Below are 182520 nucleotides of genomic sequence, written 5' to 3' on the forward strand. Positions count from 1 at the left end.
CCCCCGCCCTCGCCACGATGAGCTCCCCGTCCTCCCTTGTTCGCGTTCAGGACACCAGCGACCAGGGCACCTCCGTCGGCGACGCGGCGCAGGACGCGGCGACCTCCACCGGCAATGCCGTCGAAAATGCCGGCAACGCCGTGAACGATGCCGTGGACCCCAACGGGGACGGTGTGGTCGACAGCAACAACAACGGCCGCGCGGACACCCGCGAATTCCCCTGGGGCCTGCTGGGCCTGCTCGGCCTGCTGGGCCTCGCGGGTCGCCGCCGCCACGAAACCGTCGTGACCACCACGCGCAACGACGTCCGCTGAGCAGACGACCCCTCAAGGAACCGGACGCGCCCTGCGTCCGGTTCTTTTCGTGTGGCGGGCGAGGACAGCGGGAAACATGGCGGGACGGTCAAGTTCTCCTTTACAGCCGGTCAAGCTTCCTGGCGTGCTGCTCATCGGCCCTGCAGGGGGGCGGCTCACACTATGGGCCGAACCTCCCTCGCCGGGCCACTGCGGTTCCGCGCGCGCTGGGTCCTCCACACGCCTTCTTTCCAAGGAGTTCATCATGCGCCACCGTCTGACGCTCGCCCTCACCCTCGCCCTGACCGCCCCGGCGCTCGCCACCGTGCGCGGCCCCTCCACGCTGCATTTCACGCAGTCCACCGACACCGGCACCACGACCGGAACGGACACGGGCACCACCGGTACCGATACGAGCACGGGGACCGGCACCACGGACACGACCACCGGCACGGACAGCGCGGGCACCACGACGGAAACGGCGCCCGGCACGGGAGACGATGCCAGCAGCGCGACCGGCACCGACACGGGCACGGGCACCACCGGCACCGATACCGGAACCACGGACACGAGCACCGGCACGGACGACACGACCGGCACCGATACGGCCACGGACACCAGCAACAGCAGCGCCGGGAACGGCGGCGCCATCCCCACCACCCCGACGACCACCGGCACGAACGGGACGGTGGCGACCGTGAACAGCGGCAACGCCTCCACCAACCCCTCCGACGACAATAACGGCCGGGGCTTCCCCTGGGGCCTGCTGGGCCTGCTCGGCCTGCTGGGCCTTGCGGGACGGCGCCGTCACGACACGGTCGTGACCCCCACACGCAACGACGTGCGCTGAGGCACCGAAACAAGAACACCGCCCGTACGGGCGGTGTTCTTGGCTGACGCGCGCTAGGGGGGGAGGGAACCGCGCGCCAGCGGGGGGTGGGCGCTCACCACGCCTCACACCAGCAGCATACGCGTTTTCGTCTGACAATGCTCTTACAGAACTTCAGACAACCCGGAGCAAAAGCAACAGGAAAACCTCATGTGCACCCTGGGGGATGCGCTCATCCCTGCTCGTTGAGGCCCACCCCGAACCCCTGATCCAGCAGCTCCGGCGCGTACGTGCGGAACGCCAGCATCGTCTGCGTGCGCATGATGCCCGGCAAGCGCCGCAGCTGCCCCGTCACGACGTCATCGAGATCCTCGTAACTCGGCAGGCGCAACAGCGCCACGATGTCCCACTCGCCCGTGACGCTGTACACCTCCTTCACGTGCGTGACGTTCGCCAGTTCCGCCGCCGTCTCAGGAATGCGTAAACGCTCCGCCTGCACCAGCACTATCGCCGTGACCATACCGGTATTGTCGCACGCGCCCTACCAGCGCGGCGCGCGGCGACTCAGCGCTCTGGACGCGCGCGCCAGAGCCGCGTCGATCACGCGGTCGCGCTTGCGACGCCGCGCGAACGGATTACGCCGCGCCCGCGAGCGTTTCAGGCCTTCCACCAGCAGGAGCGCCACCGGCACCCACCATCCTTTGGTCTTCACGCCCTCATCTAAGCGCACCACCCGGCTGGCCGCATGAAGCGCCCCTGAGAAAATTTGGGCTCGGTCCACGCTGCCCGCCGCTGTGTGCCATGCCCGGCGCCACAGGAGTACGCTAACCGCGTGACCACAACTCAAACGGACCTTGCCACGCAACTCCGCACCTGGCGCCGCCACCTTCACCAGCACCCGGAACTCAGCTTCCAGGAGCACGAAACCAGCGCGTACATCGAAGCGCAGCTGCGCGCCATGCCGAACCTCATCATCACCCGCCCCACCCCCACCAGCGTCCTCGCCGTCCTGAACGGCGGGCAGAGCGGCCGCACCGTCCTCCTGCGCGCCGACACCGACGCTCTCCCCATCCACGAGGACGAGGGTGCCGACGCCGCCTACCGCAGCACCCGCGACGGCATCATGCACGCCTGCGGTCACGACGGCCACACCGCCATCCTGCTCGGCGTCGCGCAGGAACTCAGCGCCGACCCGCAGCGCGTGCACGGCGAGGTCCGCTTCCTGTTCCAGCACGCCGAGGAGCTACCCCCGGGCGGCGCGCAGGAACTCGTCAAGGCGGGCGTCATGCGCGGCGTCGACGTCGTCACGGGCTTGCACCTCAACAGTCAGCTGCCCGCGAACGTTGTCGCCATCAAGCCCGGCGCGTTCATGGCCGCGCCCGACACCTTCCACATCACCATTCAGGGCCGCGGCGGGCACGGCGCCCACCCGGAGCAGACCGTCGACCCCATCGCCATCGGCGCGCAGGTCGTCACGAACCTCCAGCACATCGCCAGCCGCCACGTCGGCGCGCTCGACAACATCATCGTCAGCGTCACGCAGTTTCACGCGGGCACCGCCGACAACGTCATTCCCGACGCGGCCGTGCTGGCCGGCACGGTCCGCACCTTCGACCCGGCCCTGCGCGAACGCGCGCCGCAACTGATCGACCAGATCACCGGCGGCATCTGCGCCGCTCACGGCGCCACGCACACCCTCGATTACGGCTTCGGGTACGCGCCCCTCATCAACGACGCGCAGGTGGCCGCGGTCCTGCGCGACGTCGCCGTGCAGACGGTCGGCGAGGAATGGGTGTACGACGCGCTGCCCACCATGGGCGGCGAGGACTTCAGCGCGTACCTGCAAGAAGCGCCCGGCGCGTACCTGAATGTCGGCGCGGGCAACGCGGAGCGCGGCATCACCGCGCCGCACCACCACCCCCGCTTCGACATCGACGAGAGCAGCCTCATGACGGGCGTACGCGTCCTGAAAGCCGCCGCCCTCCGACTGGCGCAGCGCGACTGACCACCGGAGGTGGACCGCCCGGCTCCCAGGCCGGGCAGCCTGTTATGGAGCCCGGACCGGCCGTTACGTCGCCAGGGGCAGGGGAGAGACGGGAGTGTAGATGCCGCCCGGCCCTGGCTTCATGAACAGGTGCAGCGCCGTGACCGTGAACGCGAACGGCTGGACCGCCAGGTCCGCGAATGCCGCCTGCGCCTGCGCGAAGGTGCCGTTGAGGTCCAGGTGCCTTCTCGCCTGCGCGAGCGTGAGGTGCGGCGTCATGTGCGGCCCCTCATACCCGAAGCGCCGCGCGGGCCGCAGGGCGTGCAGCAGCGCCACGTGCACCTCCACCAGCCCCGGGCTGTCGACGCGCAGGTACACCGCGCGGCGCGGAAAGATGCCCGCGCCGCCCACCCGCACCTCGAACGCGGGCGCCTGCGCCACGGTCGCGCGGGCCGACTCCAGCCACGCGAGATCCGCGCTCAGGCCGCTGCGGGCCTTCACGGTCACGTGCGCGGCACTCTCGCGCGACGCACCCGACGCCGCCCGGAACGCGTCCACTCGCGCGGAGAGCCCCTGCGGCGCGAGAACGCCCAGCAGGAACGACGCCGTGGACCGCTGCTCTTGCGCGCTTGGCATGGCTGCATCCTGACGCGCCTTACCGCGCGGCGCCGTCGCGCCCGTTACCATAAGCGCACCTCGGCCCCGCCGAACGCTCCCACCATGACCCACACCACCCAGCATCTGTTCGCCCCGCTCGTCAAGGGCGCCGCGCAGGCCATCACCGACTACCGCATGATCGAGGACGGCGACACCGTCATGGTGTGCCTGTCCGGCGGCAAGGACAGCTACACCCTCCTCGACATCCTCCTGCACCTCCAGAAACGCGCGCCCATCGACTTCCGCCTGATCGCCGTGAACCTCGACCAGGGGCAGCCGGGCTTCCCGAAGCACGTGCTCCCGCAGTACCTCACGGCCCTCGGCGTGGAACACCAGATTCTGGAGCAGGACACCTACAGCGTCGTGAAGGACAAAACGCCGGAAGGCAAGACGACGTGCAGCCTGTGCAGCCGCCTGCGGCGCGGCATCCTGTACACGCACGCCAAACGGATCGGCGCCACCAAGATCGCCCTCGGGCACCACCGTGACGACATCCTCGAGACGCTGTTCATGAACATGTTCTTCGGCGCGCGCCTCAAGGCCATGCCGCCGAAACTCCAGTCCGACGACGGCGGGAACGTCGTGATCCGCCCACTCGCGTACGTGGCCGAACGCGACATCCAGCGATACGCGGACGCCGCAGGCTACCCGATCATCCCATGCAACCTGTGCGGCAGCCAGGAGAACCTGCAACGCAAGATTGTTGGCGAGATGCTCGAAGGGTGGGAGCGTGCGCACCCGGGCCGCCTGCAGAACGTCCTGCGGTCCCTCACGCGCGTCACGCCCAGCCACCTGCTCGACCGCGAACTGTACGACTTCGCGAGCCTCAGCGCCACGCCCGCCGAGGGGGACCGCGGCTTCGACCACGAGGAGTACCCCGAGCGGGAATTCCTGGCGGGCCTGCAGGAAATGACGCTGCTCATTTGAAGGGAACCTGGAGGGCACCCCTGGACCCTCTAGGCTCTAACGCGCATAGGCGAGCGCAGGTGCATCCCCGTACAGTCACGGGTATGCACCTGCATTCCCTCGGTTACCGCACTGACCTGATCTTCGCGCGCTTCCAGGGTCTCGTCGAGGACCACGGCGACGTCACGCGCGTCACGAACCCTGACAACCCCACACATTACTTCGGGAACTTCCTGATCTTCGAGCGGCCGCCGCAGCCCGGCGACCTGCCCACCTGGGAAGCGCGGTTCGCGGACCTGATCGGCACGCCACCCACCGTGGAGCACGTCCTGTTCGGCTGGGACGTGCCCGCGCAGGCCGAAGCGCACCTGCAGCCGTTCCTGGATGCCGGGTACGTGTTGGAGGAAAACGTCGTCATGAGCGCCCCGGCGCTGCATGCCCCGGCCCGCCCGAACCGCACAGCCGACCTGCGCGTCATCGAGGACACCGACGAGGCGTGGGCCGCAGTGGTCGATCTGCAGGTCGCAGCGCGCGACAGCCGCTACCAGGAAGCTGAAACGGCATACCGCACCTTCAAGGAAAAGCAGTTCCTCCGCTACCGCGCCATGGCCCGCGCGGGCCTCGGCTGCTGGTACGGCGCGTTCGTGGATGGCGTTCTTGCCGCGGACATGGGCGTGTACACCGACGGGCGCGGCCTCGCACGCTTCCAGGCGGTCGGGACGCACCCGGACTACCGTCGCCAGGGCCTGTGCGGCACGCTCGCGCACTTCGCAGGCGAGCACGTGCAGCGGACGTTCGGCGCGCAGGACCTCGTGATCGTCGCCGACGACCATTACTTCGCCAAGGATATCTACGCCAGCGTCGGCTTCCGCCCGACCGAGCGGCAGCAGCTGCTCCTGCGCTTCCCGCGCACCTGAGCGGCCGGATTCGCCACGCGGGGCGGGCGTCCAGCACACTAGGGGCATGACCCGCGCTTTTGCCCTCGCCCTTGCCCTCAGCGGCGCGGCCTCTGCCAGCACGGACGGCGGCACGCACGCGCTGCTCGGGCAGCTCACGCTGCTCCTGCTCGTCGCCGCGTTCGCCGCGTACCTGTCGTTCCGCGCGGGCCTCGTGCCCATCATCGGGTTCCTGCTTGCTGGTGTCCTCGTCGGCCCGTCCGTGCTGGGCGTCATTGACGACCCGGCCCTGATCAGTACTGCCAGCGAAATCGGCGTCATGCTGCTGCTGTTCGCCATCGGCATCGAGTTCAGCCTGGAGCGCCTCGCGCGCATCGGCCGCGCCATCTTCCTCGGGGGCGGCGCGCAGGTCGCCCTCACGGTGGCCGCCACCACGCTGCTGCTCACGCTGCTGGGCGTGTCCGTCCCGAACGCCCTGTTCACCGGGTGCCTGCTGGCGCTGTCCAGCACCGCCATCGTCATGAAGCTCCTCGCGGACCGGGGCCGCACCGGCAGTGAGGCCGGGCAGCTGAGTCTCGCGGTGCTGATCTTCCAGGACCTCGCCGTGGTCGTCATGGTGCTGCTCGTGCCCATGATGGCCGGGCAGGGAGGCGGCCCGCTCGGCGTGCTGCTCGCGCTCGCCAAGGCGGGCGGCATCGTCGCGGCGGTGCTGCTGCTCGCGCGGCGTGTCCTCCCGAAACTGCTGGAGGTCGTCGCGCGCACCTGCTCGCCGGAGATTTTCCTGCTCACCATCGTCGCGGTGTGTTTCGGCACGGCGTACCTCACCAGCCTCGCGGGCGTCAGCCTCGCCCTCGGCGCGTTCCTCGCAGGCCTGATCGTCAGTGAGAGCCGCTTCGGGCGCCAGGCGCTCGGCGAGATCCTCCCGTTGCAGATTCTGTTCAGCGCCGCGTTCTTCCTGTCGGTCGGTCTGCAACTCGACGTGCGCTTCCTCCTCACGAACCTGCCGCTGGTGCTGCTCGCGGTGGTGCTCATCGCCGTGCTGAAAACCGCCGTGACCGCCGCCAGCCTGCGCCTGCTGGGCACCAGTACACTCACCGCGACCGCGACGGCCCTGCTGCTCGCGCAGATCGGCGAGTTCTCATTCGTGCTCGAAAGCACCGGGCGCGCCCTGGGCCTCACACCCGCCGGCCTGGGCGAGCGCGGCACGCAGACGTTCATCGCCGCGACCGTCCTGCTGATGGCCTTCACGCCCCTGCTGGCGCGCCTCGGCGAGCGCCTGCCCGCCCGCACCCCCAGGCCCGCCCCGGCGCCTGCCGCGCCGGACACCGGGCACGGCCCGCTCGGGCACCTGCGGGACCATGTCATCCTCGCCGGGTTCGGCGCGCACGCCCGCCGCGTCGCCCGCGCCCTGCACCGCCAGCACCAGCCGTTCGGGGTGCTGACCCTCAGCCCGGGCGGCGCCGCCGACGTCGCTGAGCACGACGTGCCCGTCGTTATCGGCGATTACGCGCGCGCCGCGCTGCTCAGCGAGGCGGGCGTCGCGCACGCCCGCGCGCTCGTCGTCGCGGACGACGCCCCCGACATGGCTGCGCGCGTCATCAGCGTCGCCCGCACCCTCAACCCGGACCTCACCATCGTCGCGCACGTGGACCGGCTCGACGACGCCGACGAACTCCGCCACGCCGGCGCCACCCACGTCCTCACCGGCCACGACGAGGTGGCGCTCGGCGTTCTGCACCACCTCACGCCCGGCGAGCCGGGGCGCGCTCACCTGCACCGCGCCCTGCACGGCCCGCTCCCCGTGGCGCTCGACGCCGACCAGCTCGGCATGTGCGAGCACACCGCGCAGACCACCTGCGTCACGCCCGAAGCGGACGTCTGCCCCGAATGCGTCGCGCTCGGCGACCGCTGGGTGCATCTGCGCGTCTGCATGACCTGCGGGCACGTCGGTTGCTGCGACAGCAGCAAGAACAAGCACGCCACCGCGCACCACCACGCCAGCGGCCACCCGATCATCCGCAGCCTGGAACGCGGTGAAACCTGGGCGTACTGCTACCCGCACGACCTCACGAAGTAACGAGAGGGGCGCCACATGTGGCGCCCCTCTTCATTTGAGCCGTTACAGGCTGATCAGGAACGGATCTTCGAGGCTCTCGCAGATGAAGCGCACGAAGCGCGCCGCGTCCGCGCCGTCGATGAGGCGGTGGTCGTACGACAGGCTGATCGGCAGCATGTTGCGCGGCTCAAACTCGCCTTTCTCCTTGTTCCACACAGGCTCGAACCCGCCGCGGCTCACGCCGAGGATCGCCACTTCCGGGCTGTTCACGATGGGCGTGAACGCGTGCCCGCCAATCCCACCGAGGTTCGAGATGGTGAACGTCGCGCCCTGCATCTCGTCCGGCTTGAGTTTCCGCTCGCGCGCCTTGTTCGCGAGGTCCGTGAGGCCCAGGACGATCTCGGTGATGCTCATGCGGTCCACGTCCTTCAGGACGGGCACGAGCAGGCCATTCGGGGTGTCCACAGCCACGCCGAGGTTCACGTAGTCCTTGTACACGACCTGCTGGTTCGGCAGGTCCAGGCTCGCGCCGAACTTCGGGAACTTCCGCAGGGCGTTCGCGACGACCTTCATCAGGATGTGCGTCATGGTGAGCTTCCCGCCGGCCTTCTCGACGCGCGCGCCGAACTGCTTGCGGACCTCTTCCATGCGGGTCACGTCGGCCTTGTCGAAGTGCGTGACCATCGGGATGGTCGTCCACGACTGCGTCATGCTGCGCACGGTGGCCTTGCGAACGCCGCTCATGTCCTCGCGGCGCACCGCGCCCCACTTCTCGAAGTTGGGGAGGGGCGGCACGGGCGAGGCCGGCGTGGGCGCCGCGACCGGCATGGCCGCCTGCGGCGCGACCGGTGCAGCGGCCTGAGCGGGCGCCGGCGTACTCGCGGGCGCGCCACTCACGGCGCGGCGCACGTCGTCCTCGCTGATGCGGCCCGCGACGCCGCTGCCCTGCACCGTCTGGATGTTCACGCCCAGTTCACGGGCGAGGCGGCGGACGCTCGGCGCGGCGTGCACGACGTTGCGGCCGTCGAACAGCTGCGGCGCGCGCGTCGTGGCCGGGGCCTGGGCGGGCGTGGGGGCGGGGCTGCTGGCCTGCTGCTTCTGCGACTCGGCCTGCGCCTGCGCGACGCGCTCGGCCGTGCCGGCGTTCGGCGCGACCGTCGTCGCCTCGTCTGTCTCGCCGCCCTGGCCGACCACGCCGAGCGCGTCGCTGCGGCCCGCGCCGAGGTTCGTGTCACTGGGGACGTTCCCGCCCGCGCCGCCGCTGAGGGTGAGGATGGTGCCGCCGATCTTGACGGTGTCGCCCTCCTTGACCTTGACTTCAGCGACCGTGCCGGCGGCGCTGCTGGGCACCTCCACGACGGCCTTGTCGGTTTCGATCTCGATGATGGGCTGACCTTCGGTGACGGTGTCGCCGGCCTTCACGAGGATCGTCACGACCGTGCCCTGCTCGATGTTGTCCCCCACGTCGGGGAGTTTCACTTCTGTCGCCATGTGCGCACCTCTAGTGTGGATCGTAGAACGACCCGAGCGGCGCCCGCGCGCGGGCGCCGCCGGGAAAGTCTTAACGCAGGACCGGCGCGGCGCGCTCGGGGTCGATGCCGTACGTGCGCAGGGCGCTCGCCACCACGTCGCCCTTCACCTTGCCGTCGCGCAGCAGCGCGTACAGGGTCGCCACGACGATGTGCTTCGCGTCCACCTCGAAGAAGTCACGCAGTTCCTCGCGCGCCTCGCTGCGGCCGAACCCGTCCGTGCCGAGCGCCCAGAGTTTCCGGTCGAGGTGCCCGTTCAGGCCGTCCGCGCCGAGCTTCACGTAGTCCGTGACGCTCACGAGCACGCCCGGAGCGTTCTCGGCGCTGAGCTGCTGCGCCACGAAGCTGACTTTCGGTTCGCGCTCCGGGTGCAGCATGTTGTCGCGCTGCACCAGCAGGGCCTCCTGGTGGAGTTCCTTGTAGCTGGTGACGCTCCACAGGTCCACGGCCACGCCGTGCTGCTCCTCCAGCAGGCGCACCGCTTCGAGCGCGGCGGGCATGCTGGGGCCGCTCGCGAGGAGCTGCGCGCGCGCCTTGCTCTTCTTGTCGCTGCGGCGCAGGCGGTACAGGCCGCGGATGATGCCGTCGATGACTTCCTCGCGGTTCTCCGGCATGGGGAGCTGCACGTAGTTCTCGTTCTCCACCGTGACGTAGTAGAAGATGTCCTGGCCTTCCTGGTACATGCGGCGCAGGCCGTCATCGACGATGACCGCCAGCTCGTACGCGAACGCCGGGTCGTACACCTTCAGGTTCGGGACGACGTACGCCTGCAGGAGGCTGTTGCCGTCCTGGTGCTGCAGGCCCTCACCGGCGAGGGTGGTGCGCCCGGCCGTCGCGCCGATCAGGAAGCCCTTGGCGCGCTGGTCCGCGGCGGCCCACACGAGGTCGCCGATGCGCTGCATGCCGAACATGGAGTAGAAGACGTAGAACGGGATGGTCGGCACGCCGTGCACGGCGTACGCCGTGCCCGCGCTGATCCAGGAGGCCATCGCGCCGTCCTCGGTGATGCCTTCCTCGAGCATCTGCCCGTCGGTGGACTCCTTGTAGGCCATCAGCGAACCGAAGTCGACCGGCTGGTACGTCTGCCCGCGCGGGCTGTAGATGCCGATGCGCGGCACGAGCGCGTCCATGCCGAACGTGCGGGCCTCGTCGGGCACGATGGGCACCACGAGGTCCTTGACGTTCTTGTCGCGCAGCAGCTTGCTGAGGATCTGCACGAACGCCATGGTGGTGCTCACCTCGCGGCCGCCGCTGCCCTTGAAGAACTCCTCGAAGAAGTCCATGCCGGGAATCTGCACGTTCGGCTGCTCCACGCGGCGCGCGGGCGTGAAGCCGCCCAGCGCCTCGCGGCGCTCCAGGGTGTACTTCACCTCGGGGCTGTCCGGGCCGGGGTGGTAGTACTCGAGGTGCTCGACCTGCTCGTCGGTGAGCGGCAGTTCCAGGAAGGTGCGGAGGTCCTTGAGGGCGTGGAAGTCGAGCTTCTTGACCTGGTGCGCGACGTTGCGGCCCTGCGCGCTCTCGCCGAGGCCGTAGCCCTTCACGGTGCGCGCGATGATGACGGTCGGCTGGCCCTGGTGCTGGGTCGCGGCGCGGTACGCGGCGAAGACCTTCTTGACGTCGTGCCCGCCACGGTTCAGCAGCTCAAGGTCCGCGTCGCTCCAGCCTTCGATGAGCGCTTTGAGTTCCGGGGTGTTGAAGAACTTCTCGCGGAGTTCCTTGCCGCCGAACGCCGCGTAGCGCTGCGATTCGCCGTCCACGAGCTGCTCGAAGCGTTTCACGATGGCGCCGTTGTAGTCCTTGGCGAGCAGTTCGTCCCACTTGCTGTCCCACACGACCTTGATGACGTTCCAGCCGGCGCCGCGGAACAGCGCCTCGAACTCCTGGATGACCTTGCTGTTCGCGCGCACGGGGCCGTCGAGGCGTTGCAGGTTCGCGTTCAGGACGAACACGAGGTTGTCGAGGTTCTCGTACGCGGCGAAGCGGAGCGCGCCGATGCTCTGCGGCTCGTCCATCTCGCCGTCCCCGAGGAACGCCCAGACCTTCGCGTTGCCTTTGGGTTTCAGGCCGCGGTTCTCAAGGTACTTCATGAAGCGCGCCTGGTAGATCGCCTGGATGGGGCCGAGGCCCATGCTGACCGTCGGGAACTCCCAGTAGTCGGGCATCAGCCACGGGTGCGGGTAGCTGCTGAGGCCCTCTTCGCCCTGCAGTTCGCGGCGGAAGTTGTTCAGGCGCGTTTCGCTGAAGCGGCCCTCCAGGAAGCTGCGCGCGTAGATGCCGGGGCTGGCGTGCCCCTGGAAGAACAGCAGGTCGCGGTCCTGGCCGGCGCCGTGCGCGCGGAAGAAGTGGTTGAAGCCCACTTCGTACAGCTCGGCGGTGCTGGCGTACGTGCTGAGGTGGCCGCCGATGCCGTCGCTGTTCTTGTTGGCCTTCACGACCATCGCGACGGCGTTCCAGCGGTTGATGTTGCGGATGCGCCGCTCCATCTCGAGGTCGCCGGGGTACTCCGGCTGCGCTTCGGGCGGGATGGTGTTGATGTACGGCGTGTTCTGCTTGAACTGGATGGGCGCGCCCAGGTAGTAGGCGTAGTGGTCCAGTTCCTCCAGCAGGTTCGCGGCGCGCTCGCGGCCCGCGTCGGCAAACACGAACGCGAGCGAGTCGAGCCACTCCTGCGTTTCGATCTTGTTGAGCTTGTCCTGGTCCTGCGGACTCAGGCTGATCCTCGGGGGTCGTTTCGTCACGGCAAGGGTCCTTTCGGGGTGGGGGCGAGGGAACGCTCGGGCGGGCGCGGCCTTCATACCGCGCGCGTCACCGAACGACCGTTTGCATCGCTTCAGTCTAAAGGTCCCCACCCACCACCACAAACAACGCAAATCCCCGCCAGTCACCAAAAAGAGTGGTCAATCCGAGTACACTCCCCGTACCCCCTATGGAACTCCGCCACCTGCGCCACTTCATCGCCCTCGCCGAAGAAGGCCACTTCGGCCGCGCAGCCGAACGCGTCTACGTCGTCCAGCAGGCCCTCAGCAGCAGCATCAAGGCCCTCGAGGACGAACTCGGCGTCCCCCTCGTGCAGCGCACCACCCGCCGCGTCCAGCTCACCCCCGCCGGACAGGAATTCCTGCAGGGCGCGCGCGCCACCCTCGCCCTCGCCGAACAGACCGTCGCGCGCGCCCGCGCCGCCGCGCGCGGCGAGGTCGGCCGCCTCGTCGTCGGCTTCGTCAGCGGCCTCGCCTTCGGCGGCCTCCCGGAAATCGTCCGCACCTTCCGCGAAACGTACCCGCACGTCGCCGTGGAACTGCGCGAACTCACCGCGCAGGAACAGGAAGCCGCGCTGCGCGCCCACACCATCGATGTCGGCCTGATGCTCCTGCCCGTCCGCGACCCCACCCTCGCCCGCGAAGCCCTGTGGCAGCAACCCCTCGTGGCCGCCCTGCCCGCCGGGCACCCGCTCGCGCGCAAACGCCGGCTCCGCATCCACGACCTCGCGCGCGAACCGTTCGTGTTCTTCCCCCGCTACCTGCGCGCCACGTACTTCGACCAGGTCATGACGTGGTGCGAACGCGGCGGCTTCACGCCCCGCATCGTGCAGGAAGCCATCGAGGTGCCCACCCTGCTCAGCCTCGTTGCCGCCGGCATCGGCGTGTTCCTGCCCATCCGCTTCTTCGAACGGGTCGCGCTGCCCGGCGTCACGTACCGCCCCGTCGAGGACGCCCCCATCGTCGAAATCGACGCCGTGTGGCGCCGCGACGACGACCAGCCGGCCCTGCGCGCTTTCCTGAACGTCGCCCACACCGTCCTGCGCGGCGCCGGCGACGACCGCCCGGATGAACCCGCCCGCAACCCCACGTGAACCGCACTTCAGCGGCCCGTCACGCGCGCGCCATGCCCGCACGCAACGCTGAGCGCATGACCACCACCCTGCAAGGCAAAACCATCGCCATCCTCGCTGCCGACGGCGTCGAGGAAGTCGAACTCGTCAGCCCCCGCGACGCCGTCCAGGGCGCCGGCGCGACCACGCACCTCATCAGCCTGGAAGCCGGTGAGATCCAGAGCATGAAGGGCGACCTCGAACCGCAAGGGAAGTACGCCGTCGACAAGACCATCGATCAGGTCAGCGTTGACGACTACGACGGCCTGCTGCTGCCCGGCGGCACCGTCAACCCCGACAAGCTGCGCCTGAGTCCGCAGGCCATGCAGTTCGTCCGCGCCATGTACGACGCCGGCAAACCCATCGGCGCCATCTGCCACGGCCCGTGGAGCCTCAGCGAAACCGGCGTCGCCCAGGGCCTGCGCCTCACCAGCTGGCCCAGCCTCAAGCACGAACTGACCCTCGCCGGCGCGCAATGGGTGGACGAGGAAGTCGTCACGGACCGCGGCGTCGTCACCAGTCGCAACCCCGACGACCTCCCCGCGTTCAACCGCAAGATCATCGAGGAATTCGCGGAAGGCGACCACAGCGCCCGCCGTCAGTAACGCCCACAGCCAGGGGGCAGGCCCGGGCCTGCCCCCTCATGCACGCCAGAAGAGCGTTACGGCTGAATGACGACCTTGCCGGTCACGCGCCGCTCCGCCATGTCCAGCAGCGCGCGGGACGTGTCCGCAAGGGCGTACCGGGCGCTGATGCGCGGGCGAATCCTGCCCTCGCCCATCCACGCGAGCATCCGCGCGAGATTCGCGGCGTTCCCCCGCGGGTCGCGGCGCGCGAATTCCCCCCAGAACACCCCCACCAGCGACGCGCCCTTCAGGAGCGGCAGGTTCAGCGGCAGGCTCGGGATGTCGCCCGCCGCGAACCCCACCACCAGGTACCGCCCGCCCCAGCCGATGCTGCGGAACGCCGCCTCCGCGAAACGCCCCCCCACCGGGTCGTAGATGACGTCCGGGCCGCGCCCGCCCGTGAGGTCCTTCAGGCGCGCCCGCAGGTCCTCTGCTTCGTAGTTGATCACCTCGTCCGCGCCGTGCTCCGTGCACACCGCGAGCTTCTCGGCAGTGCTGGCCGCCGCGATGACGCGCGCGCCCAGCGCCCGCCCGATCTCCACCGCCGCGAGCCCCACCCCCCCGGCCGCGCCGAGGACCAGTAGCGTCTCACCGTCCCGCAGGTGCGCGCGGTCCACCAGCGCGTGGTACGACGTGCCGTACGCCAGCGTGAACGCCGCCGCCACATCGAACGGCACCTCGTCCGGCAGCGGCATCACGGCGCTCGCGGGTGCCCGCAGCTGCTCCGCGAACGCCCCGTGCCCCACGAACGCCACCGCGCGGTCCCCGGGCCGCACGTGCCGCACGCCCTCACCGACGCTGAGCACTACGCCCGCCGCTTCCGCGCCCGGCGTGAACGGCAACTCCGGCCGCACCTGATACTTCCCCTGAATCATCAGCACGTCCGGGAAGTTCACGCTCGCGGCGCGCACTGCCAGCACCACCTCGCCTGCACCCGCCACCGGCTCCGGCTGCGACTCCACCACCAGCGACTCCGGCGGCCCCCACGCCCTGCACACCACAGCGTCCATGTCCGCACCCCCTCAATTGAAGTGCAGGCAGCATACTCCCGCAGCAACCCAAACGAACCTGAAGGCGCCGCACACAACCGGGCCATCCGCGCCCCGCACCATGCGGGCATGACGCAGAACACCCAGGACCAGAACGCCGAACGGCCCCTCGCGCGCGGCGAGCACATCGCGCTGCGCCTCTGGCAGAATGAGGAACCGCACAAGAAGGACACGCACACCAGCCCGTACGAAACGGTCGGGTACGTCCTGTCCGGCCGCGCGGAAGTCATCGTGAACGGCGAGAGCCGCGTCGTCGGCCCCGGCGACAGCTATCACGTGCCGAAGGGCGCGCCGCACACCTACCGCATTCTGGAGACCTTCAGCGCCGTGGAAGCCACCACGCCGCCCGCCGAGTAAGGCACGACAGGAGGGGCGCCCCATTCCGGGGCGCCCCTCGCGTTGCGGGTGGCTTAGCCGCTGAATTCGAAGTCAGCGTACTCCTCAGTGGGCGGGCAGGAGCACACGAAGTTACGGTCGCCGAACACGTTGTCCACGCGGTTCACGGCCGGCCAGTACTTCCAGGCCTTCTGGTGGCGGCTGGGGAACGCGCCCGTCTCGCGGCTGTACGCGCGGTCCCAGTCGCTGCTGATCAGGTCGTCCTGGGTGTGCGGCGCGAAATGCAGCGGGCTCTCCTCGGCCTTGATCAAGCCGTCCTGCACTTCCTGGATTTCGCGGCGGATGGCGATCATAGCGTCCACGAAGCGGTCCAGTTCGGCTTTGGGTTCGCTTTCGGTGGGTTCGATCATGAGGGTGCCGGGTACCGGGAAGCTCATGGTGGGGGCGTGGAAGCCGTAGTCCATGAGGCGCTTGGCGATGTCCTCCTCGGTGATGCCGCTCGCGGCCTTGAGCGGGCGGATATCCAGGATGCATTCGTGCGCGACGCGCCCGCCCTTCCCGGTGTACAGCACGGGGTAGTGCTCGCGCAGGCGCGTGGCAATGTAGTTCGCGTTGAGAATGGCGACCTGGGTGCTTTCGCGCAGGCCCTGCGCGCCGAGCAGGCGGATGTACAGGTAGCTGATGGGCAGGATGCTGGCGCTGCCGTACGGCGCGGCGCTCACGGCACCCGTGGTGCTCTCGCTGGTGGGGCGCACCGCGTGGTTCGGGAGGTGCGGCGCGAGGTGCGCCTTCACGCCGATGGGGCCCATGCCGGGGCCGCCGCCGCCGTGCGGGATCGCGAAGGTCTTGTGGAGGTTCAGGTGCGACACGTCACTGCCGATCACGCCGGGCTTCGTGACGCCGACCTGCGCGTTCATGTTGGCGCCGTCGAGGTACACCTGCCCGCCGTGCTGGTGGATCAGGTCGCAGACCTCCTTGACGTTCTCCTCGTACACGCCGTGCGTGCTGGGGTACGTGATCATGAGCGCCGCGAGGTTCGCGCTGTGCTGCTCGGCTTTCGCGCGCAGGTCGTCCATGTCGATGTTGCCGTCCGCGTCGGTTTTCACGACGACGACGTTCATGCCCATCATGGCGGCCGTGGCGGGGTTCGTGCCGTGCGCGCTCGCGGGAATCAGGCAGATGTTGCGGTGCCCTTCGCCGCGCGCCTCGAAGTACTTGCGGATCACGAGCAGGCCTGCGTACTCGCCCTGCGCGCCGCTGTTTGGCTGGAGGCTGACGGCGTCGTACCCGGTGATGTCCGCGAGCCACGCTTCGAGTTCCGCGAGCATCTGCGCGTACCCTTCGGTCTGGTCGGCGGGCGCGAAGGGGTGCAGCTGCCCGAATTCCGGCCAGGTGACGGGGATCATCTCGGTGGTGGCGTTCAGCTTCATGGTGCAGCTGCCGAGCGGGATCATCCCGTGCACGAGGCTGTAGTCCTTGTTTTCGAGGCTCTTGAGGTAGCGGAGCATGCCGTGTTCGCTGTGGTGCGTGTTGAACACGGGGTGCGTGAGGTACGCGCTGGTGCGCGCGAGCCCCTCGGGGACGCCGCTCGTGGCGTCCCCGTCGAGGGCGAGCACGTCGGCGGCCTGCCCGGTGAGCGCCTCAATCACGTCGCTCAGGTCCGCGATGGTGACGGTTTCGTCGAGGCTCACGCCAATTTTGCCGCCCTCATAGCGGAAGTTGATGCCTTGGGCTTCGGCGCGCGCGCGGATGGCGGCCGCGTCGCCCTCGACCGTGAGCGTGTCGAAGAAGGTCGCGTTGGGGGTAAGCCCCGCATCGGTGAGCGCCTTATGCAGGATGCCCGTGAGGCGGTGCGTGCGCTCCGCGATGGTGCGAAGGCCTTCGGGACCGTGGTACACGGCGTACGCGGCGGCCATGTTGGCGAGCAGCGCCTGCGCGGTGCAGATGTTGCTGGTGGCCTTCTCGCGGCGGATGTGCTGCTCGCGCGTCTGCATGGCCATGCGCAAGGCGGTCTTGCCGCGTACGTCCTTGCTGACGCCGATCACGCGGCCCGGCATGCTGCGTTTGTAGTCGTCACGGCACGCGAGGAACGCGGCGTGCGGGCCGCCGAAGCCCATGGGCACGCCGAAACGCTGCGCGCTCCCGATGACGATGTCGGCGCCCATCTCGCCCGGCGCCTTGAGCAGAGCGAGCGCGAGCAGGTCCGTGGCGACGATGAACGCGCCCTGCTGCGCGTGGATCTTTTCGGCGATGGGGGAGAGGTCCGTGAGATCACCGTACGTGCCGGGGTACTGCACAAGCGCGGCGAACACCCCTTCGGGTACCTCGGTGGCCTTGCCGGTTTGGATTTCGTATCCAAAATACTCGGCGCGCGTGCGGATCACGTCCAGCGTCTGCGAATGCACGTCGTCCGCCACGAAGAACACGTTGCTCCTGCTCTTCGCGGTGCGTTTCGCGAGCGTCATCGCCTCGGCCGCGGCGGTCGCCTCGTCCAGCAGGGACGCGTTGCTGACCTCCATACCGGTCAGGTCCATCACGGTCTGCTGGAAGTTCAGCAGCATCTCCAGGCGTCCCTGGCTGATCTCCGCCTGGTACGGCGTGTACGCCGTGTACCAGCCGGGGTTCTCCAGCATGTTGCGCAGGATCACGGGCGGCGTGTGCGTGCCGCTGTACCCCATGCCGATATAACTGCGGAACACCTTGTTCTTCTCCGCCACGGCGCGCAGGTCCGCGAGCGCCTGCGCTTCCGTGACCGGCCCGCCCACCTTCAGCGGCTCGTGAATCAGGATGCTTTCGGGCACCGTCGTTTGCGTCAGTTCATCCAGGCTGCTCACGCCGAGCACGCTCAGCATCGCCTGAACGTCGTTCGCGTCCGGGCCGATATGGCGCTTCGTGAAATCGTCGGTTTGCAGCAGGTCCTTCAGGGGCTTCATCAAGGGGGTCCTCGTGCGCGCGGCAGGAATGGGGGGCGGGGAAGGATTCAAGAGACAGCCGTCAGCTCCGGCGGACGCGGGACACTGACGGCTGCGGGCACCCAGGGTTACTGGGCGAGGCTGTCGTACTCGTCCGCGCCGAGCACGTCGCCCAGGCCGGTGACGTGCATCTTGAACAGCCAGCCGTTCTCGAACGCACTCTCGTTGATGAGCTCCGGGCTGCCGCCCAGCGCCTCGTTCACCTCGGTGATCTCGCCGCTCGCGGGCGCGTAGATGTCGCTCGCGGTCTTCACGCTCTCCACGACCGCGACGGCCTCGCCGGCCGTGACGGTGCGGCCCACCTCGGGCAGCTCGACGTACACGACGTCGCCCAGCTGGTCCTGCGCGAACGCGGTGATGCCGACCGTGGCGACGTCACCTTCGACTTTGATCCACTCGTGGCTCTTGAGGTACTGGCGGTCCGTGGGGTTGCTCATGGGGTGCTCCTGTAGTGTCGCGCAACGCGGCGAATCAGAGTGTGTGCGGGGCCGGACTGGCGGTGCGGAACCGGAAGCCCGGACGGTCCGGGCGCGGTTCGTCGTGCTGAGCTTAGCGTTTGTAGAACGGCAGGGGCGCGCGCGTGGCCGGGTGCGTCTTGCCGCGCACCTCCACCTCGTACGCGTCGGCCTCGGCGGCGTCGGCGCGCACGAGCGCCATCGCGATGGGGCGCTTCAGGGTGGGGCTGGTCGTGCCGCTCGTCACGCGCCCCACCACTTCGCCGTTCAGGAGGACCGGGTACCCCTCGCGCGGCGGGACCTTGTCGAGGGTCAGGCCAATCAGGCGCTCCGGCGTGGCCCGGTCGAGGATGTGCTCGCGCCCATGGAACGCCTTGTCCTTCACGGCCCAGCCGTACCCGCTCGACAGGGGGTGCGTGTCATCGCTGAACTCGTGCCCGTACAGCGGGAAGCCCGCCTCCAGCCGCAGCGTGTCACGCGCGCCCAGGCCCGCCGGGACAACCCCGAGCGTCAGCAGCTTGTCCCACACCACTTCCGCCTCGTCGGTCTTCACGAACACCTCAAAGCCGTCCTCGCCGGTATACCCGGTGCGCGCCATGAACACGTCGAGGTCGAACAGCGTCGCAGGGAAGAACGCGTTTTTCTTCTTCGCGCTGAGGTCCACGTTCACGTGCGGTTGCAGCGTCGCCTCTGCCTGCGGGCCCTGCACGGCCAGCAGGCCCCACAGGGCGCTCTCGTCCACGAAGGTCACGTCGAAGTCCCGCGCGAGCGTCTGCAGGTGCGCGAAGTCCCTCTCGATGTTCCCGGCGTTCACGACGATCAGGTACTCCTGCTCGGCGACCATGTACACGTACAGGTCGTCAATCAGGCCGCCGCGGTCGTTCGGCAGCAGGCCGTACTGCGCGCGGCCCGGCTTGAGCTTGCTCACGTCGTTCGTGGTGGCGCGCTGCAGGAAGTCCAGCGCGCCGGGACCGCGTACGCGGAACTCGCCCATGTGCGACACGTCGAACACGCCGACGCCCTCGCGGACCGCGTGGTGCTCCTTCAGCAGGCCGGTGTACTGCACGGGCATGTCCCACCCGCCGAACGGGACCATGCGCGCGCCCGCCCGGACGTGCGCCGCGTGCAACGGCGTTCTCTTGAGCTCAGCTTCACTCACGACGCCCACTCTAACACCTGTTAGGCAGCGTGCCCGCTGCACTGCGTCCAGCCAAACCCACCCGTCCAAACATGCAGTTTCCCCCTGCATGCGCCTCAGGTTTCGTCAGACTGCGCCGCTATGCTGTGAACGTATGCGTTTCCTGTACGGCGTCCTCGCGCTCATCCTGATCGGGCTTCTCGGCGTGCTCGGCGCGTTCCTGCTCTGGGGCCGCAACCTCCCCGACGTCGCCGACCTCGACGTTCTCGAATTCAGCGGACAGACGCGCGTGTTCGACCGCAACGGCCAGTTCGTCGGCACCCTCACTCCCAGCCTCAGCAGCGGCTACCGCGTGAACCGCGACCTGCGCACCCTCGACAAAATCAGCGACTACACCGAAAAAGCCGTCGTCACCAGCGAGGACCGCCGCTTCTACGAACACAGCGGCGTCGACCTCATCGGCGTCACCCGCGGCCTCGTCAAGGGCCTGCTCCGCAACGACCTCGAAGGCGGCAGCAGCATCACCCAACAGGTCGTCAAGAACACCCTCCTCGCCGAGTACAACCAGGCGCGCACCCCCGAACGCAAATTCAAGGAAGCCGTCCTCGCCTTCCAGGTCGAGCGAAACTTCAACAAGGGCGAAATCCTCAACGCGTACCTGAACGTCATCTACTGGGGTACCGCCGGGCACGGCAAAGGCGACATCGTCGGCGTCGCCAACGCCGCCCGCGCGTACTTCGGGCAGGACGCCGCCACCCTGAACCTCGCGCAGAGCGTGTACCTCGCCACGCTCATTCCCGCCCCGAACCGCCGCTACCCCCGCCTGGAGGAATACCGTCCGCTCATGCGCAACCTCCTCGACCGCATGGTCGAGGACGGCCGCGTCACCAAGGCCGAAGCGGACGCCGCGTGGCGCTACCCACTCACGCCCGCCGGCTGGCGCACCCGCTATGACGCCAGCGGCAAACTCCTCAGCGCAACCCTCGTGAACGAAGGCGCCCGCGCCGCGAACCTCCCCCGCGCGCAGACGCAGGTGGCCGAAAGCTTCCTCGGCGCCCTCGAACGCGACCTGATCCAGAAAGTCGGCCGCAAAGCCCTGTTCAGCAGCGGCGGCGTCCGCGTGGATGCCACCCTCGACCTCGCCGCGCAACGCGCCGCCGAAGCGGCCTCCCGGAACGCCCGCGTTCCGGGAGGCGCCACGCTCGGCATCGCCCTCACCGACCCCGCCAGTGGCGACATCCTCGCGCTCGTCGGCCAGAAGTACGGCGACGGCATCGACGAGGAATGGAACAACGCCACCCAGGCGCGCCGCCAGGTCGGCAGCAGCATCAAACCCCTGCTGTACACCACCGCCCTCGAAAAAGGGTGGAAGCAGTCCGACACCGCCCTCGACGCGCCCCTCACCGGCGAGTACCAGCCGAAGAACTACAGCGGCACCTCCAGCGGTCGCCAGGTCACCCTGCGCTACGCCCTCGACCACAGCCTCAACCTGCCCACCGTCCGCCTCGCGCAGGACGTCGGCCTCAACGACTTCGCCGGGAAGCTCCGCACCCTCGGCCTCAGCCCGAACGACAACGCCGGGCTGCCCCTCGCGATCGGCGCGCTCGAAGCGAGTCCCCTCCAGATGGCCGCCGCGTACGCTCCATTCGCCAACGGCGGCACGTACCATGAACCCCGCTACGTCCACAAAGTCACCAAAGGCACCCAGGTGCTGTACACCGCCCCCGACACCAGCACCCGCGCGTGGGACGAACAGACCGCCTTCCTGGGCCTCGACATGATCCGCGGCGTCGTCAACGACCTCACGCCCCGCCAGGGCGGCCTCGGCTGGCGCGCCCGCATTCCCGGCTGGGACGTCGGCGGCAAAACCGGCACCACCAACGACGTCAAGGACCTCTGGTTCGTCGGCGTCACCCCCCGCGTTTCCGCCGCCGTGTGGGTAGGCCGCAGCGACAGCAAGGCCATGCCGCAAAACGCGTACAGCGGCGACATCGCCGCGCCCATCTGGCAATCGGCCGTCAGCGGCGCCCTCGCCAACAAACCCCACGCGGCCTTCAAAGCACCGAGCGGCATCGAGTACCGCTGGGTGCGCGGCGTGAACATGGCCTTCAAGAGCGAGGGGGGCGGCGGCATCGGCGGCTGGTTCCGCCGCACGCCCGCCCCGCCCGCACCGGACCCCACGCCCGCGCAACCCGAGCCGGAACAACCCACCGACGCGCCCGCCGAGCCGGAACCCGCGCCGGACGTCACTGAGCCGCAACCCGAGGAGCAGACGCCGGCGCCTGAAGAACTCCCGCAACCCGAGGACCTGCAGCCCACCCCGCCCGACACGAGCACCTCCACGCCCACCCCCGCGACCCCCACGCCCGCGCCGGAGCAGCCGACCGCGCCCCCCGTGGACGAGGTACCCGTTCCCGAGGACGTGCAGCCCCTCCCGGACGACCCCACCGCCGAACCGACCCCCGCCCCCGAGACGCCCACGGACGACTTCGGCGACGGCACGGCGCCCGACGGCACCACCCCGGACGGCACGGTCCCGGATGGCAGCGTGCCCGACAGCGCCCTTCCGGACGGTGCGGCGCTGCCCGACGCGCCCTGACACGCGCGGGGCTTGCGCGATCGTGAGGGACTTGCTATAGTTCCTGTCGCTGAGCGGCAAAGCCCCGCAGCATGGTCGGCAGTAGCTCAGCGGTAGAGCGTTCGACTGTTAATCGAATGGTCGTAGGTTCGATCCCTACCTGCCGAGCCAAAGACGAAGCCCAAGCGCAAGCTTGGGCTTCTCGCTGTCAATGCACAGGCGCGCATGAACAGGCGGGCCTCCTGGGCCCGCCTGTTCATGCAGTGGTCGCTTACTTCGCCTGTGCGTAGCGCTGCGCGACGGCGTCCCAGTTCACGACGTTCCAGAACGCCTTGAGGTAGTCGGGGCGCTTGTTCTGGTAGTTCAGGTAGTACGCGTGCTCCCACACGTCCACGCCGAGGATCGGGGTGCCGCTCACGCCCGCGACCGCTTCGCCCATCAGGGGGCTGTCCTGGTTGGCGGTGCTGACGACGGCGAGCTGGCCGTCCTTCACGACGAGCCACGCCCAGCCGCTGCCGAAGCGGGTCTTGGCGGCGTCCTCGAACTTCTCCTTGAACGCGTCGAAGCTGCCGAACGCGGCCGTGATGGCGTCCGCGAGTTCGCCGCTGGGCTGGCCGCTGCCGTTCGGGCCCATGACGGTCCAGAACAGGCTGTGGTTCGCGTGGCCGCCGGCGTTGTTGCGCAGGACGTTTTTCTTGTCGCTGGGCACCTGGTCGAGTTTCGTGATGAGTTCCTCGACGGGGAGGTCCGCGAACTCGGTCCCTTCGAGGGCCTTGTTGGCGTTGTCGATGTACGCCTGGTGGTGCTTGGTGTGGTGGATCTCCATGGTGCGCGTGTCGACGTGGGGTTCCAGGGCGTCGTAGGCGTAGGGGAGAGCGGGGAGTTGGTAGGGCATGGGTAAAGACTCCTTTCGGGATGAGGCCCGCACCGTGCGGGCAGCGCTCTCATACTATGACCCCCGCGCGGAAACGCTGAACCGGTGGAAAGTTACGGTTCACTCAGAACCTCCTCAGAGACAGCGGGGTTCAGGGGGCGTTCGGGTCGTGCAGGACCGTATCAGGCAGGGTGCCGCCGAAGGCCACCCATGCCTGCAGCATGTCATCCGGGACGGGGGCGTGCAGGTGCAGCGGCTCGCCGGTGGTGGGGTGCGGGATGACGAGCGCCCAGGCGTGCAGGGCCTGCCGGGGCATGACGTCGCTCGCGCGGCCGTACACGGCGTCCCCGAGGATGGGGCTGCCGGCGTGCTGCAGGTGCACGCGAAGCTGGTGGGTGCGGCCCGTGCGGGGTTCGCAGCGCACGAGCGCGAGCGTCTGCCCGCGGCCGTTGGGGTGCGCGGCGAGCGGCACGAAGCGCGTCTGCGCTTCGCGGGGGTTCACGCCGCCGACGGTCATGCGCTGGCGGTCCACGGGGTGACGGCCGATGGGCGCGTCGATGTTCAGGGGTTTCTGGGCGCTCCAGCTGCCGCCGGCGAGCGCGAGGTACGTTTTGCGCGTCTCGCGGGCTTTGAAGGCGTCGGCGAGCTTCGCGTGCGCCTCGACGGTCTTGGCGACGACGATGACGCCGCTGGTGTCCTTGTCGAGGCGGTGGACGATGCCGGGGCGGTAGCCGTCCGGGCCGCGCGCGCCGTCCTGCTCGGGCAGGGGCATGCGGCCCAGCAGGGCGTTCACGAGCGTGCCGGTGGTGACGCCCGGCGCGGGGTGCGTGGTCATGCCGGGCGGCTTGTTGATGGCGATGAGGGCGTCGTCCTCGTACAAGACGTCCAGGGGGACGTTCTCGGGTTCGACGTGCGCGAGGACGGGCGGGGGGACGTCCACGATGAGGGTTTCGCCGCCGCGGAGTTTCAGGCTGCTTTTGGTGGTGACTTGGCCGTTCACGCGGACGCGGCCCGCGTCGATCCAGGCGCTGACCTGAGAGCGGCTGCTGTCCGCGAGGCCCGCGAGGACGGCGTCGAGGCGTCCGGGCGTGGCGGTCAGGGTGAGGGGGGCGTCGTGCGTCATCCCCGCAGCATAGCGCCGGGGTGGGGTGGGGCCGGTGAACGCGCGAGCGGCCCGCCGGGGCGTGGGGACGCCGGGCGGGCCGCTGCGTTGGGGGTCAGGCCTGGGCGTGCGTCTGGGGCGCGTCGAGGCTGCGGATTTCGTCGGGAGTGATCTGGTAGTGCTCGCTGCACCAGTGGCACACGACTTCCTGTCCGCCTTCCTGGATCATGTCGTGGCGTTCGTGCGCGTCGAAGTACGCGAGGCTCGACAGGGCCTTGTCGCGGGAGCAGCGGCACGCGAAGCGCGCGCCCGTGGCGTCGTCGGCGATGACGAGGTCGAGGCCTTCGGTAGCGCGGCCCATGATTTCCAGCAGGCTGCGCGTGCGGAGGTTGTCGGTGATGGTGCCCATGGCCTTGATGTTCGCTTCGAGGCGCGTGAGGGTGGCGTCGCTGACGCCCGGCATGGCCTGCACGATCAGGCCGCCGGCGTGCGCGACCTGGCCGCGTTCCTCGTACACGCCGAGCAGGACGGCACTGGGGATCTGTTCGCTGTGCGCGAGGTAGTACGCGAAGTCCTCGGCGATCTCGCCGCTCACGAGGGGAACGCTGCCGGTGTACGGTTCGGCGTTTTCGAGGAGGCGCGTGACGGCGAGGTCGCCGTCGGTGCCGACGATGCCGCGCACGTCGAGTTTGCCGTCGGTGTCGCGGGGGGGGAGGTCCGCGCCGGGGTTCTTGACGTACCCGCGGACGCTGCCGTCGGTGCTGCCTTCAGCGACGATCCAGCCGAGTTCGCCGTCGCCCTGGATGCGGACGGTGACGCGGCTGTCCTCGTGTTTGCCGAGCACCTGGGCGAGCAGGAGCGCGCCGGCGAGGGTGCGGCCGAGTGCGGCGGTGGCGGTTTTGCTGAGGTGGTGCCGGAGGCGGGCCTCCTCGACGAGGGTGGTGGCGTCCACGGCGACGACGCGCAGGGTGCGGTCCGCAGCGGTGCCTCGCAGCATGAAGGATTCCTGGCTCATCAAGAAAGTTTACATAACAGCACTCAAGGTGATTGGGGAACAGGCACGGTTCCAAAGCCAGTGTGGGACCACGCTGCGCCCTCAGGCGTCCGGCAGGTCGGCGGGCGTGTTCACGTTCCGGTACGCGTCCGGGCACTGGGCCTCAAGGCTCGCCCACGGGACCTGCTGAACGTCCAGCAGCGCCGCGCGCAGGCGACGCTCCCCGGCGTCCAGCAGCGCGCTGACCGCTCCGCGCAGGCTGGTGTGGTACAGCGCCGCGAGCGGCTGCACGTGCCCACTTGCGTCCAGGCCCGCCACGGACCGTGCGCCCGCCGTCCGCGCGTTCAGCAGCGCCGCCCAGTACGCGGGCGTCAGCCCGGGCAGGTCCACGCCCGCGTACATGACCCAGCCGTCCGGGCAGGCGCCCAGCGCCGCTTCCAGGCCCGCGAGCGGTCCCTCGCCGGGCCGGGTGTCCGGGAGCGGCGTCCATCCCGGCAGGACGTACCGGCCCGGCGGCGCCACCAGGACGCGCGCGTCCGCGGGGGGGAAGCGGCGCGCCACGCGGTCCAGCAGGCGCTCCCCGCTGATCACCGCGAGCGCCTTGTCCGACCCGAACCGCGAGGACCGCCCGCCCGCCGTGATCGCTGCGCTGAGCGCTTCCTCGTGCACGCGCCGAGCGTATCAGCTCAGCACGCGCATCAGCCACGCCCCCAGGCGCGGGCCCAGCCGCCCGTACGGCGGGTACAGCAGCCGCACCGGGCTGAGCGGTGGTTCGCGCAGCACCGCCCGCTCATGCGAGAACGCCCGGAACCCGAACTCCCCGTGGTAGCGTCCCTGCCCACTCGCGCCCACTCCGCCGAACGGCAGGTGCGGGTTGGCCAGGTGCGCGACCGTGCCGTTCACGACGGCGCCGCCGCTGGTGGTGTCCCGCAGCACCTGTTCCGCAGCGGCGTCCCCCGCGAACACGTACAGCGCGAGCGGCGCGTCCCCCGCGCGCACGAGCGCGGTCGCTTCTGCCAGCGTGCGGTACGTGAGGATCGGCAGGACCGGCCCGAACAGCTCCTCACGCATCAGTGGCATGTCCGGCGTGACGTCCACGACCAGCGTCGGCGAAATGAAACGCCGCGCCGCGTCGAACGTGCCGCCCGCCACGACGCGCGCGCCGGCGCGGACACTCCCGAGCGTGAGGGCCTCCAGGCGGTCCACGCTGCAGGCGTCCACCATGCGGCCGTAATCGGGGCCGACGCGCTGCCACACCCGACCGCCGAAGCGCCGCTCGATCAGGACCGTCAGGGCCAGCAGCAGCTCGTCTCGCACGCGCTCATGCACCAGAACGTAGTCGGGCGCCACGCAGGTCTGCCCGGCGTTCAGGAACTTGCCCCACGCGATGCGTTCGGCGGCACGTTCGATGTCCGCGCTCTCGTCCACGATGGCGGGGGATTTCCCGCCCAGTTCCAGGGTGACGGCGGCGAGGTGCCGGCTGGCGGCTTCCATCACGAGGCGGCCTACGCGGGTGCTGCCCGTGAAGAACACGTGGTCGAACGGCAGGTCCAGCAGGGCCGTGGCCACGTCCGCCTCGCCTTCCACGAGCGCCACCTCGCGCGGGTCGAAGGTGTCCTCGATCAGGGCGCGCAGGGCGCGGGCGGTGTGGGGCGCCTTCTCGCTGGGTTTGAGGATGACCGGGTTCCCCGCCGCGATGGCCGACGCGAGGGGCACCAGCGTGAGGTTCACGGGGTAGTTCCAGGGACTGAGGATCAACGTGACGCCGCGCGGGGTGGCGCGCACCTCGCTGCGCGCGAGGCCGAGCGCGGGGGGCGTGCCGACGCGGCGGGGGTGCATCCAGCGCGCGACGTGGCGCCGCGCGAACTGGATTTCGCCGCGCAGCGGGTGCAGTTCGGTGATTTCTGCTTCGGCGCGGCTTTTGCCCAGGTCGAGGTGCAGCGCCTGCGCGAGGCGCGCGCGGTGCTGGTCCACGGCGTGGCCCAGGCGGGCGAGGGTGGCGGCGCGTTCGCGGGCGGTGCGCGCGGCGATGGTCGGTGCGTAGGTGCGCTGCGCGTCGTACAGGGCCTGAAGGGGCGTGGTGCGGTCGGGTGCGGTAACGCTCGACATACGGGGACCTCCGAACTGGTCTGACCTGATGAGTGCTTCCAGTGTACTCCACCTGGCACCCACCTTCATCCCCCCTTGAAACAGCGGCAATTCCGACAGTGCCCACCACCCCCACCGTCCTCTCATAAACACAACACCCCAAGGAGGACCTTATGAAGCACCTGATCATCACCGCCGCCAGCGCCCTGCTCCTCGCCGCCTGCGCCCCCACCATGAACGGCACCGGCCGCACTCTCATCCTCAACCGCCAGGCGAGCGCCCCCCAGGCCGTCATGCCCGTCGGCAACGTCACCATCAACATGACCGACAGCACCACCACGACCACCACCACCATCAGCGGCCTGCAACCCAACACCTACTACGTCGCCCACTACCACCTCCAGGGCGACGCCAGCAGCGACCCCTGCACCAGCGCCGGCGCGCCCATCATGTCCACCAAGATCGTCGGCATGACCGACAACACCGGCCGCCTCACCGCCAGCGGCAGCGCCGCCAACACCGACGTCGCCAACGCCACGTACTTCAACGTGCACACCGCCAGCGACCCGAACGGCACCCCCGCCGACGCCGGCGTCGCCTGCGTCGCCATCAAGTAACCCACCGCGCCCCGCGCCGCCCTGTCGGGGGCGGCGCGTTACCTTGAAGGCGTGAGCATCCGTATTCTCGGCGGCACCGCCAAAGGCCGCGCCATCACCGTTCCCGACAGCGCCCGCCCCACCGGCGCCCGCCTCCGCAAAAGCCTCTTCGACCTCCTCGCCACCCGCGCGCCCACCGGCACCTTCCTCGACCTGTACGCCGGCAGCGGCGCCGTCGGCCTCGAAGCCGCCAGCCGCGGCTACACCGTCACCCTCACCGAACTCGACCTGCGCGCCGTGAAGGCCCTCGAAGCGAACGCCACGCACCTGCAGCTCCCCACCCGCCCCCGCATCCGCCGCGGCGACGGCCTCGCCCTGCTCCCCGAACTGGGCGCCTTCGACGTGGTTTTCGTCGACCCGCCCTACACCCAGGACATCCCCACCATCACTGCCGGCCTCCTCAAACGCCGCCCCCTTACCGAAGACGGCCTGCTCATCATCCAGCACCCCACCCAACTCACCCTCGCGGACCGCGACGGCTACACCCGCGACGAACGCCGTTACGGCAGCAACGTTCTCACCCTCTACACGCACGCGTAACCGCGTGCGCCCCTCGGCGCGCGGTACACTCGACCCGACATGAACGCCGTGTTCCCGGGCAGTTTCGACCCCATCACCAACGGCCACATGGACGTCCTCACCCGCGCCTCGCGGATCTTCGAGCACGTCACCGTGACCGTCATGCACAACGCCCGCAAGCAGGGCCGTCACCTCTTCACCCTCGAAGAGCGCCTCGACATCCTCCGCGAAGCCACCGCGCACCTGCCGAACGTCAGCGTCGACTCGTTTAGCGGTCTGCTCGTTGACTACATGCGCCAGTCGAACAAAGGCATCATCGTGCGCGGCCTGCGCGCCGTGAGCGACTACGAGTACGAACTGCAGATCGCGCACCTCAACCGCCAGCTCGGCGGCGTCGAAACGGTGTTCATCATGGCCGCCACCCGCTGGAGCTACGTGAGCAGCAGCATGCTCCGCGAAATCGCCAGCTACCAGGGCGACGTGACCAGCATGGCGCCCGCCGCCACTGTGAGCGCGCTGCGCCGCAAATTCGCGGCGGAAATCACGAACGCAGCAAGTGTTGACAACCCCGGAAGCCCCCGCTAGACTTAACCGCGCTGAGGGAAAGGCCCCAAAGCGACAATTGGTCCGGTAGTGTAGCGGTTAGCATATCTGCCTGTCACGCAGAAGGTCGCGGGTTCAAATCCCGTCCGGACCGCCAAGCGCCCCAACCGGGGCGAACGGCAATGTAGCTCAGTTGGTAGAGCAAACGACTGAAAATCGTTGGGTCGGCGGTTCAAGTCCGCCCGTTGCCACCATCGCCAGTGTAGCTCAGGGGTAGAGCAACTGATTCGTAATCAGTAGGTCGTCGGTTCAAATCCGACCTCTGGCTCCAGCTTAGGAAGTCCCGCCACGTGGCGGGACTTCCGCTTTGGCATTCAGGCCTCGTGGACCTTCAGGGCGTCCATCAACGCCTGCACTTCACGGATGCCCACCTCGTCCTCGGCGTCCTCGAAAGCCTCGATGGCGCGCGCGTAGTGTGCCCGCGCCTCACCCACGTTCCCCTCGTACGCCGCGACCTCCCCGAGGCCACGCTCGGCGCACGCGACCGCCACGGGGTCATCCTGCCGGTGGGCGTTGCGCAGGCTGTCCTGCAGGTGCGTGCGCGCCGCCTCCACGCGCCCCAGCGCGAGACTCGTGACGCCCAGCTCGTAGGCGTTCACGGCCAGCTTGTGCGGCCGGTCCCCGAGCGCGCGAATCAGCTGCAGTTCCTGCTCGAAGTGCGCGAGCGCGGCGGCGTGGTCACCGGCGAGGCGCTCCACCATGCCCTGCTGGTGCACGGCAATGTGCTCCCATTCGTCGCCGGCGTGCGCTGCGCGCAGGCGCGCGTACACGTCGCGCGCTTCCGGGTGGCGCCCCGTATGCGCGAGGATGTACCCGTGCGCCATCTGACCGGCGCGGGAGGCGAGGAGGTCCGGGTCGTCGTGCAGCAGGCGTTCCGCGTCCGCATGCCGACCCTCATCGATGGCCGTCCAGATCTCCGCGAGGTTCATGCCCCAGCGTACTCCTGAGCGCGGTGAAGCCGGACAAGAAAGATGAAGGCCGCACCTGTTGGTGCGGCCTTCGGTTCTGGTTGCAGGGACAGGATTTGAACCTGCGACCTCCGGGTTATGAGCCCGACGAGCTACCAGACTGCTCTACCCTGCGTCATTCGCCTTGGGCTTGCCCTCAGCGCTCAGAGAGAATACTGCGCCGCCCCGCAGGTGTCAAGGGGGCGTCAGACGGACCGTGAAGCGTCCCTGAAGCGCCCAATGTGCGTTCCGTCCTCAAGGCCGCGCCTGGACCCAGTACAGTCGAAGCATGATCAAGATGTACACGACCAGCTGGTGCCCGGACTGCCACGCCGCCAAGGCCGCCCTCAACAAAAAAGGCCTCGCGTACGAGGAAATCAACATCGAACAGGACGAACAGGCCGCCGAGTACGTCATGAGCGTCAACGGTGGGCGTCGCAGCGTCCCTACCCTCGTGAGCGGCGACGTCGCCCAGAGCCTCAGCGGCTTCCGCCCCCAGAAACTCGACGAGTTCCTCGGCAAAGCCGGCCTGGCCTGAAGGAGTGAGGGGGACGCTGAACCAGCGTCCCCCTCACTCCTTTAGGTGCGGCGTCAGGCGAACTGCACCTGCACGCCCCGCCCCTCCGCCTCCGCCACCAGCGCACAGAGGGCCGTGCGCGCCTCCTCGTCCAGCGCGCGCCGCGGGTTGTTCCACCACGCCATCGCCAGCGTGGACGCCCGCCGCACCGTCAGCACCTCCCCGGGCCGCGCCAGCCCCACCGCCACCCCGAGCGCCTGCACCGTCGGCGGCAGCGGCGTCGGCGCGTCCAGCGGCACGTGCGCCGTGACGCGCTCCCCGTCACGGCGCACCATCACTTTCGCTTCCGAACGCCACGGCTGCACGTCCAGCACCGCCTCGGCCGGCGCGCCCGGCGCGCTGAGCGGTTGCTCGCGCCGCGCCGCGTTCGCCAGATCATGCGCGGCGCGCATGTGCCGGCGCGTCCGCGACTCCCGCACCAGTTGCAGCTGCACCTCGCGCGCCTCCGCCGCCTCGCGGACCTGCGCGGCCAGCTCATCTTGCGGGAAGCTGCGCGCGCCCGAACGGACCGCGCGGATGATGTTCACGTTGTCCGTGTGCACCATCATCCGCTCCTGCGCGGGGGCGTGCAGCACCGCTTCCAGCACCGCCCGCAACTCCGTGGCGTTGTTGTCCTCGGCGTCCACGCGCCCCTGCAGGCGCCGCGGCAGCAGGTTCGGCAGGATCAGCACCACGCCCCAGCCGCCCACGCCCGCGTCGAAACTGCCATCCACAAACGCGTGATTCAAGACGAGACTCCTGCCCCGCACTCTGCCACGCGGCGCGCCGCCCCGCGTCGGCCAAACGGCGCAGCGCGCCGCGCGCCCGCCATGAGCGCGCCAGCACCTCGAGTGGAGAGGGGGTCCATGCCGCAGCATGCCACGCCCCCAGCCTGTGCACCGCAACGCATCTCGCGTTCCGGTGCGCGGCGTTACAACCCCAGCAGGCCGAGCGGCGCGGTCGCCAGCAGCTCCGCGCGGAACGGCGTGATCAGCGGCGCGCTGCGCGGATCCGACGGGACCGTGACCGCCTCCGCGCTCGGCAGCCGCAGGGACCGCAGCGCCTCCGCCAGCACCGCCAGGTCCACCTGCGGCACGCCCAGCGCCCGGTTCACCTCGTCACGCGTCGCCTCGTATCGTTGCACGCTCAGCCCCTCGCGCCGCAGCGCCGCGTCGCGCGCCGCGCGCCCGCGCGACACCAGCGACCCCGCCTCGCGCAGCGCCCCCACAACCTCCTGCACGCCCGGCGTCCGTCCCGCTGCGTACGCCTGATAGATGCCCTCCAGGCGCGTGAAGCTGTCCCCCAGCGCCGCGCGCACATCCCGGCGGACCCGCACGAACTGCTGCACCTGCGCGCGCGTGAGCGGCGTCGTCGCCGCCGGCCCCCCCGCCCGGGGCGCCAGGACCCCCCCGGCGGTGTTCTGCACGAAATCCCGCGCCGGCACGTACACCAGGAAGTACGCCCCTGCCCCCACGGCCAGCAGCGCCAGGACGGCCACCAGCAGACACCCGCTCACGAAGTTCCTCATGCCTGCATTCTGCCGCAGGGCGCGGACCGCCACGCCCTCAGGCCCGTCAGGTCAGGGGACCACGCCCACGTCGTCCCAGCGCTGCAGCAGCAGCGCCCGCCCCCGCTGCACCTGGGCCCGCACGGCGTCCGCGTGCGCCTCGTTGCTGAGCGTCCACCCGCTCCCGCACGGCACGTCCGCGCGCTGCAGCGGCCACCGCACGCCGGACAACGTCAAGCCGGAGAGGTCGTCGAGCGCGACGACGCTCAGCACCTGCCCCACACGGCTGCGCACCTGCACGGGCGCGCCCGGCAGCAGCGGCACGCCCGACTCGTCCCCGCTGTGCAGGGCGATCGGGAAGCCCGCCGCCGACGCACGCACCGCCGTCAGCGCCAGCGCCAGCGCGTGATCGAACCGCCCGCCGAACGCGCCCCACACCACCGCCGACGTCGCCCCGCGCGCCCGCGCCACCTGCACCGCCAGTTCCGCGTCCGTGAGGTCCTTCGCGCGCGGGTGCACTTCGCGGGGCACGTTCAGGTCCACGCCCGCCGACGAATCGAAATCACCCACCCACGCATCCACCTGCACGCCCAGCGCGCCCGCATGACGCGCCCCACCATCCGCCGCGACCACCAGCGCCGGCGGCCGCTCCGCGCGCACGCGCGCCACCTCCGGCGTGACCCGCACGCGACCCCCCACCAGCACCCACGCGATCACGCCCCGACCATAGCAGCAAACCCGCGCGGCCCCGCCCGTCACCTTGGGCGTCCGTTGTTAAACGCGCGGGGCGACCGCCGCGCGTTCATACAATGGCTCGTGACGCTGCACCCTCAGCTTCCGGCGGACGCGCCCATCAGCGCGTTCCTCGACCACGTGCTCGCCCACACCCCCAGCGCCTGCGCGCTGCTCGACACCCAGGAACGCATCTTGTGCGTCAACCCTGCGTTCGCAGCGCTCACCGGGCGGCCCGCCCCCGCGCACGTCGGCGAGCCCCTCCGCGACGCCCTGCCCCCGGGCGCCACGCCGTACGTCCACGCCGCGTTGCAGGCCGCCCGGGGCGAGCAGCCTCCGCCACCGCCCAGCCCGGACGGCCTGCACTACCGCGCGTTCACCGTGGCCGGCCCGGACGGTCAGCCCGCCGGGTCTGCTCTCCTCATCGACGTGGACCCCGGGCAGGACGCCGCGCGCGCGCAGCACCTCCAGCGCATCACGGGCGCGCTCGCGCGCGCCTTCACGTCCAGCGACCTCATCCGCACCGTGCTGGAGCAGGCTGTGCAGGCCACAGGCGCCTTTCGCGGCACGCTCATCAAGAGCGTCGAAGGCGACACGCTGTACCTGATCGGCTCCACCGGGTACGACGAGGGCTTCGACGACCGCTGGCGGCAGTTCAACGTCAACCCCGCGTACCCCATCACGCACGCCGTGCTCACCCGCGAGGCCGTCTTCGGGACGCGCGCCCTGCTGCAGCGCGACTTCCCGGACGTCATGCCCATGCTGGACGCCCGCACGCAGGCCCTCGTGATCCTCCCGTTGCTGGCCGGCGAGCGCCTGCTCGGCGCCCTCACCCTCTCCTTCGACCACGAGGACGCCGTCCTGCCCGCCCGGCAGGCGTTCGCGCGCACCCTCGCCGACGCGTGCGCGAGCGCCCTGGAACGCGCGCGCCTGTACGACGCGGAACGCGCCGCTGGGGCCCGCGCCGCGCTGCTCGCCGAGGTGAGCGGTGCGCTCGCCGCCTCCCTGGAGGTCCGCCCCACCATCGAGCGCATCGCCACGCTCGCCACCGCGCACCTCGCGGACTGGGCGGCGGTGTTCCTGCCCGACGAGACCGGCCGCATGCAGGCGGCCGTCGTCGCGCACGACGACCCGCGGCAGATTGAGCTGCTGCGCTGGCTCGTCGCGCGCTTCCCCTCCGACCCCGCGCAGTACGGGTCGAGCGCGTGGGTGCAGCGCACCGGCGAGCCCATTCTGCTGCCCGCCGTGCCGCCCGGCCTCGTCGACGGCATCGAGGACCCCGCCCGCCGGGACGCCGTGCGCCGCATGGGCCTGCACTCCCTGATTCTCGTGCCGCTCACCACGCAGGGCCGACACCTCGGCGTGCTCGGCCTCGCCACCACCCACCCGGAACGCACGTACGGCCCGGACGACCTGGCGCTCGCCCGGGAACTCGCGCAGCGCGCCGCCATGGCCCTCGACAACGCCTCCCTGTTCGAGGCGTCGCAGCGCCGCGAGGCCCGCTACCGCTCCCTGATCGACGCGACCCGCCAGACCGTGTGGACCACCGACGACCACGGGGACCTGCGCGGCGAACAGCCGGGCTGGACGCGCCTCACCGGACAGGCGCCGCACGAGCACGCCCACGGCGGCTGGATCGACCACGTTCACCCGGACGACCGCGCGCGCACCTTCGCGGCGTGGCAGGACGCCGTGCAGCAACGCCACGTGTACGAAGTCGACCACCGCCTGCGCGTCGCGGACGGCACGTACCGGCACTTCCACGTGCGCGCCGTGCCGGTCCACACCGCCTTCGGCGACCCGCCGGAATGGGTGGGCGTCCACACGGACGTCACCGACCGCGTGCGCGCCGAAGCGGCCCTGCGCGACCTGAACGCCGACCTGGAGGCGCGCGTGCAGGCCCGCACCCGCGACGTCCTGCGCCTCGAGGAACGCCTCGCCACCATCATCGGCCACCTGCCCATCAGCCTGTTCGCGCTTGACGACGAGGGCCGCTTCACGCTCGCCGAAGGGCACGGCGCCCTGACCGGCGCGGACGCCGTCGGGCACAGCGCCTTCGAGCGGTACGCGCCGTTCCCGGACCTGCTCGGCGACGTGCGCTGCGCGCTCGCCGGGGAGGCCGTGCACGCGCAGCGGACCCTCGGCGAGCGCGTCCTCGACACTTGGTACGTCCCGCAACACGACGAAACCGGACGCGTGAGCGGCGTGCTCGGCCTGCGCGTGGACGTGACGCAGCGCGCGCGCGTCGAAGCGGAACTCGCGCGCAGCAACGCCGAACTCAGCCGCTTCGCGTTCGTCGCCGCGCACGACCTGCAAGAACCCCTGCGGACCATCATCTCGTTCACGGAACTGCTGGAACGCAAACACGCCGCGGATCTCAGCGCGGGCGCCCGACGCTACCTGTCGTTCATCGTCGGCGGCGCGCGCCGCATGAAAACCCTCGTGGACGACCTGCTCGCGTACTCCCGCGTGAGCGCCGACCCACCCCACCTGCGGCCCGTGCCGCTCAGCGCGGCCGTCACGCACGCCCTCGACGCGCTCGACGCGGCCCTGCACGCCACCGCCGCCCGCGTGCACGTGGACGCCCTGCCGGACGTGCTCGGCGACGAAGGCCAGCTCGCGCAGGTGTTCCAGAACCTGATCGGCAACGCCGTGAAGTTCCGCCGCGACGGCACGTCCCCGGAAGTGCGCATTCACGCGGACCGGACAGGGGAGATGTGGCACGTGCGCGTCCACGATAACGGCATCGGCATGGACCCCGCGTACCTCGAGCGGATCTTCGTGATGTTCCAGCGGCTGCACGCCAAATCGCAGTACGAAGGCACCGGTCTGGGCCTCGCCATCTGCCAGAAGATCATCGAGGCGCACGGCGGACGCATCTGGGCGGACAGCGCCCCCGGGCAGGGCAGCACCTTCCACTTCACGCTGCGTGACGCCCGCGCGCCCGCCCCGGACGCTCAGCCGGGCCCGGCCTCCTCGGGCGGCGTCGTGTAGTACACCCGCAGCCACTGCGCCAGCCCGCCCAGCCCCGGAAACAGCGTCCGCTCGTTCACGTTCGCCTGATCCAGGTGGTCGCGCACCTGCCACTTCAGCCGCGCGGGCACGATGACTTTCACGGCCGCGTCCGGCTGCTGCGCCAGCAGCGCCTCCATGTCGAGCGCCGGGTCGGACGGCAAGCTGAACAGCGCGAACTGCTGCGCGATGCGCTCATCAATGGACGGTGGCTCCAGGAACAGCAGGTACGGGTCGGCGCTCAGGCGGCCCAGCACGTCCAGCGTGCGCGCGTCACTGTTCAGCGCGCGGGCCGTCGGGGCCGGCGCCTGCCGCGTCACGCTGCCCAGCAGGTCCGTGGTGAACACCGACGAGCCCTCCTGCTCCAGCGCGTCCCGCAGCGGCTCCGGCAGGGACGCGTTCGTGCGCGCCAGGTTCACCATCCACACCGCGCCGTCCCGGTCGAACGTGGACGGGTCACGCGTCATGAAGTGCAGCGCCACCAACGGCGAGTACGAGAAGTCCAGCAGCCGCGTCGGCAGGCCGTAATGCTGCCCGACCGCCAGCCAGTGCCACGACGAGTCGTCCTCGTTCACGGTGCGGCGCGCGTACTTCCGGAAGTTCCGCAGCAGGTGCAGTTCCAGCGCGTGCGCGTCCCCGCCGCCCGCCAGGCCCTGCAGGGACGTCCGCAGCCCGTGCGCCGCGCTCGACACGCCCCGGAACACGTACGGCGAACGGTGCCGCCGCAATGCCGGATTCCAGGTGTCCGCGTACAGCAGCTCCAGCAGGTGCAGCCACGACTCACACGTGTGTTCCTTGATGCCCATGCTCCTCCCGTGCGCTCCATCATGCGCGCGCGCGCATGAACGCGTCCGCGCGGTACGCTCAACGCACCTTGACGCACGACGCCCCCACCCCGGCCCCGCTGGACACGCCGGTGCTCGCCGCGCTCACCGGCCCGCACGCGCACCTTGCGGAAGTGCACGGCGGCGCGCGCCGCTACCCTCCGCGCGCGGCGCCGTTCGGCGCGGTTCTGCCCGGCGCGGAAGCGGACCTCTTGGGCCTGCTGCGCCCCGGCGAGACGGTCACGCTGGTGGGCGAGCACGCCCCGCCGCCCGGCCTGACCCGCGTGGTGGACATCACCGTCCACCAGATGCACCTGCGCGCGTCCGCCCCGGACCTGCCCGGCGACGACATCCTGCCGCTCACGCCCGCGGACCTGCCGGACATGCTCGACCTCGTGCGCCTCACGCGGCCCGGCCCGCTGCGACCCGGTGCGTTCGACCTGGGCGCGTTCTGGGGCGTGCGCGACGCCGGTCGGCTCGTGGCGCTCACGGGCACGCGCTTCCACGCGCCCGGCGCGCGCGAACTTACCGCCGTCTGCACCCACCCGGACGCGCGCGGACGCGGGCACGCCGCGCGCCTCGTCGCGCACGCGGCGCGGCACCTCCAGGCGCTCGGCGAGACGCCGTTCCTGCACGTGTACACCGAGAACCGGGACGCCGCCCGCGTGTACGCCCGCCTGGGCTTCCTCGTGGCGCGGACCCTCCCCATCCGCGCGTACGCCCACCCCTGACCACCCCGGTCACGATGCCGCCCCGCACGGTCTGGTATACAGGCAGCGTGACTGACGCCACGCACCTGACGCCCCACGACCCCACGCCGCGCGAGCTTGGTTTCCGCATGCCCGCCGAGTGGGCGCCGCATGACGCCACGTGGATGACGTGGCCTGCTGACGACGACCTGTGGTTCGGGCACCTGAACGCCGTCCGCGCGGAGTTCGCGGACCTCGTGCGCACCATCGCGCGCTTCGAGCGGGTCGAACTGCTCGTGCGCGACGACGAAACCGAACACGACGCCCGCGCCCGCCTGGACGGCGCGAACGTCACCTTCCACCGCCTCCCCTCCGACGACGTGTGGATGCGCGACAACGGCCCGATTTTCCTGAAGCGCGGCGACGACCTGACCCTCACCAACTGGGTGTTCAACGCCTGGGGCGGGAAATTCGAGTTCCTGAACGACGACCGCGTTCCCGAGTACGTCGCGGGTCGCCTGGGCCTGCGTCACTGGGACCTCCCGCAGGTGCTGGAAGGCGGCGGCATCGAGGTGAACGGCGCGGGCGTGGGCCTCACGACCCGCTCGTGCTTCCTCACGGACACCCGCAACCCGCAGCTCACCGAAGCCGACTACGCCGAGCTGCTGCGCGCGTACCTCGGCGTCGAGAAGCTGCTGTGGCTGGACGGCGGCTTGGAAAACGACCACACGGACGGGCACATCGACACCATCACGCGATTCACCGATGAGCGCACCATCGTGACGAGCGTGGAACCCAACCCGGACGACGCGAACCACGCCACCATGAACGCCAACCTCGAGGCGCTGCGCGCCATGACGGACGTGCACGGCGAACGCTTCCGCATCGTGGAACTCCCGCTGCCCGAGCGCCGCCTGGAGGGCGCCGAGGGCCGCCTGCCGCCCACGTACGCGAACTTCTACATCGGCAACGGCTTCGTGGTCGTGCCGCTGTACGACGATCCGAACGACGCCCGCGCCCTGGAGGTCCTGCGCCCACTGTTCCCGGACCGCGAGGTGATCGGCCTGCGCTCCCGCGCGATTATCGAGGGCGGCGGCAGCTTCCACTGCGTCACGCAGCAGCAGCCTGCCGGGGCGCCCTGGACGGGCGAGTGACCACGGCGGGCGCGGTGGACCTGGGCGGCGGGTACACCCTGCGGCCCGCGCCGCTGGAGGCGTACCTCGCCGTGTACGCCCGCCACGAACAGGACGTGTTCCAGACCTGGTCCTACCAGTGGGATGCGAGCGTCCCCACCCTGCCCGTCCCGACCCTCACGTGGCTCGTCGAGCACGAAGGTGACGTGGTCGGCTGGCACTACGCGCGCGCCTGGGACGGCCGCACCGTCTACATGGTCAACACCGGCCTGCTGCCCGCGCACCGCGGGCGCGGCGTGTACACCCGCATGCTCCCACCCCTGCTGGACGCGTTCCGCGCGGGCGGCTACACCCTCGTGCGCAGCCACCACCACGCCACCAACAACGCCATCCTGATCCCGAAACTCCGCGCGGGCTTCGTGATCCAGGGCCTCGAAATGGACCACCACGGCCTGATGGCCGTCCTGATGTACAGCTTCGACGACGCGTACCGCGCGGCCATGAGCGTCCGCGCCGGGCACGCCCGCCCGAGCGGCGAGGCCGCCAGACGCCTCGGCCTGCACCCCACCCCCCAGGAGGACACGCCATGACCGACCACCGTGACGCCAAGACCATCAAACTGGCCGTCGTGCAGATGCACATGAGCGACCGCCTCGACGACAACGTCGAGCGCGCCGAAGCGCACGTTCGCGCCGCCGCCGCCGCCGGCGCGAACGTCATCCTGCTGCCGGAACTGTTCGAGAACCTGTACTTCTGCCAGGTGGAACGCGAGGAGTACTTCGACCTCGCGCACGACGTCGAGAACCACCCGTTCCTGAGCCGCTTCGGCGCGCTCGCCCGCGAACTCGGCGTGGTACTGCCCGTCAGCTTCTTCGAACGCAGCGGGCACGCGTACTACAACAGCCTCGCCACGTTCGACGCGGACGGCACGCTGCTCGGCATCTACCGCAAGAGCCACATCCCCGACGGTCCCGGCTACGAGGAGAAGTACTACTTCAACCCCGGCGACACCGGCTTCAAGGTCTGGGACACCCGCTTCGGGCGGTTCGGCGTCGGCATCTGCTGGGACCAGTGGTACCCGGAAACGGCGCGCGCCATGATGCTCCAGGGCGCCGACTACCTGCTGTACCCCACCGCCATCGGCAGCGAACCCGCCGAAGTGGAAAGCCCGAACAGCCACCATATGTGGCAGCGCGCCATGGTCGGCCACGCCGTCAGCAACAGCGCGTTCGTGATCGCCGCGAACCGCATCGGCACCGAGAACGTGAACGGCCACGAGCAGACCTTCTACGGCCACAGCTTCCTCGCGGACTTCACCGGCGAAATCGTCAAGGAATTCGGCGAGTCCGAGGAAGGCTTCCTGATGCACGACGTGGACCTGCAGGAAATGCGCCGTTTCCGCGCCGGCATGGGATTCTTCCGGGACCGCCGCCCGGAACTGTACGGCCCGCTGCTCACCCTCGACGGTAAAACCCGCCGCGGCTGAACGCCCCTGCAAGAACCCCGTCAGACCCGCACCGCTAGCATGCGGGCGTGAGCCCAGGCCGAGCGCGCACATGGACCACCGGCGTTCGCAGCCGCGTGGTCCTCATCACGGCGGCGCTGCTGCTCGCCTTCCTGGTGCTGCTCGGCGCGCTGCTGTCCGCCGTCATCGCCCGCTGGTTCGACACCTACGAACGCGACCGCGCGCGCCTCAACACCGAACGCGTCCTGCTGGCTGTCCGCGCCGAGCAGAACGCCCTCGACGCGCTGAGCTTCGACTGGGGCAGCTGGGACGACGCGTACGCCTACGTCCGCGCGCCCGCCCGGCACCGGGAGTTCGAAACCGAGAACTTCAGCGCGTCCGCCCTGGCGGGCCTGCACGTGAACTTCATCGCGTACCTCGGCGCGGACGGACGCCTGCTCGTCGGCCGCTGGATCCACGGCGGCCTCACCACGCCCGCCCTGCCGGACGCCGTGCGCCGCGCGCTGCCCACCCTGCAGCGCCGCGGCGGCGCGACGCTGATCGTCACGCCGGCCGGGGCGCTGCTGCTCGCGCAGCAGCCGGTCTACACCAGCGAGGGCGGCGGCCGGGCCGCCGGCCGCGTCCTGATCGGGCGCCTCATTGACCCGCGCGCCCTGCAGCACACCACGCGCCTGAACGTCAGCCTCGTCCTGAACGCCCCAGCAGGCGCGCACCCGCCCGTAATACGCCAGCCGGACGGCAGCCTGCTCAGCCGCGCCACCCTCACGGACGTGTACGGCCAGCCGAGCGTCGAGGTGCACGTCCGCCTGTCCGGCGACGTGCACGAGCAGGGCGTCATGGCCGCCCGCTGGACCCTCGCAGGCCTGAGCGTCCTCGCGCTGATCTTCGGCGGGCTCGGCCTCGCGTACCTGGAACGCACGCTGTTCGCGCCGCTCAGCCGGTACCGCCGCTTCGTGGACGACCTGGACTTCCAGGACACCCGCGCGCGCCTGAACGTCGGCGGCCACGACGAGCTCAGCGCGCTCGGCGCGGCCCTCAACGCCCTGCTGGACCGCCTCGCCGGGGAGCGCCGCGCGGACGCCGCCCGGCAGCTCGCGCTGGAAGTCATCGCGAACGGCGCGCCGCCGCAGCGCATCGCGGACGCCGTCGCCGCCGCCGCCCGCGCCCGCTGGCCGGACGCGCAGGTCACCCTCACCGGCGAGACGCCCCCGCCCGGTCAGCGGCCGCACCCCCCCGCAGTCATCCCGGACGACGAGCGCACCCTGAGTGTCCCCGTGCCGGGCGGCCGGGGCGCCCTCACGATCCGCTGGCCCACCACGCCCACCCGCCCCGAACAGGCCCGCGACGCCGCCGCCGACCTCGCCGGCCTGTACGGCCTCGCGCTCGAACGCGTGACCCTGCAGACGCAGCTCACGCATCAGGCCACGCACGACCCCCTCACCGGCCTCCCGAACCGCCGGCACCTGCTCACGCTCATCGAGGGGGCGCTCGCACGCGCTGACCGCGAGGGCACGGGCGTCGCCGTGCTGCTCCTCGACCTGGACCGCTTCAAGCGCCTCAACGACACGCTCGGCCACGCGGCCGGCGACGCGTTCCTGCGCGTCATCGCCGAGCGCCTGCGCGGCGTCGTGCGCTCCAGCGACCACATCGCCCGTCTCGGCGGCGACGAATTCGTGATCGTCCTCGAAGGCCTCAGCGCGCCCGATCAGGCGAGCGTGTTCACCAGCCGCCTGCTCGACGTGCTGCGCGCGCCCATCACGCTCGGCGAGCAGCAGTTCGTGACGACCGCCAGCGTCGGCATCAGCCTGTTCCCGCAGGACGCCCGCACCCCCGAGGAGCTCCTGCGCACCGCCGACCTCGCCATGTACACCGCCAAGCACGACGGCAAGAACGGCCACGCCGCGTACGCCCCCAGCGCCCACGACGCCGCCCTGCACCGCCTGCGCCTCGAAAGTGCCCTGCGCGCCGCCCTGCAGGGGGACCCCGACGCCGGCACCCTCCACCTCGCGTACCAGCCGCAGGTGGACTTCCGCACGGGCCGCGCCACTGCCGCCGAGGCGCTGCTGCGCTGGACGCACCCGACCCTGGGCGCCGTGTCGCCCGCCGCGATCATTCCGGTCGCTGAGGACAGCGGCCTGATCCTGCCGCTCGGACAGTGGGTGCTCACGCACGCCACGCAGCAGGCCGCCGCGTGGCACGCCAGCGGCCTGCCCGTGCGCGTGGCCGTGAACGTCAGCGCCCGCCAGTTCGCCCAGGCGGACTTCCCGGAGGTCGTGCAGACCGCTCTGCACGGCGCGGGCCTGCCCGCCAGCGCCCTGGAACTCGAAGTGACCGAGTCGCTGCTGATGCGCGACATGGCGGCCACGAGCGCGCACCTGCGGGACCTCGCAGCGCTCGGCGTGCGCGTCGCCGTGGACGACTTCGGCACGGGGTACAGCAGCCTCAGCTACCTGCACCAGCTGCCCATTCACGCGCTGAAAGTCGACCAGTCGTTCGTGCGGGACCTCGCCCGCACCCCGCAGGCGCGCGGCATCGTGGACACCGTCATCACCCTCGCGCGGCGCCTGGGCCTGGAATCCGTCGCGGAAGGCGTCGAAACGCCTGAACAGGCCGCCCTCCTGCGGGACCTCGGCGCGACGTTCGCGCAGGGGTACCTGTTCGCGCGCCCCACACCGCACCCCGAAACGGCGTTCCGCACGGCGTTCGAACTGCACACCGCCGAGCCCACCGCCGGCCCCTGACGCTCAGGGCAGACGCGCCAGCCAGACGTACCGCTCTTCCATGAACGGCAGGCCGTCCGCCGTGACCCGCGCCGCCCACTCGGCTTCGGTGAGCGTGCCGCCGTTGAACTCCGTGTGCAGGCGCGCGTCCTGGAACGTCGGCAGATGCCCGCGGACCCGCACGCTCCACCCCGTCGCCACCTCCAGGCCCGCCAGCGCCAGCCGCCCGGCGATGCGGGCCGCCACCGCCTCACCGCCCGCATGAACGCCCAACACGCGCGCGCCCGGCGCCGCCAGCGTCCGCAGGTGCGGAATGACGCTTGTCGGTCCGCGCCGCGACACGATCAGGTCAAAAGGCCCGCGCAGCCCTGCCGGGATCGGCGCCGACGACGAATCCCACTCCACAAACGTCGCGCCCGGCACGTCACGCTGCGCCCGCACCAGCGACGCGGGCGTGAAATCGTACCCGGTCCAGTGCGCCACGCGCGGCGCGAACCGCGCGGCGTCCACGCCGTGCCCGCACCCCGCCTCCAGCACGCGGGTGTCCGGCGTGAGCAGGGGCTCCAGCAGCGCGTCGAACAGCGCCTCGCCGCTCGGCCCGGCGAGCGTCTGCCGCCACGGGTGCACGTACCCGCCCGTCCGCGCGGCCAGCGCCGCGTACCATTCACGCGAGTGAGGGGTGAGCGCGCTCATCCGCGCAGCGTACACCGCGCGAGCGCCCGCATCCGCCACCCCCGCCCACGACACGTCAGGCGAGACGCCCGAGCCGCTCGCAGATCACGGCGTACACGGCGTCTTCGCTTGCGCGGAGCGCCACGCGCGCGTTCGGCTCGCCCGGCCGCTCCACCAGCTGCCCGATGGCGTCCACGTCCTCGTCCACGACGTCCACGCGCCGCGCCTCCACGCCGAACGCGTCCGGCTGGAGCAGCGACACGACCGTGCACGGGTCGTGCAGCGCGGCGCGCTCCCCCACGTCCCGGGCTTCCAGCCGCGTCAGGTAATCGTCGAGGAACGCCGCGGACGTGCGCGCCGCGACCGTCCCGACCGCGCGCACCTGCGCTTCCCGCGCCCGCGTCACGCGCACCTGATGCGTCACGTTCAGCGGGAACAGCGTCGGGTTCAGGCCCGCATTCAGCACCGCCCGGGCCGCGTGCGGGTCCGCGAGGAAGTTGAACTCCGCGTATGCCGAGGCGTTCCCGCGCTCCAGGCCGCCGCCCATGATGACCGTCCCCGCCAGCAGGTCCGGCAGGTCCGGCGCGAGCTGCAGCGCGAGGGCCACGTTCGTGAGCGGCCCGGTCGCCACAAGCGTCACCTCGCCCGGTGCGGCGCGCGCTGCGTCCACGATGGCCTGCGCCGCCACGCCCGACGCGACTGGACGGACCGGCTCGGGCAGGCGCACGTTCCCCACGCCGCTCTCCCCGTGAATGTGCGGCGCGTACAGGGGCTCACGCTGCAGCGGACGCGTCGCGCCCGCGTACACGGGCGTCGACGCGCCCGCCAGTTCCACGAGCGCGCGCGCGTTGTGCAGCGTGCGCTCCAGCGGGGCGTTCCCGTGCGTGACCGTCACGGCCAGCACGTGCAGGTCCGGGCTGCCCAGCGCCGTCAGCAGGGCAATGGCGTCGTCATGACCGGGGTCGCAGTCGAGCAGGATGGATCGCGGCATGCCGGAGTTTACGCCCCCGCCGCACCGCGCGCGCTGTCAGAATGCCCGCATGGACGCGACCGTCACCCCCCCGACGTACCAGCCCCCGCCGCCCGACCTCGTCAGCACGCGCGCCGCCGTGCACGCCAACGGGCGTCAGCTCACGCGGTGGCTGAACATCAGCCGGATCGCCGGGGTGCTGGCCTGCGGCGTGTTCGGCGTCCTCATTCCCGTCGGCGTGGCCTGGGCGCTGCGCCTGCAGGGGACACTGGTCGGGCCCGAACTGCTGCTGCTCGTCGGCACCGCCGCGCTGATGTTCCTGCAGGCCGCGCTGCTGTGGTGGGTGATCGGCTGGACCCGCGAGTACCTCACGCGCCTGCGCGAGTGGGCGCTCGGGCAGCCCGTGGACGGTGCGCGGCTCGACACGCTGCGCCGCACCCTCGCCGCGTGGCTCGCGTTCGGCCAGTGGGGGTACATGGCGCTGCTCGTGCTCATCACCGTGGCCGCCCCGTTCCTGATGCGCCTCGACCCGGACTTCGACTTCACCGCCGGGGAGTCCGCCGCGTTCACGCTGTTCTGGCTGTTCACGGCGCTCGCGTCGTACGCGCCGGCTGCCATCATCAACTGGCTGGTGCTTGGCAGCGTCCGCCGCTGGATGGACACTGTCACCAACCGCGCTCTGCACCGGGGCGCGGCGCTCGCCACGCCCGCCGCGAACGCCGTGAGCACCTGGTTCATCGTGCTGCTGGTCCTGGTGGGGCTCAGCGCGCTGTCGATCCTGCCCATGCTCGCCTTCGTACCGTTCGTGCCGCTCGCCATGAACGAAACCCTCGAGGGCGCCGGCACCCTGGCCGTGACGCTCATCCTGGGCGCGACCGTGCTGCTCAGCCTCGCCTGGATGGTGCTGCTGTTCCTGCTGCTGCTGTGGTCGCGTGGCTTCGCGCTCGCCGTGGCGACCGTCGCAGACCATTACGCGCCCACACCGGTCAATTTCGGCGCCGTCGCCCCCAAAATACTTGAATGAGAGTTCGATGAATGATGATTCCATGGCCCCCACCTCCCGCACCCTGATCGGCGCCCTGACCACCGGGCAGGTCCTGCTGGGCTGCGTCAACGTCCTCGGCGTCTTCGGCCTGCTCGCTGCAGGCACCACCACCCTCGCCGGTGCCCCCGGACCGGACGTTCTGCTGCTGGTCCTCAGCGGGCTGTACGCCGCCGCAACCGTCCTGGCGTTGATCCTCAGCGGCTGGGCCAAAGGCTGGATCGCCCGCCTCACCGAAACCGCGCTCGGCCTGCCCACCGACCCGCAACTCAGCCCCCTGCGGCTCACGCTGGACCGCTGGCTTCCCTTCCTGCAGCGGCTCGGCGTGGCCCTCGCGGCGCTGCTGGTCATGGGCTCCGCCCTCGGCGGCGGCTGGCTCGCCACCAGCCTGCACGCTCTGGACAGTCAGCAGGCGGCCGGCGCCGGCGTCATGACCCTCATCATGACCAGCACCGCCCTGGTGGCCGGCGGCATTGGCGCCGTCCTGAACTGATTCCTGCTCGGCAGCCTGAAACGCTACCTCAACGTCGCCACCGATCGCGTCTTCGGCAGTCAGGTCCTGCTCATGCCCCTCAGCCAGTGGTTCATGGCCCTGCTAATCCTGCTGGGTCTGCGCCTTATGCGTGCCGGGTTCGCCGTACTGGGCAACCTGATGCAGGGCTCAGCCGCGCCAGGCACCCTCGGCGCGGGCGTTGGCCTGCTGGCCGTCGTGACGAACTTCCTGATCATCCTGTGGGCCCGCCAGCTCCTGCTCAGCCCCGCCCAGGCGCTCGACGCGCACCCCCCCAGCGCTCCACCGGCAACTCTGCCCTCACCGCCACCCCGAACGTGCTTGGATAGGAACGCATGAACACGGAAACCATTGCCCGCACCACGCGGCAACTCATCGGCGGCCTCACCGCCTACCAGATTCTCCAGGGCTTCTTCGGCGGCCTGGCAGTGCTCGCCCTGCTGTTCGTCGGGGTCATGGGCGTCGGCGTCGGCGGCCTCGGCCTCGACGCCTCCGAGCGCGCCGTCCTCGGCGCGCTCACCGTGCCCTTCCTGCTGCTCGCCGTCGCCTACGCCGCGCTGTTCATCCTGTCCCTGCTCGTCATCGGCTGGGCGAAAGGCTGGCACGCACGCATCCGCGACGCCGCCCTCGGCGCGCCCGCCGACCCGCACTTGCAGGTCCTCCGCGGCACGCTGGGCCGCTGGATCACCTTCTACCAGTGGCTCAGCGTCGTCACGCTCGCCCTCGTCCTCCTGGCCGTGCTCGGCGGCGGTACCCTCATCAGCGCCATCGCCGGCGCCAGCGACCTCACCAACGGCGTCAGCAGCGGCCTGGTGACTTTCTTCGTGCTCATCGCCATCCTGCTGTTCGCGGTGCCCAGCGTCATCCTGAACTGGCTGATCCTCGCCAGCATCCGCCGCTACCTGAATGCCGCCACGGACCGCGCCCTCGGTGCGCCCGTCGCCGTCATGCCCGCCGCCACCACCGTCGGCAACTGGTTCGTGTTCCTGCTGGTCCTCGTCGGCCTGGGCCTCGTCTCACAACTGTTCGGCAGCCTCGCCGGCATCGCCGGGAGCTTCCTGCCGTCCACGTCCGACAGCGAAAGCGTCCCCCTGCTGGTCACGCTCCCAAGCGCTGTGTTCAGCGTCCTGATGTACGTCCTGCAGTTCCTGCTGGTCCTGTGGTCACGGACGCTCGCGCTCAACGTCGCGGCCGCCTTCGACGCCCGCCCTCAAGCGGAAGTGCCCATGGACGCACCGACGGGCCTGCGCCTCGACAAATAACCGACCAACGACGCCTCCGGCAAAGTTGCCGGAGGCGTCGTTGTAGACACCCCCACACGGGGGCGCCTCCGCACCACTTCAGATCTATGAGTGAGAGCGGCGCCGAACTGCCTGGTGCGGCGCATGGCGACGTCCATGGCGTGCCGCAGCACCTGCCTGGAGATAGGCGCACCTGTGTGCTGAGCCGCTCGAACTCTAGCCCGCAGTGCTGTGTGACGGTACGGAGGAGTTTCTCGTTCGCGCTGCAAGTGCCTACTGGCCGTGGCGAATCAGGCACTGTGCGCGGGGGCGATGACGAATGGATCGCGGGCCGTTCACCGGGGAGCGAGGGGGGCGTGCCCGCGGCGATGGCATTCGTATCCGGCGGACGAACAACATCCGTAGCAGGCTGTAGGCCTTGACCAAGCACGTTGAGGATGTCGAGAAGGGACCAAAACAGTGGGGGCGCATGCGCCCCCACTAACGTCGTTGACGGGGCCGGTTGGACGACTTACACGAAGCTTGCGGGAACGTCACGCTGTCATTGTTGACCCCCAGAACGGCCGAGTCCTGAGCTGGTGTCCTCCGGGCAGAGGAGCCTTTGTTTGGGAAACCAGTGCCTGAGGCAGCCACCCGCCTATGAGCGCACGCTCTAGTAGCCGTTGAGGTGTTCCTCGTAGGCGATGCTGGCGGCGCGCTCGGCGTCCTTGAGGTGCGGTTGCAGTTCTTGCACCATGCGCGCAGCGACGTCCTCCGGGAGGAGGTACTGGGCGGCTGTCGGGTGCGCGGCGACGACGCGCACCCGGTCGGTGGTGGGGGGGTGCGAGTCGTCCAGACGTAGGCGGTGTTCCTCGATGCGGATGCGGATGCCTTCCAGCGTGGCGGGGCTGGCGTGCTCCAGCTGGTGCTTGAATTCCTCGAAGGCGTTCTCGCGCTCTGGTGCGCGTTTCTGCTTGTGGAGGGCGTAGTCGAACAGTTCGGAGACGTGCAGGCGGTTCAACAGGCTGAGCATCTCGGGGGTACCGCTGGCGCGGGCGGCCAGCAGGTCCGCCCGGAACTCCGCGCGCTGACGGTCTTCGCCCAGCAGGCTGTACAGGGCCCACAGGACCCCCATTGGGGCGAGGGACAGGGCGCGCATCAGGAGGGCGGCCAGCAGTTCCAGGGGGCCAGGATGGGCAGTGGTGGGGGGGTGCAGGACGGCGTACGTCACGGTGAGGGCATGGAGGGCGCGTGCGAGTAGCTGGCTGCGCGCGGGGTCGCCGTTGACTTCGTGCGCGAGTTCATGGGCGATCAGTGCCACGCGCTCCTGGGGGGACAGGGCGTACAGCAGGGGGATGCCCAGGCCCAGTACGCGGCGTGACGGGAAGCCCGCGCGCGTCACGAACGCGTTGTAGTCGGCGGTGAGCAGTACGGTCTGTGGAAGGGGCGCGCCGAGGAGCTTGGCGACGTCGCGGATGACGCGGAGGGTTTCCGGGTGGGTGGCGTCGGTGATGACCTGCCCGGCGGGGTGGTTGAAGCGTGGGCGGGTCATCCAGGCGCTGCCCAGCAGGACCGTGGCGGCAATGGCCGCCCAGAGGCGGGCCATGCCGTTCCAGTCGAAGGCGCCGAGGACGCCGGCGGCGAGGAGCAGTCCGACGAGGACCGAGGTGAGGTACAGCGTGAGCACGGCGTACACGATGAGGTCGGCGAGCCAGAGGCGTGGGGAGCGGTGTTCGAATTCACCCCGCACGAATTCGTCGCGGACGCGTGCGGCTTCGCGGTCCGCGAGGTGTTGCAGGGTGCGTTCGAGGGGAGACGGGGCAGCGTGGCTCACGGCTGCAGCGTAGAGCAAATGTGAAGAGCATGAGGGCGACTTTCCGGTTTTCCCGAGACGGACGTTCCCGCCCGGGCGCGCTCGCTACACTGCCCGCATGACGCTGTTCGAGCCGCCCGCCCCCCTGGCAGAGCGCCTGCGGCCCCGCACCATCGAGGAAGTCGTCGGGCAACGGCACCTGCTCGGGCCGGGGCGGCCGCTCACGCGCACGCTCGCGTCCGGTCGGCTGGGCAGCCTGATCCTGTGGGGCCCGCCGGGCGTGGGCAAGACCACGCTTGCGCGCCTGCTCGCCCGGGCGGTCGACGCGCACTTCATTGCGCTGAGTGCCGTGTCGGCCGGCGTGAAGGACATCCGCGAGGCGGTGGGGGAGGCGGAGCGCGAGCGTGGCCGGGGCCGACGCACCCTGCTGTTCCTGGATGAGATTCACCGGTTCAACAAGGCGCAGCAGGACGCGCTACTGCCGCACGTGGAGTCCGGCCTGCTCACGTTGATCGGCGCGACGACCGAGAACCCCAGTTTCGAGGTGAACCCGGCCTTGCGGTCCCGCGCGCGGACGCTGGTGCTCGAAGCGCTCACGCCCGAGGACATCCGCGGCCTGCTAGAGCGCGCCCTCGCGGACGAGCGCGGCCTGCCCGGCGTCACGGCGCAGCCCGAAGCGCTCGACCTGCTGGCGCGCCTCGCGGACGGTGACGCGCGGCGCGCACTGAGCACGCTGGAGGTGGCCAGCACCCTTGCGGACCCCGTCACGCCCGAGGCGATCACCGAGGCGTTCGGGCGGCACCTGCCCGCCATGGACAAGAACGGCGAGGACTTCTACAACCTGATCAGCGCGCTGCACAAGAGTGTGCGCGGCAGTCACGTGGACGCGTCGCTGTACTGGCTGGCGCGCATGGTCGAGGGCGGCGCGGACACCGGGTACGTGGCGCGGCGCGTGGTGCGTATGGCGTCCGAGGACATCGGCCTAGCGGACCCGCAGGCCCTGCGGCTCGCCATTGCCGCGCGCGACGCCGTAGAGTTCCTCGGCAGCCCGGAGGGGGACCTGGCGCTCGCGCAGGCGGTCGTGTACCTGGCGCTCGCGCCGAAAAGCAACAGCGTGTATACCGCGTGGGGGAACGTGCTCCGCGCCGTGCGTGAAGGGGAGACGCTGCCGGTACCCGTGCACCTCCGGAACGCTCCCACGGCGCTGATGCGTCAGCAAGGGTACGGGAAGGGATACGCGTACTACTTCGACGACCCGGAGGGGAGCTTCGAGCAGGCGTACCTGCCGGACGGCGTGCACCTGCACCTGTACGCCCCGACCGGCGAGGGCTGGGAGGCGCGCGTGCGCGAACGGTGGCGCAAACTCCAGGCGGCGCACGGCGAGGCGCTGCCCGACGAGCCCGCCGCGCCAAGCGACGCGGACACGCCAAGCTGACGCGCCCTTCACTCAACTGGGTGCGTTTTGACAGTCCGCGTATCATGCGGGGTATGACGGAACGGAAGTATTTCGGCACGGACGGCGTGCGTGCCGTCGCCGGCGAGTTCCCGCTGACGGGCGCCTGGGTGTTCAAGCTCGGCGCGGCCGCCGGCGAGGTCCTCAAACGGGACAACGCCCGCGCGAAAGTCGTGATCGGCAAGGATACGCGCCAGAGCGGCGACATGCTTGAAGCGGCCCTCGCAGCGGGCCTCACCTCGCGCGGCGTGGACGTGATTCACGTGGGCGTGCTGCCCACGCCCGGCGTGAGCTACCTGACGCGCCACCTGGGTGCGGACGCGGGGGTCGTGATCAGCGCCAGCCACAACCCGTACCAGGACAACGGCATCAAGTTCTTCGGGCGGAGTGGCGGGAAGCTCAGCGACGCGCTCGAAGCGGAAATCGAGCGGGCCATCGACGCGGTGGAGTCGCTTCCGCCCGTGACCGGCGTGGACCTGGGCGGCGTCACGGATTACACCGAGGCGGAACGCCTGTACGTGCAGTACCTCGTGACGCACGCGCCGGACCTCGCGGGGGTACGCATCGCCATGGACTGCGCGAACGGCGCGGCGTACCGCGTCGGCCCGAAAGTCTTCCAGGCGGCCGGCGCGGACCTGTTCGCGGTGTTCACGAACCCTGACGGCCGCAACATCAACCGCGACTGCGGCAGCACGCACCTGGAGCGCCTGCAGGGCATCGTGCGGAGCGGCGATTTCGACCTGGGTGTCGCGTTCGACGGTGACGCGGACCGCTGCCTGTTCGTGGACCGGCGCGGCAACGTCGTGCACGGTGACCACCTGCTGCTCCTGAACGCGCGCGCGCGCGGCGAGCGGGGCGTCGCCACGACCATCATGAGCAACATGGCCCTGGAAGTGAAACTCCAGCAGGCCGGCATCACGCTCGAACGCACGAACGTCGGCGACCGCTACGTCCACGAGCGCCTGCACGAGCGCGGCCTGCACCTCGGCGGTGAGCAGAGTGGCCACATGCTGTTCCTCGACGTGTCGCCCACCGGCGACGGCGTCCTCACGGCCCTGCTGTCCCTGGCGTCCATGCGCACGCTCGGCACCACCCTGGATGAGCTGTACGACGACCTCGAGATGTTCCCGCAGACGCTCGTGAACGTCCGCGTGCAGGACAAGCGTGCGGCCGTGCAGGCCCCGGACGTGCAGGCCGCCGTGCGTGCCGCCGAGGAACGCCTCGCCGGGCGGGGCCGCGTGAACCTGCGCCCCAGCGGCACCGAGAACCTCGTGCGCGTCATGGTGGAAGGCCCGGACGCGCAGGAGATCCACGAGGTCGCGCAGGGCATCGCGGCGTTGCTGCAGACGAACCTCGCGCGCGCCTGACCCGCACGTCACGCTTCACTCCCGGCCCGGCTCCGCGCGGGGCCGGGCACGCACCGCAGGAAGGCGGCCACCCATGAAACCCAAACAGATCGAAGCGCAGATGACGCGCGTCCTGTCCGACGCCATCGCGGAACTCCGCGACCCGCGCGTGCCCCTGATCGTCACCGTCGAGCGCGTGTCGGTCACGTCGGATTACAGTATCGCCCGTGCGTACGTCAGCACCATCGGTGATATCGGCGCGCTGCTGGACGCCCTCGTGAACGCGCGCGGCCACCTGCAGCGTGAGGTGGCGCGCGCGATGAACCTGCGCCGAACGCCCATGCTGGAGTTCTTCGACGCGAACGAACGCCGTCTATGACCGAGCACACCACCACCCTGCACGTTCGGTACGCCGAGACGGACGCGATGGGCGTGGCGCACCACGCGAACTACCCGGTGTGGTTCGAGGTGGGCCGCACGGACCTGATGCGCGCGCTGGGGTTGCCGTACACCGAGGTGGAGGCGCGCGGGTTCTACCTGATGCTCTCCGACCTGGGCGTGCAGTACCGCCGCGCGGCCCGGTACGATGACGCCCTGACGCTGCGCACGCGGGTGGAGGAGGTGCGCAGCCGCCGCCTGATCTTCGCGTATGACCTGACGCGCACCGAGGCGGACGGCAGCGTCACCCTGATCGCCGCGGGCCGCACGGTGCATACGCCGACCGACAAGCAGTACCGCGTCGCCAGCATTCCCGAGGACGTTCTCGCGCTGCTGCGCGGCTGAAGCGCATGCCCGGAAGGGGTGAGCGCGGCCCCGAGACTCTCGGGGCCGCGCTCACCTCTTGGGTCAGTTGAGGTGCTCTTCGTTCCAGGCGGTGTCGAGCAGGCTGCGCACGTGGAAGGCGTCGTTTTCGTTGAGGTCGTGGACTTCCTGGTTGAGGAGTTTCAGGGCGCGGCGGTACGCCTGGCGGTCCAGGTCGGGCAGGCCGCGCTCGACGTTCCAGCGGCGCAGTTCGCACGCGAGCGTGGCGAGTTCGAACGGGTCGCCGCTCACGAGGATCTCGGTGACTTTGCGGTGGCGCGCGGCCCACTGGCGGGGCAGGTTCAGCTGGCCTTCCTGCAGGCGTTCCAGCAGGGCGGGCATGTCCTCGCCGGTGAGGGCGGGGCGCATGCCGGCGGTCATGGGGGCGTCGACGGGGACGAAGGCGCGTGAGGTGGTGTTCGGGAACTCCACCTGGTAGTACGCGTGTGGTGTGCCTGCTACGGGTCTGGTGCAAGTGCCGCTCACGACGCCAATGCCGTACGGCGGAAGAACAACGCGGTCACCCTTGCTGAATTTCTTCATGCTTTCCCCCTCATGTGCGTTCGGCCCGCGTTCGGGCCTGTTCGGTCTGGCCGGCAGTACGGTGCGCACAGCAAACCGGCCCAGCAGGAGGCTGGGCCGGTCAGGAGTCACCGTTGATTCGTGGTGTTCGCCACGCGGGCGAGGGCCACGGACGTGGCGCGTCGGGGTGAATTCCCTGGTGTGACGTTCACTCCGCGCATACATGGAGTGTACGCCGTTCTCATGAGAGAAATTTCTTAAGATTGGTCGGTGCTCTCATCCCCGGTGGGCACTGCGTCCCGGAGGCGGCCCTGGCGGCGCAGCGCGTCGGCGAGCAGGAATTCGATCTGGGCGTTCACGCTGCGGAACTCCTCGTTTGCCCAGCGTTCCAGGGCGGCGTACACGTCCGGGTGCAGGCGCAGGGGGTAGCTTTTGCGTTTCACGCGGCGGTCCTGCCTGCGCCGCTCAGTATAGGCTGCCGGCGTTCACGACGGGTTGCGTGCCGCGTTCGCTGGTGAGGACGACGAGGAGGTTGCTGACCATCTGCGCCTTGCGTTCCTCGTCGAGTTCGACGATGTCCTGTTCGCTGAGCATGCGCAGCGCCTGGTCGACCATGCCGACGGCGCCCTCGACGATGGTTTGGCGGGCGGCGACGATGGCGGATGCCTGCTGGCGCTGCAGCATCGCACCGGCGATCTCGGGGGCGTACGCGAGGTGCGAGAGGCGCGCTTCGAGCACCTCGACGCCGGCGTGGCGGAGGCGCGTGGCGAGTTCCTTAGCGAGCGATTCGGCGACCTCGTCGGGGTTGCCGCGCAGGCTCAGGCCGGTGGTGTCGTAGTGGTCGTAGGGGTACTGCGCGGCGAGGTGCCGCAGGGCCGTTTCGGCCTGGATGCCGACGAACTGCGTGTAGTCCTCGACGTCGAAGCTGGCGCGGGCGGTGTCCACGACGCGCCAGACGATCACGGCGGCAATTTCGATGGGGTTGCCGTTCTGGTCGTTGACCTTGAGGCGTTCGCTGTTGAAGTTGCGGATGCGCAGGCTGAGGCGGCGGCGGCTGGTGAACGGGTTCGTCCAGAACCAGCCGTTCTTGCGTTCGCTGCCGACGTAGCGTCCGAACAGCGTAATGACGGTCGCCTGGTTCGGCTGGATGATGAAGAAGCCGCACAGGATCAGGAAGGCGAGCACGAGCGGCACAAGGAACAGCGCGGTTTCGCGGGTGATGAGCCAGCCGCCCACGGCGAGCAGGGCGAGCATGACGAGGAACATAAGGGGGCCGGGCAGGGACAGCGATTGACGTTCCTTGGATTGCATAGGGGGTACCTCCGGCGACCTGAACGGACGTGACATCGTGGTGATATCACGTGTGTCGCAATACACGTTACGTGGCGGCGGCGCAGGAAGTTCCCATGAGAAACCTCCTGCGCCGCCTGGCCCTGCGGTTACTGCGCCGGCACCAGCAACCCCAACAGCGCGTCCAGCGTGAGCGCCAACAGCGCCGCCGCCACCGCCCCCACCAGCACCAGGGCCGTGTTCTGCTCCGACAGCCCATTGATGATCGGCGACCCCAGCCCACCCGCCCCGAGCGCCGCCCCCACCGTCGCCGTACCCACGTTGTACACGACACTCGTCCGCACGCCGGCCAGCCACACCGGCAACGCCAGCGGCACCTCCACGCGGGTCAGCCGCTGCCAGCCGCTCATGCCCATGCCGCGCGCGGCGTCCAGCGCGCCCGTGTCCACGCCCCGCAGCCCCGCCACGCCGTTCGACACCACCGGCACCAGCCCGTACAGCGTCAGCCCCAGCAGCGTCGGCGCCACCCCGAACCCCAGCGTCGGCACCGCCAACGCCAGGATCGCCAGGGTCGGCACCGTCTGCCCCAGGCCCACCAGTGTCTCCGTGAGCCCCAGGAACGCGCCGTTGCGTTCCCGCGTCACGAACACCGTGAGCGGCACCGCCAGCAGCAGCACCACCACCTCCGCCAGCAGCACCAGCCCCAGGTGATCGAGCGTCAGCGCCCACAACGGCTTCGCCAGCGTCGGCGGCGTGCCGCCCGCAAGGGGCGCCAGCAGACGCGGCAGCAGCCCCGGCACCAGGCTCACGGCCAGCAGCGCGCCCCACAGCGCCACCGGCCACGCGCGGGACCTCACGCGCCGCGCTCCACGCCCGTCGACGCGCGCGGGTCACGCATCAGGTCCCGGAACTGCACGACGCCCGCCCCGCCCTCTACCGCCACCGCGTCCGTGCCGTGCCGCAGCATCAGCGCGAGCGCGGCCCGCGCGTCCGCGCCCGCCGGCAGCACCGGCAGGCCCGCCGCGTCCCCAGGCCGCGCGACATTCGCCGCGAGGACGCCGCCCAGCTGCTCCAGCGCCGCGTCCTCCCCCATGAACTGCGCCACGAACGCCGACGCCGGGCGCCGCACGAGGTCGTCCGGCGTGCCGAACTGCTCCAGTCGCCCCGCGTTCATCAACGCGATCATGTCCGCCATCACCAGCGCCTCGTTGATGTCGTGCGTGACCATCACGACCGTCTTGTGCAGCCGCCGCTGAATCTCCACGACCTTCGCCTGCAACGCCGCGCGCGCAATCGGGTCGAGTGCACCGAACGGTTCGTCCATCAGCAGCACCGGCGGGTCCGCCGCGAGCGCCCGCGCCACCCCGACGCGCTGCGCCTGTCCGCCCGACAGTTCCGCCGGGCGCTTGTCGCGGTACACGCCCGGTTCCAGGCCCACGAGGTCCAGCAGTTCGTCCACGCGGGCGCGCACGCGCGCGCGCGGCCAGCCGAGCAGTTCCGGCACCGTCGCGATGTTCCGCGCGACCGACAGGTGCGGGAACAGCCCGATGCGCTGGATCACGTACCCGATGCCGCGCCGCAGCACCTCCGGACGCACCGCGCGCACGTCCTGACCGTCCACCCGCACGGAACCGCCGGTCGGCTCGATCAGGCGGTTGATCATGCGCAGCGTCGTCGTCTTGCCGCACCCGGACGGACCCAGCAGGGCCGTGATCTGCCCGGCCGGGAAGGTCACCGTCAGGTCCGCCACGGCGAGCTGCGCCCCGTACCGCTTTTCCAGGCCTTGCAGTTCGATCATGTCTCGCTCCTCATGCGCCCGGCGAGCAGGCGCTCCACGCCGCGCAGCGCCGCGTCCGCGAGCACTGCCAGCAACGCCGCGGGCACGGCGCCCAGCAGGATCAGGTCCGCCGCGCCGCCCTGCAGGCCCCGGAAGATGTACACGCCCAGGCCGCCCGCGCCGATCAGCGCCGCGACGCTCGCCACGCCCACCAGCAGCACCGTCGCCTGCCGCACGCCGGCCAGCCACACCGGCAGCGCGAGCGGCAGCTGCACCCGCCAGAACACCTGCGCGGGCGTCATGCCCATGCCGCGCGCGGCGTCCAGCGCGCCCACGTCCACGCCCCGCAGCGCCACCACGCCGTTGCGCAGCACCGGCAGCAGCGCGTACAGCGTCAGCGCGACCAGCGCGGGCGCCACGCCGATGCCGCTCACGCCGGCAGCGCGCAGGGCCGGGACGTGCGCGGCGAGCCACGCGAGCGGCGCGATCAGCAGGCCCAGCAGCGCGAGGCTCGGCACGGTCTGCAGCGCGCCTGCCACGCCCAGCACCGCGCCGCCCCGCGCAGACGAGGTGCCCGCCCATACGGCCAGCGGCCCGCCCAGCAGCAGCGCCACGCCGAGCGCCGTCAGCACCAGACGCGCGTGCTGCGCGACCTCCGCCGTCCAGCGTTCGCCCTCGGTGCGGCCCTCCACCAGCACGCTCCACGCGCCGAGGTGCCCGCCGAGCAGCAGGGCCAGGACGGGCAGCGCCCACACCCAGACCAGCCAGCGGGCGCGGCCACGTGCGCCGGCGTGCGCAGCGTACAGCGCCACCGCCGCGCCCAGCAGCCACACCCACACGCCACTGCTCGCGCTCGCGCGCGCCAGCGGCCCGGCGTTCGCCACGGCCGCGCTCGTCAACGCCCCCAGGGCGGCCACCCCGCCAACCAGCGAGGTCGTCCCGGGCAACCACGCCCACGCCGGGCGCACCCCGGACGCCGCCACGAGCGCAGCGAGCGCCACTGCCGCCGCACGCAGGACAGGGGAGAGGCTCTGGAATTCCGGCGCGGCAATACGGTTCGGGCGCAATCCCACCCACGGGAGGAGCGCGCCGGCCAGCAGTACGAGCGCCGCCAGCAGCAGCAGGCGCCCGTCCGCGCGGGCGCCCTTCACGCGGCCCTCGTCGTGCGGGGCGGGGGCGGGCGGTGCGGCCCCCGCCCCCGCGTCACTTCAGCAGCCCTTTGCTCTTGAGGTACGCGCTGGCCACGTCGCGGGCACTGCGGCCCTCCACGGCGATCTGCGCATTCAGACGCTGAATGGTCGTCTGATCGAGCGTGCCGAACGCCTTGTTCAGCAGCCCCTCGATTTTCGGGTTGGCCTTCAGGACGTCCGTGCGGATGATCGGTGCCGGCTGGTACACCGGCTGCGCGTTCTTCGGGTCCTTGAGGGTGATCAGGTTCAGGGCGCTGATGGTCCCGTCGGTGCCGTAGGCCATGGCGGCGTTCACGCCGCTCTGCCCGCTCGCCGCGGCCTGCTGCGTCTGCAGCGGCGTGGCCCCGGCCAGCGTGAGCTTCTGCGCGCTGGTGAGCGTGAAACCGTACGTCCGCTCGAACAGCTTGAACGCGTCCGGGCGGTTGAAGAACTCCGGGCTGCCCGCGACCTTCAGGGTGCCGCCGCGCTTCAGGTACGCCGCGAGGTCCGCGTACGTGCTGAGTTTGTTCGCCTGCGCGAATTTGGCCGGCAGGGCGAGCGCCCAGGTGTTGTTCACGTTCGCCGGTTGCAGCCACGTGATGCCGTTTTTCGCGTCGTACTTCTTGGCGAGGGCGTAGATGCCGCGCGGGTTGCGGCTGCTCGCCAGGTTGATCTTCGCGTCGGGGAACAGGTACACGGCGTTGCCGGTGTACTCGGGGTACACGTCGATCTCGCCGGACAGGATGGCCTTGCGGGCCACGCCGGTATCGCCGAGGCCCGTCTTGTCGGTCACGTCGAGGCCGGCGTCGCGTAGGGTCAGCAGGATCATCTGGCCGAGCAGTTGCGCTTCCGGGTCGAGCTTGCTCGCGACCACGATCGGCTTGGCAAGGGCGGCGCTCGTCGTGACCGCGAGCGTGAGGAAGAGCAGTCGGTTCATGAGACCTCCAGACGCCACCCTACTGACGCCGTGCCCGCGCACGTGTGCGGGACTCCACAGTATGAGCATTCTCTTAAGCAGGGTTCAGAGAGTGCAAAAAGAAGCAGGAGCACCCCGCATGGGGTGCTCCCGTGGACGCTGGCCCTATCCCACCCCTGGAAGGGGTTGGCGTGCAGGCACGCCAGTCTGGCCGCGCCGGGCACAACCGCCATGCGGCGGCGCCCGCTTACAGGTTGGTCTTGAGGGTGCTCGCGACCTTGAAGCGGACCTTCTTGCCCGCGGGGATCGTGATGCGCTCGCTGGTGCCGGGCTTCACGCCGGTGCGGGCCGCGGTCTTGGCGACGCTGAACGTCCCTAGGCCGGGCAGGCCGACGCTCTTGCCGTCGCGCAGCGCCTCAACGACCACGTCCAGCATCGTGGCGACGGCTTCGGCCGCCTGCTTCTTGTTCAGGCTGGTCTGATCCGCCACCAGATCGATGATCTGGGTTTTGGCGATCTTGTCGCTGCCACGCGCGGCGGTCGCTTCGCTCTGCGCAGGGGCCTTGGCGGCCGCTTTCGCAGGCGCCTTGGCGGCGGACTTGGTGCTCTTGGCCATGTTTCGTCCTCCAAAGGTGGGATTTGAGCAGTTTTTTGGCTCAAACGGACTATAACACACGATTTGGCAGATGTGAACGGGTTTTTGCGCACTGAGCCGAACTCCAGGCCACTTCGACCTCAACAATTCGACCCGGAAAAAGCCGCAAAAAACTCAAAAATCAGCACCAGGACAGCAAAAAACTCTGAGCAGAACATGAGTCAACGCTCTTTTTCCCGTGTCAGCCGCAACTGCCGTGTCCGACCCGAAAGGGCGTCCACCGTCCACAGCACCCCTGCCAACCCCGGCGGTAGCCCCGCCACCAGCTTCAACGCCTCCAGCGCCATCATGCCGCCCACCACCCCCAACAGTGGCCCCACCACCCCGATCAACTCACACGACTCCGCCCCCGCGGCCGAAGGGAACACGTCCCGCAGCCCCACCTGCGGCCCGAACACGCTCGCCATGCCCTCCGTCCCGCCCGCCGCGCCCCACACCCACGCGCGCCCGGCGGCCACGCACGCATCCGCCAGCAGGTACCGCGCCTCGAAATTGTCCGTAGCGTCCACCACCACGTCCGCCTCCGCCAGCAGCGCCGTCACGTTCTGGGCTGTCACCGCGGGTCGCGCCTGCGCCCGCACGAACGGATTGACCGCCTGCGCGCGCGCCGCCGCCACCTCCGCCTTCGCACGTCCCACGTCCGCCGTCATGTACAGCGTCTGCCGGTGCAGGTTCGACACGCTCACCGTATCCCCATCCGCGATCAGGAGGGTGCCCACCCCCGCCCCTGCCAGGTACTGCACCACCGGGCACCCCAGACCGCCCGCACCGACCACCAGCACCCGCGCGGCGCGCAGGCGCCCCTGCGCGTCCGCGAACTCCGGCACCAGCAACTGCCGACTGTACCTCGACACCTCCGCGCGGCTCAGCGCCCCGCCCTCCACACCGCCACTCATGCGCGCCACTGTACGCCAGGCGACTGCTTGCAACCTCCACTTCCGTTGCAAGCAGCTCCTGCACACAATTGAACGCGTCGGCCCAACGCCACAACCCCGCACCACCTGCACGCCACGCGCCCCCGCACGTGACGCGGCCCCCATTGCCCCAGGAGGACCCCACATGAACCACATCCGACCCACCCTGCTCGCCACCCTGCTGCTCGGCCTGACCGCGTGCAGCGGCACCGCCCCGACCCCCGGCACGGGCGGGACCGCGCCCACCCCCACGCCCGGCAACGGCAGCACCATCACCCACGCGACGCTGCTCGGCTGCCCCGACTCCGGCGGCACCCAGGACACCGCCGCGCTCGGCTGCATGAATGGCAAAGTGGTCGGCACAACCTTGAGCGGGGAGGCCTGCACCCTCACCATCGGCAACGGCGCCAGCATCGCTTACACCAGCCCGGCCAGCACCTTCACGTTCACGCCCGGCAGCAACACCACCTTCACCTACGGCGCCAGCAAGACCGGCCAGCTCCTGATGTGGTCGATAAACGACACCACCGCCCAGAACATGGTGTACGCCGACTTCAGGTACAACTACGGCACCCACAAACTCGAAATCAACACCAAGAACGCGAACGTCTCCAGTAGCTGCAACACCACCCTCTGACCCCCACGCCCACGTCCCCGCCGCGCCCCCATGCGGCGGGGACGCGCCCTGCCAGGAGCGAACGCCGCCCGGCACGCCTCCCCGCTAGAATGCCCGCATGACGCTCCTCGTCGCCGCCGTCGCGTACCTGATCGGGTCGCTGAGCGCAGGCATCCTGTACTCCCGCGCGCGCGGTCACGACGTGCGCGACCGCGACCTCCCCGGCGGGAGCGGCATCTACCGCCAGTACGGCCCGGGCGCCGCCGTGCTCGTCAGCGCTCTCGACATCCTCAAGGGCGCCGTGGCCGTCCTGATCGCCCGCGCCCTCACCCCCGACGCCACCTGGGTCGCCACGCTGTTCGTCGTGCTCGGCCACTGCTACCCCGCGTACTTCCGCCTGAACGGCGGCGGCGGCATCGCCCCGCTGCTCGGCGCGCTCCTGATCGCCGCGCCCGCCACGCTCGGCCTCACGCTTCTGGTGGCGCTGCTCGTCATGGTGCCGTACAAGTGGCTGCTGCAACGCACCGTCCGCCTGAACGTCGTGCCCGTCGCCGCGGCCGTGGCTGTCCCCACCGGCCTGCTGTTCGCCGCGCGTTACGGCGGCACCGCCGACCTGCTCGCCGGCGGCGGCGCCATGCTGCTGCGCGCCGCCCACCTCCTCCTGAACCCCCGCAAGGCCTGAACCGTGCGCCACACCGCCCTGCCGCTCGCCCTCGCCGCCCTGCTGCTCATCCCGCACGCCCACGCCGAAGCGCGCGTGCAGGACCGCACCCTCACCGCTCGCGACGGCGACACCACCCTCTGGACCCGCACGTTCCCCGCCACGCTCGGCCCCATCAGCGACCCCGTCACCGACGCGGACCTCACGTGGGTGGGCATCGGCCCGGAACTCTACGCGTTCGGGCCCACCGGCGACGTCCGCACCCGCCTCGACCTGCCGGCCCCCGTCATCGCGCTCGACACCAGCAGCGGCACCCTCTCCGTCACGGTGCAGCGCGGCACCACCACCGAAACGTACACCGTCGCGGACGGCGCGGTTCGCGAACGCGTCGTCCTGCCGCCCGACCCGGACGTCACCGGCTGGCTCGCCCGCGCCGCACAGGACACCCCCCAGCCTGACCCACGCGCCCCCACCCGCCTGGCCGACCTGCAACGCCGCGCCGACGCCGACCCCACCAACCCCTTTCTGCACGTCGACGTCGCGCGCGCCGCCGACGCCGCTGGGCAGGACAGCGTCACCGCCGCCGCCGCCACCCGCGCCATCAGCGCCACCGTGCCCTTCTACGCCAGCGTGCAGCTCGCCCAGCGGCTCGACGCGCTCGGCCTGCCTTTCGCCGCCGACACCGCCCTGCGCCACGCCCGCGAGGACTACGCCGCGCGCGGCTTCGACCCGGCCGTGCCCGTCAACGCCGACGCCCTGCGCGCCTACGGCAACCCCCTCGGGTACCTCCGCACCCTGCTTGCCCAGAACCGCCTGCAACGCGCCGACGCGTGGCTCCGCTACCTGCGCGACACCACCCCCCGCTTCGAGGGGTACGTCGGCGTCTACACGCACTACGCCAACCTCCTCGATGCGCAGGACCGAGCGGGCGAAGCGAACGAGTGGCGCACCTTCACGCGCGAACTCGCGCGCGGCAGCCTCTACAACCTCGGCCCCGACGCCCCCCTCGCCGTACGCGATGCCGCCCGCACCCTCGCCGGCGCGCTGCTGATCGCCATAATCGCCGCGTACCTCACGCTCGGCGCGCGCGGCTGGCCCACCCAGACGCGCGACACCCGCACGCTCGGCGGGCGCTGGCGCAGCTGGGCGCTGCACCCCCTGTCCCGCGCGCGGCGCACCCTGATCAGCTACACCGGCTTCGGCGAGAAGCTCGTCATGAACGCCCTGCTGATCGGCCTGGTGTTCGCGCTCGGCACCTGGACGTGGGCGAGCCGCACGTACGTCCGCGCCGACGCCGCCCCGCTGAACTTCGGTACGTACGGCGGCGCGTACTTCTACGACGGCCTCGACCGCCTGAACCTCGACCCGAGCAGCCGCGAGGTGCACCTCCTGCGCGGCCTCGCCGCGCAGCTCGACGGGGAGGTCAGCACCGCCCGCGAGCAGTACAGCGCCGCGCTTCCCAACGCCTGCGCGCAGAACAACCTCGGGGTGCTCTCGCAGGGCGTCGGCGACGCGCCCGGCGCGCGCAGCGCCTACCGCGACGCTCTCACCAGCAACCCCGACCTGAGCGCCCCCGCGTACAACCTCGGCCTTAACCCCGCCGGGTACGAGGCCGCCTTCCAGCGCACGTACCGCCCCGACACGCCCCGCCTGTGCTACCCCAGCCTGCGCGACACGTACGCCGCCGTGGACGGCGCGCTCGGCGGGGAACTCACGCAGGTGTTCTCGAACCCGTGGACGTACCTCACGCGGCTCCCCACCGGCCTGCCACGCGTCCTCCAGTGGGCGTGGGCGGCGCTGCTGCTGCTCGTCACGTTCGTGTCCCTGCTGTGGCTGCTGCTGCCGCGCCTGCCGCTCGCACCCGGCGCGGACCGCCCCGCGCTGTTCCGCGTGCTCGCCGTGCTGCTGCCCGGCACGGCCTTCCTCGACGGCGCGTGGGGCATGGTGCTGCTCCTCACCTGGGCGACCACCGTCGTGGGGCTCCTCGTGCAGGGCGGCTGGGTGCACCTCCCGTACCTGCTGGACCTCACGACGCCCGCCGCGCGCGCCGCCCTGACCGCCACGCTGCTGCTCACGTACAGCCTGAACACCCTGCTGGTGGTCGGCGACGAACTGCGCCTCGCGCGGCGCCGACGCCGCGCCGTCCGCACACCCTGACCCGCGCGCCGGGCCGTCGTCCCTTCAGGGACCATGAACGTCCGGTGATCACTCCGGGCAGAAGCGCATCAGCTTCACGCCCCTATACTGGCGCGATGCGTTTTCTGCCCGCCCTCGCTCTGAGCACCCTGATGTTCGCCGCCAGCCACGCCGCTGCCGTCGGCAGCGCGCAACTCGTGGCGGTCGTCGACCAGAACGCTGCGTACGTCAACGGCGACGCCGTCCGCCTGAGCGCCCCGCCGCGCATCATCGGCGGGCGCACCATGCTGCCCCTGCGCGAAGTTGCGCAGCTCCTCGACCAGGACATCATCGGCGCGCCCCCGCAACTGCAGCTCGGGCGCCTGATCATCGACACCCGCAAACCCGCCGTCGCCCTGAACGGCGCGCCGCAACCCGCCAGCGTCGCCAACGTCGGCAACGTCCTGTACATCAGCGCGAAACTCCTCGCGGACGGCGTGCAGGGCAACGTCAGCTTCAGCGACGACGGGCGCACCCTCACGCTCACCGCGCTGCGCGGCGGCGGCAACCCGCTCGCGCCGCAGGCGCGCTTCAGCACCGACAAGACCGTGTACGCGCCCGGCGAACGCGTCGTGTACACCGAGTACGCCTTCGACCCGGACGGCGCCGACATCGTGAGCCGCAAGTGGCTCGGCCGGCAGGACGCGTTCTTCGCGCCCGGCACGTACACCGTCACCCTGCAGGTCACGAACGCCCGCGGCCTCAGCAGCGACGCCTTCAGCCGCACCATCCGCGTGGAAGGCCCACCGATGGACACGCCGCTCACGTACGCCCTGAAGTACGCGCAGCCCGGTGACACCTTCAGCGACCCGAACGTCCTGCGCTACCCGGCGCTCGCGCCGCAGAGCGTCACGGCCGGCCCGACCGCGCCGCTGCTGTTCAGCGACAGCCCCGAAGCGCCCACGCAGAGCGGCGTGCTGTACCAGGACAGCATTACGGGCCGCGCCCGCACTCTCGCCTACCACATCAACGGCCTGCGCCGTCCCGCGCGGCTGTACGTCCTGGCGCGCAACACCGAGAGCCGCCCCGTGGAACTCCGCAGCGAACGCCTCGGGGAGACCGCCCCTACCCGCATCGAAGGCCTGCTCGGTCAGGTGACGCTGCTGGAGTACTTCGCGAACAGCGGCACCACCCAGATCGTCCTGCAGCCCGGCGAAACCGCCGCCGCGTACGCCAGCCCCACCCTGAACCCCGGCAGCGGCGTGAACGTCATGCAGGACCTCAACGTGAGCGGCCGCGTGGAACTCACGTTCGTGATGCTCGAAGACGGCCTCGCGCCCACGCAGCAGGTCGTCCAGCAGCTGCCGTACCTCGCGCCGGACGGCCGCCACCAGCGCGGCACCTTCCCGGACGCCGTGCGGACCCTGCGCGTGAACCTCACGCAGTTCCCCGCGCGCCTCGTCATCGGCGACGGCAACATTGACCCGGCCACGCTCGGCACGGACGTCCTCACCGGCACGCCGCAACGCCTCGTCGGGAACTACGGCGTCCTGTACGACCTGGAGGTCACGGGCGCCGCCGGGACGGCCGTGGCGCTCAGCCCGCGCGGCGGCCTGTACCGCGGCGCCATGCAGATCACCGACGGCCCGCTGCAGCAGGTCATCAAGCTGCCCCGCGCGGGCATCATCAGCAACCCCGACCAGCCCGCGCTGCTGTGGCGCACGCAAAGTGACCGCATGGACATCGACTTCGTGCCGGCCAGCGGCAGCAACCTGCCCATCAGCCTGGTGTTCTACCGCTCCGGCGCGGCGGGCACCTTCGGCAGCACCCTCAAGAAGACCTACAACCCCTGAACTCCCGCCACAGGAAGGCCCGCGCGCTGGCGCGGGCCTTCCTGTTCAGAGCGTGTGCGCGGCGCGCACCCACCACGCCGGATGCGCCGCCCGTACCTGCGCGGCGGCCGCGTGGGCGGCCTCGGCGGTGCGCGCCAGCGCGAAGCACGTGCTGCCGGACCCGCTCATCAGCGGGCTGTGCAGGCCAGCCGTGCCCGCCAGGGTCGCCAGCGCCGCCGCGATGGGCGCGTGCCGAGCGACCACCGGACCCTGCAGGGCGTTCACGTACGGCACGGCGCGGCCCGTCGTGAGGGCGCCCGCCAGACCCTCCAGGTCCAGTGGGCCCGTGAAGGCCTCCTCGGCGTCCAGCCAGCGGTACGCGTCGCGGGCACTCACCTCCACGCCCGGGTTCACGAGGACCATGTGCGTGCACGGCATCGGCACGGGCAGCAGCCGCTCCCCGACGCCCTCCGCGAGCGCCGCGCGGCCGAGCAGGAAGAACGGCACGTCCGCGCCCAGGCGCAGCGCGAGCGCCGGGAGGTCCACGCGCGCCGGGTACAGCCGCGCGAGGGCCAGCAGCGTCGTGGCGGCGTCGCTGCTGCCGCCGCCCAGGCCGGACGCGAGCGGCAACGCCTTGTGCAGGGTGATACGCGCCCCGCCGGGCCGGCCGGCCGCGTCCAGGTACGCGCGCGCCGCGCGGTACACGAGGTTCCGTTCGTCCGTGGGCAGGTCCGCGCCGACCACGCTGAGCGTCAGGTCCGCGGCGGGTTCGATGTCCAGTTCGTCACCGACGGACAACGGCACCATCACCGAATGGAGTTCGTGGTACCCGTCGGCGCGCAGACCCAGCACGCTCAGGCCGAAGTTCACTTTCGCCGGCGCGAAGTAGCGCGCTGGAGCAGGGGAGGGAACGTCACTCATGCGCCCTCAGTGTCCCACGTGCGCGCCAGTGCCGCCGCGAGCTGCAGGTCACCGGGCGTCGTCACCTTGAACGCGCGCGCGTCGCCGGGCACCAGCGTCACGCGCGCGCCCAGCCGCGCGACCAGCCCCGCGTCGTCCGTGCCCTCGAACCCGTCCTGCTCGGCCTGCGCGTGCGCCGCCAGCAGCACCGCGCGCGCGAACCCTTGCGGCGTCTGCACCGCCCACATGTCCGCGCGCGGCACGGCCTCGCCCCAGCGCGCGCTGCCGGGCGCGTCCGCGCGTACGAGCGTGTCCGCGCACGGCAGGGCCGCCGTGGCCGCGCCGTCCGCCTGCGCGGCGGCGCGCACGTCCTGTACCACACGCGCCGGCACGAAGGGACGCGCGGCGTCGTGCACAAGGACCACGTCCGCGTCCGTTGCGCGCAGCAGCTGCTGCACGCTCGCCTGCCGCGTCGCGCCGCCCACCACCGTCCGCGCGGGCACGCCGCGCGGCAGCGCCAGCCCGCCGGGCAGGGCGACCAGCACCTCGTCCGCGTGCGGCGCGAGTGCCGCGACGCTCCACGCCAGCAGCGAGCGGCCCGCGACCTCCACGTACGCCTTCGGCCCCAGGCCCAGGCGCGTCCCGCTCCCTGCCGCCGGAATCAGCGCCGCGACCTTCACGCGTCGCCCCAGCGGCGGAAGCCCGGCGCGTCCAGCCCGAACTGGTCGAGCACGCGCGCCGTCACGAACCCCAGCAGCGCCGACACGCTGTCCGGTGCGTGGTAGAACCCCGGGCTGGCGCTCATGACGGTCGCGCCCGCGTCGTGCGCGCGCAGCATGTTCTCGATCATCGGCCGCGAGAACGGGTCCTCGCGCACCACCAGCACCAGCCGGCGCCGCTCCTTGAGGGTCACGTGCGCCGCGCGCGCCAGCAGGTTGTCTGCGAAGCCCTGCGCGACCTTCGCGAGGGTCCCCGCGCTGCACGGCACGATCAGCATGCCGTCCGTGCGGAAGCTGCCGCTCGCTACGCTCGCCGCGAGGTCCCGGTCATCATGCACGGCGCTCGCCAGCGCCGTCAGGTCCGCGAGCTGCGGACCGCCCTCTGCGCTCATCACCCGTTTCGCGCCGCTCGACACGATCAGGTGCACCTCCACGCCCAGCGTCCGCAGCGCCTGCAGCACGCCCAGCGCGTACGGGATGCCGCTCCCGCCGGAAACCCCCACGACCAGCTTCATGCCGATCACGCTAGCGCAAGCGCGGCCCACAAAAGGCCCACGCGGGCCACGTCAATGTTCCCGCCCGCACCAGGGCGGTGCGGGCGGGAGCCAGTCCGGGGGGAACACCCTCAGCGTACGGGGCACGCTCTTGCAGGAATCTGACAGGGGTGCGTTACAGCCAGCCGCGCTCCCGCGCGAGCCGCGCGGCGGCCACGCGGTTGTCCACGCCGAGCTTCCCGATGGCCTCGCTGAGGTAGTTGCGTACCGTGCCCTCCCGCAGCCCCAGCGTCCGCGCGATGCCGGCGGTGCTCGCGCCGCCCTCCGCCTGCGCGAGCACCTGCCGTTCGCGGTCCGTGAGTGGGTTCTGCTCGCTCCATGCGTCCGCGGCGAGGTGCGGGTCAATGGCGCGCCCGCCCGCGTGCACGCGCCGCAATGCGTCCGCGAGGTCGTCGGCGGGGGCGTCCTTGAGCAGGTACCCGCGCGCGCCGACCTCCAGCGCGCGCCGCAGGTACCCGGCCCGCGCGAACGTCGTGACGATCACGACCGCCGTGCCCGGATGCACGTCACGGACGCGCGCCGCGAGGTCCAGGCCGCTCAGGCGCGGCATCTCAATGTCCGTGACGAGCACGTCCGGGCGCAGCTCCACGCACAACTGAAGGGCCGCTTCCCCGTCGGGCGCCTGCCCGACGACCCGCAGGTCCGGCTCCAGGTCCAGCAGGGCCGCGAGCGCTCCGCGCACCAGCGCCTGGTCCTCCGCCAGGACAACGCGGATCATGCGCTCCCCAGGGTGGGCGTGAGGGGCACGCCGCGCGGCGCGGTCGCCAGCGGGAACACCGCCGTGAGGCGCGTGCCGGCGCCGCGCTCGCCGGGCGCGCAGCTCAGGGTGCCGCCGTGGGCGCGCACGCGTTCGCGCATGCCGGTCAGGCCCGTGCCTTCCGCGCCGCGCATACCGCGCCCGTCGTCGGTGATGCGCAGCGTGAACGCGTCGGCGTCGCCGGTGACGCTCACCTGCACGCGCGACGCGCCCGCGTGCCGCACGACGTTCGTGATGGCTTCGCGCAGCACGAGCTCCATGGCGTACTCGGTGGCGGGCGGCAGGTCCGGCGCGTCCGTATCGAGGTCCAACGTGACCCCGGCGGTGTCCAGCGCGATTTTCGCGCGGGCCAGTTCCGCGGTGAGGCCGCTGCCTCGGTACCCGCGCACGGCGGCGCGGACCTCCTGCAGCGCGTCGCGGCTGATGCGGGCGACGTCCGTGATCTCTTGCGCGGCCCGCGCCGGGTCGCGCCCCGCGAGCTTCCCGGCCAGTTCGCTTTTCAGCGCGATGACGCTCAGGGTGTGCCCGAGCAGGTCATGCAGGTCGCGGCTGATGCGTTCGCGCTCGGCCTGCTGTGCGAGGCGTTCCTTTTCGGCCTGCACGATCTGCAGGCGGCGCTGCGCGGCGTCGCGGCGGTATGCGGCGTGCGAGGCGTACGGCGAGAACACCGCGATGAAAATGTTTGGCAGGAACCACAGCAGGTCGTCGGGCGTGTGGGGGGTGCGCGCGAACGCGAACAGCATGGTGCCCACGCCAAACGCCGTGAGCGCCACGAGGACGCGGGTGTCGCGCTGATACCCGATCATGCTCAGGCCGTAGATCACGAACCCGAGCCCGCTCAGGTGAAACACCGGGTAGAACGCGATCAGCATCACCCACGTCCACGCCCAGCCGAGCCACGCCCAGCGCGGGTGCCACGCGCTCAGGCGCGGGAACACGTGGTGCGCCAGGACGTACAGCACCAGAAACACCGCCATGGCCGCCCACACGGCCACGTGCACGGCGAGCGGGTGAGGGGCGCTGATGTACGTGGCGTACGGGAAGATCAGGAAGGTCAGCCAGAGCAGCGCAATAGGTCGGACCATGGGGGCACCTCGCCCCCATGGTACGGCCCAGCGCACGGCTCGTCTGGTCACGCGCCGCGCCGCGCCTCGTCACGGCGGTACGCGAGCATCGCCAGCGCCAGGAACACCAGGCCGTACCCGCCGAGCCACGCCCAGTGCGTCCACTCCGCGCCGGTCACGTGCGCGCCGATGCTGCTCCAGCCGAGCTGGCCGTAGTGGTACGCGGGCAGGTACGGCGCGAGGGTGCGGATGAACTGCGGCGCGACGTCCAGCGGGTAGAAGATGCCGGACGCGAACATCAGCGGCAGGTTGATAAGGTTCGCGACGGGCGCGGCGCTGCCCCCACCGAACGAGAGGCCGATGGCGAGGCCCAGCAGCGCGAACGGCACCATGCCGATCAGGAGTTTCGCGTACGCCGCGATGAGCTGCGCGGCGGGAATGCTCACGCCGCCCGTGATGCGCGCGAACACGCTCAGCAGCGTGATGCTCAGCAGGCCCAGGACGATGCTCGCGCTGATCTTCGCGGCGAAGTACGCGGCGGGTGACATGGGCGTCAGGCGCAGCTGCCGCAGCCAGCCGCTGCTGCGTTCCGCGGCGACGCTCACGCCGAACGAGAACATCGCGGTGCTGATCAGGGCGTACGCCGCGTACGAGATCACCATGTACGGCCCGGCGCCCACGCCGCTCAGGCGCCCCTGCAGGTTCGGCAGGCCGAACAGCCCGAAGAACATCAGCGGCAGAATCAGGGTGGGCACCAGGTACGTGCGGTTGCGCAGCACGCGCCGCACCTCCGCGCGGGTCAGGGCAAGGTACGCACGCGCGAACGGGGTGGTGGGGGCCGTGGTCGTCTGAGGGACAGTCTGGGTGGTCATGGTCGTCTCCGGGGCAGGGTCAGTTCGAGGTGCGGGTAAGGGTCAGGAAGGCGTCTTCGAGGCTGGCGCGCGCGACTTCCAAGTCGCGGATGGTCACGCCGCGCGCGAACAGGTGCGCGAGCAGCGCCTCGGGCTCGCGGGACGTGAGGTGCGCGCGGCCCTGTTCGTCCAGGCGGGCGCTCTCCACGTGCGGGAGGCTGCGCAGGCCCGTGAGGTCGAGGTCCGTGGTGAACACCACGCGCGTCACGCCGACGCTGGCGCGCACCGCGGCGGGCGTGCCGTCCGCGACGACGCGGCCCGCGTTCATGACGACGATGCGGTCCGCGGCGCGGTCGGCCTCCTCGAGGTAGTGCGTGGTGAGCAGCACCGTGCGGCCACGGGCGCGCAGCGCGTGCACGCCGTTCCAGAACGCCTCGCGGCTCTGCACGTCCATCGCGACGGTCGGCTCGTCGAGGAACAGCACGTCCGGGTCACCGACAATCGCGAGCGCGAAACTCAGGCGGCGTGTCTGCCCGCCGGACAAGCGCCCGGCGCGCATGTTCGCCTGGGCGCGCAGGTCCGCGAGGTCCAGCGCGGCGTCCACGCCGAGCGGGCGAGGATACAGTGCCGCCGCGAGCGTCAGGAGTTCCCGGACGCTCAGACCGTCGGGCAGCGCCACATCCTGCAGCATCGCCCCGATGCGGGCGCGCACGTGCGCCGCACGCGGGTCCGCCCCGAAAATCTGCACGTGACCCGCGTCGGGCTGCACCTGCCCGAGCATCAAGCTGATCGCGGTGGTCTTGCCGGCGCCGTTCGGGCCGAGCAGCGCCACCAGTTCCCCGGTGCGCACGCTCAGCGTCAGGTCATCCAGGGCGGTGAGGGTGCCGTAGCGTTTGCGGACGCTCTGCAGCGAGATGGCCTCGTGCCCGGAACGGGCCGGATGATGGGCGGGCAGCGTCGTGGTCGTCATGCCCACAGGGTGCGCCGATGCGCGCGGGCGCGGCAGGCTTTAGCGTCACGTCATGCACATGACAGCTGTCATGCGGCGTGCAGGGCTGTTCGTATAATGTGGCGTATGCCCGCTGACCTTGGTGCCCTGCGCGCCGCGCTCGCCCAGCTGGACGTCCAGTACGCGGTGCTGGAGACCCGGACTGGCCAGGCGCGCGTGCTGCCCACCCTGAACTCGCACGCCTCCTTCGAGGCCCTGAACTCGCACCTCGGTCAGGACTGGTCCCTGACCTGGCACGTGGAGGGCACCACCCCGCCCGTCGTGCGCTGCCGCCTGGACCTCGCGGGCGTGGCCCGTGACGGTCTCGCACAGGGCCACGCCCTGCATGACGCGCGTGAATTGGCCCTCACCGACGCGCTGCACGCGTTCGGCCTCGCGCCGCACCTGCGCGCCGAACCGCAGTGGGCCGAGTACGACCCGGAAGACGGCGTGAACGCCAGCGACCTCATCCTGGACGCGCCGCCCCCGGCCGCTCCTGCGACCCTGCCGAGCGAGCCGCCCCGCGACCCGCAGATGGACCGCGCCCGCAAGCACCTCGACGACCTGATGGAGCAGCTCCGCGCCGGCGGGCTCGGCAAAGAGGCCGCGCTGGTCGTGGCGCGGCACGGCGGCGGGTACGGCAAGGACCTCGAAGAATCCCGCGCCATCTACAAAGAACTTCAGGGACTCCTGAAAGGCTGACGTATGCGGAAGTTCATCGCCATCGGGGACATCCACGCGGACTTCGGCGCCATGTGGGCCGCGCTGCGCGCCGCGAGCTGCCTGGACGCGCAGGGGCTGCCCACGCCGCCCGTCCGCGCCGGCCTGTACCAGGTGGTCCTCATCGGCGACCTGATCCACCCCAAAAACGAACTGGAGTACGCGCGGCACGCGGGCGTGCCCAGCTTCGACTTCGACAACTCCGACCACCTGTTCCTCGCGGCGCGCGCGCAGGTGCAGCAGCTCGAGAAACTCAAGGCGTACCAGGACGCCGCGCCGCACGCGGTGCACATCGTCCTCGGCAACCACGATTCGGCGGTGCTGAACGGCGACTACATCCTCGGCACGGCCGGCGGTATCAAGCACATCGAGTTCGACCCGGCGCACGGCGGGACGTTCCTGCCGGGGCACATGCGCGCGTGGTTCTGCACGTTCCTGCGCGAACTGCGCGTCGGCCACGTGCAGTTCGCGCACGTCGGGCCGCTGCCGCAGTACACGTACTACGACGACCTGTTCTACGCGGACCCCGCCACGAAACGCTGGTGGCGGGAAACGCCGGACCTCGTGGGCATGGCCGGCCTGGAATTCGGCGTGTACGGGCACACGCAGATGCAGGACGGCGTGCTGCTGCACGAGAGTGGCCAGTTCGCCATGATCGACGCGCTCCACTCCCGCGAGTACCTGGAGATCATCCTCGACCCGGTGCGGGAGCACGGGCAGGTCGTGAGCGCACGCCCCGTGCCGTTCTGAACGCGTCGCCGCGCGCCGGGTCGCTCAGGGCGTGGCGCGTGCTGCACGGCGCGCACGCCCCTTCCCGCAGCGCGGGCGTTCATGCTAGGATGCTGGAGTTTGCCCCCGTACGGGGGTGAGATGTACCCGCGGTAAGAGGCCTGGGCGCGCCCACGCGCGCCCGCCGCCGCGACGGAGGAAACCCCATGAAGCGTACCTACCAACCGAACGTCCGCAAGCGCGCCAAAACCCACGGCTTCCGCTCCCGCATGAAGACGAAGGCCGGCCGTAACGTCCTCGCGCGCCGCCGCGCCAAGGGCCGTCACCGCCTCACCGTCTCCGTCTGAGTCGCGTCGCGCACCCGCGCCCGCACGAAGGCATGCCCACACCGAGCGCCACCTCGACTCCCGCACAGCGGCGAGCGGTGGCGCTCGATGCCTTGAAAGGCGACCGTGAGTTCCGCAAGGTTCGCACGCACGGCAAGGTCGTCCGCAGCCGATCCTTCACGCTGCGCATCACCGACTACCGCCCCCGCCACGGCGAGGTGTGGCGCCCACGCGCCATCATCGGCCTGATCGCCTCCAAGAAAACCATCGGCAAGGCCGTCCACCGCAACCGCGCGCGCCGCCGCGCCCGCGAGGCCCTGCGCACCCTCGGGAACCTCCCCGCCTGCCGCGCCGTCGTGCACCTGCACCCCAGCGTCCTGCACGTCCCGTTCACCACGCTGCAGGCCGAACTGCGCGCCGCACTCGACGCCGGCACCCCCGCCCGGCGCCGCGGCGGGAACCCCGGCGGCCCTGCCCGCGTACCTGCTTCCCGTGAAGGACACGCCGAATGAGTCCCGCTGATCCCGCCCGCGCCGGCCACCTGGCGCGCGCCATGATCGGCGGCGTGCGCTTTTACCAGCGCGTGCTGTCACCCCGCAAGGGCGTCCCCACCTGCCGGTTCACGCCCACCTGCTCGGAGTATGCTGCACAGGCCCTCGCGCAGCACGGCGCGCTGCGCGGCACCCTGCTCGCAGCGCGCCGCATCGCGCGGTGCCACCCGCTGCACCCCGGCGGGTACGACCCGGTTCCTCCGCCCCCCTCAGAAAGAACGCACCCATGACCCGACCCCGCCTGACCCGCCTTCTGCTGCCCGCGCTGCTGCTGCTCGGTACCGCGCAGGCCGCCGTGAAACCCGAGTGGATCAAAGCCGACTTCAACGGCGACGGCCGCCAGGACGTCATTGCCACCACCAACCTGTTCGACATCGTCTTCAACCCCGAAGGCGAAGCCATCTTCTGGTACGTCAAACAGAACCCCGGCAGCAGCGTCCTCAAGACCCGCAACGACGGCACCCGCGACTTCAGTGGCCTGCAGAAGCAGATCAACCTCGTCGGCAGCGGCAAGGCCTTCGACGTGGCGCTGCCCGACAACACCAGCAAACCCACCGCCGAAGGCGTGCAGGTCAGCCAGGACAACGCCAAGGCCACCATGACCGCCCGCTTCCAGTACACGCAGGGCGCCGCGACCGTCACGAAAACCATCGTGCTGCACCCCCGCCAGTTCAAAGTGGACACCAGCGTGAACGTGACCGGCGCGGACCGCTACACCGTGAACTTCAGCGGCCTGGGCCGCAACAGCGATCCGGTGGTGCGCGGCGCGAACCGCGGCGGGCAGCTCACGCAGGGCGCGGCCACCATCGAGAACGCGCAGTACGCCGCGCTCCTCGATAAGCCCAGCCAGACAGCGCACGCCATCATCGTCCGCCCGCAGGAAGGCACCGCCGCCATCGCCATGCAGGGCGGCGCGCAGAGCCGCCTGCAACTGCGCCTGCAGGGCCCCGCCCGTTTCGAGGTGTACGGCGGCAAGAACGAACTGATCCACCTGTACCAGGAAGGCTACACGACCCTGCCGGACCTGTTCCGCCCGAACATCTTCGGTCAGATCTCCCTGCTGATCGTGAAGTTCATGGAGTGGCTGTACAGCGTGCTGCACAACTGGGGCCTCGTGATTCTGGTGCTCACGGTCGTGCTGCGCGCCGCGATCTGGCCGCTCATGCAGACGCAGGGCAAAACGACCGCGCGTATGCAGCTCCTGCAGCCGAAACTCAAGGAAGTGCAGGAGAAGTACAAGGACGACCCGCAGAAGATGCAGGCGGAAACCATGCGGATGTACCGCGAGTACAACGTGAACCCCGCCGGGTGCCTCAGCTCGTTCATTCCGTTCCCGATCCTGATCGCGCTGTGGAGCACCATCCGCAACTTCGAGTTCGACAGCGGCCTGGGCTGGCTGCCGGACCTCAGCATCCCTGACCCGCTGTACATCCTCGCGGCGCTGTACGTCGCCGTGAACCTGCTGCAGCTGTACGTCAGCACCCGCAAGTCCCCGGAGATGTTCCGTCAGCAGTCGTTCATCTACCTGATCTTCGCGTACTTCGCGCTGACCTTCCCGGCGGGCGTGACGCTGTACTGGATCATCAGCACCGTCATCGGCACGATCCAGCAGGTGTTCATCAACCGTCACGTGGCCGCTACCATGGACGCCGGCCTGCAACGCGTCGAGCGCGCCCCGCGCAAGACCGTCGACGTTCAGAAGAAATAACCACGGCAGCACGAGGGGAGGCCCGGGCCGGGCCTCCCCTCGTGCTGCGTTCGGGGCCGTCCAGCTTACGGGCCGCGCCGTGCGCGCGCTTCGGTACACTGAAGGTTATGGACCCGAAGAAAACCAACCTCGACGACTACCTCGCCGACCTCGGCATCAGCGAGGCCGAGGACGACGTGCCGCCCGCGCCGGTACCCACCGCGCCGGCGCCCGCCAGCCTGAACGCGCCCACCTCGTCGTTCACGCCGAGCGGCACGCCCACCGAGGTGCTGGAACGCTTCCTGACGAGCCTCACGGCCCGCCTCGACCCGGACCTGCGCGTGAGCGTCCGCGCCGGCGAGGACGACGCCCTCGAAGCGGAAATCACCGGCGAACGCGCCGCGCGCCTTGCCGGCCGGGACGGGCGGGTCATGCAGGCCATCGAGGTGCTCGCGTACACGGTCCTCGCCAAGCAGACGGGCCGCGCAGACCTGCGCGTGCGCGTGGACGTCGGCGGGTACCGCAAACGCCACGCCGAGCAGCTCTCACGGGTCGCCGAGCGGCTCGCGGTGCAGGTCGCCAAGAGCGGGGAGCCGCACGAGATGCAGCCCCTGCCCGCCGCGGACCGCCGCGTGATCCACATGACCCTCAAGGAACACCCGGACGTCATGACGGAGTCGGTGGGGGAGGGCACTGCCCGCCGCCTGGTGATCCGCCCACGCCACACCGCTTGACGCCCGCAGTCCCCACGCCCGCACAGGCCGTGCGGGCGCTCGCGGCGCGGCTGGCACGCGCCGGGGTGCCCTCCCCGGACCATGACGCGCGCGCCCTGGTGCTGCATGCCCTCGGGCTCACGACCGCGGGCCTACTGACGCGCATCACCCCGCTGAACGCGGAGGAGGCAGCTACCCTGGAGGCCCTCGCGGCCCGCCGGGAAGCGCGCGTGCCGTTGCAGCACCTGCTCGGCAGCGTGGAATGGGGGGACGTGGCCCTGCGCGTGACGCCCGCCGCGCTGGTGCCCCGCCCGGAAACGGAAGTGCTGCTGCACCTCGCCCTCAGCGCCCTGCGGGGCGTCCCGGAACCGTGCGTGCTGGACGTCGGCACGGGCACGGGCGCCCTCGCGGTGGCCGTGGCTCACGCCCGCCCGGACGCGCACGTGACCGCCACGGACGTCAGCGACGACGCGCTCGCGCTCGCGCGCGAGAACGCCACCCGGAACGGCACGCGCGTGGCGTTTCTGCACGCTGACCTGCTGCACGGTGCCCCGACCGGCCTGCACCTGGTGGTCAGCAATCCGCCGTACCTGCCGGACGCGGACCGCGAGAACGCCGACCCGGAAGTGCAGCACGATCCGCCCCTCGCGCTGTACGGCGGCGCGGACGGCCTCGACCTCGCCCGGCAGCTTGCCGCGCAGGCACCCGCGCACCTGCGCCCTGGCGGGACGCTCGCGCTGGAACTCGACCCCCGGAACGTCCATCACCTCGCCGCTGAACTGCGGAACGCAGGCTGGAGCGCCCGCGTGCACGACGACCTGACCGGCCGCGCGCGCTTCATTACCGCCACGCGGTGACCCTGTCGGCCCTGCGGCTCGTGGGGATCGACCTCGCGTGGTCCCCGCGCAACCCGACGGGCGTGGCCGTGCTCGACGCGACCGGCACGCTGCTGGAGGCCCGCACGCTCACGAGTGACGCGGACCTCCTGGCGTTCCTGCACGCGCACACCCCCGGACCGGCGGTTGTCGCTGTGGACGCTCCCCTGATCGTCCCGAACGACACCGGGCGGCGCGACGCCGAAGCGGAACTCGCTCGTGTGTACGCGCGCTTTCAGGCGGGCGCGCATCCCGCGAACCGCACGCTGCTCGGTCGGTACGGTGGCCTGCGCGGGGAGGCCCTACGGGACGCGCTGCAAACGCGCGGGTTCACGGTCAACCCGGCCAACTTGGACCGCCCGGATGTCCGGGCGGTGGTGGGGGTGTACCCGCACGCCGCGATGGTCGCGCTGTTCAGGCTGACGCGCACCCTGAAGTACAAGGCCAAACGCCAGGGCCGTGACGCGCAACTGGCCGCGTGGGCAGCGTACCGCGCGCACCTGCGCGCGCTGGCCTTCGCTGACCCGCCCCTGCAGGGCGCGGACGCGCTCCTGAACGTGGACCCGGCCAGTCTGCGCGGACGTGCGCTTAAGACCCACGAGGACACCGTGGATGCCCTGCTCTGCGCGTACGTGGCGCTCTACGCGCACCGCTGGGGCGAGTCGCGCCTGCAGGTGTTCGGGAACGTGCAGGCGGGGTACATCCTCACGCCCGCCCCTCCGGCGCGTGAAAGCGGGCGCCCCTAAGGGCGCCCGCTTCCGCGGATGCGGGCGCGTCAGGGCGTGCCGGTGCTGGCAGGCGTCACGACCGGAGCGGAGGGGATGCCGCTGTCGTCGTTGGCCTTCACTGCCGGTTTGCTGGCTGGCTCATCCTTGAGCGGCTGCGGGTTCGGGTCGGGCGCGTACGCGGGCAGGTCCTCGACGTACACGCGGCGCTGCACGACCTCCTCGGGCGGCGTGAACTCGGTGGCGAGCCGGTTGGTGCGGCGGTCCAGCGTGACGATCAGGGTGTTCGAGTCGAGCGGCGGCGCGCCCGCTTCGCGGTACGTCGGCACCTGCGGCGTGGGCTCCACGGCGGTGTTCGCGGCGTTGCGGTAACGCGGGTCGAGCAGGGCGACCTTCACGTTCGGCATGAGGCCCTGGTCGGGGTGGTCGACGTAACGAATGCCTGCCGGTTCCGCGAAGTTCCGCGCGGTTTTGCCCTTGAGGGCGCCGGCCATCATCTGCTGCCAGATGGGCGCGTTTACGTATCCGCTGTAGTACGTGCGGGGCATCAGGCCGCCCTGCTGTTTCCCGACCCACACGGCGCCGACGTAGTACGGCGTGACGCCCACGAACCAGAAGTCCTTGGGGCCGTTGCTGGTGCCGGTTTTCCCGCCGACCGTCCACGTGTCGATTTTCGCGCGTGTGGCGAGGCCCCCCTGGCGTTCGGTCAGGTCGTTCACGACGCCTTTCAGGAGGTCGAGGCCGAGCCACGCGATCTGCGGGGTCCACACGCGGTGCGCGGTGTTCACTTCGCTGGCGCTGTCGTACAGCACCTCGCCGCCGGTGGTGGTGACGCGCGTGATGTAGCTGGGCGCGCGGTACGTGCCACCGTTCACGAACGGGGCGTACGCGGCAGCCATTTTCACGGGGGTCGTTTCGATGGCGCCCAGGGCCGCGGCGAGGCCCGTGCCGTCGTTCGGGGCGAGGCCGAGTTCACGCAGCTTCCCGAAGAAGGTCGGCAGGCCGATGCGGTCCGCGAGGCGCACCGTCACGAGGTTCAGCGAGCGGTCGAGCGCTTCGCGGATGGTCATGTTGCGGTAGGTGGTCTGCCCTTCGAAGTTCTGCGGTTCGTACCGTCCGCCCGCGCAGGTGGAGCACGGGAAGCTGACGGGTTTGTCGTCCTCGCGGTGCAGCTCGTCCAGGCCGGTGGACAGCGCCGTGGTGTACAGCAGCGGCTTGATGGTGGACCCCACCTGCCGCTGGCCCTGCGCGGCGTTGTTCCAGTCGGCGGGCGGCTGGTCGCCCTGGAGTTTCTGGCCGACCATGCCGAGCACCTCGCCGGTGTACGGGTCGAGGATGGTCGCGCCGAGCGTCGCGCCGTACGGCAGGCCGCGCGCGTTGCGGGACGCCGCCTCGATGCTCGACTGGATCTGCGGGTCGAGTGTGGTGTACACGATCAGGCCGCCCGCGCCGTACACGCGGTCACGGCCGAGCTTGCGGATGAGTTCCTGCTCGACTTGCTGCATGAAGTGCGGGGCGCGCACCGTCGTGACCGCCTTGAGGTACTTGGCGGTCTTGTCCACCAGGCGGGCGGACTTGACGTTGCCGTTCTGGTCGTACGTGACCTTCCAGCCTTTGGGTTGCACGGGCGTGCGCCACGCGGCGTCCGCTTCGGCGCGCGATACCCAGCCGTCCTCGACCATGCGGTCCAGCAGCGTGCGCACGTACGGGCGCTGCGCGGCGTAGTCGAAGTAGCGGCTGGGGTTCGGGACGAGCGTCGTGAGGTACGCGGCCTGCGCGAGCGTGAGCTGCTTGGGCGTCGCGCCGAAGTACGCCTGCGCGGCGGCGTACAAGCCGTACAGTTCGACCGGCCCGCCGTCCCCCCAGTAGATGACGTTCAGGTAGTCCTGCAGGATTTCTTCTTTGGTGAAGCTGCGTTCCACCTGCACGCTCAGCATCCATTCCTTCACCTTGCGTTCGGGGGTGCGGGCCTGCTTGTACTGGTCGAGCAGCAGCGTGTTCTTCACGAGCTGGTTGGTGAGGGTGCTGCCGCCCTGCACGTCCTCGTTCTGGGAGAGGCGCCGGAACTGGCGGGCGAGGCCGTACGGGTCGAGGCCGTAATGCTCGAAGAACCGGCGGTCCTCGTTGGCGACGATGGCGGCCGTCATGTAGGGGCTGACGTCGTCGAGGGTGACGAGGGTGCGGCTGACGCGCGCCTCGCCGATCTTGGGGATCAGGCTGCCGAGCGGCGTGTTGTCCCGCGCGAACACGCGCGTGGTGGAGCCGAGCGTGAGGGTGTCGAGTTGGCGGTAGTCGGGAATCTCGCGCGCCCACTTCACCACGAAGGTGGAGAGGACGCCCACGCCGATCACGACGGCGGCGAGCACCAGCGCCGAGACGAATTTCAGGAATCGAAGGAACATGAATGGACCTCTCCGCGCCCACGCGGTTGTGGGGCGGTCAGTGGCGCTGCGCTTCGATGAGCTGCGTGACGCGTGCGCGCAGGTTCTTGCCGCTGAGCGGCTTGTACACGATGTCGTCCGCGCCGACCAGTTTGGCGGCGTCGCGGGTTTTGTCGTCGTCGAAGCCGGTGAGCAGCAGCACCGGGGACTGTTTCAGGCGTTTGACGCGTTTGACGCGCGAGCAGATTTCGAAGCCGTCCATGAACGGCATGTTGACGTCGAGCAGCATGGCGTCCGGCGTGTGGTCGCGGAGGTACTCCAGCGCGGCGCGCCCGTCGGGCACCGCGGTGACCTCGTGCCCATCAGCGGACAGGATGACCTCCAGCATGGTGCGAATCGCAGGCTCGTCATCGGCCACGAGGATGGTATAGACCATAGCTTCTAGTTTAGGGCAAGCGCGCAGGCGCGAGAAGGGCGCGCCCCGGCCAAAGCCGGGGCGCGCCCAGAGGGGGGCCGCTCAGGCGCTGCGGCTGGACGGCGTGCGGGCTTCCTCGGCGAGCTGGCGGCGCAGGACCTTCCCGACCGCGGTTTTCGGCAGTTCGTCGCGGCGCTCGAACTGGCGCGGCACCTTGTAGGGGCTGAGGCGCTCGCGGCAGAAGGTGTTGAGTTCGTCCCAGGTGACGCTCATGCCGGGCTTGAACACGACGTACGCGCGCACGGTTTCGCCGCGGTGCGGGTCGGGCGCGCCCACAGCGGCGGCTTCCAGGATGGCGGGGTGCTGGTACAGGACCTCCTCGACCTCGCGCGGGTAGATGTTGTACCCGCCGGCGATGATCAGGTCCTTCTTGCGGTCCACGATGCGGAAGTACCCGCCGTCGTCCATGGTGGCCATGTCGCCCGTGGCGAGCCAGGTGCGCCCTTCGCGTTCGAACAGCACCTTGGCGCTCTCGTCGGGCCGCTGCCAGTAGCCGCGCATGATGTTCGGGCCGGCCACCCACAGCTCGCCGACCTCGCCGGTCGGGACGGGCTGGCCCTGTTCGTTGACGATCAGGGCGTCCACGCTGGGGAACGGCACGCCGATGCTGCCCTCGATCTGCTCGCCGAATACCGGGTTCGCGTGCGTGATGGGGGACGCTTCGGTGAGGCCGTAGCCTTCCACGAGGTTCGCGCCGTGCGTGATCTCCCGGAACCGGCGGGCCGTTTCGAGCGGCAGGGGGGCGCTGCCGCTGATGCACGCGCGAATGCTGGTGAGGTTGTGCTTCGGCGTTTCCGGGTGGTTGTTGATGGCGTTGTACATGGTGGGCACGCCCGGGAACAGCGTCGGTTTGTACTGCTCGACCAGGCCGAGCAGCATCTTGACGTCGCGCGGGTTGGGGACCATCACGAGGGTCGCGCCGGTCAGCATGGCGAGGTTCATGGCGGTCGTCATGCCGTACACGTGGAAGAACGGGATGGCGGCGAGGACGACCTCCTGGCCGTCTTTGAGGCCGGGAAGCCACGCGCGCGCCTGCTCGCAGTTCGCGACGAGGTTGCGGTGCGTGAGCATGGCGCCCTTGGGCACGCCGGTGGTGCCGCCAGTGTACTGCAGCAGCGCGAGGTCGTCCGGGCGGACGGTGACGGGCGTGGGGCGCGGCGCGGTGCGGCGCATGACGCGTTTCATGTCGAAGACGCGTCCGCCGCTGCGCACGGGCACCCAGTTGCCGCGCAGGCGTTCGCGGACGGGGTACAGGACGTTTTTGGGGAAGGGGAGGGCGTCCTGGATGCCGGTGACGATCACGCGTTTGACGGGGACGTTCTCGGCGATTTCCTGGTAGCGGGGGAAGAACGCGTCGAGCATGATGAGCGTTTCACTGCCGCTGTCCTGCAGCTGGTGCTCGAGTTCCCGCGCGACGTACAGGGGGCTGGTGTTGACGACGACCGCGCCGGCGAGGGCCGCGCCGTAGAAGGCGGTGACGAACTGCGGGCAGTTGGGGAGCATGATGCTCACGCGTTCGCCGGGGCGCACGCCCATGGCCTGCAGCGCGGCGGCGAAGCGCTGGACGTCCTGCCACAGCTGGCGGAAGGTCAGGCTGGCGCCCAGGAACGTGATGGCGGCGCGGGCCGGGTAGCGTTCGGCGGTGCGTTCCAGCAGGGTGTGGATCGCGCGCTCTGGGGCGGGAATGTCGTGCGGTACACCGCGCTCGTAATGCTGAAACCACGGTTTGTCGGTCTGGCCCATGCGCCCAACTCCTTCTTGTACTGAGTACAGCGTTAAACCAAGTATAACAAACTCTTGTTAGGTGCGCCGTCACCGTGACAGGGACGCACTCCAGCGCCGCGCGGACACCCTTCAGTGTAGGCCGCACCCCTCACGGGAACGTCACAAACGAACGCCCGTTCGCCCGCGGTAGCATGCCCGCATGACCCCCACCATGCACGCCGTCCCCATGACCGCCCGCGGCGGTCCCGAGGTCTTGCAACCCACCACCCTCCCCACCCCCGAACCCGGCCCCGGCGAGGTCCGCGTGCGCGTCCGCGCCGTCGCCCTCAACCACCTCGACACCTGGGTGCGCCGCGGCGTCGCCAGCCCCTACCTGCCCCTCCCACACCTGCTCGGCAGCGACGTCAGCGGCGACATCGACGCGCTCGGCCCCGGCGTCACCGACCAGGACCTCGGCGCGCCCGTCATCCTCAACCCCGGCGTCTCCTGCGGCCACTGCGAAGCCTGCCTCACCGGCGCCGACAACCTCTGCCGCCAGTACCAGATCCTCGGCGAACACCGCCCCGGCGGCTACGCGCAGTACATCGTCGTTCCCCGCGCCAACGTCCTTCCCAAACCCGACACCCTCACCCACACCCAAGCCGCCGCCCTCCCCCTCGCCGCGCTCACCGCCTGGCAGATGGTCTTCGACAAGGCCCAGCTGCACCCCTGGCACACCGTCCTGATCATGGCCGCCGGCAGCGGCGTCAGCACCTACGCCCTGCAGTTCGCCAAACTCGCCGGCGCCACCGTCATCGCCACCGCCGGCAGCGACGACAAACTCCAGCTCGCCCGCGACCTCGGCGCCGACCACACCATCAACTACCGCGACGCCGACTACGGCCAACAGGTCCGCGCCCTCACCGGCGGCGCCGGCGTCGACGTCGCCCTCGACCACACCGGCGCCGACAACTGGCAGACCACCCTCAAGGCCCTCAAATGGGGCGGCGCGCTCGTCACCTGCGGCGCCACCAGCGGCTACGACGCCACCACCCCGCTCGCGCAGGTCTTCTACAAACAGCTGCGCATCCTCGGCAGCACCATGGGCCGCAAAGGCGACCTGCACAAAATCGCCCGGCTCGTCGCGCAGGGCCGCGTGCACCCCATCGTCGCCGGCGAGTACCCCCTCGATGACGCCGCCCGCGCCCACGAACGCATGGCGGACCGCGACCTGTTCGGCAAACTCGTCCTCACGGTTCCCTGAACGCACCCCCGCCGGATTCCCTAGACTGCACGCATGACGCGGCGCGCCCAGATCATCACGCTGATGTGCGCGCTGCTGCTGCTGCTCGCCTTCGCCATCAACGCCAGCGGCGCCCTGCCACTCCTGTACCCGCGCGGCACCCGCATCGTCGCGGAACTGCCCGTCGCGCCCGCCCCGCGTGCCGGTCAGCGCGTCCTGATCGTCTCCCCACACCCGGACGACGAGAGCCTGTGCTGCGCCGGCAGCGTCCGCCGCGCCCTCGACGCCGGCGCGGACGTCTGGATCGTCTGGCTCACCAACGGCGACGGCTTCGAACTCGACGCCGTGCTCACCGACCGCACCACCCGCCCCGCCGGGCCCGCCATGGTCCGCCTCGGCGAGCACCGCGAAACTGAAGCGGCGCGCGCCGCCGCCGCCCTCGGCGTGCCCCGCGACCACCTCCTGTACCTCGGGTACCCCGACGGCGGCCTCGAGCACCTGTTCCTCGAGCACTACAACACCCCCTACACCTCCCGGTACACCCTCGCCCGCCGCGTGCCCTACACGGACGCCCTCACCCCCGGCGCGGCCTACACCGGCCTGAACGTCGAACGCGACCTCGCCCGCGTGCTCGACCGCGTCCGCCCCGACCTGATCCTCGCGCCGTCCATCGAGGACCGCCACCCCGACCACCGCGCCACCGGGTACTTCATCACGCGGCTGCTCGCGGCGCGCGGCCAGGCGGACCGCCTGCGCTTCTGGATCGTGCACGGCGGCACCGAGTACCCCCTCCCCAAAGGCCTGCACCCGCAACTGCCGCTGCTGATCGCCCCGCGCGGCGTGCGCCTCGCCTGGGAACGCGTGCCGCTCACCCCCGAACAGGAGGACATCAAACGCCGCGCCATCGAGGCGCACGCCTCCCAGATGCAGGTCATGGGCCGCTTCCTGCTGGCCTTCGTGCGCCGCAACGAACTCCTCACGCGGCAAATCGTGCCCGAACTCCCCACCCGCCCCTGACGCGCACCACGCTCAGGGCAGCGCGCGCCCCAACGTCAGGTGCAGCGCGTCCTCCCCGAGCCACGGCCGCCACAGGGGCGTGCGCCGCGCCTCCAGCGTCCCGAACCCACGCCGCGTGTACAGCGCCACCGCCGCCTCGTTGCGCGCCGTGGTGGACAGCTGCACGCCGGGCACGGCCCGCGCGCGCAGCGCGTCCAGGTACGCGTCCAGCAGCGCCCCCCCGGCCCCCAGGCCGCGCGCGTCCTCCGACAGGTTCAGGTGCAGATGCGCCGGGAACGCCGCTTCCGGCGCGTGCGGCAGCGCGAACCGCCCCGCACGCGTCAGGTACGGCACGCACCCCGCCAGCTGCGGGTACGCGCCCCGCGCGGCCCCCATTGCCAGCTGCGGCGCGAGGGCGCGGAACCCCGCGCGGTACGCGCTGAACGTCGTCGTGCCCAAGATGTACCCGACCGTCCGCCCGCGCCACTCCGCCACGAACCCCAACGCGTCCGCCCCGGCCAGCGCGTACGGCCCCACCCACAGCGCCCCGAACAGCGCCTCATCCGGGAAGTACCGGCGGGCCGACGCGCCGAAAAACCCCGTCGCGTACGCGATGCGCGCCACGTCCGGCCAGTCCGCGGGGCGCACGCCCCGCACGATGAACGTCATGGGCGCGCCAGCCGCCCGACCGTCACGAGGGTCAGCTGCCGGCCCCGCGCGAGCTCCAGAAACGCCGGCAGCACCCGCAGCGCCTGCGGCGCGTTGTCGTGCAGCAGCACGATGCCGCCCGCGCGCAGGTGCTTGAGCAGGCGCTCCTGCAGGACGGCGTCGCCGGGATTCGTGAAGTCCGCCGGGTCGTCCGTCCAGAACGTCGTGACCAGCCCCAGCGCCTCCGCGACCCGCAGCGTCTGCGCGCTGTACTCCCCGCCGGGCGGGCGGAAGTACCGTACGGGCCGCCCCGTGATGCCCTGCAGGACCGCGTTGGCCTGCGACAGCTCCTCGCGGACCTGCGCGGCGCTGAGCTCCGGCAGGCGCACGTGATGGTACGTGTGGTTCGCGACCTCGTGGCCCTGCGCGACCATGTCACGCACGAAATACGGGTACGCCTCGGCGTTCCGGCCGATGCAGAAGAACGTCGCGTGCACGCCCGCGCGCCGCAGGGTATCCAGCACGAGCGGCGCGTACAGCGGGTGCGGCGCGTCATCGAACGTCAGCGCCGCGAGCTGACTGCGGCTGTCCCCTTTGAAGAACAACCCGCCGTGCACGCCCCCCATGAACTGCGACACGGCCTGCTGCACCTGCTGCCGCAGCAGCTCCGACGAGCCTCCCAGGAACGACAGCGTGCGTTCCGGCGCTTCCAGCGGCGCCCGCGTCGGCTCGCGCCCGGGGTTCGTCCAGGCGCGCTCGTACGCTCCGGCGTTCCCGGCGTACCGCACGAAGTCGTCCAGCCGCTCACGCGGCACGCTCGCGGTGAACAGCGGCAACGGCCCGCCGAACCCGCCGTACGCCGCGCGGTCGTACACGCTCACGTCCACTTCCGCCAGGGACGGTCGGGCGTCCAGCGTCCGGCGCGCCACCAGCGCCGCCAGCGTCCGCAGGTGCGCCCGCTCGGTCGGCCCCACCAGCACCACTGCGTGCGCCGCCTCGATGAACCCATTCGAGTCGTACTCGACCTTGCGCACCTGCGGAACGCGCGGCGTGAGCAGCACCTGCGGAAGCGGACGCGCCACGTGCGTGTGCGGCGCGAGCGGCTGCACCTGCCCGGGCAGCACCGCGCCGGGCCGCGCGGGCTGCACCAGCGGCGGCGGGCTCAGGCGCACAGGCGTGACCGGCGCGGCCACCGCGACCGGCAGCGCCGCCGTCAGCAGCAGCGCACGGGCCGCCCGCGCGCGGACCGTCACTGGCCCTGCTCCTGCGTCTGGCCCTGCGCCCACGCGAGGGCCGCGCGCACCCCCGCCGGGACGTGCCCCGCCGCGCGGTACAGGTTCGCGGCGCGCACGTACTGCGCGCGCGCCGCCACCAGCTGCCCCTGCTTGCGTTCCACGTGCGCCAGCACCAGCGCCGCCAGCGGGTTCTGCGCGCTCTCCTGCGCCGCGCGGCGCAGGTGCTGCGCGGACGCGTTCAGGCCCGCAGGCGTGCTCGGGCCCATGAACCCGCCCGGCGCGCGCTCCCCGCGGTAGTACTCGAACTGCGAGCGGACGTACGCGCCGTCCAGCCACCCCACCTGCGCGGGCGGCACCGCCCGCCCGGACGGGTCCACGTACGCGGTGATGCTGCCGTCCGACGCGTAGCGCGGCGCCACGAACCGGTACGCGTGGCCCCCGCCGCGCGGCACGCGGACCAGCAGGCCCTGATGCCGCATGAACGGCTGCGGGTCCGACGCGTCCACCAGCACGTCCCGCCCGCCCGGCAGGCGCAGGACCGTCACGACGTGCCCGAGGTTGCTTTCCTGCCCGCGCTCGTTCTTCCAGACCATCGCGATACCGGCGTCCAGCCCCACGCGCTGCATGAGCGCCGCGAGCACCACGGACTGCAGCAGGCATTGCCGCGTCCCGTACCGCACGGCATTGGTGAACTCGAACCCCTGCGTGAGGCTGAACTTCGGAATGATGACCTTCACCGTGTGGTGCAGCCACGCCGCCGTTTCACGCGCGAGGGCCGCGCGCCGTGCCAGATCGCGTTCCGCCGCGAGGGCCGCGCGGCGCGCGCTCAGCGCGCCGTCCAGCGTCGGCCAGCCCGGCAGTCGCGCGGCGGGCGTGCGGGCGTACGCTGCCGAGAACCACGCCGTGAAGTCAGCCTGCGGGGCGTTCGTCGCAGCTTCCGAGGTCCGCTCCAGCGCCACGAAGGCCTCACTGCCCCACGCGTACGCCGCGTCCGGCCCGGCCGCCGACGCGTTCGTCAGGGCCCCCACCAGCAGAACCACCGTCAAGGACCTCATCACACGCATCCGACCTCCGGGCACAGGGCGCACCATGCCCACACTACAGCGCACCTGCATGAAGGCCGCCTGAACGCCCGCAGCCGCTGTCCTCACCCGCCCGGCACGTCAAAGCTTCCAGGTGACGCCCCGGCGGTACAGCCACCACAACCCCACCCACACGGCCCCCACGTACCCCAGCGTGTACAGCCACCCGCCCCACCACAACCCCAGATGCCCACGCGCGAGGCCCAGCAGCGCGTCCTGCATGCTGGCGTCCCGCCCGGTCCAGCGGACCTGCCACCCCTGCAGCACCCAGGTCTTCACCAGGATCGGCGCGACGTACGCCAGCAGCGCGTTGCGTCCGGCAGCCACCAGCGGCGTGAGGCTGCGCCCCCGCCCGCCGCGTTCCACCAGCAGGCAGGCAAGTAGCCCCAGGGTGCCCAGGCCTGCGCCCAGCAGGATGTACGGCGGCGTCCACAGCGGCTTGTTGATGGGCATGAACGCCCCCCACGCGAACCCCAGCGCGCTCAGGGCCGCGCCGAGCGCCAGCAGCCGCGGTACACCGTCCGTACGGCGCGCCCACTCTCCTGCCACGCTGCCCAGCAGCACAAGCGCGCCCGTCGGCAGCACCGACAACAGGCCGCGCACGCCCAGCGGCGCGAGAAACGTCTGATTCAGGTACTGCACGGCGTTCCGCGTTTCCTCCAGTACCCCCGCGCCCACGCCCGGCACCGGCGTGAGCAGCAGCACCGCCGCGTACCCCACCAGCAGCGCCGCCGCCAGCACCATGCGCGCCCCCACCCGCAGCTGCGCCCCCGCCGCGCCCAGCAGTGACGCCAGCGCGATCAGCTGCAGCACCCCCAGCCCGAACGTCAGGCGGTGCGCCACGGCGCTCACCAACACCACGCCCACCAGGTACAGCAGCACCGTTCGGGTCAGCAGCTTGCGGACCAGGGCCCACCCTCGCACGCCCGCGCGGCGCGCGCTCGCCAGCGAGAACGGCAGCGCCGTCCCCGCGCAGAACAGGAACCACGGGAACACCAGATCCGCCAGGGTGGCCCCCCCACCCCACGGCGCGTGCATCAGCTCCTTCGGCGTGCGCCAGTCGAGCGCCACGTTGTTCACGAGCAGCATCAGCAGGACGGTCAGGCCGCGCCACGCGTCCAGCGCGGCCAGCCGCGCGCCGCGCGCCACCTGTGGCACCACAGCGGCCGTGGGCGCTGCGGGGGTATCGGGCTGGAAGGTGGGGGCGGCCAAAGTGGGACTCCTTTCAGGCCGGAAACGCCTGCTCTCAGTCTTCGGGGCCCGCCCTGCCGTCACCTGAGTTGGCGCTGAGCGTCCCCTGGGACAGACCTGAGCGTTCCCTCACGTTCGGGCCGGTGAGTGCCCGGCCCCCGAACGTCAGGCGAATCGGGAAGCGTTGCGGCGCCGGGATGCCCGCGAACTCTGCATGGTCGGCCGCGCGCAACTGCCCGAGCCACGCCTGCACCGCGCGCGCGCGCGCCTCTGTCCGCCCGCCGTACGCCTGATCCGCGAGCGTCACCGCCCACAGCAGCCCCCGCAGCGGGTACGCGCCCGGCGCGTTCGCGCTCGGCAGCAGCCCGAATGGCGTGCGCGGCAGCCCCGAACGCGCGCCCGGCGTCCCCACGAACCCCAGCGCCGGCGTGGGCGGCACGTCCACACCGTCCGGGCTGCGCAGGCGCGCCACGCCCACCCCTGCGGGCAGCGCGCCCGGACCGCGCACCGCCAGCGCCCCTGGCAGGTCCAGGTTGCGCGCCTGCGCCTCGGCGCTGCCTGGCGTGAACGCCGCCCCGCCCGTCCACGTGGCCTTCAGGCGCGCGCGCGGCCACGCGCCTGCCCGCACGCACGCCTGCGCCACCGCGAAACTCGCGCCGTTCGCGTCCGTGCGGGCACTCACCAGCACCGGCAGGGCCGGCAGCGTCACGCCGGGCGCCTGCAGGGCCTGCACCTCCGGCGCGTTCCACACCCGCACGGTCCCGTCCAGCAACCGGCAGAGGGTCGTCACGTTCAGGCGCAGCGTCACGCCCGGCAGGCGGTACGCGACGCGCACCGCGAACACCCCCACCGGCACCGCCAGCGTCCGCCGTCCGCCGGGCGGCGGCGGCAGGGGCGACGAAACCAGCGCCACGTCCGCGCGGCCCGCGTACAGGTCCCGGGCGGCCGCGCCCGGCGAACGCCCCCGGTACGTCGCGCCGTCCACCCACGGCGCGGCGGTGCCCACCACGCGCAGCGTCGGCGTGAGCGTCTGCGCCGCGCCGACGTTCACGGCCAGCAGCGCCAGCAGCCCGGCCACGCGCCGAGCGGCAGACGAAGGGCGAGGTGCGCGCGACATGCGCGCTCAGCTTAGAGCCTGCGGACCAGCCCCGCAGTGGGGGCACCCTGCGGGCCGGCCCACGGCGCAGTGAGCGCGCGGCCAGTCGCGCGACGTGGGCGGGGAAGCCCCCGCCCACGTGCAGCCTGCGCTTCAGTGGACGCGGTCGCCGGTCACCCAGTAGTTCACGCGCTCCGCGACGTTCTCGACGTGATCGCCGATGCGTTCCAGGCTGCGGCCCACCCGCATCAGCGTGAGCGCCTTGCTGATGGTGCGCGGGTCCTCCAGCATGTACGTCACCAGCTCGCGCTGAATCTGCTCGTACAGGTCGTCAACCTCGTCGTCCATGGCGCGCGTCGCGCTGGCGCGGTCCACGTCGCGCGTCTCGATGGCGCCCCGCAGGCTCACCATCATCTCCTGCAGGCGCTCCAGCATCCGCGCGAGGTTCACGTACTTCTTCAGCGCGGGCGCCTGCGCGAGGTCCGCGCCGTCCTCCGCGACGTGCACCGCGTAGTCGCCCATCCGCTCGATGTCCGACAGGCTCTTGAGGATCAGCGCGATCAGGCGCAGGTCCCGCGCGACCGGCTGGTGCAGGGCAATGGCGCGCAGGCATTCCGCCTCGATGCGGCGTTCCTGCTCGTCCACTTCCCGGTCCAGTGCGCGGACATCCTCGAGCCTCGCGGTGTCGCGGTTCAGCAGCACAGCACCCGCCAGCGGCAGCATGCGCTCCACCGTTGCGATCATCTCGAGCGCGCCGACGGTCAGGGCGCGCAGGTCTTGGTCCAGGGCTTCACGCATGCTCAGTCACTCCTCGGGCCTCAGGGCCCACGCACGCACGGGCGCGTTCGCCCGGCGAATGTACCATGTGCCGCCCGCGCCGCGCGTCAGGGACGGCGTTACCGCGCGGGGAACCCTCACGCCGTCGGCACCGTGAACGCGAACGCGTTCGCGCTCCCGCGGCGTTCCGCCCACGCCTGACCGCCCCACCCCTGCACGATGCTGCGCACGATGTACAGCCCCATGCCGCTGCCGTTGCCGGTCGCGCCCTTCCCGCGCGTGTGCGCGCGGAACAGGTCCTCGGTGTCCTGAATGGGCGGGCCGTCGTCCAGCACGGCCACCTCCACCCACTGCCCCCGTTCGCGCGCCTCCACGCGGACCGTGCCGGGACGCGGGCCGTACCGCGCAGCATTCTCCACGAGGTTCAGCAGGACCTGCAGCAGCTTGTCCGGGTCCGCGCGGACCAGCGCGTCCCCTTCGCGGGTAAGGCGCACGCTGCTCGCCGCGAGGTCCGCGCCGAGCAGCCGTTCCGCGCGCGCCACGCTCTCCGCGAGCGGCTGCGTGCGCGCCCGCGTGGGCCGAAACCCCACCGCAAGGTCATCGACGAGGCGCACCAGCCGCTCCGCCTCCGCGAGGCCCTGGCGCACGAAGCTGCGCTGCATCTCCATGGGCATCTCGTACTCCAGCGCCTCCAGCACGCCCTTGATGGCCGCGACCGGCGTGCGGAACTCGTGCGACAGGATCGCGGCGGCCTCGCGCAGTTCCGCTTCGCGGCGCCGCAGGTCCGTCACGTCGTCCACGATGAGCGCGCCCGGCACCGCCATGCACTTCAGGGCCCGGCCGCTCGCCTCCAGCTCCAGTTCGCCGCCGCGTTCCGCGAGGGCTTCCAGGGTGTGGCGGCGCACGACCTCCATCAGCGGGCGACCGCACGCGCGTTCCAGCGGCACGCCCCACAGGCGCACCGCCGCCGCGTTCAGGTGCGTGACGCGCCCATGTTCATGCAGCAGCACCGCCTGCGGCAGCGCGTCCAGCCACGGGCCCGGCACCGGCGCAGCGGCGTGCATCACGCGTCCCACACCCGCATGCGGTAGCCCTTGCCGCGCACCGTCTCCAGGAACTGTGGCGCCTGCGGGTCATCCCCGAGGTGCGCGCGCAGCTGCGTGACGTGCTGATCCACCGTGCGCTCCCCGCCCAGGAAGTCGGCGCCCCATACGCGGTCCAGCAGTTCCGCGCGGCCGTACACGCGCCCGCGGTTGAGCGCCAGGAACGCTAGCAGGTCGAATTCGCGCCGCGTGAGGTTCAGGCGACCGCCGCGCAGGCGCGCCTCGGCGGCGCTCACGTCAATGGTGAGCGGGCCGTTCTCGATGCTGTTCGGGGCGTCCGTCTGCGTGCGGCGCAGCAGGGCGCGCACGCGCGCCACGAGTTCCGCGGCGCTGAACGGCTTGGTGAGGTAGTCGTCCGCGCCGCTTTCCAGGCCCTCCACGCGTTCCGCTTCGGCGGCGCGCGCGGTGAGCATCAGCACGGGGAGGCGGCGCAGGTCGCTGTCGCCGCGCAGGCGGCGCAGGAACGACAGGCCGCTCTCGCCGGGCAGCATCCAGTCGAGGACCAGCGCGTCGGCACTGGCAAGGGCGTCCAGCGCTGCGCCGGCCGTCTCGAACGCGGAGACGCGCAGCCCGGAACGCTCCAGGTGAAAGCGCAGCACATCGCGCACGGTATGTTCGTCTTCTATCACGACGATGTGGCTCATCAACCCTCATTCTTCGGGATGCGGTCAGGGGAGTGTCAGGGCCCCCTGACACTCCCCTCCGCACGCGCCGTCAGACGCGTCAGGTGACGCTCAGCGCAGGAACGGGTTGCTGGCTTTCTCAGCCCCGACCGTCGTGCGCGGCCCGTGCCCGGGGTACACGACCGTGTCGTCCGGCAGGCTCAGCAGGACCCGCGCCAGCTCGCGCAGGAGCAACGGGTGGTTCCCGCCCGGCAGGTCCGTGCGCCCGATGCCGCCCTGGAAGAGCGTGTCCCCGGCAATCACGAAGCCGTCTCCGACGAACACCACGTGCCCGGGCGCGTGCCCCGGCAGGGTCCGCGCGGTCAGGCGCACGCCGCCCGCCTCGAACACCTGCCCGTCTGCGATGGCGGCGTCCGGGTCCTCCGGCTGCGTGAACGGAATGCCCCAGCGGCCCGCCGACGTCGCGCCCGCCCGGTACAGCGGCAGGTCATCGTCGTGCAGGTGTACGGGCACGCTCAGCGCCGTCCGCACGGCCTGCACCGCGCCGATGTGGTCGAAGTGCGCGTGTGTGAGCAGCACGCCGCGCACGCGCGCGCCCGCCTGTTCCACGAGGCGCAGCAGCGTTTCGGCGTTGTCACCCGGGTCGATCAGGAAGCCCTCGCCGTTTGCGTCCGTCACCAGCGCGGCGTTCGCCTGCACCGGCCCGGTCGGCACCGTCTGCACGCGCACGCCACCATGCATGAAGTCTTGAGTCATGCGCGGAGTGTACCGAACGCATCACGCGGCGCAGCGGGACACGCGCGACAATAGGGCCCATGAGCGACGAACTGAACTTCGCGAAGACCATCCTGGCCGGCCGTTCGTACCGTGACGTGCCCGACGACGAGATCCTCACGAAAGCCGAACGGCTCCTTGACGCCTGGATGACCGGCGAGGCCCGCATGGAACGCCCGAAACTCTACGACCACTACGCCCTGGTGTTCGCCGCGCTGCTGCGCCGCGTGCACGAACTCGAAGGGCGCGTCGCCACGCTCGAAGGCCAAAAAGAACCCCACCCGTGAGGGTGGGGGGCGTTTGGCGGGCCCTGAAGGATTCGAACCTACGACCTGCGGTTTTGGAGACCGACGCTCTACCAGGCTGAGCTAAGGACCCGCGCGCCTTGACGCCCGCGAATGATAGCAGAGGCCGCCGGGGCACGCAAGCCTGCGCTCAGCGCTCCCGTTCCGGGCGTTCGCGGCGCTCCTTGGCCTTCCCGCCGCCCGCGCCGCCGTTCGCCTCGCCTTTCAGGACGGTCAGCGCGCTCGCCGGGACGTTCGCCAGGAGCCCCTCGTCGGTGTACACGTCCACGCTGCCCGTCAACGGATGCAGCTTCGTGACCTTCCCGCACGCGCCACTCTCCGTATGGCACACGCGTGCGTTCTTGCGCGGGATCTCCTTGAGCAGGTCCTGGTACTGCCCGTGCTCGTACTGCAGGCAGCACAGCAGCCGCCCGCACGGCCCGCTCAGCTTCTCCGGGTTCAGCGGCAGCTGCTGATCGCGCGCCATGCGGATGCTCACCGGTGCGAACTCCTGCAGGTGGTTGCTGCTGCAGTTCTCGCGGCCGCACGCCCCGAGCGTCCCGATCATCATTGCCTGCTCGCGCGGCCCGACTGCCGCGAAATTCACCTTCGCGCGCGTGTGGCCGCGCACGTCCGCAATCAGGCTGCCCAGCTCGATGCGTTCCTCCGCGCTGTAACTGATCGTCACGAGGTTCCCGTCGAGCGTGAACTCCACCGCCACGACCTTCGCCGCGATGCCGCGCGCGCGCACCCGCGCACGCAGGAACCACTTCAGGTCCTCGGCCTCGCGCGCCAGCTCCGCCCAGCGCTCCAGGTCCTCGGGCGTCGCCTCGCGCAGGATCATGCCGTAGCGGCCGTCCTCGCTGCGGGGGGTGGGGCCGGTGCGGACGGTGGCCACTTCCGGCCCGCGCTTGCCCTGCACGACTGCGCGCGCGCCCACCGGAAGGGGCGCGTCCGTCATCATGGCGTGAAGCCGGGGGGAACCGTCGAAGCGCACGGACTGAATCAACACCCGCACAGCATGTCACGCCCACGCCCCGCCCGTCGAGATGAACGTCACGATAAGCCGCGTGCGCCCACGACAAGCGGGCGGGCGCCTCCGCACCCGCCCGCCCTGAACGCCCTGCGCTCAGCCCTCGAAGTCCTCCGGAAACTCCGCGTTGCTGTACACGTTCTGCACGTCATCGAGGTCCTCGAGCGCCTCGATCATGACCATCAGCTTGCGCGCGTCTTCGCCGGACACACTCACGGTGTTGCTCGGCACCATGGTGATCTGCGCGCTCTCCACCGCGAAGCCCGCCCCGCTCAGCCCCTCGCTGACCGCGTGCAGGTCCGTGGGCGCCGTCGTCACCTCCAGGCCGTCCTCCGCCTCGGAGAAGTCCTCGGCGCCGTGCTCAATGGCCGCTTCCTGCGCCGCTTCGGACGCGTCATTCAGCATCAGCACGCCCTTCTTCTCGAACTGCCACGCGACCGAACCGCTCGTGCCGAGGCTGCCGCCGCGCTTGTTGAACACCGCGCGCACCTCCGCTACCGTCCGCGTGGGGTTGTCCGTGAGCGTCTCGATGTAGATGGCGGTGCCGCCCGGCCCGTACCCCTCGTACGTGGCCTCCTTGTACTCCGTGCCGCCCTCGCCGCTGCCCACCGCGCGCTTGATGGCGTTCTCGATGTTGTCCGCCGGGACCGTGTCGGTCTTCGCCGCGGCAATGGCGTTCTTCAGGCTGAGGTTCGCTGCGGGGTCACCGCTACCACCCGAACGCACCGCCGCCGTGATGGCGCGGATGTGCTTGCTGATGATGGCGGAACGCTTCTTGTCGTTCGCGCCCTTCTTGCGTTTGATCTGAGCCCATTTGCTGTGACCGGCCATTGTTGCTCCCTCTCGCCCACGGTGGGGCGCGTGCGCGCAGCGGCCCGTCCCGACACCGCCTGCGCGGCGCGGGCGACGAGCACGCCGCTGTCAGTGCAGCATTCTACTGCCCGCACGCGCAGCCGTCATGCGCCCCTCAACACCCGCTCAGGTGAGCAGCCACGCCTCCGCAGCTTCACGGTCGGCGAACACCGCGAACGTCCGCCCGGCACTCGCCTCGCCCGCCATCTCCCGGAACCGCTCCCCCTGCCCCGCGTGGTCAGGGATGACCGCCGCGACCTTCAGGTCATAGTTCGTAAACTTCTGCAGGCACGCGCCCGCCAGGCCCGAACGCAGATCGAAGAACGCCGCCGTGAACACCTCCCGGTGCAACAGGACGCGCGGCGTACCCTGCGCCCAGCTCAGCCCGACAAGGTCCAGGGCGTCCTGCTCGGTCAGCAGGGGTCGCCCCGCCCCGTGAATCTCGATGTACGACTGCGGCCCCACGTGAACGAGCTGATGCTCCATGCCATGTCCTCCAGAGTGCCCGCGGGCCCGCCTGCAGCGGCAGGGCCCGAGTACGCACGCCCCGAGCCTACCGGGCGCAGCGGCGCACGCCATCCGTCATCTGACCAAACGCTCGCGGTCCCGCTAGCGAGGCGGTGGGGCCCAGCGGCCCCACCGCCTCAATGCTCGCTGGAACGGCGGACTGCGTAGCAACCCAGCGTCTGTGGACCGTCCAGCCGTCCGCGGGCCGCGAGCTCCTCCACAACCGCCTGCGTGAACGCCCGCACCCGCTCCTCCGGTGCGGCGTGCACGTCATGCGCGTTCAGGCCGTGCACGCGCGCGAGACGCGCCAGCCACCCTTCCAGCTCATCGGCCATGCCCTGCCCCTTCCCAGGACCGCCGCTCAGTTCACCCGGACGCGCGTGCCGAACGTGCTGTTGAAGAACTGCGCGAGCGTCACCGCGAACTTCGCGTGCGCGCTGCTGGACGGATGCACGCCGTCCAGACTGAAGTTCGGGCCGAATGGAGTCTGCGGCGCCGTGGGATCGTACGCGCCGTTGAGGGCGTGGAGGGTCGGGTTCACGTCGAACACGCGCAGGCCGCGCTCCGCTGCCAGCTTGCGGATGCTGCTGTTGTACGCCTCGACGGTGTCCGTGGCGGTCTTCAGCTCTGCAGGGCTCAGGACGCCCGGGGCGTCGTCCGCGCAGCTCATGGGCTTCAGTTGCTGGGCGACGCCCAGGTTCACCTTATTTACACTGTTCTCGCAGCTTGCGTCGCCCAGGCCCAGCTTGAACGCCAGCGCCGCGGGCACGAGCAACGGCACGCTCGTCACGTCCGGCACCGTGAATGGCACGATGATGGTGCCGCTGGGCTTCAGGCCGTCCAGCAGCTTCCGGTAGTCGTTCTCGAACGTGGCGGGCGGCGTCGCGCCCGACGGGGTGCCCGCCAGGGTGGCGGCCAGGACGTCGTTCGCGCCGATCCACACGGTCAGGAACTGCGCCTTGGCTTTCACTGCGGCGGTGACCTGCGTGTCCTGCGGCCCCAGGATCAGGTTGTACAGCGCGGCGGCCGACGCGCTCTTGCCCTGGAAGGTGGCGACGCTGCTGTTCAGCAGGTCCGCGACCTTCGCGCCCGGCACGGCGAAGTTCGTGACGACCGCGTCCGGGTTCGCACGCACGCACGAGTCGGCGGTGGCGGTTTTGCCTGGAGGGGGTGGGCAGCCGGGACCTTTGCCTTCGGGGCTGTGGGCGGTGACGCCCGCACGCTGGCCGAACAGCACGGCGTAACTGCTGCGCTGCCCTTCGGCGGTCAGCGAGGTCGACTGGTACCCGGCGGTGATGCTGTCACCCAGCGCCACGTACGACGTGACGGGCGTGGAGAAATTCAGGGTGCCGCAACTGCCGAGCAGCAGCGCCGTGCCCATGAGCATGAGTTGTTTCACGTCTTCATTCTAGTCCTGCGGGCCGAGCCAACAGAAGCCAGCCCGAACATCGTTCGGGCTGGCAGGGGAGGGGAGGCTCAGTCGTCGGCGGCGGCGGCGTGCGTTTCGCGCTCGTCCGCTTCGCGGAGCTTGCGGATGCCGCGCACGATGCCGATCGTCACGAAGTACATCACGATGGGCAGGACAATGGCGAGGCCCCACAGGATGCCGTTGGCGTTGTCGTTCGTGAGGATGCGGGAGTTCACCAGTTCCGGTTTGTACCCTGCCACGGACCACACGATCATCAGCGTGAAGAACGCGATGCCGGCCGCGAGGCGCACGGGGTGGTTGGTGGGGTTCTCGGCGTAGTACAGGTTTTCCTTGCTCTTGTCGAACATCGGCACGGCGAACATCAGCAGCAGGATCATCGTGGGCATCACGATGCCGCCGAGGAATTCCGCGTTGAACACGCCGCCGAGGAAGTGGAATTCCAGGTTGCCGGGGAGGATCGCGAGGATCCCGAAGACCCACAGCAGGTAGAAGTCCGGCTTCACGATGGGCGACTGGTTGCTGGGCGGGCCGATGACTTCCACGGGGTGCACGGGAATGAACGCCGCGAACAGGATCACCAGGCCGGTGAACAGCAGCGCCAGCATGATCATGATGGGCGTCTGCTGCGTGCTGAGCGGCACGCCCACGATCTTCTTGTACGCGACGCGCTTGGCGTACTGCGGCTGCGTGTGCTTCTGCTTGATCATGATCAGCATGTGCGCGGCGGTCAGCGCGAGCAGAATGCCGGGCAGCAGCATGATGTGGTAGCCGTACACGCGGGGGATCAGACCCTCACCGGGGAACTTCCCGGCGAACGCGGCCTGGCTGGCCCATTCGCCGATCCAGGGGATGCTGCCCACGATGCCCACGATCACCTTGAGGGTGGTGAAGGCGAAGTTGTCGTAGGGGAGGCTGTAGCCGGTCACGGCGGTGAGCGCCGTGAAGATCAGCAGCAGCATGCCGATCCACCAGTTGATTTCGCGGGGCTTCTTGAACGCGCCCGTGAAGTAGATGCGCATCAGGTGGAGGATCGCGGCGCCCATCATCATGTTCGCCATCCAGTGGTGGATGCGGCGCAGCATGTCACCGAACGGCATGGCGTTGATTTTCAGGGCGGAGGCGTACGCGGCGGGCACCTGCGCGGCGCCCGGGTCGAACGGGTGCTTGACCAGCTGCGCGCTCGGTTCGTAGCTGAGCGCCAGCAGGATGCCGGTGATGATCAGGACGATCAGCGCGAACAGCGTGATCTCACCGAGGAAGAAGCTGTGGTGCACCGGGAAGGCTTTGCGCAGGAACTTATCGTTCAGGCGCGAGATGTGCAGACGTTCGTCCAGCCACTGGTTCATGTCCCTTCAGCCTCCTTGACGAGCTTCTCGAAGTCGGTGTCGGTCGTGCCGAAGTACGCGAACTCCAGCGGACCGGCGGCAATGTACTGACCGCCTTCCTGCTTGATGGGCAGCTGCGGCAGCGGGCGCGGGGGTGGCCCGCCGATGACCTTGCAGCCCTGTTTCGGGTCGTACGCGCCGGAGTGGCACGGACACAGCAGCGTGCCGGGCACCTCGTTGTTGTCGCCGACCTGGCAGCCGAGGTGCTGGCAGATGGCGCTGTACGCCACCACACCGTCCACGACGCCCTTCAGGTCCGTGGGGGCCTTCAGGTCGCTTTCCGCGAACTTGAACACGAGCAGCAGGTTGTTCGGCTCCTCGCTCTTCACGAGCGGTTTGCCGTCCTTGTCCTTGCCCTGCGGCCACGCGCGCGTCGCCTTGATGCCGAGGTCGGCGTCCTGGATGGGCTGGCCGGCCTTGTCGCCGTCGGCGTACACCAGGATGTCGCCGGGGATGGCGGGCAGCTTGCCGGGCGTGATGCGGTTGACGGGGCGGACACTGCCGAGCGCGGTGATCAGGCTGACGCCCCCCACGGCGGCGGTGGTGCCGAGCGCGATGTTGATGAACTTGCGCCGGCTGATTTCCGGGTCCACGCGTTTAAACTTCGTCATTCTCTCTCCTCGCGCCTTACCAGGGGAACTCGCCGCTGGCGTCCTCGACGAGCACTTCGTCGTCCATGAAGTACTTCTTGTACAGGCCCACCGCGATGCCGAGCAGGATCACGACCATGGCGGCGTAGAAGCCTTCGATGGGCACGTTGGGCATCACGGGCGTGTCGGCGCCCCAGCCGCGCAGGTCGATCACCATCTGGCGCACGAACAGCACGCTGAACAGGACGGTGCCGGCGAGCGTGGCGACCATGGCGACCATCGCGCCGGTGCCGCTGCGGGTCTTGTGGATGCCGGGGTGCAGCTCTTCGCCTTCAGCCCAGTAGCTGTACAGGCCGATCGCGCCGTAGGTGAGCAGCAGCACGATGAACGTCACGAGGAACACTTCCGGCAGGTGAATTTCTTCCGGGACGATGCGGGAACGTACGCGCAGCACTTCGGGGCTGACGGTGGCCGCCGCCGCCGCGAGCGTCGCGGGCGTGACGATTTCCGCCTTATTGCCCCAGCTGTTGCGGATGTAGTTCACGACCGCCAGGATCTCGTTTTCCTTGAGCTTGTCGCCGAAGGCGGGCATGGCGCCCTTGCCCTTCTCGACGCGGCTCACGGGGAGGCTCGGGTCCTTGATGATCTCTTCGGCACCCGCGAGTTTCGGGCCGGCGCCGCCCTGACCGTTCGCGCCGTGGCAGCCCTGGCAGCCGGCGACCTTCTCGTAGACCTGCTTACCGAGGGTGGGCCATTCCTTCTCCGCCGCCTGGATCGCCTGCGGGGTCACTTCCACTTTCGGCGCGGCGGTTTCGCCCCCGAAAATGAACAGCAGCAGCACCCACATAATGGCCGCGATCACGATGGCGACCGCTGGCATGACCGCGTCATTCCGTTCCATGTCTCTCCCTTACTGTCGCTTCACTCATAATGTAAACGGGGCACCTTCCGTGCCTGTGGGTGTCAGCATAGCACGGGCCCCAGATGCGCCCGACGCCCGCCCAGCCGGGTAAAACCCAGCCTGCATGTACACCACGCCCATGACACTTACTGTACCTTTCGTCATTCAGGAAGAATGTCCCCTGGCACGGTATGCCCGAGTGCGTCCAGCACGGGCCAGAGCGCCCCTGCGAGCGCACGCTCGTCCGTGTTGTCCGGGTGCTCCCGCGCGTCCGCGCCGCCCTCACTGAGAACCGCCACGACCAGCGGCCGGGGCAGCCACACCACCCCCACGTCATGGCGCACGCCGCGCAACTCCCCGCTCTTGCTCGCCACGCGCACGCTGAGGGTCCCGTCCACGGTGTACGGCAGGTGCCGCGCCAGTATTGGCCGCACCTGCTGACGCGACAGCACGTCCAACGCCAGGGCCGTCAGCTCGGGATTCAGCAGTTCACCCCGGGCCAAGCGACTCAGGAGCGTCACCTGATCGTCCGCGCACGTGCGGTTCCGCTCGCCGCGGCGCTGCGCGGGGTTCTGAAGGTGCGGCGGCCGTTGCAGCGGCCCCACCAGATGCGTGCCCCGCAAACCCTCCGCCTGCAGCCACGCGTTGAACGCCGCCTCGCCCAGCAGGTCGATCACGAGGTTCGTGGCGGTGTTGTCGCTCACCACGATCATGAGGGTCAGCAGGTCCCGCACGGTCGGCGCGAGCCCCCCGTCCAGTTCGTGCAGCACGCCCGCGCCGGGCACGCGCGCGTCCGCCGGGACGGGCACGCGTGCCCCCAAGTTCAGCGCCCCCGCCTGCACCCGCTGAAGCGCATGGACCAGCAGCGGCACCTTGATGGTGCTCGCTGCCGGGAACGCCCGCGCACCCTGAAGCTCCACCAGCCGCTCGCCCCGGTGGAGGTCCTCAACGACCAGCGCCGCCACCCCCGGGAAGCCGCGCGCGCGCACCGCCGCCAGGAAGGCCGCGCCGCCGGTCAGTCTGGCCACGCGAGGTCCGCGAGCGCCGCGAACGGATGCGCCGTTCCCTGGGGCCGCAGCGTGCAGAACGCCGGGCCGCCGTCGGGCTCCACGCGGTGCGTACACGCCGGGCAGTCCGGGAAGTCCAGCGCCGTGAACGCGAGGTCCGCGGCGTCACTCGTGAGCGGCCAGCTGCGCCCGCACCCCGCCAGGTACGGCCGTTCGCGCGCGGGCAGGGCCGGGCGCGCGCCCTGAGATCGTTTCTTCACGCCCTCATGCTAGGGTCTGCGCCCGCGCCTCGCCGCGAACAGCGTCACGAACGCCGCGCTCAATCGAGGTTCGCGATGCCTTCACGAATCGCGTACAGCGCCGCCTGCGTGCGGTTGTTCAGCTGGAGCTTCGTGAAGATCTCCGACAGGCGGTTGCGGACGGTCTTCTCGCTGATGTCCAGCCGCAGCGCAATGTCCTGGTTGCTGTACCCCTGCGCGAGCAGCTTCAGGATGGTCGTCTCGCGTTCGTTCAGGTCCGCGTGCTTCTCGCTCGGCAGCACCTCGCGTTTGTCCCGGAAGTCGTCGAGGACGTTTTGCGCCATGTCGGCGTCGAGCAGGGCCTCGCCGCCGGCCACGCGCTGAATGGCGTCCAGCAGGGTGCTCGCGTCGGCGTCCTTGAGGACGTAGCCGCGCGCGCCCGCCTTCACCGCCTCGAACACGTAACGGTCCTGGCGGTACATGGTGATCATGATGACCTTGGCGTTCGGGTCGATCTCCAGGATGCTCTGCGTGGCCTTCACGCCGTCGAGTTCGGGCATCTGAATGTCCATCAGGATCACGTCGGGGTGCGTGTCGGCGGCGTAGCGGATGGCTTCGCGGCCGTTCGCGGCCTCACCGATCACGCGCATCCCTTCACTCTCCAGAAGGCTCTTGAGGCCCTGACGGAACAGGGCATGGTCGTCAGCGAGCAGGACGCGAATCATGCCGCAGTGTACGAAACTCCCACGCTCCGCACGGCATCACCCTTTACACTGAGGGCGTGATTACCTGGTTTGACGCGCTGCTCGTGACGGTTCTCGCGGGCGTCACGGCGCTCGGCATGCGCCGCGGCCTGATCGGCGGCGTGTGGGGCCTCGCGGGCATCGTGTCGGTGCTCGTCGCGAACCTGCTCGTCCCGAACGCCATTGTCGCGGCGGTCATCGCGCTGGTGCTGGCGTTCCTCGCGACCATCGCGTGCGTCCGCGCCATTCCCGACCCGGTCGGCGAGGTGTGGCACCTGATCGTCGGCGGCGTGGGCGGCTTTGCGCTGGGCGTCGTGCTGGTCGGGGCGCTCGCGCTCGGCTTTCCCATCAAGGAAGCCGGGCGTCGCCTGACCTACCCGTCCAGCGACCTGCCGCCCGTGCTGTACAGCGGCATCGTGAACTCGTACATCCAGGCGCGCCTCGCCGGTGTGTGGACCGGCGGGCAGGCCGCGCATACGCTGTTCATCCCCGACTACCTGAAACGCTGAAGGTCGGCGGCCGGGCGGCCCCCGCACTGCGGGGGCCGCCCGGCCGCCGAGGATCACTCCGCCTGGATGCTGAGCGCCGCCGCGAGGAACGCGTCGTTCTCGGCGGGCGTGCCGACGCCCACGCGCAGGCAGCCGGCGAGGCCGGGCAGGCTGTCCTGCCGGCGCACCAGAATGCCGTGCGTCAGCAGCGCGCGGTACGCGACGTCCGCGTTGGGCGTGCGCACCAGGAAGAAGTTCGTGCGCGACGGGTACACCGTCCAGGTCGGGTGCGCGGCCAGCGCCTCAATCACTCGGTCCCGCTCGCGGACGGCCTCTGCGACGCGCTCGGCCACGTACGCGGGGTGCTCAAGGGCGACTTCCACGGCCGCCTGCGTGAGGGTGTTCACGTTGAAGGCGCTCACGAGCTTGCGCAGGTGCGTGGCGAGCGCCGGGTCCATCAGGGCGTACCCGAGGCGCAGGCCCGCGAGGCCCCAGGCCTTACTGAACGTGCGCAGGCTCAGGCGGTTCGGCGCCGCGCGCACGAGGTCGCGGTAGTCGGTGCCGCTGTACTGGTGGTACGCCTCGTCGATCACGACCGTCCAGTCGTCCCCGGCGGCGTTCACGAGTCGCTCCACGACGGCGGCGTCGTCGCTGTGGCCGGTGGGGGCGTGCGGCTGGGTCAGGTAGAACACGCCCGGGCCGCTGTCCGCGAGGCGCGCCGTGAGGGCCGCTTCGGGCAGGGTGAAGTCAGCGTTCAGCGGCTCGCCCACGCTGCGCGCGCCCAGCATGCTGGCTTCCAGGGTGTACACCGTGAAGTTCGGCTGGGCGCTCAGCACTGTCTGGCCGATGCCCGCGAGTTCCGTGAGGAGCTTGATGATGACGTTGCTGCCGGGCGTGACCAGGACGCCTTCCGGGTCCCACTGCTCGTACGCGCCGATACGCTCGCGCAGCGTGTCGGCAGTGAGGTCCGGGTACCGGTTCCAGGCGCGCTCCGCCGCGCGTTCCAGCGCGAGGCGTTTGAGTTCCGGCGGGAAGTCGTACGGGTTCTCGTTCTGGTCGAGCTTGATGGGCGCGTCAATGGGCGTGAACGGGTACGCGGGCGTGCGGCGCACCGCCTCGCGGACGCTGCGGGCGCGGTCCTGGGTGGTCATGTGTTCCGTTATAACGCCGCGTGCCCCCCCCGGCCCGCGCCGTATTCTTGAACCCGGTGTAAACATTGTCCCACCTGAGCGTTTCGCGTCAGTGGTACGCTTTCCTTATGGACGTTTGTTTGGCGTGCCCGCACGACCACCGGTCCGGCCCCTCAACGGGCCCCTGACCCGCACGCCACCACCCCATGCCCGGCCCGCCCGTGGCAACCCACCCCAGAAAGCGAACAGGCCATGTCCACCAAAAGCCGCAGAGAACAGATCCACGACGTCGCCAGCCAACTCTTCAGCGAACGCGGCTACCACGCCACCAGCATGCGCGACCTCGCCAGCCAGCTCGGCATGCAGGGCGGCAGCCTCTACGCCCACATCAGCAGCAAAGAAGAACTGCTCGTGGAAATCGTCGATCAGGCCGCCCGGCAGTTCGACGACGCCCTCATGCCCCTCAAGGACGCCGACATGGGCCCCGAGGACAAACTTCGCGAAGCCATGCGCCGCCACCTCGAAGTCGTCACCCACAACCTCGAAAGCGCCACGGTGTTCTTCCACGAATGGAAGCACCTCTCCCCGGACGCATACAAGAAAGTCACGGACTGGCGCGACACCATCGACCGCCTCTACCGCGAACTCGTCCAGGAAGGCATCCGCAAGGGCGTCCTGCGCGCCGACCTCGACGTCAAAATGACCGCGTACCTGCTGCTCAGCGCCGTCAACTGGACCTACACCTGGTACCGCCCCGGCGGCACGCTCGACGCCACCAGCATCGCCAACCACTTCGCGGACATGCTGCTCGTCGGCCTGCGCACCGAACCCCGCTGACCCATGCTGCCGCCCACCGTCACCGTCCCCATCCGCACGGCCCTCCGTCAGGCGCTGGACCGCGCGCACCGCACCGGCCGCACCCAGCAGATCGAACTCGGCGACAACCTGTTCATCCGCATTGCCGGGCAGGGCCGCCGATTCCTGCTGTTCCAGCTCGACGGCGAACCCGACCAAGACACCGCCCGCGCCATCGCCGAAGCGCTCGGCTTCCGTCGCCCGGAGTACGGCTGGCACCAGGGCGCCACGCTGCGCTCCCTCACCGTCGTGGACGCCGACAGCGACCCCCCCGCCCCCTGACGCGCGAGGCGCCCGGTGGCATACACGACAAACCCCAGTGACGCGTAAAGGCGAGCGCGCCGCCACCCCGCTACAGTCCGGGCATGGACCACCGCCCGTACCTGCAGGAAACCCTGCGCCTCGCCCGCGAAGCGCAGACGCAGGGCAGCGCCCCCGTCGGCGCCGTCCTCGTCAACGAACACGGCGACATCATCGCGCGCGGCCGTAACCGCGTCGGCGAAGCGCAGACTCCCCAGCACGTCGGGGACGCCAGCGTCGCCCACGCCGAAATGGACCTGTACTTCCAGATTGGCAAACTCAAGGACCCGCAACACCTCACGCTCTACACCAGCCTGGAACCCTGCCTGATGTGCGGCGGCGCCAGCGCCCTGCTCGGCGTGAGGCGCATCGTATGGGCCACCGACGACCCCTGGGGCGGCAGCGGACGCCTCATCAAATGGGCGGACCACCCCGCCATGCAGGACACCGACGTGATCCCCACCCCCGACGCCGACCTTGAACACGAAGGCGCCCAACTGTTCGCGCCCGAAGCGAAACGCGCCTTCCCCGACGAAGGCTGGCAGCTGTGGCGCCAACGCTACCCGCAGGAAACCGAAGGCGTCGACGAGGCCGACGCGCGCCGCCCGCCCGAGCACTGATCCGATACAGTTGGCGCATGCCGACCGCCAACACCGCCCGCAGCGCCAGCGAACTCACCGCGACGCTGCTGCTGCGCCTCACCCGCGAACCCGCCACGTGGACGGCGCGCGGCCTCGCCACGGAACTCGGCGAGACACCCGTCCGCGTCCACAACGCCCTGCGCGACATCGCCCGCGCCGGCTGGCGCCTGGAACGCGCCACCCCCAACGGCCCCATGACGCTCAGCAGCGACGCGGAAAACGCATGAGCGTCCTGGTCGTCGGCAGCGTCAACGCGGACCTGATCGTGCGCGCCCCGCACATCCCCGCGCCCGGCGAAACCGTCCTCGGCGGCGACGCCATCGCCCTGCCCGGCGGGAAGGGCGCCAACCAGGCGGTCGCGTGCGCCCGCGCGGGCGCGCACGTGCACTTCTGCGGCGCGGTCGGCCATGACGCCTTCGCGGCCATCGCCACGGCGAACCTCCGCGCGGACGGCGTGAACCTGGACGCCCTCCACACCCTGGACGCCCCCACCGGCCTCGCCCTCATCACCGTATCTGCAGAAGGCGAGAACGCCATCACAGTGGCGAGCGGCGCGAACGCCCACATGACGCCCGGCCACCTCCCGGACCTCCACGGCACGGACGTGCTGCTCCTGCAACTGGAACTGCCCCTGAGCGTCGTCGAGGCAGCCGCGCAGCAGGCGAAACGCGCGGGCGCGCACGTCCTCCTGAACGCCGCGCCCGCCCGCACCCTCCCCGCCGAGCTGCTGCAGCACATCGACACGCTCATCCTGAACGAGGGCGAACTGACCGCCGTGGCCGGCGCCGGCTCCACCGAAACGCAGGCCCGGGCGCTGCTGAGCCGCGGCCCCCACACCGTCATCGTCACGCTCGGCGGTGACGGCAGCCTCGCGGTCACCGCCGACGGGACCCACCAACAGGCAGCCCTCCCCGTGAACGTCGTGGACACCACCGGCGCAGGCGACACCTTCTGCGGTGCTTTCGCTGCGGCCCTGGCATCCGGACAGCCCCTCCCGGACGCGCTGCGTTTCGCCAACGTCGCGGGGGCGCTTGCCACCACGCAACTGGGCGCGCAGGCCGCCATGCCCACACACGCCGAAATTCAGGCCCACCTGAGCACGTAACAAGGGGCGCTGCAATCGCAGCGCCCCTCTCGGAGAAGTTGCTCAGTACGCCATGACCTGCTTGATGGCGCGGGCCACGCGCGCCGGGTTCGGGCGGTACGTGTCCTCGATGCTCGTGAACGGCGGGTACGGTGCGTCGAACCCCGTGACGCGCACGACCGGCGCGAGCAGCGCGTCAATGGCTTCCTCCGCAATCACCGCAGCGATTTCGCTGTGGTACCCGCCCGTGCGGGGCGCTTCGGTGACCACGACTGCGCGGCCCGTCTTGCGGACGGACGCGAGGACCGTTTCGGTGTCGAGCGGCGTGATGGTGCGCAGGTCGATGACTTCCACGCCAATGCCGTGCGCGCGGGCGGCGTCAGCGGCCTTGCGGCTCACGTCCACCATGCCGCCGTACGTGATGACAGTCACGTCGTCGCCCTCGGTGACGACGCGGGCCTTGCCGAGCGGGATGGTGTAGTGCCCTTCCGGCACCTCCTCCTTCGTGCTGCGGTACAGCTTGATCGCCTCGAAGAAGAACACCGGGTCGGGGTCCTCGATGGCGGCGAGCAGCAGCCCTTTGGCGTCGGTGGGGGTGCTGGGGATGACGACCTTCACGCCGGGCACATGCGCGAGGATCGCCTCGGGGCTGTCAGCGTGCTGCTCGGGCGTGTGCACGCCCCCGCCGTACGGCGCGCGCACGACCATGGGGACGTGGTAGCGTCCGCGCGTGCGGTGCCGGTAGCGGCCCACGTGCGACAGCACCTGGTCGAGCGCCGGGTACAGGAACCCCGCGAACTGAATTTCCGCGACGGGCCGCAGGCCCGCGAGGCCCATGCCGACGCCCATGCCGACGATGCCGGCTTCCGCGAGGGGCGTGTCGAACACGCGCTGCGCGCCGAAGCGGGCCTGCAGGCCGTCGGTGGCGCGGAACACGCCGCCCATCACGCCGACGTCCTCGCCGAACACGTGCACGGCCGGGTCGCGCTCGAGGGCGATGGCGAGCGCGTCGTTGATGGCGGCGACCATCGTCATGGTGCGGGTCGCGGGTTTGGTGGGGGGAGCGGCGGTCATGCGTTCACCTCGCGGCGCAGTTCCTCGCCTTGCGCGCGCAGCTGCGGCGTGGGCTCAGCGAACACGTGGTCGAGAATCTCGGTGGGGCTGGGTTCCGGGTACGTGTCGGCCTCGCGCACGGCCGCTTCGAATTCCTCGACGATCTCCGATTGCAGGGCGTCCTCGTGCGCGTCGTCCCAGAGTTTCTGCGCGCGCAGGTACGCGGCGAGGCGCACGACGGGGTCCTTCGCTTCCCATTCGCGCGTGAGGTCCTCGGTGCGGTAGCGGCTGGGGTCGTCGCTGACGGTGTGCGGTTTCACGCGGTACGTGACCGTTTCGATCAGGGTGGGGCCCTCACTGCGGCGCGCGCGGGCGACGGCTTCACTCGCCGCGTGGTACACGGCGATGATGTCGTTCCCATCGACGCGCACACCAGGAATGCCGTAGCCGTCGGCGCGTTTGCTGAGGTTCGTGGCGCGCGTCTGCGTGCGGGTGGGCACGCTGATCGCCCAGCCGTTGTTCTGGAGGATGAACACGCACGGGGCGTTCAGGGCGCCCGCGAAGTTCAGCGCCTCGTGGAACTGCCCTTCGCTGCTGCCGCCGTCGCCGATGTACGCCATGGCGACGTTCTGCGTGCCCTGGCGCGCTTCGGCGACGGCGCAGCCGACCGCGTGCGGGTACTGCGTGGCAATGGGGATGTAAAAGGGGAGGACCTTGAGGTGTTCCGGCATGGCCCAGCCGTGCGGGCTGGTGCGCCAGTACGCGACGGTCGTGGACACGGGCAGGCCGTACGCGAGGGCCGCGCCGGTGTCGCGGTAGGTGGGGAGCAGCCAGTCCTCGGGCGTGAGGGCGAGGGCGGTGCCCGCCTGGGACGCTTCCATGCCGCCGTACGGCGGGAACACGCCCATGCGGCCCTGCCGGTGCAGGACGACGGCGCGCTCGTCGAAGTGGCGGATGCGGCGCATGGCGCGGTACAGCATGGTGAGCGTGCTGGCGTCCGGGAGGAGGTCCGGGCGGACGACCTCTCCGTGTTCGTTGAGGACCTGCAGCAGGTCCGCGGTGCTGTTCGTGGTCAAGGGGCTAACTCCTGGTTCGGGGCGAGAGGGCGTGGGGTGCGGCCGTCTCGCCCGGGTCAGGGCGCGCGCCGCTGGTTCAGCAGCCTTGTCGTGCGCATGTGTCCTTACTTCGTGTTGATCCAGACGCTCTTGATTTCGGTGTACAGGTCGAGGGCCTGCTCACCCATCTCGCGGCCCCAGCCGCTCTGCTTGTACCCACCGAACGGGCTGGCCGCGTCGAACGCGTTGTAGGTGTTCACCCACACGGTGCCGGTGCGGATGCCCGCTGCGACGCGGTGCGCGCGCCCGAGGTGCTCGGTCCACACGCCGCCCGCGAGGCCGTACTCGCTGTCGTTCGCGAGCGCGACGGCTTCCTCTTCGCTGTCGAACGGGATGACCACGCCGACCGGCCCGAAGATCTCCTCGCGCGCCGCGATGTTCTGGCCGTCGCTGCTTGTGAGGACCGTCGGCTGGTAGAAGAAGCCGCGCTCGCCGTGCAGCGCGCCGCCCGCGATGAGCTGCGCGCCCGCCGCCTGCCCCTGCGTGACGTACCCGTGCACGCGGTCGCGCTGCTCGGCGCTCACGAGCGGACCCATCTGCGTGGTGTCCTCGCGGCCGTCACCGAGGGTGATGCCGCGCGCGGCGCCCGCGAGCAGTTCCGTGAACTGCTCGTACACGGGGCGCTCCACGAGAATGCGGCTCCCGGCAATGCAGATCTGCCCTTGGTTGTAGTAGAGGCCCATGACGGCGCCGCGCACGGCGCGCTTGAGGTTCGCGTCGGCGAACACGATGTTCGCGCTTTTCCCGCCGAGCTCCAGGCTGACGCGTTTGAGGTTGCCGGTGGCGCCCACGACGATTTTCTTGCCGACCTCGGTGCTGCCCGTGAAGCTGACCTTGTCGATGCCCCGGTGGGCGACGAGCGCCGCGCCGGTGCGGCCGTCACCAGTAATGACGTTCACGACGCCTTCGGGCAGGCCCGCCTCACGCGCGAGTTCCGCGAGGCGCAGCGCCGTGAGCGGCGTCTGCTCGGCAGGTTTGAGGATGACGGCGTTCCCCATGGCGAGGGCCGGCGCGAGCTTCCACGTGGCGATCAACAGTGGGAAGTTCCACGGGACGATGGCGGCGACCACGCCGACGGGTTCGCGCAGCGTGTAGTTCAGCATGCCGGGCGCGCTGACGGGGTTCGTCTGCCCGCCCGCCTTGGTGGCCCACCCGGCGTAGTAGCGGAAGTGCTCCGCGGCGAGGGGGACGTCACCGCCTTTGCTTTCACGCAGGGGTTTGCCGTTGTCGAGCGTTTCGAGCAGGGCCAGTTCGTCGCGGTTGCTGCTGATGAGGTCCGCGAGTTTGTTCAGGACGCGGGCGCGCGCGGCGGGCGGCGTGGCGCCCCACACGGCCTGACCGGCGCGCGCCGCCGCGACGGCCTGATCGACCAGGCCCTCGTCGGCCTGCGTGACGCGCGCGAGCACCTCCCCAGTGGCGGGGTTGAGGGTTTCGAAGGTGTCCCGGCCGCTGACCCATTCGCCGCCGATGTAAACGCCATGTTCACGTTCCAGGAACGCGCTGACGGGGTTGTTCATGCCGCCACTATACTCCACCTTTACCTAACGTTCGTTCGCCTGGAACGGGGGGTGCAGGCACGCGCGGGCATGAGGGTTCACTGAGCGTTTCCACATCTGCTTTCAATCGCCGCGCCCGCCTGTCTACAGTGGAGCATGAAGCGCACACTTCTGCTGCCCATGGTGGCGGCCCTCGCAGCTGCCTCGACCCCCGCCCTCGCCGATCATCAGAGCGGCAACCTCCGCGACTTCACCGCCGCGGACCTCTGCCCCCCCTCCGTCTACGTCACCGTCGACGACGAGGACGACGACGACTTCGCCGCGGACCTCGAAAAAGACCTCGTGGGCGCCCTCACCAAAGCCGGCATCCGCACCGGCAACAGCAAAACCTGCCTCGCCGACCTGACCGTCTCCATCGACGCGTACACCGACGACGACGAGAAACTCACGTACGCCACCAAAATCAACCTCGACCTCGACCTGGCCGACCCCACAACGCTGACGCTCGGCACCCGCCGCCTCCGCGTCTCGTACATCACGCTGTGGGACAGCACCGCGTACGGCACCTTCAACGACACCGACGAGTTCTACGACCAGCTCGCCGACAACCTCCAGGAGGACCTCGCGGGCTTCATCGCCGACTGGAAGACCGCGCACCGGTAACCCACCAGAGGCTCCGCCGTGCGGGTCACGCGCCTACCCTGAGCGCGTGACCCGCACGCGCCACCTCATCAAGCACGCGCGGCCCGCCCCCACCCCCGGCGTGCCCGCCCACCACTGGCCCGCGCACCCGCACGGACTCACCGGCGTGCCTACCCTCGCCGCGCGCCTGAACCCCACGCCCGGCGTCGTCATCCGCAGCGAGGAGCTCAAGGCCGAGCAGACCGCCGCCGCGCTCGCCCGCACCCTCGGCGTCCCCGCGCGGCGCATGCTGGGCCTGCACGAGCACCTGCGCTACACCGTCCCCTGCGGCACCCAGACGGACTTCGACGCGCGCGTCGCGGAGTTCTTCGCGCAACCCACCCGCTGCGTCATGGGCGAGGAAAGCGCCGACCTCGCCCGCGCCCGCTACCACGCCGCCGTCACCGCCACGATGGGCGCCCACCCGCACCCGTGCGTCGCGGTCGTCGCGCACGGCACCGTCATCAGGCTGCTCGCCGCGCACCTCACCGGCCAGAACGCCCACCCCCTCTGGCGGCACCTCGACTTCCTCGGGCACCTCACGGTCCCCTGGCCCACCTGACGCAACCCTTCCGCCGCGCGCCGCGTACTCCGTGATGCAGGAGGAAAGCATGGGCTTCACGGTGTTCGGCATCGTTTTCTTGATTCTGGTTCTGGTCACGCTGCTCGCCAGCGTCAAAAGCGCCCCCCAGGGCTCCGGATGGACGCAGGAACGCTCCGGGCGCTTCCAGCGGACCCTCAAACCCGGCCTGAACCTCATCATCCCGTACGTCGGCAGCCTGCAGGCCATCGCGAGCGCCCCGAACCAGAAGGTGCTGTTCATGCCGCTCGAAGCGTCCAGCGTCATCGGCGCCATCAGCGAACTCGCCCGCGAAGCCTTCGGGCGGAAAGACTAGGCGCCGTGGACTTCCTGCCCACCTGGGACAGCGTCCGCCCGTGGCACTGGTGGATTCTCGGCGCGCTCCTGCTGATCCTCGAAGTGGCCGCGCCCGGCATCTTCTTCGTGTGGGTCGCCATCGCGGCCTTCGCGCTCGGGCTGGTCGTGTTCGTGTTCCCGCTGCCCGTGCCGCTGCAGCTGCTGCTGTTCGCGGGCCTGAGCGCCGTCGCGGTCGTGCTGGGGCGCCGCTACGTCGCGCGCCTCCCCCGCGATCCGCAGGCCGACACCCTCAACAATCCCGCGGCGCGCTTCGTGGGCCGCACCTTCACAGTCACGCAGAGCATCGTGAACGGCACCGGCAAGGTCCGCGCCGGGGACTCCGTCTGGCTCGCGCAGGGCCCGGACACGCCGCAGGGCGCCACCGTCCGCGTGACTGGCGTGACCGGCAGCGTCCTGCTCGTCGAACGCGGCGACCCGCACCCCTGACGTGGGTGAGCGCCCGCCCGAGGCCCGGGCGGACGCTCACCCACGCACCTTCAGAACTGGTAGTAGAGGAAGGTGCTGCTCGCGCCGTTCATGAACACGTAAGCGAGCAGCAAGCCCAGCGCGTACAGCGGCGCCGAACGTACACCCCGCGGGAACCGGAAGTGCCACGTTTCCGGCAGGGTGTTCACCGCCACGAAGCTCAGCGCGCACAGGGCCACCAGGGTGGTGGGCGCGTCCAGCGCGCCCGCCCCCACTCCGACCATCTTGCCCAGCCACGCGAACGCCATCGGCAGGCTCTCCGCGCGGAAGAACACCCACCCGATCACCACGACCAGGAAGGTGCCCCAGCGGTACAGCAGCGGCGGCCATCGCTGCAGCCACGGCTGCCACGCCCGGTCCAGCACCAGCAGCAGCCCGTGATACGTGCCCCACACCACGAACGTCCAGTTCGCGCCGTGCCACAACCCGCCGATCAGCATCACCAGCGCCAGGTTGACGTTGGTGCGCGTCGGCCCCCGGCGGTTCCCGCCCAGCGCGATGTACAGGTAATCCCGCAGCCAGCTCGACAGGCTGATGTGCCACCGCCGCCAGAAATCCCCGATGCCCAGCGCCTGGTACGGTGCGTTGAAATTCTGCGGAATGCGAATGCCGAACAGGTACCCCAGCCCCACCGCCATGTCCGAGTACCCGCTGAAGTCGTAGTACAGCTGGAAGGTGTACCCCAGCGCCGCCAGCCACGCGCCCGCCATGGACAGGTTCCCGAAATCCGCGAGCATCGGGTCGACGAGGCGCGCGATGCTGTCCGCCACCACCACCTTCTTGATCAGCCCCACCGCGAAGAATCCCACGCCGAGCGCCATCTGGTCCGCCTGGGGCCGCTTGTCGATGCGTTCCAGGTCCTCCTCGATCTGCCGGAAGCGCACGATGGGGCCCGCCACCAGCTGCGAGAACAGGCTCACGTACGTGAGGTACTCGAAGATGTTGCGCGTCGCGCGGACGCGGCCCGCCGCGACGTCCACGACGTACGAGATGGTATGGAACGTGTAGAAGCTGATGCCGATCGGCAGGATGATGTTCAGCAGCGGCGGGGCAATGCCCGGCGCGACGCTGTGCAGCGTGTCCGCGAAGAAGTTGTAGTACTTGAAGAACCCCAGCAGCGTCAGGTCCACCAGGACCGTGCCGATCATCCATGCGCGCTTCTCGCGCGGCGTGCGCGCCCGGTCGATCAGCAGGCCCGCCGCGAAGCTGACCAGGCTGGAGAACAGCATCAGCCCGCAGAACCGCCAGTCCCAGTACCCGTAGAACACGTACCCGCTGAGGGTCAGCAGCACGTACCGCGCCTGCCGGGTGCGCAGTGTCCAGAACAGGACGAACACGACCGGCAGGAACGCGAACAGGAACACGTCGGAGTTAAAGACCACGGCGGCCTTCCGTGCTCAGCAGGTGGTCCGTGAGGAGCGCCGCCCCACGGTTGTCGAGGTGCGCGCAATCGAACCAGTCCTGGGCGTCCGCGCCGAACCGCTGCGGCGCCGAGTAGTCCGCCACGCGGACGCCGGTGCGGCGCGCGAGGCCCTGCAGGTGGGCGCGCGTTTCAGCGAGCAGCGCCGCGTACCGCGTTTCCCGGCGCAGCAGCGCCGCCGTGTCCGGATGCAGCGGCGAAATCCAGATGTCGACCTGACCGCCGTCCGCCTGCACCTCCCGCACCAGCGTCTCCAGGTACGCCCAGCGCTGCGCGGACAGGCCCCGCATGGTGCGGTACCGGTTCAGGTACGCCGGCAGGCACGCGTCCACCTCCGCTTTCAAGTCGAAGGTGCCGCGTGTCTGCTGCGCCTCCCAGCGGGGGTACTGCAGGTACCCGTTCCCCGTGAACTGCATCGCCGGGACGCCGGCGGTGTCGCGCGCGGAGGCCAGCACGACCCGCGCGGTGTCCTGCAGGTACGCGGCGGTGAAGAGGCCCTTGAGGCGACTTACTTGCGCGGACCACTGCACCAGCGCGGTCGGGCCGGGTTCGATCATGGCGCGCAGCGCGCCGTTGTTGCGGTGGTTCACGAACGGCACGTCGTCGTCGTGCAGGGCTTCCACGTCCAGGCCGACCAGCACGCGGCGAACCGGGGCGCCCTGCGCGCGCGCCCAGCGGTACACGGCGAGGTACCCTTCAGCGCGCGCGGCATCGACCGTGAAGTTGAAGAAGCGCAGGCCGGTGCGCTGCTCGAAGGCGCGCGGGTCGAGTTTCATGGTGCGGCTGGACCCCAGGATGAGCGCCTGCACGGGCGCGGCGGTGTTGTACGCCTCGAACAGCTGCATTTTCTGGCGGCGGGCGTCGAGTGTGACTTTCGGGAACTGGTCGCGGCCGAATTCGCCGCGCGGGTCAACGAACCAGACCACGCCGGCGAGGGCAGCGCTGAACGCGAACGTCCAGCCGAGCACCGCGGCGAGGAAGTGCATGCCGCTGGAGGTGCGCGTGCGGGCGGCGGGGGCGGACGGGTGGGCGTAGGAGGAGGCGTGGAGCTTCCGCGTTTCCGACGATTGCATGCGTACCTCGTGCGTGGCCGTGACGACCGAAGCCCTGTGCGGGTCCTCCGGGAGCGGGGCCGGAGGTCAGGGTTTCGGTTGTCGTCGGGGGCGCCTCTCCTGGGGCGCCGCGCCCGCGGTTGTGCGCATTATTTCCGGTTGCCTGACTGATCGTCCGTTACTCATACGCGCGGCACCGGCCCGGCCACGGCGCCCTCCAGGCCACGCGGCACCCCGCAGGCCTGAGCGGGCCCAGAAGAGAGGGGGCGAACCCTGCGGTTCGCCCCCTCTTCCGGCGGCGTTCAGAACGCGGGCACGACCGCGCCGTTGTACTTCTTGAGCAGGAACGCCTTCACCTCGGGGCTCTGGAGCGCCTTGACGAGCTTCAGGTAATCCGGGTTCTTCAGCGTCGCGGGCTTCGCCGCGAGGACGTTCGCGTACGGGCTGCGCTTGTCTTCCAGCACCAGCGCGTCCTTGAGCGGGTTCAGGTTCGCCTCGAGGGCGTAGTTCGTGTTGATGATGGCGGCGTCCACGTCCGCGAGCGCGCGCGGCAGCTGCGCCGCTTCCAGCTCGCGGAACTTCAGGCGCTTCACGTTCGTGGTGATGTCCCGCACGGTCGCCTGCACGCCCGCTTCCGGGCGGAGACGGATCAGGCCCGCGCGTTCCAGCAGCTTCAGCGCCCGGCCGCTGTTGCTCGGGTCGTTCGGAATGGCGATGGTCGCGCCCGCCTTGAGGGCCTTGAGGTCCTTCACACGCTTGCTGTACAGGCCGATGGGTTCCACGTGCACCTTCGCGCCCGCCACGATGCCGAGCGGACGGCCCTTCTGGAACTCGTTCAGGTACGGCACGTGCTGGAAGAAGTTCACGTCGATGCTGCCGTCCGCGAGCGCGAGGTTCGGCTGCACGTAGTCCGTGAACTCGCGAATGACGAGGTTCACGCCCTGCTTCGCGAGGATGGGCTTCACGACCTCCAGAATCTCGGCGTGCGGGACGGGGCTGGCGCCCACGCGGAGGGTGCCGGCGCTGGCAGTGGCGGACAGGGCGAGGGCGATCAGGGCGAAACGGGTGATGTGCGTCATGGGTAGATCTCCAGTGCAGGGGTCAGAAGGGGGGTGGGGGTTCGGGGCGTTTCAGAACGCGGGGATGATGCTGCCGCTGTACTTCTTGAGCAGGAACGCCTTCGCTTCCGGGCTGGTGAGCGCCGCAACGAGCTTCAGCACGTCCGGGTTGCGCACCTTGTCCTTCGTGGTGGCGAGGACGTTCGCGTATACGCTGTTGCGGTCCTCCAGGAAGATGCTGTCCTTGGTGGGGTTCAGGCCGACTTCCAGGGCGTAGTTCGTGTTCACGATGGCGGCGTCCACGTCCGCGAGCGCGCGGGGCAGCTGCGCCGCTTCCAGCTCGCGGAACTTCAGGCGTTTCACGTTGCTGACGATGTCGCGCACGCTCGCTTTCGCGCCCGCGCCGTCGCGCAGGCGGATCAGCCCCGCGCGTTGCAGGAGCTGCAGGGCCCGCGCGCCGTTGCTCGGGTCGTTCGGAATGGCGATGGTCGCGCCGTTCTTGAGGGCCGTGACGCTGCTCACGCGTTTGCTGTACAGCCCGAGCGGCGGCAGGTAGATCTTCCTGACCGGCACGATGTTCAGCGGGCGATTCTCCTGGAAGGCGTTCAGGTACGGGACGTGTTGAAACAGGTTCGCGTCGATGCTGCCCTCGCCGAGCGCGACGTTCGGCTGCACGTAGTCGCTGAACTCGCGGATGACGAGCGTGACGCCCTGCTTCGCGAGGATGGGTTTCACGAATTCCAGCAGGTCCCCGGCGGGCACGGGCGTGGCGCCCACGCGGAGCGTGCCGGCGCTGGCGGCGGAGAGAAGAGCGAGGGTGGCGATCAGGGCAGGTGTACGCATGGTGGACGTCCTCGGGGTGTGAAGGGCCCGCCCGCAACGCGCGAGCGAAAGCCGACGTGAGGGTTTCAGCGGTGGTCGATCTTGCGCGCCGTGAGGTCGCCGATCCACTGCACGCCCTGCACGAGGACGAGCAGCACCACGACCGTGGCGATCATGATGTCCGTCTCGAACCGCTGGTAGCCGTAGCGGATGGCGAGGTCGCCGAGGCCGCCGCCGCCGATGGCGCCCGCCATGGCGCTGTAGCCGATCAGGCTCACGAGCATCACCGTGAAGCCGTGCACGAGCGCGGGGCGCGCCTCGGGCAGCAGCACCTTGAACACGACCTGCGCGGTGCTCGCCCCCATCGCGCGCGCCGCTTCGGTCACGCCGGTCGGCACGTCCCGCAGGGCGCCGTCCACGAGGCGCGCCACGAACGGAATGGCAGCGACGGTGAGGGGCACGATCGCGGCGGTGCTGCCGATGCTGGTGCCGGTCAGCAGCCGCGTGAGCGGAATCAGCAGGACCAGCAGGATGATGAACGGGAGGCTGCGTCCGACGTTCACGGCGGCGTCCAGCAGGCGGTGGCTGAACGCGTTCGGCGTGAGGCCGCTGGGCCGCGTGAGGTGCAGCACCACGCCGAGCAGCGTGCCGAGCGCCTGCGCGATCAGGGCGCTGGGCATGACCATCAGCAGCGTTTCCAGGGTACCCTGCCAGAGCAGTTCGGCGAGGCTCACCGGGCACCTCCGGCAAGCGCGGCCGTGCGCGCCACGTGCGCGGTGGGGTCGGGGGCGTGTTCCGGCAGGGCCAGCCAGGCGCTGACGCCCTGCGCGTGCGTGTCCGCTGCGACGACGCGCGCGCCCAACCCCGCGAGGGCCGTGAGGGTGCGGGCGCTCAGGTCCGGCAGCGTCACGTGCGCGAGGCGCTCCCCGGCTTCGACCGTCACGGCGGGCCGGTGCGCGTCCAGCAGCGCGCGCGTGACGGGGTGCTGCGGGGCGTTCAGGACCGCGCGCGCCTCGCCGTGCTCCACGAGTTCGCCGTGGTCCAGTACGGCGACGTGCGTGCACGCGGCGCGCACGACGTCCATCTGGTGCGTGACGATCACGAGCGTCAGGTCCCGTTCGCGCTGCAGGTCCGCGAGCAGCGCGAGGATGCCCGCGCTCGTTTCCGGGTCGAGGGCGCTCGTCGCCTCGTCCGCGAGCAGCAGCTCCGGGTCGGAGGCGAGGGCGCGGGCGATGCCGACGCGCTGCCGCTGCCCGCCGCTCAGCTGCGCCGGGTACCGGCCCGCGTGGTCCGCGAGGCCGACCTGCGCGAGCAGCTCGCGGGCGCGCGCTTCGCGTTTCGCGCGGGGCACGCCGGCGAGTTCCAGTGGCAGCGTGACGTTTGCGAGCGCCGTGCGGCCCGCGAGGAGGTTGAAGTGTTGGAACACCAGGCCGGTGCGGGCCTGCCGCGCGCGGCGCTCGGCGCCGCTGAGCGCCTGGAGGTCCACGCCGTTGACGCGCAGCGTGCCGCTCGTGGGCGCTTCGAGGCCGCTGATGAGGCGCACCAGGGTGCTCTTGCCGGCGCCGCTGCGGCCGATGATGCCGGTGCGGCTGCCGCGGGGGACGCTGAGCGTGAGGTCACGCAGGGCCGGGGTGGTCTGGGCCGGGTACGTTTTCGTGACGTGCTGGAAGTCCAGCGCAGGGGAGTGGGACACGCGCGGGCGTCCTCCTTTCCGGTGAGGTGATGCGTCCGGGAGGGGAGGACAACGAAAACGTCCCCTCCCGAGGGTGTCGGAGAAGGGGACGTGCATAGTGCGTGGGACCCTTCCCTTATCGGTCCCGCCGCTGGGCCATCGTTGGCGCGGTCGGGCTGGAGAGCACCGTGCCGTGATGAGGGCCGGTTGCTGCGACGGTCACTGGGCCAGATCCCTGTGTCGCTCTGGATAAGAGGTGTGGCTCGCGCCATGGGCGCGAACGATGAGAAGAATAGGGGAGATGTCCACATCATGAAGTGACGCGATACACAGTTGTGCCAGGGCGCAACGCCGTTGCGCGTCAGCCGCGCTTCATCCAAGCGGCGTACCTTCGCCCCATGCGCGCCCTTCTGCCCCTGATCCTGACTGCCCTGCTCGGCACCGCGAGCGCCGCGAACGTCCCCGAGATCCTCCAGGCGGGCTTCAGCCCGGACGGCCGCCACCACCTGCTCCTCACGGCGTACGTGCAGGACGGCAGCGGTTTGCCCACCGCCACGCTGCAGGTCACGGACGTCCGCGCGAACACCATCCTGCTGCGTGCAGAACTCACCACGCGCGAAGGCGCCAGCGCCCGCACGGTCGCGCAGCAGCTCATGACCGCCCAGCGGGCAGCGCTGACCCGCTACGGCCTCACGCGGCCCCTCACGGGCCGGCGCCTCTTCCTCAAGACCTTCCGCGCGCCCGTGCCGTGGCCGCAGCCTCAGGCGCTGGAAACCCTCACGGCCGCCGGATGGACGCTCGCCCTGCGTACCTACCCCGTCCCGAACGCCTGCGATGACCGTGCGGGCCGGGGCCTCCTGCCCGCCACCCTCACCCCGTCGGGCCTGAGCCTGCGCGTGAACGGCGTGGACCTCCAGCATGACGCGCGCCTGCCCCGCAGCCGCGCGTGCGCCGCGCAGTACCGCCTGGAGACGGCGTGGGTGTACGGCCGGAACCTCGCCGTGGTCGTGCGCGCCTACACCCCCGGCTTCGAGGGGCCGGACGTGACGCCGCTCGTCATTACCGGGCGGCGGTGAGGTCCGGTCGCCGCACGCCCAGGCCCTGCACCAGCCGCAGCACGTACCCGTCCGGGTCCAGCACCACGAACTGCCGGCTCCCGACCTCCTCGTCCGCCCGCCGGTACCAGCGGTCCTCCATCGGCAGCAGAATCCGCGCGCTCGCGCGCGTACACGGCGTGCACGTCCGGCACGGTAACCGACAGGTTCATGCCGCGCCCGTACGGCGGCGTCGGTTCAGCGGCGAGCAGCGTCCGCTCGGGCCGCGTGGGCTCCTCCAGCATCAACGCCGCGGTGCCCAGAGTGAGGTACGCGAAGCGCTCCTCCGGGCTGTCGTAGCGCACCTGGAAGCCGATCACCCGGGTGTAAAAGGCGACGCTGCGCGGGAAGTCGCTGACGTACAGTTCGGGCAGAAGGGCAGGTTCGGTCATGGGGCCTCCGTGGGTGTACGGAGCGTAGCGGACGCCGCTGGTGGCGCCATCCGCCATTGCGCGCAGGAGCGGACCTCCCGCCCCGCCTAACGAGCGTTTGGTATGCTGCGGTCGCCATGACCACCACCCCTTCCGCCCCGCTCGGCGTGATCGGCGCGGGCACCATGGGCGCCGGCATCGCCGAACTCGCCCTCGCCCACGGCCACCCCGTCACCCTCACGGACGTGAGCGCCGCGCAACTCGACCGCGCCCGTGCCAGCATCACCGCCAGCCTCCGTAAACTCCACGAACGCGGCAAACTGACCGGCACGCCCGAAGACGCCCTCGCGCGCCTCACGGTCAGCACCGACCTCGCCGCGCACGCCACCAGCCGCATCATCATCGAAGCCGCCCCGGAACGCCTCGACCTGAAACGCACCCTGTTCGGGCAACTCGACGACGTCGCCCCGAACGCCATCCTGGCCACCAACACCAGCACCCTGCTCGTGAGCGCCATCGCCGGCACCGTCCGCGACCCCTCCCGCGTTGTCGGCATGCACTTCTTCAACCCCGCGCCGCGCATGCCGCTCGTGGAAGTCATCGTCGGCGCCGACACCAGCGACGCCGCCGTGCAGGCCGTCACGGACCTCGCCCGCGCGCTCGGCAAGACGCCCATCCGCTGTCAGGACACCCCCGGCTTCATCGTGAACCGCGTCGCCCGCCCGTACTACGGCGAGGCGCTCCGCCTCCACGCCGAACAGGTCGGCGACCACGCCGCCCTCGACCGCATCCTGCGCGGCGCCGGCTTCCGCATGGGCCCCTTCGAACTGATGGACCTGATCGGCCTCGACATCAACTACGCCGCCACCGTCAGCGTCTTCGAAGCGTACTTCGGCGACCCCAAATACCGCCCGCACCCCACGCAGGCCCGCCTCGTCGGCGCGGGCCGCCTGGGCCGCAAGACCGGGCGGGGCTTCTACGACTACCGCCACGAAACCCAACCGGACGCGGCGCCGACCCGGACCGCCGAGCCGGTCCCCGCGCCGAACGTCCGCGTCGCCTTCCACGGCAACGCCCGCATCCGCCCGCTCATCGAGGCGGCCCTCGCCGCGTACCCCCGCGCGAGCCTCGCGGACGCCGACTGGATCATCGACTGCGGCGAAAGTCTGGAACGCCGCGAACGCCTGTGCGAACTGCGCCCCCGCGGGAACATCCTCACGCTTGCGTACCCCGGCAGCGCCACCGCTCTCGCCGCCCGCATGCCGTACCCGGAGCGCGTCGCGGCGTTCAGCGTCACGCCGCCCCTCACGGAAGAGACCCTCTGGGAGGTCATGCCCGCCCTGCAGGCCCCCGCCGTCGCGGACGCCGCCCTCGCCCTCCTGCGCGGCGCGGGCCTGAACGCCGTGAAGGTCGGCGAAACGCCCGGCGGCGTCGCCGCGCGCACGATCGCCATGCTCGCCAACGAAGCCATCAGCGCCCTCGCGGAAGGCGTCGCGGACGCGCAGACCATCGACACCGCCATGCGCCTCGGCACCAACTACCCGCGCGGCCCGCTCGCGTGGGCGGACCTGCTCGGCCTGCGCGCCGTCCTCGGCATCCTCGAAGGGCTGCATCATGAGACGGGCGACGACCGCTACCGCCCGCACCCGCACCTGCGCCGCCTCGCCCTCGCCGGCCGCACCACCATCCACCCCCAACAGGAGCCCACCCATGCCTGAAGCCGTCATCGTCTCCGCCGTCCGCACGCCCATCGGGAAGTACGCCGGCGCCCTCAGCGGCGTCCGCCCCGACGACCTCGCCGCCCTCGTCCTCCGCGAAGCGCTGAACCGCGCCGGCGGCATCCCCGCCGAGCACATCGAGGACGTGTACCTCGGCAACGCCAACGGCGCCGGCGAGGAGAACCGCAACGTCGCCCGCATGGCCGCGCTGCTCGCCGGCCTGCCCGTGACCGTGCCCGGCTCCACCGTGAACCGCCTGTGCGGCAGCGGCCTCGACGCCATCAACTTCGCCGCGAAAAGCATCCTGGCCGGCGAGGGCGACGTGTACCTCGCCGGCGGCGTGGAAAGCATGAGCCGCGCGCCGTACGTCATGCCCAAACCCGACCGCGCGTTCAAGAACGGCAACTTCGTCACGTACGACACCACGCTCGGCTGGCGCTTCGTGAACCCCCGCATGCAGGAACTGCACGGCACCGACGCGATGGGCGAAACCGCCGAGAACCTCGCCGAGCAGTTCGGCATCACCCGCGAGGAGCAGGACGCATTCGCGCTGCGCAGCCACCAGAAGGCCGTCGCCGCGTGGGACGCCGGCCAGTACGACGCCGAAATCCTGCCCGTCGAGGTGCCCGGCAAGAAAGGCCCCACCGTTGTGAGCCGCGACGAGGGCCCCCGCGCCGACACGACGCCCGACGCGCTCGCGAAACTCAAGCCCGCGTTCCGCAAGGGCGGCAGCGTCACCGCCGGCAACAGCAGCAGCCTGAACGACGGCGCCGCCGCGCTCGCCATCACCAGCCGCGCGTACGCCGAAGCGCACGGCCTCAAGCCCCGCGCCGTCATCCGCAGCTTCGCCGTCGCAGGCGTCGAGCCGCGCATCATGGGCATCGGCCCCGCGCCCGCCACCCGCAAGGCCCTCGTGCGCGCCGGCCTCACCCTGGACGACCTGCACACCATCGAGCTGAACGAGGCGTTCGCCGCGCAGGTCCTCGCGGTCACGCGCGACCTCGGCCTCGACCCCCTCGACCCACGCCTGAACCCGGGCGGCGGCTCCATCGCCATCGGCCACCCGCTCGGCTGCAGCGGCGCGCGCCTCATGACCACCCTGCTGAACACCCTGGAACGCACGGACGGACAGTTCGGCCTCGTCACCATGTGCATCGGCGTCGGGCAGGGCATCGCGACCGTCATCGAACGCGTCTGAACCTCAGGGCAAAGGGGGCGCCGGGCTCGGCGCCCCCTTTCGTGGTGCGCTCAGGAGCGCAGCTCGCCGCCCCGCACCCACCCCGTCAGGCCCCGCCGGGGCTTCGGGTGCCGGGCCTGCAGCACCTGCTCCGCGAACGCCTCCAGCGACGCCTGCAGGTGCTGCGCGTCCTGCACGATGCGCCCCCCGAGCGTCTGCACGTGCGCGTCGCGCTCCTGCTCCCAGTGGCTCAGCACCCGCTCGTTCAGGCGCGCGTGGTCCGGGCTGGTCACGTCGCGCGGCGGTGCGAGGCGCGCGCGCTCCTCTTCCAGGTACTTCACCAGGTCGGTGGTGCGCGCCGCCTCGGTGAACTGCTGCCCGAGCTTCAACTGCGCGACGCGCGCCGCGAGCCGCTCGCGTTCCAGCACCGTTCGCGCGCGCTCCCGGCCCTGCAGCAGCGACGCGCCCACCGCCATGCTCACGAGTGCGAGCGTGAACGCCAGCAGCGACCAGTGCTGCGGCACGCCCGCCGCGCCTGCGTCGCTGCTGAGGTCCGTGAGCTGCCCCTGCTGCGCGGCGTTCGCGGCGATCTCCTGCGTGACGCGCAGAATGCCGTCCCAGTTCAGGTACCCCTCCACGCCCAAGTACAGGGCGCTCACCAGCACGATGCCGGTCACGTACGTCCACGGGCGCGCCATGCCGGGCGTGCGCTGCGCGAGCTTCGCGCGGTACGCCAGCTCATCCACCAGCCACAGCAGCAGCACGCTGAACATCACGCCCGCCGCGAGCGCAATGAGCGTCAGGTACAGCCGCGACTCCGGGTTGAACAGCAGGTTGATGCTCACGCCACTGAGCAGCCCCACAAAAAACTTGCTGAACACCGCGAACGCGTTGAACACGCGTTTGCTGCCGCTGCGCTGCTCCGGCGGGCGGATCGGGTGCCCCTCCTGCGCGAGCTGCCCGAGCGCGAGCTGCTGGTAGAACGCCTCTGCGTCGCGCGTGTCGGGCGTCGCGCCGTACAACGTGATCATCTCGAACCGCTGCCGTTTCGCGTGTTCGATGGCGTCGCTGGCCGCCGCGTACTCGCGCTCCACGCTGCTGCTCGCCGCGTTCATGAACTGAAGGTGCTCCTGCTGCCGCGCCCACGCGTCGCGCACGCCCACGCCCGTCTCCGCGAGGATGCGGTTGAGCGTCTGCTGCGTCGTGTGGTGGTGCACGCGGTACTGCTCGACGTTCAGGCGCAGCAGGCGCGCGCGCGTGGTGAGGACGCTGCGCGCCGCCTCGTCCGGGATGAGCGGCAGCTGCCCGGTCAGGTCGTCCAGCAACGCCGAGAAGTGCGTCGGCGCGAGGACCGGCATGAACTGCGCCGCGTCGAGCGCGTCCGGGACGGGCAGCGCCGCCTCGTACCGCTGCGCGTGCACGGCAACGTCGTCCACCGTGTCCGGGGTCGGCGCGGGCGTCGGCCGCTCAGGCGCGTCCGCGTGGTTGAAAGCGTCGTCGGGCGGGGCGCTCGTCATCCGGTCACCGCCGCGCCTTTTTCACGAGGGTGTTGAAGGTCGGGTACACGTTCGCGAGGTCGTACGCGCCGGACGTGAGCACGCGCGCGTCCTTGCCGGCACCCCCGAGCGCCTTCATGAACGTGTCCCGGACGGAGTCGCCGCTCCGGTCCTTCTCGGGGCTGAGGCCCGCCAGGAACACCTGCCGGGTGCTCGGGACGCGCAGCACACCGCCGAGCGCGCCCGGCAGGCCCGCGCGGCGCGCGTCATCCGTGACCGCGCCGTCCGTGAACAGGACGACCACGCCGCCCACCTTCGGCGTGCGCGCGAGCGCCGCGCGGGCCTGCTCGAGCGCGCCCGTGATGGCGCTGCCCTTCGTCGTGCACGGCTGCGTGAGCGCCTCCGTGTAGCGCAGGATGTCGCTTCTGGTCATGCGCGCGCCGTTCTTGGACTGGAACGCGAAGTCCGCGATGGTCTGCACGCCGCTGCACACGCGCAGCAGCGTCACGGTGTCGCCGGACCGTACCTGGTTGAGCAGGACGCTCTGCGCGAGCAGCTTCGCCTGCTTCGCGTACCCGTACGCCGGGTTGTGGCTGCTGCCGGTCATGTCGGCGGCCAGCACGAAGTGCAGCGGGGGCGTAGACAGGCCGAGCAGCGTCGACGCGCTCGCGGGAACGGACAGAACAGACAGGGTCGAGAGCAGCAGGGGGAACATGAACGTCATCTCCTTGAGGGCCGGGTCAGGACGCGCGCGGCGTCAGGGACGCGCGGGCGGGGGCGGATTGGTGAGGGTCACGCCGGGCGCAGGCAGGGCCACGCCGCCGCGCACCGTCACGTCGGCGGGCACGGGCAGCGCCCGGCGAGCGTGCGGCAGCTCCCGCAGGAGGCCGACCTCGCGGCACGCCGTCTGCTCGCGGTACATCTGCGTGGGGACGCTCGTGACGCCGTTCGGGTCGCCGACCCACACGCTCATCGCGTACTGCGGCGTGACCGCCGCGCACCACGTGTCGTGCACGTCGTCGGTCGTGCCGGACTTCGCGCCGAGCGGCACCGCCTGCCCCAACAGCCGCTGCCGCAGCGACGGCCGCAGGAACGGCACGTGCCCGTACCGCTCGCTCACGGCGCCCTGCAGCAAGTTGAAGGTCTCGTACGCGACCCCCTCGCTCCACAGCGGCTGGCAGTCCCGGCGCGGCAAGGCGATGGGCCGCCCGCGCCGGTTGTACGCCTCGGCGATCAGGTGCGGCGCGCAGTACGCCCCGCCGTTCGCGAAACTCGCGTACGCCGCCGCGACCGTCAGCGGCGCCGCGTGGTACGTGCCCAGCGCGGGGCTCGCGCGGTTCGACAGGTCCTCGCGGTACCCGACGCTGCCCAGCACGCGCCGCAGGTCCTGCTCGCGCTCCAGGCTGGTGCGCACCGCGACAGTGTTCAGGCTGCGGGCGTTCGCTTCGCGGACCGTGACGTCGCGGTGCAGGAACGCGCCGTCGTTGTTGTGGATGGCGAGCGCCCCGTAGCGCGTGGGCGCGTCCGGGAAGGTGCTGAGCTGCGTGAGGCCCTGCCCGAACGCCACGGCGTACAGCAGCGGCTTCACGGTGCTCGCCACGGGCCGCTGCCCGACGACCGCCCACTGCCGGCCCAGGTCGCTGCTGAGCGCGCCGCCCGTGCTGCTCGCGACCGCGACGATGCCGCCGCCGCGCACGTCCACGATGGCCGCGCCCTCCGCGATCCCGACCGGCCGGGCGCCCGTGACGCCCTCACCGCGCACCCGCCGCGTGAGGGCCGCCTGCGTCGCCGCGTCGATGGTGAGGACCACGCGTCCCACGCCGCGCGGGTCGACGCCGCCCGCGCGCAATTCGCGCCGCACGAGCGTCTGCAGGGCCCAGGCGGGCTCCGGTTCGTTCGTGTAATCCGGGTTGCGCCGCGCCGCCACGACGCGCCGGTCCGGGCCGGTCCCGGCATACTCCACCTGCCACAGGCGCGGCTGCAGCGGCGCGGAGGCCGCCTCCGTGTACGCCGCTTCGGAAATCAGGCCGCGCGCGCGCAGCACCCGGAGCGTCACCAGCTGCTGCGTCCGCATCCAGCGGAAGCGCGCCGTCGCCGTTTCCGGCGGCGTGTCCTCGCCCACCAGGTACCGCCCGGGGGCGGGCAGCAGCCCCACCAGAAAGGCGCTCTGTGCGAGCGTCAGGTCCGCCGGGTCCACGCCGAACATCGTGCGCGCCGCGTCGTACACGCCCTTGCGCTGCCCGATGCCCAGCCACGGGAGGTTGTTCACGCTCATGGCCAGCACCGCGTCCCGCCCGTACCGCGCGGTCACGAGCGGCGCGAGCACCAGCTCGGTGGCCTTGCGGGTCAGCACCAGCAGCGGCCCGCGCCGGCCCGTGTCGTAGTCGAACTGCCCGGCGAGCACGCTGTTCTTCAGGAGCTGCTGCGTGATGGTGCTGCCGCCCGCGCCGCGCAGCAGCGCCCGCGGCAGCCGCCCCACGTCCACGCCCCGGTGACTGAAGAACCGCACGTCCTCCTTCGCCACGTACGCCAGCAGGAACGCCCGCGACACCGCCCGCAGGGGCACGCTCAGCGACTCGCGGCACGGCACGGCGTTCGGGACGCCCCCCTCGTTGCAGTGATCGATCAGGCCCAGCGGCGCGCCCGCGTGATCCTGCACCTCGATGGGCAGCAGCTCGTCCTGCAGGTGCCACGCGCGCGTCAGCGCGCCGGTCGAGAGCGCTCCGCCGAACCCGAGGCCCAGCGTGCCCAGCGTCAGCGCGCCCACGCCCGCCAGTGCGGCGCGCAGCCTCCGCGCCCACGTCCACGGCGCGCGGCCGTGCAGGAACGGCGAGCGCGGCCACGGGTTGCGCCAGCGGCCCAGCGCCCCACGCAGCGTGGACCTCATCGGGCGGCGGCGTCCACGCCCGTCGCGGCCGACTGGAACTGCGCGTCCTGCCACAACAGCTCCACCAGGCCCGTTCCGCCGACGAGCAGCACGACCACGGCGCCCAGCACCGCCAACGCCGTGACAGCCGTCGCCCACGCCGAGCGCGGGGTGCGCACGCGCGGACGCTCACGCGGGACGTTCGGTTTGGGCACGGTGGGGGGCGTGGCGGGGAGGCTCGGCAGTCCCGACGAATACGGCCGGGGCTTACGGACGAAACTCATGCCCAAAGTCTATGGGCGATGCATGAGACGAACGACCAACTTTTGCATGAGCGCCACAAGCGCGCCGGCACCCCACGCCCTTCATGCAGCGCCCACGCGGGCACTGGCGGCGAAGCCCGCCCATGCGGAAAAGTAGAAGGTACGTGACCCCACACCCCTACCGCGCCTACACCCCCTTCCGTCAGCTGACCGGCGCGGCCGAGCAGCCCCGGCGGCAGTTCATGCCGCGCGAAACGTACCTCGACATGCTCGCGGCCGCCGAGGCGCTCCTGCCGCTCCTGGACGCCCCGGAACTCGACTGGGCCGACGCTCGGCGCGTCCACGACGCCGCGTACCTCACCCGCTGGCGACGCGGCGACGTCACGCGCGACGAGGAACGCCAGATGGGCTTCCGCTGGTCCCCGGACATCATCACGCGCGGCCTCCTGTCGAGCGGCGCGACCCTCGCCGCCACCCACGACGCCCGGCGCACCGGGTGGGGCGTGAACTTCGGCGGCGGCACGCACCACGCGTACCGCGACCATGCAGAGGGCTTCAGCTTCCTGAATGACGTCGTCATCAGCGCCGCGCGCGCCCTCGCGGACGGCTGGGCCACGCGCGTCCTGATCCTCGACCTCGACGTGCACCAGGGCAACGGCACCGCCGCCATGCTCGCGGGCGAACCGCGCGCGTTCACGCTGAGCGTCCACGCGGAACGCAACTACCCCTTCCGCAAGGAACGCAGCACCCTCGACCTCGCCCTGCCCGACGGCACCGACGACGCGGCGTACCTGCGCGTCCTGCACGAGGCGGCCTTGCCGGCCGCGGCGGCGTTCACGCCGGACCTGCTCTTCTACCTCGCGGGCGCGGACGTCCTCGCCGGCGACCAGCTCGGCCGGCTCGCCCTCAGCGAAGCGGGCCTGTACGCCCGCGACCACGCAGTGTTCACGTGGGCGCGCGGCCTCGGCGTTCCGCTCGTGACCGTCATGGCCGGCGGGTACAACCACGACGCCGCCCTGAACGCCCGCGCGCGCCTCGGCACGCTCCGCGCGGGCCTGAGCGTGTACGCCCCCTGAGCGCGGTACAGTCGCGGCATGCACGTCAACGGTCTGCACCTGCACGTCCACGAGGCGGGGCGCGGCGAGCCCCTGGTCCTGCTGCACGGCCTCGGCAGCAACGTCACCGCGCTCGCACCGGACATCGAGCACTTCGCGCGTACGCACCGCGTCATCGCACTCGACAGCCGCGGGCACGGCCGCTCCGACCGGCCCGCGCACTACACGCTCCAGGACCACATCGACGACGTCGTGGGCGTCCTCGACGCGCTGCACCTCGACCGGGTCGCGCTGATGGGCAGCAGCATGGGCAGTTACGTCGCGCAGGGCGTCGCCACGCAGCACCCGCACCGCGTGGGCCGCCTGATGCTCGTCACGCCGAAAGCGCACGGGCAGACCTCGTCGAGTGCGCGCTTCCTCGCGGCGCACGCCGCGGAACTCGCGGGGCGCACCCCGGAGCAGATCAGCGCGTTCCTGCTCGACCACCTGTTCGCGCCCACCACGCCCGCCTCCGTCCGCGAGGCGGCGCGCGCCTTCGCCGCTGAGCAGGCCCGCGCGGGCCTGACGCTCACGCCCGAACAGCAGCTCGCCGCGAACCGCGCTCTCGAAGGCTTCGACTTCCGCGCAGCCCTGCCGCGCGTGACGGCGCGCACCCTCGTCCTCAGTGGCCGGCACGACCCGCTCAACACCGTCGCCGACGGCGAGGAAGTCGCGCGGCTGATCCCGAACGCGACATTCATGGTGCTGGAGCGCGCCGGGCACCTTCCCGCCCTGGAGGACGCCGCGCACCTGCACACGCTCGTGGACGCCTTCCTGGCGGGCCGCGAGGGCGCGTAACTTTCGGAGGACGCTCCAGCCCGCCCCGGGCCGTACGGTGTCACCATGACGGCCATGACTTCCGCTCCGCCCCGCGCGCCCCGCGGCCTGTTCGGCGAACTGCTCGACGGGCGCACGTACGCGAACTTCCTGTACCTGCTGCTGGCCATGCCGCTCGGCGCGCTGTACTGGCTCCTGCTACTCGCCGGCATCGGCACCGGCGTGGGCCTGCTCGTCGTGCTGGTCGGCGTGGGCGTGCTGCTCGGCACGCTCGCCCTGATTGTCGGCGCCGCCGACCTCGAACGCGCCCTCGCGGTCCTGCTGGGCCTGGACCTGCGCCGTCCGCAACGCCCGCGCAGCAGCGGCGGCCTGCTCGGCTGGGTCCGCGCCACGCTCAGCGACCTGTGCACGTACAAGGCCTTGCTGTTCCTCGCCCTGAAATTCCCCCTCGGCATCGTGAGCTTCACGGTGCTCGCCGTGCTCGGCAGCATGGCGGTCGGGCTCATGAGCGTGCCGTTCCTGGCCCTCAACCCCGACGCGCCCGTGTTCTACCAAAACGAGTTCGGCGTGCAGGCGGCCCTTACCCCCGTCGGCGGCGTGGCCCTGTTCATCGCGGGCTTCCTGATGCTGGTCCTGAGTGCCAGCGTCATGAACCTGATGGCGCGCGGCTGGGCGTGGCTCGCGTACGCCCTGCTCGGCGACTTCACCGAAGGGCAGAGCGTGCAGCGCGAGGTGCTGGCCCTGCGCCGCACCACCCGCGCGCTCAACGTCAGCGGCGACCTCGCCGCGACCCTCGCGGACGTGACCGCGCAGGCCCGCGAGGGCAGCGGCGCCACCAGCACGCTCGTGACTGTCACGGACGGCCCGAACGCGTGGCGTCTGGGCGGCGCGAGCGGCGTCCCGGACGACTTCGCCCGCACCCTCGCGGCCCTCACGCCCGCGCTCGGCTTTCCCGGCGCCGCGCAGGCCGGGCACGCGCAGCTCATCACGCGTCCCGCCACGCTGTGGCGCGCCCACCCTGACCTGCGGGACCTGCACCCGCACCTGCATGGCATGCCGGACGGCACCCTCGTGACCCTCCCTGTGGTCACGAACGGCGAACTGGTCGGGGAACTGCACGCCCTGTACGCCCCCGACGCGCCGCCCAGCGCCCGGCAGCTCGCGTTCCTCGCCAGCATGGCCGACGGCGCCGCCACCGCCGTCACCACTGCCCGCCTCGTGGAGCGCGCCACCGCCGCCGCCGGCGCGCAGGAACGCGCCCGCCTCGCCCGCGAACTGCACGACAGCGTCGCCCAGGCGCTGTACGGCATCACGCTCGGCGCGAAAACCGCCCGCGCGCAACTGGACCGCGACCCGCAGAAGGCCCGCGAGAGCCTGGACTACACCATCCGCCTCGCCGAAGGCGGCACCGGCGAAATGAAGGCGCTGCTGTTCAGCCTCCGACCGGACGCGCTCGACGAGGGCGGCCTCGCGGCGGCGCTCGCGCAGACCGCGCACGCCCTGCACGCCCGCTACAACCTGCACGTCACCACCGACCTGAACGCGGAACCGGACCTCACGCCCGCCCGCAAGGCCGCGCTGTACCGCATCGCGCAGGAAGCCCTGCACAACGCCGTGAAACACGCCCGCGCGACCGGCGTGCAGGTCACGCTGCTGCCCGACGGTGACGCGTGGGTGCTGCGGGTCCACGACGACGGCCGCGGCTTCGACCCGAACGCCGTGAGCGGCGGCACCCTTGGCCTCAAGAGCATGCGCGAACGCGCCCGCGACATCGGCGCGATCCTCACGGTGGACAGCGCCCCTGACGCCGGCACCACCATCACCCTTACCGTCCCGCAGGAGGTCCAGTAATGTTGCCCACCCGCCCCACCCCGTACCCGTTCGGCGCGGCGTTCGCGCGCATCGGCATCAGCGCGGCGCTCATCGTCGCCTGCACTGGCCTGGCCGCCCTGACCCTCAGCACGGAACGCGTGCCCGGCCTGCGCGTCGTCACGACGCCCGTGAACGTGCCCCTCGGTCAGGCGAAACGCGCCACCCTCGACGTGAACGCCACCGGCGCGAACCTCGTGCTGAACACGTCCGGCGAGCTCGGCGCGGGCGACCTGCTCACGGGCGGCGTTCGCCGCCGCGCCCACAGCGCCCTCAGCGTGAGCGCGAAGCCGGACGGCGACACCCTCGGCGCGCGGATCAACCTGACGGTCCCGCCGCGCGCGCCGAACATCGTCGTGTTCGGCTTCAGCAGCAGCGTCCAGCACGCCCTGCGCGCCACGCTCTCCCGCGCCGTCCCCACCTCGCTCACCACCACCACCACCTGGGGTGACCAGGCGCTCAACCTCACCCAGACGCGCCTGAACAGCCTGCGGGCGCAGACGGAGTCCGGCGACCTGGCCGTTACGCTTCCCGCCGCCCGCACCGGCGACGCGCACGTGCGCAGCAGCAGCGGCGACGTCAGCCTCAGCGCCGCCAGCACCCCCACCCGCACCGCCCTGGAGGTCCGCACGAACAGCGGCGACCTGCACGCCACCCTCGGCGGCCCCACCGACGCGACCCTCACCACCGCCAGCGGCGACCTGACCGTGGGCGCCCGCGCCGACACGCGCGGTACCCTGAAGGCGCAGACCGGCAGCGGCGACCTGAACGTCCGCATCGCCGGCCGGGCCCGCACCACCTTCAGCACCAGCAGCGGCGACCTCAGCGTCAACGTCCAGCCCGGCACGCGCGGCACCCTCGCGGCCCGCACCGGCAGCGGAAGCCTGACCGTCACGGTGCCTGCCGGCACCCGCCTGCGCATCACCGCCCGCACCCGCCTCGGCGACCTGAACCTCCCGCGCGGCCTCGTCGCCCGCGGCGACACGTACACCACGCCCGGCGGGAACGCCGACCTCACCCTCACCCTTGATGCCGGCATCGGCGACATTGAGGTGCGCACCACCGGAGGTGCCCAATGACTGTTCGCGTGCTGCTCGTCGACGACCACGACGTCGTCCGGACCGGCCTGAAGATGTACCTCGCCCTCGACCCGGACCTCGACATCGTCGGCGAAGCCGCCAACGGCCAGGAAGCCGTGGAGCAGGTGGCGGCCCTCGCGCCGGACGTGGTCGTCATGGACATCCTGATGCCCGTCATGGACGGCATCACCGCCACCCGCCAGATTCGCGCGCAGTTCCCGGACACCGAGGTGCTCGCGCTCACCAGCGCCCTCGAAGAACACAAGGTGAACGGCGCCATTGACGCGGGCGCCGTCGGATACCTCCTCAAGGACGCCACCAGCGACACCCTCACCGAGGCCATCCACGCCGCCGCGCGCGGCGAGGTGCGCCTGCACCCGGAAGCCGCGCGGCGCCTCGTGCGCGACTTCCGCTCGCCGGACATGCGCGAGCACCTCACGCCCAAGGAAGTCCTCACGCTGCAGCTGATCGCGCGCGGCCACGCGAACCGCGAGATCGCGCAGGAACTCGGCATTACCGAGGCGACCGTGAAAACGCACGTGTCGCGGCTGCTCGGGAAGCTCGGCCTGACCAGCCGCACGCAGGCGGCCCTCTACGCCCTGAAGGCCGGCCTCGCGCACCTCGACTAAGAAACGAGGCGTGCTTGAATGAACGCATGACGCTCACGGTACGGCCCGCGCGGCCCGAGGACGCCCCCTTCCTGGCGGGCCTCGCGCCGCGTTTCACGGCGTTCGGCCTGCCCGCGTGGCGGGACGAGGCGGCGGTGCGCGCGTCCATGGAGCGCGCCCTTGCCCTGGCCGTCACGCCCCCGGCAGACGGCGCGTGCCTGATCGTGCAGGACGAGCGCGGCGAGCCGCTCGGGTTCGTCACGCTCGCCACCGACGCGGAACTGTTCACGGACGAACCCGAGGCGTACCTCGCGAACCTCGCGGTCACGGCAGGCGCCGAGGGGCGCGGCGCAGCGGACGCGCTACTGGACGCCGCCGAAGCATGGGCGCGCGCGCGCGGCCTGCCGCGCCTCACGCTGAACGTCTTCGCGGGCAACGCGCGCGCCCGGGCGCTGTACGCGCGCCGCGGCTTCCATGAAGACTCCCTGAAGCTGGTGCGCGTCCTCACGGGCGACCTGTGACCCCCCTGTAAGACGCCACCGGGTATCACTGAAGCATGCTGCGCCTTCCGGGGTGGTGGGCGCCCCCACTGATGACTGCGATCCTGATCGCGGCGTCCCTGGCGTTGGCCGTCTCAGGCGGCCACGCGCTCCCGGCCCCCGCGCCCCTGCTGCTGCTGTGGCTGACGCTCCCCGCACTGCTCACCGCGCTGTGGTCCACCCTGGCCGCCCGCGACGGCATTGTCCACTGCCGCCTGGTCGGCCTGTGGGCCGCGAGCCTGATCATCGGCGCCTGGAGCGCCCTGCTGCTCCTGATGCCCACCCCCGACACCCGCCTCGCCCTGAGCCTCCACCCACTCGTCGCCACCATCCTCACCATCCCCACGTACCTGCTCGCCTGGGGCCTCGCGGACAGCGTCTCCCCGCGCCGCTGACCGCCATGAGCGCCGGTCAGGTGACGCTCATCCGGCGCGCGCGGCCCGCGCAGTATCCGTAAAGGTATGCCGCGCGCCCTCCCGTCCGCCCTGGTCCTCACCGCCACGCTGTTCGCCGCGCCTGTGAACGCCGCCACCGCCGCGCCCACCCCGTCCACGGTCACGCTCCCCATCCGCGTGCCCCTCGCGGGCCTCGCGCGCGCCCTGGACGCCCGCGCGCCGCAGGTCATTGCGGACATCGACCAGCCTGGACCGCTCGGGCTGACGCTCACCGGGCAGATCGCGCGCGCCGGTGCCCTCACCATCACCCGCGACGCGGACGCGCTGCGCGTGACCCTGCCGGTCACAGCGCGCGTCCGCGCCAGCCTGGGCGGCGCCGCGCAGCAGGACTTTGCGGGCGCGGCGAGCGTCACGGTGCGCGTCACCCCGTACCTGCACGAGGACTGGACGGCGGGGGTGCGCGCCAGCGCCGACTACACCTGGACGGACCCGCTCGCCTTCGAGGTGCTCGGCGCGCGCATCAGCGTCGCCAGCCTCGTGGACGCGCAGGTGCGCACGCAGCTCGCGCGCGTCACCGCGCAGCTCGAGCAGGAGGTGGCGCGGCAGGCGGACGCCCGCGCGCGCGTGGGCGCGCTGTGGGCGAAGCTCGCGCAGCCGTGGCGCCTGCCCACCCCGGAGCCCGCGTTCGCGCGCGTGAAGCCGCTGTCGCTGAGCGCCACGCCGTTCACCTTCACGGACGACGCCGCGCGCGTGACGGTCAGCGCCACGTTCGGCGCGGAAGCGCAACTCGGCACGCCCCCCACAACCGTGACCCCCACGCCCCTCCCGAGCCTCAAGCTGGCCGCCGCGCCACGCCCGGGCGTGCACCTGACCGTCCCGGTGCGCCTCCCGTACGCGAACCTCTCAGACGCGATGACGCGCGCCATCCAGCGCCGCGAGTTCCGCGCGAACGGCGTGCTCAGCCCGACCGTGCGGGTCACGCGGGTGGACGTCACGCCGCAGGGCGCGCGCCTGAACGCCGCCGCGCGCGTGAACGTCCGCCTCGGCCCGCTGAACGTGAACGCCACCGTGGACGTCAGCGGCACGCCGAAACTGGACGCGCAGGGCCGCGTGCTGACCCTCGCGGACGTACGCGTCCGCACCCGCCCGGACGGCGTGACGCAGCGCGTCGTCGGCTGGCTCGCGGACGCGCGCGTGCAGGCGTTCCTGCGCGAGAGCGCGCGCGTGGACCTCGCGCCGTACTTGGACCGCGCGCTGCAGGACGTGCGCGCGCGCCTGCCCCTCAAGCCCGCGCAGGGCATCACCCTGGCGGGCCGCGTGGACGCGCTGCGCCTCACGGATCTGGACGTCACGCCCGGTGGCGTGGTCCTCACGAGCCGCGTCGACGGGGACCTGGACGCCACCGTGGAGGTCCCGGGCCGCTAACCGGAACCCACCGCCGGGAGCGCACGCACCTGCCGGCGTGAGCGAGCCTCTGCATCGCCACGCTTGGGCCCATACGGTGGACCGTTTCGTGGTTCTGGTGTCGAGTGTGGCCGGGATCGCCACCGCCCTGTCCGGCCTTGTGTTCGCGCTGCGGCGCGCGTGGTTCGCGCACGGGCTGCCCGAGGCGGTCGGGTATGGCGGGAGCGCGCTCCTGCTGCTGTAGAGCGCCCAGGGGTCCGTTACCACCATGAGCCGTTGTACCGAGGTCAGGGTGGCCTGAACGTGCGTGACGCCCTGCGGCAAAAGGATCAGGCGCTGGGGGTCGGTTCGGTCTTCTGGCTGGCGGGCGCGTTGCGGCGCAGCGCGGCGGCAGTGTTGAGTGGACTGGTCCGGGGACCCTGCCTGGTTTGGCGGCGCCCACCCCGCGCCCCGAACAAGTGTTTGTTATGCTGCGGGCGCTCATGCGACCCATCCCCGACGCCTTCACCCAGACGCTCACCGTAACCGTCACCGACGACATGACCGTCCACTTCGAGGAACTCGGACGCCTACACCCCGTGTACGCCACGTACTGGATGGCCAAACACTTCGAGGAAGCCGGACGGAAGATTATCCTGCCGTACCTCGAAGACGGCGAACAGGGCATCGGGCACGCCGTGAACGTCACCCACACCGCCAGCGCCCTGCCCGGCATGACCGTCACCGTCACCGCCACCCTCGACCGCGTTGAGGGCCGCCGCGTGTACGTGAACGTCCGCGCCGTCAACGAACTCGGCGATGACATCGGTCACGGCACCACCACCCAGGTCATCGCCCCGCAGGCCCGCCTCGACGCCGGCTTCGCCGACCTCGCCGCGCGCTGGCACGCGCACCAGACCACCCACCAGAGGTAACGCCATGCACCAGTTCATCGCCCTGTACCGCCAGCCCGACGACGAAGCCGCGTTCATGAAGCACTACACCGAAGTGCACACGCCACTCGTGCAGAAGATCCCCGGCCTGCAGAGCCTGCAGGTCACCCGGCTGGAACGCAACCCCATGGGCGGCGCCCCGGAGTTCTTCCTGATGGCCGTCATGACCTACCCCGACGCCGACACCTTCAAGGCCGCCATGAACTCGCCCGAGAATGCCGCCGCCGGCAAAGACCTCATGGGGTTTGCGGCGGGAACCGTCACCCTTATGACCGGCCGGACCCTCCGGTAACACCAGGGCGAACGAAAGTGGCCGGGGCGCAGGCGCCCCGGCCACTTTCGTTCGCTTCCTGAACTCAACGCGTGCCCGCCACGCCCGCGCCGCGCACATGGCTGCACTTGGTGTACCCACCACACCACCCCCGCAGGTATCCTGACGACGTGCCGAGGGTTTCCCGCTACTACGACGTCAAACGCGACCACGAGGGCAAACGCTACCTCGAAGTGAACGTGACCGGCTTCTCGCTCCTGCACCTCCCCCTGCTCAACAAGAGCACCGGCTTCACCCCCGAGGAACGCCGCCTGCTCGGCCTGGAAGGCCTCGTGCCCCCCCACATGAGCACCCTGGAGGAACAGAAGGAGCGCACGTACCGCCGCTACCGCCTGCAACCCACCGACCTGGAACGCCACGTGTACCTGCGCAACCTGCAGGACCGCAACGAGGTGCTGTTCTACGCCATGCTCGAGGATCACCTCGAGGAGATGCTGCCCATCCTTTACACCCCCACCGTCGGCGAGGCCGTGCGCGTCTTCAGCGACATCTACCGCTACCCGCGCGGCTTCACGGTCAGCACCGAGGACATCGACCGCGTCGAGGACGCCCTCGACAACGTCCCCCTCGACGACGTGCGCATGATCGTCGCTACCGATAGCAGCGCCATCCTCGGCATCGGCGATCAGGGGTTCGGCGGCATGGCCATCAGCATCGGCAAACTCAGCCTGTACACCGTCGCGGGCGGCGTCGGCCCCGACAAGACCCTGCCGGTCGAGCTCGACGTCGGCACCGACCGACAGGACCTCATCGACGACCCGCTGTACCTCGGCGTGCACCACCGCCGCCTCACTGGCGAAGCGTACGACGAATTCCTCGACCGCTTCGTGGAAGCCGTCGCTGCCCGCTACCCCAAGGCGATCATCCAGTGGGAGGACTTCGCGCGCGGCACCGCCTTCAAGGTGCTGGAACGCTACCGCAAGGTCATCCCCAGCTTCAACGACGACATCCAGGGCACCGGCGCCATGGCCCTCGCGGGCCTCATGAACGCTGCGCGCCTCAAAGGCGAAGCGTTCACGAACCAGGTGTTCGTGGTCGTCGGCGCTGGCGCCGGCGGCATTGGCGTCGCCTGGGCGATCCGCCAGGGCCTCGTGCACGCCGGCATGAGCGCCGCCGAGGCGGCCGCGCGCGTGTACGTCGTGGACCGCCAGGGCCTCCTCATGCACGGTCAGAGCCTCGAAGCGCACCAGGAGCCCTTCGCGAAACACCCGGACGCGCTCGCGGATTGGACGTATGCCGGCGAGGCCCCCACCCTGCTGGAAACCATCCAGAACGCCCGCGCCACCGCCCTGCTCGGTCTGAGCGGCGTGTCCGGCCTGTTCACGCAGCCGATCATCACGGCCCTCCTGCAGCACACACCCCGCCCCGTGGTGTTCCCGCTCAGCAACCCCACCAGCAACGTCGAGGTGCTGCCCGAGGAGGTGGTGCGCTGGACGGACGGTCAGGCGATCATCGCGTCCGGCAGCCCCTTCGCGGACATCCACCACGGCGACGCGGTCGTGCCGGTCGGGCAGGGCAACAACGCGTTCATCTTCCCGGGTCTGGGTTTCGGCGCCGTCATCAGCGGCGCACGCGAAATCACCGACGGCATGGTCATGGAAGCCGCCCGCACCCTCGCGGACGTCACGGACGTGTCCGGTGGGCGCGTGTACCCGCCCATCCGCGACCTGCGCGAGGTGAGCATCCAGGTGGCCGTGCGCGTCGCGCGCCAGGCGATCCGCGAGGGCGTCGCTGCGGAACGCCGCGTCCGCAACCTCACGGACGATGAACTGCTGGCGTTCGTGCGCCGCCGCTTCTGGACGCCGAAGTACCTCCCGTACCGCAAAGCGCCCGACGCGCGCTGAACCTGCACGTCGACAGCTGGGGTGGCCTGCGCAGGCCACCCCGGTTCTCTGTTACAACATAAAACGATTCAACTTCAGGAGGACCCCATGACGACGTACCGCGCCCACGAAGACCGCTACGACCACATGACCTACCAACGCACCGGCCGCAGCGGCGTGCACCTCCCCGCCATCTCCCTCGGCCTGTGGCACAACTTCGGCGGCGTCGACCGCCTCGAAAACGCCCGTGCCATGGTGCACCGCGCCTTCGACCTCGGCATCACCCACTTCGACCTCGCCAACAACTACGGCCCGCCCCCCGGCAGCGCCGAAGAAACCTTCGGGCGCCTCCTCGCCGGCGACCTCCGCCCGTACCGCGACGAGCTGATCATCAGCAGCAAAGCCGGGTACACCATGTGGAACGGCCCGTACGGCGACTGGGGCTCCCGCAAATACCTCATCGCCAGCCTCGACCAGAGCCTGCGGCGCATGGGCCTCGACTACGTCGACGTCTTTTACCACCACCGCCCCGACCCCAACACCCCCCTCGAAGAAACCATGGGCGCCCTCGACCACATCGTCCGCAGCGGCCGCGCCCTGTACGTCGGCCTCAGCAACTACTCCCCCGAAGGCACCCGCGAAGCCGCGCGCATCCTCCGCGACCTCGGCACGCCCTGCCTGATTCACCAGCCCAGCTACAGCATGATGAACCGCCACGTCGAACGCGGCCTGCTCGACGTGCTCCGCGAGGAAGGCATCGGCAGCATCGTCTTCTCCCCGCTGCAGCAGGGCCTCCTCACCGACAAGTACCTGCGCGGCATCCCCGAGGACTCCCGCGCCGCGCAGACCACCAGCCCCTTCCTGCGCCCCGAACAGGTCACCGACGACTACCTTGCCCGCGCGCGGCAGCTCAACGCCCTCGCGCAGGAACGCGGCCAGACGCTCGCGCAGATGGCCCTCGCGTGGGTACTGCGCCGCCCGGAAGTCACGTCCGCCCTCATCGGCGCGAGCCGTCCCGAACAGATCGACGACGCCGTCGGCGCCCTGAACCACCGCGAATTCAGCCACGACGAACTCACGCGGATCGACACCATCCTCGGCTGAACCCACGCGCGCCGCCCAGCTGCAGGGGCGGCGCGCAACCGTAACGAAACCGCAAGCCCGCCCGCCCGGCGCGCCCCGTACGCTGCGCGCATGACCGACCCCCAAAGCGGCCTGCGGTTCGCCGTGTACCTCTGCCCTCCCGCCCACGACCCGTACTACCAGCTCGGCACGGCCCTGCTCGGGTACGACGTCCGCGCCGGGCGCCCCGTGCCCCTCCCGGACTTCCTTCGCCCCGAATGGCAGACCGAAGCCGGGCCGTACGGCCTGCACCTCACCCTCGTCGAAGGGTTCTACACCACCGACGACCACTGGGACGCCATCGAACGCGAAACCGAAGCGTGCGTCGCGTGCCTCCACCCCGCCGCCACCCTCGCGCTCACCAACGGCCACGTGGAGTCCTGGGACGACGGCGAGGTGCTCGCGCACGTCTTCGAACCGTCCCGCGACCTGCTCGTCCTGCACACGCTGCTGCTCGCGCGCCTCAGCCCCCACGCCACCCGCGCCCCATTCGACGAACGCGCCCCCCGCCCACCCCACGAAGCCGCGCGCCTCCGGCTGCTGCGCACCCCCCGCGGCCTCGACACCTGGCAGCCGCACTTCACGCTCGTGCAACCCCACACCGGCCCCGACGCCGAACCCCTCCGCCAGCACCTGCAGCACCTCGTCGCGCCGTACGCGCACCAGACGCACGACCGCGTCGCCCTGTTCCGCAAGGACGACGGCGCCACGCAGTGGCGCGTCGCCCGCGAGTACCCCCTGCAGCGCTGAGCACTCAGCCGCCCGCGCCGCCCGGACGGTACACTGTCCCCCATGACCCGTGAACGCCGCGAGAGGCCCCTCGCGTGACACGCCAGACCCGCACCCTGCCCATCAAACGGGCCGCCCACGTCTACCTCGTCCAGGACGGCAAGATGCTCCTCGTCACCGAACGCATGGACGACGGCGCCATCTTCTACGGCCTGCCCGGCGGTAAAGCCCTCGCTGGCGAAAGCCTGGCGGACGCTGCCGTCCGCCAGGTCCGCGTCGAAACGGGCCTGACCGTCACCGACCTGCGCTTCGTCAGCCTTCTCGAAGGCGAAATGCTCACCGGCACCAGCAACGAATGCTACGCGAACTTCGCGCGCTTCACCGCCAACTTCGAAGGCACCCTCAACCCCACCGACCCGGAAGTACTGGGCTGCGAATGGGTGCCGTTCGATCAGGTCCTGAACCTCGTCCGGTTCGGCCCGCCTCCCGAAGTCGAGGAACGCAACCCGCTCATCTGGGTGCCCACCCGCGACTTCCTGAGCGGCACGCCCCGCACGTACTACCCCATCTGAAACGCCCACCACCGAAAGGGGCGGGGCGCACGCGCGCCCCTTTCGGTGCGTGTTACTGGCTGATGATGTTGCTGTTGCCGTTGCTGGGGTCAATGGCCAGCAGCGCGTGATCGAAGCCCATGTAGATCAGCTGGCCGTCCGTGAAGATCGGCTGATCGACCGACTGGATATTCCGGGAGGCGGGGCCGCTCACAAGGTTGACGGCGCTGCGCACGCCAGCAGGCGTAACGCGCTGCAGTTTCGCGTAGCTTTCGGAGGCGCTGGCATTGCTGATCATGAAGTCCTGGCCGAACTTCAGCATGGCGCCGTGGTCCACGTCCTCACCGCTGCCGCGGCTGGGGTACTTGCCGGACGAGGCGCGCGCGGCGATCAGGCGGCGCGCGCCGCTCTGCAGGTCCACTTCCATCAGGCCGTCATTCGGGAAGCTGTTCACGTACGCCTTGCCGCCGCTGAGGAACAGGCCCGCGAGCGACCCGGTGTTCTGCGGGATGACGTCGCCGCTCCCGACCGTGCTCTCACCGTTGATGAGGTAGCGCGTGACGATGCTGCACTTCGCGGTGCTGAGGTTCACCTTCGCGATGCCGAACCCGCTGCCCGCCGGGCTCTCGGAGAACGTCAGGTACGCGGCGTTGCCGTCCACGCCGAGCTTCCAGTCGAGCTTGGTGTACGCGGAGCTGGTCGGGCCCGCGTTGCTCGGGCAGGTGTCCTCGCCGCTGGTGATGGGCGAATCCGGCTGGTTCGGGCGGCTGGTCCACACGACCGTGCGGTCCCCGGTGGTGGCGTTCACCTTGATGAGGTAGGTGGGGTCCGTGCTGGACACGTCGACGATGACGAGGAAGTTTCCGTCAGGCAGGACTTTCACGTCGCGGATGCCGTTCAGGCCGTGGCCGCTGCCTTTCTTGTTGCCGAGCACATCCTGCCCGGCGAGCAGCGTGCGGTCGCCCGTCTTGACGTTGATGCCGACGATGGCGCCCAGCTGATTGTTCGTCTCGGGCGACTCGGCGGAGCGCCCGCCGTACTCCACGGCGGCGTACAGCGTGTCGCCGACCAGCTGCCCGCCGATGATGCGGTCGTACAGGCCGCCCTGCCAGATCGGCGCGCCCTTCCCGATGGCGCCGGCCTTCTGCGTGTCTGGCGCGGCGCAGCGAGGATCGGTATTGCCGGACGTGCAGACGAACAGGCCATTGATCGTGGTGCTGCCGTTGCCGGGCGTCGGGGGCTTGGTGCCACCCTCCTGCGGGCTGCAGGCGGCGAGGGCGAGAGCGCAGGTGGTACCGAACAGAAGGTGATGAAGTTTCATAATGGTTCCTCCCAGAACATTGCCAGAAATGGCCGGATCAAAGGCTAGCGAACGCCATCATGCGCACATAGCGGTTTTGCGTCGCTTTTGCGGAGGAAGATGCCTATTCTGGAGGTTTATTTTGGAAGGATCACTTGAATTCTGGATGTCGACAAACATATAAAAAAACTTCTATTTTAGAGAGAGAACTAGCATTCCTTTGCAGGGATTCGCTTGACAGAAGGCGCGGCAGGCCTTACGCACCTGCCGCGCCTTGTTCACGAGGCGCTCACTTGCCGAGTGCCGTCACGAGCTTCACGTAATTCCCGATGGACGCCGCGTCCGTCCAGTTCTGAACCTTGAACGGCCCGACGTACAGACTGGGTGTGCCCTGCACGTCGACGGCGTCGCCGACCTTCATGTCGGCCTTCACGAGGGCCTGCACGGCGGGGTCCTTCAGGCAGGTCTGGAACGTGGTGAGGTTCAGCCCGAGCTGTTTCGCGGCGGTGACCGGGGACGTGACGGTGAATGCCACGTCGTGGTACGCCCAGAATTTCCCCTGCTGGGCGGCGCACTCGCCGCCCAGCGCGAGCGGCATGGCGTTCTGGTGGAAGCTGAGCGGGAAGTGCCGGTAGCTGAAGCGCGCCAGCCCCTTCCCGATCAGGTCACGCTGCAGGGCGGGGAAGACGTCGTCGTGCAGTTCACGGCAGTACGGGCACTGGAAGTCCGAGAATTCGCGGATGACCGGGCCGCCCTTGCCGAGCACGTACCGGTCCGCGCCGAACCCTGTGTACTCGTGCGGCGCGACCGTGAAGGTCAGGCGGCTGGCGGTCCAGTCGAGCGTGAAGTCCAGGCCGTCCGCGAAGCCCAGCGGCACGGGCCCCTTGCCGAGCACTTGCGCGCGGATCTTGTCGAATGCGCCCGCGAGCTGTTTGGCCTGCGCGGCCGTGACGGGCGCGTCCATGTCGGTTTCCGTGGCGATCAGGGCGCGCGCGGCACTGGCGGTGTCGTCGGTGGGGCCGCTGTACGCGAAGCGGGCCGCGAGGCCGCCGGCGGTCGTGACCGTGACGGTGCCACCCCCGACGCGGACGCTCGTGGTGGAGGCCGTAGCGGAGGCAGCGGTGCCGCCGGTCAGGCGGGCGTAGTTGCTGGCAGGGTACGCGACCTGCGCGGCGGCAACGCCGAGGACGCTCAGGGCGGCGGTCAGGAGGGTGCGGTTCATGCCTCCCGACTGTAGCAGCGGCGTTACAGGTCCATGCTCGGCTTTCCCGGTGAGACGAACGCGTGCCCGTCCAGCAAGAAGCGCCACGGCAGGTGCGCGCCGCGTTTCAGGCCCACGCGGGACGTGACGCGCACGTCCGCGTCGGGCACGCTCGCGCCCGCCACGAAGTGCAGGGTGGGGTGCGTGACCGCCTCGCCCTGGTAATCCGGCGTGATGTGCAGCGCCGTCATGAGCTTCGCGGGGCCGTTCGTGAGGTCCACGTCGCGCCGCACGGGCCGGTACATCCGCATGAGGTCCGCGCCCGCGAGCGGCTCGGCGGCGCGGATAAGCACGGCCGCCTCGCGCCCTTCGGGGGCGCAGGTGACGTTCAGGAGCAGGTGCTCGTACGCGCGGTGCAGGTAGTACCGTCCAGCGGGGCCGCCCATCAGTTCGCTCGCGCCGGCGAGGCGCTTGAGGACGTAGCAGGCAGGGTCGCGCGGGCAGTCGTACGCTTCGGTTTCCACGACGCGCGCGACCATGACGCCGTCCGGGACGACCCGCACGAGGTGGGCGCCCAACAGCTCGCGCGCGACGAGCACGGGGTCACGGTCGAAGAACGCAGGCGTGAGCACCGGTCAGCGGCTCGTGGGGTACAGCCAGGGGCGCAGCCAGCGCGTGAGCAGCGGCAGCACCGGGTACGTGAGGAACAGCGTCGAGAGCGTCGCGGTGGTGAGGGTCGCCAGCCAGCCCGGCCACGCGCTCGTGACGGGCGAGGTGAGCGTGCTGAACAGCATGATCAGCGGGTACACGCCGACGACGCCGACCAGCACCTGCTTCCAGAAGGCCGGGGCGGGCGCAGGCCGCGAGGGCCGGTCGAACCACAGCTGCAGCCCGGAGGCGTTCTGGTAGTGCACGTCCCCGACGATCAGGTCCTGCAGGCGCTGGATGCGTTCGCGGTACTGCGGGGATTCCTGCCAGGTGCGCAGCGCCTCGTACGTCGCGAAACGCACGATGGTGACGTACTCCGGGTGGGCGGGGTCGCTGGGGCGGATGACGTTCACGCCCAGGAAGCCGGGTTGTTGGTTCTGCAGGGCGTGCAGTTCGCGGGCCCAGCGTTCGTAGGCGTCAATGTGGCCCTCGCGGACCAGTTCGGAAATGACCAGTGTGACGCTCTGGTCGGCAGAGAAAGATTCAGTCATGGTGGGGGCACCCCGCGCGGGGGAACCCTCAGTGTACGACGCCTGCACCCGCGCAGCGTAGACTGGGCGAATGCTGCTGTATGGCCGGAACCCTGTCCTTGAAGCCCTGCGTGACGGTCGCGTCACCGAAGTCCTCGTCGCGCGCGGCGTCGAGGACGCCTTCGTCCGCGAATTGAAGGCGACGGACGTGCGTGTGCGTTTCGCGCCGCGCATCGAACTCGATCAGCTGGCGGGCACCACCGCGCACCAAGGCGTCATCGCCGAGGTCGAGGACCTCGAGTGGGCGACCGTGGATGACATCCTCGACCGCGCGGAGAGCCGCGGGGAGGATCTGCTGGTGGTGCTGCTCGACGGCATCACCGACCCGCGCAACTTCGGCGCGATCATCCGCAGCGCCGAGGTGCTCGGCGCGCACGGCGTGATCGTCGAGGAGCGCCGCAGCGCGCCGCTGTCGCCCGTCGTGGCAAAGACGGCGGCGGGCGCGACCAGTTACCTGCCGGTGGCGCAGACGAAGAACCTGCCGCGCCTCATCGATCAGCTCAAGACGGACGGCGTGTGGGTATACGGCGCGGCCGGTGAGGCCGCGCGCGACCTGCGGGAGCTTGATTACCGCGGGAAGCTCGCGCTGGTGATCGGCGCGGAAGGGGAGGGCCTGCGCCGCCTTGTGCGCGAGAAATGCGACGAGCTCGTGAGCATCCCCGTGCGTGGGCGCGTACAGAGCCTGAACGCCTCGGTCGCGGCGAGCATCCTGCTGTACCAGGCGCTCGCGGGCCGCGAGCCGGGGGGGCGCGGCAAGTGACGCCGCGCGTGGAGACGCTGACGGGCACGCACTTCACGCTGGAGGTGCTGCCGGACGTCGGCGCGAGCGTGTTGAACCTGCGCGCCGCGTCTGGACGGCCCGTGCTGCGCCCCGTGCGCCCCGAGGACGTGCAGAGCAGCAGCAACGCGGCGAGCTTCACGCTGATGCCGTTCAGCAACCGCGTCCGCGACGCGCACTTCACGTTCGCGGGCCGGGACGTGCAGTTGCGCGTCACCACCAAAGACGGTCTCACGCAGCACGGCGACGTCCGCAACCGCCCCTGGACGGTCACGCGCACGCCGGACGCGCTGCACGCCGCGCTCAACAGCCGCGACCACGCGGACCTGAACTGGCCGTGGACGTTCACGGCGGGCGTGACGTACGAACTGCGCGGCGCGACGCTCACCACGCACCTCACCCTCACGAACGCGGACGCGCAGCCCATGCCCGCCGGGTTCGGCATTCACCCGTACTTCGCGCGGCGCGCCGACGGCGTAGACCCGGCGCTCACGCTCGGCGCCGCGTGCGTGTACGACACGGACGACCGCGCCCTGCCGCTCGGCGCGGCCCGCCCGGTCACGCCGGAACTGGATTACCGCTCGGCGCGCGTCATCGGGAACGCCACGCTGGACCGCGTGTACACCACGTGGGACGGCGAGGCGCGGCTCGACTGGGGCGTGCGCGCCCTGCACCTGCGCGCGGATCCAGTATTCGGGCACGTGGTCGTGTTCACGGCGCCCGACGGCAGCCTCGCGCTTGAACCGGTGTCGAACGCCACGGACGGCTTCAACCTGATGGCGCGCGGCGTCGCCGGGCATGGCGTGGTCACGCTCGCGCCCGGCGAGACGCTGAGTGGCCGCATTGACTTGACCCTGCACGGCGACTGGTCCTGAACGCGTCCGGCCTTCAGCCGCCCCGCGGGGCTCAGCGGTGGGGGGGCTGGAGGATCACGTCGTCCTTCACGCTCGACAGGATCAGGGACGTGGTGGGCGTCCCGAACGCCTTAAGGGCCGTGATGGCCGCTTCGAGGTGCGCCACCCCCGTGACGGCCACCCGCAGGACGTAGCAGTCGCTGCCGGTCACGCGGTCCGCGACGAGGATTTCCGGCGTGGCCCGCGCGTGCGCGATGAACGCGTCGTCCTCACCGCGGTCCACGGTGAGGCGCACGTACGCCTGCAGGGCGTACCCGAGCGCGGCGGGTTCCAGCACTGCACGGTACGCGCGGATGAGGCCCGCGTCCTCCAGGCGGCGCACGCGTTCTGCGACGGCGGGAGCGCTCAGCCCGACGGCGCGGCCCAGTTCGCTGAAGGGCGTGCGGGCGTCGCGTTGCAGCGCGTCCAGCAGTTGCCGGTTGATCTCATCGAGCAGGCGATCCGAAGGCGTCATCCTGAAATCACTTTAGCACCGAAAGGCAGTGCGCCAGATTGCCTATGTACCCCACTGTACTTTCGGGTTTTGACCCCCGTACCATAAGGTCATGACGGCCACGCCCAGCGCCCTTGCCCGCACCGCGCCCACCCCCCTCCTGATCGGCCTCGCCCTGGCCGTCGTGTACGTCGTCTGGGGCAGCACGTATTTCGGCATCAAGGTCGCCATCAGCAGCCTCCCGCCCCTCGGTATGCTCGCCCTCCGCTTCCTCGTGGCCGGCGCGGTCCTGTACGCCGTCCTCGTCGCGCGCGGCGCCCGCACCCCCAGCGCCCGCGAGTGGCGCAGCAGCCTGATCGTCGGCACCCTGCTGCTGGGCGGCGGCACCGGCCTCGTCACCCTCGCGGAACGCGAAGCGAGCAGCAGCGTCGCCGCCATGGTGATCGCCATCAGCCCACTGTTCGCCTCCCTATTCGCGCGCTTCTGGGGCGAGCGCACCTCCACGCGCGAGTGGCTCGGCATTATCGTCGGCCTGGCCGGCATCGTCCTGCTGAACCTCGGTGACCTGCGCGCCACCCCCCTCAGCGCCGCCCTGCTGGTGCTCGCGCCGCTCTGCTGGACGTTCGGCAGCCAGTGGTCGCGCCGCCTGCCCCTCCCGGACGGTCTGATGGGCGCCGCCACGGAAATGCTCACCGGCGGCGCTGTCCTGCTGGTGCTCAGCGTCGTGTTCGGCGAGCACTGGCGCACCCCCACCGCCAGCAGCGTGTGGGCACTGGTGTACCTGATCGTGTTCGGCAGCATGCTCGCGTACAGCGCGTACATGTTCCTCGTCGCGCACACCCGCCCCGCCCTCGCGACCAGCTACGCGTACGTGAACCCGCTTGTGGCGGTGCTGCTGGGCGTCGGCTTCGGCGGTGAGCACCTCTCGGCGCTCGGGTGGGCGGCGCTGGTGGTGATCATGCTCGGCGTGGCCCTCGTGATCCTGCCCGTACCCGGACGGTCCCGCGCGCCCCGCAACGACACCTGATCGGCGCCTCTACACTGGCGGCATGCACCTCGTGCAACTGCTGCTGCCCCTCACCGACAACGAGCACACCCCGTTCCCGCCCGCCCTGTACGCCCAGGTGCGGGCGGACCTCACGGCCCGCTTCGGTGGCCTCACGGCGTACGTCCGCGCGCCCGCCCACGGAGAATGGGAGGACGACGGTGAACGCGTCCACGACGACGTGGTCATCTACGAAGTCATGGTCGAGGTCCTCGACCGCGCGTGGTGGGCGCACTACCGTGAGACGGTCCGCGTGCAGTTCCGTCAGGAGGCGCTCGTCGTTCGCGCCCTCCCGTTCGAGCGGCTCTGAATGTCTGGAGCCTGTGTTCGCCCGGGGCTCAGCGGGCACCCAGGGCGACCACGACGCTGCTCGCGAGCAGCACGAGCGCCACGGGCGCCCAGATCCGGCGTTCCACCGCGCTGGGCGTAATCAGGTTGAGGCCCAGGCTGAGGGCCGAGAACGCCACGACGCACCAGATCAACCACGGCGCCCCGGACGCCCACGCGGGCAGGCCCACGCCCGCGCGGGCGAGCACCACCCCAGCCATCGCGCTGAGCAGCGCGGCCTGGAACAGCGCCGCCACCCGCAGCGGCGCGGGGAAGCGGCCAGGATGGGCGCCACCCATGGCGTAGGCGCCCCAGGGGGCGCCCGCTGCGAGGGCCAGCTGAAACAGGACCGCGAACGTGATGGTCACCGCGAAAAGAACCGCCATGGTGGATTGCATGTGCGCGAAGCCTAACATGCTGCCTTGCCCGGTCCGCCTCATTTCTGCGCGCCGCGGCGAACGCCGTACACCCACCGAGGGCGGTTCGGCACGCTTCTCGGGGCCGTGGTGGGTGCGGCATCAGGCTCCTGTTGGCGGCCACGCTCGCCGTGAGGATCCTCATGCTTGCGGGCGCTTCGGGCCGCCCCACCGCACGGTGACGGTGCCTGCGCGAGCGCGCCACCACAAGGTCCACGAGGAACCCAGACGCGCGCGGGTCACTGCGGTGACGGGCGGCCAGACAACCCCGTGCGGTTCTGTCTCCACCATTTTGCCGATGCCTTTTTTCATGGTGGGCCGGTACCATGAGGCATGTTTCGCCACCTCAGCGACACCCGCACCGACGAAGGCCGCGTCCGCGTCCTGATCGACGGCGCGAGCGTGCTGCTGCGCGCGGAGACGCACGCCTGGCAGCACGACAGCGCCCATGCCACCCTTGAGGACGCGGCCCTCACGCTCGCGCTCCTGCCGGAAATCCCGCAAGCCCTGTACGAACAGTCCCTCGCGGACATCGAACGCTACGCCCACACCGACTGAACCGCGCCCGGTCAGCCCGGCCCCAGAGGCCCGCCCTCACCCCTGCGTTCAATGCGCGGCGCGGCCCCCGCACGTGCGGGGGCCGCGCCGCGCGTGCGCGTTCAGTCGGCGCTGACGGCCGCTTCGACCAGGCCCAACGCCATCAGGTCGGGGTAGCGGATCACCTGGAAGAAGCTGTTGCGTTGCGCGGGCGTGAACCCGGCGTCGTGCGCAATGCGGATCAACTCGCGTTCGGTCGCGCGGTGACGATCATGGCCGCCCGCCGCCGACACGACGTTCTCCTCCAGCATGGTGCTGCCCAGGTCATTCGCGCCGTAGTACAGCGCCGCGCCCGCAACCTTGAAGCCCTGCGCCGGCCATGACGCCTGGATGTTCGGCACGTTGTCCAGCGCGATGCGCGCAATGGCCAGCTGCTGCAGGTACTCGTACGCGCTCGCGCCCGGCGCCTTGCCGTGCAGGCGCGTGTGCTCCGTCTGCAACGTCCACATCGCGAAGCCCGCGAAGCCGTTCCCGTACAGGCCGAGGCCGCGGTCCTGCTGCTCGCGGATCTTCAGGAGGTGCGCGGCGCGCTGCGCGTACGTCTCCCCGAAGCCGATCACCATGGTGCTGATTGTGTACAGGCCCTTGCGCTGCGCCGCGTCGATGATGCGGAACCAGTCCTCGCTGCGGATGCGCGCGGGCGCCGCCTTGGCGCGGACCTCATCTTCGAGGATCTCGCCGCCCGCGCCGGGCAGGCCGTCCAGGCCCGCCTCGATCAGCGTGTCGAGCAGGGCGTCCAGGGTCAGGCCGAAGGTGCGTTCCATGAACAGCACCTCCTCCGGGCTGAACGCCTCGATGCGGATGGTCGGGTGGTGCGCCTTGATGTGGCGCAGCAGGCCCGTGTAGTAGTCCAGCGGCAGGTCCGGGTTCACGCCGCCCTGCATCAGGATGCGCGTCCCACCGACCGCTTCGAGTTCGCGGATCTTCGCGGAGATCTGCTCGTAGTCGAGGACGTAGCTGTCCTTCTGGCGTTTGGTGCGGTAGAACGCGCAGAAGTTGCACGCGACGTTGCAGACGTTGGTGTAGTTGATGTTCCGGTCGATCAGGTACGTGACGACGTCGGGGTTGGCGCGGCGCGTCCGCAGCTCGTGCGCGACGGCGGCGACGTCCGGCAGGGGCAGGTCGTACAGCGCGGTCACGTCCGCGTGCGTGAGGCGCTCCCCGCGCGCGGCCCGTTCCAGGACGCTCGCGCCACTCAACTTCAGCTCGGGCACGGTCATGCCCGCATTCTAGGCGCGGCGTGCCGGGCGGATGGTCCCGCCCGGCACGAACGACAGCGCGCACTGCGCGCTCAGCTGCTCAGCGGCGGGGCCGGCTCGAGGCCCGTGGCGTATACCGCGCTGCCGCGCGCTTCGAGGCGCACGCGCGGCAGCGGCGCGAGCGCCTGCCCGAACACCGCCTGCCCGCGTTCCAGCGCGTCGAACACGCTGAAGTGACACGGGCAGCCCAGCACCGGGTGGTCCGTGCGGTAGTTGAAGCTGAACGCGAGCGCCTCCGTGTCCCGCATAACGTTCACGGCGCAGCCCAGGTGCGTGCACACGCGGCTGAACGCCGCGAGGTGCGCGCCGCCCACCGTGACGGTGTCCTCGGTGGGGGAGGGGAGGCGCAGCAGCACGCACTCACGCCCGCCCGCGCGGAAGTTCACGCTCGACCACGCCCCTGGCAGCGCGGACAGGGCGGCCACGCGCACCGCCGGGACCGCCTGGAAGGCGGGCGCGCCCGGTTTGCCCTTGCCCGTCAGGATGCGCGTGGCGCGCAGCCCCAGCCACCCGAAGGTGCCGACGGTCGCCGCGACCGGCAGCACCCACCACTTCTCCAGCAGCGCGCGGCGCGTGACGGGCATTACGGCTCCGCCTGCCACTTCATGACGAGGTCCAGCACGCCGCGCAGTTCCTCACCCTTGAGGTTCGGGAAGGCGGGCATGGCGCCCCGGCCGTGCAGGATGACGTCCTGCGCCTGCGCGCGCGTGAGGTTCGAGAGGTGCAGGTTCGGGCCGATGCCGCCGCGTCCGTCCGGGCCGTGGCAGGACGCGCAGCTGGCCGCGTACACGCGCGTACCCGGCGTGCTCTGCCCGAGGCGCGTGCGGATCGCGGTGATCGTCTCGTCCGCGTCGCGGCCGCTCGGGTCGAGCTTCTGGTACGTCTGCAGGGCCTTCAGGGCCGCCTCGTCCTCGCCGAAGTGCGTCAGCGCGAAGCCCAGGAACAGCTGACTTTCCGGGTCTTTCGGGGCGAGCTGCGCGGCGCCGCGCACCAGCAGGAACGCCTGCTGCACGTTCTTCGGGTCGCCCTGCGTGACAAGGTAGATGCCGAGGCGACGCAACGCCTCGGGCTGCTGCGGGTTCTGCTTGAGCGCCGACGCATACGCCTGCGCGGCCTCGGCGTACCGGCCGGCCGCGAACGCCGCGCGGCCCCACGCGAGCAGCGACGCCTCGGTTCCCGTGCGGGTGGCGGTGGCGCGCAACGCGGGAATCTGCACGACCTCCTGCACGGCCTTCGCTTCCCCGGTGGAGAGCCCGGCCAGCTGCCAGCGCGGCAGGACCGTGAGGGCGCCCACGCCCACCAGCGCGGCCATCACCAGCAGCGTCAGCAGCGCGGGGCGGGCGACGCTCGCGTTCGGGCGCGTCGGCACGGGCGGGAGCGCGTCCAGCTGCGCGAGCACCCGCGCCGCGCGGCCCCGCAGGCGCGAACGCTCCGCGTGCACGGCGTCTGCGTCCTGCTCCCCGCGGTCCACCTGGTCGTCCAGGTCCCGCAGGGCGCGCAGCAGCGCTTCGCGCTCGGCCAGCAGGTCCTCGTGCCCGTCGTCGACCACGTCCGGCGCGGGTCGGCTCAGCGGGTGCGCGACCAGCAGAACCGTCGCGATCACCAGCAGCGCCAGCGTGAACAGCACCGCCAGCGTCATGGGCGCTCCTTGTCATGGCGCGCGAGTTCGGCGTCCACACGCGCCAGCGCTTCCGGGCTCACGTCTGGCGCCGTCACGGGCAGGCGCGCGCGGCGCAGGTACCCGAACAGCACTGCGCCGCCAATAGCGAACATCACGGCGGGCAGGCCCCACAGCAGCAGGTTCACGCCGCTTTTGGGCGGGTCGAGCAGCACCGTGTCGCCGTACCGCGTGGCGAAGAACGCGAAGATGTCCGCGTCGCTGCGGCCCGACTGCACCTGCTCGCGCACCTCGCGCAGCATCTGCTTGCTGATGGTGTTGCCGCTTTCCGTGATGGGCAGCCCCTGGCAGACCGGGCAGCGCAGCCGGTTCCCGATGGACAGCGCGCGGCCCTCCTGCGCGGGCGTCAACGCCAGCGCGACGCCCGCGAGGCACAGCAGCAGCGCCAGCAGCGTTCTCACTGGCTGACCCCGATGGTCTTCAACTGCCGGGTCAGGACGTCCCGCGTGACCTCCTGACGCACGTGCGCGCGGATCACGCCGGTCTTGTCGATGAAGAACGTTTCCGGCACGGCCGCCACGCCGTAATCGATGGCGATGCGGCTGCCCGGGTCGCGGACGTTCGGGTACGCGAGGTTGTACTCGCCGATGAAGTCCCTGAGCGCCGACACGTTGTCGTCCGCGTAGATCACGCCGACGATGGCGAGGCCCTGCGCGCGCTGCTGGCGCGCCACGTCGCTGAGCAGCGGCGCCTCGTTGCGGCACGGTGGGCACCATGACGCCCAGAAGTTCAGCAGGACCGGTCGGCCCCGCAGGCTCGCGAGCGTCACGGTGTTGCCGTTCAGGTCCTTGAGGGTGAAGTTCGGTGCGGCCTTACCGACCAGCGGGCCGGTGGCGCCCGTGCGGGCGCTGTCACTCTGGCGCGTCAACGCCACGGCGAACACGACGACCAGCAGGAACGCCAGCGCGGGCGGCAGCAGGCGGCGCCACGTGGGCACCGCGGGAGGGGAGGAGGGGGAGGTGGTCACGTTAGGACTCCATTCGTTGAGGGAAGCGGGCCGGGTGAGCTCAGTCGGCGGGCAGCGCCACGGACTGCACGGCGGCGCGCTGCACGCGAGCGGGCGTGAGGGTCAGGACGGCGCCCGCGACGATCACCAGCGTGCCCACCCAGATCCATGACACCAGCGGCGACTCGATCAGGCGCACACTCGCCCACCCGCCCTGCGGGTCGGCGGCGGTCAGCACGAGGTACGTGTCGCCCAGCACGGCGTAGCGCACGGCCGGCGTGGGGAACGGCTGATCGCCGGCCTGCAGGTACACGTTGTTGCGCGGGCGGAAGTTCGCGCCGTCGAGGCGCACGTCGGCGATCAGGCTGCGGCGCTCCGGGTGCGTTTCGTTGCTCAGGCCGTTCAGGGTCAGCGTGTGCCCGAGGACAGTGGTGTTCTGACCGGTGCGGAGCGTCACCTCGTCGCTGCGTTTGTACGCGCCGCTGAACGCCACGCCGAGTGCCAGCACGACCAGCCCCAGGTGCGCGAGGTACGCGCCCATGCGGCGCGGCTGCTCCGGGAACAGCGCCGCGAAGCTGCCGCGCGTGCGCGTGGCGCGCGCCGTGAGGACGATCAGGCCGGCCACGTTGTACGCGGCGAGCGCGACCGTGAGGGCCACGCCGGGCACGCGCGCGCCCAGCGCGAACGCGAGCACGCCCGCGACGACGCCCGCCCCGACGGGCACGCGCAGCGCTTCACGCAGGCGCTCGCCGGGCGCGCGCCGCCACGGCAGCAGCGGCCCCACACCCATCAGCAGCAGCAGCCCCAGCCCGAGCGGCACGCCGAACGCATTGAAGAACGGCGAGCCCACGCTGGTCTTGCGGCCCGTCGCGGCCTCCACCAGCACCGGGAACAGCGTGCCGAGCAGCACCATGACGCTGAACGTCAGGAACAGCCAGTTCGCGGCGAGGAACGCGCCCTCGCGGCTCACGGCGCTCGGCGCGTCGTCCTCGTCGCGCAGCAGCGGCCCGCGCCACGCGGCGAGCGCGAAGCCCGCCACCAGAATGAACGCCAGGAACCCCAGGAACACCGCGCCGACCGGGCCGCTCGCGAACGCGTGCACGCTCTGCACCACGCCGCTGCGGTTGATGAACGTGCCCAGCACCGTCGTCGCGTACGCCAGCACGATCAGCCACACGTTCCATGCTTTCAGGAGGCTGCGGCGCTCCTGAATCTGCACGCTGTGCAGGAATGCCGTCGCGAGCAGCCAGGGGATGAAGCTGGCGTTCTCGACCGGGTCCCACGCCCAGTACCCGCCCCACCCGAGCGTCTCGTACGACCACCAGCCGCCCGCCACGATGGCGGCCGTCAGGAACGTCCACGCGACCAGCGTCCAGCGGCGCGTCTGCGTCACCCACGCGCTCGTCAGGCGGCCTGTGACCAGCGCGGCCACCGCGTACGCGAACGGCACCGCGAGGCCCACGAACCCCAGGTACAGCAGCACGGGGTGCACGGCCATCATCCAGTGGTTCTGCAGGGCTGGGTTCGGACCGGCGCCGTCCGCAGGGATACTGGCGAGCGGCGTGAACGGGCTGGCGATGGTGGCGTCCACGCCCAGGAAGAAGATCAAGGACACGAACATGGCGCCCATCGCCCACGGCGCGAGCGCGTCGCGGCGCAGCGTGAGGCTCAGCACGAACGCGTACAGCGAGAGCATCCACGCCCACAGCAGGATGCTGCCCTCCAGCGCCGCCCACAGCGTCACGACTTTCACCCACGTGGGGCTGGCGCGCATGCTGTGCTCCGCGACGTACCGCACACTGAAGTCGTCCCGCAGCAGGGAACTCTGCAGCACCAGCAGCGCCAGCGTCGTGAACGCGAACACCGCCCACGACGCGCGGCGCGCGGCGCCCGTGGCGCGCGCGTCACCGCGCACGCCGCCCAGGACGCCCAGTGCGGCGCCCCACAGGGCGAACGCGAGGGCCACGAGCAGGCTCAGCTGCCCGAGCGCGCCCATCGGCGACGCCTCAAACGAAATCAAGTTCAGCACGACTCTCCCCGGCGCCGCGCGGCGCCACAACCGTCAGTTGGTGGTTTCTTCGAGGAGGCGGCGCACGTCCGCCTGGTTCTTCGGCGTGCGGTACTCCTCGCTGTGCTTCACGAGCAGCTCCTGCCCGACGAACACGCCCTGCTGGAAGTGCCCGCGCACCACGACGCCCTGGTTCTCCTTGAACAGGTCCGGCACGGCCCCCACGTACCGTACGGGGTAACTGGCGGTCCCGTCCGTGATGGTGAAGCTGAGGTTCAGGGTGTCCCGGTCGTACTGCGCGGCCTTCACGAGCCCGCCGAGGCGCAGCGTGCGGTTCTGCAGGGTCGCCTGCTGCTGCTGGTACTCCACGGGCGTCACGAAGAACTCCAGGCTCTTGTTCAGGCTGCCGTACGCCAGGAAGGCGCCAACGCCGATCAGCCCCGCGAACGCCAGCGCGTACGGCAGCGGCTGGCGCTTGCGGCGCCGCGCGCGCGGCAGGGGCGTGCCGGGCAGCGGGGGCTGGGTCACGCGCGGTCCTCCGGCTGCTGCGCGCGTTCGTGCCACAGGCGCGACCACACGAAGTACAGGTAGCCGAACAGCACGATGAACGTCACGGCGTACACGATCAGGACGTACACGCTGTACTTATCCATGGCGGACCTCCAGGTCGAAGGCGCGTTCCTCGCGTTCCTCGGCGAGGCGCGCGAGCGTGCCGCGCACGCGTAGCAGGTAGACGTACAGCAGCGTGAACGCGACCGTCATGATCAGCAGCTCCACGCCGTAGATGGGGGCGGCCTTGAACTGCACCTTGCCGAGCAGGTTCAGCGTGGGCGTCTGGTGAATGCTGCGCCACCAGTACACGCTCATGTAGTTGACGGGAACGTACAGCGTGCCCGCCACGCCGATCACGGCGGCCACGCGCGCGCGGCGTTCCGGCTCCTCAATCATGCCGCGCACCAGCAGGTACCCGCCGTAGATCAGCAGGCTGAGCGCCGTCGTCGTGAGGCGTGGCTCCCACACCCAGTACGTGCCCCAGGTGGGTTTCGCCCACAGCATGCCGCCCACCAGGGTGCTCACCGTGAACACCAGGCCGATTTCCGCGCTGGCCATGGACAGCCGGTCGAACGAACGCCCCCGCGTGATGAGGTACAGCAGGCCGAACAGGCCCGTCCCGCCGTACGCGAGGTACGATAACCACGCGCTGGGCACGTGCACGAACATCAGCCGCACGAGGGAACCCTGGTTCACGTCGGGCGGCACCACGAACGCCAGCGTGAAGCCCACCAGCAGCAGCAGCAGGGTCACGAGGCCAAGTCCAGTTGTCAGGCGATCACGCATCATCCGTTATTGTCTCCCAAGGTGGCGTCCCGGACCGTGAAGCCATGAGGTGCCCGGACGCGTTACCGTACGCTCAGCATCGTCCAGATGGGCATAAAAACCAAGTCCGAATGCCCCGAAACAGCGCGCCCCGCCCCCAGTGGGCTCGGCCGAGAAGGCCCACCCATGCGCGGTGAGCGCCTCACGCCGTGAGCTGCCGCAGGTGCATAACGTCCGCCGCGTGCAGCGCGCGGGTGGCCGGAGCGCCTGCAGAGTGACGCATGGTTCACTCCACAGCGTACGGAAACAGCAGCGCGCTCACGATGATGCTGCCCACATCGAACGCCACGAGGAAGGTCAGCCACGCGCGCACCTCATCGCCTGCATCGCCCGCGAGCAGCAGCGTCGTCACGCGCGTACCCGCCAGGATGACCGGCACCAGCACGGGGAACGCCAGGGCGGGCAGGAGCGCCTCACGCGCGCGCAGGTTCACGGTCACGGCCGCGTAGAAGGTGCTCGCCGCCGTGAGGCCCAGCAGCCCCAGCAGGAACGTCAGGCCGAGCAGCGGCAGCGGCACGCGCGGCGCGTCCTGCCCGCCGAACGCGTCGAACAGCGCCAGCCCGCCGACGATCAGCAGCGCGGCCACCACCAGCAGCTGCGTGAACGTGGACAGCAGCTTCGCGAGGTACACGCCCTCGTGCGAACCGGGGTACAGCAGCAGCTGCTCCAGCGCGCCCGCCTCCTGCTCTGCCGCGAACGCCCGCCCGGCGGCGGTGGCGGCCGCGAGCGCCAGGGCCGTCCACACGGCCGCGCCCGCGCCCGCGCGGATGCGGTTCTCGTCCGGGCCGAGGCCGAACGCCAGCACCATCAGCACCAGCGTCCCGAAGAACAACGTGGACAGCAGCACGTCCCGCGTGCGGCCCGCCAGGCGCGCGTCCTTCGCGGCGAGCGCCAGGAGGCGCTTCACGGCGCCTCCGTGAGTGCGCCGCCCTGCAGGCGCAGTGCGCGGGCGGCCACGGCCCGCGCGAGTTCCGGTTCGTGCGCCGCGACGACCAGCGTCACGCCCCGCCCGTGCAGGTCGCGCAGGACGTCCAGGGCGACGGCGCGGCCGTCGTCGTCGAGGTTCGCGAAGGGTTCGTCCACAAGCGTGAGGGGTCGGCCTGCCAGGAGCGCGCGGGCGAGCGCGAGGCGTTTGCGCATCCCGGCGGACAGGAAGCGTGCGCGCCGGTCCGCGGCGCGCGTCAGGTCCACACGCGCGAGGGCGCCGTCCACGTCGCCGCTCAGGCCGTACATCCGCAGCGTGAACGCGAGGTTCTCGCGGCACGTGAGGTCCGGGTACAGGCCCGCGCCGTCGAAGGCCATCAGGTGTGTGTGTTCCCGCAGGCTGCGGCGGTCCGACAGCGCGAACCCGAACACGCGCCCGTCGCCGCGGGACACGCCGAGCGCGCCCGCGAGGACGCGCAGCAGCGTCGTCTTGCCCGCGCCGTTCGCGCCGAGGAGCGTCACGGCCTCGCCGCGCGCGAGGTCCAGGTCCACGCCGCGCAGGACCGCGTCCTGCCCGAGCCGCAGGCTCACGCCCCGCAGCTGCACGGCGTACGGGTCGGGTGTTACAGCCGCAGCCACGCGGGCGTGACCTCGAAGAAGAAGCTGTTTAGGCGCGTGAACGCCCCCGTCACGATCAGGGTGCCCACGAGGACCAGCAGCGCCCCGCCGATCTTCTCGAACACCGGGCTGTATTTGTTCAGGGCGCGCAGGTTCAGGCGGTTCCACAGCAGGCCGGCCAGCAGGAACGGCACGGCGAGGCCCAGCGTGTACGCGGCGAGCAGGCCCACGCCCAGCGGGAGGCTCGCGCCACTCGCCGCGAGGCCCAGAATGCTGCCCAGCACCGGCCCGAGGCACGGGCTCCACCCGAACGCGAACGCCGCGCCGAGCGCCACGGCGCCGTAGCGGTCCGCGCCGTACAGCGCCGTGCGGGTGTCTCGCATCAGGAACGGCAGGCGAATGACGCCCAGCATCACCAGGCCGAACAGGATGATCAGGACCGCCGCGACGCGTCCGATCAGGTACTTGTACTGCAGCAGCAGCGCGCCGAGGGAACTGGCAGTCGCGCCGAGCGCCACGAACACCAGCCCGAACCCCAGCACGAACCCCAGCGCGCGCGTCATGGGGGCGCGCGCGCCGCCCAGCACGCCCAGGTACGACGGCACCAGCGGGAGCACGCACGGGGACAGGAACGACACGAGGCCCGCGAGGAAGGCGATGGTGACGGTGGGCGCGCTGCTCATGCGTTCAATCTAGCGAGTCCGGGTGGGGTGAACGTCCCCGCGTGTCAGCGGGTGTCCGGCGCGGGCAGGCTGGAGGCGGTGAAGGTGCCCTCCCAGGCGTTCAGAATGCGGCCGCTCTGGACGAGCAGGACGGTGGGGTAGGCGCGGACCTTCAGGGTGCGCGCGAAGGTGGTGGCGTCCGCGCCGCGCCACACCGGCAGGCCGGCGGGGGCGGGGGCGGGGACGTCCTCGGCGTTCACGGCGCGGACGGGGAGCCCGGCGCGCTCAATGGCGCTCCACAGCGGGCCGAGGTCGCCGCAGTCGTGGGAGTACACGACCAGCACCTCGCGGGGCGCGTCGGCCCAGGGGTGGGCGGGCAGGGGTTCGCCGAGGCGCACGCGCGCGAGGGCGGTGCCGCTCAGGGCCAGCAGGACCAGGAGGGCCGTGAGGGGGGCCGAGCGGAACGCAGGCATGACGTTCATTGTCGCGCGTGTCCGGTGAAAACCGTGAAGGCGCCAACAGTCAAAGGTAATTGCAATCTGCAAACATCTCATCCGGACGTGTGCCACCCTGACCGTATGAACGCCCCCCCGCAACACGACCCCGCCCTGCAATTCCTCAGCGCGTACTGGCTCGTGTACCGCGCGCTCGCCGAACGCATCGAGGACCACCTCAATGCGCACGTCGGCCTGGACTTGCGCGACTTCATGGCCCTCAGCCACCTCCAGAACCCCGACTACACCACCCCCTCCGCCCTCGCCCGCGCCCTGCACCTCCCGCGCTACGTCATCAGCCGCACCCTCGACACCCTCACCCGCGCCGGCGCCGTCACCCACACCGCCGACCCGCGCGACGCCCGCCGCCTCCACTACACCCTCACCCCCCACGGCACCCACCTGCTCACCCTCGGGTTCGACCTCGTCCGCACCCTCACCAACCCCCTACTCGACGAACTCGGCCCCGACGCCCCCCACGCCACCCGTACCCTGGAGCGCCTGCTCGGCCTCGCCGCGCACCTCCCTACCCCCAAGGAGACCGCATGACCACCGCCCCCGCCACCTGCCCCTTCCACAGCCCCCAGAAAACCAACTTCGACACCCCCCACACCGGCCCCGCCGTCACCCGCGACGCACAGGGCACCTACCACGTCCACGGCTTCCAGGAGGCCCGCGCGGTCCTGCGCAGCGAACACGTCCGCCAGGCCGGCTTCCACAGCGAGGACGTCACCGACAGCGGCGCCCTCGTGAACCCGCCCGTGCTGTTTCTCGAAGGCGAAGCGCACCACGACATGCGCCGCCAGACCGCCAAGTACTTCACGCCCGTCACCGTCGGCTCGTACCGCCGCATGATGGAGAACCTCGCCGACGACCTTGTTGGCGAACTCGTCGCGCGCGGACAGGCGAACCTCGACGACCTCAGCCTCCGCATGGCTGTGCAGGTCGCCGCGCGCGTTGTCGGCCTCACCGACAGCCTCCTGCCCGGTATGGCCGGCCGCATCGCCCGCTTCGTCGAAGCCGGCGAACCCGGACAGCCCGGCACGCTCGGCGTCCGCCTCAAAGCGCAGCTCAACCGCGCCGAGCTCCTCAGCTTCCTGTTCCTCGACGTCAAACCTGCCATCCGGGCGCGCCGCGCCCGTCCGCAGGAGGACGTCATCTCGCACGTCCTCGCCAAAGGCTACAGCGACATTGAGATCCTCACGGAATGCGTCACGTACGGCACCGCCGGCATGGTCACCACCCGCGAATTCATCAGCGTCGCCACCTGGCACCTGCTCGAGAACCCGGAGTTGCGGCACACGTACCTGCACAGCACCGAACAGGAACGCCACGCGCTGCTCCTCGAATTGCTGCGCCTGGAACCCGTCGTCGCGCAGCTCGTGCGCCGCGCCGTCGCGGACGTCCCGGTGGGCGACACCGTCATTCCCGCCGGCAGCCTCATTCAGGTGCACGTGTACGACACCAACCTCGATGAACGCACCGTCGGTGACGACCCGCAGGCCGTGTGCCCCGCCCGCCCGCTGCCGCGCGGCGTGCCCGGCCAGGGCATGAGCTTCGGCGACGGCCACCACCGCTGCCCCGGCGCGTACATCGCCATTCAGGAAACCGACATCTTCCTGCGTCGCCTGCTGAGCCTGCGCGACCTGCGCCTCGCCGCGCGCCCCCGCGTGACCCGCAACGACCTCATTAAGGGGTACGAACTGCGCGGCCTCACCCTGCGCGTCGGCGCCTGAACCGCGTGGCGCCGCGACGCGCGGCGCCACGCAGAGGGCCGGCACCGCCAGGTGACCGGCCCTCAACCCTGCAACCACACGTGCGCTTCCACGTGTGAGGAACCTCTGCGCGCCGCGCCGCACCTGCGCCCCCGGCCCCCCACCCGACCCGGCACAGTGAAACCGAGGTTCCCTATGACCAACACCCTCCGCCTGACCGTTCCCGCCCTTATCCTCGCCTCGGCCCTCAGCGCCTGCACCAGCACCCCCGCCGCGCCCGCCACCCTCGGCGCGCAGGCCACCACCTCCTACGTGAAAATCGCCGGGCACGGTCAGAACTTCACGCTCACCGCCACCACCTACACCAAATTCTGGAACGGCCAGCCGTACACCACGTCCGCCGAACGCAGCCTCCCCGCCGGCACGTACAACTGCGGCCCCTCCACCTACACCATCGACATCGCCGACGGGAACTGCTACGCGCAGGTCGTCACGCAGACCTTCAGCAAAACCCAGATCCTGATGCGCTCCACCTACGGCGCGGAATGGCAGGGCGCCTGGACCAACCTGTACACGACCCTGCAACTCAGCTACGCCGGGTACGGCCCCACCAGCCAGGTGTACGCCTACAACGTCGGCTACACCCCCACCGACGCCGAGTACACCACCGCCCGCACCTACTGGGCCAACCACGGTCTGGACGCCCAGTACCTCAGCAGCGACTACCGCAAGGTCCTGTGGGCCGTGTACCGCGCACGCACGTCCGCGAACAGCAGCGGCTTTGTGGGCACCTGCGGCCTGTGCGGCTTCGACTTCTACGTGCAGTAAAGTCCTGCTCTGACCGCGCCACACGTCGAGCGGCCGGTCCCAAGCCCGGGACCGGCCGCCCGGCGCGCGTTACTTCGCGCCGACCACCGTGATGCGCCCCTCGTTCGCGGCGCTGATGGTGCCCTGCGCCTGCAGGTAGTTCACGAGCAGGTCAATATCCAGCGTGCCCGTGTCCAGGCGGCGGCCCTTCGCGTTCTTCAGCACGTCGAAGCCGTCCCCGCCGTTCGCCGTGAAGGTGTTCACCGCGACCGTGTACGTCCGCGAGTCGTCCAGCGGCTGCCCGTTGAACGTCACGCTCGTCACGCGCTGCCCCGCCGGGCGGGTCACGTCGAAGGTGTACTGCAGGCCCTTGCTGACGTGCAGGAACTGCCCCTTGTTCTCGCTCCACGTGGCCACGCCGTGCTCCAGCGCCGCCTTCAGTTCCGCGCCCGTCAGGTCCAGGATCGTCAGGGTGTTCCCAAACGGCTGCACCGTGATGGCCTCCTCGAATGTGATCGGGCCCGCGTCGATACTGGCGCGCACGCCACCGCCGTTGACAAGGCCGATGACCGCGCCGGCCCGCTGGCCCGCCGCGAGCGCCGCGTCCGCCAGGACGTTCGCCATGGTGCTCTCCCGCTGGCGCACGATCTCGCGCGCGCCGTTCAGCGGCGTCGCCGCCTGCCCCACCACCTGACGGCGCAGGTTGGCGATGGGCACCGTCAGCGTCTGCAGCATGCGCCGCGCCGTGTCGTCCTCGGCGATGTCCATCGTCACCGGAATCGGGTTGCCCGCCCAGGTGTTCACGGCGCCCGCGTCATCGAACGTCACCTGGATGCGCCCGAGGACCTTGCCCCACTCCCACGCCGCGACGATCAGCGTGCGGTTTCCGTCCGGGTTGTTCACGACCGTCGGGTACGGCCCCTCGCTCGCCGGGAAGTCCTTGTTGTCGAACGTGCCGAGCAGCGTATGGCTATGGCCGCCCACGATCACATCAATGCCGGGCACGCTCGCCGCAACGTCCTTCTCCAACGTGTACCCCAGGTGCGACAGCAGGATGATCTTGTTGACGCCCTGCGCCTGCAGCGCCTGCACGCTGCCCTGCAGGCTGGCCTTGAGGTCCAGCATCTTCACGTTCTCGCCTGGGCTGCTGATCAGCGGCAGGTCCGGCGTGATCGCGCCGATGACGCCCACCTGCTGACCCGCCACGTTCAGCACTGCGTACGGCTTGATCAGGTCCCGCAGGCGCGGCTCGGCACTCAGGTCGAGGTTCGCGGCGAGCATCGGGAAGCGCGCGCGCTGCGCGAACGCCGCGAGCGCCCCCGGGCCGTCATCGAATTCGTGGTTGCCGACCGCCATCGCGTCGTACCCCATCAGGTTCATGAACAGCACGTCCGCGAGGCCTTTGTACACGTTGTACAGCAGCGTCCCCTGGAAGGTGTCGCCGCCGGACAGGACCAGCGGGTTCGGGTCCTGCGCGCCGTACTGCCGGACCAGCGTCGCCTGACGCGTGTACCCGCCGTACTGGTTCTGCCCGATCTTCGTCGGTTCGAAATGCCCGTGCAGGTCGTCCGTGTGCAGAATCGTGACCGTCAACGGCGCCGCGGACGCCGCACCGGCCAGCATGGCCAGCGTGAACAGCAGAGTGGTTTTCATGACGTCTGCAGTCTAGCGTGCGCGCGCACCCGGCCCGCACGTGCGGGCCGCGCGGTACCCTGCGCGCATGCCGACGGACGAACCCGGCCTGCTGTACTGGACCGCCCTCGACGGACACGCCACCCCGGACACCACCGACGATCCGCGCGTCCTGATCCTGCCGGGCGCGCTCAAGGACCGCACCCTCCGTGTTCTCTGGGCGCCCGCAGGCGACGCGCTGGGCGTCACCTTCGAACCGCAGGACCTCCGGCCCGGCGACCTGCCGGTGCTGCAGCGCACCCTGCGGAGCGTCCAGGGGCAGACGGAGCCGGACGCGGACCTCGCCGCGTTCCTGCGCACCCTGGACGCGTACCTGACCGAGGCCGCCGCTTAGGGGCAGGGCGTCACCGTGTCGCTGTAACGCGCAGCTGCGCGTAATCCACCTTCGCGTTGTGACGGGCGTCGACCGGGATCTGTGCCACGGCCCGCACCTCATCCAGCTGCGCCCATGCGAGGGCCGACGGCAGGTGCGCGTCAGGCGCGCCGTCCCACTCCACGCACAGCACCCGCCGCCCCTCTGCGCCCAGCAGGGCCGCGCGGCGCACCCGCGGGTGCGTCATCGCGGCGGCCTCCACCGCGAACGGGTATAGCGTGCCCCGCGCGTCCGTCACGCGCGCGCCCACGCGCCCCAGCAGCCACAGGCGGTCCGCGCCGTCCAGGGTGCCGGCGTCGCCCGTGCGGTGCCACACCCGCCCCGTCGCGGGGTCACGCCACTTCGTGTCCGCGTCCCCCTCGCCGTACAGGTAGCCGGGCAAGACGTGCGCGCCGCTCACGACGATCTCGCCCACCTCGCCCGGCGCGCAGGTGGCCGCGAGGAGCGCCGCCTCGGACGCGTACCCGAACGGCCCGTCCTGCGGGGGGAGCAGCGCCACCCGCAGCTCCGGCACGGGCCGCCCCGCCAGCAGCCCCCCGCCCGCCTGCGTCCGCGCGAGGTCCTCGGCGGTCACGTCCGCCCACGCCTGATGCGCGATCGGCTCGACCTCTGTGCTGCCGTACACGCTCACAAGCTGCGCGAGTGGCGCGGCGCGTTGCAGGGCCTCCAGCGTGCGCGGGAAGACCGGCCCGCCGCCCACGTACACCCGCTCGAACGGTAGGGGCGCGGCGCGGGCCAGGGCGGCGCGCGCGAGGGTGTCGAGCAGCGCGGGGCTGCCCGCCACCATGCGCGCGGGCGTGCGCGCCAGCTGCCGCAGCACCGCCCGCGCGTCCAGACGCGCGGGCCGCCCGAGCGCGGAATCCGGCAGCAGGATCGCCGCGCCACTTGCGAGGCTCATAAGGGCCACCACCTGCAGCGTCACAAGGTCGGTGCGCCCCGCCCGCAGGTCCAGGTGGCGGGCGAGCACGCGGTGCTGCTCGCGCAGGAACGTGTGCGTCCGCACCGCCACCTTCGGCTGACCGGTGCTGCCGCTCGTGAACGTCACCAGCGCCGGGTGCTCACCCGGCAGGACCGCCGGCGTGACCAGCGGCCCGCGCGGCCGGGCGCGCAGGTCCGCCGCGCCCGGAACGACGCCGCCCACCCGGAACCTGAGCGGCACGGCCCGCACCTCCGGCACCAGCAGGCGCAGCAGGTGCGCCTTCGGAATGCCGATCAGCGCGCGGGGCGCCGCGCGCTGCAGACAACGGCGCACGTACGCTCGGCCCGCCGACGGGTCCACGACGGTCGGGACCGCCCCGATCGTCCACAGCGCCGCGAGCGTCACGTACAGGTCAGTGCTCATGGGGACCAGCACGAGCGCGCGGTCCCCGGCCCGCACGCCCCCTTCCGCGAGCACCGTCGCGACGCGCCGCGCCTCCCGCGCCAGCCCCGCGAAACTCAGCGTCCGCCCGCGCCGATCCATGATGGCGGGCGCGGGCCCGCGCTCATCCGCCAGGGCGTACAGCAGCGCCGCGAGGTTTTCATTCACTGGCCAGCTCCCGCGCGAACAGCGCGTACCGGCGAATCACGCGCCCACGCCGGGCGCTCAGGGCCGCGCTGTCGTTCCCGTCCCACATCAGCGCGTGCACGACGCGCGCGAACCCCGCCCGGAACGCCCGTGCGTGCAGTTCGTTCGCGAGGAACCGGCCCAGCCCGGCGTTCGCGCGGCCCGGCCGGGCCGCCACGGTCTTCACGACGAGGGTGCCGGGCCACGCCGGGTCGGGGACATTGAACATGAACCCGACCAGCTCGCCGTGCCGCTCCGCCAGCCACACCCAGTCGAGCGGCGCGCGCGCCAGGAGCGGCGCGTACAGCGCCTCGAACGCCCCGAACGGAATCGGGGCGTAGAACGGGTTTCCTGCGAACGCCGCGAGGGACAGCGCGTGAATGGCGCGCAGATCCGCATTCAGGTCCGGGCCGGGCGGGCGCACCGTCACGTCCGCGAAGCGCGCGCGCAGGTCCGCTGCGCGCGGGTCTGGCGGTAAAGTGCCGGGCGTGGCCACGGCGCTGTGGTACGTGAGCAGCGGGCTGAACCCCGCCGACGCCCAGACGGACACGTCTGCGGGTGGCGTGTGCAGGTCCAGCGCGAATGGGGGCGCGTCGCCCACGTCCGTCACGAGGCGGTAACTGAACCACGTGCTGCCGTTCAGCGGCCCCACTGCCAGGTCCGCACCGCCCGACGACAGGTGCGTGCACGCAGCGTTCAGCACCGCCCGCCCGGCGTCATCATGCACGGCGGCGTACAAGCCGATCAGGCCCGTGCGGCGGCCCGCCCAGGTCGGCCCGCGCGTCCACACGCCTGCGCGCGCGACCGCCACGCCGTCCTCTACGGCGTGCAACAGGAGGTCCGGGGCGGGCCCTGGCGGCACGGGCGGTAACTCGGGGTGCGGCGGGACAGCCTGCGTCGTGAGGGTCAGGGGAGGCACACCGTGAGCATGACGCGCCCAGGGGGCTTTGTCACACGAACTTCAACGCCGGGCCCCTCAGGGGGCGAGCGGCAAGAACCCCACCAGGCTCGCCAGGCCTGCCACGGTCACCTGCGTGCTCAGCGGCAGGGGCGCGCGCGTGCGCAGGGCCGCGCAGGTCAGCACCGCCGCGGCCACCGCCAGCACGCCCGCCGCGCCCCGCGCCCAGTCCGCGCGGTCCGCGCCGCTCATCACCACGTACGGCAGCAGCAGCAGCGCGCCGCTCAGCACCGTCGGCAGCGGGGACGGCAGGCGGCCCGGGCCGGGCGCGTACACGAACGTCCACAGGCACGCGAGCTGCGCCGCCCACGCAACCGTGAACGGGAACGCGTCCTGCGGCCGGTCGAGGTAACGGGCGCTCAGCAGCCACAGCAGCGCCGGCGCCGCGAGGCTCCCGACCGCCTGCACGCCGTACTCGCCGGGCGCGCGCGGGTCCATGACGCGCAGCACACCCCATGCGGCCGCGACCGTGATGGGCGCGTACATCCACGCCGGCCCGCCCACCGTGCCGCACACGTACACGATGAACGCCGCGCCGATCAGTGCGCCCGCCGTGAGCGGCAGCGCGCGCCGCGCCGCGAACACCAGCGCGGTGAGGGCCAGCGCCAGCAGTAGGTGCAGGACCTGCACGTCCAACGGAACGCTGAGGTGGCCGCGCAGCACCACCAGCGTGCCGAGCGGAATGAACAGGTTGTCCAGCCCCTCCCACGCGACCGCTTCCAGCAGCATGACGAGCACCCCAACGAGCGCGCTCAGCACGAGCGTCTCCGCGCGGCCCACATCCGTGAACAGCAGCAGCGGCACGTGCGTCGCGAAGAACGCCGCGAGCGCGAACGCGGCGCTGCCCTCCACGCTCTTCACGCCGTCCGCCGCCACGAACCGCCGCTGCCCGTACCGCACGCCGATCAGCGCGGCGACCGCGTCCGCGAAGGTGAGGACCAGCAGCGGAATGACGTACAGCAGCGTGTCCCGCCCGGCGAGTGTGAACAGGGCCCCGACGGCACCCAGGAAGTACACGTCCCCCAGCGAGGTGCGCTCCACGCTCAGCAGCACGCCACTCACGTTGTCCCGCAGGGTCCGCACGACGCGCAGCGACACGAGCGTGAAGACCGCGACGGCGCACACCGTCCACACCGCCCACGCCTCGCGCAGCAGCCACGGGAAGCTCAGCGCGATCAGGCCCACGCCCACATGCATGCACTTGCGGGCGACTTCCGGGTGCAGGCGCGCGCGGACCTGCAGGGTCCGCGCGCCGCCGAGCAGCGCCAGCAGCAGCGTCGCCGCCACGAGGATGCCGCCCGTGGGCGTCACCGGACGGCCTCGATCACCAGGCGGTCGTAGAAGAACGCCTTGTCCCCGGCGTGCAGGGTGGCCGCGAGGTCCGTCAGGGGGCCCAGGCGGCCCGCGAGCGCCTCCGGGCGGCTGCGCGGCGCGAGCAGGTTCCAGTACGCGAGGCGCCCGCCGGGTCGCCCGGCGTCCGCGAGGCGCGCGAGCAGCGCGCCTGTGGCGTCCTCGCTCATGTATTCGAAGATGTCCGACAGGTTGAACCGGTCGATGCTGCGCGGCCCCGCCTCGCTCAGGTACGCCTCGACGCTCGCCTGCCGCCACGTCAGGCGGTCCACGCGGTCGCGGATGGTCCCGAAGTGCTCCGCGCGCAGCCAGAGCGGCAGGGCGCGCGCGTGCGTGCCCGTCACGATCCACTGCAAGTACGGGTTCGCGCTGGGGTCGAGGGCGGTCATGGCGTGCTGCGCGCGCGCCTGGATGCGCCCGGCGACGCTGCCTTGCACGTACCGGAAGAAGGCGGGGTCACGCCCCAGGCGGCCCATCACGGCGCGCGAGAAGAACAGCCGGAACAGCAGCCGCCACCGCCACGTGTCCACGCGCCGCGCATAGAACGCGTGCCGCTCCGCCTCGTTGTGCGGCGTGAGCAGGTCGCGGATGTCTGCGCGGCTGAGCAGCAGCGGCAGCACGCGGCGGCGGAACAGGTCGAAGTACCGCTCGAACTTCCCCACCTGCCCTGTCCCGATGCCGGCCGCGACGCCGTCCGGGCGGGCGTCCCAGAATGCCCGCGCTGCGTCGTCCAGGTGCGGGCGGCAGCGGGCGTACAGCGCGGCGCGCCGGTCGGAGGGGACGGACCCCACCAGCTCCAGCAGTTCCGCGTGCTCCAGCGCCCGGAACGCCGCGACGCGCAGCGCGAGGCAGTGCAGCTGCGCGGCGGAGAGGTCCACGGCCACCACCCACGCCGGGTCGCGCGTGAGCAGCGCCAGCGCGTTGTCGCCCGCGGACGCGATGCTCAGGACCGTGTCGCCGGGTTGCACGTCGAGCGCGGCGAGCAGGGTGTCCGCGTCCTCCCACACCTGCGCGTAGCGCACCTGATCGAACTTCGCTCTCGTCAGAATCTCGGACATCTCAGCCCTCCTCGTTCGCGCGGCGCAGCAGCCGCACCGTGCCGCTCGCGCCGTCCAGCTCCACCTCGTCGCCGTCCTGCAGCCAGTCCATCAGGTCGTCCACGGCCACGACGGCGGGAATGCCGAGTTCCCGCGCGACGATGGCGCTGTGCGACAGCAGGCTGCCGCGCTCCACGATGAGTGCGCGCGCCATCGGCAGGATCAGAATCCAGCCGGGGTCGGTGCGTTCCGCCACCAGGATGGTCGGCTCGTGAATGTTCGCGGTGCGCGGGTCCCGCACGACCCGCACGGGGCCGCGCAGGACGCCCGGCGAGCAGCCCAGGCCCGCCCGCACCGGCCCCTCGGCGGGCGGGCGGGCGCTCGCGGCGACCTCGGTGGGGGAGAGGCCGACCGCGCCGCGCGTCGCGAACCGCCGGGGCGGGGCGGGCGCGAGCGCGTGCCGCTCGAACTCCGCGCGTCGCACGCGCGCGAGCCCGCCCAGGTCGCGGGTGCTGCCGGTGCCTTCCGCGAACCCCAGCACGTCCTCCACATCGAGGTAGAACACGTCGTCCGCGCGGTCCAGCACGCCCGCGTCCGCGAGGTGCTGGCCGGCGGCGCGCAGCAGCGTGCGGGCGCGGCCGAATGCGCGTGTGCGCTCCAGGCGCAGGTTCTCACGGTCGCGGACGCGCGCGCGCGCCTCGCGCAGCACCCAGCGGAACACGGCGCGGCGCAGGGGGGAGAGGCGCGCGAGGGCGTCGGCCTCGGCGTGGTCGCGTTTCGTTTCGGCGCCGTGCGCGGGCTCGCCGTGCCGCGCGAGGCTGGCCACGGACCGCCACAGCGGCGTTTCGTCGTCCGTGAGCGTCGTGGATTCCAGCTTCAGTTCGTCGAGTGTGCGGTCCCCAAACCGCGCGAGGTACGCGTCCGCTGCGGCGCGCAGGGCCGGGACGGTCCGCACAGCCACCTGGATCTGTTCGGGCGTGCCGACCTCCAGCGTAGGCCGCAGTTCGGGGGGCGTGAGGCGCGCGAGGTCCGCGATCAGGCGCGCCGGTTCGGCGCTCACCATCTGCCCGGTGGCGGTGATCAGGTCGTTCTGGCGCGTGCCGTGCGGGTCGTCCAGCCACTTCACGCACAGGGTCTTCAGGACACCATAGAAGATCATCGCGAAGAAGTCGTTCACGAGGGGCGCGTCCCAGCGGTCCAGCAGTTCGCTCTCCAGCTCCCGGTAGTGCGCGGCGAGTCCACCGAGGGTGCGTTGGTGCAGGGGCGGGTCGGCGGGCGCGAGCACGCGGTTCAGGCGCGCGAGGAACTCCTCGCGCATGCGGGGCAGGCGGCGGTACGCGCCCAGCAGGCCGCCCACGGTCCGCGCGAGGTACAGCGCGTCCTGCGCGCGGCCCCGCGTGGACTGCACGTGCAGGTCCGCGGGCATGCCTTCGGCGACGCCCATCATGGTCTCCATGAAGCGGCGGTTCACGCGGAAGCCCGGCAGCAGCGCGAGCGCCACGTACCAGTGCGTGAGGTTGTAGTACACGCGCCCGCCGACCAGGCCGATCATGCCGTCGAACACGCGCGCGTGCGCGCGGATGTCCGCGTCGGGTACGCCGAGCAGCCGCACGAAACGGCGGTACACGTTCGCGTACGCGCGCCGCGCGAAACTGAACGTGAGGGGCGTCGTGACGCCGCTGTAGCTCTCGACGATGTTGCTGTTGTCCCACCACGTGCGCGGCTCGAACGCCCGCAGGGTCGTGATGGGCCGGGACTGCAGCAGGTACAGCTCTCCGGCGTGCAGCGCCCACTCGATGTCCTGCGGCGCGCCGAAGTGCGCCTCGCAGGTGCGTGCGAGGCGCGCGACCGCCATGACGTCCTCGCGGCGCAGCAGGGCGTCCGTGCCGGTGACGCGTTCGCCCTGCACGTGGTACGTGGCGCCGGTCAGTTCGCCGCTCACGAGCGCCTCGCCGAGGCCGGGCACAGCGCTGATGACCGTGACGTCCCGCTCGCCCGTGACCGGGTCCGCGCTGAAGGCCACGCCGGCCTGATCGGCGGGCACCATCGCCTGCACGATCACGCCGGGCGGCGTGGCAGGGGCGAGGCCGCGCTCACGCCGGTACGCGAGGCTGTGGCCGCTCAGGCCGCTGCGCCACACGTCCGCGATGCGTGCGCGCACCTCGGTGGGGGGCACGTTCAGGTACGACGCGAGCTGCCCCGCGAAGGAATGCTCGGCGCCGTCCTCGTCGAGCGCGCTGGACCGCACGGCGTACAGGGGCGTGCCGAGGGTGGGGAGGGCGGCCGCGACTTCGGCCCAGACGGCCTCTGGGACGTACAGGTCGTCCGGGTCGGCTGTGGGCGGGCACGCGCCGGGCTTCAGGGCGATCCAAGCGGGAATGCGGTGCACGCTCTGCAACTGCGCGAGCGCGCGGGCCTTGCCGCCGGCCGCGCCCGCCTGCGCTTCGTGCGGGGTGGCGAGGACGCTCACGCGGGCCGCCCGAAGGCGAGGCCGAGGTACACGCCGAGGACCGCTACGGCGCTGAGCGGCTCCAAGCGGCGCGCGGCCGACGGGGTGGGCTGGGCGGGGAAGTGCGCGGCTGCGAGCAACAGGGGGGCGAGTGTGCCGAGGGCCAGCGCGGCGGGCAGGACCTGCCCGGCGGTGCCGAGCAGCACGGCGGCTGCGCCCGTGATGGCCGCGGCGCTCCAAGCGAGGACGGCGCGCCGCGCCCCCCAGGCGGCGGTGTAGGTGGTGACGCCCGGTTCCTCTGCCTGGGGGGCGCGGAGTTTCCGCCCGATTTCCAGCGTGAGGCCCGCGCCGACGCTCGCGACGGCCAGCCACGTGAGCGCGCCAGCGCTTGCGCCGCGGCCCGCCCAGTCCCAGGCGCTCACGCTGAGCTGCACGAGCGGCACGACCGGTTGGTGCGTGAGCAGCACGATGCCCGGACGGTCGTGGAGGTGGGTGAGGAAGAAGTCGCGGTGCATCAGGAGCATGAACGTCCAGGTGAGCAGCAGGAGTGGCAGCGCGGCGGGCCGCAGGGCGAGGGTGAGCAGGAGTTGCAGTGCGGCGAGGGCCACGCCGATGCCCGCGAGTTCGCGGAGGCTGACGAGGCCGCGCGGCACGGGGCGGTAGGGGCGGTGCGCGGCGTCCTCGGCGGCGTCCTTGAATTCGTCGAGGACGCGCAGCTGGGCGAACAGCGTGAGGCCGATCAGGGTGGCGGGCACGAGGGCGGCCCAGGGGGGGGTGGCGCCGCGGGCGTGGGCGCTGTACGCGAGGACGCACGCGCTCGTGAGGGTGACCAGCGGGACGTGGCGGGCCAGCGGGAAGCGTTCGCGTTGGTAGGTCAGCCAGCGGGTCATGGGTGAGGTCATTATGGGCAAGGTGTTCGGGCGGTTGGGGCGCAAGTACGGATTTCGCCACATCTGAGCAGATGTTCACATATAGTGGAGGCATGAGTCACGCTGCGCACGGCACCTCCCTGACCTACACCGTCGCGGGCATGGACTGCGCCCACTGCGTCCAGAAGGTTGAAGGCGCCGTCGCGCGCCTGCCGGGCACCGCGAGCGTCCAGACCAGCTTCACGCGCCAGACCCTCGACCTGGAACTCGACGAGGCGCAGACGCCGCGCGCGCACCTCGAACAGACCCTGCGCGCGCTCGGCTACGCGCCCACCCTGCACGCCCCCGAGACGCCCATTCCCACCACGGAAGCCCCATGGTGGGGTGCGCCGGCCGCCCGCACAGTCCTCGTGAGCGGCACGCTGCTGCTTGCCGCGTACCTGCTGAGCTTCGCCGCCCCCACGCTCGCACCCGTGTTCTACGCCGCGGCGACCCTCGCCGGCACCCTGCCGCTCGCCCGCAAGGCGTGGGCGGCCACACGCCTCGGGCAGCCGTTCGGCATCAACACCCTCGTGGCCCTCGCCGCCCTCGGCGCCCTTGTCATCGGCGAATACGCGGAGGGCGCCGTTGTCGTGTTCCTGTTCGCCGTGGGGGAGTACCTGGAGGGCGTCGCCGCCGGGCGGGCCCGCGCCGGCATCCGCGCGCTGCTGAACCTCACGCCCAAAACGGCCCTGCTTCTCGAAGGTCAGGCCCTGCGGGAGGTTCGCGCCGACACCCTGCGCGTCGGGGAACGCGTGCGCGTCCGCCCCGGTGACCGCGTGCCCGCCGACGGCACCATCGTGGACGGCGAGAGCGCCGTGGACGACAGCCCCATCACGGGGGAGAGCGTCCCCGTCCATAAGGCGACAGGCGACGCCGTCTACGCGGGCAGCATCAACACGGACGGCGTGCTGACGGTGCGGGTGGACCGCGCCGCGCACGAGAACACCGTCGCGCGCATCATCCACATGGTCGAGGCCGCCGAGGAACGCAAGGCGCGCGTGAGCCGCCTGATCGACCGGTTCAGCCACGTGTACACGCCGTTCGTGGTGCTGATCGCAGCCCTGACGGCGGTGCTTCCGCCGCTGCTGGCCGGGGCGGCGTGGGACACCTGGGTGTACCGCGCCCTGAGTCTGCTCCTGATCGGCTGCCCCTGCGCGCTGGTCCTGAGCGTTCCGGCGGCAGTCACGAGTGCGATCAGTGCGGGCGCGCGCCGCGGGCTGCTCGTGAAGGGCGGCGCGGCCCTCGAAGCGCTCGCGGGCGTGCGCCTGGTGGCGTTCGACAAGACCGGTACGCTCACCACCGGGCACCCGCGCGTCACGGACGTGCACCCGCTGCATGGGCGCGCCGACGAGGCCCTGGCGCTGGCGGCCGCGGTGGAGGCGGGCAGCAGTCACCCGCTCGCGCGCGCCATCGTCGAGCACGCCGCGCACCTCGGCGTCGCGGTTCCGGCTGCGCAAGAGGCGCGTGCCCTGCCCGGCCGGGCGGTCACGGCCAGGATCGGGGGCCGCGAGATCACCGTCGGCAGCCCCCGCCACGTGAGCACCCTCGCGCCCCTCCCTGAAGGCGTTCAGGCGGACATCGCCGCGCTGGAAGCCGCCGGGAAGACCGTGGTGATCGTGCTGGACGGTGTAACCCCCCGCGCCCTGATCGCCCTGCGCGACGAACCGCGCGCGGATACGCCCGCCGCGCTCGCGCGCCTGCGGGCGCTGGGTGTGGAGGCCGTCATGCTCACCGGCGACAATGCCCGCACCGCGAATGCCGTGGCGGCGCCGCTCGGGCTGCGCGTGCACGCGGACCTGCTGCCCGAGGACAAGCTGACGCGTCTGGAGGCGCTGGCAGGCGCCGGGCGGGTGGCGATGGTCGGCGACGGCATCAACGACGCGCCCGCCCTGGCGCGCGCCGATGTTGGCATTGCCATGGGGGGTGGCACGGACGTGGCCCTCGAAACAGCGGACGCGGCGCTGCTGCGTGGGGGCGTGCTGGGCGTGCCTGCCCTGGTGGCCCTGGCGCGCGCGACGCTGCGGAACATCCGGCAGAACGTGGCGTTCGCGCTGGGCCTGAAGGCGGTGTTTCTGGTGACGACCTTGCTGGGCGTGACCGGCCTGTGGCCGGCGATTCTGGCGGACACGGGCGCGACCATGCTCGTGACCGCGAACGCGCTGAGGCTGCTGCGCTGGCGGGAGGCCGCATGACGCGCGTACTGCCCGACGATGCCTGCGAGACGACGTGCGTGCACCCGGAAGCGGTGGCGCGGGCGCGCGCGGCCGTGCCGGACGACGGGTGCGTGGAGGGCGCGAGCGCGCTCCTGAAGGCCGTGGCCGATCCGACGCGCCTGCGTATATTGAGTGCCCTGAGCCGCGAGGAACTGTGCGTATGCGATCTGGCGGCGGTGGTGGGCATCAGTGAGAGCGCCACCAGCCACCAGCTGCGGTTGCTCCGCGCGCACCGTCTGGTCCGCTTCCGGAAGGTGGGGCGCGTGGCGTACTACACGTTGCTGGACCATCACGTTACGCAGCTGATCGGGAGTGCGTTGGAGCACGCGCAGGAGGGCTAGGCCTGCTCATTTTCCACACTCGTTTCTCAGGTCCTACTCGTAATTGAAACCGCTTCCACGGCGACAGGGACGAGAAATTCACGGCATGCCATCCCATGCACCTGTTACTTTAAGAGGGCATGAAGAACCGCATGATCCTGGTGTGCTCCCTGGCGCTGCTGCTCAGCGCCTGCGGCAATTCCTCCACGACCGGCGAGGCCCCTTCAACTCCTCCAACGACCCCCCCGGGCAGCAGCGCGCCCGTCCTCACCCCGCCCGCCGCCACGCCCACTCCCGCCACCACCGCCCGCTGGAGCGACCCCGCCGTGTGGCCGAGCGGCCACGTGCCCGCCGAAGGCGAAACCGTTACCGTACCCGCCGGGCAGACCCTGCTCCTCGACGTGTCCCCCCCACGCCTCGCCGGCCTCACCATCCCGACCGGCAGCGCCCTCGTCTTCAAGGACGCCGACCTTGACTTGCGCACCGACTGGATCATGGTTCACGGCACCCTTGCCGCCGGCACCGAAAGCCAGCCGCTCACGCACCAGGCCACCATCACCCTCACGAACGCCACGCCTGGTGAGGACGTCATGGGCATGGGCGACCGCGTGATCGGCGTTATGGGCGGCACGCTCGACCTGCACGGCGAGAACCGCACCGCCTGGACGCGCCTCGCCCGCACCGCCACCAAAGGTGCCACCGAACTGCAGCTGCAGGAAGCCCCCTCCTGGCGCCCCGGCGACACCCTCGCCATCGCCAGCACCGACTACGACCCTGCCCAGACGGAAGTCGTAACCGTCCAGAAGGTCAGCGGCGCGCTCGTGACCCTGTCCACCCCGCTCAAGTACACCCACTGGGCCTCCACCGAAACGTACGGCGCGCAAAGCACCGACGAACGCGCTGAAGTGGGCCTGCTGAGCCGCAACGTCGTCGTCCGCGGCGATACTGACAGCGTCAACAGCGGCATCGGCGGGCAGATCATGGTCATGCAGGGCAGCACCGCCCGCATCGAAGGCGCCGAACTCACCCGCATGGGCCAGCGCAACACCCTGCGCCGCTACCCCATCCACTTCCACATGGCCGGCTCCATGCGCAGCTCGTACGTGCGCGGCAACAGCCTGCACGAACTGTTCAACCGCTGCCTCACCGTGCACGGCACCAACGACCTGCTCGTGCAGCGCAACGTCACGCACGACGTCGTCGGCCACTGCTTCTTCATGGAGGACGGCGCCGAAACCGGCAACACCTTCGACAGCAACCTCGCCATGTTCGTCCGCAAACCCGACTCGAAACGCGGCGAGACGCCCCTGCTCACCTCCGACAAGAACCCGGCTGCCTTCTGGATCACTAACCCCGCCAACACCTACGTCGGCAACGTCGCCGCGGGCGTGCAGGGCTTCGGGTTCTGGTACGCCATGCCCACGCACCCCACCGGCCTGTCCGCCGCGAACGGTGCCGACACCTGGCCGCGCCGCACGCCGCTCACCGCGTTCCGCAACAACACCGCGCACAGCACCGACGGCACCGGCCTGAACGTCGACAACGGCAACGGCGCCGACGGCACCACCACCGAAACCTTCTCGTACACCCCCCGCACCACGCCCGCCGACGCCAAGTCCGCGCCCGTTGAGGCCGTGTTCGAGAACTTCACCGCCTACAAGAACCGCGTGCGCGGCGTGTGGCTGCGCGGCGACGCGCAGCGCGTGCGCGGCGGCGTCCTGTCCGACAACGCCATCGGCGCGACGTTCGCCGCCAACAACGTCGAGGTGGAAGGCACCCTGTTCGTCGGCGAGACCAGCAACGCGGGCGCGCCCGCCAGCTGGGAGAAGACCGGCGAGGGCGGCCGCAGCCTCCCGCAACCGTGGGACGCGGCGTTCCCCATCCGCGGCTTCGAGTTCTACGACGGCACCGTCACGGCCCGCAACGTCACCTTCGCGAAGTACCTCCCGAACGCCGTTCGCCCCGCCAGCGGCCTCGGGTACAACCGCCGGAACGCCTTCCCGCTCAGCCCCATGAACAGCGCCAGCGGCCTCACCTGGCTGGACAGCAGCAACCACGTGTGGCTCGAAACGCCCCTCGCGGACAAGGACGGCGACAAGGCCGCCACCTTCCGCGACGCGGACGGCAGCGTCACCGGCACCGCCGGCAAGTACGTCGTCGCCACCAGCCCCCTGCTGAACGCCGGCGACTGCGCCCGCCGCGACGCCTGGAACGCCAGCGTCTGCAGCGGCCCGTTCGGACGCTTCTGGCTGCAGGCCGTGAGCGCCGAAGCCCTCGGGGACATCACCGTTACGGGCGCCGGCGGGACCCTCAGCCTGCACGGCACGCCTGGCACTACCCCCACGTACTCCACGACGCTGCCGGTCAGCGGTCAGTACGCCCTGAACCTCCCGGGCAGCGCGCACATGCGCCTCGGCTTCCAGTACGTCACGCCCGGCCAGACGCTGCGCCTCACCCTGCCGTTCAGCGGCACGCCCCGCGTGTACCGTGACTGGTGGATCGACAACAAGAACCTGCTGCGCCGCGTCACTCCTGCTGAACTCGACGCCACCACCGGCGACGCGTACGCGCAGGACGGCAACATCCTGTACCTGAAGCTGGTCGTGAAAGACAAGGCGACGTCCGCCACGCTCGACGTCTGCACCACCGATCTCTGCAAGTAACTCCGGCAGAGCAGAGGGGCGCCCACCCGGGCGCCCCTCTGCTCTGCTGAGGCCGGTTAGCCGTTCACGACCTCGCCGCCGTTCGGGTGCAGCACCTGCCCGCTCAGGTAGCTCGAATCGTCCGACGCGAGGAACACGAAGCACGTCGCCACCTCCGCCGGTTGCCCCGGGCGCTTCATGGGCACGTCCGCACCGAAGCTCGCCACCTTGTCCGGCGGGAACGTCGACGGAATCAGCGGCGTCCAGATCGGCCCGGGCGCCACGCCGTTCACGCGGATGCCCTGCTCGATCAGGCTCATGGACAGCGAACGCGTGAACGCCACGATCGCCCCCTTCGTGGACGCGTAGTCCAGCAGCTGCGGGCTGCCCTTGTAGTTCGTCACGGACGTCGTGTTGATGACGGTCGCGCCCGCCTGCAGGTGCGGCAGCGCTGCCTTCACCATATGGAAATACCCGAAGATGTTCGTGCGGAAGGTCTTTTCCAGCTGCGCCTCGCTGATGTCGGCGATGCTCTCCTGCGGGTGCTGCTCCGCGGCGTTGTTCACCAGGATCTCCAGGTGTCCGAACGCCTCCACGGCCTGCGCGACCGCCTGCTGACAGAACGCCTCATCGCCGACGTCCCCGGCGATCAGCACGCAGCGGCGTCCCGCCGCCTCCACGAGTTGCTGCGTCGCTTGGGCATCCTCGTGCTCATTGAGGTACACGATGGCTACGTCCGCGCCCTCATGCGCGAAGTGCACGGCCACCGCGCGCCCGATCCCGCTGTCCCCGCCTGTAATGATCGCGGCCTTCCCGGTCAGTTTCCCGGCGGCCTTGTAGTCCGGCTTGATGTACACCGGGTCGGGCGTCATCTCGGCTTCCACACCCGGCTGCTGGTCCTGATGTTGCGGCGGCAACGTCTGTTTCTGTTCCTCACTCATGCGCCTATGGAACGCAGCCACCCCACACGAAAGTGTATGAATTCACCCACATTGGCACCATAGCAACGCCCCGCTAACGTCCCGTGAACCCTGACGCCACCCACCCTCACGCGGCACTCGCAAAGCCCGGCAGTTCCCCTCAGCGGAGCCTAACAGGACCTTCACACCCCCACGCGCACCCCATCAAGTGGTCTACAACAACCGTATGCGTCCCCTTCCCCTGCTGCTCGCCGGTCTGGGTCTGCTCGCCTGGTCCCGCCGCCCTCGCCCCCTCGCCGCCCTGAGTGACCGCGTCGTCCTCATCACCGGCGGTTCCCGCGGCCTCGGCCTCGCCCTCGCGCAGGAATGTGCCCGCCTCGGCGCGCGCCTCGTCCTCACCGCCCGTGACGAGCAGGAACTCGACCGTGCACGCGTTACCCTCACCGGCACCGAGGTCCTCACCGTCCCCGCCGACCTCACCCGCCCGGGCGAGGGCGAGCGCGTCGTCCAGGCTGCCCTCGCCCGCTTCGGACGCCTCGACGTCCTTATCAACAACGCCGGCATCATCCAGGTCGGTCCCCTGCACCACCTGAACGCCAGCGATTACCAGCAGGCCATGGCCATCAACTTCTTCGCCGGCGTACACCTCACGTACGCCGCCCGCCCGCACTTGCGCCGCACGCGTGGACGCATCCTGAACATCACGTCCATCGGCGCGCGCGTGCCCGTCCCGCACCTCGCCAGTTACGTCGCCAGCAAGTTCGCCATGCGCGGCTTCTCCCGCGTAAGCCGCGCCGAGCTCGCCCGCGACGGCATCACCGTCGTCACCGCCGACCCTGGCCTGATGCGCACCGGCAGCGCCCGCCACGCCGAAACGCGCGGACAGACGAAACGCGAGTACCTGTGGTTCGCGCTCGGCGACAACGCCCCCATCCTGTCCCTGAACGCCGACGAAGCCGCCCGCCGCCTCGTGCAGGCACTCCGCCGCGGAGAGCCGGAAGTGGTGGTCGGCGGGCCCGCGCTGGCCCTCGCGTACGCCGAGCGGCTCGCGCCGAATGTCCTGTCGGGTCTGCTGAACGTCATGAACCGCAGTCTCCCCACCCCCACGCGCCAGCCGGAACGTGAAGTCGGCGCGCAAAGCGAAACTCCGCTCACGCGAGCGAACCCCATCAAGCAGGCCGCCGAGCAGCGCTGGAACGCCGACGCCCGCTAACCAGCGCCGACCAGAACAAGCAGGAGGCCGGGTTGCCCCGGCCTCGCCCGTGCATCACGTCCGGCGGTTACTGACTGAGCGCGCCGATGATGCTGAACATCGGAAGGAACATCCCCGCCACGATCACACCCACGATGGTCCCGAGGAACACGATCATGATCGGCTCAATGGCCGCCGTGAGGCTTTCCACGGCCTCGTCCACCTCGCGGTCGTAGAAGTCCGCGACCTTGTTGAGCATCTGGTCGAGGCTCCCGGTTTCCTCACCGATGGAAACCATGCTGACCACCATGGGCGGCATCAGTTTGCTCGTCGCGAGGCTGCCGCTCATCGGCTCACCGACCATCACGACGTTGCGGGCGTTCTCGATGGTTTCCTCCACGATGGCGTTGTTCGCGGTGCCCTTCGTGATCTCGAGGCTCTCGATGATATTCACGCCGCTGGCGAGCAGCAACCCGAAGGTTCGCGTGAAGTTCGCGATCGCGCCGCGCTGCGTGAGGGTCCCGAACACCGGCAGGCGCAACTTGATCTGGTCGATGACGCGGCGGCCCTGCGCCGTCTTGTAGTACGAGCGGTACGCGAACACCAGGCCAGCGATGATCACCACCATCAACAGGACCTTGGTCCTCAGGAAGTCCGACACGGCCATCAGGAACTTCGTGAGGGCCGGCAGGGGCGCATTGAGCGACGTGAGCACACTCGCGAACTGCGGCACGATGGTCGTGAGCAGGAAGTACGTGATCAGGATCGCGAACACCAGCACGATCACCGGGTACGTGAGGGCGCTCTTGATCTTGCCCGTCAGGGCCAGCTGCTTCTCGAGGAAGAAGCTGATGCGGTCCATGATCGCGTCGAGCGTCCCGGACGTTTCGCCGGCGCGCACGAGGTTGATGTACAGGCGAGAGAAGACCTTCGGGTGCTTGCTGATGGCCTCGCTCAGCGGCAGGCCGCCTTCCACATCGGTGCGCATCTCGCGCACGACCTTCTGGAAGCCTTTGTGCTCGATTTGTCTCTGCATGATCGCCAGGGACTGCACGAGCGGCACGCCCGCGTTGATCAGCGTGGCGAGCTGACGGGAGAATACAGCGACGATCTTGACGCTGGGTGGTCGGTCGTCGAGGAAGGGGATTTTGACGTCGCCGTTCAGGCCGGTTTTGGGGGCCTTGATGTCGACGATCATCATGCCCTTGGCGCGCAGGGCGTCGCGGACCTGGGCGATGGTTTCCGCTTCGAGCGTCGCCGCGAGGATCTTGCCGTTCCTGTCGCGGACGCGATATTCAAACACGGGCATACGAGCAGTATAGTCTCGGGAAGTGGCGCGCCGCTGTGAGTTCGTCGGCGTTTTTTTGTTGCGCGTCAAGGGGGTTTTTTGTTCATGAGTGCGGAGGACCAGGTGGCGCTGGAGCGCGCCCGCGTGGCCGTGCTGGACGGGCGTCTGATCGGCTTCGCGACGGAGACGGTCTGGGCGTTGGCGTGCGCGGCGCAGCCGGACGCGGTGGCGCGGCTCGCGGCAGCCAAGGGGCGCCCGGAAGGGAAACCCTTTCAGGTGTTGTGCGCGGACCCGGCGCGCGCGGCGAGCTTTTTCAGGCTGGATGAGCGGCTGCGCGCACGGTTCCTGACGCTCGCGCCGTTGTGGCCGGGTCCACTCACCCTGGTCGCGCCAGCGTCGCCGCTTGCGCCGGCGGCGCTCGTATCGAACGGCCGCGTGGGTGTGCGCGTTCCGGATCACGTGCACGCCCACGCGGTGCTGAACGCGGTGGGGGGCGCGCTGGCGGCCAGCAGCCTGAACCTGAGCGGTGAGGTGGCCGCGAGCACCTTCGAGCAGGCGCTTGCGTACGCGCTGGCGGACGTGCTGCTGCCCGGCCCGGACGCGGCGGGGCTGGCCAGTACCGTCGTGGACCTCGAGACGGGCGTGGTTCTGCGGGAGGGCGCTGTTCGGGCGGACGCTGTGCGGGAGGCGCTCGCGTGCACGCCCTGATCGGCGCGGCCCTGCTCGCTGCTGGACGGCCAGTCACGGCGGCGGAACTCGCGTCCGTGTTGCAGGTGCCGACTGCGGAAGCGGCAGCGCTCGCGGCAGGGTACGCCACCGCGCTGAACGGCGCCGACCTGGGGTTCCGCGTGGAGGTGGTCGCCGGGGGGTACCGGCTGGTCGTTCCGCCGGAGCTGACGTCACGTCTCGCGCCGCTGCTGGCGCCGCCGCCCCTGCCGGCCCTGTCGAGTGCCGCGCTGGAGGTGCTGGCGGTCATCGCGTACCGCCAGCCGGTTACGCGCGCGGAGATCGAGGGGATGCGCGGCGGTTCAGCGGGCACCATCGTGACGCTGCAGGAGCGCGAGCTCGTGAAGGTGGTTGGGCGCAGCGACGCGGTCGGTCGGCCGCTGCTGTACGGCACGACCGAGAAGTTCCTGCTGGAATTCGGTCTGGCCTCCTTGGCGGAGCTGCCGCCGCTGGGCGAGGGTGAATTCAGCCACCTGCTGCGCGGCTGACGCATGGGTGCTTGCGGGAAGTGCAGCGACCCGCCAACATGGGAGCGATCCGTATGACGCCGTCCCTGAATCTGGAGACGTTCGATGTCCTGGAGTTGTTGTTCATGCTCGCGCACCACGGTCGGACCGGGGCGCTGCGCGTGGACCTTCCGGACGGCGACGCCTTCTGGGCGTACCTGGAGGAGGGGCAGCTCCGCCATGTGGAGCGTGGCGCGCAGTCAGGTGGTGCCGCCCTGACGGCCCTCCTCGCGGACCCTCGCGGGCAGTTCCAGTTTCTGGAGGGGGTTACGCATCCGCACCCGACGCTGCAGACGCCCGTGGAGGCGTTCGTGATGGAGGCGTTGCGGGATCTGCCTGCACCGGACCTGCGGTTTGACGGGGTAGCGCGGCTGACTGCGCCGGACCGTGTGAACGCCATGGCGCTCAGCCTGCACGAACGCGACGTGCTGCGCGACATCGACGCGGCCCGGCCTGTGGGGGAACTCATCGCCGACCCGGTGGCTCGGGCCCTTCTGGGGCGTCTGGCGCGCCTGGGGCTGCTGGTGCCGCGCCGCACGCGGCTGGCGCGGCTGCTGATCGGCGTGACGCGCAGCGTGGAGGGCGTAGCCCTCATTGACGAGGTGATCCTTCGCCGCTGGCGCGAGGACGTGGCGCGGCATGTGGCCCGTATAGAGGCGCGGCGCGACGACGGAACGGTCCTCAATTTTCCGGTGCAGGGGAGCACGACTGCCGGGACGGGCCTGCTGCTGCCACCCGACCTGATGTTGCGGCATGATCTGCGGGCGGGCGAGGCGGTTCTCGTTCGGCCTTTCTGAGGGGCGGCGCTCGCGGGGGTCCTCTACACGCGCTCCGGCGGGGGTGCCGGGGGGCCGCTATGATGCCCGCATGCACTTTTCCGCGACGCAACAGGCCCGTGAGGTCCGCGCGGGCCGCGCCCGGCCCGAAGACCTGACGGAGCAGGCCCTCCAAGAAGCGCAGCGCCTGGAGCACCTCGGCGCGCTGATCAGCCGCCGGGACGATGAGGCCCGCGCGGACGCCTCGGAGGTGGCGGCCCGCGTGGCGCGTGGCGAGCACCTGCCGCTCGCGGGCGTTCCGGTCGTCATCAAGGACAACCTGAACCTGCAGGGCACCCACACCACCTGTGGGAGCCGCGCACTCGGAGGGTACGTGAGCCCGTATACCGCGACGGCGGTGCAGCGGTTGCGAGCGGCGGGCGCCGTGATCATTGGGAAGGCGAACATGGACGAGTTCGCGATGGGATCCAGCACGGAAAGTGGCGCGTTCGGGCGGGCCCGGAACCCCTGGGACCCGGCGCGCGTGCCGGGCGGCAGCAGCGGGGGGAGCGCCGTGGCGGTCGCGTCCGGCATGGTGCCACTCTCGCTGGGCAGCGATACGGGCGGGAGTGTGCGGCAGCCGGCGGCGTTCACGGGCGTATACGGCTTTAAGCCGACGTACGGTCGCGTAAGTCGGTATGGCCTCGTGGCGTACGCGAGCAGCCTCGATCAGGTGGGGCCGTTCGCGCGGCACGCGGAGGACCTCGCGACGGTTATGGACGTGATCGCCGGTCATGACCCCCGGGACGGTACGAGTCTGCAGGCACCACCGGCGTTCACGTCGGCGCTCGGCTTGGAGCTGCGAGGCAAGCGCTTCGCGTTCATTCGCGAGTCGCTGGAGGGGAATACAGCGGGTGTGATGGCGACCCTGGAGCGCACCCGCGCCCTGCTGGAAGGGGCGGGCGCGACGGTGGCGGAGGTGAGCCTGCCGACCCTGAAGTACGGCATCGCGGCGTACTACTTGATTGCGACGCCGGAAGCGAGCAGCAACCT

At 70.9% G+C, this 182520-nt stretch carries 192 protein-coding genes, 6 tRNA genes, 2 pseudogenes and 1 riboswitch (2 of these 201 only partly in view); of the genes and pseudogenes, 93 read left to right on the forward strand and 107 right to left on the reverse strand.

The annotated features are described in order from the left end of the window. A protein-coding gene (locus DEIMA_RS04990; RefSeq protein WP_013556144.1) for a WGxxGxxG-CTERM domain-containing protein crosses the window boundary here: on the forward strand, nucleotides 1-314 show its 3' portion. 43 nt of this gene lie to the left of the window's left edge; 314 of the gene's 357 nt are visible here — the last part of the coding sequence; the start codon falls outside the window, past its left edge; the stop codon is at nucleotides 312-314. 244 nt (nucleotides 315-558) lie between these two features. Further along, nucleotides 559-1143, forward strand: a complete 585-nt coding sequence (locus tag DEIMA_RS18610) for a hypothetical protein (protein WP_013556145.1) — start codon at nucleotides 559-561, stop codon at nucleotides 1141-1143. 211 nt (nucleotides 1144-1354) lie between these two features. Here the strand turns inward: DEIMA_RS18610 and DEIMA_RS05000 are convergent, their stop codons facing one another. Both DEIMA_RS05000 and DEIMA_RS18180 read right to left on the reverse strand, forming a co-directional pair. Continuing rightward, nucleotides 1355-1642 carry an Lrp/AsnC ligand binding domain-containing protein gene (locus DEIMA_RS05000; protein ID WP_013556146.1) on the reverse strand — a complete coding sequence of 96 codons (288 nt, stop codon included), beginning with the start codon at nucleotides 1640-1642 and terminating at the stop codon, nucleotides 1355-1357. Between the two features lie 21 nt (nucleotides 1643-1663). Next, nucleotides 1664-1834, reverse strand: a complete 171-nt coding sequence (locus DEIMA_RS18180) for a hypothetical protein (RefSeq protein ID WP_169311921.1) — start codon at nucleotides 1832-1834, stop codon at nucleotides 1664-1666. Nucleotides 1835-1954: 120 nt separating this feature from the next. On the opposite strand from DEIMA_RS18180, the gene DEIMA_RS05005 reads away from it, so the two are divergent. Then, nucleotides 1955-3127, forward strand: coding sequence for an amidohydrolase (locus DEIMA_RS05005; protein ID WP_013556147.1), 1173 nt, complete (start codon nucleotides 1955-1957; stop codon nucleotides 3125-3127). Nucleotides 3128-3190: 63 nt separating this feature from the next. Here the strand turns inward: DEIMA_RS05005 and DEIMA_RS05010 are convergent, their stop codons facing one another. Next, a complete protein-coding gene (locus tag DEIMA_RS05010) occupies nucleotides 3191-3742 on the reverse strand; it encodes a 2'-5' RNA ligase family protein (protein ID WP_013556148.1) in 552 nt (183 codons plus the stop codon). Nucleotides 3743-3826: 84 nt separating this feature from the next. Between DEIMA_RS05010 and ttcA the strand changes: the two genes are divergently transcribed. The 3 genes from ttcA to DEIMA_RS05025 all read left to right on the forward strand — a co-directional run bounded on the left by ttcA (nucleotide 3827) and on the right by DEIMA_RS05025 (nucleotide 7642). Next, a complete protein-coding gene (ttcA, locus tag DEIMA_RS05015) occupies nucleotides 3827-4690 on the forward strand; it encodes a tRNA 2-thiocytidine(32) synthetase TtcA (protein WP_013556149.1) in 864 nt (287 codons plus the stop codon). Between the two features lie 83 nt (nucleotides 4691-4773). Beyond that, a complete protein-coding gene (locus tag DEIMA_RS05020; RefSeq protein ID WP_013556150.1) occupies nucleotides 4774-5586 on the forward strand; it encodes a GNAT family N-acetyltransferase in 813 nt (270 codons plus the stop codon). 46 nt (nucleotides 5587-5632) lie between these two features. Continuing rightward, nucleotides 5633-7642 carry a cation:proton antiporter gene (locus DEIMA_RS05025; protein WP_013556151.1) on the forward strand — a complete coding sequence of 670 codons (2010 nt, stop codon included), beginning with the start codon at nucleotides 5633-5635 and terminating at the stop codon, nucleotides 7640-7642. 42 nt (nucleotides 7643-7684) lie between these two features. On the opposite strand, the pseudogene DEIMA_RS05030 reads toward DEIMA_RS05025, so the two are convergent. Both DEIMA_RS05030 and aceE read right to left on the reverse strand, forming a co-directional pair. Beyond that, nucleotides 7685-9103 (reverse strand): annotated as a pseudogene (locus tag DEIMA_RS05030) (2-oxo acid dehydrogenase subunit E2); the annotation flags it as partial. A gap of 79 nt (nucleotides 9104-9182) precedes the next feature. Continuing rightward, nucleotides 9183-11888: a pyruvate dehydrogenase (acetyl-transferring), homodimeric type gene (aceE, locus tag DEIMA_RS05035; RefSeq protein ID WP_013556153.1), complete on the reverse strand. Its 2706-nt coding sequence runs from the start codon at nucleotides 11886-11888 to the stop codon at nucleotides 9183-9185. Nucleotides 11889-12076: 188 nt separating this feature from the next. Between aceE and DEIMA_RS05040 the strand changes: the two genes are divergently transcribed. Further along, a complete protein-coding gene (locus DEIMA_RS05040) occupies nucleotides 12077-13000 on the forward strand; it encodes a LysR family transcriptional regulator (RefSeq protein WP_013556154.1) in 924 nt (307 codons plus the stop codon). A 56-nt stretch (nucleotides 13001-13056) separates the two neighbouring features. After that, on the forward strand, nucleotides 13057-13623 hold the full coding sequence (locus DEIMA_RS05045) for a type 1 glutamine amidotransferase domain-containing protein (RefSeq protein ID WP_013556155.1): 567 nt from the start codon (nucleotides 13057-13059) through the stop codon (nucleotides 13621-13623). A 56-nt stretch (nucleotides 13624-13679) separates the two neighbouring features. Here the strand turns inward: DEIMA_RS05045 and DEIMA_RS05050 are convergent, their stop codons facing one another. Further along, nucleotides 13680-14654, reverse strand: a complete 975-nt coding sequence (locus DEIMA_RS05050; protein ID WP_013556156.1) for an NADPH:quinone oxidoreductase family protein — start codon at nucleotides 14652-14654, stop codon at nucleotides 13680-13682. A gap of 108 nt (nucleotides 14655-14762) precedes the next feature. On the opposite strand from DEIMA_RS05050, the gene DEIMA_RS05055 reads away from it, so the two are divergent. After that, nucleotides 14763-15050: a cupin domain-containing protein gene (locus tag DEIMA_RS05055; RefSeq protein WP_013556157.1), complete on the forward strand. Its 288-nt coding sequence runs from the start codon at nucleotides 14763-14765 to the stop codon at nucleotides 15048-15050. Nucleotides 15051-15103: 53 nt separating this feature from the next. On the opposite strand, the gene gcvP is transcribed toward DEIMA_RS05055, so the two are convergent. From gcvP to gcvT, 3 genes are all read right to left on the reverse strand, one after another. Next, nucleotides 15104-17962 carry an aminomethyl-transferring glycine dehydrogenase gene (gene gcvP, locus DEIMA_RS05060; protein WP_013556158.1) on the reverse strand — a complete coding sequence of 953 codons (2859 nt, stop codon included), beginning with the start codon at nucleotides 17960-17962 and terminating at the stop codon, nucleotides 15104-15106. 107 nt (nucleotides 17963-18069) lie between these two features. Continuing rightward, nucleotides 18070-18438 carry a glycine cleavage system protein GcvH gene (gcvH, locus tag DEIMA_RS05065; RefSeq protein ID WP_013556159.1) on the reverse strand — a complete coding sequence of 123 codons (369 nt, stop codon included), beginning with the start codon at nucleotides 18436-18438 and terminating at the stop codon, nucleotides 18070-18072. A 112-nt stretch (nucleotides 18439-18550) separates the two neighbouring features. Continuing rightward, nucleotides 18551-19615 (reverse strand): glycine cleavage system aminomethyltransferase GcvT, encoded by a 1065-nt coding sequence (gene gcvT / locus DEIMA_RS05070; protein WP_013556160.1) that lies wholly within the window; start codon nucleotides 19613-19615, stop codon nucleotides 18551-18553. Nucleotides 19616-19748: 133 nt separating this feature from the next. Between gcvT and DEIMA_RS05075 the strand changes: the two genes are divergently transcribed. Both DEIMA_RS05075 and DEIMA_RS05080 read left to right on the forward strand, forming a co-directional pair. Continuing rightward, nucleotides 19749-22193, forward strand: a complete 2445-nt coding sequence (locus DEIMA_RS05075) for a transglycosylase domain-containing protein (RefSeq protein ID WP_013556161.1) — start codon at nucleotides 19749-19751, stop codon at nucleotides 22191-22193. A gap of 75 nt (nucleotides 22194-22268) precedes the next feature. Beyond that, nucleotides 22269-22343: transfer RNA gene (locus DEIMA_RS05080), tRNA-Asn, on the forward strand. A gap of 100 nt (nucleotides 22344-22443) precedes the next feature. On the opposite strand, the gene sodA is transcribed toward DEIMA_RS05080, so the two are convergent. From sodA to DEIMA_RS05105, 5 genes are all read right to left on the reverse strand, one after another. Beyond that, a complete protein-coding gene (sodA, locus tag DEIMA_RS05085) occupies nucleotides 22444-23067 on the reverse strand; it encodes a superoxide dismutase [Mn] (protein ID WP_013556162.1) in 624 nt (207 codons plus the stop codon). 130 nt (nucleotides 23068-23197) lie between these two features. Next, a complete protein-coding gene (locus tag DEIMA_RS05090; protein WP_013556163.1) occupies nucleotides 23198-24169 on the reverse strand; it encodes an RluA family pseudouridine synthase in 972 nt (323 codons plus the stop codon). 94 nt (nucleotides 24170-24263) lie between these two features. After that, the gene (gene hslO, locus DEIMA_RS05095) at nucleotides 24264-25163 is read right to left on the reverse strand and encodes an Hsp33 family molecular chaperone HslO (RefSeq protein ID WP_043816479.1); all 900 of its coding nucleotides are present in this window, start codon (nucleotides 25161-25163) and stop codon (nucleotides 24264-24266) included. A gap of 81 nt (nucleotides 25164-25244) precedes the next feature. Further along, a complete protein-coding gene (gene mobA / locus DEIMA_RS05100; RefSeq protein WP_013556165.1) occupies nucleotides 25245-25811 on the reverse strand; it encodes a molybdenum cofactor guanylyltransferase in 567 nt (188 codons plus the stop codon). A 12-nt stretch (nucleotides 25812-25823) separates the two neighbouring features. Next, entirely contained in the window at nucleotides 25824-27251 is a 1428-nt protein-coding gene (locus DEIMA_RS05105; protein ID WP_013556166.1) for an aldehyde dehydrogenase family protein, read from the reverse strand. 152 nt (nucleotides 27252-27403) lie between these two features. On the opposite strand from DEIMA_RS05105, the gene DEIMA_RS05110 reads away from it, so the two are divergent. The 6 genes from DEIMA_RS05110 to DEIMA_RS05135 all read left to right on the forward strand — a co-directional run bounded on the left by DEIMA_RS05110 (nucleotide 27404) and on the right by DEIMA_RS05135 (nucleotide 29279). Continuing rightward, on the forward strand, nucleotides 27404-27847 hold the full coding sequence (locus tag DEIMA_RS05110) for a superoxide dismutase (RefSeq protein WP_013556167.1): 444 nt from the start codon (nucleotides 27404-27406) through the stop codon (nucleotides 27845-27847). 51 nt (nucleotides 27848-27898) lie between these two features. Next, nucleotides 27899-28426: an RsmD family RNA methyltransferase gene (locus DEIMA_RS05115; protein WP_013556168.1), complete on the forward strand. Its 528-nt coding sequence runs from the start codon at nucleotides 27899-27901 to the stop codon at nucleotides 28424-28426. A 39-nt stretch (nucleotides 28427-28465) separates the two neighbouring features. Then, the gene (coaD, locus tag DEIMA_RS05120; RefSeq protein WP_013556169.1) at nucleotides 28466-28990 is read left to right on the forward strand and encodes a pantetheine-phosphate adenylyltransferase; all 525 of its coding nucleotides are present in this window, start codon (nucleotides 28466-28468) and stop codon (nucleotides 28988-28990) included. 39 nt (nucleotides 28991-29029) lie between these two features. Beyond that, nucleotides 29030-29105, forward strand: a tRNA-Asp gene (locus DEIMA_RS05125). A 21-nt stretch (nucleotides 29106-29126) separates the two neighbouring features. Beyond that, nucleotides 29127-29202 (forward strand) — tRNA-Phe (locus tag DEIMA_RS05130). Between the two features lie 2 nt (nucleotides 29203-29204). Beyond that, a tRNA-Thr gene (locus DEIMA_RS05135) sits at nucleotides 29205-29279 on the forward strand. Between the two features lie 43 nt (nucleotides 29280-29322). Here DEIMA_RS05135 and DEIMA_RS05140 read toward each other — a convergent pair. Both DEIMA_RS05140 and DEIMA_RS05145 read right to left on the reverse strand, forming a co-directional pair. After that, nucleotides 29323-29937, reverse strand: coding sequence for a tetratricopeptide repeat protein (locus DEIMA_RS05140; RefSeq protein ID WP_013556170.1), 615 nt, complete (start codon nucleotides 29935-29937; stop codon nucleotides 29323-29325). A gap of 77 nt (nucleotides 29938-30014) precedes the next feature. Continuing rightward, nucleotides 30015-30091, reverse strand: a tRNA-Met gene (locus tag DEIMA_RS05145). Nucleotides 30092-30244: 153 nt separating this feature from the next. On the opposite strand from DEIMA_RS05145, the gene DEIMA_RS05150 reads away from it, so the two are divergent. Then, entirely contained in the window at nucleotides 30245-30493 is a 249-nt protein-coding gene (locus DEIMA_RS05150) for a glutaredoxin domain-containing protein (protein WP_013556171.1), read from the forward strand. A gap of 53 nt (nucleotides 30494-30546) precedes the next feature. On the opposite strand, the gene DEIMA_RS05155 is transcribed toward DEIMA_RS05150, so the two are convergent. From DEIMA_RS05155 to DEIMA_RS05165, 3 genes are all read right to left on the reverse strand, one after another. Continuing rightward, nucleotides 30547-31260, reverse strand: a complete 714-nt coding sequence (locus DEIMA_RS05155) for a ribonuclease HI (protein WP_013556172.1) — start codon at nucleotides 31258-31260, stop codon at nucleotides 30547-30549. 182 nt (nucleotides 31261-31442) lie between these two features. Further along, nucleotides 31443-32039 (reverse strand): hypothetical protein, encoded by a 597-nt coding sequence (locus DEIMA_RS05160; protein WP_013556173.1) that lies wholly within the window; start codon nucleotides 32037-32039, stop codon nucleotides 31443-31445. Nucleotides 32040-32090: 51 nt separating this feature from the next. Then, a complete protein-coding gene (locus DEIMA_RS05165) occupies nucleotides 32091-32735 on the reverse strand; it encodes a thiamine diphosphokinase (protein ID WP_013556174.1) in 645 nt (214 codons plus the stop codon). A 99-nt stretch (nucleotides 32736-32834) separates the two neighbouring features. Between DEIMA_RS05165 and DEIMA_RS16805 the strand changes: the two genes are divergently transcribed. Then, the gene (locus tag DEIMA_RS16805; protein WP_052303285.1) at nucleotides 32835-35744 is read left to right on the forward strand and encodes an ATP-binding protein; all 2910 of its coding nucleotides are present in this window, start codon (nucleotides 32835-32837) and stop codon (nucleotides 35742-35744) included. Here DEIMA_RS16805 and DEIMA_RS05175 read toward each other — a convergent pair. Next, the gene (locus DEIMA_RS05175; protein ID WP_013556176.1) at nucleotides 35708-36568 is read right to left on the reverse strand and encodes an FRG domain-containing protein; all 861 of its coding nucleotides are present in this window, start codon (nucleotides 36566-36568) and stop codon (nucleotides 35708-35710) included. The two genes, DEIMA_RS16805 and DEIMA_RS05175, sit on opposite strands and share 37 nt — an antisense overlap. A 68-nt stretch (nucleotides 36569-36636) precedes the next feature. On the opposite strand from DEIMA_RS05175, the gene DEIMA_RS05180 reads away from it, so the two are divergent. The 5 genes from DEIMA_RS05180 to DEIMA_RS16810 all read left to right on the forward strand — a co-directional run bounded on the left by DEIMA_RS05180 (nucleotide 36637) and on the right by DEIMA_RS16810 (nucleotide 42614). After that, nucleotides 36637-37317: a GNAT family N-acetyltransferase gene (locus DEIMA_RS05180; protein WP_169311922.1), complete on the forward strand. Its 681-nt coding sequence runs from the start codon at nucleotides 36637-36639 to the stop codon at nucleotides 37315-37317. A 107-nt stretch (nucleotides 37318-37424) separates the two neighbouring features. Next, the gene (locus DEIMA_RS05185; RefSeq protein WP_148235023.1) at nucleotides 37425-38429 is read left to right on the forward strand and encodes an agmatine deiminase family protein; all 1005 of its coding nucleotides are present in this window, start codon (nucleotides 37425-37427) and stop codon (nucleotides 38427-38429) included. Beyond that, the gene (locus DEIMA_RS05190; protein WP_013556179.1) at nucleotides 38426-38998 is read left to right on the forward strand and encodes a GNAT family N-acetyltransferase; all 573 of its coding nucleotides are present in this window, start codon (nucleotides 38426-38428) and stop codon (nucleotides 38996-38998) included. The genes DEIMA_RS05185 and DEIMA_RS05190 overlap by 4 nt, the downstream gene beginning before the upstream one ends. Then, on the forward strand, nucleotides 38995-39894 hold the full coding sequence (gene aguB / locus DEIMA_RS05195) for an N-carbamoylputrescine amidase (protein WP_013556180.1): 900 nt from the start codon (nucleotides 38995-38997) through the stop codon (nucleotides 39892-39894). The genes DEIMA_RS05190 and aguB overlap by 4 nt, the downstream gene beginning before the upstream one ends. A 47-nt stretch (nucleotides 39895-39941) precedes the next feature. Next, nucleotides 39942-42614 (forward strand): bifunctional diguanylate cyclase/phosphodiesterase, encoded by a 2673-nt coding sequence (locus tag DEIMA_RS16810; RefSeq protein WP_052303286.1) that lies wholly within the window; start codon nucleotides 39942-39944, stop codon nucleotides 42612-42614. 3 nt (nucleotides 42615-42617) lie between these two features. On the opposite strand, the gene DEIMA_RS05205 is transcribed toward DEIMA_RS16810, so the two are convergent. Both DEIMA_RS05205 and DEIMA_RS05210 read right to left on the reverse strand, forming a co-directional pair. Further along, nucleotides 42618-43286, reverse strand: a complete 669-nt coding sequence (locus DEIMA_RS05205; RefSeq protein ID WP_013556182.1) for a class I SAM-dependent methyltransferase — start codon at nucleotides 43284-43286, stop codon at nucleotides 42618-42620. Between the two features lie 55 nt (nucleotides 43287-43341). After that, entirely contained in the window at nucleotides 43342-44256 is a 915-nt protein-coding gene (locus tag DEIMA_RS05210; RefSeq protein ID WP_013556183.1) for a nucleoside hydrolase, read from the reverse strand. 49 nt (nucleotides 44257-44305) lie between these two features. Here DEIMA_RS05210 and DEIMA_RS05215 point away from each other — a divergent pair, with 49 nt between their 5' ends. From DEIMA_RS05215 to DEIMA_RS05230, 4 genes are all read left to right on the forward strand, one after another. Further along, entirely contained in the window at nucleotides 44306-45259 is a 954-nt protein-coding gene (locus DEIMA_RS05215) for a hypothetical protein (RefSeq protein WP_013556184.1), read from the forward strand. Between the two features lie 22 nt (nucleotides 45260-45281). Next, a complete protein-coding gene (locus tag DEIMA_RS05220) occupies nucleotides 45282-45770 on the forward strand; it encodes a hypothetical protein (RefSeq protein ID WP_013556185.1) in 489 nt (162 codons plus the stop codon). 72 nt (nucleotides 45771-45842) lie between these two features. Beyond that, a complete protein-coding gene (locus DEIMA_RS05225; protein WP_013556186.1) occupies nucleotides 45843-46127 on the forward strand; it encodes a hypothetical protein in 285 nt (94 codons plus the stop codon). Further along, complete coding sequence (locus tag DEIMA_RS05230) at nucleotides 46124-47050, forward strand: hypothetical protein (protein ID WP_013556187.1); 927 nt, start codon at nucleotides 46124-46126, stop codon at nucleotides 47048-47050. The genes DEIMA_RS05225 and DEIMA_RS05230 overlap by 4 nt, the downstream gene beginning before the upstream one ends. Nucleotides 47051-47681: 631 nt before the next feature. Here DEIMA_RS05230 and DEIMA_RS05235 read toward each other — a convergent pair. After that, the gene (locus DEIMA_RS05235) at nucleotides 47682-48842 is read right to left on the reverse strand and encodes a M48 family metallopeptidase (protein ID WP_013556188.1); all 1161 of its coding nucleotides are present in this window, start codon (nucleotides 48840-48842) and stop codon (nucleotides 47682-47684) included. A 97-nt stretch (nucleotides 48843-48939) separates the two neighbouring features. Between DEIMA_RS05235 and DEIMA_RS05240 the strand changes: the two genes are divergently transcribed. From DEIMA_RS05240 to DEIMA_RS05255, 4 genes are all read left to right on the forward strand, one after another. After that, the gene (locus DEIMA_RS05240; RefSeq protein ID WP_013556189.1) at nucleotides 48940-50256 is read left to right on the forward strand and encodes a replication-associated recombination protein A; all 1317 of its coding nucleotides are present in this window, start codon (nucleotides 48940-48942) and stop codon (nucleotides 50254-50256) included. A gap of 53 nt (nucleotides 50257-50309) precedes the next feature. After that, the gene (gene glmM / locus DEIMA_RS05245; RefSeq protein WP_013556190.1) at nucleotides 50310-51641 is read left to right on the forward strand and encodes a phosphoglucosamine mutase; all 1332 of its coding nucleotides are present in this window, start codon (nucleotides 50310-50312) and stop codon (nucleotides 51639-51641) included. A gap of 73 nt (nucleotides 51642-51714) precedes the next feature. Further along, nucleotides 51715-51999 (forward strand): 30S ribosome-binding factor RbfA, encoded by a 285-nt coding sequence (rbfA, locus tag DEIMA_RS05250; RefSeq protein WP_013556191.1) that lies wholly within the window; start codon nucleotides 51715-51717, stop codon nucleotides 51997-51999. After that, nucleotides 51996-52403, forward strand: a complete 408-nt coding sequence (locus DEIMA_RS05255; protein WP_013556192.1) for an acyl-CoA thioesterase — start codon at nucleotides 51996-51998, stop codon at nucleotides 52401-52403. The genes rbfA and DEIMA_RS05255 overlap by 4 nt, the downstream gene beginning before the upstream one ends. A gap of 63 nt (nucleotides 52404-52466) precedes the next feature. Here the strand turns inward: DEIMA_RS05255 and DEIMA_RS05260 are convergent, their stop codons facing one another. From DEIMA_RS05260 to DEIMA_RS05300, 9 genes are all read right to left on the reverse strand, one after another. Beyond that, a complete protein-coding gene (locus DEIMA_RS05260; RefSeq protein ID WP_013556193.1) occupies nucleotides 52467-52964 on the reverse strand; it encodes a CarD family transcriptional regulator in 498 nt (165 codons plus the stop codon). Between the two features lie 236 nt (nucleotides 52965-53200). Beyond that, complete coding sequence (locus DEIMA_RS05265; protein WP_013556194.1) at nucleotides 53201-53386, reverse strand: type II toxin-antitoxin system antitoxin; 186 nt, start codon at nucleotides 53384-53386, stop codon at nucleotides 53201-53203. A 22-nt stretch (nucleotides 53387-53408) separates the two neighbouring features. Further along, nucleotides 53409-54254 (reverse strand): SPFH domain-containing protein, encoded by an 846-nt coding sequence (locus tag DEIMA_RS05270; RefSeq protein ID WP_013556195.1) that lies wholly within the window; start codon nucleotides 54252-54254, stop codon nucleotides 53409-53411. Nucleotides 54255-54382: 128 nt separating this feature from the next. Next, nucleotides 54383-55090 (reverse strand): ABC transporter permease, encoded by a 708-nt coding sequence (locus DEIMA_RS05275; protein WP_013556196.1) that lies wholly within the window; start codon nucleotides 55088-55090, stop codon nucleotides 54383-54385. Continuing rightward, on the reverse strand, nucleotides 55087-56031 hold the full coding sequence (locus DEIMA_RS05280) for an ABC transporter ATP-binding protein (protein WP_013556197.1): 945 nt from the start codon (nucleotides 56029-56031) through the stop codon (nucleotides 55087-55089). The genes DEIMA_RS05275 and DEIMA_RS05280 overlap by 4 nt, the downstream gene beginning before the upstream one ends. Continuing rightward, nucleotides 56028-57161 carry an ABC transporter permease gene (locus DEIMA_RS05285; protein ID WP_013556198.1) on the reverse strand — a complete coding sequence of 378 codons (1134 nt, stop codon included), beginning with the start codon at nucleotides 57159-57161 and terminating at the stop codon, nucleotides 56028-56030. Before DEIMA_RS05285 ends, DEIMA_RS05280 begins: the two co-directional genes overlap by 4 nt. A gap of 52 nt (nucleotides 57162-57213) precedes the next feature. Continuing rightward, nucleotides 57214-58116, reverse strand: coding sequence for an ABC transporter substrate-binding protein (locus DEIMA_RS05290; protein WP_013556199.1), 903 nt, complete (start codon nucleotides 58114-58116; stop codon nucleotides 57214-57216). Nucleotides 58117-58342: 226 nt separating this feature from the next. After that, nucleotides 58343-58711: an HU family DNA-binding protein gene (locus tag DEIMA_RS05295; protein ID WP_013556200.1), complete on the reverse strand. Its 369-nt coding sequence runs from the start codon at nucleotides 58709-58711 to the stop codon at nucleotides 58343-58345. Nucleotides 58712-58911: 200 nt separating this feature from the next. Next, entirely contained in the window at nucleotides 58912-59646 is a 735-nt protein-coding gene (locus DEIMA_RS05300; RefSeq protein ID WP_013556201.1) for a HesA/MoeB/ThiF family protein, read from the reverse strand. A gap of 163 nt (nucleotides 59647-59809) precedes the next feature. On the opposite strand from DEIMA_RS05300, the gene DEIMA_RS05305 reads away from it, so the two are divergent. The 4 genes from DEIMA_RS05305 to DEIMA_RS05320 all read left to right on the forward strand — a co-directional run bounded on the left by DEIMA_RS05305 (nucleotide 59810) and on the right by DEIMA_RS05320 (nucleotide 64909). Further along, nucleotides 59810-60301: a hypothetical protein gene (locus DEIMA_RS05305; RefSeq protein WP_013556202.1), complete on the forward strand. Its 492-nt coding sequence runs from the start codon at nucleotides 59810-59812 to the stop codon at nucleotides 60299-60301. A gap of 97 nt (nucleotides 60302-60398) precedes the next feature. Then, nucleotides 60399-60962: a glycerol-3-phosphate acyltransferase gene (locus DEIMA_RS05310; protein WP_013556203.1), complete on the forward strand. Its 564-nt coding sequence runs from the start codon at nucleotides 60399-60401 to the stop codon at nucleotides 60960-60962. A gap of 3 nt (nucleotides 60963-60965) precedes the next feature. Further along, nucleotides 60966-63098, forward strand: coding sequence for a hypothetical protein (locus DEIMA_RS05315; protein WP_013556204.1), 2133 nt, complete (start codon nucleotides 60966-60968; stop codon nucleotides 63096-63098). Nucleotides 63099-63193: 95 nt separating this feature from the next. After that, the gene (locus tag DEIMA_RS05320; protein ID WP_013556205.1) at nucleotides 63194-64909 is read left to right on the forward strand and encodes a stalk domain-containing protein; all 1716 of its coding nucleotides are present in this window, start codon (nucleotides 63194-63196) and stop codon (nucleotides 64907-64909) included. A gap of 45 nt (nucleotides 64910-64954) precedes the next feature. On the opposite strand, the gene DEIMA_RS05325 is transcribed toward DEIMA_RS05320, so the two are convergent. The 7 genes from DEIMA_RS05325 to DEIMA_RS05355 form a co-directional block, all read right to left on the reverse strand. Continuing rightward, nucleotides 64955-65809, reverse strand: coding sequence for a 4-(cytidine 5'-diphospho)-2-C-methyl-D-erythritol kinase (locus DEIMA_RS05325; RefSeq protein WP_013556206.1), 855 nt, complete (start codon nucleotides 65807-65809; stop codon nucleotides 64955-64957). Then, complete coding sequence (gene ispD, locus DEIMA_RS05330; RefSeq protein WP_013556207.1) at nucleotides 65806-66468, reverse strand: 2-C-methyl-D-erythritol 4-phosphate cytidylyltransferase; 663 nt, start codon at nucleotides 66466-66468, stop codon at nucleotides 65806-65808. The genes DEIMA_RS05325 and ispD overlap by 4 nt, the downstream gene beginning before the upstream one ends. Further along, nucleotides 66465-67022, reverse strand: a complete 558-nt coding sequence (locus DEIMA_RS05335) for a UbiX family flavin prenyltransferase (RefSeq protein WP_013556208.1) — start codon at nucleotides 67020-67022, stop codon at nucleotides 66465-66467. The genes ispD and DEIMA_RS05335 overlap by 4 nt, the downstream gene beginning before the upstream one ends. A 154-nt stretch (nucleotides 67023-67176) precedes the next feature. Continuing rightward, entirely contained in the window at nucleotides 67177-67779 is a 603-nt protein-coding gene (locus DEIMA_RS05340; protein ID WP_013556209.1) for a response regulator transcription factor, read from the reverse strand. Continuing rightward, a complete protein-coding gene (locus tag DEIMA_RS05345) occupies nucleotides 67776-68903 on the reverse strand; it encodes a sensor histidine kinase (protein ID WP_013556210.1) in 1128 nt (375 codons plus the stop codon). The genes DEIMA_RS05340 and DEIMA_RS05345 overlap by 4 nt, the downstream gene beginning before the upstream one ends. Before the next feature lie 47 nt (nucleotides 68904-68950). Next, nucleotides 68951-69754 (reverse strand): ABC transporter permease, encoded by an 804-nt coding sequence (locus tag DEIMA_RS05350; protein ID WP_013556211.1) that lies wholly within the window; start codon nucleotides 69752-69754, stop codon nucleotides 68951-68953. A 19-nt stretch (nucleotides 69755-69773) separates the two neighbouring features. Further along, nucleotides 69774-70703 (reverse strand): ABC transporter ATP-binding protein, encoded by a 930-nt coding sequence (locus DEIMA_RS05355; protein ID WP_013556212.1) that lies wholly within the window; start codon nucleotides 70701-70703, stop codon nucleotides 69774-69776. Nucleotides 70704-70808: 105 nt separating this feature from the next. On the opposite strand from DEIMA_RS05355, the gene DEIMA_RS05360 reads away from it, so the two are divergent. From DEIMA_RS05360 to DEIMA_RS05395, 9 genes are all read left to right on the forward strand, one after another. Further along, on the forward strand, nucleotides 70809-71423 hold the full coding sequence (locus tag DEIMA_RS05360; RefSeq protein ID WP_013556213.1) for a hypothetical protein: 615 nt from the start codon (nucleotides 70809-70811) through the stop codon (nucleotides 71421-71423). A gap of 3 nt (nucleotides 71424-71426) precedes the next feature. Beyond that, on the forward strand, nucleotides 71427-72191 hold the full coding sequence (locus DEIMA_RS05365; RefSeq protein WP_013556214.1) for a metallophosphoesterase: 765 nt from the start codon (nucleotides 71427-71429) through the stop codon (nucleotides 72189-72191). Between the two features lie 185 nt (nucleotides 72192-72376). After that, on the forward strand, nucleotides 72377-72517 hold the full coding sequence (gene rpmH, locus DEIMA_RS05370) for a 50S ribosomal protein L34 (RefSeq protein ID WP_013556215.1): 141 nt from the start codon (nucleotides 72377-72379) through the stop codon (nucleotides 72515-72517). 32 nt (nucleotides 72518-72549) lie between these two features. Continuing rightward, entirely contained in the window at nucleotides 72550-73008 is a 459-nt protein-coding gene (rnpA, locus tag DEIMA_RS05375) for a ribonuclease P protein component (protein WP_013556216.1), read from the forward strand. After that, a complete protein-coding gene (gene yidD / locus DEIMA_RS17245; RefSeq protein ID WP_013556217.1) occupies nucleotides 73005-73277 on the forward strand; it encodes a membrane protein insertion efficiency factor YidD in 273 nt (90 codons plus the stop codon). The genes rnpA and yidD overlap by 4 nt, the downstream gene beginning before the upstream one ends. Beyond that, a complete protein-coding gene (yidC, locus tag DEIMA_RS05380) occupies nucleotides 73274-74755 on the forward strand; it encodes a membrane protein insertase YidC (RefSeq protein WP_013556218.1) in 1482 nt (493 codons plus the stop codon). Before yidD ends, yidC begins: the two co-directional genes overlap by 4 nt. A 107-nt stretch (nucleotides 74756-74862) precedes the next feature. Then, nucleotides 74863-75468: a Jag family protein gene (locus DEIMA_RS05385; protein WP_013556219.1), complete on the forward strand. Its 606-nt coding sequence runs from the start codon at nucleotides 74863-74865 to the stop codon at nucleotides 75466-75468. Further along, complete coding sequence (gene prmC / locus DEIMA_RS05390; protein WP_013556220.1) at nucleotides 75465-76304, forward strand: peptide chain release factor N(5)-glutamine methyltransferase; 840 nt, start codon at nucleotides 75465-75467, stop codon at nucleotides 76302-76304. The genes DEIMA_RS05385 and prmC overlap by 4 nt, the downstream gene beginning before the upstream one ends. Then, nucleotides 76301-77068, forward strand: a complete 768-nt coding sequence (locus DEIMA_RS05395; RefSeq protein ID WP_013556221.1) for a DUF429 domain-containing protein — start codon at nucleotides 76301-76303, stop codon at nucleotides 77066-77068. The genes prmC and DEIMA_RS05395 overlap by 4 nt, the downstream gene beginning before the upstream one ends. 29 nt (nucleotides 77069-77097) lie before the next feature. On the opposite strand, the gene DEIMA_RS05400 is transcribed toward DEIMA_RS05395, so the two are convergent. The 3 genes from DEIMA_RS05400 to DEIMA_RS05410 all read right to left on the reverse strand — a co-directional run bounded on the left by DEIMA_RS05400 (nucleotide 77098) and on the right by DEIMA_RS05410 (nucleotide 81646). Continuing rightward, on the reverse strand, nucleotides 77098-79449 hold the full coding sequence (locus tag DEIMA_RS05400) for a transglycosylase domain-containing protein (protein WP_013556222.1): 2352 nt from the start codon (nucleotides 79447-79449) through the stop codon (nucleotides 77098-77100). Between the two features lie 37 nt (nucleotides 79450-79486). Then, on the reverse strand, nucleotides 79487-79864 hold the full coding sequence (locus tag DEIMA_RS05405) for a response regulator (protein ID WP_013556223.1): 378 nt from the start codon (nucleotides 79862-79864) through the stop codon (nucleotides 79487-79489). A gap of 81 nt (nucleotides 79865-79945) precedes the next feature. Further along, nucleotides 79946-81646: a long-chain-fatty-acid--CoA ligase gene (locus DEIMA_RS05410; protein ID WP_013556224.1), complete on the reverse strand. Its 1701-nt coding sequence runs from the start codon at nucleotides 81644-81646 to the stop codon at nucleotides 79946-79948. A gap of 181 nt (nucleotides 81647-81827) precedes the next feature. Here DEIMA_RS05410 and DEIMA_RS05415 point away from each other — a divergent pair, with 181 nt between their 5' ends. Together DEIMA_RS05415 and DEIMA_RS05420 are read left to right on the forward strand one after the other, a co-directional pair. Further along, on the forward strand, nucleotides 81828-82871 hold the full coding sequence (locus DEIMA_RS05415; RefSeq protein WP_013556225.1) for a zinc-binding dehydrogenase: 1044 nt from the start codon (nucleotides 81828-81830) through the stop codon (nucleotides 82869-82871). A gap of 33 nt (nucleotides 82872-82904) precedes the next feature. Further along, a complete protein-coding gene (locus DEIMA_RS05420) occupies nucleotides 82905-83867 on the forward strand; it encodes a PIG-L deacetylase family protein (protein WP_013556226.1) in 963 nt (320 codons plus the stop codon). A 12-nt stretch (nucleotides 83868-83879) separates the two neighbouring features. On the opposite strand, the gene DEIMA_RS05425 is transcribed toward DEIMA_RS05420, so the two are convergent. The 9 genes from DEIMA_RS05425 to DEIMA_RS05465 all read right to left on the reverse strand — a co-directional run bounded on the left by DEIMA_RS05425 (nucleotide 83880) and on the right by DEIMA_RS05465 (nucleotide 92357). Next, entirely contained in the window at nucleotides 83880-84515 is a 636-nt protein-coding gene (locus DEIMA_RS05425) for a GNAT family N-acetyltransferase (protein ID WP_013556227.1), read from the reverse strand. Beyond that, complete coding sequence (locus DEIMA_RS18465) at nucleotides 84512-85747, reverse strand: polysaccharide deacetylase family protein (RefSeq protein WP_013556228.1); 1236 nt, start codon at nucleotides 85745-85747, stop codon at nucleotides 84512-84514. Before DEIMA_RS18465 ends, DEIMA_RS05425 begins: the two co-directional genes overlap by 4 nt. Further along, on the reverse strand, nucleotides 85744-86775 hold the full coding sequence (locus DEIMA_RS18470; protein WP_052303287.1) for a hypothetical protein: 1032 nt from the start codon (nucleotides 86773-86775) through the stop codon (nucleotides 85744-85746). Before DEIMA_RS18470 ends, DEIMA_RS18465 begins: the two co-directional genes overlap by 4 nt. Nucleotides 86776-86892: 117 nt before the next feature. Beyond that, nucleotides 86893-88023 (reverse strand): heparan-alpha-glucosaminide N-acetyltransferase domain-containing protein, encoded by a 1131-nt coding sequence (locus tag DEIMA_RS05440; protein ID WP_013556230.1) that lies wholly within the window; start codon nucleotides 88021-88023, stop codon nucleotides 86893-86895. A 34-nt stretch (nucleotides 88024-88057) separates the two neighbouring features. Then, nucleotides 88058-89119, reverse strand: a complete 1062-nt coding sequence (locus DEIMA_RS05445) for a type 2 periplasmic-binding domain-containing protein (protein WP_083810831.1) — start codon at nucleotides 89117-89119, stop codon at nucleotides 88058-88060. Between the two features lie 132 nt (nucleotides 89120-89251). Then, a complete protein-coding gene (phoU, locus tag DEIMA_RS05450) occupies nucleotides 89252-89896 on the reverse strand; it encodes a phosphate signaling complex protein PhoU (RefSeq protein WP_013556232.1) in 645 nt (214 codons plus the stop codon). 116 nt (nucleotides 89897-90012) lie between these two features. Then, nucleotides 90013-90939: a sensor histidine kinase gene (locus DEIMA_RS05455; protein WP_013556233.1), complete on the reverse strand. Its 927-nt coding sequence runs from the start codon at nucleotides 90937-90939 to the stop codon at nucleotides 90013-90015. After that, nucleotides 90939-91622 (reverse strand): response regulator transcription factor, encoded by a 684-nt coding sequence (locus DEIMA_RS05460; RefSeq protein WP_013556234.1) that lies wholly within the window; start codon nucleotides 91620-91622, stop codon nucleotides 90939-90941. The genes DEIMA_RS05455 and DEIMA_RS05460 overlap by 1 nt, the downstream gene beginning before the upstream one ends. A 90-nt stretch (nucleotides 91623-91712) precedes the next feature. Further along, on the reverse strand, nucleotides 91713-92357 hold the full coding sequence (locus DEIMA_RS05465) for an MBL fold metallo-hydrolase (protein WP_013556235.1): 645 nt from the start codon (nucleotides 92355-92357) through the stop codon (nucleotides 91713-91715). A gap of 59 nt (nucleotides 92358-92416) precedes the next feature. On the opposite strand from DEIMA_RS05465, the gene DEIMA_RS05470 reads away from it, so the two are divergent. Then, on the forward strand, nucleotides 92417-92662 hold the full coding sequence (locus DEIMA_RS05470; RefSeq protein WP_013556236.1) for a hypothetical protein: 246 nt from the start codon (nucleotides 92417-92419) through the stop codon (nucleotides 92660-92662). A 14-nt stretch (nucleotides 92663-92676) separates the two neighbouring features. Here DEIMA_RS05470 and DEIMA_RS05475 read toward each other — a convergent pair. From DEIMA_RS05475 to DEIMA_RS05530, 12 genes are all read right to left on the reverse strand, one after another. Beyond that, nucleotides 92677-92753, reverse strand: a tRNA-Trp gene (locus DEIMA_RS05475). A gap of 57 nt (nucleotides 92754-92810) precedes the next feature. Then, nucleotides 92811-93671 carry a PSP1 domain-containing protein gene (locus DEIMA_RS05480; protein ID WP_013556237.1) on the reverse strand — a complete coding sequence of 287 codons (861 nt, stop codon included), beginning with the start codon at nucleotides 93669-93671 and terminating at the stop codon, nucleotides 92811-92813. A 117-nt stretch (nucleotides 93672-93788) separates the two neighbouring features. After that, nucleotides 93789-94523 (reverse strand): YebC/PmpR family DNA-binding transcriptional regulator, encoded by a 735-nt coding sequence (locus tag DEIMA_RS05485; RefSeq protein WP_013556238.1) that lies wholly within the window; start codon nucleotides 94521-94523, stop codon nucleotides 93789-93791. Nucleotides 94524-94670: 147 nt separating this feature from the next. After that, a complete protein-coding gene (locus tag DEIMA_RS05490) occupies nucleotides 94671-95030 on the reverse strand; it encodes a DUF4180 domain-containing protein (protein ID WP_013556239.1) in 360 nt (119 codons plus the stop codon). A 158-nt stretch (nucleotides 95031-95188) separates the two neighbouring features. Further along, nucleotides 95189-95386, reverse strand: coding sequence for a hypothetical protein (locus tag DEIMA_RS05495; RefSeq protein WP_013556240.1), 198 nt, complete (start codon nucleotides 95384-95386; stop codon nucleotides 95189-95191). A 26-nt stretch (nucleotides 95387-95412) separates the two neighbouring features. Further along, entirely contained in the window at nucleotides 95413-96450 is a 1038-nt protein-coding gene (locus tag DEIMA_RS05500; protein WP_043816489.1) for an SGNH/GDSL hydrolase family protein, read from the reverse strand. Nucleotides 96451-96527: 77 nt separating this feature from the next. Next, on the reverse strand, nucleotides 96528-97826 hold the full coding sequence (locus tag DEIMA_RS05505) for a cytochrome b (RefSeq protein ID WP_013556242.1): 1299 nt from the start codon (nucleotides 97824-97826) through the stop codon (nucleotides 96528-96530). Continuing rightward, nucleotides 97823-98476 (reverse strand): Rieske 2Fe-2S domain-containing protein, encoded by a 654-nt coding sequence (locus tag DEIMA_RS05510; protein WP_013556243.1) that lies wholly within the window; start codon nucleotides 98474-98476, stop codon nucleotides 97823-97825. Before DEIMA_RS05510 ends, DEIMA_RS05505 begins: the two co-directional genes overlap by 4 nt. A 16-nt stretch (nucleotides 98477-98492) precedes the next feature. Continuing rightward, nucleotides 98493-99356, reverse strand: a complete 864-nt coding sequence (locus DEIMA_RS05515; RefSeq protein WP_013556244.1) for a c-type cytochrome — start codon at nucleotides 99354-99356, stop codon at nucleotides 98493-98495. Nucleotides 99357-99517: 161 nt separating this feature from the next. Beyond that, complete coding sequence (locus DEIMA_RS05520) at nucleotides 99518-100384, reverse strand: serine hydrolase (RefSeq protein ID WP_013556245.1); 867 nt, start codon at nucleotides 100382-100384, stop codon at nucleotides 99518-99520. Beyond that, nucleotides 100372-100623 (reverse strand): hypothetical protein, encoded by a 252-nt coding sequence (locus DEIMA_RS05525; protein ID WP_013556246.1) that lies wholly within the window; start codon nucleotides 100621-100623, stop codon nucleotides 100372-100374. Before DEIMA_RS05525 ends, DEIMA_RS05520 begins: the two co-directional genes overlap by 13 nt. Before the next feature lie 59 nt (nucleotides 100624-100682). Then, nucleotides 100683-101327: a response regulator transcription factor gene (locus DEIMA_RS05530; protein ID WP_013556247.1), complete on the reverse strand. Its 645-nt coding sequence runs from the start codon at nucleotides 101325-101327 to the stop codon at nucleotides 100683-100685. Nucleotides 101328-101383: 56 nt separating this feature from the next. Here DEIMA_RS05530 and DEIMA_RS05535 point away from each other — a divergent pair, with 56 nt between their 5' ends. After that, complete coding sequence (locus DEIMA_RS05535; protein WP_013556248.1) at nucleotides 101384-101854, forward strand: hypothetical protein; 471 nt, start codon at nucleotides 101384-101386, stop codon at nucleotides 101852-101854. Between the two features lie 53 nt (nucleotides 101855-101907). On the opposite strand, the gene DEIMA_RS05540 is transcribed toward DEIMA_RS05535, so the two are convergent. Beyond that, nucleotides 101908-102984 carry a pyridoxal phosphate-dependent aminotransferase gene (locus DEIMA_RS05540; RefSeq protein WP_013556249.1) on the reverse strand — a complete coding sequence of 359 codons (1077 nt, stop codon included), beginning with the start codon at nucleotides 102982-102984 and terminating at the stop codon, nucleotides 101908-101910. A gap of 231 nt (nucleotides 102985-103215) precedes the next feature. Between DEIMA_RS05540 and DEIMA_RS05545 the strand changes: the two genes are divergently transcribed. The 5 genes from DEIMA_RS05545 to DEIMA_RS05565 all read left to right on the forward strand — a co-directional run bounded on the left by DEIMA_RS05545 (nucleotide 103216) and on the right by DEIMA_RS05565 (nucleotide 105864). Continuing rightward, nucleotides 103216-103800 carry a TetR/AcrR family transcriptional regulator gene (locus DEIMA_RS05545; RefSeq protein WP_013556250.1) on the forward strand — a complete coding sequence of 195 codons (585 nt, stop codon included), beginning with the start codon at nucleotides 103216-103218 and terminating at the stop codon, nucleotides 103798-103800. Between the two features lie 3 nt (nucleotides 103801-103803). After that, on the forward strand, nucleotides 103804-104100 hold the full coding sequence (locus DEIMA_RS05550; RefSeq protein WP_013556251.1) for a hypothetical protein: 297 nt from the start codon (nucleotides 103804-103806) through the stop codon (nucleotides 104098-104100). 83 nt (nucleotides 104101-104183) lie between these two features. Beyond that, on the forward strand, nucleotides 104184-104738 hold the full coding sequence (locus tag DEIMA_RS05555; protein WP_013556252.1) for a nucleoside deaminase: 555 nt from the start codon (nucleotides 104184-104186) through the stop codon (nucleotides 104736-104738). A gap of 17 nt (nucleotides 104739-104755) precedes the next feature. Next, entirely contained in the window at nucleotides 104756-104986 is a 231-nt protein-coding gene (locus DEIMA_RS05560; RefSeq protein WP_013556253.1) for a hypothetical protein, read from the forward strand. Then, on the forward strand, nucleotides 104983-105864 hold the full coding sequence (locus DEIMA_RS05565; protein ID WP_013556254.1) for a ribokinase: 882 nt from the start codon (nucleotides 104983-104985) through the stop codon (nucleotides 105862-105864). Before DEIMA_RS05560 ends, DEIMA_RS05565 begins: the two co-directional genes overlap by 4 nt. 42 nt (nucleotides 105865-105906) lie before the next feature. Here the strand turns inward: DEIMA_RS05565 and DEIMA_RS05570 are convergent, their stop codons facing one another. From DEIMA_RS05570 to DEIMA_RS05580, 3 genes are all read right to left on the reverse strand, one after another. Further along, entirely contained in the window at nucleotides 105907-106917 is a 1011-nt protein-coding gene (locus tag DEIMA_RS05570) for an alpha-ketoacid dehydrogenase subunit beta (RefSeq protein WP_013556255.1), read from the reverse strand. Next, nucleotides 106914-107972 (reverse strand): pyruvate dehydrogenase (acetyl-transferring) E1 component subunit alpha, encoded by a 1059-nt coding sequence (gene pdhA, locus DEIMA_RS05575; RefSeq protein ID WP_013556256.1) that lies wholly within the window; start codon nucleotides 107970-107972, stop codon nucleotides 106914-106916. Before pdhA ends, DEIMA_RS05570 begins: the two co-directional genes overlap by 4 nt. 104 nt (nucleotides 107973-108076) lie before the next feature. Next, nucleotides 108077-109528 carry an aldehyde dehydrogenase family protein gene (locus tag DEIMA_RS05580; RefSeq protein WP_013556257.1) on the reverse strand — a complete coding sequence of 484 codons (1452 nt, stop codon included), beginning with the start codon at nucleotides 109526-109528 and terminating at the stop codon, nucleotides 108077-108079. A gap of 135 nt (nucleotides 109529-109663) precedes the next feature. Here DEIMA_RS05580 and DEIMA_RS05585 point away from each other — a divergent pair, with 135 nt between their 5' ends. The 4 genes from DEIMA_RS05585 to DEIMA_RS05600 are packed head-to-tail and all read left to right on the forward strand — an operon-like array spanning nucleotide 109664 to nucleotide 111551. After that, the gene (locus tag DEIMA_RS05585) at nucleotides 109664-110170 is read left to right on the forward strand and encodes a hypothetical protein (protein WP_013556258.1); all 507 of its coding nucleotides are present in this window, start codon (nucleotides 109664-109666) and stop codon (nucleotides 110168-110170) included. Nucleotides 110171-110216: 46 nt separating this feature from the next. Then, nucleotides 110217-110750 (forward strand): histidine phosphatase family protein, encoded by a 534-nt coding sequence (locus DEIMA_RS05590; RefSeq protein ID WP_013556259.1) that lies wholly within the window; start codon nucleotides 110217-110219, stop codon nucleotides 110748-110750. Between the two features lie 49 nt (nucleotides 110751-110799). Then, nucleotides 110800-111084 carry a hypothetical protein gene (locus DEIMA_RS18615; RefSeq protein WP_013556260.1) on the forward strand — a complete coding sequence of 95 codons (285 nt, stop codon included), beginning with the start codon at nucleotides 110800-110802 and terminating at the stop codon, nucleotides 111082-111084. Nucleotides 111085-111089: 5 nt separating this feature from the next. Next, nucleotides 111090-111551: an NfeD family protein gene (locus tag DEIMA_RS05600; RefSeq protein ID WP_013556261.1), complete on the forward strand. Its 462-nt coding sequence runs from the start codon at nucleotides 111090-111092 to the stop codon at nucleotides 111549-111551. 50 nt (nucleotides 111552-111601) lie between these two features. Here the strand turns inward: DEIMA_RS05600 and DEIMA_RS05605 are convergent, their stop codons facing one another. The 6 genes from DEIMA_RS05605 to DEIMA_RS05630 all read right to left on the reverse strand — a co-directional run bounded on the left by DEIMA_RS05605 (nucleotide 111602) and on the right by DEIMA_RS05630 (nucleotide 117635). Continuing rightward, nucleotides 111602-112972, reverse strand: a complete 1371-nt coding sequence (locus DEIMA_RS05605; RefSeq protein ID WP_013556262.1) for an MBOAT family O-acyltransferase — start codon at nucleotides 112970-112972, stop codon at nucleotides 111602-111604. Beyond that, nucleotides 112962-114083 carry an SGNH/GDSL hydrolase family protein gene (locus tag DEIMA_RS05610; protein ID WP_013556263.1) on the reverse strand — a complete coding sequence of 374 codons (1122 nt, stop codon included), beginning with the start codon at nucleotides 114081-114083 and terminating at the stop codon, nucleotides 112962-112964. The genes DEIMA_RS05605 and DEIMA_RS05610 overlap by 11 nt, the downstream gene beginning before the upstream one ends. Before the next feature lie 281 nt (nucleotides 114084-114364). Further along, nucleotides 114365-115141: a MetQ/NlpA family ABC transporter substrate-binding protein gene (locus DEIMA_RS05615; protein WP_013556264.1), complete on the reverse strand. Its 777-nt coding sequence runs from the start codon at nucleotides 115139-115141 to the stop codon at nucleotides 114365-114367. Nucleotides 115142-115192: 51 nt separating this feature from the next. Next, nucleotides 115193-115963 carry a MetQ/NlpA family ABC transporter substrate-binding protein gene (locus DEIMA_RS05620; RefSeq protein ID WP_013556265.1) on the reverse strand — a complete coding sequence of 257 codons (771 nt, stop codon included), beginning with the start codon at nucleotides 115961-115963 and terminating at the stop codon, nucleotides 115193-115195. Between the two features lie 65 nt (nucleotides 115964-116028). After that, nucleotides 116029-116676 carry a methionine ABC transporter permease gene (locus DEIMA_RS05625; RefSeq protein WP_013556266.1) on the reverse strand — a complete coding sequence of 216 codons (648 nt, stop codon included), beginning with the start codon at nucleotides 116674-116676 and terminating at the stop codon, nucleotides 116029-116031. Further along, the gene (locus tag DEIMA_RS05630) at nucleotides 116673-117635 is read right to left on the reverse strand and encodes a methionine ABC transporter ATP-binding protein (protein WP_013556267.1); all 963 of its coding nucleotides are present in this window, start codon (nucleotides 117633-117635) and stop codon (nucleotides 116673-116675) included. The genes DEIMA_RS05625 and DEIMA_RS05630 overlap by 4 nt, the downstream gene beginning before the upstream one ends. Before the next feature lie 112 nt (nucleotides 117636-117747). After that, nucleotides 117748-117870, reverse strand: a riboswitch (SAM riboswitch). Nucleotides 117871-118012: 142 nt separating this feature from the next. On the opposite strand from DEIMA_RS05630, the gene DEIMA_RS05635 reads away from it, so the two are divergent. Continuing rightward, the gene (locus DEIMA_RS05635; RefSeq protein WP_013556268.1) at nucleotides 118013-118690 is read left to right on the forward strand and encodes a DUF2259 domain-containing protein; all 678 of its coding nucleotides are present in this window, start codon (nucleotides 118013-118015) and stop codon (nucleotides 118688-118690) included. Here the strand turns inward: DEIMA_RS05635 and DEIMA_RS18620 are convergent. Next, entirely contained in the window at nucleotides 118674-118811 is a 138-nt protein-coding gene (locus DEIMA_RS18620; protein WP_245528351.1) for a VOC family protein, read from the reverse strand. The genes DEIMA_RS05635 and DEIMA_RS18620 overlap by 17 nt on opposite strands. An 85-nt stretch (nucleotides 118812-118896) precedes the next feature. After that, a pseudogene (locus DEIMA_RS18940) lies at nucleotides 118897-119157 on the reverse strand (VOC family protein); the annotation flags it as partial. A 59-nt stretch (nucleotides 119158-119216) separates the two neighbouring features. Here DEIMA_RS18940 and DEIMA_RS05645 point away from each other — a divergent pair. Further along, nucleotides 119217-120797: a 3-hydroxyacyl-CoA dehydrogenase gene (locus tag DEIMA_RS05645; RefSeq protein WP_013556269.1), complete on the forward strand. Its 1581-nt coding sequence runs from the start codon at nucleotides 119217-119219 to the stop codon at nucleotides 120795-120797. Further along, entirely contained in the window at nucleotides 120790-121995 is a 1206-nt protein-coding gene (locus tag DEIMA_RS05650; protein ID WP_013556270.1) for a thiolase family protein, read from the forward strand. Before DEIMA_RS05645 ends, DEIMA_RS05650 begins: the two co-directional genes overlap by 8 nt. 50 nt (nucleotides 121996-122045) lie before the next feature. Here DEIMA_RS05650 and DEIMA_RS05655 read toward each other — a convergent pair whose 3' ends face one another. The 4 genes from DEIMA_RS05655 to DEIMA_RS05670 are packed head-to-tail and all read right to left on the reverse strand — an operon-like array spanning nucleotide 122046 to nucleotide 126620. Further along, entirely contained in the window at nucleotides 122046-123491 is a 1446-nt protein-coding gene (locus DEIMA_RS05655; RefSeq protein WP_013556271.1) for a hypothetical protein, read from the reverse strand. Nucleotides 123492-123495: 4 nt separating this feature from the next. Continuing rightward, nucleotides 123496-124185 (reverse strand): VWA domain-containing protein, encoded by a 690-nt coding sequence (locus DEIMA_RS05660; RefSeq protein ID WP_013556272.1) that lies wholly within the window; start codon nucleotides 124183-124185, stop codon nucleotides 123496-123498. A gap of 42 nt (nucleotides 124186-124227) precedes the next feature. Next, a complete protein-coding gene (locus DEIMA_RS05665; protein WP_013556273.1) occupies nucleotides 124228-126357 on the reverse strand; it encodes a transglycosylase domain-containing protein in 2130 nt (709 codons plus the stop codon). After that, nucleotides 126354-126620, reverse strand: a complete 267-nt coding sequence (locus DEIMA_RS05670; protein WP_013556274.1) for a hypothetical protein — start codon at nucleotides 126618-126620, stop codon at nucleotides 126354-126356. Before DEIMA_RS05670 ends, DEIMA_RS05665 begins: the two co-directional genes overlap by 4 nt. Nucleotides 126621-126742: 122 nt before the next feature. On the opposite strand from DEIMA_RS05670, the gene DEIMA_RS05675 reads away from it, so the two are divergent. The 15 genes from DEIMA_RS05675 to DEIMA_RS05740 all read left to right on the forward strand — a co-directional run bounded on the left by DEIMA_RS05675 (nucleotide 126743) and on the right by DEIMA_RS05740 (nucleotide 139873). Then, nucleotides 126743-127675 (forward strand): histone deacetylase family protein, encoded by a 933-nt coding sequence (locus DEIMA_RS05675; RefSeq protein ID WP_013556275.1) that lies wholly within the window; start codon nucleotides 126743-126745, stop codon nucleotides 127673-127675. Nucleotides 127676-127693: 18 nt separating this feature from the next. Then, nucleotides 127694-128491: an alpha/beta fold hydrolase gene (locus DEIMA_RS05680; RefSeq protein ID WP_013556276.1), complete on the forward strand. Its 798-nt coding sequence runs from the start codon at nucleotides 127694-127696 to the stop codon at nucleotides 128489-128491. A gap of 45 nt (nucleotides 128492-128536) precedes the next feature. Next, nucleotides 128537-130321, forward strand: a complete 1785-nt coding sequence (locus tag DEIMA_RS18190) for a sensor domain-containing protein (RefSeq protein ID WP_013556277.1) — start codon at nucleotides 128537-128539, stop codon at nucleotides 130319-130321. After that, nucleotides 130321-131418 carry a DUF4097 family beta strand repeat-containing protein gene (locus tag DEIMA_RS05690; RefSeq protein ID WP_013556278.1) on the forward strand — a complete coding sequence of 366 codons (1098 nt, stop codon included), beginning with the start codon at nucleotides 130321-130323 and terminating at the stop codon, nucleotides 131416-131418. The genes DEIMA_RS18190 and DEIMA_RS05690 overlap by 1 nt, the downstream gene beginning before the upstream one ends. Next, nucleotides 131415-132047: a response regulator gene (locus DEIMA_RS05695; RefSeq protein WP_013556279.1), complete on the forward strand. Its 633-nt coding sequence runs from the start codon at nucleotides 131415-131417 to the stop codon at nucleotides 132045-132047. The genes DEIMA_RS05690 and DEIMA_RS05695 overlap by 4 nt, the downstream gene beginning before the upstream one ends. Nucleotides 132048-132073: 26 nt before the next feature. Then, entirely contained in the window at nucleotides 132074-132547 is a 474-nt protein-coding gene (locus DEIMA_RS05700) for a GNAT family N-acetyltransferase (protein ID WP_013556280.1), read from the forward strand. Nucleotides 132548-132582: 35 nt separating this feature from the next. Continuing rightward, a complete protein-coding gene (locus tag DEIMA_RS05705) occupies nucleotides 132583-132960 on the forward strand; it encodes a hypothetical protein (RefSeq protein WP_013556281.1) in 378 nt (125 codons plus the stop codon). Between the two features lie 66 nt (nucleotides 132961-133026). After that, entirely contained in the window at nucleotides 133027-134385 is a 1359-nt protein-coding gene (locus DEIMA_RS05710; protein ID WP_013556282.1) for a DUF4403 family protein, read from the forward strand. Nucleotides 134386-134461: 76 nt separating this feature from the next. Further along, the gene (locus DEIMA_RS18195) at nucleotides 134462-134608 is read left to right on the forward strand and encodes a hypothetical protein (RefSeq protein ID WP_169311925.1); all 147 of its coding nucleotides are present in this window, start codon (nucleotides 134462-134464) and stop codon (nucleotides 134606-134608) included. A gap of 238 nt (nucleotides 134609-134846) precedes the next feature. Continuing rightward, nucleotides 134847-135278 (forward strand): thioesterase family protein, encoded by a 432-nt coding sequence (locus DEIMA_RS05715; protein WP_043816495.1) that lies wholly within the window; start codon nucleotides 134847-134849, stop codon nucleotides 135276-135278. 4 nt (nucleotides 135279-135282) lie between these two features. Further along, entirely contained in the window at nucleotides 135283-135588 is a 306-nt protein-coding gene (locus DEIMA_RS05720) for an EthD family reductase (protein ID WP_013556285.1), read from the forward strand. Between the two features lie 149 nt (nucleotides 135589-135737). Then, nucleotides 135738-137471 (forward strand): NAD-dependent malic enzyme, encoded by a 1734-nt coding sequence (locus tag DEIMA_RS05725; protein ID WP_013556286.1) that lies wholly within the window; start codon nucleotides 135738-135740, stop codon nucleotides 137469-137471. Nucleotides 137472-137558: 87 nt separating this feature from the next. Further along, nucleotides 137559-138554, forward strand: coding sequence for an L-glyceraldehyde 3-phosphate reductase (mgrA, locus tag DEIMA_RS05730; protein ID WP_013556287.1), 996 nt, complete (start codon nucleotides 137559-137561; stop codon nucleotides 138552-138554). Between the two features lie 90 nt (nucleotides 138555-138644). Continuing rightward, nucleotides 138645-139322 (forward strand): hypothetical protein, encoded by a 678-nt coding sequence (locus tag DEIMA_RS18835; RefSeq protein ID WP_013556288.1) that lies wholly within the window; start codon nucleotides 138645-138647, stop codon nucleotides 139320-139322. 74 nt (nucleotides 139323-139396) lie between these two features. Beyond that, complete coding sequence (locus tag DEIMA_RS05740; RefSeq protein ID WP_013556289.1) at nucleotides 139397-139873, forward strand: NUDIX hydrolase; 477 nt, start codon at nucleotides 139397-139399, stop codon at nucleotides 139871-139873. A 52-nt stretch (nucleotides 139874-139925) separates the two neighbouring features. Here the strand turns inward: DEIMA_RS05740 and DEIMA_RS05745 are convergent, their stop codons facing one another. The 4 genes from DEIMA_RS05745 to DEIMA_RS05760 all read right to left on the reverse strand — a co-directional run bounded on the left by DEIMA_RS05745 (nucleotide 139926) and on the right by DEIMA_RS05760 (nucleotide 143552). Next, nucleotides 139926-141173: a hypothetical protein gene (locus tag DEIMA_RS05745; RefSeq protein WP_013556290.1), complete on the reverse strand. Its 1248-nt coding sequence runs from the start codon at nucleotides 141171-141173 to the stop codon at nucleotides 139926-139928. A gap of 268 nt (nucleotides 141174-141441) precedes the next feature. Continuing rightward, nucleotides 141442-142374 (reverse strand): DsbA family protein, encoded by a 933-nt coding sequence (locus DEIMA_RS16815; RefSeq protein WP_013556291.1) that lies wholly within the window; start codon nucleotides 142372-142374, stop codon nucleotides 141442-141444. Nucleotides 142375-142397: 23 nt separating this feature from the next. Beyond that, nucleotides 142398-142985 (reverse strand): DNA-3-methyladenine glycosylase, encoded by a 588-nt coding sequence (locus tag DEIMA_RS05755; protein WP_013556292.1) that lies wholly within the window; start codon nucleotides 142983-142985, stop codon nucleotides 142398-142400. A gap of 3 nt (nucleotides 142986-142988) precedes the next feature. Next, the gene (locus tag DEIMA_RS05760) at nucleotides 142989-143552 is read right to left on the reverse strand and encodes an antibiotic biosynthesis monooxygenase (RefSeq protein ID WP_013556293.1); all 564 of its coding nucleotides are present in this window, start codon (nucleotides 143550-143552) and stop codon (nucleotides 142989-142991) included. A 70-nt stretch (nucleotides 143553-143622) separates the two neighbouring features. Between DEIMA_RS05760 and rlmB the strand changes: the two genes are divergently transcribed. Together rlmB and DEIMA_RS05770 are read left to right on the forward strand one after the other, a co-directional pair. Continuing rightward, nucleotides 143623-144351 (forward strand): 23S rRNA (guanosine(2251)-2'-O)-methyltransferase RlmB, encoded by a 729-nt coding sequence (rlmB, locus tag DEIMA_RS05765; RefSeq protein ID WP_013556294.1) that lies wholly within the window; start codon nucleotides 143623-143625, stop codon nucleotides 144349-144351. Next, a complete protein-coding gene (locus DEIMA_RS05770) occupies nucleotides 144348-145244 on the forward strand; it encodes an aldose epimerase family protein (RefSeq protein ID WP_013556295.1) in 897 nt (298 codons plus the stop codon). Before rlmB ends, DEIMA_RS05770 begins: the two co-directional genes overlap by 4 nt. A 31-nt stretch (nucleotides 145245-145275) precedes the next feature. Here DEIMA_RS05770 and DEIMA_RS05775 read toward each other — a convergent pair whose 3' ends face one another. Further along, complete coding sequence (locus DEIMA_RS05775; protein WP_013556296.1) at nucleotides 145276-145737, reverse strand: Lrp/AsnC family transcriptional regulator; 462 nt, start codon at nucleotides 145735-145737, stop codon at nucleotides 145276-145278. Nucleotides 145738-145828: 91 nt separating this feature from the next. Between DEIMA_RS05775 and yedA the strand changes: the two genes are divergently transcribed. Together yedA and DEIMA_RS05785 are read left to right on the forward strand one after the other, a co-directional pair. Further along, entirely contained in the window at nucleotides 145829-146743 is a 915-nt protein-coding gene (yedA, locus tag DEIMA_RS05780; RefSeq protein ID WP_013556297.1) for a drug/metabolite exporter YedA, read from the forward strand. A gap of 22 nt (nucleotides 146744-146765) precedes the next feature. After that, on the forward strand, nucleotides 146766-147071 hold the full coding sequence (locus DEIMA_RS05785) for a hypothetical protein (protein ID WP_013556298.1): 306 nt from the start codon (nucleotides 146766-146768) through the stop codon (nucleotides 147069-147071). A 28-nt stretch (nucleotides 147072-147099) separates the two neighbouring features. Here the strand turns inward: DEIMA_RS05785 and DEIMA_RS05790 are convergent, their stop codons facing one another. Further along, complete coding sequence (locus DEIMA_RS05790) at nucleotides 147100-147486, reverse strand: hypothetical protein (RefSeq protein WP_043816497.1); 387 nt, start codon at nucleotides 147484-147486, stop codon at nucleotides 147100-147102. Between the two features lie 351 nt (nucleotides 147487-147837). On the opposite strand from DEIMA_RS05790, the gene DEIMA_RS05795 reads away from it, so the two are divergent. Beyond that, nucleotides 147838-148062 (forward strand): hypothetical protein, encoded by a 225-nt coding sequence (locus DEIMA_RS05795; protein ID WP_013556300.1) that lies wholly within the window; start codon nucleotides 147838-147840, stop codon nucleotides 148060-148062. A 101-nt stretch (nucleotides 148063-148163) separates the two neighbouring features. Here the strand turns inward: DEIMA_RS05795 and mqnC are convergent, their stop codons facing one another. From mqnC to DEIMA_RS05855, 13 genes are all read right to left on the reverse strand, one after another. After that, a complete protein-coding gene (gene mqnC, locus DEIMA_RS05800; RefSeq protein ID WP_013556301.1) occupies nucleotides 148164-149321 on the reverse strand; it encodes a cyclic dehypoxanthinyl futalosine synthase in 1158 nt (385 codons plus the stop codon). 71 nt (nucleotides 149322-149392) lie between these two features. Beyond that, nucleotides 149393-149944 (reverse strand): Rieske 2Fe-2S domain-containing protein, encoded by a 552-nt coding sequence (locus tag DEIMA_RS05805; RefSeq protein WP_013556302.1) that lies wholly within the window; start codon nucleotides 149942-149944, stop codon nucleotides 149393-149395. Then, nucleotides 149944-150999 (reverse strand): c-type cytochrome, encoded by a 1056-nt coding sequence (locus DEIMA_RS05810; protein ID WP_013556303.1) that lies wholly within the window; start codon nucleotides 150997-150999, stop codon nucleotides 149944-149946. Before DEIMA_RS05810 ends, DEIMA_RS05805 begins: the two co-directional genes overlap by 1 nt. After that, a complete protein-coding gene (locus DEIMA_RS05815) occupies nucleotides 150996-151439 on the reverse strand; it encodes a cytochrome c-type biogenesis protein (RefSeq protein WP_013556304.1) in 444 nt (147 codons plus the stop codon). Before DEIMA_RS05815 ends, DEIMA_RS05810 begins: the two co-directional genes overlap by 4 nt. Further along, entirely contained in the window at nucleotides 151436-152005 is a 570-nt protein-coding gene (locus tag DEIMA_RS05820; RefSeq protein ID WP_013556305.1) for a TlpA family protein disulfide reductase, read from the reverse strand. Before DEIMA_RS05820 ends, DEIMA_RS05815 begins: the two co-directional genes overlap by 4 nt. 40 nt (nucleotides 152006-152045) lie before the next feature. Beyond that, complete coding sequence (locus tag DEIMA_RS05825) at nucleotides 152046-154013, reverse strand: heme lyase CcmF/NrfE family subunit (RefSeq protein WP_043816499.1); 1968 nt, start codon at nucleotides 154011-154013, stop codon at nucleotides 152046-152048. Between the two features lie 33 nt (nucleotides 154014-154046). After that, nucleotides 154047-154520 carry a cytochrome c maturation protein CcmE gene (gene ccmE / locus DEIMA_RS05830; RefSeq protein WP_013556307.1) on the reverse strand — a complete coding sequence of 158 codons (474 nt, stop codon included), beginning with the start codon at nucleotides 154518-154520 and terminating at the stop codon, nucleotides 154047-154049. Then, entirely contained in the window at nucleotides 154517-154645 is a 129-nt protein-coding gene (locus tag DEIMA_RS18840; protein ID WP_013556308.1) for a hypothetical protein, read from the reverse strand. Before DEIMA_RS18840 ends, ccmE begins: the two co-directional genes overlap by 4 nt. Then, nucleotides 154638-155333 (reverse strand): cytochrome c biogenesis protein CcsA, encoded by a 696-nt coding sequence (ccsA, locus tag DEIMA_RS05835; protein ID WP_013556309.1) that lies wholly within the window; start codon nucleotides 155331-155333, stop codon nucleotides 154638-154640. The genes DEIMA_RS18840 and ccsA overlap by 8 nt, the downstream gene beginning before the upstream one ends. Nucleotides 155334-155595: 262 nt before the next feature. After that, nucleotides 155596-156276 (reverse strand): heme exporter protein CcmB, encoded by a 681-nt coding sequence (locus DEIMA_RS05840; RefSeq protein WP_013556310.1) that lies wholly within the window; start codon nucleotides 156274-156276, stop codon nucleotides 155596-155598. Next, nucleotides 156273-156932 (reverse strand): heme ABC exporter ATP-binding protein CcmA, encoded by a 660-nt coding sequence (gene ccmA, locus DEIMA_RS05845; protein ID WP_013556311.1) that lies wholly within the window; start codon nucleotides 156930-156932, stop codon nucleotides 156273-156275. Before ccmA ends, DEIMA_RS05840 begins: the two co-directional genes overlap by 4 nt. Continuing rightward, nucleotides 156917-157594, reverse strand: a complete 678-nt coding sequence (locus tag DEIMA_RS05850; RefSeq protein ID WP_013556312.1) for a cytochrome c biogenesis CcdA family protein — start codon at nucleotides 157592-157594, stop codon at nucleotides 156917-156919. The genes ccmA and DEIMA_RS05850 overlap by 16 nt, the downstream gene beginning before the upstream one ends. A 44-nt stretch (nucleotides 157595-157638) precedes the next feature. Continuing rightward, nucleotides 157639-158055: a hypothetical protein gene (locus tag DEIMA_RS05855; protein WP_013556313.1), complete on the reverse strand. Its 417-nt coding sequence runs from the start codon at nucleotides 158053-158055 to the stop codon at nucleotides 157639-157641. A gap of 96 nt (nucleotides 158056-158151) precedes the next feature. Between DEIMA_RS05855 and DEIMA_RS16820 the strand changes: the two genes are divergently transcribed. The 3 genes from DEIMA_RS16820 to DEIMA_RS18200 all read left to right on the forward strand — a co-directional run bounded on the left by DEIMA_RS16820 (nucleotide 158152) and on the right by DEIMA_RS18200 (nucleotide 160610). After that, a complete protein-coding gene (locus tag DEIMA_RS16820; RefSeq protein WP_013556314.1) occupies nucleotides 158152-158616 on the forward strand; it encodes a MarR family winged helix-turn-helix transcriptional regulator in 465 nt (154 codons plus the stop codon). After that, entirely contained in the window at nucleotides 158613-159803 is a 1191-nt protein-coding gene (locus DEIMA_RS05865; protein ID WP_013556315.1) for a cytochrome P450, read from the forward strand. Before DEIMA_RS16820 ends, DEIMA_RS05865 begins: the two co-directional genes overlap by 4 nt. A 174-nt stretch (nucleotides 159804-159977) precedes the next feature. Next, nucleotides 159978-160610 (forward strand): hypothetical protein, encoded by a 633-nt coding sequence (locus DEIMA_RS18200; RefSeq protein ID WP_013556316.1) that lies wholly within the window; start codon nucleotides 159978-159980, stop codon nucleotides 160608-160610. Between the two features lie 69 nt (nucleotides 160611-160679). Here DEIMA_RS18200 and DEIMA_RS05875 read toward each other — a convergent pair whose 3' ends face one another. Further along, complete coding sequence (locus DEIMA_RS05875) at nucleotides 160680-162242, reverse strand: bifunctional metallophosphatase/5'-nucleotidase (protein ID WP_013556317.1); 1563 nt, start codon at nucleotides 162240-162242, stop codon at nucleotides 160680-160682. Nucleotides 162243-162309: 67 nt separating this feature from the next. Between DEIMA_RS05875 and DEIMA_RS05880 the strand changes: the two genes are divergently transcribed. Then, the gene (locus DEIMA_RS05880; protein ID WP_013556318.1) at nucleotides 162310-162615 is read left to right on the forward strand and encodes a hypothetical protein; all 306 of its coding nucleotides are present in this window, start codon (nucleotides 162310-162312) and stop codon (nucleotides 162613-162615) included. Between the two features lie 10 nt (nucleotides 162616-162625). Here the strand turns inward: DEIMA_RS05880 and DEIMA_RS05885 are convergent, their stop codons facing one another. The 6 genes from DEIMA_RS05885 to DEIMA_RS17810 are packed head-to-tail and all read right to left on the reverse strand — an operon-like array spanning nucleotide 162626 to nucleotide 170884. Then, nucleotides 162626-164182 (reverse strand): AMP-binding protein, encoded by a 1557-nt coding sequence (locus DEIMA_RS05885; protein WP_013556319.1) that lies wholly within the window; start codon nucleotides 164180-164182, stop codon nucleotides 162626-162628. Further along, a complete protein-coding gene (locus DEIMA_RS05890; protein WP_013556320.1) occupies nucleotides 164175-165119 on the reverse strand; it encodes a GNAT family N-acetyltransferase in 945 nt (314 codons plus the stop codon). The genes DEIMA_RS05885 and DEIMA_RS05890 overlap by 8 nt, the downstream gene beginning before the upstream one ends. Nucleotides 165120-165176: 57 nt before the next feature. Next, nucleotides 165177-166469: a diacylglycerol/polyprenol kinase family protein gene (locus tag DEIMA_RS05895; RefSeq protein ID WP_013556321.1), complete on the reverse strand. Its 1293-nt coding sequence runs from the start codon at nucleotides 166467-166469 to the stop codon at nucleotides 165177-165179. Further along, on the reverse strand, nucleotides 166466-167566 hold the full coding sequence (locus DEIMA_RS05900; protein WP_013556322.1) for a BtaA family protein: 1101 nt from the start codon (nucleotides 167564-167566) through the stop codon (nucleotides 166466-166468). Before DEIMA_RS05900 ends, DEIMA_RS05895 begins: the two co-directional genes overlap by 4 nt. 1 nt (nucleotide 167567) lies before the next feature. After that, nucleotides 167568-170015 carry a PEP/pyruvate-binding domain-containing protein gene (locus DEIMA_RS05905; protein WP_013556323.1) on the reverse strand — a complete coding sequence of 816 codons (2448 nt, stop codon included), beginning with the start codon at nucleotides 170013-170015 and terminating at the stop codon, nucleotides 167568-167570. Then, nucleotides 170012-170884 (reverse strand): UbiA family prenyltransferase, encoded by an 873-nt coding sequence (locus DEIMA_RS17810; protein WP_013556324.1) that lies wholly within the window; start codon nucleotides 170882-170884, stop codon nucleotides 170012-170014. Before DEIMA_RS17810 ends, DEIMA_RS05905 begins: the two co-directional genes overlap by 4 nt. Nucleotides 170885-170976: 92 nt before the next feature. Between DEIMA_RS17810 and DEIMA_RS05915 the strand changes: the two genes are divergently transcribed. The 3 genes from DEIMA_RS05915 (at nucleotide 170977) to DEIMA_RS16825 (ending at nucleotide 176101) form a co-directional block, all read left to right on the forward strand. Beyond that, a complete protein-coding gene (locus DEIMA_RS05915; RefSeq protein WP_013556325.1) occupies nucleotides 170977-173097 on the forward strand; it encodes a heavy metal translocating P-type ATPase in 2121 nt (706 codons plus the stop codon). Next, complete coding sequence (locus DEIMA_RS05920; protein ID WP_013556326.1) at nucleotides 173094-173459, forward strand: ArsR/SmtB family transcription factor; 366 nt, start codon at nucleotides 173094-173096, stop codon at nucleotides 173457-173459. The genes DEIMA_RS05915 and DEIMA_RS05920 overlap by 4 nt, the downstream gene beginning before the upstream one ends. Before the next feature lie 119 nt (nucleotides 173460-173578). Then, entirely contained in the window at nucleotides 173579-176101 is a 2523-nt protein-coding gene (locus DEIMA_RS16825; protein ID WP_013556327.1) for a G8 domain-containing protein, read from the forward strand. A gap of 56 nt (nucleotides 176102-176157) precedes the next feature. Here the strand turns inward: DEIMA_RS16825 and DEIMA_RS05930 are convergent, their stop codons facing one another. Continuing rightward, complete coding sequence (locus DEIMA_RS05930) at nucleotides 176158-177021, reverse strand: SDR family oxidoreductase (protein ID WP_013556328.1); 864 nt, start codon at nucleotides 177019-177021, stop codon at nucleotides 176158-176160. Between the two features lie 205 nt (nucleotides 177022-177226). Between DEIMA_RS05930 and DEIMA_RS05935 the strand changes: the two genes are divergently transcribed. Continuing rightward, entirely contained in the window at nucleotides 177227-178213 is a 987-nt protein-coding gene (locus tag DEIMA_RS05935) for an SDR family NAD(P)-dependent oxidoreductase (protein ID WP_013556329.1), read from the forward strand. Nucleotides 178214-178280: 67 nt separating this feature from the next. Here DEIMA_RS05935 and pilC read toward each other — a convergent pair whose 3' ends face one another. Then, nucleotides 178281-179501 (reverse strand): type IV pilus assembly protein PilC, encoded by a 1221-nt coding sequence (pilC, locus tag DEIMA_RS05940; protein ID WP_013556330.1) that lies wholly within the window; start codon nucleotides 179499-179501, stop codon nucleotides 178281-178283. A gap of 84 nt (nucleotides 179502-179585) precedes the next feature. Between pilC and DEIMA_RS05945 the strand changes: the two genes are divergently transcribed. The 4 genes from DEIMA_RS05945 to gatA all read left to right on the forward strand — a co-directional run. Beyond that, the gene (locus tag DEIMA_RS05945) at nucleotides 179586-180188 is read left to right on the forward strand and encodes an L-threonylcarbamoyladenylate synthase (protein WP_013556331.1); all 603 of its coding nucleotides are present in this window, start codon (nucleotides 179586-179588) and stop codon (nucleotides 180186-180188) included. Beyond that, the gene (scpB, locus tag DEIMA_RS05950) at nucleotides 180176-180694 is read left to right on the forward strand and encodes an SMC-Scp complex subunit ScpB (protein WP_013556332.1); all 519 of its coding nucleotides are present in this window, start codon (nucleotides 180176-180178) and stop codon (nucleotides 180692-180694) included. The genes DEIMA_RS05945 and scpB overlap by 13 nt, the downstream gene beginning before the upstream one ends. Before the next feature lie 53 nt (nucleotides 180695-180747). Then, nucleotides 180748-181509, forward strand: a complete 762-nt coding sequence (locus DEIMA_RS05955) for a DUF4388 domain-containing protein (protein WP_013556333.1) — start codon at nucleotides 180748-180750, stop codon at nucleotides 181507-181509. Nucleotides 181510-181579: 70 nt separating this feature from the next. After that, a protein-coding gene (gene gatA / locus DEIMA_RS05960; RefSeq protein ID WP_013556334.1) for an Asp-tRNA(Asn)/Glu-tRNA(Gln) amidotransferase subunit GatA crosses the window boundary here: on the forward strand, nucleotides 181580-182520 show its 5' portion. 511 nt of this gene lie beyond the right edge of the window; only the first 941 of its 1452 coding nucleotides appear in the window; the start codon lies at nucleotides 181580-181582; the stop codon falls past the right edge of the window.

This window comes from Deinococcus maricopensis DSM 21211 (assembly GCF_000186385.1).
In the GTDB taxonomy this organism is placed as follows: Bacteria; Deinococcota; Deinococci; order Deinococcales; family Deinococcaceae; genus Deinococcus_B; species Deinococcus_B maricopensis.

Bases quoted from the DNA above. Each gene is read 5' to 3' on its own strand.
- DEIMA_RS18610 (WP_013556145.1), top strand. From the start codon at position 559: ATGCGCCACCGTCTGACGCTCGCCCTCACCCTCGCCCTGACCGCCCCG.
- DEIMA_RS05000 (WP_013556146.1), bottom strand. From the start codon at position 1,642: ATGGTCACGGCGATAGTGCTGGTGCAGGCGGAGCGTTTACGCATTCCT.
- DEIMA_RS05010 (WP_013556148.1), bottom strand. From the start codon at position 3,742: ATGCCAAGCGCGCAAGAGCAGCGGTCCACGGCGTCGTTCCTGCTGGGC.
- ttcA (WP_013556149.1), top strand. From the start codon at position 3,827: ATGACCCACACCACCCAGCATCTGTTCGCCCCGCTCGTCAAGGGCGCC.
- DEIMA_RS05020 (WP_013556150.1), top strand. From the start codon at position 4,774: ATGCACCTGCATTCCCTCGGTTACCGCACTGACCTGATCTTCGCGCGC.
- DEIMA_RS05025 (WP_013556151.1), top strand. From the start codon at position 5,633: ATGACCCGCGCTTTTGCCCTCGCCCTTGCCCTCAGCGGCGCGGCCTCT.
- DEIMA_RS05040 (WP_013556154.1), top strand. From the start codon at position 12,077: ATGGAACTCCGCCACCTGCGCCACTTCATCGCCCTCGCCGAAGAAGGC.
- DEIMA_RS05045 (WP_013556155.1), top strand. From the start codon at position 13,057: ATGACCACCACCCTGCAAGGCAAAACCATCGCCATCCTCGCTGCCGAC.
- DEIMA_RS05050 (WP_013556156.1), bottom strand. From the start codon at position 14,654: ATGGACGCTGTGGTGTGCAGGGCGTGGGGGCCGCCGGAGTCGCTGGTG.
- DEIMA_RS05055 (WP_013556157.1), top strand. From the start codon at position 14,763: ATGACGCAGAACACCCAGGACCAGAACGCCGAACGGCCCCTCGCGCGC.
- gcvP (WP_013556158.1), bottom strand. From the start codon at position 17,962: ATGAAGCCCCTGAAGGACCTGCTGCAAACCGACGATTTCACGAAGCGC.
- gcvH (WP_013556159.1), bottom strand. From the start codon at position 18,438: ATGAGCAACCCCACGGACCGCCAGTACCTCAAGAGCCACGAGTGGATC.
- DEIMA_RS05075 (WP_013556161.1), top strand. From the start codon at position 19,749: ATGCGTTTCCTGTACGGCGTCCTCGCGCTCATCCTGATCGGGCTTCTC.
- sodA (WP_013556162.1), bottom strand. From the start codon at position 23,067: ATGCCCTACCAACTCCCCGCTCTCCCCTACGCCTACGACGCCCTGGAA.
- DEIMA_RS05090 (WP_013556163.1), bottom strand. From the start codon at position 24,169: ATGACGCACGACGCCCCCCTCACCCTGACCGCCACGCCCGGACGCCTC.
- hslO (WP_043816479.1), bottom strand. From the start codon at position 25,163: ATGAGCCAGGAATCCTTCATGCTGCGAGGCACCGCTGCGGACCGCACC.
- DEIMA_RS05105 (WP_013556166.1), bottom strand. From the start codon at position 27,251: ATGTCGAGCGTTACCGCACCCGACCGCACCACGCCCCTTCAGGCCCTG.
- DEIMA_RS05110 (WP_013556167.1), top strand. From the start codon at position 27,404: ATGAAGCACCTGATCATCACCGCCGCCAGCGCCCTGCTCCTCGCCGCC.
- coaD (WP_013556169.1), top strand. From the start codon at position 28,466: ATGAACGCCGTGTTCCCGGGCAGTTTCGACCCCATCACCAACGGCCAC.
- DEIMA_RS05140 (WP_013556170.1), bottom strand. From the start codon at position 29,937: ATGAACCTCGCGGAGATCTGGACGGCCATCGATGAGGGTCGGCATGCG.
- DEIMA_RS05150 (WP_013556171.1), top strand. From the start codon at position 30,245: ATGATCAAGATGTACACGACCAGCTGGTGCCCGGACTGCCACGCCGCC.
- DEIMA_RS05160 (WP_013556173.1), bottom strand. From the start codon at position 32,039: ATGAGGAACTTCGTGAGCGGGTGTCTGCTGGTGGCCGTCCTGGCGCTG.
- DEIMA_RS05175 (WP_013556176.1), bottom strand. From the start codon at position 36,568: ATGGGCATCAAGGAACACACGTGTGAGTCGTGGCTGCACCTGCTGGAG.
- DEIMA_RS05185 (WP_148235023.1), top strand. From the start codon at position 37,425: ATGCCCGCCGAGTGGGCGCCGCATGACGCCACGTGGATGACGTGGCCT.
- aguB (WP_013556180.1), top strand. From the start codon at position 38,995: ATGACCGACCACCGTGACGCCAAGACCATCAAACTGGCCGTCGTGCAG.
- DEIMA_RS05205 (WP_013556182.1), bottom strand. From the start codon at position 43,286: ATGAGCGCGCTCACCCCTCACTCGCGTGAATGGTACGCGGCGCTGGCC.
- DEIMA_RS05210 (WP_013556183.1), bottom strand. From the start codon at position 44,256: ATGCCGCGATCCATCCTGCTCGACTGCGACCCCGGTCATGACGACGCC.
- DEIMA_RS05215 (WP_013556184.1), top strand. From the start codon at position 44,306: ATGGACGCGACCGTCACCCCCCCGACGTACCAGCCCCCGCCGCCCGAC.
- DEIMA_RS05220 (WP_013556185.1), top strand. From the start codon at position 45,282: ATGGCCCCCACCTCCCGCACCCTGATCGGCGCCCTGACCACCGGGCAG.
- DEIMA_RS05225 (WP_013556186.1), top strand. From the start codon at position 45,843: ATGCCCCTCAGCCAGTGGTTCATGGCCCTGCTAATCCTGCTGGGTCTG.
- DEIMA_RS05230 (WP_013556187.1), top strand. From the start codon at position 46,124: ATGAACACGGAAACCATTGCCCGCACCACGCGGCAACTCATCGGCGGC.
- DEIMA_RS05240 (WP_013556189.1), top strand. From the start codon at position 48,940: ATGACGCTGTTCGAGCCGCCCGCCCCCCTGGCAGAGCGCCTGCGGCCC.
- glmM (WP_013556190.1), top strand. From the start codon at position 50,310: ATGACGGAACGGAAGTATTTCGGCACGGACGGCGTGCGTGCCGTCGCC.
- rbfA (WP_013556191.1), top strand. From the start codon at position 51,715: ATGAAACCCAAACAGATCGAAGCGCAGATGACGCGCGTCCTGTCCGAC.
- DEIMA_RS05255 (WP_013556192.1), top strand. From the start codon at position 51,996: ATGACCGAGCACACCACCACCCTGCACGTTCGGTACGCCGAGACGGAC.
- DEIMA_RS05260 (WP_013556193.1), bottom strand. From the start codon at position 52,964: ATGAAGAAATTCAGCAAGGGTGACCGCGTTGTTCTTCCGCCGTACGGC.
- DEIMA_RS05270 (WP_013556195.1), bottom strand. From the start codon at position 54,254: ATGCAATCCAAGGAACGTCAATCGCTGTCCCTGCCCGGCCCCCTTATG.
- DEIMA_RS05280 (WP_013556197.1), bottom strand. From the start codon at position 56,031: ATGATCGAACTGCAAGGCCTGGAAAAGCGGTACGGGGCGCAGCTCGCC.
- DEIMA_RS05290 (WP_013556199.1), bottom strand. From the start codon at position 58,116: ATGAACCGACTGCTCTTCCTCACGCTCGCGGTCACGACGAGCGCCGCC.
- DEIMA_RS05295 (WP_013556200.1), bottom strand. From the start codon at position 58,711: ATGGCCAAGAGCACCAAGTCCGCCGCCAAGGCGCCTGCGAAAGCGGCC.
- DEIMA_RS05300 (WP_013556201.1), bottom strand. From the start codon at position 59,646: ATGAGTGGCGGTGTGGAGGGCGGGGCGCTGAGCCGCGCGGAGGTGTCG.
- DEIMA_RS05305 (WP_013556202.1), top strand. From the start codon at position 59,810: ATGAACCACATCCGACCCACCCTGCTCGCCACCCTGCTGCTCGGCCTG.
- DEIMA_RS05310 (WP_013556203.1), top strand. From the start codon at position 60,399: ATGACGCTCCTCGTCGCCGCCGTCGCGTACCTGATCGGGTCGCTGAGC.
- DEIMA_RS05320 (WP_013556205.1), top strand. From the start codon at position 63,194: ATGCGTTTTCTGCCCGCCCTCGCTCTGAGCACCCTGATGTTCGCCGCC.
- DEIMA_RS05325 (WP_013556206.1), bottom strand. From the start codon at position 65,809: ATGAGTGACGTTCCCTCCCCTGCTCCAGCGCGCTACTTCGCGCCGGCG.
- DEIMA_RS05335 (WP_013556208.1), bottom strand. From the start codon at position 67,022: ATGAAGCTGGTCGTGGGGGTTTCCGGCGGGAGCGGCATCCCGTACGCG.
- DEIMA_RS05340 (WP_013556209.1), bottom strand. From the start codon at position 67,779: ATGATCCGCGTTGTCCTGGCGGAGGACCAGGCGCTGGTGCGCGGAGCG.
- DEIMA_RS05345 (WP_013556210.1), bottom strand. From the start codon at position 68,903: ATGGTCCGACCTATTGCGCTGCTCTGGCTGACCTTCCTGATCTTCCCG.
- DEIMA_RS05350 (WP_013556211.1), bottom strand. From the start codon at position 69,754: ATGACCACCCAGACTGTCCCTCAGACGACCACGGCCCCCACCACCCCG.
- DEIMA_RS05355 (WP_013556212.1), bottom strand. From the start codon at position 70,703: ATGACGACCACGACGCTGCCCGCCCATCATCCGGCCCGTTCCGGGCAC.
- DEIMA_RS05360 (WP_013556213.1), top strand. From the start codon at position 70,809: ATGCCCGCTGACCTTGGTGCCCTGCGCGCCGCGCTCGCCCAGCTGGAC.
- DEIMA_RS05365 (WP_013556214.1), top strand. From the start codon at position 71,427: ATGCGGAAGTTCATCGCCATCGGGGACATCCACGCGGACTTCGGCGCC.
- rpmH (WP_013556215.1), top strand. From the start codon at position 72,377: ATGAAGCGTACCTACCAACCGAACGTCCGCAAGCGCGCCAAAACCCAC.
- rnpA (WP_013556216.1), top strand. From the start codon at position 72,550: ATGCCCACACCGAGCGCCACCTCGACTCCCGCACAGCGGCGAGCGGTG.
- yidD (WP_013556217.1), top strand. From the start codon at position 73,005: ATGAGTCCCGCTGATCCCGCCCGCGCCGGCCACCTGGCGCGCGCCATG.
- yidC (WP_013556218.1), top strand. From the start codon at position 73,274: ATGACCCGACCCCGCCTGACCCGCCTTCTGCTGCCCGCGCTGCTGCTG.
- DEIMA_RS05385 (WP_013556219.1), top strand. From the start codon at position 74,863: ATGGACCCGAAGAAAACCAACCTCGACGACTACCTCGCCGACCTCGGC.
- DEIMA_RS05400 (WP_013556222.1), bottom strand. From the start codon at position 79,449: ATGTTCCTTCGATTCCTGAAATTCGTCTCGGCGCTGGTGCTCGCCGCC.
- DEIMA_RS05405 (WP_013556223.1), bottom strand. From the start codon at position 79,864: ATGGTCTATACCATCCTCGTGGCCGATGACGAGCCTGCGATTCGCACC.
- DEIMA_RS05410 (WP_013556224.1), bottom strand. From the start codon at position 81,646: ATGGGCCAGACCGACAAACCGTGGTTTCAGCATTACGAGCGCGGTGTA.
- DEIMA_RS05415 (WP_013556225.1), top strand. From the start codon at position 81,828: ATGACCCCCACCATGCACGCCGTCCCCATGACCGCCCGCGGCGGTCCC.
- DEIMA_RS05420 (WP_013556226.1), top strand. From the start codon at position 82,905: ATGACGCGGCGCGCCCAGATCATCACGCTGATGTGCGCGCTGCTGCTG.
- DEIMA_RS05425 (WP_013556227.1), bottom strand. From the start codon at position 84,515: ATGACGTTCATCGTGCGGGGCGTGCGCCCCGCGGACTGGCCGGACGTG.
- DEIMA_RS05445 (WP_083810831.1), bottom strand. From the start codon at position 89,119: ATGTCGCGCGCACCTCGCCCTTCGTCTGCCGCTCGGCGCGTGGCCGGG.
- phoU (WP_013556232.1), bottom strand. From the start codon at position 89,896: ATGCGTGAAGCCCTGGACCAAGACCTGCGCGCCCTGACCGTCGGCGCG.
- DEIMA_RS05455 (WP_013556233.1), bottom strand. From the start codon at position 90,939: ATGCACGCCGCTGCGCCGGTGCCGGGCCCGTGGCTGGACGCGCTGCCG.
- DEIMA_RS05460 (WP_013556234.1), bottom strand. From the start codon at position 91,622: ATGAGCCACATCGTCGTGATAGAAGACGAACATACCGTGCGCGATGTG.
- DEIMA_RS05465 (WP_013556235.1), bottom strand. From the start codon at position 92,357: ATGACTCAAGACTTCATGCATGGTGGCGTGCGCGTGCAGACGGTGCCG.
- DEIMA_RS05470 (WP_013556236.1), top strand. From the start codon at position 92,417: ATGAGCGACGAACTGAACTTCGCGAAGACCATCCTGGCCGGCCGTTCG.
- DEIMA_RS05485 (WP_013556238.1), bottom strand. From the start codon at position 94,523: ATGGCCGGTCACAGCAAATGGGCTCAGATCAAACGCAAGAAGGGCGCG.
- DEIMA_RS05490 (WP_013556239.1), bottom strand. From the start codon at position 95,030: ATGGAGCATCAGCTCGTTCACGTGGGGCCGCAGTCGTACATCGAGATT.
- DEIMA_RS05495 (WP_013556240.1), bottom strand. From the start codon at position 95,386: ATGGCCGATGAGCTGGAAGGGTGGCTGGCGCGTCTCGCGCGCGTGCAC.
- DEIMA_RS05505 (WP_013556242.1), bottom strand. From the start codon at position 97,826: ATGAACCAGTGGCTGGACGAACGTCTGCACATCTCGCGCCTGAACGAT.
- DEIMA_RS05510 (WP_013556243.1), bottom strand. From the start codon at position 98,476: ATGACGAAGTTTAAACGCGTGGACCCGGAAATCAGCCGGCGCAAGTTC.
- DEIMA_RS05515 (WP_013556244.1), bottom strand. From the start codon at position 99,356: ATGGAACGGAATGACGCGGTCATGCCAGCGGTCGCCATCGTGATCGCG.
- DEIMA_RS05530 (WP_013556247.1), bottom strand. From the start codon at position 101,327: ATGATTCGCGTCCTGCTCGCTGACGACCATGCCCTGTTCCGTCAGGGC.
- DEIMA_RS05540 (WP_013556249.1), bottom strand. From the start codon at position 102,984: ATGACCACCCAGGACCGCGCCCGCAGCGTCCGCGAGGCGGTGCGCCGC.
- DEIMA_RS05545 (WP_013556250.1), top strand. From the start codon at position 103,216: ATGTCCACCAAAAGCCGCAGAGAACAGATCCACGACGTCGCCAGCCAA.
- DEIMA_RS05550 (WP_013556251.1), top strand. From the start codon at position 103,804: ATGCTGCCGCCCACCGTCACCGTCCCCATCCGCACGGCCCTCCGTCAG.
- DEIMA_RS05555 (WP_013556252.1), top strand. From the start codon at position 104,184: ATGGACCACCGCCCGTACCTGCAGGAAACCCTGCGCCTCGCCCGCGAA.
- DEIMA_RS05560 (WP_013556253.1), top strand. From the start codon at position 104,756: ATGCCGACCGCCAACACCGCCCGCAGCGCCAGCGAACTCACCGCGACG.
- DEIMA_RS05565 (WP_013556254.1), top strand. From the start codon at position 104,983: ATGAGCGTCCTGGTCGTCGGCAGCGTCAACGCGGACCTGATCGTGCGC.
- DEIMA_RS05570 (WP_013556255.1), bottom strand. From the start codon at position 106,917: ATGACCGCCGCTCCCCCCACCAAACCCGCGACCCGCACCATGACGATG.
- DEIMA_RS05580 (WP_013556257.1), bottom strand. From the start codon at position 109,528: ATGAACAACCCCGTCAGCGCGTTCCTGGAACGTGAACATGGCGTTTAC.
- DEIMA_RS05585 (WP_013556258.1), top strand. From the start codon at position 109,664: ATGAAGCGCACACTTCTGCTGCCCATGGTGGCGGCCCTCGCAGCTGCC.
- DEIMA_RS18615 (WP_013556260.1), top strand. From the start codon at position 110,800: ATGGGCTTCACGGTGTTCGGCATCGTTTTCTTGATTCTGGTTCTGGTC.
- DEIMA_RS05610 (WP_013556263.1), bottom strand. From the start codon at position 114,083: ATGCAATCGTCGGAAACGCGGAAGCTCCACGCCTCCTCCTACGCCCAC.
- DEIMA_RS05615 (WP_013556264.1), bottom strand. From the start codon at position 115,141: ATGACGCACATCACCCGTTTCGCCCTGATCGCCCTCGCCCTGTCCGCC.
- DEIMA_RS05620 (WP_013556265.1), bottom strand. From the start codon at position 115,963: ATGCGTACACCTGCCCTGATCGCCACCCTCGCTCTTCTCTCCGCCGCC.
- DEIMA_RS05635 (WP_013556268.1), top strand. From the start codon at position 118,013: ATGCGCGCCCTTCTGCCCCTGATCCTGACTGCCCTGCTCGGCACCGCG.
- DEIMA_RS18620 (WP_245528351.1), bottom strand. From the start codon at position 118,811: ATGGAGGACCGCTGGTACCGGCGGGCGGACGAGGAGGTCGGGAGCCGG.
- DEIMA_RS05645 (WP_013556269.1), top strand. From the start codon at position 119,217: ATGACCACCACCCCTTCCGCCCCGCTCGGCGTGATCGGCGCGGGCACC.
- DEIMA_RS05650 (WP_013556270.1), top strand. From the start codon at position 120,790: ATGCCTGAAGCCGTCATCGTCTCCGCCGTCCGCACGCCCATCGGGAAG.
- DEIMA_RS05655 (WP_013556271.1), bottom strand. From the start codon at position 123,491: ATGACGAGCGCCCCGCCCGACGACGCTTTCAACCACGCGGACGCGCCT.
- DEIMA_RS05660 (WP_013556272.1), bottom strand. From the start codon at position 124,185: ATGTTCCCCCTGCTGCTCTCGACCCTGTCTGTTCTGTCCGTTCCCGCG.
- DEIMA_RS05665 (WP_013556273.1), bottom strand. From the start codon at position 126,357: ATGAGGTCCACGCTGCGTGGGGCGCTGGGCCGCTGGCGCAACCCGTGG.
- DEIMA_RS05670 (WP_013556274.1), bottom strand. From the start codon at position 126,620: ATGAGTTTCGTCCGTAAGCCCCGGCCGTATTCGTCGGGACTGCCGAGC.
- DEIMA_RS05675 (WP_013556275.1), top strand. From the start codon at position 126,743: ATGCGGAAAAGTAGAAGGTACGTGACCCCACACCCCTACCGCGCCTAC.
- DEIMA_RS05680 (WP_013556276.1), top strand. From the start codon at position 127,694: ATGCACGTCAACGGTCTGCACCTGCACGTCCACGAGGCGGGGCGCGGC.
- DEIMA_RS18190 (WP_013556277.1), top strand. From the start codon at position 128,537: ATGACGGCCATGACTTCCGCTCCGCCCCGCGCGCCCCGCGGCCTGTTC.
- DEIMA_RS05690 (WP_013556278.1), top strand. From the start codon at position 130,321: ATGTTGCCCACCCGCCCCACCCCGTACCCGTTCGGCGCGGCGTTCGCG.
- DEIMA_RS05695 (WP_013556279.1), top strand. From the start codon at position 131,415: ATGACTGTTCGCGTGCTGCTCGTCGACGACCACGACGTCGTCCGGACC.
- DEIMA_RS05700 (WP_013556280.1), top strand. From the start codon at position 132,074: ATGACGCTCACGGTACGGCCCGCGCGGCCCGAGGACGCCCCCTTCCTG.
- DEIMA_RS05705 (WP_013556281.1), top strand. From the start codon at position 132,583: ATGCTGCGCCTTCCGGGGTGGTGGGCGCCCCCACTGATGACTGCGATC.
- DEIMA_RS05710 (WP_013556282.1), top strand. From the start codon at position 133,027: ATGCCGCGCGCCCTCCCGTCCGCCCTGGTCCTCACCGCCACGCTGTTC.
- DEIMA_RS05715 (WP_043816495.1), top strand. From the start codon at position 134,847: ATGCGACCCATCCCCGACGCCTTCACCCAGACGCTCACCGTAACCGTC.
- DEIMA_RS05720 (WP_013556285.1), top strand. From the start codon at position 135,283: ATGCACCAGTTCATCGCCCTGTACCGCCAGCCCGACGACGAAGCCGCG.
- mgrA (WP_013556287.1), top strand. From the start codon at position 137,559: ATGACGACGTACCGCGCCCACGAAGACCGCTACGACCACATGACCTAC.
- DEIMA_RS18835 (WP_013556288.1), top strand. From the start codon at position 138,645: ATGACCGACCCCCAAAGCGGCCTGCGGTTCGCCGTGTACCTCTGCCCT.
- DEIMA_RS05745 (WP_013556290.1), bottom strand. From the start codon at position 141,173: ATGAAACTTCATCACCTTCTGTTCGGTACCACCTGCGCTCTCGCCCTC.
- DEIMA_RS16815 (WP_013556291.1), bottom strand. From the start codon at position 142,374: ATGAACCGCACCCTCCTGACCGCCGCCCTGAGCGTCCTCGGCGTTGCC.
- DEIMA_RS05760 (WP_013556293.1), bottom strand. From the start codon at position 143,552: ATGACTGAATCTTTCTCTGCCGACCAGAGCGTCACACTGGTCATTTCC.
- rlmB (WP_013556294.1), top strand. From the start codon at position 143,623: ATGCTGCTGTATGGCCGGAACCCTGTCCTTGAAGCCCTGCGTGACGGT.
- DEIMA_RS05775 (WP_013556296.1), bottom strand. From the start codon at position 145,737: ATGACGCCTTCGGATCGCCTGCTCGATGAGATCAACCGGCAACTGCTG.
- yedA (WP_013556297.1), top strand. From the start codon at position 145,829: ATGACGGCCACGCCCAGCGCCCTTGCCCGCACCGCGCCCACCCCCCTC.
- DEIMA_RS05785 (WP_013556298.1), top strand. From the start codon at position 146,766: ATGCACCTCGTGCAACTGCTGCTGCCCCTCACCGACAACGAGCACACC.
- DEIMA_RS05790 (WP_043816497.1), bottom strand. From the start codon at position 147,486: ATGCAATCCACCATGGCGGTTCTTTTCGCGGTGACCATCACGTTCGCG.
- DEIMA_RS05795 (WP_013556300.1), top strand. From the start codon at position 147,838: ATGTTTCGCCACCTCAGCGACACCCGCACCGACGAAGGCCGCGTCCGC.
- mqnC (WP_013556301.1), bottom strand. From the start codon at position 149,321: ATGACCGTGCCCGAGCTGAAGTTGAGTGGCGCGAGCGTCCTGGAACGG.
- DEIMA_RS05805 (WP_013556302.1), bottom strand. From the start codon at position 149,944: ATGCCCGTCACGCGCCGCGCGCTGCTGGAGAAGTGGTGGGTGCTGCCG.
- DEIMA_RS05810 (WP_013556303.1), bottom strand. From the start codon at position 150,999: ATGACGCTGGCGGTGCTGTTCACGCTGGCGCTGCTGGTGATCGCGACG.
- DEIMA_RS18840 (WP_013556308.1), bottom strand. From the start codon at position 154,645: ATGGATAAGTACAGCGTGTACGTCCTGATCGTGTACGCCGTGACGTTC.
- ccsA (WP_013556309.1), bottom strand. From the start codon at position 155,333: ATGATGCGTGATCGCCTGACAACTGGACTTGGCCTCGTGACCCTGCTG.
- DEIMA_RS05850 (WP_013556312.1), bottom strand. From the start codon at position 157,594: ATGAGCAGCGCGCCCACCGTCACCATCGCCTTCCTCGCGGGCCTCGTG.
- DEIMA_RS05855 (WP_013556313.1), bottom strand. From the start codon at position 158,055: ATGAACGTCATGCCTGCGTTCCGCTCGGCCCCCCTCACGGCCCTCCTG.
- DEIMA_RS16820 (WP_013556314.1), top strand. From the start codon at position 158,152: ATGAACGCCCCCCCGCAACACGACCCCGCCCTGCAATTCCTCAGCGCG.
- DEIMA_RS05865 (WP_013556315.1), top strand. From the start codon at position 158,613: ATGACCACCGCCCCCGCCACCTGCCCCTTCCACAGCCCCCAGAAAACC.
- DEIMA_RS18200 (WP_013556316.1), top strand. From the start codon at position 159,978: ATGACCAACACCCTCCGCCTGACCGTTCCCGCCCTTATCCTCGCCTCG.
- DEIMA_RS05875 (WP_013556317.1), bottom strand. From the start codon at position 162,242: ATGAAAACCACTCTGCTGTTCACGCTGGCCATGCTGGCCGGTGCGGCG.
- DEIMA_RS05880 (WP_013556318.1), top strand. From the start codon at position 162,310: ATGCCGACGGACGAACCCGGCCTGCTGTACTGGACCGCCCTCGACGGA.
- DEIMA_RS05900 (WP_013556322.1), bottom strand. From the start codon at position 167,566: ATGTCCGAGATTCTGACGAGAGCGAAGTTCGATCAGGTGCGCTACGCG.
- DEIMA_RS17810 (WP_013556324.1), bottom strand. From the start codon at position 170,884: ATGACCCGCTGGCTGACCTACCAACGCGAACGCTTCCCGCTGGCCCGC.
- DEIMA_RS05915 (WP_013556325.1), top strand. From the start codon at position 170,977: ATGAGTCACGCTGCGCACGGCACCTCCCTGACCTACACCGTCGCGGGC.
- DEIMA_RS05920 (WP_013556326.1), top strand. From the start codon at position 173,094: ATGACGCGCGTACTGCCCGACGATGCCTGCGAGACGACGTGCGTGCAC.
- DEIMA_RS16825 (WP_013556327.1), top strand. From the start codon at position 173,579: ATGAAGAACCGCATGATCCTGGTGTGCTCCCTGGCGCTGCTGCTCAGC.
- DEIMA_RS05930 (WP_013556328.1), bottom strand. From the start codon at position 177,021: ATGAGTGAGGAACAGAAACAGACGTTGCCGCCGCAACATCAGGACCAG.
- DEIMA_RS05935 (WP_013556329.1), top strand. From the start codon at position 177,227: ATGCGTCCCCTTCCCCTGCTGCTCGCCGGTCTGGGTCTGCTCGCCTGG.
- pilC (WP_013556330.1), bottom strand. From the start codon at position 179,501: ATGCCCGTGTTTGAATATCGCGTCCGCGACAGGAACGGCAAGATCCTC.
- DEIMA_RS05945 (WP_013556331.1), top strand. From the start codon at position 179,586: ATGAGTGCGGAGGACCAGGTGGCGCTGGAGCGCGCCCGCGTGGCCGTG.
- DEIMA_RS05955 (WP_013556333.1), top strand. From the start codon at position 180,748: ATGACGCCGTCCCTGAATCTGGAGACGTTCGATGTCCTGGAGTTGTTG.